Genomic DNA, 223,365 nt, shown 5'->3' with positions numbered 1-223,365 from the left:
GGCGCGGCATCGAAATCTGGCCGCGCGGAATCCGCTTGAAACCGAGCGGCCCGTAATAGGGCTCGTCACCGACCAGCATTACGGCAGGTGCGCCGGCCCGGGCGGCGGCCTCCAGCGCGATCGCCACCAGCCGGCGGCCGATGCCGAGATTCTTGAAGGCCGGCCGCACCGCGAGCGGCCCGAGCATCAATGCGCGGCCGGCGCCGGCGGCGATGCGGGTCATGCGCACCGAGGCGACGACAAGGTCGCCGTCGACGGCGACAAAGGACAGCGAGCGCTCGTGCCCTCCGGCTTCACGGATCTTGTAAGCGGCCAGCACAAAGCGGCCGGGCCCGAAGGCTTCGTCGTTGATGGCTTCGATCTCGGGGTCGTGCGCCGGGGTTTCCGGCAGGTATTTCACGTCGGCAAGGCTCATGGTCGTTGCGGTCCGATACAAGGAGGAGAGGTTTGCTGCAAACGGCAGCATTCGCCAGTCAGCGCTTCATCAAGCGCGGGCGCCCTTTCGTCGTCGGTCAAACCGGATCAAAGCAAAGTCGAACATGCGGATTGTCCGCTAGCATCAATTTCCCGCCGCTGCAATCGGCCGTTTTTGTCCGTCATTTCTGCCAAGTGACGGTCTGTTCAGCACCTGACGTCTTCGACAGGGCAGCCTTGTGCCTACATCAACCAACAGGACGCAAGGAGATTTGCATGGGATTGCTGGTTGAAGGAAGATGGCAGGATCGCTGGTATGATACGGCGGACAATGGTGGCAGCTTCGTGCGGACGCAGTCGCAATGGCGCGACTGGATCACTGTTGACGGCAAGCCGGCTGAAGGCCGGACGCGCGGTTTCAAGGCCGAGCCCGGCCGCTATCACCTCTATGTCTCGCTTGCCTGTCCGTGGGCCCACCGGACGTTGATCTTTCGCGCGCTGAAGAAGCTGGAAGGCGTCATATCGGTGTCGGTGGTGCATCATTTCATGGGCGCCAACGGCTGGACGTTCGTGGCTGAGGACGGCGCCACGGGCGACACGCTTTACGGCCTCGACTTCCTGCACCAGATCTATGCCAAGGCCGATCCCGCCTATTCGGGCCGGGTGACGGTGCCGGTGCTGTGGGACAAAAAGGAGCAGACCATCGTCTCCAATGAGTCTTCCGAAATCATCCGCATGCTGAATTCAGCCTTCGACGAATGGGGCGACGCCAGCCTCGATTTCTATCCGAAGGCGTTGCGCGGCGAGATCGATCGGATCAATGCGCTGGTCTATCCCGCGGTCAACAACGGCGTCTATCGCGCCGGCTTCGCCACCACGCAACGTGCCTATGAAGAGGCGTTCGGTGAATTGTTCACAGCGCTGGATACGCTGGAGGAGCGGCTGTCGAAGCAGCGCTATCTCGTCGGCGATCGTATCACCGAAGCCGACTGGCGGCTGTTCACCACGCTGGTGCGCTTCGATCCGGTCTATGTCGGCCATTTCAAATGCAATCTGCGCCGTATCGCCGACTACCCGAACCTGTCCAACTATCTGCGCGATCTCTATCAGGTGCCTGATGTGGCCGGGACGGTGAATCTGCATCATATCAAGGCGCATTATTACGGCAGCCACCAGACAATCAATCCGACGCGGATCGTGCCTGTCGGACCGGATCTGGATTATGCCGCACGGCATGACCGGGCGCGCTTCGAGAAAGCGGCAGCCTGATCTACCAGTAGGGCGAGGGCTGCTCGCCGTCAAAAACCTCGGCGATCCGGCGCAGCGTCGCCGGCGTCGTGCCCTGCGGCAAGCCGTCGAGCGGGAAGAAGCCGGCTTCGGCGATTTCGTGGTCCGGCAGCTTCGGCGCCGTCTGGCTGAAATGCTCGAGCAAATAAAAGCCGACATGGTCGCGGCGGCTGGAGCGGCGGTTGAAATGCATCGATTTGAGCACCGGCGGGGCGGTGAGAGCGATGTTGCCTTCCTCGGCCAGTTCACGGGCCAGTGCCTCGTTCATCGTCTCGCCGACTTCGACGCCGCCGCCGGGAAGCTGCCAGCCCGGTACATAGGTATGGCGAATAAGGAAGACGGACCTGGACGCCCTGTCGTGGATCAAGCCGCGCACGCCAAGCGTCATCGGCCTCCGCAGCACGAAATAGAGATGGAACAGCCTGGCCCTCAAACCTGGCCAGCCGGTCTGGCGGAAGGCATCTTCAGGGCTCGTCATTGATAGCGAAACCGTGGGTGGAAAGCCGCGCGCGGGTCGCCTATGAAGGTTGTATGTTCAGGCTCGCGCATATTTCCGATGTCCATCTGGGGCCGCTCCCCGATGTATCCTATCGCGATCTCGCCTCCAAGCGCGTGCTCGGCTATGTCAACTGGCAGCGCAACCGCCGCCGCCATATGCATGATGCGGTGATTGACACGATCGTCGCCGACATCAAGGCGAACACGCCTGACCACCTCGCCGTCACCGGCGACCTGGTCAATCTGGCGCTCGACGGCGAGATCGAGATGGCCAGGCACTGGTTGGAGACGCTGGGGCCGGCGCATGATGTTTCGGTCGTTCCGGGCAACCACGACGCCTATGTGCCAGGCGCCTTCGACAAGGTCTGCCGATCCTGGGCGGCGTGGATGAGCGGCGACGGCGTCAACACGCCGGTCGATCGTAACGCATTTCCCTATCTGCGCGTGCGCGGCAACGTCGCGCTGATCGGTGTCTCGACAGCGCGCGCCACGGCACCCTTCATGGCCAATGGTTTCTTCATGGAAGGCCAAGCGAAGCGGCTCGGCAAAATCCTCGGGGATACCGCCGGACAGGGGCTGTTCCGCGCCATCATGATCCATCATCCGCCGGTGCGCGGCGCGGTCCCGCAGCACAAGCGGCTGTTCGGCATTGCCCGCTTCAACAAGATCATTCGCCGCCACGGCGCCGACCTTGTCCTGCACGGCCATTCACATCTGCCGTCGCTGTTCTTCATCGGCGGTCGCGGCGTCAGGATTCCAGCGGTCGGCGTCGCCGCCGCCGGCCAGGCGCCGGGCGGCAAGAACCCGGCGGCGCAGTACAATCTGTTCGACATTGACGGCGAGACGGGCAACTGGCGGATCCGGCTGACGCGGCGCGGCCTGACCGGGCCGTCCATGCCGCCATCCGATCTGCAGACGCTGGAACTCGGTGCCGTGACTGGCGCCGCTATGGCCGCAAGCTGACTACCATGGCGACGATGCGGTCCCAGAACAGGACGATGGACACGAGAAGACCGACCAGGGCACCGGCAGCCACAAGGCCAAGCCCGGACAGAAAGGCCGACCAGCGTTTGCCGCGCGCCGTCGCGCGCAGCGGCGGTTCGGCTTCCGGCACATAGGCACGTTTCATGCCGGCGACGGCCGGTTCGACGCCGCCTTCCAGCATCCTCTGACGCTCGACAATGCGCTCCGCGACATAGCGTGTCACGGAATGGGCAACCGGCTTCATCTCGGTGGATTCGGCAAGCACCACCCGGCCGATACGGGTGTCCTTGAGGAAGCGATAGGTCCGGCGGTCGCGCCCCATGGCGACATGACTGATGGCGTCGATCCACAAGCGCGGCTGCAAGCCGGACGAGACGACAAAGTCGAAATTGTCCATGTCGGCCGGAACATCGGCAAAAACCGGTGCCAGTTCGGCGGCGAGCAGATCGAGGCGCATGCGATGCGCCTCGCGCATGTCGACGACGACGTCGTCGCGGTCGGCGAAGGCATTTTTGACATCACGGATGGCATCGGACAGTTTCTTGGACTGGTCGATGGTCTTCTCGCCTGCTTCCTTCATCGGCGTCTGCCTCGTGGGTTTGGTTAACACCGGGTTAACACAGCCGCCGGCAAAATGCACTGGCGAGATCGACGGCCCCCGGGGTGCCCAGGAAGGTTGTCGTGCGAAAAAGGTCAGCTGGCTGCTGCGGCGAATTTCTGGCGATGTGGCCCGGCGCGACGATTGGTGTTGCGGCGAATGATCTCGGCAACAAGGCCGGGGGCTTCCTCAGCCAGCATATGGCCGGCCTCCAGCACGTGGTGCACGTGAAAATGCGCCGGCAGGTCATCCGCCTGGGTAAAGGGCAGCACCGCATCGTTGGTTCCCCATGCCACCATCACTGGCATGTTCAGTCCATCGAGGCGATCGTGCGGGATGACGCCTTGCCGACCGTCCACGGTCATGGCGGCTGCGATCTCGACCAGCTTTTCGAGTTGGCCGGGTCGCCTGCGCATTTCCCAAAGGGTGTCCACCATATGTTCGAGTGGCGGGGCTGAAGGTCCCGACATGACGGCGAGGCAGGAGCGGATCTCGGACCGATCCGAGGCTTCGGCATAGCGGCGCAATAGCGGTCCATTGATTTCGGGGCCAAGGCCGCCCGGCGCCAGAAGCGTCAGCGAGGCTATCTTTTCAGGCTCGGCCAGCGCCATCAGCGCCGCCACGGCACCGCCCATCGAGTGGCCCACGAGATGAACGCGCTTCAGGCGACGCTCAGAGAGATCGGCGAGCACGGCCTTGGCCGCCACCCTGGCCGGACCGGCGGCGGGAAAATCGAGCGACATCCCATACCCAGGCAGATCATAGGCCAGCGTATGCGTGGAAGGCGTCAGGGCGGAAATCACCTCGCGCCATACATCATGGCAGCCGCCGAAACCGTGCAGCAGGACGATGGCCTTCGAGCCAACACCCTCTTCGGCGGCAAAAAGTGATGCGGTCATGAAAGCTGATTTTTTTGTTATTGCAGAATGCGCGACACCAATGATGGCTGAATTGCTCCTAGTCCAACGTGATGACCAGTAAAATTTTCGCGATTTGTACGGTTGTGTACAGAACTTGGCCACCAATCGGCAATCGGCGATCGGAGCGCAGGAAATCCATCGGGACGCGGCGCAGCCAGTGCGCGGACGTCGATGGTGTCAGCTTGGGCTGCCGAGCCCGGCAGCGCGGAGTGCCTGGACCAGCCGGTCGGTCAGGTCGGCCGGATATTTCCGCTCGACGAAAGTCGCCCGTGGATCGGCGGCAAATTTGGGGAACTCGGTGGTCAGCTGTTTCAGCAGCGTGCTCACCAGATGGTCCTGTCCGGCAGCCTTGGCGCCGACCAGCCGCGCCGCCAGATAGTGTGATTTCGTTGCCGTCGTTCTCAGTGCCATGCTGGCCGCGACCGCCTTGTTCATGTCGCCGAGCATGAACTCACCAACGAACAGCCCGTAGTCCCACCATGTCGGGTGCCCGCTGAAGGTCTCCGCCGCATGATCGAGGATCGGCGTTCCCTCGGCATATCGTCCGGCGAAGATCAGCCCGTAGCCGTAAGCGGCGGCCATGCCGAGGTCGTAGGGGTTGAGTTCATAGGCCTTGCGCATCCAGCGGATCGCTTCGTCCGTATTGCCGAGGCGCGAACTGACATAGCCGTAGGAGCGATGCGCATAAGGGCTGGTCGGACCCATCTGCACGCCGCGATGGGCAAACTCGACGGCTGTCTCAATCGTCGCATTGGGCGGATAGGCGTAATGATCGGACACCGCCTCGAGATGCAGGGAAGCAAGTTCCGAATAGACGAGCGAGGACTTGGTTCCACCATTGGCCAGCTTCTCGAGGCAACGGTAGGCTGCCTCATGGGTCCTGGCGTTCTGGTCGAGATAATATTTGCCGTTGAGCAGCAGACATTGCGTCAGGCCGTTTGGCGTGCCGGTCTGCTCGATATAGTTGTAGATGGTGCCGGAGGCGGGGAGTGCCGAGCTCAGCATGTCGGCGATACGGTCTTCGACCGCGGCAGGTGCGCTGTCGGCGGGGGTGAGATTGCGCGATAGAAGCACCCGTCCGGACGCCATGCTTTGCAGTTCGATCGTGATGTCGCCCGCGTCCGGTCCGGGCAGGACGTCGAATATGAAGCTCGCAGCGTCGTCAGCCGGATCGCCGACGGTGTCGCGGCCGATGAAGTCGATGGTATCGAAGCCACTCAGGCCGGCGCGCAGCGATGCGGCGACACGGCTGGCGTCGGGGCCGTCAGCCTTGAGTCCGATATAGACTTGCGGAAGGGCGTCAGCCCTTGCCGATGCCGTGACGCTTGCGCTTGCGCCAGCGATCTCCGGCGTTGCCGAGATGTCGCCGCCTGCCAGCAAGGCAGTGCTGCCCTGGCGAAGGATCAGTACGCCCAGCATGGCGATGACCAAGGCGATCGCCATCCAGAAAAAGCGGAGATGGCGCGCCACCGAGGGGGCAGGCGAAATCGGTACGGAAGCCAGAGACATCGCGTCCAGCATGCCCGTGCCGGCTTCGTTGGACCGATCGGCGGATACGACGCCGTCCAGCCTGAGTTCGGGAACAGCCTCGGCAATATCCGGCAGGCGGATCGCGTTCAATTCATAGGCAGGAACATAGCCGCCGCGCGGAATGGCGATGCGGACCGGCTCGGCAATTCCCTCATTGGCAAAATAGTGCTGCAGAAGCTCGCGCAGCCTGCCTGCCTGCACACGCACCACGGCATCGGTGGACGGATCGAAGTCGCCGTCCTTGCCGAAAACATCCATGGCAATGGAAAAGCCCTTGAGCCTGTCGGCTTCGCCGGCCTGTTCACGTTCGACAAGATAACGCAGCAGCTTGCGCGCGCGTTCGGATCGGCCGAACGTTTGGCTGGCAAGCAGTCGCTCCAGTGTCTCGCGCACTGCGGGGGCGGCAGGCGTGGCATGCTGCAAGTGTCGATCCTCTCGAAGTCGGCACAGGTTGAGGCGCGATCATATAGGTCCCGCACCACCACACAAGTATACACCCCGTTATGCGATCACGTACCCACCGGATAATTCCGCGGTGGTTAATGGCCCGAAAGATCGGAACCGTTCACCAGGTTGGGAGGGTTCCGATCTTTGTTCCCGTCGGGCGTCAGCCGGCTTTTTTACCGACGATACGGTTCGCGGCAGACATCACCGCCTCCAGTGAGGCGGCGACGATGTTGGTGTTGATGCCGGCGCCGAACAGCTTGCCCTGGGGATACTCCATCTCGACATACGAAATGGCTGACGCGTTCGAGCCGCGCTGCATCGAGTGCTCGGAATAGTCGAGCACCGACATCTCGACGCCGACATGGCGCGACAGCGCATCGACGAAGCCGTCGATCGGACCGGTGCCTGTGCCGGAGATCGTCACTTCCTTGCCATTGTCCAGGATGACCGCCTCGACGACGCGCCGGCCCTTGATTTCGGTGCTGGGATAGGTGTGGTGATCGAGGAATTTCAGCCGCGCGGCCGGCTGATCGACATAGGTCTCGAGAAAGCGCTCGTAGATACGCCTGGCCGGCACTTCCTTGCCCTCGGCGTCGGTGATCGCCTGGATTTCCTGGCTAAATTCGATCTGCAGATTGCGCGGCAAGTTGAGGCCGTAATCGGCCTGCAGCACATAAGCGATGCCACCCTTGCCGGACTGCGAGTTGATGCGGATGATGGCTTCATAGCTGCGGCCGACATCGGCCGGATCGATCGGCAGATAGGGCACTTCCCACAGGCTCGTATTGGCCTTCTTCAGCGCCTTCATGCCCTTGTTGATGGCATCCTGGTGCGAACCGGAAAAGGCGGTGTAGACGAGTTCGCCGACATAGGGGTGGCGCTCGGGGATCTTCAACTGGTTCGAATATTCGTAGACGTCCTTCATCCGGTTGATGTCGGAGCAGTCGATCAACGGATCGACACCTTGCGTGTACATGTTCAGCGCCAGCGTGACGATGTCGACATTGCCGGTGCGCTCGCCATTGCCGAACAGCGTGCCTTCGACACGGTCGGCGCCGGCCATCAGGCCGAGTTCGGTGGTGGCGATGCCGGTGCCGCGGTCATTGTGCGGATGCAGCGAGACCAGCAGGTTCTCCCGGTTGTCGAGGTTGCGGCACATCCACTCGATGCGGTCGGCATAGATGTTGGGTGTCGACATCTCGACCGTCGAGGGCAGGTTGACGATCAGCTTGTTGTCCGCCGTCGGCCTGACGATCTCGGTGACGGCGTTGCAGATCTCCAGCGCCACTTCGAGTTCGGTGCCGGTAAAGCTCTCCGGCGAATACTCGAAGCGAAAGCCTCCGCCGGCCTTGGCCGCCATGTCGGTGATCATCTTGGCGGCGTCGGTGGCGATCCGCTTGATGCCGCCGACGTCCTTTTCGAAGACGACGCGACGCTGCAGCTCGCTGGTCGAATTGTAGAAATGGACGATCGGGTTGGTGGCGCCCTTCAGCGCCTCGAAGGTGCGGGTGATCAGCTCCGGCCGGCACTGCACCAGCACCTGCAGCGAGACATCGGCGGGCACGTTGCCTTCCTCGATGCACCAGCGGGCAAAGTCGAAATCGGTCTGCGAGGCCGACGGGAAGCCGATCTCGATCTCCTTGAAGCCCATGTCGAGCAGCAGGCCGAACATGCGTGCCTTGCGCTCATGGCCCATCGGATCGATCAGCGCCTGGTTGCCGTCGCGCAGGTCGACCGAGCACCAGATCGGCGCCTTGTCGATGACCTTCGAGGGCCATGTGCGGTCGGTGAGGCCGACGGTCGGATAGGGCTGATATTTGCGGGCTGCGTCGGACATGCCCTTGTTCTGGATGCTTCGTTCCGCATCCTTGCCGGCTACCGCGGCATCGGAACGGATCTCTTCTCGTGCGTTCATCGTCTTTTCTCCCGGCGGCTCATGGATCCACCCTCAGGTGGATTGATGGCGAGCGGCGCCTTTACCAGAATTTCGTTCGCTTGATGTGATTGCCAAGGAGCATGCGCTTGCGCGGCGGTTCGACCGCCGGGCGCTCCTTCAGCGAACCCGGCGATCGCCGATAAGGCCGAGAAGAAGCAGGGTCGAAGCCAGCGCGCGCACGGTCTCGCCGGAAAAACCGGTCGGACGGGAAGCGTTGGTGGTGCGCGTGTTCATGGCTGATCTCATATAGGAGCGGCTTGTGGGAGGCAAGTGGGGCCGCATTGCGAGTAATGCTGATGACTGCGAGTTCGGCAGTGTTGGCAGCTTTTGTGCCGGCAGCTTTCCACGATAGGAATGTTTTCTTGACTCGGTGACCTCAGCTATGGTACATATTCGTCCATGGTGCTGATCTGCGCCAGTGACCCGCCGCACAGGCGGGTTTTTCGTTTGATGCTCCGTCAGCCAACGCGCCGAAGGCTCCGAGGGAACCCGAGTTCGGTGCCTTGGCATTGCTGGCCGGATCTTGCTGGATATTGTCCCCACCGCACGTGCCCTTCCCCAGGCGCTGCAAATGCGCCAGACTTGGGCATCGACGGGTTGCGATGGGGTTGTCCATGAATTTCGTGTTCTTCTCGCCGCATTTTCCCGCCAACGGCGCGGATTTCTGCGACCGTTTGAAGAAGGCCGGAGCCAGGGTGCTCGGCATCGGCGACGCACCCTATGACGCACTCGACGCCAAGCTGAAGGCGGCGCTTTCAGAATATTACCGTGTCGCCGACATGGAAGACTACGATCCGGTGTTCCGGGCGATGGGGCATTTCATCCACAAATGGGGCCGCATCGACCGTTTCGAATCGCTCAATGAACATTGGCTGGAGCTGGAAGCCAACATCCGCTCCGACTTCAACATCTACGGCACCAAGCTCGATTTCGTGAAGAATCTGAAGCGCAAGAGCCGCATGCGCGCCTTCTTCCGCAAGAGTGGCGTCGACACCATCGCGCAGCGCAAATGCTCCGACCGTGCCGGGGCCATGACTTTCATCCGGCGCGTCGGCTATCCGGTGGTGGTCAAGCCCGACAGCGGTTCCGGCGCATCGAACACCTTCAAGATCTCCAACGCCAAAGAGCTCGACCAGTTCTTCCGGGACAAGCCCGAGGACGTGACCTTCGTCATGGAGCAGTTTATCGAGGGACTGGTGGTGACTTATGACGGGCTGGTCAACCGCGACGGCGAGGTGGTGCTGGCGGCCAGCCACCGCTATGACCAGAGCATCATGGAGGTGGTCAACAAGGACCGCCACATGAGCTACACCTGCTTTCCCAAGGTTAGACCGGCGATCGAGGAGGCCGGCCGCAAAATACTGAAGGCGTTCGACGTGCGCGAACGCTTCTTCCACATCGAGCTGTTCGAGACCAAGGACGACCGGGTCATCGCGCTGGAGGTCAACATGCGCCCGCCCGGCGCCTGGATGACCGATGCGATCAACTATACGTTCGACGTCGACGTCTATGCGGCATGGGCCGATATGGTGGTCAGAGATGCCGCCGGCGGCCCTTACGAGGGCAAATACTTCACCGCCTATGCCAGCCGCAAGCGACGCCTCCACTATTTGCACAGCCATGAGGACGTGCTAGCCGCGCACCGCGACAAGATCGTCCACCATCAGGCCATCGAAGAGGTTTTCAGCCGCGCCATGGGAAATTACGCCTATCAGATGCGCTCGAAGGACGAAGCAGCGTTGCGCGAGGCAGTCGCCTATATCCACGCGGAAAAGGCGTGAGGCGATGGACATTTCCTATCACAAGAATTTCTCGAGCCAGCTCGGCCGCGACATGGAATACAAGCGCTACGGCCATGCCGGCCGGCCGGTGGTGGTGTTTCCGACCTCGCAGGGCCGGTTCTACCAGTTCGAGGATTCCGGCGGCGTAGGCGCACTGGCCGAATTCATCGACACCGGCCGCATCCAGCTGTTCACGGTCGACGGCGTCGATTCGGAATCCTTCTTCGACAAGCATGCCGACGCGGCCCATCGCATCGCCCGCCACGAAGCCTATTTCCGCTATGTGCGCGAGGAGGCGCTGCCGGAGTTCCTGTCCGCAGCCGAGCAGGCCAATGGCGGCCGCAAGCTGAAGCCGCTGTTCTCGGGCTGTTCGATGGGCGGCTATCACTCGTCGAACTTCGTCTTCCGCTTTCCCGAACTTGCCAGCGGCGTCATCGCGCTGTCGGGCGTCTATTCGGCGCGCGACTTCTTCGGCAAAGCGCTCGAGGGCGACATTTTCTACAACTCGCCGCTGGACTATCTGCCCGGCATCGTCGATCCCAAACTGCTGACCCGGCTGAAGGCGCTCAGGCTGATCTTCTGCTGCGGGCAGGGCGCATGGGAAGAGCGGATGCTGGTCGAGACGCGCAGGTTGGAACAAATCCTGCGCGACAAGTCCATTCCCGCCTGGGTCGATTATTGGGGTGGCGATGTCAGCCACGACTGGCCGTGGTGGCACAAGCAACTGGTCTATTTCTTCGGCCGCTGGCTGGATGAGGACCTGATGCACAGGCTCGATTGATAGCGGGGGCCGTCCGCTGACTGCTACCCTTCCTGCGGCACTGCCTGGACGTCGACACTTTCACCTGAAGCCGATCCGCGACGCAGGCCAAGGAAGACGACGATGGCGGTCATGACGGTGATTGCCGCCAGCACGATCAGCAGCCTGTCGAACGCCGTCTCGTAGGCCTGGACCAGAACGATAGCTCCGGCCTGGGGCAGATGTTGTGCTGCTTCGCCGAGATTGCCGGTCACCAGCAGCTGGGCTGCGGCCGCTGCCTCCGTCGAAGATGCCATTCCTTGTGAGGCGAGCTGCGCGGCGGTAAAGCCGGAAAGGGTCGCCATGACGATCGCGAGCGCCACACCCTCGCAGGCGACGCGGGTGGTGTTGAAGATGCCGACCGCCATGCCGGCGCGCTCTCTCGGCACGACACTGACGGCAAGCCCGTCCATCAATCCCCAGGGCAGGGCGATGCCGACGCCGATCAGCATCAGCGGCGCCACCAGCGCACTATCGACCGGTGGTGTCAGGCTCAGCCAGACAAGCCCGGCGGCAGCGACAAGCAGGCCGACGCCGCAGATCGTGGCCGGCGCGATCCAGCGCGCCAGCTGTCCGGCGAGCATCGGCAGGATCAGCAGCGGGCCTGATAGGCAGATCATCAATTGCCCGGCCTTGATCTCGCTCATGCCCTCGATGCCGATGAAGCGGATCGGCAACAGGACGAGCAGGACGACGAAGGCGTAAGCGGGTGCCGCAGCCAGAAACTGGACGCCGACGAAGCGGGGATAGGCAAACAGCGTGAGGTCAAGCATCGGCCGTTGTGCGCGCCGCTCGACAAAGACGAAGGCGACAAAACAGATGACAGAAGCGGCCAGAAGGGTGACGACAAGGGGATCGGCCCAGCCGCGCTGCGGGGCCTGGAGCACGCCATAGGTCAGCGACGCCAGCGCGATCGTGAAGGTGCCGGCTCCCGCCCAGTCGAGGCCAGTCGCATCCGGATCTCGCGATTCCCTGATGGTGCGCAGGCCGAGCATGGCGGCGGCAATCGCGAGTGCTGCAACCAGAATAAAGATCGACCGCCAGCCGAATGCAGAGATAAGCAGGCCCGACGCAATCGGGCCGAAGGCGAGGCCGATGCCGAAACTGGTGCCGAGAAAGCTGAAGGCGCGCAGCCGCAATGGCCCTTCGAATTCCTGGGCGAGTGCCGAGGCGCCGCCAGCGAAGGCGGCCGCACTGCCGATCCCCTGCGCGGCCCGGAAAATGTCGAACCAGATGATGTCCGGCGCCAGCATCGCGCCCAGCGACGCCAGGACATAGAGGGAGAGGCCGACGAGGAAGAGACGCTTGCGGCCCTGGTTGTCGGCCAGAGCGCCCGACGCCATCAGGGTGGCGCCGAAGGTCAGCATGAAGGCGTTTGTCACCCAGTTGAGCTCGATCGGACTGCCGCCGAGATCGGCCGCGATGCGCGACAGAGCGACGGCCGGACCGGTGAAGGTCAAGGGCATCGTCATCGCGGCAAGGCAAACGGACAAGAGCACGAGCCATCTCTCGGCAGAGCCGGTTGTGGTCCTAGAAGTCATGGATTTCCCTATCTGAAACAGCACTCGCCGGTCGGCCGCGCGTTTGCGGATCCGGTCGTGACGACAAGATAGGTCGTCGGCATTTCAGGAAAAATGGTGTTATATCTCCTGGTATATCGGACTGAAACGCTCGAATGGAATGACACGATGGATCGTCTCAACGGGCTCCTGGCCTTCGTCCGCACCGCCGAATTCGGCAGTTTCGTCGCTGCAGGGCGGGCGCTCGGCATCTCGGCTTCCGCCGTCGGCAAGAGCGTCGCGCGGCTCGAACAGGAGCTCGGCGTGCGGCTCCTGCAGCGCAGCACGCGGCGGATTGGCCTGACGGAAGAGGGCAGACTGTTCAACGAGCGGGTGCGCCGGATCCTCGACGACATCGGCGATGCCGAGGCGATGCTGTCGCGGACACGGGAAACACCGCGTGGGCGGCTGCGCATATCCACCCCGATCGTCACCTATCATCTGCTGCTGCCGGTGCTGTCGGAGTTCATGGCCCGCTATCCCGAGATTGAGCTCGACATCGATTTCAACGACCGGATCGTCGACGTCATCGACGAGGGCATCGATGTCGCGATCCGTAGTGGCGAACTGCCGGATTCGCGCCTTGTGTCGAGACCCGTTGCGCCCTTTCGCATGCTGCTGTGCGCGGCGCCCTCCTACCTCGACCGCCATGGCGCCCCCAGCGTGCCGGCTGATCTCACCAGGCATTTCGGCATAAACTTCCGCTTCCTGAACAGCGGCAGGCTGCTGGAGTGGCCGTTCACTACCGGAAGCGCCGAACCGCAGATACGCTCGATGCTGACATGCAACAACATGGAGGCGTTGAAAGGCGCCACGCTCGCCGGGCTCGGCATCGCCTGCATGCCGGATTTCCTGGTGCGCGAGGCGCTGCACGAAGACAGACTGCGTACCGTCCTCGACGGTCATGTCGACGGCCGTGGCCAGTTCCGGATGCTGTGGCCCTCCAATCGCCATCTGTCGCCGAAGGTGCGCGTCTTCGTCGACTTTCTTCCCGAGCGGCTTGCTGCGCGGTAGGCGTTCATCGCTAAATATGAATTTTATAATCAAGTTTATGTGGAAACGCCGCAGCGGCTGTGGCATGTCGCTGACGGCGGTGGCGCTGCGGCGCTTGCCGAATTGTTGCGAAGGACTGAGCGATGGACCAACTGAACGCGCAAACCCGGATCAGCGACGCGGCGATCAGGTTGGTGATGGACCGGCTGCGCGCAGAGCACAGCGAATTCGAGATTGACACTGGCGTTGCCGACCAGTGGGAGCTCCGCCTCTACTACGGCTCGTTGAGCGCTACGCTTGATGATGAAAGCGTGCTGATCCGGGTCGCGGCGACAGACGAAACCTGCCTGTCCTACATGAAGATGACGGTCGCCGGCCATGTCGCCGAACATCTCGGCACGACCAAGGGCATCCATTGGCAAGGTGACGGCAGCGACGCCGGTACGCCGGTCTTCTTCCGCGAGATCGCGGTGATGTCGTCAACGCGGATATCGGCGCACATGCAGCGCCTGCGCTTCGCCGGCAAGGATCTCGGCCGATTTACCCATGGCGGCCTGCACATGCGGCTGCTGCTGCCGCCGCCTGGCCGCCGGCTGGTTTGGCCGACGATGGGCGCTGACGGCTTGATCGTCTGGCCTTCTGGCGACGATGCGCTTGCCGTGCGGGTCTACACGATCCGGGCGGTGGACGCCGCAAGCGGTTGGCTCGACGTCGATTTCGTGTTGCATCCAGGCCAGGAGACGCCCGCCGCCGCCTTCGCGCAAAGCGCACAGGCAGGAGACGTGATCGGCATGATCGGACCCGGTGGCGGCGACGCCCCGGTGGCGCAGACCTTGCTTCTGCTCGGCGACGACACCGCACTGCCAGCCATCGGCCGGATTTTGGAGCATTTGCCGGCGTCAACCCGCGCCGAGGCACTGATCGAGGTCGATGGCCCGGATGACCGGATCGCGCTGGCGCAAGGGGACAATATCGATATCACCTGGCTCTACCGGCACGGCCGAGAGGCCGGCACCGCCGGCCTGTTGCCAGCCGCCTTGCGGGAGCGCAGCCACATGGCGCTTGCCGACGGTCTTTATGTCTGGGCCGGATGCGAATTCGGCGATTTCCGGGAGATCCGCAAGATCGTGCGCAAGCAATGGAACCTATCGCGCAACCGGCACCTGGTCACCGCCTACTGGCGCCGCGACGCGCAAAGCGAGGATGAGGGCGGCGAGGAATAATCCGCGGCTTATGACCGTCTCTGGCGTCGGTTTTGCCTATTGCCTGACGCTTCTCGCCACCAGCCGCGCGACGCTCGGGCCGACCAACAGCACGATCAGGAAGCGTGCCGACTGCAGGGCCATGACGAAGGAGATGTCGACGTTCTGCGCTGCGGCGGCGATGATGGCGATGCTGTCCATGCCGCCAGGGCTGGTCGCCAGATAAGCGGTCAGCGGATCGATGCCCAGGAGATGGCTGATCATGAAGGCAAGGCCGCCGCAAAAGGCGATCAGCGCCACGATCGAGGCGATGATCTGCGGCAGCGCGCGCGTCGCATGGCGCAGGATCGCCCTGGTGAAATTCAGGCCGATCGACCAGCCGACCATGGCGTAGCTGACGGCCAGCAGCCATTGCGGCAATTGCATTTCCACGCCCAAGCCGAGATGGACGACGGTGCCGAAGATAAAGGTGCCGAGGAAGAAGGGCGAGGGCAGCCGGCACAGCTTCCCCGCCAGGCCGCCTACGACTGCGACGCCGATGGTGGCGGCGAAGGCTTGAGCATCGATCGGCGGAAACCAGATGAGGGCGGGGATTTCGACGCCCGACGTGTCGACCCACATCTTGGCAACGAGCGCTGCCGTCATCGAGACGAAGATGACGCGCAGATATTGCATGAAGGCGACGAGACGCTGGTCGGCGCCGAACGCACCGGCCATCAGCACCATGGCGGTGGCCGCGCCCGGCGACGAACCCCAGACGGCGGTGGTGCCGGGCAGGATGCGCCAGCGGCTGATCAGCCAACCGAGCAGGCTGGAGGCCGTGACGGTGGCCACCACGACACCGAGAAACAGCGGCCATTCCCGGTAGAAGACTGGAAAGATGTCGGCCGAGATCGAGCTGGCGACGAGGCAGCCGACGATCGCCTGGGCGGCGCCGAACAGAAGGCGCGGCACACGCACCGTGGCGCCATTGGTGCCGGCGACGATGGCCGCCAGCATCGGCCCGATCAGCAACGCCGCCGGCAGGGTGGCGAGTTCCAGCGCGCCGGCAAACAGGAGAGAAACAACCAGCAGGGCAAGCCACTGCCAGAGCTTGCGCATCCGCGCCATGCGCTCGAGTGTGGGCAGGTCCGGGGAGGGCTGCTCGGCCGAGGAATCCATGTTTCGCTCTTAGACCCGCAGGGCGAAAAATGCGAACCGCGGTTCATAGAAAACTATTGTTTCACCCGTCCAGGTGTCGAGTAACAGGTTTCATAAGCCGGCGTCGAACCGTTGCTCGATCTCATTGCGACCCATGCGGTCGAAATCGTCGGGGACGGAAAACTGGCCGGCCATAAAACCGACCCGTCGCGCCTGCAGAGCCGGTTGTTCGATCGGCACGATTCTGGCCAACGGCTTGCCGGCTTTGGCAATAACAAACGACTCGCCTTGGGCTGCACGTCTCACAAGGCGCGACAGATGGGCTTTCGCATCGCGAATGTTTACTGTCTGCGTCAAAGGTTGCTCCTCAAAGTTGGCATCGAACTCACCCCGTCTTGCCGTCGGCCAGGCCGAAGCCGCCGACAGGGTGGGTTTCGACCTGAAATTCAAAGCCGGCGATGAACGGCCGCGCCCTGGCGATCGTTGCCTGGACTTCGGGAAGCTGCAGCGAGGCTTTGTGGCTTTCGGCGTCGGTCCACACTTCCGTGACCCAGATCGCATCGGCATCCGCGGGGTCGCGGGCGATGATGTAGTTCAGGCAACCCGGCAGGGCGCCGGTGCTGGCGCGCAGGAGGTCGATGACCGCGTCACGCTGGCCGCGCGCCGCCCGCATCTTGCCGATCAGTCCGTACATTCCGTTGTCTCCCTTTGAGGTTTCGACAAGAGCGTGCAGATCGCCAGTATGCCGATAGCCGCTCAAGGCATCAACTGGCCGCCATTCACCTCGATCACCTGGCCGGTGATGTAGCCGCTCAGAAGATCGGAAGACAGGAACAGATAGGCGCCGACGCAATCCTGCGCCGTGCCGGCACGCCCCTGCGGAATGGTAGCGATCATGCCCTTCATCTGCTCGTCGGTCGAATAGCGCTCGTGGAACGGCGTCAGGATAGTGCCGGGCGCCACCGCGTTGACGCGGATGCCGAAGCCGATCAGCTCCTTGGCCATGCCGCGCGTCACATTGGAGACGAAAGCCTTGGCCGAGCCATAAAGTCCGGCGCCGCCGCCGGCGCCATTGCGCGCGGCGATCGACGAGGTGTTGACGATGAAGCCGCCCTGTTTCTTCAGCCATGGGATCGCCTTGCGCGAGGCGGTCAGCACCGAACGCGCGTTGAGATCCATCACCGCGTCGTAATGCGCCTCGGTCTGCTCGGCATAGGGCACGCGGCCAAGCATGCCGCCGGCATTGTTGACCAGCCCGTCGAGGCGGCCGAAAAACTTCGCGCTGTCCTCGACAACGCGTTCGACATCGGCGGCAACGGAGAAATCGCCCTGAACGAGAAACACCTCGCCGCCCTTGTCGGCAATCGTCAGGCCGAGCTTCTCGGCGGCGTCTTGACTCGAATTGTAGTGCAGCGCCACCTTGCATTTCTGCGCGGCATAGGCCAGCGCGAGCGCCGCTCCGATGCCGGTCGACGCACCGGTGACCAGCACTGCCTTGCCGGCAAGATCGGGTATGCTGAGTGTGGTGGCTGGCACGGTTCTTCCTCCGGGACGTCTGCCTGTCCTTCGTAGGCCCTTGCCACCCCGGTGTTCAAGCCTTTGAGCAATTCAAGGAAACGTGTGAAACGGTTTCCCGGGAAAAGGAGTAGCGCTTTCCCTTGGGGAATTTGCGCCAAACAAACCGCTCTACGGGTGCAGATAGGCGTAACCTTGGCCTTGCAGTTCGGCGAGTTTGACGACGCCGCCCTTGTCGGCGGCATGAAACCCGGCGAGCAGGTCGGGGAGCGAAATATCCATGCCTTGCATGGTGTTGGCGCAAGCATGGGATTCCAGCCCCTGCCGCACCAGGCCGGCGAAGCGCCCGGAAATAGCGGCCGATATTCCCTTCGACTTGAAGCTGGCCAAGGCCGGACCATGCACGACCAGCACGATGTCGACATTGCCGCCGGTGCCCTCATAGTGGTTCTTGATGTTGCCGAGCACGAAATTGACCTTGTCGGTGTCGCTCAAGTGGTAGGCGACTTTTTGCCTTGTGGGCTCGGTGGCGGCGGCCTGTGCTGCCCGCAAACCAAGAAGCGTTCCGGTTCCGGCAAGAACCGCGCGAAACATATCGCGCCGACGCATGGCATCCTCCTTCGCTTGGCGGCCCGCCGCGAATTGCGTGGCTGCGGCCGCAATACTAGCATAAATTGACGTTGCGTCCTGTCGATGCGGAGGAGAGATCACATGGCGTTCAGGGCAGGGGAATGGAAGACAGTCGCCGGCGCCGGGTTTGGCGCGGCGCTGCTTGGCTTGCTTGCCGGACCGGCCTCCGCCGACGATGCGCTGAAGCTCACCGAACTCAGTCCGAACGGCGCTGATGCCTGTTTCGGCCGCGTCTATGATGCGGGGCATCTCAAGGCGCACCCGAAGCAGAAGGTGGCGCGGATCTTCTTCTACTACGGCCATGATCCGGTCAGCCGGCCGAACGAGGAACCGACCGCGAATTCCGACACGTCCTACAATGCTTTCATCGCCACCACCGTGCGCGGCGCCAAGGCGCCTGAATGGGCCGGCGGCTGGTGCAATCACGCATCCGAGGACGGCAAGACAGGCCCGATCCATTGCGGCATGGAATGCGACCGGACGCTTGCGTCGCTGAAGGTCGACGACAAGGGCCGGCTGTTCCTCTCGGATCTGCAGCCCGACATCTATCTCGATGCCGGATCGGAAGAGGAGCTTGGCGCAGCGGAGTATGACAGGCAGGCGCTCGGCTCGGAGGACGACAATTTCCGCCTCGACCCGATGCCGGCGGTGACCTGCAAGGCCGAGTTCGCGCGCATCGATCCGATCGCCCCTGCGCTCGGGGTTCCACTGCGCGAGCGGCTGAAGCCGGACCAGACATTCTGCTATGGGCGCGACTACGATGCAGCGCATCTCGGCTCGCACCCCGATCAGCTCACCAAGTCGATCCGGGTTTTCCGCGGCAAGGTAGAGCTGGCGTCCTTCGCCTCGGGTGGCGACGCCGCCAACTGGCCAGACGGCGCCGACATTGCCGTTACCGTCACCACACAGCAGAAATCGGCTGAGGTGACGCAGACTTATTCCTGCCAGGGCGAAGCCGACCAGTGGCGCTGCGCGGCCAGTTCGAAGATGAGCGATTTCTCCTGCGACATCGCGCAGAAGGAGATTTTCCTCAAGCGTGGCGCCGATGGCACAATGATGCTGGCAAATCCCAACAGTGCACTCGCGATCGTCGACCTGTGTTCGAAGGCCGTCGACGGCAAGACGAAATCCGACGACAAGGTCTATCGGCTGCAGCCGATGCCGCAATCGGCATGCGCTCCGTAAGCACCCAGCGTTTTCGTCATCCTATGGCGGAGCAAGGAGCGAAGCGACGCGGCGCAGACCATAGGATCCATGCCGTGACATCCGAGCGCTGCTGCGGTGCAGAATTCTGTTCCGCTGCACTCTGAGGCCAAGGTCGCGGCATGGATCCTCGGGTCTCCGCGACGGAGCTTCGCTCCTGCTCCGCCCGTGGATGACGAAGTCGAGGGGCTTTGGCTAACTTTCCAAGGTCGTGACGGGAGACCGCCTCACGCAAACGGCACGGCCGTCGTGCCCTTGGGGAGCTTGGCCTCGTCGTCGGGCTCGACATGGATGGTGACGCGCACCGAGGGGATTTCGGCCTTCAGCGCGTCCTCTATGCGGTCGCAGATGACATGGCTGGCGCCGACCGACATGTCGGCATCGACGACCAGATGAAACTCGATGAAGGTGGCGCGGCCGGCGATGCGCGTCTTGAGGTCGTGCACCTCCAGCGCGCCCTTGCAATTGGCCGAGATGACGTCGCGGATGCGCATGTGTTCCTGGGTGTCGACGGCGCGGTCCATCAGGCCGTTCATCGACGAACCGATGACGTGCCAGCCCTGCCACAGGATGTTCAGCGCCACGAGGACGGCAAGTGCCGGGTCGAGAATCTGCCAGCCGGTCAGGATCGCTCCGACCAGGCCGCCGAAGACGCCGATCGAGGTGACCACGTCGGTCATGATGTGGTTGCCGTCGGCAACCAGCGCCGGTGACTTCTCCGCCCTGCCGGCGCGGATCAGCGTCCAGGCCCAGAAGGCGTTGATGACTGTAGCGACGCCGTTGACGGCAAGACCTTCCCAGGGCTGTTCGAGCGGTGCCGGGGTCTGCCAGTGGCGCCAGACCTCGTTGAGGATCAAAAGGGCGGCGAGCACGATCAGCACGCCTTCCAGCACCGCCGAGAAATACTCGGCCTTGTGATGGCCGAAAGGGTGGTCCTGGTCGGCCGGCTTGTGGCTGACCTGGATCGCCCAGAAGGCTGCAACCGAGGCAATGACGTTGACGATCGATTCCAGCGCGTCCGAATAGAGCGCGACGGAGCCGGTGACGTACCAGGCGACGAGTTTCAGGCCGAGCACGATTGCGGCAATGATGATCGACCAGAAGGCAAGATTGGCGACCTTGCGCTTCGCGGCCGCCTTGGCCGCGATCGCCGTCGTGTTCTCGGCTTCGGCCATGATCGTCAGGCGGCCTTTTCCTTGGCCTTGCGGGGCAGGTGGGCGACGATGTTCTCGATGATGCGCATGCCGGCATTGTGGCCGAGCGTCATGATCGATTCCGGGTGAAACTGTACCGCGGCGATCGGCTCCTTGCGGTGTTCGAAGGCCATGATGATGCCGTCCTCGGTCTCGGCGGTGACGATGAAATCGTCGGGCAAGCGCACCGGGTCGGCGAAGATAGAGTGGTAGCGGCCGACGGTGACTTCCTTGGGCAGGCCCGAGAAGATGATGCCGGGCTTGGAGACGCGGATGCGCGACGGCTTGCCGTGCATCGGTATGTGCAGCTGCCGCAGTTCACCGCCATAGGCCTCGGCCAATGCCTGCAGGCCAAGGCAGACGCCGAAGATCGGCAGTTCGCGGGCGCGCGCCTTCTTGATGGTTGCGGCGCAATCGAAGTCCTTCGGCGTGCCGGGGCCGGGCGACAGCACGACGAGATCGGGTTTCAGCCGGTCGAAGACTTCCTCCGGCACCGGCGAGCGAACGGTCGAGACGTTGGCGCCGGTCTGGCGGAAATAATTGGCCAGCGTGTGGACGAAACTATCCTCGTGGTCGACCAGCAGGATGTTGACGCCGTCGCCGACGCGCGCGGTGGTGCGCTCGGTGCTGGCGGAATTGCCGGTCTTGGCGTCGCGGATGGCGGAGAGCATGGCGGATGCCTTCAGTTCGGTTTCGGCTTCTTCTTCCTCGGGAATGCTGTCGAACAGCAATGTGGCACCGGCCCGCACTTCGGCAATGCCGTCTTTGATACGGATGGTGCGGAGCGTCAGGCCGGTGTTCATGTCGCCGTTGAAATTGACCATGCCGATCGCACCGCCATACCAGGCGCGCGGGCTCTTCTCGTTCTGTTCGATGAAGCGCATGGCCCACAGTTTCGGCGCGCCGGTGACGGTGACCGCCCAGGCATGCGACAGGAAGGCATCGAAGGCATCCATGCCTTCGCGCAGCCGGCCTTCGATGTGGTCGACGGTGTGGATCAGGCGCGAATACATCTCGATCTGCCGGCGGCCGATGACGCGCACCGAACCCGGCTCGCAGACCCGCGACTTGTCGTTGCGGTCGACGTCCGAGCACATGGTCAGCTCGGATTCGTCCTTCTTCGAGTTGAGCAGTTTCAGGATCTGCTCGGAGTCCGAAATGGCATCGTCGCCGCGCTTGATGGTGCCCGAGATCGGGCAGGTCTCGACGCGGCGGCCGTTGACGCGAACGAACATTTCGGGCGAGGCGCCGATCAGGTATTCGCCTTCGCCCAGATTGATGAAGAAGGAATAGGGCGAGGGGTTGATTGCCTTCAGCTTGCGCGAAATCTCGGATGGCTGCGTTTCGCAGCGCTCGTAGAACATCTGGCCGGGCACGACCTCGAACAGGTCGCCCCGCTTGAACGAATCCATCGCCTTGCGCACCAGATCGGCGTATTCGCCGGGTTCGTGGTCGCCGCGCGGCGGGATGCGGTCGGGGCTCTTGAACGGCTCGGCGATTTCGTCGCGCGGCAGCCCTTCGGTTGAAAACCCGTCGCCGGCATAGTCGTAGCGGTCGGTCCAGGCCTTGGCCGAATAGTGGTCGACGACCAGGATCTCGTCGGGCAGGAAAAGCACCAGATCGCGCTGGCTTGGCTTGCGCTCGAGCTTGTAGTCGACCGGGTCGAACTGGAAGGCGAGGTCGTAGCCGAAGGCGCCGTAGAGGCCGAGGTTGGCGTCTTCCTCGGTCTTGAACAGAGCGGTGATGGCGCGCAGGACCGTAAATACCGAAGGCACGCGGCTGCGCTCCTCTTCAGTGAAGACACGGCCGGGCTTGGCGACGTCGAGGCGGATCAGTTTCTCCGACGTCTCGGCGATGGTGACGTCGGCGAGGTCGCCCAGCGTCTTGCCGATGACCGGCAACAGCGTCTCGCCACGGCGGTTCAGCGCCTCGATGCGCATGGCACGGCCGCGCGCCGAGACGACCAGCGGCGGATCGATGATGGCGGTGTCCCAGCGCGTGTAGCGGCCGGGATATTCATAATTGGAGGAAAACACCGCACCGCGGCGCGAATTCAGGCCGTCGACATAGGCGTCAATCGCACCTGCATAGGGCCGGTCGTGGCGCGCGCGCGTGATGGTTATGCCACCCGCGGTCACGAAACTTTCCGCGCCGTTTTCCAGAACCTTCATCGTCATTGCCGTCTCCATCAGCTTCTTGGGCAACGGACCCGGGAATGGCTTGGAAAAAACAAATGGCCGCCCGGACTTTCCGTTGCGGCCACCCTCTCTTTTCACGCGCACGTGTTCGAACAGGCCGCTGTCAGCAGGCCCACCACCAAATGGTCTTGATCGAACGCATGTTCATGGCGAAATCCATAGCCGCGAAAAACCGGATGCGCAACTGATTTGAAAAGCCTGCGGTGGCTGTCGCTTCTGCGCCTCATGGTACATCGCCAGAACCGGCTATGGCGCTTAGAATGTTCATCAACAGCAGGAAGACGAGAAAACAATCATGACCGAGCAGATCGAGCGTGCGCGGACGTTCCATTCCCTCCACGTCAAGGGAAACCCGATCGTTCTCTACAACGTCTGGGATCCGGGTTCGGCCAAGATCGTCGAGAAAGCGGGCGCCAAGGCGATCGCCACCGGAAGCTGGCCGGTGGCGGCCGCCTTCGGCTATGCCGATGGCGAGAAAATCCCGCTGGAGCTGGCGCTCGACAACATCAAGCGCATCGTCACTGCCGTCGACCTGCCGGTGACCATGGACCTCGAGGGCGGCTACGGCGTCGATCCGGAAATCGTCGCGAGAACGGTAACGTTGGCGCTGCGGGCCGGCGCTGTTGGTTTCAACTTCGAAGACCAGATCGTCGGTGGCAGCGGCCTGCATGACATTTCTGTCCAGGTAAAGCGCATCGAAGCTGCTGCGGCGGCCGTCAAGGCTTCCGGCATACCGGCGTTCATCAACGCTCGAACCGACATCTTCCTCAAGGCGAAACCGGATGCGCATGACGACGTCCTGCTCGACCAGGCCATCGAGCGCGCGCAGGCCTTCGAAAAAGCCGGCGCACACGGCTTCTTTGCGCCGGGTCTTGGCGATGAGGACCTGATCGAGACGCTTTGCAAGGCAATCGCGTTGCCGGTCAATATCATCGCGCTGGCGCATGTGCCGCCGCGTCAGCGACTGGCGGAACTGGGTGTCGCCCGCATCAGCCACGGCCCGGTGCCTTACCGGCAGATGGCCGAATGGCTGGAGGCGAAGGCTAGGCAGGCCATTTCGGGCTAGGCGGTGATGCTGCATGCAACGGGTTTGGGATTGGCCGAAGCCTCGCAACTTCGTCATCCACGGGCGGAGCAGGAGCGAAGCGACGTCGCGGAGACCCGAGGATCCATGCCGCGACCTCAGTTGAAGGGCGCAGCGGAACAGAATTCTGAACGTAGCGACGCTTTGAAGTCGCGGCATGGATTCTAGGGTCTGCGCCGCGTCGCTTCGCTCCTTGCTTCGCCCTAGAATGACGAAGCTATGGAGTGCTTCGGCAAACTACGAGGCAAAGCTTTCTCAATCTTCCAGCGTCCCCGACCGGGCGTCGGTGCTCTTCCTGTCGCCGACCAGCTTCAAGAGATCCTCGCCGGCGCGGATGATGCGGCGAGAGCGGCGGGTCAGGATGATGCCGTCCTGCGGTGCGAAGATTTCGGTGCGGCCATCGGCTTCGCCGGGCGCATGGACGATGGTGGCGAGGCGCGCGCCCTTGGCGACGCGGTCGCCGGGTTTCACGTCGTAGAGCACGGCACCCGCCCGAGACGCCGGCATCATGTCGATGTTCTCCAATGGCGCCACGACGCCGGTGAAGGGGCCAGGTGCGGGCAGGGCGCTATCGGCGATCACGCCGCGCGCCACAAGCAACCGGTAGAGCCCGTCGGCATCAGAGGCGGCCAGGGCGCCGTCGACATCGAGGATGCCGCGATATTCGACCGTGGTGGCGACGCGGCGGTCGAGCTTGGCTACATGAGCTGGGACATTCTGGTAGGGCATGATCGAGGCGCCCTCGAAGGTGCCGTCGGTGTCCTCGCTCCACAGCACGACTGCGTCGACGCCCATGGCCGCGGCGCAATCGGCCATATCAGGCCACAGGCTGGTGTGGACGTAGAGATAGGCGAGGCCCTCGTCATCGCAGTGCAGGTCGAGCACGATGTCATGGCCGAACGACAGCTGCACCAGCCGCGTCTTCAGCCGCTGGTCGACGCTGCCAAGGGTGGTGTCGGGCAAGAGCGCTGTGTCGGGCGCGGCGAGCAGTGGAAAGCCGCGGTTGAAATTGGTGCGCGTGCCCAGATGGAAGCGGCCCTGATGCTCGCCGAAATGATATTGCGCCCGGCCGACAGGGTTGGCCCAGGGCACGACGGTGAGGTTGCCCTTGATGCGGCCTTCGGCCTCCGCCCTGGCAAGCATCGGCATCAGCGCGTCGATGGCGACGACGCCCGGCAACTCACCGGCATGGAGCGCCGCCTGCAGATAGGCCGAAGGAGCAGCCTTGTCGGAACCAGTGAAGCGGAACAGCGGGAATTCGTAGGAAACCCCTTCGCTTTCGCCGGCGATGCGCTCGATCGATTTCTGCATGACTTCCTCCATCAAGGACCAGAAGACATGCGATTTGAAGGCGCCTATGTCGATTGGTCCAGCCCGCCGCGCTATAGGCGCAAGAGACTATTCAGCCGGGAGCGGGATGACCGGCGCGCGCCGGTCCAGCGCCTGTGACAGCACGGCGACGGTCACTGCCAACAAAGCGAGTGCTGCGCCGACCAGCGGCAAATTGGCATAGGAAACACCGGCGGAAAGGGCCACGCCGCCAATCCAGGCGCCGCTGGCATTGCCGACATTGAAGGCGCCCTGGTTCAGCGTGGCGGCGAGGTTCGGTCCCTCGGAGGCCGCCTCGACGACCCGGATCTGCAGCGGCGGCACGACGACGAAGATGAGCAGGCCCCACAGGAAGACGATGCCGACGGCAACGCTGGCGATTGCGCCGAACTGCCTGAAGCCAACGAAAAGCAGGGCCATCAGCAGCAGCGTGCCGATCACCGTCGGCATCAGTTTCCAGTCGGCCAGTCTGCCGCCGATAATGTTGCCGATGGTCATACCCGCGCCGAACAGCAGCAGAACCCACGTGACTGCGGAGGTCGACAAGCCCGATACCTCGGTGAGGTAGGGCTTGATGTAGGTGAAGACGGTGAACAGGCTTGCGGAAGTCAGCGCCGCGATCAGCATGGCCAGCCAGACCTGCAGCTTGCCCAGCACGCGTAGCTCGCCGCGCAGGCCGCCACCGCTTGGCTGGGCGACATCGGACGGCACCAGCCAGGCGATCGCTGCCACCGAGATCAGGCCGATACCGACCACGGCAACGAAGGTGGAGCGCCAGCCGAACGCTTCGCCAAGTGCGGTTCCGGCGGGAACACCCAGGATGTTGGAGAGCGTCAGCCCGGCGAACATCAGCGCGATGGCGCTGGCCCGTTTGTTGCGCGGCACCAGGCTGGCGGCAACGACCGAGCCGATGCCGAAGAAGGCGCCATGGCCGAAAGCGGTGAAAACGCGCGCCGCCATCAGCGTCCAGTAGTTGGGCGAGATGGCGCAAAACAGATTGCCGACGACGAACAGCACGGCCAGCCCGACCAGCACCGGCTTGCGCGGCAAATGCGCGGTGGCCATGGCGACGATCGGGGCGCCGAAGACGACGCCCAGCGCATAGCCGGTGACCAGCAGACCCGCCGAAGGGATTGACACGCCGAGGTCGGCCGCGACCTCGGGCAGCAGGCCCATGATGACGAATTCGGTGGTGCCGATGCAGAAGGACGCAATGGCAAGCGCAAGGATCGGCAAGGGCATGGGGCGTCCAGACTGAATCGGTTCAAATTGAGACTGCGCGAAGGACGCCGCCGTGCGCAAGCGGCATTGCTGCATTGCAGCGATGCAGAAAAGGAAGAGCTTTGAAATGGGTCGCCAACAGGCTGTCAAGCCAGCGGCTTCAGTTCCTGAGCAATGGTGGGCAACAGTTCCGAGACATTCGGGTGGATATGCACGGCACGCGCGAGCGTGTCGACGGGCGCCTTGGCGTACATCAGGTCGAGCACGCAATGGATAACCTCGTCGCCGCCGGGTCCGAGCACCGAGCAGCCGAGGATCTCCCTCGTGCCTGCGTCGACCAGGATCTTCATGAAACCCTGCGTCTCGCCCTTTTCGATAGCGCGGCCGACGCGGGTCATCGGCCGCTGGCCGACCAGCGCGCGACGGCCGGATTTCTTCACCGCGGCCTCGGTCATGCCGCAGCGGCCGAGCGGTGGGTCGATGTAGAGCGCATAGGCTTCGATGCGATCACTGACCTTGCGCGGATCATTGTCCAGCAGGTTGGCGGCGACGATCTCGTAGTCGTTGTAGGAGGTGTGGGTGAAGGCGCCCCTGCCGTTGCAGTCGCCCATCGCCCAGATGCCGGGCACGCTGCTGCGCAACTGGTCGTCTACAGAGACGAAGCCGCGCTTGTCGACCTCCACGCCAGCCCTCTCCAGGCCGAGGTCATCGGTGTTGGGCGTCCGCCCCAGAGCCAGCAGCACGTGAGAGCCGACCACCGGCGGTTTGCCGGCGGAGAAGGTCACGGCAATGTCCTGGCCTTGTCTGGCGAAAGCGATGTCGTCGGCGCCGAGATGGACCGCGATGCCTTCGTTTTCGAGGATCGACAGGATGGCGGCAGAGACGTCCTCGTCCTCGCGGCCGGTCAGGCGTGGGCTCTTTTCGATGACTGTGACCTCCGAGCCGAAGCGGCGGAACATCTGTGCGAATTCGAGCGAGATGTAACTGCCACCGACGACGATGAGATGGCGCGGCAGCACGTCGAGATTCATCATCGAGGAATTGGTCAGATAGTCGATGTCGTGGATGCCGGGCAGGTCTGGGACCGAGGCGCGGCCGCCGGTGTTGAGGAAGATATTTTCGGCGGTCAGCAGATCGTCGCCGACGCGCACCGTGTTGGCGGATTCGAAACGCGCATGGCCGCGATAGAGGGTGCATTTGTCCATGCCGGCAATCCAGGTCTCGAGATTGGTGCGAGCTTCGATCGTCACCTTGTCCTTGCGCGCCTTGATCCTGGCATAGTCGACGCCGACGGGGCCACTGAGCGTCACGCCGTAGTCGGCGGCGCGGCGCGCCAGATGCGCGGCATAGGCGCTGGCGACCATGGTCTTGGTCGGCATGCAGCCGGTGTTGACGCAAGTGCCGCCGACCAGCTTGCGCTCGATCAGCGCCACGCTCCTGCCGGCGGCCGTCAGCCGGCCGGCCAGCGGAGGGCCAGCCTGTCCGGCACCGATGATGATGGCGTCGAAGGTTTTCGTCGTCATGCCACCGCAGCCACGATCAGCAGACCGCCGATGATCGCCACCGCGTCCTCGATGAAGGCGGCGGGCGGATCCTTGCCGAAGGCGGCTGCGAGCCGGCCGCGAGCTTCAGCGCCGCCCAGCGTGCCGATGACAGCGCCGATGGCGCCGGCAATCAAGCCGCCGATGGTGGCGCCGCCTGTCGCGCCGATCACCGCGCCGGTGAAGGCGCCCATGACGATGCGGGCGCCGAATTGCTGCGGCACTTTACGGCTCGGCGTCGACGGCAACTGGTCGGTGACCAGTTCGACGATGGCCAGGATGGTGAAGATGCCGATAGCCGCCCAGTGATTCATGAAGCTCGCCCAGGTGCCGGCAACCGGCAGCCAGCCGAGATAAGCGCCCCAGGCAACGGCAGCCGGCGCCGTCATGGCGCGAAGACCGGCAATGACGCCGATCAGAAGTGCGAGAATGTAAAGCATGGTCGATCCCCCTCGATCACCGGGCCATGACGGCCTTGAGACGACAGGCTACCATAGGTCCAATATTTGGCCAGTACTTGGATCGGCACTTTTCTGTTGGCTGCACTTGTGCTTTGCAATGACGTCAATTGGAGACCCTGCATGGTTGACAGCGAGCGCGCAAAGATGGCGGCCGGCCAATGGTACACGTGCCTCGACGACGAATTGGAGGCCTTGCGCGTCACAGCGCGCGACGCCGTGTTCGAGCATAATTGCCTGCCGCCGCGGCAGCGCGGAAATCTCGGGCCGGGCTTGAAGGCATTGCTCGGCAAAGCCGGCGAGGGCGCCCGCATCGAAGCGCCGTTCCACTGCGCTTACGGTTTCAACATCTTTCTCGGTGACGGCGTCTTTCTCAATGCCGGCTGCACCATCCTCGACACGGCGAGCGTGCGCATCGGCAAGGCAACGCTGCTCGGCCCCAATGTGCAGATCTATTGCGCCGAGCATCACAAGGAGGCCAGTGGGCGGCAGGCGGGACTGGAGATCGCCAGGCCGGTCGAGATCGGCGCCCATGCCTGGATCGGTGGTAGTGCCATCATCCTTGGCGGCGTCAGCATCGGTGACGGCGCCATCGTCGGCGCCGGCGCGGTGGTGACGCGCGACGTGCCCGCCAACACCACGGTGGTCGGCAATCCGGCGCGGGCGATCAAGCGGGACTGAACAGATCAGGACGACAGGACGTAAGTCATGCGCTCGTCCTGATCGGCCCGCCTGGAGAATTCGCGCCGGTATTGCGCCGGCGATGTCTTGAGCTTTGCGGCGAAGTGCTGGCGCAGCGAGGTGGCGCTGCCGAAGCCTGCCTCGAAGGCCACCATGTCCATCGACTTCTCGGTTGCTTCCAGCAGCCGTTGCGCCAGTTCGATCCGTTGGCTGGTCAGCCATTCGCCGAAACTGGTGCCGATCGATTTCTGGAAGCGGCGGGTGAAGGTGCGCCTTGTCAGGCCGGCGGCCTCGGCGACGCTGTCCAGGCTATGCGTCTCGCCAAGCATCGCGCGGACCGCATCGAGGGCCTGGGCGAAGCGGTCGGCGTCCGCGCTTCTTGCCACCGGATGCTCGATGAATTGCGCCTGACCGCCCTGCCGATGCGGGGAAAGCACGATCTGGCGGGCGAGCCGGAGTGCGGCTTCCGCGCCATAGCGGGCGCGCACGATGTGCAGGCAGCAATCGAGGCCGGCGGCGACGCCGGCCGAGGTCACGACATCGCCATTGTCGACATAGAGCACCGAGGCATCGACAGCGATGTCGGGATGGAGTGTTTGCAACTGTTCCGAATAGGCCCAGTGCGTGGCGGCACGGCGGCCCGAAAGCAGCCCGGCCGCGGCGATGGCGAAGGTTCCCAGGCACAGACCGACGATCAAGGCGCCGCGCCCGTGCGCTCTGCGTAGTGTCTCCATCAGCAGCGGCGACGCCGGTTCGCCCAGATGATGCCAGCTCGGGATGATGACGATGTCGGCGCCGTCGAACCCTTCAAGCCCATGCGGCGCGGCAATTGTCAGTCCGGCTTCGGTGTGGATCGGGCCGGCCTTGACCGCGCAGATGCGGAAGTCGAAGCGCGGCAGGCCAAGCGCCGTCCTGTCCTCGCCGAACACCAGGCACGGCACGGAAAGATGGAACAGGCTGATGCCGTCGAAGGCGAGGACGGCAATGATCGGGTCGGTCATGGGTGCTTCCGGTGGGTGAAGGCGGATTGTCCCAATTCTTTCGAATGATGTCAATCGGGCCACTTTCGACTGTCTGGCAACCCGCCTATTTTCCACCCATCGCATTCAAGCCGGAAGGGAAAACACCATGTCTAACCCAGCCAACACCACGCCGCGCCGGGCGCTGATCGTCGTCGATGTGCAGAACGACTATGATGGCGGCAATCTCGCCATCCAGCATCCCCCATTCCGCGACAGCGTCATCCATGTGGCGCAGGCGATGGACGCGGCGACTGCTGCCGGCATCAAGGTCGTGGTCGTCAAGCAGATGGCGCCCGAGACATCGCCGATCTTCGCCAGGGGCAGTCACGGCGGCGAACTGCATCCCGAGATCGCCAGGCGCAGTCGCGACCATTATGTCGAAAAGAACCTGCCCTCCGCCTTCACCGGCACCGATCTGGAAGACTGGCTGCGCGCCAATGCCATCGATACGATCACGGTGGTCGGCTACATGACGCATAATTGCGACCTGTCGACCATCATCCACGCCGTGCATATGGGCTTTGCCGTCGAGTTCCTGTCGGATGCGACCGGCTCGGTGCCTTACGCCAACAGCGCCGGCTACGCCTCGGCCGAGGAGATCCACCGCGTGGTGACAATCATCCTGCAGTCGCGCTTCGCGGCGGTACTCAAGACCGCCGAATGGGTCGAGTGCCTGAAGACAGGCGTGCTGCCGGAGCGCGACACCATCTTCGGCTCCAACCAGCGGGCGCTGTCACGCAACGCCGCGTAGGACTTGTCCGGAAAACAGAAAGGGCCCCGCAGGGCGGCGGCGCCCTTCGCTTTTTGGGACTGAAGGATTTTAGAACAGGCCTTCGATCTGGCCCATCTCGTTGAGGAATATCTTTTCCGAGGACGGTGCCCTGGGCAGGCCGGGCATGGTCATGACCTCGCCGCAGATGATGACGACGAAGCCGGCACCGGCCGAAAGCCTGACCTCGCGCACCGGCACGGTGTGGCCGGTCGGCGCGCCGCGCAGGTTCGGGTCGGTCGAGAACGAGTACTGGGTCTTGGCCATGCAGACCGGCAGGTGGCCGTAGCCGGCGTCTTCCCAGGCCTTGAGCTGGTCGCGCACCGACTTGTCGGCAATCGCCTCCGAGCCGCGATATATACGCTGGACGATGGTGTTGATCTTCTCGAACAGCGGCATGGCATCGGGATAGAGCGGCGCGAACTGCGAAGCGCCGGATTCGGCCAGCGCAACCACCTTATTGGCGAGGTCCTCGATGCCGGCCGAGCCGTGGGCCCAGTGCTTGCACAGGATCGCTTCCTCACCCATCGAAGCGACATAGTCCTTCATCGCCTGGATCTCGGCATCGGTGTCGGAATAGAAATGGTTGATGGCAACCACCGCCGGCACGCCGAACTGCCTGATGTTCTCGATGTGGCGGCCAAGGTTGGCGCAACCCTTCTTCACCGCTTCGACGTTTTCCTTGCCGAGGTCTTCCTTCTTGACGCCGCCATTCATCTTCATGGCGCGCACGGTGGCGACGATGACGGCCGCCGCCGGCTTCAGGCCCGCCTTGCGGCACTTGATGTCGAAGAACTTTTCCGCGCCAAGGTCGGCGCCGAAGCCGGCTTCGGTGACGACATAGTCGGCGAGCTTGAGCGCCGTCGTGGTGGCGACGACCGAGTTGCAGCCATGCGCGATGTTGGCGAACGGGCCGCCATGCACGAAGGCAGGGTTGTTCTCCAGCGTCTGCACCAGGTTGGGCTGCATGGCGTCCTTCAGGAGCACGGCCATGGCGCCGTCGGCCTTGAGGTCGCGGGCATAGACCGCCGACTTGTCGCGGCGGTAGGCGACGATGATGTCGCCGAGGCGCTTTTCCAAATCCTTCAGGTCGGTCGACAGGCAGAGGATCGCCATGACTTCCGAGGCGACGGTGATGTCGAAGCCGCCCTCGCGCGGGAAGCCGTTGGCGACGCCGCCGAGCGAGCAGATGATTTCGCGCAGCGCCCGGTCGTTCATGTCCATGACGCGGCGCCAGACGACGCGGCGGGTGTCGATGCCGAGCTCATTGCCCCAGTAGATGTGGTTGTCGATCAGCGCCGAAAGCAGGTTGTGCGCCGTGGTGATGGCATGGAAGTCGCCGGTGAAGTGGAGGTTCATGTCCTCCATCGGCACGACTTGCGCATAGCCGCCGCCGGCGGCACCGCCCTTGACGCCGAAGTTCGGGCCCAGCGAGGCCTCGCGGATGCAGATGATCGCCTTCTTGCCGATGCGGTTCAGGCCGTCGCCGAGACCGACCGTGGTCGTGGTCTTGCCTTCGCCGGCCGGCGTCGGGTTGATGGCGGTGACGAGGATCAGCTTACCGTCCTTGTTGCCCTTCACCGATTTGATGAATTCAGCTGAGATCTTGGCCTTGTCGTGGCCATAGGGCAGCAAATGTTCGGTCGGGATACCGATCTTCTGGCCGATCTCCTGGATCTGCTTTTTCCTGGCGCCGCGCGCGATCTCGATGTCGGACTTCACTTCGGCCATGACGGCTTTCCTCTGGATTGGACGATGGAGGGGACGGGTTGATCTTACTCGCAGGCAGGTTGGACCCGGGCGCGGGCATGTTCTAACCCTGTCGCTGCCGCGGCGTCAACTTTCATGCAACTATGTTTCCTATAGAGAAAATTCCTCTGCGGACCGGCCGACCTGTCATCGGTTCTTCCTGGCTCCGTTGCCGCGCCGTATAGAAGCCAGAGGACACGCCGCGCCGCCGTCTCAAAACAGCCGCACAATGCACGGAATGCGACAGAGGCGACGGCGCAAATTCGCCATCGCCTGGTCCCTAATGGAACAGCGCTACTGCGTCAGAACGTTGCTGATTTCGACCATGTTGGAGCGCACCCTGAGCACATAGAAGCCCATCGTCGTCAGATGCGTCGGCAACAGCCAGCCATCCTCGCGGCCATTGGCGATGATGAAAGGCTGGATCTTCAGCGCCGAAACGAACTGCGAGTCCATTGTGTCCCACAGGTTCTGCAGATGCTTTTCCTTGATGACGTCCTCGAAGTCGGCCTGGGCTCCCTTCATCAGGCCGTAATAGCCGTAGAGCTGGCCATAGGCGAACCAGTAGCGGTCGTCCGCGCGGAAGTCGAACCAGCCATTGTTGTGGTTCTCGGCGCGTTCCTTGAGGATCGCCGAGGTCGAGCCGATGTCGGACGAGATGCGGTCGATATACTGTTTCAGATTGTCGGCGCGGGCGTCGAATGTCGCCTGGCAGGTGGCAAGGCGAGCGTTGAAGGAACGCAGCATGCGCACAGCGTCGCGATAGTAGCTCGGTGTCGGCGTCTTGGGGCCGAACGGGTTCAGGCCGAAATACCAGGTCTCCTCGTCGAACTGCAGGTTGCCGCGGGCATTCTGCAGATCGCTGTCGATCTGCGAGGTGGTGCGAACGCGGCCGAGATTGTCAGCGAGTTCGGTCGCGGTGCGCCGCACCGCCTGGTTGATGCCGCGCTGGAAGGAGGCCTTGTTGTCCATCCACGGCGTGTTGTCCCAGTCGATGCCGAACAGGCCAAGCTTGTAGAGGATCATCGACGAGATCCAGGCATTCTGGTTGACGTTGAAGTCGGTCAGGTCGGCGGCGATCTGGGCAATGCCGGAGTTGCCGCAGGTCTTGGCGGTGTCGGTGCCGGCGCCGGCGGAGACCTGTTCGCCGGCGGAGACATTGCGCTTCTCGAACGTGTAGGTGTCGGGATAGTTCGGGTTGAAATTGTTCCACCATTGGGTGGCGTAGAAGAAATTGGCGTAGAGGCCGATCAGCACCAGCAGGGCGAGGCCGACCGCCGCCTTGAGGATCCAGCCGCGCTGCGTGTACCAGCGCCCGGCCCACAGGAACGGCCACAGGATGACGCCGATCAACAGGCCGATGCCGCGGCCAATCCACTGGAAAATGCGGGTGAAGAAATTCACGATCGGATCGAGCATGGCTGTGTCACCCCCTCAAAGCATGACGCCAAAAAGTTGCAGGCTTTTTGGATAACATCATGCGCCAAAACAAGAAGTTAGAACGACATAACGATTCATTTCGTTCTAAAGCGCGTCGCGTCGAACGGATTCATGCGACGCGCTTTAGGTCTTTGGTCTATGCATGTCGTTCTCCCAAAACCGAGGTCACTTTTGGGCGACATGCATTAGTCAGTCAGGCCGTAGAGGCGTGTGCGAAACGCCACCTTGTCCTTCAAATATGTGGTTTTGAGAACGTCCACAACATGCGATCGCCACGCGTCGCTGAAGCCGCCATAGTCCTCATAAAAGCCGTCCTTGTTGAAGATGTAGCGCGAGACGAAGTCCGACGGTACGAAATCCGAGATCAGCCGGTTGGTCAGCCAGGTGTCGGGGTGGTCAGGCTTGGCGCGGATGACAAGGAAACGTTGCTGCGGGAAGACATCCTCGATCTTGAGGTGGCCGAGTTGGGCGATCTCGCGCTTGGCGGCGTTGAGGAACGGAAAATTGCCGTCTCTGGTGATCAGGTCGGCATGGCTCTGGATCCAGGTCTGCAGCCAGACCTTGTCGACATAGGTCAAATTGCGGTTCGGCTCGGCATCGCGGATCAGCGCGCGCACCACCATCTCGGCGCGGTGCTCGAGATAGCCCGAGGTCTCCACCCAGGAGGCACGCGGCAGCTCGATGCGGCCGGTGGTGGCGAGGAACTTGAACACCTTGTCGGCGTCGTTGATGGAGAGATAGCTGACCTGCCACGGCCGCGAGCGGCGGAAACCGGGGGCGGCCGGATCGCTGATCACCGTCGTTATATCCGGATCGACGAACACGTAGAGGCCGCCGAAGTGGCTGGTCCAGTAGGCGTTGTGGCGGAAGATCACCTGGTCGGGCACCAGCGCGTTCTCGCGGATGTCGCCGCAGATTTTGGCGAGCTCCACCATGCGGTTCAGCATGGCGCTGTCGCGCCAGGCATCGGGCTCCTGCTTCAGCCGGTCCACGAGCTTGCCGAGTTCGGCGGCCTTGCCCAGCACATCCTCGGCCGACAGCACCTTGAATTCGACCTGGCTGATCGACAGCAAATCCTCGATGTCGTTGACCTTGGGAATGGAATCCTCGATCTCGCCGTAGATGACGTCCTTGATCGTCAGCGCATCGATGGCGCGCCGGTTCCTGGACATGAACTCGAACATGAGTTGCGAGGTGTTGGAGAAGGCGGTGTGCACCACCGGCAGGTCGATCTGCGACGGCGTCAGGATGATGAAACGGCGGTTGACCTCGTTGGGATCGAGATAGTCATAATCGTCACATTCCTCGGCCACTTCCGGCGAGAAGCCGGTGCGGTCGATCTGGAAGCTCTTCAGTTTCGTCGGCTTCAAGCCGAACGCGGCGAGCGCTTTGTTGTAGCGCTGGATCAGATGCGGCTCGTCGACCGTCAGCAACCGGCCGTAGATCAGCTCATTGTCGCGCAGAAGATCGGGCTTCTTGGTAGGTTTGGCGGTCAAGGTGCATCGCTCCCTAGGAGCGTGCCAGCACCCCCCTCTGGCCTGCCGGCCATCTCCCCCTCAAGGGGTGAGATTGGCAGCGTCGTCCATGCTGCTTTTCCAGATAGGTCGAAGATTGGCGAAAGCGATGATGGAAGTCGATCTCCCCCTTTGAGGGGGAGATGGCCGGCAGGCCAGAGGGGGGTAGGCGCGCACTCACGCATTCCACAGCCCCTTCTTCTTCATCTCCTCCATCTCGCGCGCGGCCCGTTCGCGCAGGCGGGCGTCGCGCAGCAGCTTTTGTACGGCGGAGTCGTCGGACTTGTCGGAATAGCGGAACTCCGAGTCGGCGTAGCGGTTGATCTCCTGCATGACCATGTCCATCGAAAACGGTCCGCGCAGTTCCTCGATCATCGCTTTCTTCTCGTTATAACCCTTGTGCATGAAGACTTCCGGCTTCTCGAACCAGTCGTCGGGAAGCTCGATGTCCATGGCGCGCATCTTGATGGCGTCGGTGACGTTCTTGATGGCGCGGCCGGTGAAGCGGGGCTCGGCATCCTTGATCAGGTGCAGATAGGTGCCGATGTCGGCCATCGTTTTCGGCGCGCCGTTCTCCTTCATGTAGCGCTCGTAGACCTTCATCAGCCCGTCTTCTTGCGGCCTCTCGTGCTCCTCATAGGCTTCGGTCACGGCGCGCTGGATTTCCTGCGCGGCGTAGAGATCGTGGTCGCCGAGCGGGATCTTGTGGTTTTTTCCCGCCAGCAGGACAAAAATGTCGATGTAGTCGTCGCGGCTCTGCGGCCCGTCGACCAGCCAGCGGGCGCCGGCGCGCTGACGCAGCGCGTCGTCGACATTTTCGGGGTAGTTGGAGAACATGCCGAACGAGCAGTTGCCGCGCACCACGGTGGCGGCACCGGCGAAGGCATCCATCAACACGCCGGTGATTTCCTGCTGGCCGGCCGAGGCGCGGTCGTCTGAGCGGCGCGCCGCCACCTGGTCGATGTCGTCGATGGTGCCTAATCCGATGACGCGCGGGTTCAAGACATTGTTGATGAACTGGCGGCAGTTCTGGCCTGATTTGCCCTGATAGGACGAGATCTGGTCGACGCCGAAATTCTCGTAGGCGAAGGGATAGCCGGCGACCTGGCAATAGCCGTTGACGAGGCCGGCGATCATCTGGATCAGGGTCGTCTTGCCGGTGCCGGGGGCGCCGTCGCCGATGAAGGTGAACAGGAAGCCGCCGAGTTCGACGAACGGATTGAGTTCGCGCTCGAAGTCGTAGGCCATCAGCATCTTGGCGAGCTTGACCGACTGGTATTTGGCGATGTGATTGCCGACGACCTCTTCCGGCTTCTTGAATGTCATCACCAGCGGTTTTGAACGCTTGCCCGGCGCGACGTCGAAACCATCGAGGGTGAAATCGTCGGCATCGATACGGATATGCGCGTTCTCGAACGGGCCGATGCCGTCGAAGCGGCCCTTGCGGGCCAGAAGCCCGTCGATGGCGACGCGGGCGAAGGCACGCGCCCTTGTCATCAGGTCGGCGTCGTCGGACGATCCCGAGATCGCCTTGTCGAGGCCGGCCAGGATCGACTTCACCGCATCCTGCGGCGTGTCGAACAGGAAGTCCGGTTCGGGACTATCGTTGGGCGCCTCGCCGTCGCTGTCGATCAGCTGGAACAGGTAGGAGGCGAGGCTGAAGGCCGAAATGTAAGCCGAGGCCGACAGAAGCTTCTTGAAGGTAGACGCCTCGTCGCCTTCGAGCGGCGCGCGGGTGTTCTTGGCCTGCAGGCTTTCAAGGTCCGAGCCCTCGGCAAAGACGTCCGATATTGCCAGCGCGATCGCCGTGCCGCGCCGGGCGCGAAACAGGAGCGTGTGCTGCGGGATGGTCAGCAGCTGATCATCGGGATGAACGGCGCCGACGGTCTTCGACAGCTCGACCTCGCGCGTGCGGCGCACCGAACCGACCGAGACGGTCGAGACGAAGCGGCGGTTGGTGCCGGCAAGCGCTGTGCCGGAGGAGCTAGACGGGTCCTCCAGCACGACGACGCGGGTGATGAAGCTCTGCGCGGTAGCGCGGTGCTTCTCGATGGCGGCTTCCGGGATGGTGGTCAGGCCGGTATCCATGAAGGGTGCTCCGTGGTGTGACGGTCAGACGTCCGAGATGACCTGTCCGTTGGACAGGATGTGAACCTTGTAGCCGGCAAAGACCTTTTGCGCCTCGCCGGCGGCGTAGAGCGCCTGATAGGCCTCGTGCGGGATCAGCGCGTGGTTTTCATAGCTCGACACGCCCTGGCGCGCGGCTTCCAGATCGTCGGTGTTGATGAAGAATTCCTGCGTCGTCTTTTCGCTGGAAAACAGGCCCTTGCGGCCGGGCTTTTCGGCCTTGGAATAGACCTCCTGGATGGTCCAGGTCAAAAGCCAGGCATTTTCGGGCTTGCGCACCTTGGCCAAAACCTCGGTCACCGTCGAATTGTTGTCGGTGATGCCAGCCGAATAGAACGGGCCGAGCACAACGCGGCGCAGCTGCTTGGGGTGCAGCGGCTCGAAATCCTTGTCGAGATTGACCGCGATGGTCGCCGGCGACAGCGTGTAGGCGGAGTTCTTCTCGGTGAAATCGTCGAAACGGTGGGCAAGCTCGGGATTGAGCAGGCCATCGACCGGCAGCGGAATGTCAATCGTCTCGTTCAGCTTGCCGTTTCTATCGACAAGCTGGCGAATCATCGTTTCGGACGAATCCTCCACCGTCACCATGTAGACTAGCGGCAGGTTGGCGCTGCCGTCGAACGTCGCCCAGTGGACGAGATAATAAGGCCGCCCCGTCTTCGGATTGACCGAGACCTTGGCCGTTTGCGCCAAGGTGAACGGGCCGAACGTGTTCTCGCTTTTCACGTCCTCGAGATAAAGCCGCTCGGCTATCGACTTCTGCAGCGCCGCGGGGAATTCCTTGTGGCGCAGGATGAAGTCGGCCATTTCCTCGCGCAACTCGCCGGCGAGCGGAATGTTGGCAAGCCGCGCGTCGGCCTGGCGTCGGTCGTTTTCCAGTTCGAGCAGGTTCTGGAACACCGGAAATCCGCTTTCGGCGCGCGAAATGCGGAATGTGTCCATGAAGCCGAGCCGGTTGCGCCAGCAGGAAAACGACTTGTCGAGCCTGGCGATGTGTTCGGCGACGATCTTGGCGACGATGCCATGCCGGTAGAGCGGCGAGCGATCGTCGCGCATGAACACTTCAAGGCCGCTGAGTGCGGCCGTGATGGCGGAAAAATACCGTGCCGCCGCTTCGTTTTCGGGGGTCATGCCTGTGCGCTCGCGGGCAGTCCTGTCACTCCTAAGACTGCACGTAGTTCGCCGAATTGTGCTTCTTCAGCACCTCGTCGAAGCGGCGGGCAAAGGCATCGTCGGCCAGCTTCTTGCGGCGCTGGATGTCAGCGGTAGCGACCATGTTCTTCTCGTGCATCTCAAGCAGGTCACCGATGTGCTTTTGCGAAGCAGCCCCGATGCCGGCCATGGTTTCCTCGGCGGTGTTGTCGACCTGGCTGCCCAGCGTGTTGATCTTGTGGGCGACGTCCTGCTGAGCTGCGGTCTTCAGCGAATCTTCCAGCGCCTTGTAGAGCACGATGCGCTGCTCGGTATCGATGGTCAGCTTGTTGATCAGCGTCGATTGCGCCGCGATCTGGTTGTTGAGCGAATCGACGAAGGTCTGGAACATCGAGGTGTAGCGCTCGAGCGTCTGGCTCTCGGCCAGCAGCTCCTGCTCCTTGGCCTGCTTTTCGTTGTATTCCGTCGCCAGCTTGGAGCGTTCGCCTTCGAGCTGCGTGCGATCCTTCTGGCTGGTCGAAGCGGCGATCTTGTTTTCGATGTCGAGCAGCATCGGGTTGAGCTCCTCGATGCGCTTCTGCACGGCTTCGAGGTTGGTCATGGTGGTCTTGCGGCGCTCGATCACCTGCGACAGGCTGGTTTCCGAGGTCTTGTAGCGTTGGTCGAGGACCTCTTTCTGCGCCTTCAATATGCCGACGATGGTGTCGGATTTGACCAGCAGTTCCTGCAGATTGCCGGCCAGCGACATGTTGCGGACGCGGTCGGTGCGCATGCGCTGCTTGCTCTGGCTGGAGAAGATGCCGATGAATTTTTCCCAGCCGGTGTAGTTCTTCATGCTCTCGAACTCGGCGCCGAAGACGTTGGTGGCGTCCTCCAGCCCGATGATCAGGTCGGCAATGTTGCCTTCCATCACCTTCTGCTGCTTCAGCACATCCTCGATGCGGGCGTTCTCGAGGTCGAAATTTGCGTCGCCGATCTTCTTGTCTGATGTGGCAAGCGTATCAAGCATGGTGCCGGATTGCTCGATCTTGGAGCGCATGTCCTGCACGACCTGCTTGGTCTTGGCAATTTCGGCGTCGAAATTCTGCAATGTCGCCATTGGGGCCTCCCGCTTCGGCATGACGTCGCTGGTCGCGAACAGCGGCGAATATATGTGGGGCATCAGGGGATTGAAAGACGTGAAGATAAGGGCGGCGTGAAAACAAAAAAATTCGTCAGGGTCTTGAAAACCAGTGAAGGCGTGGGCTTAGCGTGATTAGCTTGCCGACCAGCCATAGTTCAGCTGTCATTGAACTTTCATGCGGCAAGGCGAAGGCGCACGGATGCCTTTGTATTGGGCAAACCACCGAAGCAATCGCGGCCGCGATATGCGAGGAGAAAGCCGGCTTTACAGAGCTGACGAACAGCGGATCAGGGCTTGGGATCGGCCTTCAGATAGGCAATGACATTGGCGATGTCGTCGTCTTTGGCCAGGCCGGCAAACGCCATCTTGTTGCCGGGCACTTTCAGCTTGGGTGCTCTGAGATACTCGGCGAGATTGGCTTCATCCCAGACCAGGCCGGCGGCGCCGGCACTCTTCATCGCCTCGGAATAGCGGCCAAGAAAACTCTCCGCACTTCCGGCGGTGCGACCAACGACGCCCAGCAGATGCGGACCGACCTTGTCGCGGTCGGTGGCTGCTTCATGGCAGGCCATGCACCGGTTGAAGGCCTTCTTGCCCAGGGCCGGGTCGCCGCCGGCATGGGCCACAAGCGAGCTGGCAAGGAGAAGGATGCTGGCGGACGAAGCGGCTCGAAACATGCTGCCCCCGGAGAGTTCTGGCTGGCGGCCTTATAGTACCGAGGCTTTAACAAACGCTGCATCGCGGAAACAAACGCTGCATCGCGGCGGGATTGCGGAAGACAGGCCCGCGAGTCAGGCCTGTTGTGCCAGATCGCGGCGCAGGAAATCATTCAGCCGCTCGACCGCCTGGGTCGTCGACAGCGGGTTGCGAAGGATGCCGATTTCGAGGTCCGGCAGCACCGGAAGCCCTTCATTGCCGCCGACGATGCGCAGCGACGGCGGTACGCTGCGCAGGGCGAGGCCAGCCACCGCGAGCCCGGCCTGGACGACGGCGATCAGGCCAAGCAGAGAGGCGCTTGAATAGGTACAGCGATAGGAGCGGTCGGCATCGCCAAGCGCCTGCAGAACATTCATCCTGGCGGCGCAGCCCGGTTCGAACAAGGCGACCGGAAGCGGATCGGTCTCCCAGGCGACATGGTTTGATGAGGCGACCCAGACGAAGCGTTCCAGCCGGATCACCTCAAGCGGCTGCTCCGGCAAGCGGGTGATGATCGCCAGATCCAGCCGCCCCTCCGCCAGCGTCTTCACCAGCGCGGTCGACTGTTCGCAGATCAACTCCACCGTCACCAGGGGATGCTCCGCCGCGAAGCGTGAGAGCACGGGCGGCAGGAGGAAGGCGGCATAATCGTCGGGCACCCCCAAGCGGGCGCTGCCTGTTTCCTTGGGCCGGGTGACACTTGCCCAGGCTTCATCCGACAGTTTCAGCAACCGGCGCGCATAGATCAGGAAATCCTCGCCGATCGCATTGGGAGTGACGGTTCTGGGACCACGCACCAGAAGCTGGTTGCCGACCATCTCCTCCAGCCGCTGCATCTGCATGCTGACCGCCGACTGGCTGCGGCCGACCCTGGGTGCTGCATTGGAAAGGCTGCCGCTCTCGACGACGGCGACAAAGGTTTTCAGCAGATTGAGATCGAGTGGCGCGGCCATGGTGCTATCAGTATATCGAATAGGTCATCACAAATCTATTCGCTTGTTTGAAGGTGGCGCCAGTGACCAGATGGTTGCTGGGATCGCTGGGAAACCACCACATGACGGACGCCTCGACAGCCCGCTTTCCGGCCGCGAGCCTTGCTCTGGCAATGGTGATCGCCGGTACGGTCGGCGCCTTCGCCACGGAATCGGGGCTGCATCCCGTCGCCGTCGTCTTCTGGCGATGTGTGTTCGGCGCGATATTCCTTTTCTTATGGTGCCTGTTGCGCGGCTATCTGCCGGATCGGACGCTGTCGCCGTCTCGGCTTGCCCTTGCAGCACTTGCCGGCGTCTGCATGGTGCTGAGCTGGACGGCCTTCTTCGCCGGCTTCGCCATGACATCGATCGCCACGACGACGATTATCTACCATATCCAGCCGTTCTTCGTGGTCCTGATCGGTGTCGTCTTCCTCAAGGAGCGCATCTCGCTCGACCAACTGCTGTGGATGCTCGGTGCGTTTCTCGGCGTCGTGCTGGCCAGCGGCCTCGTCTTCGCGCACGGCCACGACGATGCCAACTGGGCGCCGGGCATTGCGCTGACGCTGGGCGGCGCAATGCTCTACGCCGTTACAACGATCCTCGCCAAGGGCCTTGGTCAGCAGCGCGCCGAAATTACGGTACTCTGCCAAACACTGGTTGGGGTCGTCATGCTCGCCCCGTTCGCCGGCATCGGCCAACATATTGCGCCTGCGTCATGGGGCTGGCTGCTCGGCATCGGCGTGCTGCACACTGGCATCGCCTACGTGTTGATGAATTCGGCCTTTCCGCGCCTGACGACACCGGTGATCGGCGTCATCACCTTCATCTATCCCGTCGTCGCCATCATCGTCGACTGGGCGATCTATGGGCATCCGCTCGGACCGGCGCAGGCTGCCGGCATGGCGCTGATTGCAGTGGCGACGCTGGGTGTGCGGCTGGGTTGGCGGTTTCCGAAGTGGCGTGTCTCGACCGTATGAGCCCGGTGCAATTCCAAGAAAAGCACATAGCGCTCCCCCTGGGAACTGCTCCAAAAACCAAGAGACAGAGTCAGCCCTTGATAAAGCCGATGAAGTCGTCGGGCGCGGCGCGGCCCATTTCTTCTTCCCAATGACGGCGGCAGAGCGAGACATAGACGTCCTTGCCGATCGCCACCTGCTCGCCCAGGCGCGCCACTTTGCCATCGGGGCCGAGGCGCACGACCATCGTCGCCTTGCGGCCGCAGCGGCAGATTGTACGCACTTCGCGCAAATCGTCGGCGATGGCCAGCAGCGCGCGCGAGCCGGAAAACAGCTTGCCCTGGAAATCGGTGCGCAGGCCGTAGCACATGACCGGGATATTCAGCCGGTCGGCGATGCGGGCGAGCTGCCAGACCTGCTCCTCCTCGAGGAACTGCGCCTCGTCGACGAAGACGCAATGCACTGACGTATGCGCGTGATGATCGGCGACGCGGGTGAACAGATCGTCGCCATCGCGGAACATCTCGGCTTCCGTCTCCAGGCCGATGCGCGACGAGATCAGGCCGGTGTCGCCCTTGCGGTAGTGGCCGGCGACGAACAGCATCGTGCCCATGCCGCGCTCGCGATAATTGTAAGAGGCCTGCAAGAGCATCGTCGTCTTGCCGGCGTTCATAGTCGCGTAGTGGAAGTAAAGCTTGGCCATGCCGCTCTTTTAAGCCGACTTGCCCTGATACGGGGAGGGGCGGTCGCCCGCATTCCCCTGAAAAAGCCCGCCCGTCTTCGAAAAAACCGTCCGGCATGGCAAAAGCGCCTGATGTGTCGCTGATTGGCCAGCCCGCGCCGTTGATCGTGATTGTCTTAATGCTTGAAACCACACCAGAATGGTGTTTGGCTGACGAAACAAGGCGGGCATAGAAACCGTAGCTACGCTTCGCCAAAGAATCACAATGGGAGACTGTCTATGTCGCGTATGAACTCTTTCGTCGCCGGCCTCGGCCTGGCGGCTTTTTTGTCCACCAGCGCTGCCTTTGCCGGCGATCCGGCGAGCTGCAAGGCGGTGCGTCTTTCCGATGTCGGCTGGACCGACATCCAGGCGACGACCGGCGTCGCATCGGTACTGCTCACCGCGCTCGGCTACGAACCGCAGACGATCCAGCTGTCGGTGCCGGTGACCATGGCGTCGCTGAAGAACAAGGATCTTGATGTCTTCCTCGGCAACTGGATGCCGTCGATGACCAACGACATCAAGGACTACACCGCCGACGGTTCGGTCGAGACCATCAGCGAAAACCTCAGTGGCGCCGGCTACGGTATCGTCGTGCCGACCTATGTCGCGGACGCCGGCGTCAAGACGCTGACCGACCTCGGCAAGTTCAAGGACAAGTTCGACGGCAAGATCTACGGCATCGAGGCCGGCAATGATGGTAACCGCATCATCCTCGACATGATCAAGAACCCGAAGGACAATCTCGAAGGCTTCGAGCTGGTCGAATCCTCGGAGGCTGGCATGCTCACGCAGGCCGAGCAGTCGATCAAGAGCAATGAGTGGATCGCGTTCCTCGGTTGGACGCCGCATCCGGTGATGGGTGCCATGAAGATCACCTATCTCGATGGCATGGGCGACAGCGGCTTTGGCGCAGCCACCGTGCATACCAATGTGCGCAAGGGTTACACCACCGAGTGCCCGAATGCCGGAAAATTCATCGCCAACCTGAAGTTCAATCTCGACATGGAAGGCGAGATAATGGACGCGATCCTCAAGGGCGCCGATGCCAATACGGCTGCGACCGACTGGCTCAAGAAGCATCCGGACGCGGTTGCTCCATGGATTGCCGGCGTGACCACTTTCGATGGCGGCGACGCGGCTGCAGCCGTGAAGACTGCGCTCGGAAGCTGAGCAGGTCTTGCGTTCGGCGTGACCGATCAAGAAGGGCAGTCACTTTAGAAGGGGCTGCCCTTTTTCATATCCTGTGACAAGATGACCGTCCGGCAAGGACGGCGACTGTCAAAGAGGGGCAAGATGGATCCGATTTCAAAATTCTTTGTCAGTTACAAGATCCCCATAGGCGAATGGGGCAAAGCGTTCTTCACCTTCCTTACCGACAATTTCAACACCTTCTTCCGCGGTCTCTCCGGCGGTTTGAATTTCCTGCTCGACGGAGTGGTCGACACGCTGCTGCTGGTACCGCCGGTCCTTCTCATCGCGCTGATTGCACTGCTTGCCTATTATCTGCAGCGATCGAGAGGCTTGGCCGTGGCTGTCTTTCTCGGGTTGCTGTTCATCCTCAACCAGAACCTCTGGAAGCAGACGGTAGAGACGCTGGTGCTGGTGGTTGCCGCCGCCGCCGTCTCGATGGCCATCGGTGTGCCACTCGGTATCTGGGCGGCGCACAAGCCGAAGGTCTATCGCGTCATGCTGCCGGTGCTCGATTTGATGCAGACGCTGCCGACCTTCGTCTACCTGATCCCGGTGCTGACGCTGTTCGGCCTCGGCAATGCGCCCGGCCTCATCGTCACCATCATCTTCGTCATCCCGACCGCGGTTCGTCTCACGCATCTCGGCGTTGTCTCGGTGCCGAAGTCGATCGTCGAAGCCGGCGAGGCGTTCGGCGCCACCAAGAGCCAGTTGCTGTGGAAGGTGGAGCTGCCCTCGGCGCTGCCCACCATCATGGCCGGTCTGACGCAGTCCATCATGCTGTCGCTGTCGATGGTGGTGTTTGCTGCACTGATCGGCGCTGGCGGCCTCGGCACCGAAATCAACCGGGCGCTGGGTTCGCGCAAGATCGACCTCGGGCTTGAGGCGGGCCTCGCCATCGTCGTCTTGGCCATCGTGCTCGACCGGATGACCCGCATCGCCGTTGGAGGCAAGAAATGACCGTCGCCGTCGATTTCCGGAACGTCGATATCGTCTTCGGCGCCGACCAGGCCGGATCGCTGAAGATGGTCGACGCCGGAGCCAGCCGCGCCGAGATCCTCGACAAGACCGGCAATGTACTGGGTTGCGCCGGCGCCAGCCTGACCGTGAACGAGGGCGAAATCTCCGTGCTGATGGGTCTCTCCGGTTCGGGCAAGTCGACATTGCTGCGGGCGGTCAACCGGCTCAACGTGGTGTCGCGCGGCCAGGTGCTGGTCAAGGATGGCGACAAGACCGTCGACGTCGTCACCTGCGACGAGGCGACCCTGCGGCGCCTGCGCCAGAAACAGGTGGCGATGGTGTTCCAGCAGTTCGGCCTTTTGCCCTGGCGTACGGTGGAGGAGAATGTCGGTCTCGGCCTCGAACTCGCCGGCGTACCGGAGCAAGAGCGCAAGGAGCGCGTGCAACGCCAGCTCAAGCTGGTCAATCTCGACCAGTGGTCGAAGAAATACGCGCATGAGCTGTCGGGCGGCATGCAGCAGCGCGTCGGCCTGGCGCGGGCCTTCGCCACCGAGGCGCCGATCCTGTTGATGGACGAGCCGTTCTCGGCGCTCGACCCGCTGATCCGCACCAAGCTGCAGGACGAATTGCTGCAGCTGCAGGCCGAGTTGAAGAAGACCATCATCTTCGTCAGCCACGACCTCGAGGAGGCGCTGAAGATTGGCTCCCACATCACCATCATGGAGGGTGGGCGCATCGTGCAAACCGGCGCGCCGGAGGACATCGTGCTGCGGCCTGCCAACGACTATGTCCGCGACTTCATCGCCAATGTGAACCCGCTGTCGGTGCTGACCGCCTGGAACGTGATGCGCGACCGTCGCGATCTGGAGCACGGCAAGGACGGCTGGGTGTGGCTCGACCGCCGCAAGACGACGCGCTTCAAGATCGACGATCACGGGCTGGTGGCGGCGGCCGAACGCGACGGCAAGCCGGCGGTGTGGGTGTCGTGCGCCGACGTCGAAGGCCAGCCCGAGGAAGTAGCGCAGGTGTTCTGGGCCAACCCCGGCACCTCGTTGAAAACCGTCATGCTGGCCATGCACCGTTCGCAGACCGCTCCCGTTGCGCTGTTCGACGACCAGTCGCGCTTCGTCGGCGCCATCGGCATCCGCGATGTGCTGAGCGCGGTGCTGCGGCGGTAACGCCAAATTCGTGGACGCCGCCGCGGGCAGCGGAGGCTGCTTGAATGCTTTTTATGCCACCAGCGGCAGGCGCAGTTGCGTCAGCAGGCCACCGCCCGGGTTGTTGGACAGGCGGATCTCGCCACCTGCGGCGCGCGCGATGTTGCGGGCAATGGTCAGGCCGAGGCCCAGACCACCGGTCTGGCGGTTGCGCGATTGTTCAAGGCGCACGAACGAGCCGAACACGGCGTCGATCTGTGCCTGCGGTATGCCCGGCCCTTCGTCGCGGATGGTGAGCAAGATCATGTCCTCCGACCGGCGCAGCGAAAGATGCGCCTTCTTGCCGTAGGTGACCGCGTTCTGTACCAGATTGGTGACGCAGCGCTTGAGCGCGACCGGCCGCGCCATGCAGATCAGCCCGCGCGAACGGGTCTCGTCGTCGAACGACACGTCGTCATAGCCGTCGGCGATCGATTCCACGAGCGACCAGAAATCGATGCGTTCGTTCTTTTCCTCGGTCACTTCGAAGGTGGCGAAGTCGATCACCGAGCTGGCGATGCTCTCGACATCGGCGAGGTCGTGCGCCAACGCCTCGCGAACCGCCGATTTGCGCAACAGCTCCAGGCGCAGGCGCATCCTGGTCATCGGCGTGCGCAGATCATGCGCCAATGCCGCCGCCAGATGTTCGCGGTCCTCGACATATTCGCGCAACCTCGCCTGCATAGCGTTGATCGCCTTGGCGGCGGCACGGACCTCGCGGCTGCCGCTCTCGGCGATCGGTGGGCTCTTCAGATCCTTGCCGATCCGGTTCACGGCGGTTTCCATCATCCGGTAGGGCGCCGTCAGCCGGCGCAGCGACCAGATCGACATGATCACCACCAGCCCTGCGATCAGCGAATAAAGCGGCAGGCTGTCGAAGCTCAGGATCGGGCCGACGGGCGTGATCGGTTCGGTGAAGTTCAGCCATTGGCCGTCGGCGAAGCGCAGCGAGGCCGTCAGCTTGTCGCTCTGGGCGAAGTCGGCGGCCAGCACCAGAAGGTCACGCTCGACCTGTCCGATGTCGGGTCCCGGCGCCGTGCCGTCCGCGTCATCGGCCTCGCGCGTCGCCGGATCGCGGCGTACGCGTGCATCGGTGATGCCGAATTTCGACAGCCGTCCGACGAGGATGTCTTCGAGTTCGGCCAGTTCGTCGTCGCCGGCGATCGACGAAGTGACCGCCGGCGTGTCCGAGACGGTGAGCGCGTAGGTGGAGTTGAACAGGCCGGTCGCCGTCGCCTTGCGCTCGTCCGGACTGGCGTCATGCATGAGCTGAACCAGCGAGAAGGCACGGTCGTTGAGCCGGTAGAGGTCGACGACACCGTTGGCGGCGGCGCGGTCGCGCGACACGATGTAAAGGGTCGCGACCTGGCTGATCAGCAGGCCGGCAATGACGATCAGCAGCACCCAGACAGGCAAGGTCTGCGGCAGGAAACGTCTCATTCGGAGGTCGTCTCGGGCAGGAACTGGTAGCCGCCGCTGCGTACGGTCAGGATCAGCTTGGGCGTCTTCGGGTCGTCCTCCATCTTGCGCCGCAGCCGGCTGACCAGGATGTCGATGCTGCGGTCGAAGGAATAGTCGCTGTCGCCGCCGGACAGCTCGATGAGCTGGTCGCGGGTCAGCACGCGCTGCGCGCTCTTGACGAAGGTCTGCAGCAGGTTGAATTCGGCCATGGTCAGCTCGACCCTGACATCGTCGGGTGCGATCAGCCGGCGCCGAGCACAATCCATCGTCCAGCCGGCGAAGCGGTAGATCTGCTTGGTGGTGGCGCGCTTAGGCTCGGCGGTGCCATTGCGCCTGAGCACGGCGCGGATACGCGCCAAAAGCTCGCGCGGATCGAAGGGTTTGGGGACATAGTCGTCGGCGCCCATTTCCAGGCCGACGACGCGGTCGGTCGTCTCGGTGACGGCGGTCAGCATGATGATCGGCGTCGAATACTGGGCGCGCAGGTCGCGGCACAGCTCCAGCCCGCTTTTGCCGGGCAGCATCACGTCGAGGACGATGAGGTCCACCTGGACGCGCCGCAGGATGGTCTCCATCTCGATGCCGTCGGCGGCAACCGAGGTGTGCAGGCCCCGCTTCTGGAAGAATTCCTGCAGCAGGTCGCGGATACCCTTGTCGTCGTCGACGATCAGTATGTGTGCGTCGGATTTCACAGCAGCCCTGTCATTGTTGCCAAGCCCTTCTGTCTTTGATTGCCAAGCCCTTCTGTCGCAACCCACACGATAGAATTCAGGCCATATGTTGGCCAGTGGCTATGACGGGTTCACACCGGCTTTCTCAGACACAATCCAGAAACAAAATTCTACAGTTCAGAAAAACTCCTGAAAAATTTCAAGGGCATAACTGGTCTCGTGGCGGTCAGGTCATCGGCTGCGACGCTAGTCTCCGGGTTTACGGGTAAACCGATGCCAAGATTGTCGATCAGTTTGTTGGGTGCGTTGCTGGGCTTCTGCCTGGTCACTGCCGCTGTCGGACAATCGGACGCAAAGGTGACGCTCACAACCCGGAGCGAACGGTGCGCCAATCTTAGCCACCAATTTGATGAAGCCCTCGAAACCCATGCCACGGCAACGCAGGTCACCGCGGCAAAGGCACTTCAGAGAAAGGGCAACCGGTACTGCGCCGCCAAGAAACAGGCGCAGGGCATCCGGATGCTCGCCAGTGCTTTGAAGCTGCTTGGAGTGACGCCGAACGACCCGGTTCAGTAACACTCCGAAACTTGACCCGCATAAAAAGGAAACGAAGCCATGAAAAAGTCCATCCTCTCCGCAACCGGTCTCGCCGTCGCTCTCGCCTTCGCGATGCCGGCTCTCGGCAACGCCGCCGCCACCACGACCGCTGCTCCGGCTGCTTCGACGACCACCGCTCCGGCGACTGCCGCTCCGGCCAAGGCTGCTCCGAAGAAGGTCGTCAAGAAGACCGTCAAGAAGCACAAGAAGGCTGCCGAGAAGGCCGTCAAGAAGGACGCCCCGAAGACCTAATAAGGTCCGGCGCAAAATGCCGGCCTGTTGACCAAGGCCGCTCCAGCTGGTTTCGGCTGGAGCGGCCTTCTTCCTGTCCGAACCGCTGAAGCCCTGACGTTGGCGATGAAGCGGGTCGATGGTTCAACCGATCTTTGGCGAAGTCTGGCACCGGCAGCTTCCGCCTCGACTGACACTTAACCCGTTTGCAACGCCGACCGTGTAGGACAATCCGCATGAAGAAGCGGCTTTCGTCCATTTTGCGCTCGATGGTGATCGGCGGCCTGGTTGCCACCGGCGTCGCCAGGGTGCTGATCCTGTTCACCGCCAGCCCGGTGCCCGATCCGGCCAGCGGACGCACCGAGCCTTCGCTGTTCGCGCCGGCGATTTCCACCAGCTGGGACTACATCACGCCGGCACAGACCTGGCTGCTGGTCGTGCTGACCGGCGCGACGCTGATCTGCGTCGCCGCGTGGCCGATCGCGACCTGGCTGGAACGCCGGGCGGATGCCGGTGGAAACCGCTTTCGGTCCGATATGCCGTCGGCCACGGCCGCTCGGCAGATTCCCAGCCGCCGCATGTTCGGCCGTCAGGACCGTTGAACGGCAACCGACACTTTCCCACATAGTTGCGAATGGCCGCGCCCGCGGACATCGGCTTTGCGCGTCGCTCGAAATAGACGGCCGCTTTCGCTGGTGCCAGAATGGCGGCAAGGTTGCTACGCCAGAAGCAATTCACCGTTTCGTGGAAACGGCGAACTGTTCTGATCTTTTGTCTTGACGCAATTCCGGGCGGAAAACCATTTTACACTTTTCCGGGAATTGCTCTAACGGTCGGTTCCGATGCCTGAAATCACCACAAAACCGCGCGTCCAGGTCAAGCCGCAGGTCGAACGGCCAAAGCTCTACAAGGTCATCCTCATCAATGACGATTTCACGCCGCGCGAATTCGTGGTGACGGTGCTGAAGGGCGAGTTCAAGCTCAGCGAAGACCAGGCGCACCGGGTGATGATCACCGCGCATCGGCGTGGCGTCTGCGTCGTCGCCGTGTTCACCAGGGATGTCGCCGAGACCAAGGCGACGCGTGCCACCGATGCCGGCAAGGCCAAGGGCTATCCGCTGATGTTCACGACGGAGCCGGAAGAGTAGCCCTACCGTCCTTCGCGGTACCACATCGAACCCATTGCCAGAAGCAGCAGGCCGAGGCCGAGGAAGCCGCCGAACAGCGGCACGCGCGAGACGGCCTTGAGCACGCTGTCGTCCGTGGTGCGCAGTCCGATCCAGTCGTTGCCGGACGCGGCACCAGCCGAGCGCACCGGCACGATGGAGGGCAGCGTCACGTCGCTGCCAAGGGCTGTGGACGACGCCAGCCGGCGCACGCTGCCGCCGGTGGCTTCAGCCGGCGCCTTCAGCCGGCTTTCGGTGGAAATGACGTCGGCGAATTCCGGTGCGTTGACCGGCCCGACATGGGCGAGCGCGGTGAGGTCGCCATTGGCGACCTGATAGAGGCCGATCTCGCTGGTCTCGACGCTGCCGAGGAAGACCCCGGGCTCGGATTTATCGAGCTTGACGGTCAAGGTCTTGCCGGACGGGGTGATGATCTGCGCGGGGCCGGGATCGTCGGCCATCGTCTGGCGGCGGATTTCCAGCAACATGCCGCGGCCGTCGGCGGTCAGCCGCTCTTCCTCGAGCTCAGGCTCCTTCATCAGCCAGTGGGCGATGCGCCGGTAGAGCTGGACATGCGGGCCGCCGCCCTCGAAGCCGCGCGCCCACAGCCAGCCCTGATCGGACAGCAGCATGCCGACGCGGCCTTCGCCCTTGCGGTCGAGCAACAGCAGCGGCCGGTTGTCGGCGCCCTTCATCACCACTGCGCCTTCGGGGTTCTGCACGCCGATGGTGCGGAACCAGCGGCTCCAGTGCGGCGGCTCGGTGGCGGAGCCATCCAGCCCACGCGTCACCGGGTGGCGCTGGCCGAGTTCGGTGAGGCGCGGATAGAAGGCCTTGTCGACCACCTCGCCGGTCGGCATCGCCGGCAGGGCGGACATCAGCGGCGTGCGCGCGATCGAGCTTTCGCCGGCATATTCGGGGCCGGCCGCGATCAGCAGCGCGCCGCCCTTTTCGACATATTCGGAGATGTAGTCGTAATAGAGGATCGGCAGCACGTCGCGGTGCTGGTAGCGGTCGAAAATGATGAGGTCGAAATCCTTGATCTTCTCGACGAACAGTTCGCGGGTCGGGAAGGCGATCAGCGACAATTCGTTGATCGGCGTGCCGTCCTGCTTTTCCGGCGGCCGCAGGATGGTGAAATGGACGAGATCGACCGAGGCGTCGGATTTCAGCAGGTTGCGCCAGGTGCGTTCGCCGGCATGCGGCTCGCCGGAGACGAGCAGCACGCGCAGATTCTCGCGAATGCCGTCTATGAGCGCGATGGCGCGGTTGTTGGTGTCGGTCAGTTCGCCCGGTTCGCGGTCGATGGCGAGCTCGACGATGTTGCGCCCGGCACCCGGAATGGTCACCTGCAGCGGCATCGCCTGGCCAACGGTGGCGTGCTCGACCGCGACCTGTTCGCCATTGACCGAGACGCGCACATCGACCGGGCCGGTCTCGTTTTCGGTCGAGATGACGCGGTAGGTCATGTCGAGCGGCTTGCCGACAAGGCCGAAGCGCGGCGCGTTCTCGAAGCGGATGCGGCGGTCCTTTTCGTGGTCGTTGCCGGTGATCAGGGCATGCAGCGGGGCGTTGAAATCGGGCGCGGCCGGGGGGGCGTCATGGACCTCGCCATCGGTGATCATGATGGCGCCGCCGATGCGCGACGGCGGCACGTCGCGGAAGGCGCCCTCGAGCGCGCCGAACAGCCGTGTCTCGGTGCGCTCCTCGGCGGCTTCGGATTTACCCGCTTCGACGACGCGCACGTCGAACTGCTTGAAGCGGCCAAGACGCTGCTGCAGCCCGGCCAGCGCCTCGTCGGTCTGTTTGGTGCGGTCGCCGATGTCCTGGCTCTGGCTGCGGTCGACGATGAGGGCGACGACGCTTTTCAGCGGCTCGCGCTCCTCGTTGAGGAACACCGGGTTGAACAAAGCGGCGGCGAGCGCCAGAAGGGCGATGAAGCGGAAGACCGAGCCGCGCTGGCGAAACCACAGGCCGACCAGCGCAAGCAGCGCCAGCGGCACCAGCGCCAAGGCCAGCAAGGGCCAGGAGATCAGCGGTTCGAAGGAGATCGACCAGTTCATTCTACTGCCCCAGCCGTTCGAGCAGTATCGGCACGTGCACCTGGTCGGATTTGTAGTTGCCGGTCAGCATGTACATCATGATGTTGACGCCGGCGCGCAGCGCGTAGATGCGCTGCATCGGGTCCGCCGGCACGGTCGGCAGCAGCGCATCGCCATTCTCGTCGACCGCCCAGGCGCCGGCGAAATCATTGGCGGTGATCATGATCGGCGAGACGCCATCGCCGGTACGCACCGGCCGGTTCTCGGCGTTGCTGGCGTCGAGCGAGGCCTCGACCCAGAGCGGGCTGCCGGCGAAGCGGCCGGGGAATTCGGGCAGGATGAAGAAGGATTTGGTCAGCACGTGGTCGGACGGTACCGGTTCCAGCGGCGGCACGTTGAGCTTGCCGAGGATGTCGCGCAGCCGCTCCGTCGCTGGGCTGGTCGAATCGGCGCCGATGCCGTTGGCGAACTGGTCGCGGGTGTCGAACAGCACCGTGCCGCCCTGCTGCATATAGGCGTCGATGCGGGCGATGGCGGCCTGGCTGGGCATCGGGGCGGCCGGATCGATCGGCCAGTAGATCAGCGGATAGAACGACAGCTCGTCCCTCGATATGTCGACGCCGGCCGGCTCGCCCGGTTCTAGTGCCGTCTTTTCGACCAGGAAGCGGGTCAGGCCCTCGAGCCCGGCGCGGCTGATCGAATCGTCACCCGGCACGCCGGTCAGCACATAGGCGATGCGGGTCTTCGAAATCGCCTCGATGGCCACCTCGTCTCCCGGCGTGGCGTCGTCGGCGCGGGCAAGGTCGGCATGACCGAACAGGCTACCCAGCGCAATAAGGACCGCGGCGGTGGTTGCCACGGCACCGGCGCGACGCGGCCGGCGTGAAAACAGGCCGCCCATCCAGAACACCGCCAGCGTATCAAGCAGCATCAGCACCAGGGCGGCCGCGACCAGCGCGCCTTTCAAATTGCGCGATTCGTCAAAGGCATACTGGATCGAGGTGATGGGAACAGTGATTTGCGGGCGCGCCAGCGGAGCCAGCGTGCTGTCGGCTTCAAGCAAATTATGGGCAAATACACCTGTCTCGGAACCATAGAGACCGGGCGGGTTTTCAAAAGTCACCGGCAGCGCGCCGGCGCCCGGTACAAGCGGCCGCGCGTCCGGCGTCGGCGGCACCAGCGAGCCGTCGGCTGCAATCATGCGATAGGGCGCCAGCGACGCCGCGGCGGCTTCGGCATTGGCGATGGCCGCGCCCTGGTTGCGCGACAGCTGCACGATGCGGCGCAGCATCTCGACGAAGCTGCCAGAGATCGGCAGGTTCGACCAGGTTGCCTCAGGGGTGACGTGGAACAGCACCAGCGTGCCCTTGCCTTTCTTCAGTCCGGTGACCAACGGCGTGCCGTCGGCAAGGGCCGCCCAGGTGCGCTCGACGATATCGGGTGTCGGCTCGGCCAGCACCTGCCTGCTGACGGTGACCTCGGTCGGGGGCGCCAGATCGGCGAACGGGCCGGCCTTGGGGAATTCGGTGACAGGCTGCGGCGACGTCCATGATAGCGCGCCGCCGAGCGAACGCTCGCCGGTGCGAAGGCGGACCGGCAGCAGATCGTCGTCATCGCCCGCAGTAGCCAGCCGCGAACCGGCGAAACGCACCAGCGTGCCGCCATTGTCGACCCAATCGACAAGCCTCTGCCGGACTTGTCCGGGAATGGTGCCGATATCTGCCATGACGATCATCGCGGGCTTCTGGTCGAGGATCTGCGGGATGGCGTCGGCAAGATCGGCGCTGGAGGGTTCGACCAGATCGGCGAATGGCTGCAGCGCCCGCCTGATGTAGTAGAGCGGCGACAAAAGCGGCTGTGCCTGGTCGGCCTCGGCCTGCGACAATAGACCGACGCGCCGCCGCTTGGAGCTTTCGTCGAGCACGCGGACCGCACCGGCCTGCCGCTCGCCGTCGAGCGCGATGGATGCGAAGTCGTTGCGCAGCTCGAACGGCACCGCCATGGTGCCGGTGGCGGTGGTTTCGCCAGGCGAAAAGGTCAGCGTAGCATCGGCGATGCGGCGGCCCTTGTCATCGAAGGCGCCGGCGGTGACCTGAGCCGGGGCAGGGTCGCCCGGCGCGCGGATGGCGGTCAGTGCAAAGCCGTCGACCTGGTTGTCGGCGGTGGTCAGGCCGGTCAGCGACAGCCTGTCTGCGGTTGCCCAGACGACACGGGTGGCATTTTTCGACAAAAGTGTGTTGAAGGCGGCTTCATCGCCTTTTGCCGCCAGGCCGTCGGCAAGCACGGCGACACTGGCCCCGGGCAAGGTCTCCAGCACGCCGGCGACGCGGGCATAGACGGCGGGCCGGTCGGTCGGGATCGGCCGCGGCTTGGCGGCACGCAGCCGGTCAAGGGCGGTGGCGGCATCGAACGGCCCGATCTCGGCATTGGCCTTTTCGGCGGTGAAGGCGATGACGACCGGCACGCCGTTGGAGCCGGCGTCGTTGATCAGCCGCTCGGCGGTGGCGACGCGTTTGCCCCAGTCGGCGGCACTTGCCCAGTCATTGTCGATGACGAGCGCAAGCGCTGCACCCTCGGCCGGCAGCTTTTCGCGCGGATTGAAGACCGGGTCGGCCAATGCGGCGACGATGAGGGCCGCCATCAAGAGCCTGAGCAGCGTCAGCCACCACGGACTCTGCTGCGGCGTCTCCTCGCGCTTCAGCACGCGGGCCAGGATCTTCAGCGGCGGGAAGATTTCGGTCTGCGGCTTGGGCGGCGTCAGCCTGAGCAGCCACCAGATCACCGGCAGTGCCAGGAGGCCCCACAGCACCATGGGGGCGCCAAAGGAAAGCGGCAGCCAACTCATGCGACAGCCTTTCCTGGCCGATCGCCACCGGCGATCGTGCCGGCACGACCGTCAGCGGTCGGCCTGACTGAGGGGCCATCAGTGGTCATCGCCATGTGCAGCCGCACCAGCGCGTCGGAAGCCAGCCGATCGGTGTGGTTGACGGTAAAGCTCCAGCCAAGCCGTTTGCACCAGGCTGCCAGTTCGTGGCGTCGGGCGGCGTAGAGCAGGCGATACTCATCCCCCAGCATTTCGGCGCGGCCGGCGGTCAGCTTGTCGCCGGTCTCGGGATCGGTGAACTCGGTTCGGCCAGCATAGGGGAAGGTCTCCTCGGCCGGGTCGGCGACCTCGATCAGGTGGGCACGTACGCCGTGGCGGGCCAGCACGTCGAGCCAGGCCATCGTCTCTTCGACGGGATCGAGGAAATCGCTGACGATGACGATGTCGCAGAAGCGCCTGATATCGGACAAATCGGGTTTTGCCGGCAAATCGCCGGCATGCATCAACTGGGCGGCGATGCGTTCGGCGCCGTTGCGGGCGGTGAACGGATCGGTGAGGCCCGGCCAGGCGATGCGCTCGCCGCTGCGCGACAACAGCTCGGCCATGGCCAGCGCCAGCACCAGCGCGCGCGATTGCTTGGAAACGCTGGCGCCGGTCGATTTGTAGAGCATCGACGGCGAGGGGTCGGCCCACAGCCAGACGGTATGGGCGGCTTCCCATTCGCGGTCGCGCACATAGGTGTGGTCGTCGCGGGCCGAGCGGCGCCAGTCGATGCGCGAGGAATCGCCCTCGACATAGGGCCGGAACTGCCAGAAATTCTCGCCGATGCCGCGCTTGCGGCGGCCGTGCCAGCCGGCGATCACGGTGTTGACGATGCGCCGCGCCTCGACCAGCAGGTCTGGCACAAGCGAGGCCCGCAACCGGCCACGGGCGAGCGCGTCGCGCGTCGCTGCCGGAGCCTGGACCTCGCCGATGCGCGGCATCAAATCCCTTTCACGAGTTTCGCCACCACGTCACGCACGCTGATGCCTTCGGCGCGGGCGGCGAAGGTCAGCGCCATGCGATGCTGCAGCACCGGCTCGGCCAGCGCACGCACGTCGTCGACCGAGGGCGCCAGCCGTCCGTCGTAAAGCGCGCGCGCCCTTGTGCACAGCATCAGCGCCTGGCTGGCGCGCGGGCCGGGACCCCAGGCGACGTTCTTGTCGGTCTCGGCGTTGCCTTGGCCCGGGCGCGCCGAGCGCACCAGCGTCAGGATCGCTTCGACGACGCTTTCCGGCACCGGCATGCGGCGGATCAGCGTCTGGATCTCCTTCAGCCGCACCGGCTGCAGCACGTTTTGCGCTTTCGCGTCCTCGATGCCGGTGGTTTCCAGAAGGATGCGGCGCTCTGCCTCGATTTCGGGATAGAGGATATCCACCTGCATCAGGAAGCGGTCAAGCTGGGCCTCGGGCAACGGATAGGTGCCTTCCTGCTCCAGCGGGTTCTGGGTTGCCAGCACATGGAAGGGGGCCGGCAGGTCATGGCGGGCGCCGGCAATGGTGACGTGGTATTCCTGCATGGCCTGCAGCAGCGCCGACTGGGTGCGCGGCGAGGCGCGGTTGATCTCGTCGGCTATCAGCAACTGGGCGAAGATCGGCCCGGGAATGAAGCGGAAGGAGCGTTTGCCGGTCTCGTCCTGCTCCATCACTTCGGAGCCGAGGATATCGGACGGCATCAGGTCCGGCGTGAACTGGATGCGACGCGAATCGAGGCCGAGCACGATGCCAAGTGTTTCGACCAGCTTGGTCTTGGCGAGGCCCGGCACGCCGACCAAAAGCGCATGTCCACCGGCCAGCAGCGCCACCAGCGTACGCTCGACGACGCTTTCCTGTCCGAAGATGACCCGGCCGACCCCGTCGCGGATCCGGGAGATGTCGGCAAGCGCCTTTTCGGCCTCGGCGATCATGTCCTTTTCGCTGATCGGGCTTTCCTTGACCATCACGCTCATGCCGCATCGATCCTTGTGGTTGGAATACCATGGCTGGAACAACGGCTGCACCATACCATAAGTTGCCGCGATTCGGCCTCGCGTGGCGCCTATGTCGAAACTTAAATCACAGACTTAGGCTGACAAGCGGAACAACAGTGACTATTTCGTGACCATGACGGGACCCTTGGGACATCGTGAAGAAAGCCTGACTGGTGCCACCGAGGCGCGTGGCCTCGAGGCACTCATCTCGCGCGCCGCCCGTGCCGGCAAGGGCGCGGCACCCGTCGAACGCTGGAATCCCGACTTCTGCGGCGATCTGGACATGGAGATCAAGTCCGACGGCACTTGGTTCTATCTGGGCACGCCGATCGGGCGCATGCCGCTGGTGCAGCTTTTCTCCTCGGTGCTGCGCAAGGACGCCGATGGCAGGACCTATCTGGTGACACCGGTGGAAAAGGTCGGCATCCGCGTCGCCGATGCGCCGTTCATCGCCGTCGAAATGGACGTTTCGGGTAGCGGCGAAGCGCAGACCATCACCTTCCGCACCAATGTCGGCGATGTCGTCGAGGCCGGGCCGGAACGGCCGCTGCGCTTTGTCGACGAGAACGAGACCGGCGGATTGAAGCCCTATGTGCTGGTGCGTGGCCGTCTGGAGGCGCTGGTGGCGCGGCCGGTGATGTATGAACTGGTCGGGCATTGCGAGGAGGTCGAGATCGGCGGCGAGACGATGTTCGCGGTGCGCTCCAAGGGCGCCGTGTTCCCGATCATGCCGGCGGACCAGTTGAAGCGGCTGAGCGCGTGATGGACCAGGTGACGCCGGCGCCGTTTTCATCCGCGGATTTTCGCGCGCGTTTTGCCGTGCAGCCCGATGCGCATGCAGGCGACGATTATGGCGATCATCGCTTTAACCCCGGCCATCCGCGCCTCAATCAGGGCATGGCGCTGCGCAATGCCGCGGTGCTGATCCCGGTGGTCGATCATGAGGGCGATGCGACGGTTCTCCTGACCAAACGGGCCGAAAAGCTGCGCAGCCATTCGGGGCAGGTGGCATTTCCCGGCGGCACAATCGATCCGACCGATCCGAGCCCTGAGGCTGCGGCGCTGCGCGAGACCTTCGAGGAGATCGGGCTTGGCCGAGACCGCATCGAGATCATCGGCCGCATGCCCGACTATGTGGCCGGCAGCGGCTACCGCATCGCGCCGGTGCTGGGCATCGTGCTGCCCGGTTTCCAACTGACGCTCAACGCCGACGAGGTCGACGCCGCTTTCGAAGTGCCCCTGCGCTTCTTGATGGACCCGGCCAACCACAAGCGCGACAGCCGTATGTGGAACGATCTCGAATGGTTCTTCTACGACATGCCTTACGGCGAACGGCGCATCTGGGGCGTCACCGCCGGCATCATCCGTACCCTCTATGAAAGGCTTTATGCGTGAGTGTCTCGATCGCGGACAGGGCCGACTGGCTCGGCGACAAGCATCTGCAGCGCCTGCTGTTCGCACTGGCCGAAGGCGGTGAAGAGGCGCGAGTCGCAGGCGGCGCGGTGCGCAACACGCTGATGGGCCAGCCGGTCGCCGACATCGACATCGCCACCACCTGCCTGCCGGAGGAAACCCTCCGCCGCGCCGAAGCGGAAGGGTTCAAGGCGGTGCCAACCGGCATCGAGCATGGGACAATCACCGTGGTTGCCGGCGGAAAACCTTATGAAATCACCACCTTGCGCGCTGATATCGAGACCGACGGGCGGCGCGCGAAAGTGTCGTTCGGGCGCGACTGGAAGCTCGATGCTGAGCGGCGCGACTTCACCATCAACGCGCTCTATGCCGGGGCCGATGGCAAGGTGGTCGACCTGGTCGGCGGCATTGCCGACATCGAGGCGCGCCGGCTGCGATTCATCGGCGACCCGGAAGCGCGCATTCGCGAAGACTACCTGCGCATCCTGCGCTTCTTCCGCTTCTTCGCCTGGTACGGCGACGGGCGGCCGGACGCCGAAGGGCTGAAAGCCTGTGCCCGGCTTAAGGAAGGGCTGGCCCAGCTTTCGTCCGAGCGAATCTGGTCGGAACTGAAGAAACTTTTGTCGGCGCCCGATCCGTCACGGGCGCTGCTCTGGATGCGGCAGGCAGGTGTCTTGACCGCAGCGCTGCCGGAAAGCGAGAAATGGGGCATCGATGCCATCCATGGGTTGGCCAAGGCCGGGAAGGATCTGGGCTGGGCACCCGACCCGCTGCTCAGACTGGAAGCGATCGTGCCGCCCGATGCCGCGCGCATGAAGACGCTCGCCGAGCGGCTCAAACTCTCGACCGCCGAAGCGGATCGCCTGCGTCACTGGGCGCTTGCCAGCGCCGTCGAGCCGAAGACGACCGAGGGCGAACTGGCGAAAAGGCTCTATCGCGGTGACCGGCAGGGGTTTGTCGACCGTCTGCGGCTGTCGCTTGCGGCAGCCAGGGTGCGCGCCGTCGAGGACAATGAGGCGCTGCTCGAAGCCGGTGGTTTTTCGCGCCTGCTCGCCTTCGCCATCAAATGGGAAAAGCCGTTGTTTCCACTGAAAGGTGCCGATCTCTCGGCGCTCGGCGCAACTCCGGGGCCGAAACTCGGCGAAGTCCTCAGGAATCTCGAGGCGGAATGGGTCGAAGCCGGGTTTGCCCCTGATCGCGACGCGCTCCTCAAGCGCGCCGCCGAAGCCTTGAAGGCCGGGTAGATCAGGCCGCGTCGCGGGTCTTTTCGATGCGCGAGCGGATCGCCTCGATCATCGTCTCGCGGATCACCGTCTCGCCATGCGTCTCGCGCATGTGCTCGACGGCACGGCGCATGACCTCGGCCTCCTCGTCGGCACGCGTGTGCCAGTCACAGCCGGGCACGAGCGACCCGCAGTGAAATTCCTTCATGGGATTTTCTCCTTTTCCTCCGTGGAGCCCGAGGCTCCGGCACTTTTTTGGCTGACGGTCCAAATCCGAGATCGGATCCTGGGGCCGCGAGCGGGAGAAGCATAACACAGATGGGGTGGCATTGGTTGCAGTCAACGGCGAAAAGGCGGAGCAGGCGCTGCTCCGCCCTCTTACGCTACCCCCAAACAGGACCGGATATCGTCTCATCCTGCTCTGGCGGGCAAGCCATCATTTTGCGACCTTGACGGCCTCGGCGACCTTGTTCTTGCCCTTCATATCCCATGAGACGCGGACCTTTTCACCGACCGTCAGGCCAGGATCCTTGAAGGTTTTGGGAAGCGTAAAAGACGATCCATCATCGAGGACCAGGCTCATGGCCGTCGTGTCAAAGGTCTTGATCGTTCCGGTGGTGTGCTTGACGGCGGCGAATGCCACTGAACCGGAAGCGAGAAGGGCAGCGGCGGCAGCCGAAACAATGATCTTGCGCATTGCGAAGTACTCCTGGAAAGGCGGGTATCTTTTTGACGAAGATGTCCCGCATCGTCTTGGGCCGTCCGGTCGCGTCGGGTCGCGGCTCGCTTTGTCTTGACGCAATTCCCGTCGGAAAGCCGTTTCGCACTTTCCTGGAATTGCGCGCAGGCGAGCCGCCGGCGCTTCCCGACCCGGCGCCACAAATAGACTAGTCTTTTCAACAGCCTATTAGACGGAAAAGAAATTTTTCGCCGCACCGTGTGCCACATTCCATGCCCATTTCGAGCGAATGGGACATCAATGCGGCTCACGCCGGGCTCACCATTTTGTTACGGCCAGCGGACCTCGGGTGGCAGGCTGGAAAGGATGGACGCGACATTGCCGCCGGTCTTCAGTCCGAAGATGGTGCCGCGATCGTGAAGCAGATTGAATTCGACATAGCGGCCGCGGCGGATGAGCTGTTCGTCGCGGTCGCCATCGGTCCAGTTCTCGTTGAAGTTGGCGCGCACGAGGTGGCCGTAGACGACGAGAAAAGAGCGGCCGACATCCTGGACGAAGTTGAAATCGGCATTCCAGCCGCCTTTGTCCTCGCCCGAATGCAGCCAGTCGAAGAAGATGCCGCCGGTGCCGCGCGGCTCGTTGCGGTGCGACAGATAGAAATACTCGTCGCACCAGGCCTTGTATTTCGGGTAATCGGCGACGTCGGCGTTCTTCTCGCAAGCGAATTGCATGGCGCGGTGGAAGGCGACCGTGTCGGGGTCGTCCTGCGTGCGGCGGCTGTCGAGCACCGGCGTTAGATCGGCGCCGCCGCCGAACCATTGGCGAGATGTGACCACCATGCGCGTGTTCATGTGCACGGCCGGAACGTTTGGGTTCCAGGGATGCGCGATCAGCGAAATGCCAGATGCCCAAAAGCGCGGGTCTTCCTCGGCGCCCGGCATCTGCTTCCTGAATTCGGGTGAGAACTCGCCGTGGACGGTCGAGGTGTGGACGCCGACCTTTTCGAAGACGCGGCCGTGCATCATCGACATGGTGCCGCCGCCGCCGCGCCCCTCGTCACGTTCCCATGGCGTCTTTTCGAAGCGGCCGGGCGACCACGAGGCCAGCGGCCCGCCAAGATCCTGCTCGATCTGCTCGAAGGTGGCGCAGATGCGTTCGCGCAGCGCCTCGAACCACAGCCTTGCCTTCATCTTCTTCTGTTCGATGTCGGCGGGCAGGCCTGCCGGTATTTCTGGTCGTTCCAAGTGCCGTCTCCGGTTGGGGCGGCGAGTCCCACAAATGACTCGTCTTTTGCCGGCGCGATCCCTAATCTCTTAAGGGCAAGGGTCAAGTCACTTTGGTTTTGCGCATGATCCTTTCCGAAACTCGATTCCGATTTCGGGGTCATGCGCCAGGTGCAAGGAGTTGTTTCGTGCGCACCCCGGCAAGACCGCCGCTGGATGGCCTGAAGAAAAGGCTCGACCAAAGCCGTGCCGAGCGTGTTCGTATGCCGCGCGACGGTTTCCTGCGCGAGACCTTCGTGCTGCCGCGCTCCGATGCGCGGCTCAAGGCCAAGGAATGGTTCGAGCGCTTTCCCAAGCAGGCCTACTGGACCGAGATCGAAAGCTGGTTCGAGCGGCCGGGCGACTTGATTGAGTTCACCATCAGGCGGTTGCCTGCGGCTGACTAGGATGTCCTCGAGAGAGGCGGAGCAACCAGCCTTCTTGCCCCTGTCCCCTCGCGCGCCAGCCGGTCGCCCTTGTTACGCAGCGGGCATTTGTCGATCGACATGCAGCCGCAGCCGATGCAGTCGGTCAGCCCGTCGCGCAGTTTCTTCAACTGGGCGATCTTGTGATCGAGCCCGTCGCGCCAGGCGGTCGACAAAAGGTTCCAGTCATCGCGCGTCGGCGTGCGGCCTTCTGGCAGCGATGCCAGGGCTTCACCGATCTCGGCCAGCGAAATGCCGACCTCCTGCGCCACCTTGATGATCGCCACGCGCCGCAGCACGTCACGGCCGTAGCGGCGCTGATTTCCCGCCGTGCGGTGGCTGCGGATCAGGCCGCGGGCCTCATAGAAATGCAATGCCGACACCGCCACACCGCTGCGCATGGCGACCTGGCCGACCGTTAATTCCGTTATCGGTGCCATTCCTGATTTTCCCGCTTGACCTCAAGTTAAGCTGAGCTTGTAGCGAAGAAACCCGGGGTCTGCAAACGAAGGAGAAGGCGATGTGTGCCTGGGTAAGAATGAGTGGAGAAACCACTGTCGTCGGCGGCGGCAAGCATGGTGTTGTCGATGGGTTGCGGATCCTATCCGAGTTGCCGGATGGCTTCGCCCGCCGCCATGGCGACCGAAAGCGCGACATTGATGCTGCGCGCCGTGCCCTGCATGGGGATGGTCAGCCGCGCATCCGCCGCCTGATGGACAGGATCCGGCACGCCTGCGGATTCGCGACCGAACAGCAGAATGTCGCCTTCGGCGAAGGTGAAGTCGGTGTAGGCCGTCGTGGCTTTGGTCGACAGCAGCACCAGCCGGTGCGAACCAGCCTTGCGCCGTTCCTCGAAGGCGTGCCAGTCGACATGCCGGGTCAGGGCAGCCATTTCGAGGTAGTCCATGCCGGCTCGTTTGAGCGCTTTGTCGGAGAGCGGAAATCCGGCCGGTTCGATGATGTCGACGCCAAGTCCGAGGCAAGCGGCGAAGCGCAGGATTGTCCCGGTGTTGCCGGCGATATCCGGCTGGTAGAGCGCGATGCGGAGACGACAGTTCATTTCCGCGTCTTTCTAATAAGTGGCAAATCGGCCACAGCGGGCTCGCGGTTTTGGAAATTGCTGGACCTGCGGGTGGCCATTTTCTGCGAAGTCGGGTATGTCAGCTCCATTGTCAACCCGAACCGATGGAGGGGTAATTCATGATGACCATGCACATCCAGCGCCCCTCTCGTGGGCTTACCTGCCTGCCGGCGGTTTCGGTACGACGATTCTCCTGACTCTCTAAGACTTGATCGCACCGATTCCCGCCGAAACGATTTTTCGGCTCTCGAAGGAATCCTGCGATGTTTTTCAAAAAGTCAAAAGGGCTAAACGCCCCAACTGAAGCTGTCCGGACCGATGCTTATCGTGCCCCGACCGATGCTTATCGTGTCCAGACCGACGCAATGCGTGCCTCCGGCCGAATGCCGGCGGACGATGTTGCTTCGCCTTTTTATCTCTATTTTCACACGGAGGACGGACCGATGTTCGATCCCTACAGAATACCCGGCTCAAGGAGCCTGCATATTCACCGACTGCCGACCTGGGCGCTGCTGATCGGCGACACCTATTCGTCGGCGGTTCACGCCGAGGTTCGCCGCCGGCCGCATCGCGGCATGCTGCCGGATGTCGATTTTTCGCGCGCGGTTCCCGATCCGAGCCGCCCGTCGCTGGTGCGCCGGATCATCCGGCTGGTCAGGCCGGGCGCGAAAAATCGGGCTGGCGGCACCGTGTCGTCAGGATCGGCTGGCGCAGCTGTCGGCGAAAAGCCCGCGAGCCCCTATATTGCACGAGGGATGGCCGACGGTCCGGGTGATTCTGGACCGTCGGCCCTTGATGCCATGGGTACCGGGGATTTCGTACGCTCACGTGCCGCGTAAGCGGCAAACACATTTCACAGGCATAACCTATGTTGTTGTTTAGCTGGTTTGAAAAAAGGCTCGATCCGTTCCCCGCAGCGGAACCGGTCGAGCCGCCCAAGACGCTGGTTGCCTTCTGCCTGCATTATACGCGCGGCGCATGGCCCTATATCCTTTTCGACGCGGTGCTGGTGACGGCCATCGCGATTGCCGAAGTATGGATGTTCGGCTTCCTCGGCCGCATCGTCGACTGGCTGTCGGGGCAGAATCGCGAAACCTTCCTGCAGACGGAAGCCTGGAAGCTCGCCGGCATGGCCTTCATCGTGCTGTTCGCGCTGCCGGGCACGGTATGGCTGCATTCGTTTCTCAACCAGCAGACGCTGATGGGCAATTATCCCATGCGCATCCGCTGGCAGGTGCACCGCTATCTGCTCAAGCAGTCGATGAGTTTCTACCAGGACGAGTTCGCCGGCCGCATCGCGACCAAGCTGATGCAGACGGCTCTCGCCGTGCGCGAATGCGTCATCAAGGTGATCGACGTCCTGAACTACGTTGTCGTCTATTTCCTCGGCATGCTGCTCATCGTCGGCTCGGCCGACTGGCGGCTGGCCGCGCCGCTCGGCGTCTGGCTGGTCGGCTATATCCTTTTGCTGCGGTTTTTCATTCCCCGGCTGGGCAAGGTTGGCGAGGAACAGGCCAATGCGCGCTCGATCATGACGGGCCGTGTCGTCGACAGCTACTCCAACATCCAGACGGTCAAGCTGTTCAGCCATGCACGCCGCGAAGCGTCATTCGCCAAAGACGGCATGTCCGGCTTTCTCGAAACGGTCTACCGGTCGATGCGGCTGGTGACAGTGCTTTTTGGCTCGCTTTACATCCTGAATGCATTGCTCCTGTTCTCTGTCACCGCGATGGCGTTGTGGCTGTGGCTGGGGCAAGCAGTGACGATCGGCGCGGTCGCCGTGGTCATCGGCCTTGTGCTCAGGATGTGGGGGATGTCGCAATGGATCATGTGGGAAATGTCGGGCCTGTTCGAGAACATCGGCACGGTGCAGGACGGCATCGCCTCGATCTCGCTGCCGCGCCTTGTCGAGGACAGGCCGGACGCGAAGGAGATCAGCGTTTCCAGGGGTGAGATCCGCTTCGAGGACATCCGCTTCCACTACGGCAAGCAGAAGGGGGTGATCGAAGGCCTGTCGCTGGCGGTGAAGCCGGGCGAAAAGGTCGGCATCGTCGGCCGTTCCGGCGCCGGCAAGTCGACGCTGGTCAACCTGTTGCTGCGCTTCTACGACCTCGAAGCCGGCCGGATTCTGATCGATGGCCAGGAGATCGCCGGTGTGAAGCAGGATTCGCTGCGTGCGCAGATCGGCATGGTCACGCAGGACACCTCGCTGCTGCATCGTTCGGTGCGCGAGAACATCCTCTATGGCCGGCCCGATGCCACCGACGAGATGCTTGTCGAGGCGGCGCGCCGCGCCGAGGCGCTGGACTTCATATCAGGGCTTTCGGATGCCAGCGGCCGCAAGGGCTTCGATGCCCATGTCGGGGACCGCGGCGTCAAATTGTCCGGCGGCCAGCGGCAACGCGTCGCCATTGCTCGCGTTATGTTGAAGGACGCACCTATACTTATCCTTGACGAAGCGACTTCGGCGCTTGATTCCGAAGCCGAGGCGGCGATCCAAGAGAATCTCTACAAGCTCATGCAAGGCAAAACCGTCATCGCCATAGCGCACCGGCTGTCGACCATCGCGGCGATGGACAGGCTGGTGGTGATGGACAAGGGTCGTGTCATCGAGGAAGGTTCGCACGAGGAACTCGTCGCCAAGGGCGGGCTCTACGCGCAGCTCTGGCAGCGCCAGTCGGGCGGGTTCCTGCTTGAGGACGGTCCCGCCGACGCCGCCAACGACGCACTTGCAAAGGGGCAAGCCGCAGAATGATGGCCGCCGCATGATGACAGCCGTCTATCGCTGGTTCGAGAACTGGGTCTATCCGTTCAGGGAGCCAGCGAATCTTCGGCCACCGACCAGCGTCGGCGGCTTTCTCTGGCACTATGTCGGCCAGGCGAAGTTCGCCTTCTTCGCCATGCTGGTCATCGGCGGCATCGCGCCGCTGGTCGAGGCCGGCCTGTTCTACTTCGTCGGGCGGCTGGTCGATATTCTCGACCAGCTTCCCGCCGAGCGCAGTTGGCACGCACTGTGGGCCGCCGCAGGCCCTGAACTGGTTTTCATGGCCGTGGTGGTGCTGGTCATCCGCACCGTCGTCGTCGGCCTTTCGGCGCTGGTCGACGAACAGACGATCACGCCCGGCTTCTACAATCTGGTGCGCTGGCAGGCGCACCGGCATGTCTCGCGCCAGTCCTACGCCTTCTTCCAGAACGATTTCGCCGGCCGCATCGCAACAAAGGTCTGGCAGGCGGGCCAGGCCACCGGCGACCTGATGGAAAGCTTCATCGAGGTCGTCTGGTTCATGATCGTCTATACGGTGACGACGCTGGCGCTGGTCGCAGGCCTCGATCTCAGGCTGGCGGTGCTGGTGGTGATCTGGATTTCCGCTTTCGCTTGGCTGGCCAAGCTCTATCTGCCGGCAATCCGCAAGCATGCCGAGGAAACAGCCGAGGCCGGCTCGATGATCACCGGCCGCATTGTCGATTCCTATTCCAACGTGCAGACGCTGAAACTGTTCTCGGCCGATGGCGACGACCGCTACATCAGGAACGGTTTCGACATCTACCTCGACGCATTGCGCCCGTTCACCCGCCGGCTGACCGGCGTGCGCATGGCGCTGACGACGCTGTCGGGCATCATGATCACGGCGATCGGCTGTTTTGCCGTCTATCTCTGGGTCGAGGGCTCGATCACCGTCGGCGCTGTCGCCTTCACCCTGTCGCTGGTGCTGCGGCTCAATATGCTGCTTGGCCGGCTGATGATGCAGCTCAACAGCATCTTGCGAAACCTCGGCGTGCTGGAGAACTCCAAGGCGCTGATTTCGCAGCCGCTCGGCCTCACGGATGCGCCCGACGCCAAGGAACTCGTGGTGGCAGGCGGGCGTATCGAGGTGAAGAACGTCGAGTTCCATTACGGCAAAGGTTTCGGCGTACTGAACGGCATCGACCTTGTCGTCAAGCCGGGCGAGAAGGTCGGGCTGGTCGGACCGTCTGGCGCGGGCAAGACGACCCTCGCCAATCTGATCCTGCGGCTCTACGATCTGGAGAGCGGGTCGATCACCATCGATGGCCAGGATGCCGCCAAAGTCACGCAAAATTCGCTGCGCGCCAATATCGGCGTCGTCAGCCAGGACACGGCGCTGTTCCACCGTTCGCTGCGCGACAACATCAAGCTCGGCATGCCTGACGCGACCGATGCGGAGGTGATCGCGGCGGCGAAAAAGGCCGAAGCGCACGAGTTCATCCTGACCTTGCGCGACAACAGGGACCGCGCCGGCTACGAGGCCTTTGTCGGCGAGCGCGGCGTCAAACTGTCGGGCGGCCAGCGCCAGCGCGTGGCGATCGCCCGTGTCTTCCTGAAGGACGCGCCGATCCTGATCCTCGACGAGGCGACCTCGGCGCTCGATTCGGATATCGAGGCGGCAATCCAGGAGAATCTGACGCGGCTGATGGAGAACAAGACGGTCATCGCCATCGCCCACCGGCTGTCGACGATCGCAGCACTCGACCGGCTGGTGGTGCTCGACGGCGGCCGCATCGTCGAGCAAGGCACGCATGACCAGCTGGTGGCGCTCGACGGGCTCTATGCGCGGCTGTGGAAGCGGCAGTCCGGCGGTTTTCTCTATCACGAGGACAGCGTGCTCGAAGAGACGCGGCCTGCGGAGTAGGGCATGGTTGGATCGGCAGAGGTAATTCCAGAGATCGGCCCCGGAGTGAGCTATGTGCTCAAGCGGCTCCGGCCAACCACGCCGGCCTTCGACGCGCTGAAGCAGGAAAGCCGGTTTGGGGGCTACTGGATGCTGGTGCGCCTGGCGGATGGCTGGGCTAGCGGCCGCAACAAGTTCTTGAAGCGCGGCGAGGCACTCTACGGAGCCTGGAATGGCCGGGAACTCGCCGGCGTGTGCGGGCTGAACATCGATCCCTATTTCGAGGCCAGGGGCCACGGCCGGGTCCGGCACCTGTTCGTCAGTGCGCGCCACCGTCGCAACGGTCTTGGCCGGATGCTGGTCGAGACCGTTATCGACAGGGCACGTCACCATTTCGCCGTGCTGAACACCCGCGCGCCGCAAGAAGCCTTCGGTTTCTACGAACGGCTTGGCTTTCAGCGCGTGGAAGGCGAAGAATTCGTCACACACCGCATGGTCTTCGGGAAAGGAAGCTGAAATGTCCTTGCGTCCGCCATCTCATCTAGCCGGCGCCTCGTCCGCGGAAGCCGCCTTCGACGCGCTCGGCCATGAAATATTGGCGGAAAAGGCGGCAGCACTTGGCCGCGCCGGCCAGCGGGTAGAGGAAACGTTGGCCAGGCTGCGCGACAATGCCGACGAGCAACTGCGCCCCCGGCTGCTCAAGGATGCCGCCGAGGCGGTGCATGGCTATTTCATCCAGCGCGAGCTGTGCGGCTTGCGCAAGCACGATACCGTCATTCGTGAATACAACATCCCGAAAGCGGTGCTGGCCAGGCTCGGCGCGAAATAACTCTCTTTTGTTGGACCATGATCTTATTCCGAAAACCGGTTCCCACTTTTCGGGATCATGGTCTACTCAAGCCATTCGGTGATGAAGCTGCCATTCTCGTGGATGTCGGTCGTCTCCAGCGGGCCTGGGCCGAGATTGGTGAATTTGTGCGGCGTATTGGGCGGCACGATCAGGATCTGGCCGGCGGATGCCTCGATCTCCTGGTCGCCGACGGTGAACAGGCCGGTGCCCTGGCGAATGATGAAGATCTCAGCGTAGGGATGTGTATGCAGGCGGGGCCGCCTCCGACGCCAGGCAGATAGTTGAAGATCAGGCAGGAGAGCCGTAGGCGCCACATTGCAATTCGCCCTTCCAATGGTCGGAGCGAACAGACCAGGTGTCGCGGTCTATGATTTGTGCCCTGGCTATCTAGCCCTTCGCGGGTATCCAGGGATTGAAAAGCTTCACCCCGGTGCCCTCAAAATCCTTGGTATTGCGTGTCACGACTGTCAAATTATTGACAAGCGCGCTGGCGGCAATGAGAGCATCGCGTTCCGGCTTAGGGTCAGGAACGTGGAGGTTTGCGCAACGCACGACAACGGCCGTGTCTATGCTCAGTATCCGGTCGTCGAACTGTGGAATTAGTATTTGATCCAACCACTCACGGTACATGGCGGCCTGGCGGGTGTCCTTCCTCGACAACAACAGTGTTCCGATTTCGAGTTCCAGGATCGAAATCACCGACATGAAAAAGCTGGCGACGTCGTGGGTCTCAGACCAGGCTAAAACGTTGCGATCGGCCTTGTCCCGACGACGCAGATTCGAAACGACATTGGTGTCGAGAATAAACATCAGTCGAGATCGGGAATCTTGAAAAACGGTCCTTCCAGGCGAGGTGGTTCCCAGTCGAAGTCTGCTTCGGGGCGATCGTCGGCAATCGCGTCCGCGAGGCTTCTCGGCTTCTTCTCCAACCGCTCGTATTCCTCCATCGAAATCAGCACATGGGAAGGCTTGCCGCGATCGGTGATGATAACCGGTCCGTTCCTGGCAGCCCGCTTCGCAAGCGCCGTGTCCTGGTTGAATTCACGGCTCGACATGATGGTGATCGTCTTCGTTGAGATGTTCATTTCAGCACCTCCGTCGAGTAGATGTAGACATATTGCTACATTTAGCCAAGCACGTCAAATTCATCGCTGTGCGGAACGCCCGCGACAATCTGCCCTTGTGCCTTCACCCGTCTGGACAAAAACGGGCTTCACGCATAAACCGAAGTCCAAATGCCGGAGGAATTCGCAAGCCTGTTCGCCATGCGCTGTCGGGTTGGCGTAATTGAGCGGGGAACAAGGCTCAGCCACCGGCACGGAAGAGGCGAAAGGATCAGGCACCCGTGAGCGCAACCGACACCCAGGATCCCAACCGTCGTGATTTTCTCTACGTCGCCACCGGCATGGCCGCAGTGGTCGGCGCGGGTGCTTTCGCGTGGCCGTTCATCGACCAGATGCGCCCCGATGCCTCGACGCTGGCGCTCGCTTCCGTCGAAGTCGACGTCGCCTCGCTGACGCCGGGCATGTCGCTGATCGTCAAGTGGCGCGGCAAGCCGGTCGTGGTCCGCAACCGCACCGAACAGGAAATGAAGGACGGCGAGGCTGTCAATCTCGCCGATCTCAAGGATCCGATCGCCCGCAACGCCAATCTGCCGTCCGATGCGCCGGCGACCGACGCCAATCGCACCACGCCCGGCAAGGAGGCCTGGATGGTGATGGTTCAGGTCTGCACGCATCTCGGCTGCATTCCGCTTGGCCAGGAAGGCGATTTCGGCGGCTGGTTCTGCCCGTGCCACGGTTCGCAATACGATACGGCCGGCCGCATCCGCAAAGGCCCGGCGCCTGAGAACATGGCGGTTCCGGTATTCAAGTTCATTTCCGATACCAAGATCCTTATCGGTTGAGGCAGGGGATATTTCGATGAGCGAGGGACACTCGACCTATACGCCCAAAACCGGTCTCGGACGCTGGTTCGACGCCCGCATGCCGCTGCCGCGGCTGGTCTATGACAGCTTCGTTGCCTATCCGGTGCCGCGCAACCTCAACTATGCGTGGACCTTTGGCGGCATCCTTTCGATCATGCTGGTGGCGCAGATCCTGACCGGCATCGTGCTGGCCATGCATTACACGGCTGACACCAATCTGGCCTTCGGCTCGGTCGAGAAGATCATGCGCGACGTGAATTCCGGCTGGCTGCTGCGCTACATGCATTCGAACGGCGCCTCGTTCTTCTTCGTCGCCGTCTACATCCACATCTTCCGTGGCCTCTATTACGGCTCCTACAAGGCGCCGCGCGAACTGCTCTGGATCCTCGGCTGCATCATCTATCTCCTGATGATGGCGACCGGTTTCATGGGCTACGTGCTGCCATGGGGCCAGATGAGCTTCTGGGGCGCCACCGTCATCACCGGCTTCTTCAGCGCCATTCCGCTGGTCGGCGACTGGATTCAGCAGCTGCTGCTCGGCGGCTTTGCCGTCGACAACCCGACGCTGAACCGTTTCTTTGCGCTGCACTATCTGTTGCCGTTCATGATTGCCGGCGTCGTCGTTTTGCACATCTGGGCGCTGCATGTCGTGGGCCAGTCGAACCCGACGGGTATCGAGGTCAAGTCGAAGACCGACACTGTCGCCTTCACCCCCTACGCGACCATCAAGGACGCGTTCGGCATGATCGTGTTCCTGTTCTTCTTCGCTTATTTCGTCTTCTACCTGCCGAACTATCTCGGCCATCCCGACAACTACATCGTCGCCAACCCGCTGAAGACGCCGGCCCACATCGTGCCCGAATGGTACTTCCTGCCGTTCTACGCGATCCTGCGCGCCATCACCTTCAATGTCGGGCCGATCAACTCCAAGCTCGGCGGCGTGCTGTGCATGTTCGGCGCCATCGTCATGTTGTTCCTGGTGCCGTGGCTCGACACTTCGAAGGTACGCTCGGCCGTTTACCGGCCCTGGTACAAGCTGTTCTTCTGGTTGTTCGTGGCCGATGCCATCCTGCTTGGCTGGCTGGGCTCGCAGCCGGCCGAAGGCAGCTATGTGTTCATGGCGCAGATGGCGACATTGTTCTACTTCGCCTTCTTCCTGATCGCGCTGCCGGTGCTCGGCCTGATCGAGACGCCGCGACGGCTGCCGAACTCGATCACCGAGGCGGTGCTCGAGAAGAACAAGGGCGGCAGCGGACATCCGGCGGGCGCTACGGCGGCTCCGGAAACCAAAGGCTGAGCGGGTAGAGAATCTAAGGGGATTTGGCATGAAAAAGATTCTCACCTCGCTGGCGCTGATCGGCCTCGTGGCGGTCGCCGCTGGGGCCGCGGGCACTCGGGCGATCGCCGCCGAAGAGGCACACAATGTGGCCAATCCGACGCATTTCCCGATCGACGAGCCAAAGGAAATGGACTGGAGTTTCACCGGCCCATTCGGCACTTACGACAAGGCGCAGTTGCAGCGCGGCCTCAAGGTCTACAAGGAAGTCTGCTCGGCCTGCCATTCGATGAACCTGGTGGCGTTCCGCACGCTGTCGGACCTCGGCTATTCCGATGCGCAGATCAAGACGCTGTCGGCCGAGTACACAATCCATGACGGCCCCAACGATGCCGGCGACATGTTCGACCGTCCCGGCAAGCCGTCCGACCATTTCCCGCCGCCCTTCGCCAATGAGGAAGCGGCTGCTGCTTCCAATGGCGGCGCTGCCCCGCCCGACATGTCGCTGCTGGCCAAGGCGCGCGGCGTCGAGCGCGGCTTTCCGCAATTCGTCTTCGACATCTTCACACAATACGATGCCGGCGGTCCCGACTATATCCACTCGCTGCTGACCGGCTACGACCAGACGCCGCCGGCCGGCATGGTGATCCCGGAAGGCACCCACTACAATCCGTACTTCATGTCCGGCGTGTCGCTGAAAATGCCCAAGCCGCTCTCCGACGGCCAGGTGACCTATGATGACGGTGCGCCGCAGACCGTCGACCAGTATTCCCGCGACGTCTCCGCCTTCCTGGCGTGGGCGGCCGAGCCGCATATGGAAGACCGCAAGAAGACCGGTTTTCGCGTTCTGGTGTTCCTGCTTTTGTTCGGCGCGCTGGTCTATCTCACCAAGCGCAAGGTGTGGGAAGGCGTGGCCCACTAGGCCATACAATCAAGTGATCGCGAAGGGCGCCGAGAGGCGCCCTTTTGCATTTCCGGAGGCTGGTCATGTCACATGGCCGTCATCGCATCCGGCGATCCTGTGCTGCTCTCATCAAAGGATCGCATTCATGAAAAGATACGCATCGCTCGCGGCAGGCCTGTTGCTGCTCATCCTCGGCTCGGCAGCGCAAGCGGAAGACGCCCAGCCCTTCGTCACCAACAAGGACGTCGACCTGACGATGATCCTGCCGCCGCCGCCGGCAAACGATTCGGCGCAGACCAAGGCCGAACTCGGCGAGGTGCTGACGCTGCAGGTGACGCGCACCCCGGAGATGGTCGCCAGCGCGGTGGCTGATGCCGAGGAGAATGTCTGGCGCTTTGCCGACGTCATGGGGCCGAAATTCAACAAGGAAACGCTGCCGAAATTCAGCGCTTTCTTCGATCGCGTGGTGGCTACCGAAGGGGCTGTAGTCGACCCGGCCAAGGATGTCTGGAAGCGCCCGCGCCCGCATCAGCTCAGCGATCTCGTCAAGCCGGCGGTCAAGCTGTCGAGCTCCGGTTCCTGGCCGTCCGGCCATGCCACCGTAGGCACGATGATGGGCATCATCCTGTCCGACATGGTCCCGGAAAAGCGCGCCGAGATCATGGCGCGTGCGGCCGAATACGCCCACAACCGCGAGGTCGGCGGCATCCACTATGCGTCCGACGTCGAGATGGGCAAGATTTCCGGCAGCGTTATTGCCGCGGTCCTGCTCAACCGGGACGACTTCAAGGCTGAATATGAAGTGGCCAGGGCCGAGCTTCGTTCCAATCTCGGCATGTAATCCTCGTCAGCCGGATTTAGACGGGAAGGGGCGCTTAAGGCGCTCCTTTTTTGTTAACGCTCGTGCTCAAGCGAAAGTTCGGCAATTAGTCCGTTGGCATGGCGGCATCAGGTTGATATTCGACGCATCGAACGGTGGCGAGAAGCTCGTCCCGCCATGGCCTTTGGAATTCGATGATGCGGCTCAGCGACTGTCACAACTTTTCCGATTTCCGGCGGATGGCACAGCAGCGGCTGCCCGGGCCGATCTTCAACTACATCGACGGCGCGGCCGACGATGAGGTCACCTATCGCCGCAACACCGAAAGCTTCGAGACCTGCGACCTTGTTCCCAACGTGCTGCGCGGAGTGAGCGAGGTCGACATGTCGGTGACGGTCATGGGCCAGAAGCTGGCGATGCCGTTCTATTGCTCGCCGACCGCCTTGCAGCGCCTGTTCCACCATCAGGGTGAGCGCGCGGTCGCCAGGGCCGCCGCCAAATACGGCACCATGTTCGGCGTCTCCTCGCTTGGCACCGTCAGCCTCGAGGAGGCGCGCGGCATCAGCAGCAGCCCACAGGTCTACCAGTTCTATTTCCACCGGGACCGAGGTCTTAACCGGGCGATGATGCAGCGCGCAAAGGCGGTCGGCGTCGAGGTGATGATGCTGACCGTCGACAGCATCACCGGGGGAAACCGCGAGCGCGACAAACGCACCGGCTTTGCCATTCCCTTCAAGCTCAATCTCGCCGGAATGGCGCAGTTCGCGCTCAAGCCGGCCTGGGCGATCAATTATTTCACCCATGAGGGGTTCAAGCTGCCGCAGCTCGACGAGCATGTCGACATGGGTGGCGGCACGATGTCGATCAGCCGCTACTTCACCGAGATGCTAGACCCGTCGATGACGTGGGACGACGTGGCCGAGATGGTCAAGCTTTGGTCGGGTCCGTTCTGCCTCAAGGGCGTCATATCGGTGGAGGATGCAAGACGCGCCGTCGACATCGGCTGCAGCGGCATTGTGCTGTCGAACCATGGCGGGCGGCAGCTGGATGGCTCGCGGGCGGCGTTCGATCAGCTTGCCGAGATCGTCGACGCCGTTGGCGACAGGATCGACGTCATCATGGATGGCGGCGTGCAGCGCGGCACCCATGTGCTGAAGGCGCTGTCGCTCGGTGCCAAGGCCGTCGGCGTCGGACGCTACTATCTGTTCCCGCTCGCGGCGGCAGGCCAGCCCGGCGTCGAACGGGCGCTTGAGCAGATGCGGGTCGAGATCGAACGCGGCATGAAGCTGATGGGCTGCAGTTCGATCGAACAATTGTCGCGCAAGAACGTCCGTTTCAGGTAATCTCGACCCATGAAATCCTCCCTCGAAGACACATTGCTCGCCGCGATCCGCACCATTCCGGATTATCCCAAGCCCGGCATCCTGTTTCGCGACATCACCACGCTGCTCGGCAATGCGCGCGCCTTCCGCCGCGCCATCGACGAACTGGTGCATCCCTATGCCGGCCAGAAGATCGACAAGATCGCCGGCATCGAGGCACGTGGATTCATCCTTGGCGGCGCCGTCGCCCATCAGCTCTCGGCCGGTTTCGTGCCGATCCGCAAGAAGGGCAAGCTGCCCTACGAAACGGTGCGCGTCGCCTATAGCCTGGAATATGGGCTGGACGAGATGGAGATGCACAAGGACGGCGTTGCTCCGGGCGAGAAGGTGATCCTTGTCGACGATCTGATCGCCACCGGCGGAACGGCTGAAGCCGCGGTCAAACTTCTGCGCCAGATCGGCGCCGACATCCTCGCTGCCTGTTTTGTCATCGACCTGCCGGACCTCGGCGGCCGCGCCAAGCTCGAAGCCCTCGGTGTGCCGGTCAGAACGCTGATAGGGTTCGAAGGACATTGAGGAGTGCTCTCCCTTCTCCTACAAGAAGGGAGAGGGAAAGTGGCGTTACTCGGCCTTCACCAGAACGGCGCTTTCGAACTCGAGCACCTTGTCGCCGGTGGAATCGAAAGCTTCCGAACGCAGCGCCAGCAGCCGCCAGCCGGGGCGTGAGGCGATTGGGCGGTGCGACAGCGCGGTGCGCGTGAAGGTGATGGTTTGCCCGGCATAGACCGGCTTCAGCCATTTCAGGTTCTTGAAGCCGGGCGAGGGACCGAATTCCGGCACTGGACCGGGACCGCTCCACGCAGCGATCTCGGCGTCCATACGGTTTTCCAGATTGAGTTTCATCCAGGTCGCGGCCGTGTGCCAGCCGGACGCGCAGAGGCCGCCGAGCACACTTTTCTTCGCGGCCTCCTCGTCGATATGGAAGATTTGCGGGTCGTACTTACGGGCGAAGGCCTTGATCGCCTCGGGCTCGAATGAGTGCGAGCCGAGCGTGACGGTGGTGCCGATACGGAAGAACTCGTCCAGTGTCATGCTTGGCTCCCCGCGGCATCGCGCGTGAGGAACATGACGGAGTTCTCGAGCTCGAAGACGCTTTCGCCACGCTGGTTGAACAGTTCGCTGCGCATGGTGACGAAGCCGAGTTGCGGCTTCGATTTCGACAGGCGCTTGGCAATAACCATCAGGGTGCCGGTCAGTTGGTCGCCGGCCAGGACCGGCTTCTTCCATTTGACCTGATCGACTCCGGGCGCGCCCTGGCAGGTCGAGTCCAGCAGGAACGCACCGCACAGCATGCGCATGAACATTGCGCAGGTGTGCCAGCCCGACGCTGCCAGCCCGCCGAGGATGCTGGCCTTACCGGCTTCCTCGTCGAGATGCATCGGCTGCGGGTCGAATTCTCCGGCGAATTCGACGATCTCGGCGGCACTCACGAGCTTCGAGCCGAGGTCGATCGATGCGCCCTCGATGAAGTCCTCATAGGCCCATGTTTTTATCTCTGCAGTCATGGTCTGGAATCCGGCTTGTCGACCCACGATCCCCAGGATCGGGGTTTCCGGATGCAGGCCGGCGTTCGTTTGGTCAAGCGATTTCTACTGCGCCAGCCTGTGGCAGCCGATCGACAGGGCCACTCAGAGCCAGCCGCGGCGGCGGAAGTACCAGAAGGGCAGGATCGCCGACAGCACCATCATGGCGATGGCGAAGGGATAGCCAAGCTCCCATTTCAACTCGGGGATGACGTCGAAATTCATGCCGTAGATCGAGGCGACCAAAGTCGGCGGCAGGAAGATGACGGCGGCGACCGAGAAGATCTTGATGATGGCGTTCTGCTCGATCGAGATCATGCCGAGGGTGGCGTCGAGCAGGAAGGAGATCTTCTGCGACAGGAAGGTGGCGTGGTCGGCGAGCGACAGCACATCGCGCGACAGCGTCTTGATGCGCGCCTTGGTGTCCTTGCTCATCTTGGTGCGGGTCGAGGCATGGGCGAAGAAGCCTGCCAGCCGCTGCAGAGAGATCAGGCTGTCGCGGATCGAAGACGCGATGTCCTCCTTGCGGCCGATGGCTTTCAGCAACTCCTGGAAATCACGGTTGCGCTTGGAAACCTTGGTCGACCGCGCCTCGAATATATCGCGCGAGATCGCCTCGATGTCGCGGCCGGCGCGTTCCAGAATGTCGGCGAGACGGTCGACGATCGCCTCCAGCAAGCCGATCAGGATGGTGTCGCCGCTGGTGCAGCCGGTCGCCACCTTCTCGGCGCGCTGCGGAAAGGTCTTGAAGGCCTTCGGCTCGTGGTAGCGCACCGTGATCAGCCTTGTGCCGGCGAGCACGAAGGTGACCGGCGACATCAAGGGATCGTCGACCTCGGTCTGGGCGGGCAGGGTGGCGGTCATGAAGTAGGCGCCGTCCTCGACATAGAGGCGGCTCGAAATCTCGATCTCCTCCATCTCCTCGCGCGTCGGAATGGCAACGCCGAGCCAGCTCTCGATCGTCGCTTCCTCTTCCTTTGTCGGGTTGAACAGGTCCGCCCAGACGATGGTCTCGCTGTTTGCCAGGAGATCGTCGACGACGCGCAGGCGGTCATTGTCCACGACGAAGGCCTTGATCATCGCCTGATATCCCTTGCTGGGGTCAAAGGGTGCGTTCGGATTGACGCGTCGTGTTGGATTGCACGAGACGGACACTTTCGCCGAAAGCGCCGACCGCGTGCCCCAGCCGATTAGACCCGTGATGTGACAAGGTCAAGGCAGGCCATGCCGCCCGCAAAACAGGTCAACGGCAAGTGCTGTCAACGATGCAGAGAGATAGCGGACGGCACATTGCCGCCCGCCATCTTAGGATACGTCTACCGGGAGTTTGGCAGGATCTGGTGCAGCACGATGGCCCAGACGGCGCCGAAGGCGATCGATGAGCCGAGGATGTACTGCACGAGGTCGGGGAGCGTCTTGACGAAATCCGGCGGCGCCAGCGTGGCAAACAGCGCCATCAGGATCGGCAGACCGATGACCAGCATGTTGCGCTCGGTCAGGGGTGTACCGCGCACGACGCGGAAACCGTTCATGGCGATGACGACGCAGAGGACGCCGAAAACGCCGCCGATGACAGGCCCCGGTATCGAGGCGATGACCGCCGAAAGCTTGCCGATCAGCCCGAACAGCACCAGGAAGATGCCGGCGGCGGCAAAGGCGGCGCGGCTGGCAATGCCGGTGATGGCAATGATGCCGGCATTGGACGAATAGCCGGTCACCGGGGTGCTGCACAGCAGCGCGCTGACCAGGCAGCCGAGGCCTTCACCTGTCGCGCCCTTGTCGAGCTGCTCGTCCGACAGCGGCTTGTCGATGACGGCGCCGACGGCGAACCAGGTGCCGGTGGTTTCGGCGAGAACGACGATATAGACGATCAGCATCGTCAGTGTCGCCGACAGCGAGAACGTCACGTCGAGATTGAGGAAGGCGATTCGCGGCATGGAAAACCATGTCGCGTCCGCAACGCCCGCCATGTTCAACTGGCCCATGAAGGCGGCGGCCACGCTGCCTGCCACCAGGGCGATGATCACGGACAGCAGGCGCAGCCAGGCGCCCTTCGCGCCAAGTGCCATGCCGGTCAGCATGCAGCCGACGAGGAAGGCAGCGGCGATAAAAGCGAGGACGATGTTGCCGCCGACCGTGGCGGTGCCGTGGACCGCGAACACGCTCTCCTTGAGCGCCACCGGCATCAAGGCGACGCCGACGACGATGATGATCGCACCGCCGACGATGGGCGGTACGAAGCGGTTGACGAGGCGATGGAAGATTCTTGTCGGCGAACCGAGCAGGATGACCAGTATGGCGCCCGGAATGAGCGCTCCGACCACGGCGGAGAGACCGCCAACGCCGCCGCCTGCTCCGAAGGCGATGGCCAGCACCGCGCCGATCGGGACGAAGGACGGCCCCTGGACGACCGGCAGCCGCATCAAAAGCTGCGACTGGATCAGTGTGGCAATGCCTGCGGCCACGAATGCGGACTGGATAAAGGCGCCGGCATCGCCGACGCTGAAGGCGAGCACCGATGCGATGATAAACGGCACGATGTAGACGTCCATCGCCAGTACATGCTGGAGGCCGAGCAGCGCTGCCTTGCCCCATGGCAGCGGATCGTCCGGTTGGGCAATCAATGTGATCTCTGACGCAACGCGTTCCATGTACCGTTCCCCTTCTGACCCCTCTGGAAATTCCCGCTCGATCATGGGATCAGTCGGTGCCGAAGGACAGCGGCCACAACATTTGCCAACTGTTTTTTTGTAGGCCAAGCAGACCGTTAGCCAAACCGGAGCCGCAATGACGAGAGAACCCTTCACGCTGCTCGGCACCGCCTTCCACACGCCCCAACGCGGCAGGCTGGAGGTGCTGAAGGACCATCTGTTCAGCGTCGATGCACAGGGGCGCATCGCGGAAATGCTGGCGCCGGATCATCGCGAGTACGAGGTCAGGCAGAACGCTGCCCGCCTGGCGGGCACGCTTGTTGAGCTTGCCAATGGCCAATTCCTGCTGCCCGGTCTCATCGACCTGCATATCCATGCGCCGCAATGGCCGCAGATGGGCAAGGCGCTGGATGTGCCGCTCGAAGTCTGGCTGCAGAAATACACCTTTCCGCTCGAAGCCCGCTATGCGGATGTCGATTATGCCCGCGAGGTCTATGCCGATCTGGTCGATAACCTGCTGGCCAACGGAACCACCACGGCGCTCTATTTCGCCACGGTCCATGTTGACGCGAGCCTGGCGCTTGCCGAGACCTGTCTTGAGAAGGGTCAACGCGCGCTCGTCGGCAAGGTGGTGATGGACGATCCAGAGCAGTGTCCACCTTTCTACCGCGATGCCGATGCGGCAAGCGCGGTATCGGACACCAGACGGTTCATCGAGGCGGTCAAGTCGCTGGATCCGCGCGACAGGCCGCTCGTCCAGCCGGCGATCACACCGCGCTTCATCCCAAGCTGCACGGATGCGGCGCTGCAAGGACTCGGCGAGCTGGCAACCGAATTCGGCTGCCACGTGCAGACGCATTGCTCGGAGAGCGACTGGGCAAAGCAGTTCGTCGAGACGCGCTTCGGCCGCACCGATGCGGCAAGCCTTGATGGTTTCGGCCTGCTCACCCGGCATACGATCCTGGCGCATTCGAATTTCATCGATGAGCAGGATATGGACCTCATAGAGGAGAGGGGCGCGGCTGTTGCCCATTGCCCGCTGTCCAATTTCTATTTCGCCAATGCCGCATTTCCGCTGCGCGCAGCACTTGACCGGCACATGCACGTCGGGCTCGGAACCGACATTTCCGGAGGCTACAGCCCGTCACTGTTCGATGGCTGCCGACATGCATTGTCAGCGTCGAGGACGCTGCAAAGCGGTGTGCATGCCGGCCTGCCGCCGGAGCAACGCGGTGCGCCCGGCGAACCCATCACGCACCAGGAGGCGTTCTGGCTGGCGACCGCCGGCGGTGCGGAAGCACTTGATCTGCCGACGGGCAATTTTCGCGTCGGCTATGAGTTTGACGCGCTGCTGATCGACACCAGCGCCAGGGCATCGAACATCCACATCGGCATGGCCGACGATACGCTTGAGGAGATATTCCAGAAGATCGTGCTCAACGCAGCGCGGGCCAACATCGCCACGGTCTGGGTGAGTGGCCGGAGGGTAGTTGGGCAATAGCTGGTTTTCCCGGGCTAGCCGGAGAGGGCGCTGATCACGCCGCCACGGCGGCGTGACATCCGTCACATCAGGTGTTGAACTTGAACAACAGCACGTCGCCGTCCTGGACGACATATTCCTTGCCTTCGTCACGCGCCTTGCCGGCTTCCTTGGCCGCCACTTCGCCGCCCAGTGTGACGAAGTCGTTGTAGGAGATGGTCTGGGCGCGGATGAAGCCGCGCTCGAAATCGGTGTGGATGACACCGGCGGCCTGTGGCGCCTTGTCGCCCTTATGGATGGTCCAGGCGCGCGTCTCCTTCGGCCCGGCGGTGAAATAGGTGATGAGATGCAACAGGTCGTAGCCGGCGCGGATGACCTTGTTCAGGCCGGGTTCGTCGAGGCCCAGCGACGACAGGAATTCCATTTCTTCCTCGTCGGAGAGCTGGGCGACTTCCGCCTCGATCGCCGCCGAGATCACCACGGTGCCGGCGCCTTGGGCGGTGGCCATGTTTTCCACGGCACTGGTGTGCTCGTTGCCGGTGGCGGCGTCGGCCTCGGCGACATTGCAGACATAGAGCACGGGATGCGAGGTCAGAAGGTTCAAGCCCTGCAGGATGCGCAAATCTTCGGGCGAAATACCCTTGAGCAGAATGCGGGTCGGCTTGCCGGCCTGCAGCAGTTCGAGCGCTGCCTCCATCAGCGGCAGCACGGTCGTCGCTTCCTTGTCCTTGCTGCCGGCGCGCTTGCGGAATTGCACGATGCGGCGTTCGAGGCTGTCGAGGTCGGCGAGCATCAGCTCGGTCTCGACCGTCTCGGCATCGGCGACGGGGTCGATGCGGCCCTCGACATGGGTGATGTCGTCATCCTCGAAGCAGCGCAGCACATGCACGATGGCGTCGACCTCACGGATGTTGGCGAGAAACTGGTTGCCCAGCCCTTCGCCCTTCGAGGCACCGCGCACCAGACCGGCAATGTCGACGAAGGATATGCGGGTCGGGATGATCTCCTTCGACTTGGCGATCGCGGCGATCTTCTGCAGGCGCGGATCTGGCACCGCCACCTCGCCGGTGTTCGGTTCGATGGTGCAGAATGGATAGTTGGCGGCTTGCGCCGCAGCCGTTCTGGTCAACGCGTTGAAAAGCGTCGACTTGCCGACGTTGGGCAAGCCAACGATGCCGCATTTGAAACCCATTTTTGTTCGGTCCTATCGGGAAAATAGAAATTTGATCAGGGCTATGGGCGATAGGGGTGATCAACGTCAAGCCCTTCGGTCCCCTTGATGCTCAGTCCTTGCCGCCGAACAGCTTCTTCAGCATGGCGGCCATTGGACCGCTTTCCGGCAGCTTGACCACCGGCTGTTGAGGCCGTGCTTGGCGGACGTGACTTTGCTGCTTCTGCGCCGGCTGCTTCGGTGCCGGCTTTTCCGGTTGCGAGCCGGCCTTGCCCTGGACGGCGAGGCTGGTCTTGTTCATGAAGCCGGACTCGTCGCCCTTGGCGATCATGGCGGCGTTGTCGGCGATCGCGTCGAGCAGCGGGTCGAGCCATTCGCGGTCGGCCTTGTCGAAATCGCCGAGCACATGGTGCTGGACCATTTCCTTGACGCCGGGATGGCCGACGCCGATGCGTACGCGGCGATAGGCGTTGCCGACATGGCCGTCGATCGAGCGAATGCCGTTATGGCCGCCGGCACCGCCGCCAGTCTTTATGCGCAGCTTGCCTTCGGCAAGGTCGATCTCGTCATAGAAGACGGTGAGCGCGGAAAGCTCGAGCTTGTAGAAGCGCAGTGCTTCGCCGACCGACTGGCCGGACAGGTTCATGAAGGTCTGCGGCTTGATCAGGACGATTTTTTCGCCGCCGAGCGTGCCCTCGGAAATCAGGCCCTGGAATTTCTTCGACCAAGGCGAAAAGGAATGGCGGCGGGCGATTGCGTCCGCCGCCATGAAACCGACATTGTGGCGGTTGTCAGCGTATTTCGCGCCCGGATTGCCGAGACCTGCAAACAGCAGCATCGCCTGCTCCGGGCGTGAAAGAGTTACTTCTCTTCGGCGGCAGGAGCCGCTTCAGGTGCAGCCGCTTCAGCCGTCTCTTCCGTCTCCGGCTTCATCGCCGACGAACCGGCAATGGTCGCGATGGTGAAGTCGCGGTCGGAGATCACAGGCTTGACGCCAGCCGGCAGCTTGACCGCCGAGATGTGGATCGAGTCGCCGATGTTGGCGCCGGTGAGATCGACGGTGATGAATTCCGGGATCGCATTGGCCGGGCAGTGGAACTCGACTTCGTGACGCACGATGTTGAGCACGCCGCCGCGCTTGATGCCGGGCGACTTGTCTTCATTGATGAAGTGGACAGGCACGTCGACATTGACCTGGGTGTCCTTGCCGATGCGCAGGAAGTCCACATGGACAGGGAAATCCTTGACCGGGTCGAGCTGGAAGTCCTTCGGCAGGACCTGGATCTTCTTGCCGTCGACATCGATCGTGGCGATCGTGGTCAGAAACCCGCCGCCATGGATCTTGTAGTAGATGTCCTTGTAGGTGAGCGCGATAGCCAGGGGAGGCTGCTTGTCACCATAGATTACTGCAGGCACTTTACCGTTGCGGCGAACTGCACGGGCGGACCCCTTACCGACCTGTTCGCGTGCTTCGGCCTTGAGCTCGTAAGTGTCGTGGCTCATGGCATTTCCTTTCGGTTTGTTCTGGAGCGCTCACGGTGGGCAGAGTGCCTGGACCGTAAACGTCGAAAGCCGACATACCCATGCATGATCTGGTCCGAAAACCGGAATCCACTTTTCGGGATCATGCGGGAAGGCGGCCTTCCGCCGCGTTGCCTCCAAGGGTGTCTACGCGGGTGGCGGCTCTATAGCGGAAGGCGGCCGGAGGTGCAAGCCAAAGGCACGCCCGGCCTGGTGCAGTCCAGGCGGTCGCTATCCGCGCTTTTCGATGACGGCATAAAGCACGTTGCGGTTCTCGCCGAAGAACACCTGCGCCTCGACGGTGTTGCGGTCGACGCTGGCATTGACGATGTTCCACATATCGATCTCCGATCTCAGCAGCAACACCCAGTCCATGAATGTCTCCCGGTAGCCGGCGTCAGGCGTGCCCTCGGCGTAGTTCGCAAACAGGAAGGTGCCGTTCGGCTTCAACATCTGCAGGCAGGTCTTCGTGAGTTTCACGGCGACGTTGTGGGCGAGGTAGTCGTAAAGGCCGGAGGCATAGATGAAGTCGAATTTGCCGAGCTTGTGGCCTCGCGTGAGCACGGTTCGCACCGAGCCGTCGATGGCTTCGACCGCGGTGCCCTGGAAGTCGCGCGCGATAAGCCCAACGCTCTGGGGGTCCTGGTCGAGCGCAACCCAGCGCTTGAGCCGGCCCTCCGTCAGGGCGACCGAACGATTGGCTTCCCGCAAATGGCCGGCCGCGATCGCCAGGACCTCGGTTTCCGGTCCATTCTTGGCCGCGATCTGATCGACATATCGGGTCAAGAGATCGCGCCGCTCCCGTGCGGCGACGCATGACGGTACGTTCTGGGTATGGCTGTACAGGGCCTTGCCGATCTCCGAGGCGTTGGCCACGCTCTCTGCCACATGCGGATCGCAATAGATGTAATCAAGCAACTGCGCGTCGCCGGAATAGCCCCTGGGCTTGGTGAAGGACCAGTGCGTCAGCGGATCCTCGAGAAAATACTTCAGGATCGGATGGTTCTGCGCGACCGGTATCAACGCATGCCAGACGTCGGGATGAACCTTGGAATGCAGGCCATTCAGAAAGGACAGCAAGCGACCGACGATCTCGGCCGGGTTCTTGTCCTGTTCGACCTGCTGCTGTGTCGCGTGGAGAATGAGGGCCAGCTCAGCACGCGCGGTTTCGAACGCTTCGCCATGATGCTCGAGCTTTCCCCGAGGCAGCGTGCCGGCGAGCATCTCGGCAGTAATCAAGCTTTTGCCATCAAGAACGGTCTGCACGCCATCACTCCATAGTTAACAGTCGGTTAACTTATTGCGTAGAATGCTCCCTTTGCCAATGTCGGGCCGACGGCATTTTATCGTTATGATTAATTTCCCGCCAACCATGTTCCTCTTTAGACGGCTTTCGGCCCGAATTCCGGGTTCGAGTTAACGGAAACTTGTCTTGCGCGATTGCATTTGTTTGCCCGGCGTCGCAATCGCCGTCGCGTCCAAGGAGCCGGCCCGCGTGGGGGCAGAAGCTGGAAATGAGTTCGGGAAACAAAATCCCTTTCAAACGGGGTCTATTGTGATGAACGAACACCTGTCATCCGTATTGGTCGATGCGGTTGATGCGGAGCCGTACGAGCCGCGCTACGAACTGGGGGCCGACGAGCTTCGCACCCTTTACCGCACGGAAGCGCAGGCGACGCGAAGAGGGGAAGCCAGGCCAGGGCTTTGGATCGCGGTTGCGATCTATCTCTTGTTTTCGGCAACCGATCTGCTGCTGATCCCGGATGTGGCCGCCTATACGATCACGGCGCGCTTCACGGTCGGATTGAGCGCGCTTTTGATCCTGGAAGCGCAGCTTCGCCATGGCGTCGGGACGGAATGGCTCGACGTGACCTGCGCCGGGGCCATTATCTTTGGCTATGTTGGTTGGCTGTGTCCGGCGATTATGGGCGCGGACAAGGAAAGTGTCTCTTACTATATGGTCTTTGGGACCATATTCATGATGAGCGCCAATCTTTTCTTTACGTTCAATTTCAAGCTTTCTATCGTAACTTCCGCAGTAATTTTATGTATACTTTATATTGTAAACTACTTTGTTCCTTCAACCCTCACATACAAAATGGTATTTGGGGCCTTCTATGTTTCGTGTTTCACGTTCACCTCATATGTGAACTGGAAATTGAACGAGGAGCGCTACAACGTCTTCCTGAACGCCCTGGAAGCCAAGATCCAGCACAATGAGGCGACCGAACGCGGCAAGGCCCTGCTGAGGTTGTCGCGGACCGATCCGCTTACGGGTCTGGAGAACCGGCGCGCGATAGACGAGAAGCTGCGGGACTACTGGAGCGATTGGCAAAAGGTCGGCACTAGTTTCGGGGCGATCCTCATCGACGTGGATTTTTTCAAGAAATTCAACGACTGCTACGGCCATCAGGAAGGCGACCGCTGCCTGATCCATGTCGCCAATGCGCTTAGCGATATGATCAAACAGTATAATGGCTCCATCGGCCGCTATGGCGGTGAAGAGTTCATCGTCCTGGCGCGCATGGAGACAAAAGAGCAGATCCTGAATATCGCGGAAGCCATTTGCAGCACGGTGGAGAACCTAGCGCTTACCCACGAGCTGCGGCGCGACGGCGTCTCGATCGTAACGGTGAGCGTTGGCGCCGCATTCACCAGGACGCAGACCGGGGCCAAGCTGGAGAAGATCATCCACGAGGCCGATCGCGCTCTCTATCTGGCAAAAGCCGGCGGCCGAAATTGTGCCCGGCTGTTCGATCCAACCGATCCGCAAAGCAGCGACGAGAGTGAGAACATTGCGGCCTTGCTGAAGATCGCGATCGGCCAGAATCTCGTTTCACTCGTTTATCAGCCCATCCAGGATGTCAAATCGGACCGGGTCGAAGCGGTGGAGGCTCTGATGCGCCTCAAGATGCTGGACGGCACATCGGTTCCGCCCAGCCTGTTCATTCCCGTTGCGGAACGAACCGGTGCGATCCTGGAACTCGGGCGCTGGGCGATAAGGACAGTGTGCGCCGAGCTCCTGGCGGACGACCACGTCCGTGTCGTCAGTGTCAACGTCTCCCCGATCCAGCTCAAGACACCGGGCTTCGCAACGTCTGTTGCGACTATTCTGGGCGAGACCCGCGTCGCCGGCAGCAGGCTGGCCTTCGAGATCACCGAAGGGCTGGAGATGGAGATGCATTCGGACATCCTGCGCTGCATCAGCGACCTGAAGCTGCTCGGGATCAAGATATGGCTCGATGATTTCGGGACGGGCTTCGCGGGCCTTTCGTGGCTTCGCCTGATCGATTTCGATACGGTGAAGATCGACCGCTCGTTTCTTCACGACTGCAGCTCCCCGAGCGGCAAGGCAATGCTACAGGACATTATCACCCTGGTCCGAAATCGCGGCCACAAGATCCTGGTCGAAGGGGTGGAAACCGACGAGCAGATGGTCTTGATGCGCGAATTCGGCATAGACAAGATCCAGGGCTTCCATGTCGGCCGCCCCGCTCCCGCCGTCAGTTTCCAGGCAAAGCGGGCCATGCGCAAACGGTCATTTGCCGTGCTTAAGTCCGCATGATGACGTGTGGGCGGTGGCATTTGGCTTAGAGCTTAGGCCGCTATTTGGCCGCGACGGGCCAAAAGCCGAAGTCTAGCTGACTTCACCTGAGCGCCGCGCCGGCTTCCAGTTTCTGGCCTGCTTCATATCGGCAGGAACACCGTCAGCGGGCTGAGCCGCGGCGGATGTCGAGACGCGGCCCGGCACCAAAGACGACCACGTGGAGAAGGCCGGCGCCAGATCAGCCCGACCATCGCCGTCAGGATCATCGCACCATCCGCTTGGCGGACCGGGTCAAGATCGCCACCGGCGGCAAGGTGATTGCGTCTACTTTTTCCTGATGGGGATCTCGCGCAAAACACCTTGCTTCCGCGAAACGGCTCGATCGAGGAATGCTATTCCCTAGATTAGTCTATTAAAACCATATATTTACTTTGATATTTGGCTCCCGGCCCTACCCTGCCAGCTCAACCACGATTGCTTGCAGGATTCCGGAACCGACAATGAGCAAGACCATCCGCTTCAATGCCTTCGAAATGAACTGCGTCGGTCACCAGTCGCCCGGCCTCTGGCGCCACCCGGGTGACCGGTCCTGGGACTACAAGGATCTGGAGTATTGGACAGATCTCGCCAGGCTTTTGGAGGCCGGGTTCTTCGACTCCGTCTTCATCGCCGATGTGATCGGCTATTATGATGTCTACAAGGGCAACCTCGACAATGCGTTGCTGCAAGGCGTGCAAATCCCGGTGAACGATCCGTTGCAGCTCGCCAACCCGATCGCCTTGGCCACCAAACATCTCGGCATCGGCATCACGGCTTCGACGAGCTTTGAGCATCCCTACACCTTCGCACGCCGCCTCTCGACGGCGGACCACCATACCAAGGGCCGTATCGGCTGGAACATCGTCACGTCCTATCTGGAGAGCGGGGCCAAGAACATCGGCCAGGGCGGGCTGCGCAGCCACGACAATCGTTATGACGTTGCAACCGAATATGTCGAAGTCCTCTACAAGCTGTTCGAGGGCAGTTGGGAAGAGGGAGCCGTGCTGCGCGACTAGGAGCGCGGGATATTTGCCGATCCGACAAAAATCCACGAGATCGGCCACAAGGGAAAATATTTCGATGTGCCGGGCTTTCACCTATGCGAACCTTCGCCACAGCGCACGCCCGTTCTCTTCCAGGCCGGCGCCTCGGGTGCCGGCAAGCAGTTCGCCGCCGGCCACGCCGAATGCGTGTTCATCTCGACGCCTCTGAAGGATGCCACCCGCGCCTATGTCGCGGAAATCCGCAAGCGCGCCGCCGAGCAGGGTCGCGATCCGAAAAAGGTGCTGATCTACGCGATGGCAACCATCATCGTCGATGAAACCGACGAAAAGGCACGGGCTAAATATCAGGATTACGCGAACCACGCCTCCTATGACGGCGCCCTGGTCCTGATGTCTGGCTGGACCGGCATCGATTTCGGACACTACAAACCGACGGATACGGTCAAGAAGGTCAAGACAAACGCGATCATCTCCGCCGTCGAGCATCTGGCCGGAGGCGACAAGGTCTGGTCCATCGAAGAGCTTGCAAAATGGGGCGGCATTGGCGGTCTCGGGCCGCTTTTCGTGGGATCGCCATCGACGATCGCCGATCTTCTGCAGGAGTGGGTCGAGGAAACCGACATCGACGGCTTCAACCTGGCTTATGCGCTGGCGCATGACAGCTTTGCCGACGTCATCGGATACGTCGTGCCGGAACTGCAGAAGCGCGGGGTCTACGCGACGCAGTATCGCGAGGGCACACTGCGCGAAAAGCTGTTCGGCGAAGGCCCCTATCTGCCGGCAAACCATCCGGCCCATCGCTTCCGCGACATCGAACGCGTCAAGCGCGACGAGGCCGCGGCGCAATCAACCTTGACCGAAGGGCATGCCCGCCAATCCGAACCGGCCTGACATCATCCCTGCACGGCGCCGGAGGGAAAGCGGCCCGCGCCGCCGGACCGTCGGACTTTGCCTCTGTTAGCCACCATGGAGCGCTGAATTCATGACAACGCCATCCGCACCCGCATTGGAAGTCAAGAACATCTCCCTCGCATTCAAAGGCGTGAAGGCGATCTCCGATCTAAGTTTCGAGGTGGCGCCTCAGGAAATCTGCGCCCTGATCGGCCCGAATGGGGCGGGAAAAAGCTCGCTGCTGAACATCCTGAACGGCGTCTATGTTCCCGATTCAGGCGAGATCATCTTCGAGGGCGAACATTTCCATCGGATGCAGCCGCTGGAGGCCGCGCGCCGCGGCATCGGCCGCGGGTTCCAGAACAACGCGCTGTTTTCGGGAATGAGTGTCGCCGACAATGTCATTGCCGGCCTGTCCAGGCATGCTCGCGCAACGCTCCTGGAAGAAGCACTGCTTTTGCCGCGCGCACGCGCCGAGGCGCGCCGTTTCCGCGAGCGCGCCCATGAAGTCCTGCGCCTCTTCGATCTGGAGCGGCATGCCGAGACCACCGTGGCCTTGCTGCCCTACGGCGTGCAGAAGAAGGTCGAACTAGCGCGCGCCATTGTCGCGGCTCCCCGCCTGCTGCTTCTCGATGAACCGCTGGCAGGCATGAACAGCGCCGAGAAACAGGAAATCGCGCAGATCATTGCCAGGCTGAACCGCGACCTGAAGCTGACGATCGTGCTGATCGAGCACGATATCGGCATCGTGCTGAAGCTCGCTCACCATGTCGTCGTGCTCGATTACGGGCGCAAGCTGGCCGATGGCGCGCCGGATACCATTCGCGACAATCCCGAGGTCATCGCCGCGTATCTGGGCCACGACAAGGTTGAGATCGCCGCATGAACATGTTTCTCGAAACCCTCATCGGCGGCCTGCTGGCGGGCACGATGTACTCGCTCGTCGCCATCGGCTTCGTGCTTATCTACAAGGCCTCCGGCGTCTTCAACTACGCGCAGGGGTCCATCCTGCTGTTTGCAGCCCTGACCTTCGTGTCGCTGACCGATCAGGGTGTGCCGGTGCTGGTGGCGCTGGCGATCACGGTGGTCGTGCTTGCGCTGATGGCAGTCGGGATCGAGAGGCTGATCCTGCGCCCGCTCGTCAACCGCAGCCCGATGACGCTGTTCATGGCGACGCTCGGGCTGGCCTACATCGTCGAAGGGACAGCCCAAGGGCTCATGGGGTCGCAGGTCAGGGCGCTCGATCTCGGCATCGAGGATCTGCCGATCTTCCTCGGCGACATCATGATCAGCCAGTTTGATCTCACCGCCGCCGCAGTCGCGCTCGTCCTGGTGGTGGCCCTGTCGCTGCTGTTCAACAAGACCCGCCTCGGAGTTGAGCTCAGGGGCGTGGCCGACGATACTCGCGCCGCTCTCTCCATCGGCATCGATGTCAACCGCATCTGGCAGATCGTCTGGACCATTGCGGGGCTCGTCGGGCTTGTGGCCGGTCTGCTCTGGGGCGCCCGCCAGGGCGTGCAGTTCTCATTGTCGCTGGTGGTGCTGAAGGCCCTGCCGGTGCTCATCATCGGCGGCTTCACCTCTATTGCCGGCGCCATCGTCGGCGGGCTCGTTGTCGGTGCAACGGAAAGCCTAGCCGAAACCTATATCGGCCCCTTCCTCGGCGGCGGCATCACGCCCTGGTTTGCCTATGCGCTGGCGCTCGCCTTCCTCTTCATCCGCCCCGCCGGTCTGTTTGGCGAACAGAAAATCGAAAGAGTCTGAATCATGTCCGATATTGAACTCCGGCTTACCGGCGGCATAGGCGAGGGCGCAAGCACCCGGACACTGGTCGGCATAGCCGCGGCTGCCCTGATTGTTGCCCTACCTTTCCTCGCCACGGAATACTGGATCAATGCTATCGCCGTGCCGTTCCTTATTCTGTCGCTGGCAGGTCTCGGCCTCAACCTTTTGACGGGTTATGCCGGCCAGATATCGCTCGGCGCCGGTGCGTTCATGATGGTGGGCGCCTATGCGGCATTTGCCTTCCAGCTGCGGCTGCCCGAACTGCCGCTGCCATTGGCACTGATAGCAGCCGGCATCGTCGCCGGCGCGGTCGGGTTCGCCTTCGGCTTTCCCTCGACCCGCATCAAGGGTTTCTATCTGATCGTCAGCACGCTTGCCGCGCAGTTCTTCTTCGAATGGCTGTTTCTCAAATTTCCGTGGTTCTACAACGGTGATCCGTCTGCCACGATCTCGCTTCCAGCGGGTCTGTCCGTCTTCGGCATCGATCTCAACAGCCCGCACGGACGCTATTACCTGACGCTCGCCAGCGTCGCCGTGCTGACCTGGCTTTCCTACAATCTCGTGCGCAGCCAGCCCGGTCGCAACTGGATGGCCCTCCGCGACATGGATACGGCAGCGGCCGTGATCGGCGTGCCGATCCTGCGCGCGAAACTCCAGGCCTTCGCCGTATCGAGCTTCATCTTGGGCATTGCGGGCGCACTCTGGGCATTTGCGTATCTCGGATCGGCCAGCGTGCAGAGCTTCGGCCTGACGCGATCCTACCAGATACTCTTCATCATCATCATTGGCGGCATGGGCACCATTCGCGGCGCTTATTTCGGAGCCGCCTTCGTCAGCCTGTTGCCGCTGGCGCTCGACTGGCTGTTCCAGCGGCTGCTCGGCGGCCATGTCGACGCCGGACTGCTTCAAAACATCCAGAAGGTGATCTTCGGGGTCCTCATCCTCTGGTTTCTCATCAAGGAACCGGAGGGACTAGCCCGCTTGCTGCAAAGACAGCGTGGAGATTTAGGCAATCGCCGCCTTGCGCGGCTCAAAATCAGGAGACAGACGTGAAGAAACTGATCATTGCCGCGCTTTTGGCGGGTGGCGCCTTCGTGGCGAGCCCCGCCACGCTCAACGCCGCGGATGTGTCGCAATATATCCCGCTGCCGACCTATCGTGTCGGTGCCTACGCCTCTTCGGGCGAACTCTGGTGGGCAGGCGAAAGGGACTATTTCCGCTATATCAATGAGGTCGAGGGCGGCATCGACGGGATAAAACTCAACTACGAAGAGTTCGAGACCGAGTGGAGCCCGGACCGGACTGTCGAGGTCTACGAGCGGGTCAAGGGCGGCAAGGATGGTTCGCCGATCGCTTTCTTCTTCACGCACGGCACGCCCGCGACCTATGCGCTGCTCGAGAAGGCTGCCGCCGACAAGATCCCGCTGATCGATCCGGCCGGTGGGCGCACCGAATCCATCGACGGCAGGGTGTTCCCGTATGCCTTCCCGCTGCTGTTCAGCTATTACAGCCAGGCCTCGACCGGCATCAACTATAACGCGTCCAAGGTCGGTGGGTTCGATAAGCTCAAGGGCTTGAAGATAGCAACCGTCTATCACGACAGCGCCTATGGGCGTGCCACCCAGCCCGCTGTCGACCTGCTCGCCAAGAAATACGGCTTCGAGAACATCCAGATCCCCGTCGCCGATCCAGGCAATGAACAGTCGCCGCAATGGCGCCAGGTCCATGAGCTGAAGCCGGACTGGGTGTTCTTGCGCACCTGGGGTGTCTCCACCGTGGTGGGCATCAAGACGGCAGCCCGCTTCGGCTTTCCGGCCGATCATATCATCGGCGACGTCTGGGCCGGCTCCGAATCCGACGTCATCCCGGCCGGGAAGGCGGCGATCGGCTATTCCGCCCTTGCGCCTTATCCGGCGGGGGCCGATTTCGAGATCCATCAGCGGCTCAAGAAATTCATTCTCGACGCCGGCAAGTCCGACCTGCGCGATCAGAAGTATTTCGGCGCCGTCAATTACAATGTCGGTCTGGTCAATGCCGCGCTCGCCGTGGAGGCGCTCCGCACCGGCTACAAGAAGTTTGGCGCTCGTCCCCTGAATGGCGAGGAAGGCCGGTGGGCCTTCGAGCATCTGACCATCGACGAAAACCGTCTCAAGGAGATCGGCTTTGTCGGCCTGCTGCAGCCGATCCAGATCACGCCGCTTGACCATGAAGGCGGCGGCGCTGCCCGCATCCAGAGCTGGGATGGCAAGAAGTGGGTTCTCCAGACCGACTGGATCAAGGCCGACCACGAAGCGCTACGGCCGCTGATCGAGCAGCAAGCCGCCGCCTATGCCAAGGAACACGGCATCGCACCGCGTACGCCAGATACCGAAACCAATTGATATTCCACTTGATAGTCCCACCGGGGGAGGGGCGTCGTGCCCCTCCTTGCCTGAAACAGGAGTTCACCATGCACCAAAAGCTCGCCATGCACCAAAAGCTCTTGCGCGCTGCCCTGGCGGCTGCCACTTCGTTGCTGCTGCTTGCCAGTGCAGCCAAGGCCGTTGAAACCCAGCCGGGTCCCGACAGCGACAAACAGTTTTTCCCGATCGCCAGCTATCGCGTCGGCCCCTATGCGGCGTCGGGCGCTTCCATCTGGGCCGGGCAGATCGATTATTACCGCTATATCAACGAAGTCGAAGGCGGCATAAACGGCGTCAAGATTGCCTGGCAGGAATGCGAGACGGAATGGACGGCCGAAAAGGGCATCGAATGCTATGAGCGCTTCAAGCACGGGCTGAACGGCGCTCCGGTCGCCGCCTATTTCCCGAACGGCGCGCCTGCCGCCTATGCACTTTCCGACCGCGCGGCCGCGGACAAGATACCGCTGGTAACACTTGCCTACGGTCGCACCGAGGCCACCGACGGGCGTGTGTTCCCCTATATCTTTCCGGTCATGGTGACCTTCTACAGCGAGGCGTCGGCGGTCGTGAACTATGTTGCCGAGCGCGAAGGCGGCTTCGACAAGCTCAAGGGAAAGAAGATCGCCACCGTCTACCATGACAGCGCCTATGGCCGCGAGACGCTTGATCCGCTCGCCCTTCTGGCAAAGAAATACGGTTTCGAGAATATCCAGATTCCCGTTGCCGATCCGGGCAGCGAACAATCCTCGCAGTGGCGGCAGGTCCGCGAAGCAAAGCCGGACTGGGTGTTCCTGAGAACCTGGGGTGTTTCGACGCCGGTAGCCATCAAGACCGCGGTGCGTTTCGGCTTTCCCGCCGACCACATCATCGGCGATGTCTGGGCTTCGTCCGAGGAAGACGTGATCCCGGCCGGCGAAGCGGCGAAGGGATATCTGGCGCTGACGCCTTATCCGGCCGGCGCCGACTTCAAGATCCACGAGCGTTTGAAGAAGGACATCATCGACGCCGGCAAGTCCGACCTGCGCGATACCAAGGCCTTCGGCAGCGTCTATTACAATTCAGGTCTCGTCGGCGCCCTGCTCTCTGTGGAGATCGTTCGGCAGGCCCAGGCCAAGTTCGGCAACCGCCCGATCACCGGAGAAGAAGGCCAGTGGGCGCTGGAGCACCTGAAGCTTGATGACGCAGCCCTTGAAAGGGCAGGTTTCCGAGGCCTGGTGCAGAACCTCCAACTGACGCCCGCGGACCATGAGGGCGGCGGCGCGGTGCGCGTGCAGCAATGGAACGGGTCCAAATGGTCTCTCGTCAGCGACTGGGTGCAGGCCGATCGCACAACGCTGCGTCCGTTGATCGACGCGAAATCCGAGGCCTATGCCAAGGAGCATGGAATTACGCCCCGCGATATCGGCAGCAACTGACAGGACGCGGCGGCCGCTTTGACGGTTTCCCACGATAAGGAGAAACGCCATGACCACGACATCGAAGCCCGTCGCCCCGGCGGCTGATCAGGACACCCTTCTCGAAGTGTCGGGCATCGAAGTCGTCTATGGGGGCGCCATTCTGGCCGTCGCCGATGTGTCGCTGACGATCGGCAACGGCGAAATCGTTGCTTTGCTTGGAGCCAACGGTGCCGGCAAGAGTACTGTGCTCAAGGCGATTTCGGGCCTGGCCAGCGCCGATCGGGCCAAGGTGCGCCGGGGGCATATTCGCCTCGACGGTGAGGATATTCTCGGGCTTGCGGCCAACAGACTGGCAACGCGGGGCATCGTCCACGTCATGGAAGGGCGCCATGTCTTCTCGCATCTGACGGTCGAGGAGAACCTCTTGACCGGCGCATTTCTGCACCGGCCAAGCCGCAAGGAACTGCAGCGTCAGCTCGACGACGTCTACGGCTGGTTTCCACGCCTGCGCGACAAGCGGCGCACGCATGCCGGGCTTGCGTCCGGCGGCGAACAGCAGATGCTGGCCATCGGCCGGGCGTTGTTGACGCAACCAAGGCTCGTCCTGCTCGACGAGCCCTCCATGGGGCTCGCACCGCGCATCGTTCAGGAAATCTTCGCGATCATCGCGCGCCTTAACCGGGAGAAAGGGACGGCCTTTCTGCTGGCGGAGCAGAATGCGGCTCTCTCGCTTGCCTACGCACAGCGCGGCTATGTTCTTGACACCGGCCGCGTGGCGCTCGAAGGGCCGGCGGCCGACCTTGCAGCGCGTGACGATCTCCACCGCATCTATCTGGGCGACGCGCCCTGACGCAGTCGTCGCGTTCGATCCGCGAATGTCTTCGAGGATGCATCTCGCGGGCAGAGGCCGGCGGGTGAGGTCCGACCGTCGAGAAGGCCGGGCCGGCTACCGGTCGCCGATCAACGCGGCGCGTAGCGCCTGGATCTGCCGGTTCAAGGCATCGAGCTGCGCCAGCGTCATGCCCGAGCGCTCGATCAAGGCTTCATTCAGGCAGTTGCATTGCACCAGCAGCCCGCGCCCGGCTGATGTCAGGTCGACCTGCACCTGGCGTTCGTCGGTCTGGCTGCGCTGGCGGGTCACCAGCCCGGCCTGCTCCATTCGCTTTACCAGCGGCGTGACGGTGCTCGATTCCAGAGCGAGCCTGTGGGCGATCGTGCCGACCGACATGCCGTCAGCCTCTCCAAGTGCGTTCAGTACCAGGTACTGCGGATAGGTGATGCCCATCTCGTCCAGCATAGGCTTGTAGCTGCGGTTGATGGCCATGCTGGTGGCATAGAGCGTGAAACAGAGCTGATTGTCCAACGGGAGAGGCACGGCGCATTCCTTTTGCCAATATGGGCGTCAATTCGATACCACGAAAAATAATATCGCGATACATATTTTTGTGGACAAGGGTTTTGAGTCGCGCTAGCTAAATCGTTATCGCGATATCGTTTATCGCGAAAATAACAGAAGGAGATTGAGATGACCTCGCAAACCAAGCCCAGTTCCGGCAGCGGTACGATCACCACCAAGGACGGAACGCAGATTTACTACAAGGACTGGGGGACCGGGCAGCCTGTCGTCTTTCATCACGGCTGGCCGTTGAGCAGCGACGATTGGGACGCTCAGATGCTGTTCTTCCTGTCACAGGGCTACCGTGTCATTGCACATGATCGTCGTGGCCACGGCCGCTCGACCCAGACCGATATCGGCAACGAGATGGATACCTATGCCGCCGACGTCGCGGAACTCACCGCTCATCTGGACCTCAAGAACGCCATCCATGTCGGCCATTCGACCGGCGGCGGCGAAGTGGCGCGCTATGTCGCCAAATACGGCGCCGAAGGCCGTGTCGCCAAGGCGGTGCTGATCGGCGCGGTGCCGCCGATCATGCTCAAGACCGCTGCCAATCCCGGCGGCCTGCCGATCGAGGTCTTCGACGGCTTCCGCTCTGCCCAGGCAGCCAATCGCGCCCAGTTCTTCCGCGATGTTCCCGCCGGTCCATTCTATGGGTTCAACCGCCCGGGCGCGGACATCTCGCAGGGCGTCATCGACAATTGGTGGCGCCAGGGCATGATGGGCGGCACCAAGGCGCATTATGATTGTATCAAGGCTTTCTCGGAAACCGACTTCACGGAGGATCTGAAGGCAATCGACGTGCCGGTCCTGGTCATGCACGGAGACGACGACCAGATCGTTCCGATCGCCGACTCGGCGCTGCTGACGATCAAGCTGCTCAAGAAGGGCGAGCTTAAGGTCTACGAGGGTTTTCCGCACGGCATGGCCACAACCCATGCCGATGTCATCAACGCCGACCTGCTGGCCTTCTTCAAGGCATAGGGCTTTCCGAATAGCCTACAAAAATGCACCCGCCATCAGGCGGGTGCATTTTTTGTGAGGTTCAGATTAGCGTGATCTAGGCAACTAACTGCGCTTTGCGTGCTTCCTTCATGTTCGGCAGGAACACGGTGAGCAATCCAAGAAACGGCAAATACGAGCAGATCTGGAAGACGAAATCGATGCCCTTCATGTCGGCGACGATGCCGAGCACGGCCGCCGCGATGCCGCCCATGCCGAAGGCGAAGCCGAAGAAGATGCCGGCGATCATGCCGACGCGGCCCGGCACGAGCTCCTGCGCAAAGACGACGATGTTCGAGAAGGCCGAGGACAGGATCAGGCCGATCAGCACCGTCAGCACCATCGTCCATTCCAGATTGGCGTAGGGCAGGGCGAGCGTGAAAGGCAGCACGCCGACGATGGAGAACCAGATCATCGCCTTCTGTCCGTAGCGGTCGCCGAACGGGCCGCCGAGCAGGATGCCCAGCGCCGAGGCACCGAGGAACAGGAACAGCATGACCTGCGACATCTGCACCGAAACGCCGAACTTATGCATGGAATAGAAGGTGTAGTAGCTGGCGAGGCTGGCGATGTAGGCATTCTTGCTCAGCACCAGCAATGTCAGCACGATCAATGCATTCGTCACCTTGCGGCGCGGGAAAGGCGAAACGAAGCTCGCCGCCTTGCGGGTGCCCTGCGCGGCACGCAGCCGGCTGTACCAGCCGCCGACCTGCCACAAAACGATGATGCCGATCAGCGAGCCGACGGCGAACCAGGAAATGCTGGTCTGGCCGAACGGCACGACGATGAAGGCCGCCAGCAGCGGCCCCATGGACTGGCCGAAATTGCCGCCAACCTGGAACAGTGACTGCGCCAGGCCGAAGCGGCCGCCGGAGGCGAAGCGGGCGATGCGCGAGGATTCCGGATGGAAGATCGCCGAGCCGATGCCGATCAGCGAGGCGCCGATCAGCAGCAGCGAATAATGCCCGGCATAGGCGAGCACAATCAGGCCGATCAGCGATGACGCCATGCCGTAGGGCAGCGAGTAGGGCATCGGCCGCTTGTCGGTGATCATGCCGATCACAGGCTGCAGCAGCGACGCGGTCACCTGGAAGGTGAAGGTCAACAAGCCGATCTGCCAGAAATCGAGGCCATAATTCTCTTTCAGGAGCGGGTAAATGGCCGACAGCAGCGACTGCATGATATCGTTGATGCAATGGCAGAAGCTCACCGCCAGGATGACGGTGAAGGCCGTCGCCTGGGCTGAAGCGTGACTGGTGGTCGCCGGTGGGGCGACGCTGGCGGCTATCGTATCGGTCAAGGTAGGCTCCGTGGTCTTTTTGGCGGGCAGGCCCGCAGGCAGTTGACGGACGCACCTGCGGCCGCCTTGTCGGACGCTCCTGTGGAGCGCTTGGGGACGGTGCCTTATAAGCTGCTTGCGGGATGACTTCTTTCGTGGTTTGGTCCAATAGTTTCGCAAGTGGGCCATATCGGATGCCGCACGGCAAAGAAGTCTTTCACGCTGGCAACGCCAATCTCGGCCAGTTGCACGAGAGCCGCTGGCAGTGGCTTGAGCAAGTGGCCGGGCCGGCGGTGGCATTGCCGACCGAATATCCCGATGGCTACCGTGTGCCGCAGCACCGCCACAGCCGCAGCCAGCTCTTGCATGCGCTTGTCGGCGTGGTGTTGGTGACGACGCGCTACGGGCGCTGGATGGTGCCGCCGGACCACGCGATGTGGATTCCAGCCGGCACCGAGCATTCCGTCGAGATGCTGGGCGATGTCTCGATGCGTTCGGTCTATGTCATGCCACAGGCGATCCCCGGGCTGCCCGAAGGCTTGCGCGTCGTCGGCGTCACCGACCTGATGCACAGCCTGATCGTGGAATCGGAAAAGCTGCCGCAAGGCGGCGTTCTGGAAGGACGCGGTGGGCTGATCATGAACCTTTTGCTGCACGAAATCCCGACCTTGCCGGAACGGCCTCTCGGGCTGCCATTCCCGTCCGATCCGAGGCTGTCGGCGCTGTGCCGGCGCTTCGTCGCCGCACCGTCGCCGCACGCGACGATCGATGAATGGGCGGATGCCGCCGGCATGAGCCGGCGTTCGTTCACGCGCGCCTTCCAGCGCCAGACCGGCCTGTCGCTGTCGACATGGCGCCAGCAGGCCTGCCTGTTCGCGGCGCTGCCCAGGCTGGCGGACGGCGAGCCGATCACCAGGGTGGCGCTCGATCTCGGTTATGACAGCGTGCCGGCCTTCATCACCATGTTCAAGCGCATGCTGGGGACCTCGCCGCGCGGCTATATGCGCGGCGCACGAGAGAGCGTCGAGGTCGCTCGTCGCCTGATCGGGCCGGTTCGGTTGGAAAGCTCTGCGCCGTAACGGCAGGTGCTGTTCTAGAAGCATCTCACCGTTTCACGGAAACGGCGATCTGCTCTAACTCTTTGTTTTGACGCGGTTCTAGACGGAAAACCGCTTCACACTTTTCCTGGAATTGCTCTAGTCGAACAGGCTCGACACCGATTCTTCGGTCGCGGTGCGCGAAATGGCTTCGCCCATCAGGTCGGCGATCGAGATGACGCGGATGTTGGGAGCATCGAGCACGCCCTGGGTGGGCTGGATGGAATCGGTGATCACCAGTTCCTGGAGCTTCGAACCGCTGATGCGGGCAACCGCGCCGCCCGACAGCACGCCGTGGGTGATATAGGCGGTGACGCTGGTGGCGCCGTTGGCCAGCAGCGCATCGGCGGCGTTGCACAGCGTGCCGCCGGAATCGACGATGTCGTCGATAAGCAGGCAATCCTTGCCGGCGACCGCGCCGATGATGTTCATGACTTCCGATTCCCCGGGACGCTCGCGGCGCTTGTCGACGATGGCCAGTTGCGCATCGAAGCGCTTGGCCAGCGCACGGGCGCGGACCACGCCGCCAATGTCGGGCGAGACCACCACGACGTTGCCGAGCTGCTTGTATTTGGCCTTCACGTCGCGGGCCATCACCGGCACGGAAAACAGATTGTCGGTCGGAATGTCGAAGAAGCCCTGGATCTGGCCGGCATGCAGGTCAAGCGTCAGAACGCGGTCGACACCGGCGCGGGTGATCATGTTGGCGACCAGCTTGGCCGAGATCGGCGTGCGGCCGGAGGCGCGGCGGTCCTGCCTGGCGTAGCCGAAATAGGGGATGACCGCCGTGATGCGCTTGGCCGAGGAACGCATGAAGGCATCGATCATGATGAGCAATTCCATCAAATGATCGTTGGTTGGGAACGAGGTCGATTGCAGGATGAAGACATCCTCGCCGCGCACGTTTTCCTGGATTTCGACGAAGATTTCCTGGTCGGCGAAGCGCCTGACCGTAGCTTTGCCCAGCGGGACGTTGAGGTACCGGGCGACCGCTTCGGCCAGCACCCTGTTGGAATTGCCCGCGAAGAGTTTCATGCACGGTTCCTGGTGGAGGATGATGAGACCTGACGGACTCGCTTGCGCCCTTTAACCGGGCTTTTAGCGGCCCGCGCCGGTATTGCAAGCGCCGAGATCGGGAATCCGCCGGCTAAACTCAAGAAAGCTCCGCGCCATCGCCGGGCTGCAACAGGGAGCAGCGGACTTGCGCTGCCCCTTCTTCTCGTCGGGCATCGGATTTTCCCAAAACCGTCTCCACTTTTGGGTCCGATGCCTCTAGCCCGCCTTGCCGCCGAGCCAGGCCGCGAATTGGTCGATGGTCTGGTCGGCGATCGTCTGCATGGTGGCCGGCGAGACCCCCTTCCAGCTGTCGCCGCCCGCGCTGGCGCCGGAATTGACCGACGGGGCCTTCTGCTGACCATTGATGCGGTGCAGCCGGTTGCCGGCGGGGTCATAGACATCCCAGACGTAGATGACGGTGATGTCGGCGCCTTCCGACATCGTCGAGAAATAGCCCTTCAGCACATGTGTCACGGTCTGGTCGGCGCTGCCGGCGAGCGTGATACCGCGCTGCCTGGCGCGGGTCTGCAACTCCGCCGTCAGAGGTGTCGCGGCTTCCACCGAAGCGCCGACGATCGGCGCGATCTGCAGGCGGGTCTTCGACAGGATGGCAGCGCTTTGGGCTGATGTGACCGGTGCGGCGGTGGTTGCGGGAGCGCCCGCCGTGCTGGTGGCGGGCAGCGTCTGGGTCGACGTCGCCGGCGGCGTGATCGCCGACGGTTCGAGCACGTCCTTTGCGTTGGTGCAGGCGGCAAGAGCCAATGCCACAAGCAATGACACGGTCGTCACATGCGATCGTCTCATTTGCCTTCTAACTCCTTGGCGAAGAACGCCTCCCACTGTGGATTCACTGTACGATCAAGTCGAGATCATGGCGGGACAGCGGCTTGGGCTGGGATTCGGTGGTCAGGTAGGTCCGGCCAAGCGTCATCGCCGTCTCGGTATCGGAGTCCATGATGATCATATGGGCGAACAGCGTCATGTTGGGCGCGATCGGTTCGGGATTGCCCTGGTAGAACATCGGCATGTCCATCCAGGACGGGGTGAAGCGGGCGCCGACTGAATAGCCGCAGGCGTTCAGCCGGTGCTTGGTCAGGCCGTGCGCCTCCATGGTGCGGGCATGCGCATCGAAGACGTCGCCGAAGCTGTTGCCCGGCGTCATCGCCTTTTCGACAGCCAGGAGTGCCGCGCGGGCGGCGTCGAACAGTTCCTGATGGCGCTTCGACACCTTGCCGGTCAGCACCGTGCGCATCATCGGTGCGTGGTAGTGGTTGAAGACGCCGGCCCATTCGAGCGTCAGCTGGTCATTTTTGGTGAGCTTGCGGCGGCCGGCCTTGTAGCGGCACAGCAGCGCATCGATGCCGGAGCCGATGATGAATTCGTTGGCCGGATAGTCGCCGCCGCCGGCAAAGATCGCACCCTGCATGGCGGCCAGGATCAGGGCTTCGTCGCCGCCTTGCTTGATCAGCGGCAGCGCCGCGTCGAGCGCATCATCGGAAAGATTGGCGGCCTTCTCGGCCTTTGCGACCTCGGCCGGGCTCTTGAACAGGCGCAGACGGCCGACAATGCCGGACGCATCGGCGATCTGGCCGAAGGTCTGCAACTGTTCGTCGAGCCGTCGGCCATTGAACGCGGTCAGGCCATGGGTGTCGTATTCGACACCGATGCGGGCGCCGAGCAGGTCGAGTTCGTTGAGCAGATTGCGCAGGTCGACCGCCGGATTGGCGCCGTTGCGGTCCGTCCACAAGACGATGTTGTCGATAATCGAGGTCTGACGCGCCTGGCGCAGGTCGGCCGAGCGGGTCAGAAGCACCATCGAACCGTCGGCCTTCACTACCAGGCACTGGAAGAAGCAGAAGCCGAACGTGTCGTAGCCGGTCAGCCAGTACATGCTTTCCTGCGCGAACAGCAGGATGGCGTCGAGCTTCTTTTCGGCCATCTCGATGACCAGCCGGTCGCGCCGCGCGTCAAATTCAGATCGTTCAAAATGCAGCGCCATTATTCCCTCTCCAAGACAATTGCCGAAACCTGCCGGCCGTAATCGGGCTCCTTGCGATGCGTGGTGCGCCGGTAGGAGTAGAACAGGCCTTCCTCGGCGTAAGTGCAGCGGTCAAGGCCCTCAGCCGTCACGCCGGCCTTGGCCAACCGGTCAACCGTGTAGCGGTTGAGATCGAACATCGCATGGCCGGCATTGGCGGACGGCGCGAAATAGAGGATGTTTTCGGCGGCGACTTCGACAAAGCGGGCGACGAATTCCGGGCCGACCTCGTAGTTTTTCGGGCCGATGGAGGGGCCTAGCACGGCGACGATGTTTTGGCGCCGGGCGCCGAGGCTTTCCATCGCCAGGATGGTGTTTTCGAGCACGCCGGTGAACGCGCCTTTCCAGCCGGCGTGCGCGGCGCCGATGATGCGCGCCTGCGCATCGGCGAACAGCACGGGACCGCAATCGGCGGTAGAAGCGCCGATGGCGATGCCCGGCCGGTCGGTGACGATGGCGTCTGCCTTGGGCCGCTCGCCGGCAAAGGGCTCCCTGGCGATGATGACGTCGGGCGAATGGACCTGCCAGGCGGTCAACAGATGGCTCGCCGGCACGCCCATCCATGCCGCGACGCGGCCGCGGTTCTGCGCCACAAGCATCGGGTCGTCATTCGATCCGGTGCCGATGTTGAGGCCCTGGTAGATGCCGCCGGAGACACCGCCGACGCGGGTGAAATAGCCGTGGCGGATGCCTTGTGCCCGCGCCTTGTCCAGCAGCGGCGACCGAACGGGATCCGGTTTGGTCTGATTCAGCATGCGGGCGTTGTTGTCCGTGTGGGCGGTTTCGTCAAGAAGAAGGTGCTTGGTCGAGAACAGGCGCTGCAAAGCGCGGACGGGAGATTGGGAGGGGTGGCGGTAAAAAGTCAATCCGCCCCGGCGAAAGGCCGAACCTCCACGCCGCGGGGTAGCACCGCAAGCACCTTGAACAGCTCGCCCATGGCTTGCGGCCCTGCGAGGCGCTCGACGTCCCCGGCGATCCTTTCGCGCGCCGCCTGGCCGGCATCGGCGCCAAGCCGGCCGGCGCGCTCGAGGATACCCATGCCGAGGAGGAAGTCGCCCTGTGTCGTCAGATGGGCTTCGAGGCCATGTGCACGCACGATCGCGGCAAGGGCGGCGAAATCGACATGGGAGGTGAGGTCGGCCTCACCGGGATTGGCCAGCACATCTTCGTGATCGTGGCTGCGCAAGGCCTGAAGCGTGTCCCCGACACCCGGCTGGAAATGGCCGTAGTCGAGAAACAGGCCAACGCCGCCATGCCTGGATATGCGCTCGGCGATCGTTGCCATGAGCGCGGTGCGGGCAGGCGCCACTTCGGCAATCGCACCTTGCGGCGCTTGAGTGGCATCGGCGGGCAGCAGCGTCGGGTCGACCGAACCGGCGCCGGCGAAGAAGCAAAGGTCGTTGGTCTCGTCGAGGCCGACCATGCGCTCGCGCCAGCCGGTGCCGGCTCGGACGAACTGGCGGATGGGCACGGCGTCGAACAGTTCGTTGCCGACGATGAACAGCGGTTGCTGCGGCAAGGTCTCGATGGTTTCATGCCAGCCAACCGCGAAGGGTGTGGCGCCAAGCGTCTGCTTCTGCACCTCGGTCAGGCGCGGGCTGGTCTCGATCATGGCGAAGGTGGCGCCGCTGGCCAGATCAGGATCGAGCCGCGACAGCGTACGCAACATGTCCTTCATCAGCGTGCCGCGGCCGGGGCCGATCTCGGCGATGGTGGCCGGCAGCGGCCGGCCGCTCGCCTGCCACGCCTGGTACATCCACACGGCGACCAGTTCGCCGAACATCTGGCTGATTTCCGGCGCGGTGATGAAGTCGCCGCCCGCACCAAAAGGCTCGCGCGTCGTGTAGTAGCCGTCCGCCGGGTCGAACAGGCACAGCGCCATGTATTCGTTGATCGGAAGTGGCCCCAATGCCTCGATCAGGTCGACGATGCGGGTTTTCAGCCGTGTCATGCCGGCTGCGGCTGCGCCACCGGCCTGGCGGTCAGCATCGCCCAGATACCGGCCAGCACCATCGGCGTCGACAGGATCATGCCCATGGTCAGCCAGTTGGTGCCGAGGAGGTAGCCGAGCTGCTGGTCGGGCTCGCGGAAGAACTCGACGAAAATGCGCGACAGGCCGTAGCCGCAGATGAAGGCGCCGCCGACGAAGCGCGGCGTCTTCAGCTTGAGGCGCGAATGGGTGAGGATGCGCAGCACGAGGAACAGCACCACGCCTTCGAGAAGCGCCTCGTAGAGCTGGCTCGGGTGACGGGCAAACGGCCCGCCATTGGGGAATTCGAAAGCCCAGGGCACGTCGGTCGGGCGCCCCCATAGCTCGGAGTTGATGAAGTTGGCGACGCGCACCAGGCCAAGGCCGACCGGCACGCCGGCCGCCACGACGTCAAACAGCGACCAGATGCGGATGCCGCGCTTGATGGAAAACAGCGTCATGGCGAGGATGACGCCAAGCAGGCCGCCATGGAACGACATACCGCCTTGCCAGACCGCCAAGATGTCGAGCGGGTGGGCGATGTAGCGTGGCAGATCATAGAACAGCACATAGCCGGTGCGGCCGCCCAGCACGACGCCGATGGCCGCCCAGACGATGAAGTCGTCGAGATCCTCCGGCTTCATCGGCAGGACGCCGTTCGGCCATAGCTTGGCATTAGAGGCGAGCCGCTTGGCATACCACCAGGCGAACAGGATGCCGACGATATAGCCGACGCCATACCAATGCACCGCCAGCGGCCCGATCTGGATGAGGATCGGGTTGATGTTGGGGAAGGGTAGGGAGGCCAGCGGCAGCAGGAAATATTCGTTCAACGGGGAACTCTCATTGCGAAACGCGTTTGCGCGCGGACCATGCGGCAGGGTTTTGGCAGGGTCAAGGCAAGGTGGGCGCCCTCGACTTGATGCCGCAGCGCGGCGCAACATGCTTGCATTCGACGCGCGGCGCCATTACCTCATTTCGAGCAAGCGAGGATTTGCCATGTCGACCGGACCGAACCGCATTCTCGATGAATTCGCCAAGCTGATGACCGATGCCGCCGGCGCTGCCCAGGGCGTGCGCCGGGAGGTGGAGACCGCCTTCAAAGGCCAGGCCGAACGCATCCTCAACACCATGGACGTGGTGCAGCGCGAAGAGTTCGAGGCCGCGCGCGAGATGGCCGCCAAGGCCCGAGAAGAAAACACCCGCCTTGCCGCCCGTATCGAGGTGCTCGAGGCGAAGCTTGCGGAACTGGCCGGTGACGCCGCACCGGCGGCGGCGGCCAAGCCCCGCGCAAAAAAAAATAATCGTTAAACTTTTCCACATAGCCCGATCCTGAAAAGCGCTTTGCCGTGAATCGCTTAACGGCATTGCATGAATCTTTGTGACAGCGGCTTTCCACATGCGAATGACGCAGTGCGAAAAATTGGGCTGTTCACGCGACTCCCGATCAATAGACTGAATTTGTTGCATGATTCGGAGCAGGGTCATGCGACCGGGCGGTGGGGTCCGGTCTGGGGTCTTTGCGTCGAGAAGTAGTCTTTTGCGCAGGAAAGTCCTGGCCGTCCGAGTTCTAGACAAGATTGTTCGTTGTGTGTGCCCTCCCGCGGAGCGTGTGGCGGCGCTCGTACAGAACGACAGGAAGCATTCCATGGAACTTCTCGAACTCGAATTCTCCCGCGAAATCCATCCGGTGGATGTTATCGAGCAGGTGGCCCACAACAACGACTGGTCCTTTGAGCGGGCAGGCGACGACGAGATTTCGATCTCGGTTGCCGGAAGCTGGACCGACTATCACGTCTCCTTTTCGTGGATGGAGGATTTCGAAGCGCTGCACCTGGCCTGTGCCTTCGACATCAAGGTGCCGGAGACCCGCGCGCTGGAAGTGATGCGGCTCTTGTCGTTGATCAACGAGCAGATGCTGTTTGGCCATTTCGACCTCTGGGAGCAGGAGGGCGCGATTATGTTCCGCCAGTCGCTGCTGCTGGCCGGCGGGGTCGAGCCGTCGAGCCAGCAGGTCGAAGTGTTGCTGTCGTCGGCGCTGGAAGCCTGCGAATGCTATTTCCAGGCGTTCCAGTTCGTCGTCTGGTCGGGAACCTCGGCCAAGGACGCCCTGGCCGGCGTGCTGTTCGAGACCTACGGCAACGCCTGAGTCCCCGTGAGGCAGACAAGACCAAGATGAGTTCGAACAGCGAGCGCAAGCCCGAGATCAGTTTTGCCGATTTCGATCGTGTCGACATCCGCGCCGGCACGATCGTCGAGGCCGAACCGTTTCCCGAGGCGCGCAAGCCCGCATTCAAGCTGAAGATCGATTTCGGCCCCGGCATCGGCATCAAGAAATCGTCGGCGCAGATCACCAAATATTATACACCGGAGACGCTGATCGGCCGGCAGGTGTTCGCGGTGGTCAATTTCCCGCCGCGCCAGATCGGTCCATTCATGTCGGAAGTGCTGACGCTCGGCTTTCCCGACGAAGAGGGCGCTGTGGTGCTCGGCGCGATTGAGCGCAAGGTGCAGGATGGCGGGCGGTTGTTTTAGGCTAGAGGAACGACCGTCGCGTTCCTTCGCGCTTCCTCCGTGCTGCTGATGTCGAACAGTACGGTGCCGCCAGCCTTTGGTCAGGCCGCCAGCTTGCGCGTTGTGCCCAGTGCTTCCTCGACCGTATCGAGAAACATCTCCGCACAGGCTTTCCAGCTATAGCGCATGGCACGTTCGCGGGCTTCGGCACGGTCTACATTGAGCGCCGCAAGCGAGGCCTCGCGCAGATCGTTGGAGACCGCGCCGCCAAAGCCGTCGCCGACGATGTCGATCGGCCCTGTCACCGGATAGGCGGCAACCGGCGTGCCGCTGGCCAATGCCTCGATGATGACGTTGCCGAACGTGTCGGTGCGGCTCGGGAAGACGAAGACATCGGCCGAGGCATAGATCTCGGCCAGTTCGTCGTTGGGGCGATGGCCGAGGAAATGCGCTTGCGGATATTTTGCCTTGAGCCTGGCAAGCTCGGGGCCTTCACCGACGATCACCTTGCTGCCCGGCAGGTCGAGGTCGAGAAAGGCGGAGAGGTTCTTTTCGATGGCGACGCGGCCGACGCAGAGGAAGACAGGGCCGGGGAAGCCGAGATCCTTCTTCTTGTCGGGCCGGAAATGGTCGGTGTCGACGCCGCGCGTCCACGGCCGCAGCTTGGTGAAGCCGCGCGCTGAGAGGTCGTCTGCGAGGGACTGGGTGGCGACCAGCGTGCCTTGGCCGGAATTGTGGAAATCGCGCAGCCAGCGATAGGCCCAGCTTTCCGGCACCGGCAGCCGTGCGCTGAGATATTCGGGGAAGCGCGTGTGATAGCTGGTGGTGAACGGCCTGCCGGCATTGCGGCAATAGCGCCGCGCCATGATGCCGAGCGGTCCTTCGGTGACGATGTGGATGTGGTCGGCTCTGCCGGCGTCGATCAGGCGCGCGACATGGCCGGGCGTGGTCAGCGCCAGCCTGATGTCGGGATAGGTCGGCAAGGGCAGGGTGCGAAAGATGTTCGGCGTCAGGAAATCCACGGCGACATCGAAGGATTTCAGCGTCTCGGTGAGCCGCTCCAGCGTGTGGACAACGCCGTTAACCTGCGGCCGCCAGGCATCGGTGACCATCAATATGCGCATGGCGGCCCTTTGCAGGAAAGGTCGACGGTTGCCTTGAGACGATGCCGGAACGGCGACCAGCCCGCTGCTCTCGCTTCGCTCCAGCGCACCCGGACGGGCACGGGGTCGAAGTGAGGCGGCAAGGCCGAATCGATTGAGGTCGCGCGCTTCATGCACGCTCTTGATCATGGTTTCATGACGGGCGGATGAAGCCGGTTTCCACTTTTCGGAATCGTGCCCCGTTATGCGGGAACCTTGATGACAGCGCGCAGTCCGCCGAGCGGGCTGTCTTCAAGGGTGATGTCGCCGCCATGGGAACGGGCGATGTCGCGGGCGATCGACAGGCCGAGCCCGGTGCCGCTGGCATCGAGGTTGCGGGCCTCGTCGAGCCGCACGAAGGGTTTGAACACGTCTTCGCGCCGGTCAGCGGGGATGCCCGGACCATCGTCGTCGATGGTGACCAGCAGCGAGCCGCGGCCATGGGTGGCGTTGACTTCCACCGTCTTGGCATAGCGGAAGGCGTTGCCGATCACGTTGGACATCAGCCGGGCAAAGGCGTTCGGCCGCACATGCACGTCGGGGTCTCCGGCAAGCGTCGTCGACAGCTTGCGCTTGCGCAGCCTGGCCTCCTCGTCGAGCTTCTCGAAATAGGCCTCGAGATCGAACCGTCCGGCGTCTTCCGAAGCCTCGCCACGGGCAAAGGCGAGATAGCCTTCGAGCATCGACTGCATGTCGTCGATGTCCTGGTCGAGCGCGGCCTTGGTCTCGGCCTTGCCGCCGGAAAGCGCCAACTGCAGCTTGAAGCGGGTGAGGATGGTTCGCAGGTCATGGCTGACGCCGGTCAGCATGGCGGTGCGTTGCTCGATCTGGCGCTCGATGCGCTCGCGCATCTGCATGAAGGCAAAGCCGGCGCGGCGAACCTCCTCGGCGCCGCGCGGCCGGAAGTCGCGCGGCATCGGCCGGCCCTTGCCGAAACTTTCGGCGGCTTCGGCGAGCATCAGGATCGGCCGGATCTGGTTGCGCAGGAAGGGGATGGCGATCATCAGGAGCACCAGCGAGGTGCCGACCATCCAGATCAGGAAGATGTGGGTGTTGGAGGCATAGGCCTGGCTGCGGCGCACGAAGACGCGCAGCACCTTGCCCTCGAGCTGCACGCGCACCTCGACGATGTTGGAGTTGCCGACCGTGTCGATCCAGAACGGGCGGTTGATCTGGCGGGTGATCTCGGACGAGAGAACATCATCCAAAATCGAGAAAAACGGCTTTGGACCGGGCGCGGGCAGTGGGTCGGGCGGCAAGAGGTCGACCTTCAGCTGCATGCGGTCCTGGGCGATGCGGATGATGTTGGTGTAGTCGGCATCGCGCGGATAGGTCTCGATCAGGTCGATGATGGCGGCAATGTCGCGCACGGTGGCCTGCGACAGGCGCTGCGTCACGGTTGCCCAATGACGTTCCATGAAGACGAAGGCGACGACCGATTGCAGCAGGATCATCGGCGCGATGACGATGATCAGCGAGCGGGCATAGAGCCGCTTGGGCATATAGAGCGAGACGAGGCGCCAGAAGCGGTTCCAGGCGCGCGGCACCGCCTTCAGCGTCCGCGCGGCGCGTGCGCTCAAGCCGCCATTGCCCGGCTGTTCCAGTTCCGTGGTTGCCATTCGCTCATTTCGCTTGCCCGCAGCCGCTCAGCAGGCCGCAGGCGGCATTCTATTCCACGCTGAGCCGATACCCAATACCGCGCACGGTCTGCAGCCAGACCGGGTTGGACGGATCGCGCTCGATCTTGCGGCGCAGCCGGTTGATCTGGACGTCGATGGTGCGCTCGCCGACCTCCGAATCGTCACCGACAAGCTCGTGGCGGGGTATCGTCTCGCCGGCCCTTGCCGCGAAGATCGCCAGGATCTCCTGTTCGCGGTCGGTCAGCTTCAGCGCCTCGCCGCCACGCTTCAATTCGCGCCGGGCGATCTGGAAGGTGTAGGGGCCGAAGACCAACTGCTCGACCTTGGGCGTGGTCGCCGGGCCACCACGGCGAAGGATGTTGTTGATGCGCAGGATCAGCTCGCGCGGATCGAACGGCTTCGGCAGGTAGTCGTCGGCGCCGGCCTCAAGCCCTGAGATGCGGCTGTCGGTCTCCGACAGGGCCGTCAGCATCAGGATCGGTACGTTCTTTTCGGCCCGCAGCGACTTGGTCAGGTCGACGCCCGTCTCACCCGGCATCATGACGTCCAGCACCAGAAGGTCGAAGTCGAGGCCGGCAAGCTTGCGCCTGGCTTCGCCGGCATTGCCGGCGACGGTGACGCGAAAGCCGTTTTCGGTCAGATACTGCTTGAGAAGATTGCGGATTCGGGTGTCGTCGTCGACCACAAGCAGGTGTGGCGCGTCGTCGTCCGGTGCGGCCGCGTGATCGACCCGTTCAGTGCTCTCCATGGCTTTTCCCTGACATTTTTGCGGACCCAACGTCGATCTGCGCCCTCAGTTCCGGATTGACCATCGCTTCGAGGAACCGTTCCACCAAGGTCCGTTCGGTTACTCCGGAATCCCCCAATGCAGCATGGATGCGGCGCGACTGTGGCCGCGCCAGCGCCAGCGCCAGCGCACGGCCCTTGGCCGTCGGATAAAGTTCGCGCTGGCGGCGGTCGCGCGGACCTTGCAACTGCACGACATGGTCGGTGTCAATCAACTGCTTGAGCACACGGGCCAGGCTCTGTTTGGTGATCTTCAGCACGTCGAGCAGTTCGGCGACCGTCAGGCCCGGCCTGCGGTTGACGAAATGCAGCACCCGGTGGTGGGCCCGGCCGAAGCCGTAGTCGGCCAGGATCTGGTCCGGATCGGAGGTGAAGTCACGATAGGCGAAGAAGAGCAGCTCGATGATGGCGAAGTCGATGCCGTCCTCGACCGACATCGCGGTCCTGATCGGTTTTCCGGCGGCTGGGCTTCGATCCGTCATTATTTCTCCGTGGGAAAGAGAGATTATGTCAGTACTATTGACGTAATTTCCCTGCAATGGTAATTTTTGACAAGCTTTTGGGCGGATTGCGAACGAAAAGGCAAGGGAAGCCGGTTTTTCCGGAATTTCCTAAGTTTGCCAGAGCGCAATTATCCGCCTACGCTCCACCATAAAAGCCGCTTTGGGCGGCCGACACGAAACACACAACGATACAACTATCCGGGCTGCCGCCCGTGGGAGGTTACCATGGCATCCGTTCCCTTCGATCAACTCGATGGCTTCATCTGGATGAACGGCGAATTCGTCCAATGGGGTGACGCCAAGATCCATGTGCTGACGCACGGGCTGCATTACGCCAGCGCCGTTTTCGAGGGAGAGCGTGCCTATGGCGGCGAGATCTTCAAGCTCAACGAACACACCGAGCGCCTGCATGAATCGGCACGCCTGCTCGGTTTCAATATCCCCTATTCGGTGGCCGAGCTCAACGACGCCTCTTCCACGCTTCTCAAGAAGCAGGGTTTCCAGGACGCCTATGTCCGGCCGATTGCCTGGCGCGGCAGTGAGCAGATGGGCGTCTCGGCGCAGAACAACCGCATCAACTGCGCCATCGCCATCTGGCAATGGCCGAGCTATTTCGATCCTGCGCAGAAGCTGAAAGGCATCCGTCTCGATGTGGCGGAATGGCGCCGGCCCGACCCGCGCACCGCGCCTTCCAAGTCGAAGGCCGCCGGCCTCTACATGATCTGCACCATGTCCAAGCACGCCGCCGAGGCCAAGGGCTATGCCGACGCCATGATGCTCGACTGGCGTGGCCAGGTCGCCGAAGCGACCGGAGCCAACATCTTCTTCGTCAAGGAGGGCAAGATTCACACACCCAAGCCCGACTGCTTCCTCGACGGCATCACCCGCCGCACGGTCATTGGGCTGGCCAAGGATCGCGCCTTGGAGGTGATTGAACGCGCCATCCTGCCGGAAGAGCTGGAAAGCTTCGAGCAGTGCTTCCTGACCGGGACGGCAGCGGAAGTGACGCCGGTTTCCGAGATCGGGCCTTACCGATTCGAGGTCGGCGAAATAGCCAAGAATCTTATGAATGACTATTCTGCGGCCGTTCAGCCCAAGCACGCGATCGCCGCAGAATAACGAAAGTCACAGCTTTTTTAGGAAGTAGGGGCGGTTTTCGGGCCGCCCCTTTTATTTCAGCGTTTCTGCATTTGACTTTCGTCCAATTCGGCGTCTCATGATGGTGTCGGCCCGGGAGGCTGACAGCTATGGAGGGACTAATCATATGGACATGAACACGCTTCTTCCGATCATCATACAGGTGATTACTGGCGTCATCGGTGGTCAGGCGGTCGGTGCGGCGCTCAAGACGGCGGCGATGGGTCAGCTTCCCAAAATCCTGGGCGGAGCCATTGGCGGCGTCGGCGGTGCGGCGATCCTCGGCAGCCTGCTGGGTGGCGGTGTGGTCGATCCGGCGGCTGCGGCAGCAGCAACGAGCGGTCTCGGCAGCGCGCTGAACCTGCAGAACATCGTCGGCGGCGCCGGCGGCGGCGCGATCTTGACCGCCATTCTCGGCGCGGTCATGGGCGCCATGAAGAAGTAGGCAGGCCGTTTCGGTCTTTTCAAATGGGCGGCTTCGGCCGCCCATTTCCGTTTTCGGAGCTACCGATGTTCGTCTTTCGAGGGTGGACGCCCTTTGTCCGCGCCTCTACATCACCCGTGAACATCGAAAGGACGATCATGGGTCAGCTCAATGCCGGCATCGTGCCGGTCACACCGTTCCAGCAGAATTGCACCATCCTGTTCGACATGGATGACAAGCATGGCGTCGTCGTCGATCCTGGCGGCGATATCGACAAGGTGCTGGCGGTGCTGAAGGACAATGCGATCTCAGCCGGGGCTATCTGGATAACGCATGGCCACATCGACCATGCTGGCGGCGCAATGGAGTTGAAGGAGGCGCTCGGCGTCGAGATCATCGGTCCGCATGAGGCCGACAAGTCGCTGCTCGACAATCTGGAAAACCAGGGCAAGCGCTACGGCATCGCCGGAGCGCGTAACTGCGTGCCCGACCGGTTCCTGGCCGAAGGCGAGACCGTGTCGTTCGGCGGCCATGTGTTCGAGGTGCTGCACTGCCCCGGCCATGCACCAGGTCACGTTGTTTATTACAACCGCGCGGCCAAGTTCGCCCATGTCGGCGACGTGCTGTTCCGCGGCTCGGTCGGCCGCACCGACCTGCCGGGCGGCGACCACGCGGCGCTGATCGCTTCGATCAAGGACAAGCTCCTGCCGCTCGGCGACGACATCGGCTTCATCTGTGGCCACGGTCCCGGCGGACGTTTTGGCGAGGAGAGGCGGACCAACCCTTTTTTGACTTGAACCAGGCTCGGAACCGTAGCTGTTTTCATCAGCCTCAAGCGACCGTTGACATTGTAGGGACCACAACAAAAAAGCGCTGGCCTTGCGGTCAGCGCTTTTCTGTTTTGGGGGCAGGGAAGCCCTTGGTTTAATTGGCAGTGCAGAAATGCTGTTCGCCGTCATTGCCGGTGAACGTTCCGGTACGGGAATTGAAGCTGCGGTAGCGGTCCGAGCAGTATTCGTACCAGTCACGCGTCCACGGCTCGGCATAACGATCGGCGTAGACCACCCGCGGCTCCGCATAGTAGCGGCGCACCGGGGCCGGGCGTATCACCACGTCACGATCGTAACCGTCATCGTAGTAGCGGTCAGCGCCGGGCGGCGGCCGGTCATTGGCCAATGCACCACCGATCAGCGCGCCGGCCGCGAGGCCGAGCACGCCGGCGGCAATGGCATCGCCGTTGCCATGATGGCCATGATGACGGCGCCAGTCGCGCGCATTGGCGGCGGGCAAGGCGGTGAGCGTGGTAGCGACCACGGCAGCGGCCAGGACGGCGGTTTTGAAAATTCGGTTCATGTCGATCTCCTTCGTGCCGGCCCGTGTAGTTTCGGGGATGCGGTCCGGCTTTACCGAAGACTAATATGCGACCGTGGCTGAACGGGGGCTGAACGGATTTTTACGTGTCTATTCAAAACAGACGTCAAAAATCATAGGCTCTCAAGGGAGCGATCTGCCTGGGATCGCCGGTTTGAAGCCGGCTCAGCCGACCGACAGGTTGACGGCCTTGGGACCCTTGCCGCGCTTGTCCGGCTCGGTGTCGAACGACACTTTCTGGCCATCCTCGAGACCGGGAAGACCGGACGCCTGCACGGCTGAAATATGGACGAAAACATCCTTCGCTCCATCATCGGGCGTGATGAAGCCGAAGCCCTTGGCATGGTTGAAGAATTTGACGGTGCCGGTCTGCGGCATGGGAAGCTCCTTTGTCCCATAAACTCCAGTCTCGGGCCGGCAAATGCCCGAGTGGAAATTTGTCCTTTATTTTAGCGTCATCGGCAAGGGAAAGTTTTGCGGGCGTCTAAAGCACGTTGCGGCGCGCTTTGGGTCTTTGTTTTTATGCAAGTCGTTGCCCAGAACCTGGCGGCTTGGGCGACATCACCGGCCCGCGCCTTCGATAAGGAAAAGGCGCGACGAAGATCGCCGCGCCTTTCAAAATTCAGATCCCTCTCCAGGCCAGGTGCAGGCATGGAGCCTCCGTCGCACGTCCGAGTGACATGCGGCGCGCCGATGGCTCAGGCTGCGCGGAGGTTGACGGCCTTGGGGCCCTTGCCCATGCGGTCCGGCTCGACGTCGAAGGTGACCTTCTGGCCGTCGACGAGCGTGCGCAAGCCGGAGGCTTCGATCGCGGAGATATGGACGAACACATCCTTGGCGCCACCATCGGGCGTGATGAAACCGAAGCCTTTGGTCGCGTTGAAGAATTTAACGGTGCCGGTCTGGGCCATTGGGGAAACTCCTTCACCCGTTCAGTCTTTGGTGGTCCCGCCCGCCGCCTGGCGCAAAGGGCAGTTCCCGGTGGTTGCTTCGGCAGTCATGCATTGGCGCATGGTCAAACCCCCCGCCGAAAACGGGGCCGTCAGAGATTCACAGTATCGGGGAAAGGTCGTCCAAAACGTTCCGCTCTCCGGGTCGCAAATGCCCGAACACGGAATTTATCGCACGGAAACGTGATGGTTGCAAGATACCGCCGCGGGCCGCCACACTGGGCGCATCCCGACGCAAGGATCGACTGACTTGGGCATCGATGGGCTCGGCATAGGCTTGCTTGCCGGTCGGGTCATCGGCCAGAGCCGGCCCACGAATGGGCCAGACATCGGCGGCGCGCTACCCCCCCTTGCGGGCCAGGCGCCGTCGTCGTTGCGGGGCCCAAACGGGGGGTTGCATTTGGCAAGGGAATGGCGAGGATCGATAACCGGGGACGCGATCGTGGGAGATCATCATGAAATTTCTGGCGGCAATCTTTTCGCGGCAGGGTTTTGCCATCCTGTTGCTGTCGGCAATTCTTGCCGCCTGCACCGTCGTCGTCGATGAGGGACCAGGGCCGCGCCCGCGTCCGCCACGGCCCGAACCGCAATATTGCAGCAAGCAGTACGAGCCGGTCTGTGCCCGCCGCGGCGGCGACCGCCAGACCTTCGCCAATGCCTGTCTTGCCGACCGGGCCGGCTACCGCATCGTGCGCGACGGCCCGTGCCGCGACGGCGGCGGTGGCGGTGGCGGTGGCGGTGAAGAGCAGACGTTCTGCACCCGCGAATATGCTCCGGTCTGCGGCCGCCGTCATGGCGAGATGCGCACCTTCCCCAATTCCTGCGAAGCCCGCGCCGCGGACTATCGCGTCGTTGGTGACGGGCCGTGCTGAGAACGATGCGCCTTGTTGAGGACGACAGGCGTCAAGCCGTCGGCTTCACCTGGCGACAGTAGGCGATGAACTCGGACGCGGGCATGGGTCTGGCGAAAAGCCAGCCCTGGGCGTAGTCGACGTCGCGCGCCGCGAGGTAGTCGGCTTGCGCCTGCGTTTCCACGCCCTCGGCAACGATCTTCAGCTTTAATGTCTTGGCCATGTCGATGATATGCGGGGTGACGGAACTGGTGGCGGAATTCGTGCTGATCGTATCGATGAACGATTTGTCGATCTTGAGCGCATCGAGCGGCAGCCCCTCGAGATAGGACAGGCTGGAATAGCCGGTGCCGAAGTCGTCGATTGCCACTGCGTGGCCAAGTTCGCGGGCACGAACGAGCGTCGAGCGGGCCGAGTTGATATCGACGAAACCTCGCTCCGTCGCCTCGAGCCAGATTTGCTGGGGCCGGATCCCGGTGTGCTGCAACGCCTTTTCGATGATAGGCAGGACCCGCGCGGTGCCGACATCGGTTGCGCTGAGATTGATGGCGATGTGAAGCGAGCGGTCGGCGACCAGAAGCCTGTTCAGGTCGAACACAACCATCGCAATGACCTGATCGGTGATCGCCGTGATCAGGCCGCTCTCTTCCGCCAGCGGAATGAAGAGATCGGGCCGGACGAGGGAACCGTTCGGCCGCTTCCAGCGCACCAGCGCTTCCGCCCCGATGCAATTGCCGGTCCTGAGTTCGACGATCGGCTGATAGTGGACGATGAATTCGCGCTTGCGCACGGCGATCTGCAATTCTCCCAAGGGCGAAAGCCGCCTTCGCGACAGCCACACAACCATGCCGATGATGAAGGCGGCCATGAAGGCGCCGAGCGGGAGCAGCAGGAATTGCTGCTGGCGAACGCTGCCCAGGATCTGGCTTGTCGGTTCGGTGGCGACAGCGATCCAGCCCGTCTCGCGCGCGGTGGCAAACAGGAGATCGTCATCGATGCCTTCGCCGGGGCCGGCGACGATCTTCTCGATGCGGGCGGGATCCGGTCCGTTCAGCGCGCCAAGCAGGATGCCCGTTTGCGTCGTCAAAGCGAGCTGGACACCGGGATCGACGATGACGTCGACAAAGCGTACCGGATCGACAAGGACATTGTGGTCCCTGTATTGCAGCGCCATCAGAAAATGGTCCTCGCTCATCACCGGCTGCATGCGGGCGGTGACGGCAATGCCGTCCCTGGTGGTGAAGTCCGGGATGGATTGCGCAACGCGCCCTTCAGTCAGTCCCCAGGAAGAGCATTTGAGCAGGCCATTTTCGAAATAGCCCATCTCTTCGATCGGGCGCGTGTTGATGGTGAGTTGCCGCATGCGGGCTATATGGTCCGCCGAACAGCGGACGCCGGTGAACTGGTCGATCTGCCGCAAGGCGACGGTCGCATCCTTGAGCGAGATGTCGGCCCTGGCGATGGCGCGGCTGGCGAACAACTGCAGCCGCTCATGTTCCTTTTGGACGGCCTGAAGCCAAGCGAGATGAAACATAGCCGCTATCGGTACGATGGCGCCCAGCATGGCCAACACCACCGCCGTCACGATGATGCGCGACCTGTCCATGCGCCTCCTGCCTTCGGGTATGAGCGGCGATCGTGGGTGGTCGCCCGCAAACGTCTCGGCCACCAATCGTGGCAGCGGCCCGGTTCAGGCGGATCTTAGGGCCTCGATCTTACGTGAACTTTAATGGAGTCGTGGGGCAGCACCGCCGCTCTAAACCGGATAGGCGCCGTCGGCCGGGCCGGCGTAAAGCTCGCAGCCATTGTCGTCGCAGATGCGCAGGCGATCGGGGATTTGCGGCATGGCCAGCGTGTGGAACAGCGCGGTGGCGCCCTGCAGCGCGGCGCGCAGGTTCGGCGCCTCCAGTGATACCTTGTCGAGAGTGGCTTCGTCGGCGTCGCGCGACCGGTAGAACTCGATGACGAAATTCAAGCGCGCCTCCGTGGCAGAGCATTGCGCAGGCCTGTCCAGTCAATTCGTCCCCTCACAGAGGGACGACGGAAAGGGCGCACGAGGCGCGCCCTCCAGTTTGTCAGCCCTTCGACTTCGGCTTCAGGCTGCTCTCCGCCTGCTTGACCGAGGAGCCGAACGGGGAGGCGGGCTTGGCCACGACCTTGTCCTTCTTCGGCTTGCGCGTTTCGCGGTTGCTTCGCTGTTGACCTTTGGACATGTCGTGCTCCTGCTTCAGTGTTGGCGGTGGGGTCTCAGATGAGCGGGTTGCTGGCAACAACCGGGTTGCCGGCAACAACCGGATCTGCCGGTTCGAGATTGTCTTCGGTGGTGACCCGTTCATAGGTCTCCTGCTCGCTGCGGATGCGGTATTGCGGCGAACCATCCTTGACCGGCAGCCTGCTCTTGATCTGGAACAGTTCGGCGGTCTTCTGGACGAGGCCGGTGCGGCTCTTCATGCGCACGGTCTGACCGATCGAAAACTGGTGCGCGGGCGTGTCGGTGCGCGGGCGCGCATTCTGCTGGAAACGGATCATGCTGCATTCTCCCTGTCGCGCTTCAGCGCTGTTTCGAGTTCGAGGTAATCGATGGCGACAAGCTGGCTGGTGGGCGGGTTTTTCGCTGCCCTTGCCGGCAGATGGATGAAAGTGGCGACGCGGCGCCAGGCAAGCCGCGACATGCCCTCGATCAGCTCTTCGTCGTGGTCGATGTCGTAGTCGCCGGCCGGCAGCTGCCCTTCCAGTCCGCCGAGCACGAAAGGTGCGGTGAAGTGCGCGATGGAGTGGGTGGTGCGGTCCGGCATTGTCTACCTATGCAAAGCAGCGGTCCTGAAAACAAAAAAGCGGGGACGAGCCCCGCTTTCCTATTTCCGGCTGTCGCTGGAAATAAGCCGCTTTCGAGAGCTGCCAGTACATCCGTGGTCAGCGTTCATCGAATTCGGCCGGATCAGATCAATTGCAAATTGGCGGCCGACTCGCGGCCCTTGGTGTCACGCTCCAACTCGAACTGCAGCTTCTGGCCTTCGGCGAGGCCGGGGAAGCCGGCGCGCTCCAGTGCGCTGACATGGACAAAGACGTCCTTGCCGCCCTCGGTCGGCTGAATGAAGCCGAAGCCCTTCTGGCCATTGTAGAACTTCACGGTTCCGGTGTTCATGTCGGTCTTTCGAAGAATGAGAATGGTCGCGCGGAGCGAATATGCCGCGCGCCCGGTATCGATGATTTGGAATGAGATTGGCGGGTCGAGAACCTCTGACGCCGCGAGATGCCAATTCTGGCCCAAAGCGATCCTGTACAAATAGGCCTTTGTTGTAATTTAATCAAGGCGTTTTAAAATAAAATTGGGTTTCATTCAAAAAATTGCGCGCTGTAACTATCAGAAAAATGATGATACAAATTCATACAATTCAAAAACTGTTTGAAGCTTAGCGGGAATAATTCTCCCGGTATTTTCATTTTTCTTGTGAATTGAAGAAGGAGACCTCGTGATGTCCGTAAAGACGCCAATAGGCACCCCCGTAACGATCACGCCGGTCGCAAAGCCGGTAATGGCAAAGCCGATGGTTGTCCTGTCGCCGCGGCTGACTGTCAGAAGTGACGAGGCGGCAAAGCGAAGGATCGCCGACACCGATGGAACGGTCCGGCGTGCCAGGCAGGTTGCCGAGACCAATCGCCTGATTTGATCTTTCCGCACCGACGAAAGGACGAGACAGCAGGCGAAGCCTTGAACCTGCGGCGCCGATGGCTTAGATCGCCACAGGCGGACAAAACACGGCAGGTTTCCCATCAACAGAGATCAAAGACGAGCGGCGGGTGCGGGAGCCAGGTCTGGCGCAGGCGGACAGCCGCCGCTGGGCCTCGACCAGTATGTGCAGCAGGCGTTGCAACTGCATCAGGCCGGGCGCCGGCAAGAGGCTGAGACGATCTACCGGCAGGTGCTGGCGCGTCAGCCCAAGCACGCCGCCGCCGCGCATTTCCTGGGACTGCTGCTGCACCAGACCGGGCGCAGCGAAGAAGGGCTGGATCTCATCGAACGGTCGGTGAGCCTGCAGCCGACGAATCCCGATTTCCTCAACAATTTCGGGACGGTGATGCGCGACCTCGGCCGCCCTGCTGCGGCCATCGATTTCTTCCGCGGGGCGGTGGATCTGCGGCCGGACCAGCTCGCGGCGCGCGACAATCTAGGCTCATCGCTGAAGCAGGTCGGCCAGTTCGAAGAGGCCGAAGAGATTTATCGCGGCACGGTTGCACGCAACCCATTTCATGTGCGCGCCCGCATCGGGCTTGCCGAAACCCTGCAGGAAGCCGGGCGGCTGGATGAGGCGCTCGCCGTCTTCCGCGAAGCGCTGACGATCCGGCCCAAGGATGCCGACCTGCTGCACGGGCTCGGCGTTGGGTTGATGGAAAAGGGCAAGCTCGACGAGGCGGCCGACCTGTTCCGGCAGGCGTTGGCGATCAACCCCGCCATGGCCACAGCCTGGCTGATGCTGACGCAGGTCAAGCGCCAGAAGGAGCGCGACAGCGAGCTTGGGGGCATGGAGGCCCAGCATGCCAAAGCGCCGCAGGACAGCCTGGCACGCATGCAGCTGTCCTTCGGACTCGGCAAGGCGAATGACGATCTCAGGGATTATGGCCGGGCCTTCGACTATTTCGCCGAAGGCAATGCGATCCGCCGCAAAGGCATCGACTACGACCAGGCCAGGACGCGGGCCGAGTTCGAAGCGATGAAGGCCACCTTCGATGCCGGCTTCTTCGAGAAGCACAGGTCCAGCTCAATCAGCGACGACACGCCGATCTTCATCGTCGGCATGCCGCGTTCGGGCACGACGCTGGTCGAGCAGATCATTGCCAGCCATCCGCAGGTCTACGGCGCAGGCGAGCTCAGCATCTTGAAGAAGGCGGTCGGCAAGCAGTTCCCGGCGACCATGCCGGGTGGCTTCCCATGGGGCGTATCGGATATGGGCGATGCGGATTTTGCCGAGGCAGGCCAAGCCTATCTCGACATGCTGCATGCCCGCTATCCGAACATGCGTCACGTCACCGACAAAATGCCAGGCAACTTCCTGCTTGTCGGCTTCATCCACATGATGATGCCGAAGGCCAGGATCATCCACTGCGCGCGCGATGCGGCGGCCACCTGCCTGTCGATCTACAAGGTGCATTTCCGCGGCGACAGCCATCGCTATGGCTACGATCTCGGCGAGCTCGCCGACTTCCACAATCTCTACACCGACATCATGAAGCATTGGCACACGGTGCTGCCGGGCGTTGTGCATGATGTACGCTACGAGGATTTTGTCGCCGACCAGGACGGACAGACGCGGGCATTGATCGCTCATCTCGGCCTGCCTTGGGACGATGCGGCACTATCGTTCCACGAAACCGACCGACCGGTTCGCACGGCTTCAGCCGCACAGGTGCGCCAGCCGATGTATCAGGGGTCGGTCGATCTGTGGAAGCGCTATGGAGACCGGCTCAAGCCGTTGCTGGACAAGCTGGATTAGTGCAACGCTATCTAGCTGATCGCGTGGCCTTAGAGATTGGCCTAAGCACCCGCGTCGTCATCCTAGGGGCTTCGCGACGGAGCTTCGCTCCTGCTTCGCCCTAGGATGACGAAGCTGAGGCTTCTTCTAATCGCTACCGGCTGCTCAAAGCTCAATGAATGGCTTGAAGCCACCGAAGATCATGCGCTTGCCGTCGAACGGCATGTCCGCCCAATCGGCCTTCAAGCGCGGGTCGGCCATCACCTTGGCCATGACGGCATCGCGGCTCTCCCGCGACTCATAGACGGCCCAGGCGAAGACGACGATCTCGTCGTCCTTGGCCTGCACGGCACGCGGGAAGGACGTGACCTCGCCATAGGGCACGTCGTCGCCGATGCATTCGACATAGGCGAGCGCGCCATGTTCCCTCCAGATAGGCCCTGCGAGGTTGGCCAGCTTCTTGTAGTCATCGAGTTTTGCCTTGGATACGGCAAGTACGAAACCATCGACATAGGACATTTTGGATCTCCTCCTGGAAGTTCACGGGGCCTCACCGGCGCTGGCCGGTGAGGGGCTCGGGCCATCGGCGGCAGATCAGGCTTTCTTCACCGGCGCGTTCATCGCCCATTCGACGCCGAACGGGTCGCGCATATTGCCCCATTGATCACCCCAGAACATGACCTGGAGCGGCACGGCGACTTCGCAGCCGGCATCGACGGCGCGCTTCCACCAGGCTTCGATATCGTCGCTGCCGAGGTGAAGCTGCATTGTGTAACCCTGCGGCTTGACGGCGGGCATTCCGTTTTCCGGATAGAAATCGGAGAGCATGAGCGTCGAGCCGTTGATGTAGAGGTGAATGTGCATGGTGCGGCCTTTTTCGTCCGCCGGATAGGCAAAGACCTGCTCCGCGCCGAAGGCCTTCTTGTAGAATTCGGCAGCCTTGAAGGCGCCATCCAACTGCAGATAGGGGGTCAATCCGCCGAGCACTTTGGCCGCGGGCTGAACGGGGGTCTGGTCAGTCATTTGTTGTTCCTCTTTGCGTTTGGCGTTGCGAGCCAAAGGACGGATGAGGCGGCGGCGATCCTACATGGCCGGGAGATTTTTTTGGCCGACCGGCCCTGGACTGGCCAGGCAGCCGGCAGCTGAACGAGAGACGTGAAACGAACTTGCGTCGGCGGCCCCCAATCAGAGCGCAATTCTCGCTGCTCGCGGGCTAGAACAGATGGATCACGCGAACGCCGCTTCAGCCCCGAGATGACAATGATCCTCTACTATCAGACCCATTCACCCTTTGCGCGCAAAGCGCTCGTTTTCGCTCATGAGGCCGGCATTGCCGATCGGCTCGAGGTCATTCATCACGAGACCAGTCCGACCTTGCACAATGCTCGCGTCTACGCCGAAAATCCCCTCGGCAAAGTACCGGTGCTGCTGCGGCCCGACGCGTCGCCGATCTTCGACTCCGATGTCATCTGCGCCTATCTCGACACGCTGCATGACGGCCGCAAGCTGCTGCCGCAAGATGGCGAAGCGCGCTGGCAGGCGTTGCGGCTGCAGTCGGTCGCCCAGGGCCTCGCGCAGACAGGCATCGCTTTGCGCTGGGAGACGGAAAGAAGACCCGAACAGCTGCGTTATAGCGCTCTCGCCGACGGATACCGGGAAAAGATCGAGGCGAGCTACGACTGGATCGAAAGTACGCTGGACGACGAGGCACCGCTCCATGTCGGCCACATCGCCTTGGCCACCACGCTGTCCTGGATGGCGTTCCGACACCTGCCGCCTTTTCGCTCGCGGGCGCGGCTGACGCACTGGTTCGAGGCTTTCGAAAAACGCGTATCGATGCAGGCGACACCGCTTTCAGGCGATACGCATGACTGACTGGCGCCTCGCGAGGTCAGGGGCGGCGGCCGTTCTGCGCGTCGAAGACGTCCGGAAAACCGATATCCTTGCGCAGCGAGGCAGGCAGTGAAAGCAGGATGCGCTCGCTGCGGTGACGAGCGCGCGCTGCCGCATACCGGGTTGCGATGCGACCGATGGATGAAAGAACCGACATGATAATTCTCCCTGGGTTGGCGCCGGCATCATCGTGTCGGCATCCCAAGGACGGGGCTGGCTGAGGCTATCCGACAGACCGTCGAAATTTTTTTATCGTGGCGTCTGATGGTCTATTCGAATGCTGCCGTACGGACCTACGCAACCCTGAGCGTAGGGATCGCTGAAACATCAACCTCACGCTCTGCGTGCCAGGCATCGAAAGCCGCCTGCATTCGAAGCCAGATCGCGGCTCCGTCGCCGAACAGCTTGCCAAGGCGAGCGGCCACAGCCGGTGAAACCGGCTTCTTTTCGCGGATGATGTCATAGAGATGCTGCCGGGAGATCCCGAGCAGATTTGCAATTTCCACCTTGGTCTTGCCAGTTGCCGGGATAATGTCCTCAAGCAGCGCTCCTGGGTGGGAGGGACAACGCTCAATAGGACGCGTCGGCTCGTGCACGGTCATAAGTCGAACTTCTCCAGTCTGGCCGCCTCAGTGATATTGCTCGAAATCGACGCGGGCGGCATCCTTGCCGTCGAACTCGAATGTGATGCACCACGGGCCGTTGACGTGGACCGTGTAGCGGATTGGATCGAAGCCTTTCAGCGGGTGGAAATCGAAGCCGGGAAGGTTCATTTCCTCCGGCTTCTCCGAAGCTTCCAGGCGGTCAAGCCGGACAAGAATGCGCTTGTGCATCTTGGCGTCGATCTTGCCGGTCTTTCCAGTTTGAAAGAGGTCCGACAGCGCCTTGTCTTGAAGGACTTGATCATCGGTATATGTAAACAGATTGCTTACAAAAAACAAGGTCTGTAAGCAAATAATTTACATGCCAGTCGACTCCGTTGGCCTCATCCTGCCGTTTCAACCACCGAGCGGAAGAAATCCTCCGGGTCTTCGACTTCGGTGAGCTTCCGCTTCTCGATCAGCCAGAAGCGGTTGCCGATGGCGCGGATGAAGGAGCGGTCGTGCGAGGCGAGCACGCAGCTTGCCTGATGTGCCAGCAGTTCCGCTTCCAGCGCTTCCTGGCCGTCGATGTCGAGATGGTTGGTCGGCTCGTCGAGCAGATAGAAGTTGGGATCGGCGAGCCTGAGGGCCAGCATCATCAGCCGCGCCTTCTGGCCGCCGGACAGCACGCCGATCTTTTTCTCCTGCATCTCGATGACCACGCCGGCGCCGGCCAGCAAGGACCGTGCGCGCTGCTCGCCGACATCGTAGCGGCGCGAGACCATCGCCAGCGGCGTGTCGTCGCCGCTGATGCCGGACAGCGCCTGGTCGCTGTAGCCGAGCACGGTCGACGGCGTCACCTTCACATTCCGCAACGTGTCCGGTTCGATGATGGCATTGCGGATCAAGGTGACGAAGCGCGACTTGCCGACGCCATTGCGGCCGAGCAGCACGATGCGGTCGCCCTGGCAGATATGGCGCCTGCCGGTCTGAAACAGCAGTGTGCCGTCGGGTGTTTCGACAGCCGCGTCGTCGAGCGTGATCAGCACTTTGGCGTGAGTGCCGCGATTGGCCAGTTTTATGGCACCCGCCGACTTCTCGCGATGCGCCGGGTTCGCCGCTTCCTCTAGTTTTTCGGCCCGCTGGTTGAGTTGCTTGGTCTTGACCGTCAGCAGATCGCTGCCCGAATTGATGCCGATGTTGTTGAGCTTGGCCGCCTGTCGGCGCAATTGCTGCGCCACCTTCATGTCGCGCTGGAACTTGCGCTCCGTCGAAGCATCGACGTCGTCGAGCGCCTGTCTGGCGCGGGAGTAGGGCAGAGCAAACACCGGCGACTGTTCAGGGCGCAGGAACAGCGTCCGGTTGGTGGTGGCGTCGAGGAAGGCCCGGTCGTGGCTGGCGATGACGACCGGCACTTCGCGCGGCAGCGTGTTCAGCCAAGTTTCGAGCTGGCTGATGCGGGCCAGATCGAGATGGTTGGTCGGTTCGTCGAGCAGCAGCACGTCCGGATCTGTCACCCAGACGCGGGCGATCAGCGCCAGTCTCTGCCAGCCGCCGCTCAGCGCCTGCATTGGCCGCTCGCGCATGGGCTCCGGCACATCGAGTGAATCGAGAACCACGTCGACGCGCCACAGCTCGCTTTCAGCCTGCTCGGGCGGCAAGACGTCGGCCACTACCTGATGGAAGCTGCGGGTGAGAAGGGCCGGGGCAACGGATTGCTCGACATGACCGACGCGCAGGCCGCGCGTGCGGGTGATGTCACCGGAGGTCGGCTCCATCTCGCCGGTCAGGCATTTCAGCAAGGTCGACTTGCCGCGGCCATTGGCGGCGACAATGCCGAGCCGGTCGCCGGAGCCGATGGTGAGGTCGAGATTGGCAAACAGCGGCGCACTCATGGTGACGCCGAGGGATTTGAGGCTGATCAGGGCCATTTTGATTTCTCTGGTCTTGCCGGAGGAAAAGTCCGGTTCAATGCACTTTGACGGTGCGCAGGCTGGCCATCAGGCTCGGCGTTGCAAAACCACGAAGGGCAGACCAAAAAATCGAAGCGGGAAAACCCGGACCGTCCCTGGTCAGCCCTGCAAGCAAGCTCGCAGGGCAGAAATCGGGCCACGCTGACGATGGTGACGATGAAACGTAAACACGTGAGCCCTCCTTTCAAAACGTTCGAGTGTGTGGACTGGCTACACCAAAGGTGGGGCCGCTGGCAAGTGTGTCCTCTGCAGGCCGGCCTTAGTCTCGCGGCGGATTACCCAGTCCCCCTTATTTCCCTGGATTTCCTGCGGTGTCAGGAAGTGAAACTCCATCAGGATCGGTTCTTCCGGTCCCTTGAAGAAATGAAGCTCGGCGTGGGGGAGCACGAGCCGGCGGACAGTTTCAGATACGCTTTCCACCTTATATTCCTCGGCATGCAGTCCTAGACCTGCGAGGAGCGTCCTGGCGGCCGAAATCGTCATTGCCGGGCTAAAGCCATCGAGATCGATTTGGCTGTTGCCGCTCCATTTCAAAGGCAAAGGCTTGGGGACATCAGGCATGTCCCAAAGTTTGATGCTGATGCGATGGACGCGTGCTCGATTGCGCCTGGTCAAAATGTCGATTTCCAGATCGCCATAACCCAGAAGAAAGCCGCACGGCTGATCCTGATAGACATACAACCATTTAGGAAAGCCAAGGTGTTTCTCGACCGGACCGAGATCAGCTCCGGCCCGCAAAGGCGTGTCTTTGCTACCTAAGATTAGGGGGAGAATATGGAGTTTGCCTCGCTGTCGCATCGATCAAACCTTGGTTGGCTGGATATCCCGTCGCAGGGAGCATATTCCGCCTGCCCTGACCATTGTGCTACCCAGCTGATTGATTGAGCTTCACAGGTCAAAGGGCCGGATCAGACAGGTCTCAAGTAACCGCCGCTTAGTCCATATTCTTTGTTGAGATCGAGTAGGAAATGCCGAACACCGCGCTTCTGCCGAGATCGACAACGATCACAAGCAGGGCGTTGAACCTGCCGGTGCCAATCAAAACTTGATCAAACCGGTTTTGAACGTCCCGGTAAACATAGTGGACGTCGTTCAAATAGGGCACGCCGACTTCGTCCAGATTTAGCGCGTCGACATAGGGCCATATGTCTACGACAGCATTCGCCGTCGCGGTGATATTCGTCATCGGCTCGGCAAAGCAAGCCTTGAACTCCTCTTCATCAAGTCTGCGAACGACGACCATCACCTATTCTAAGCGGCGGCATCTGAAATCCGCAACCGATCGCAGGCTCGATGCTGCAGCTTCCTACCGCCCCGGCCTACCTGTCTTTCCCGGCCGACGCTTTTCGCGGCGGGCATCTCCCGCGTCTTCATACGAGCCGATGCCGGCGCGCTGGCGAACGATTGGTTTGCCGTCGCGTTCCTTTGTGCCCCCCTCTGTCCTGCCGGACATCTCCCCCACTTGGGGGGAGATCGGCTGTGGCTTTGCCGGCACTTTTCCCTCGACCGGCTTTTCCGTGCGCCGCACGGTCATCTCATCAAGCGAGTTCTTCTTGAACAGCGGCTTGACCGGCTCGCCGGGAATGCCGAAATCGGAGCCATGCGCCTCTTCGGCCGACTGTTTCTTGAACAACGAGCGCGACACCGCGCCGGCCGGCGTCGGCATGTCGGTGCCCGGACCCATGTCGTCGATCGAGGGTTTCGAAAACAGCGGTTTTTTCACTGGTACGGCGCCATCGGCGCCCATCTCGTCGAGATCAGGCTTGCGGAAGAGGTTGGGCCGCGCAGCCTTGGCCGCCTCTTCGGCGGCACGGGCTTCGTCGAACTTGCGGAAACGCTCCTGTTCCTCTGCTGTCCGATGTTTGGCCACGCCCTTGTTGTGCTTGCCCTTTTCGCGACCTGAGGCAGGACTTTCCATATCGGCGTATTTGGCCAGTGGGTCTTCGGAGATGGACAGTTCCATCTCTCGCAGACGCTTGATCTCGTCGCGGATACGAGCCGCCTTCTCGAAGTCGAGATTGGCCGCGGCATCGCGCATCTGCTTTTCCATCGCGTCGAGATGGGCCTTGAGGTTGTTGCCCATCATGGCGCCGGCATTGTCGGTGAACTGCGAAATGTCGGCGCGGACGTGGTCCTTCTCGTAGACCGAATCCAGAATGTCGGAGATGCGCGACTTGACCGATTCCGGGGTGATGCCGTTGGCCTCGTTCCATTCCACCTGCTTTTCGCGGCGGCGGTTGGTCTCGGCCATCGCCCGCTCCATCGAGCCGGTGACTTGGTCGGCATACAGGATGACCTTGCCGTCGACGTTTCTGGCGGCGCGGCCGATGGTCTGGATCAGCGAGGTTTCCGAGCGCAGAAACCCTTCCTTGTCGGCGTCGAGAATGGCGACGAAGCCGCATTCGGGAATGTCGAGGCCTTCGCGCAGCAGGTTGATGCCGACCAGCACGTCGAAGGCGCCGAGGCGCAGATCGCGCAGGATCTCGATGCGCTCCAGCGTGTCGATGTCGGAGTGCATGTAGCGGACGCGGATGCCTTGCTCATGCAGATATTCGGTCAAATCCTCGGCCATGCGCTTGGTCAGCACCGTGACCAGCGTGCGGTAGCCGGCCTTGGTGGTGTCGCGGATTTCGCCAACGACATCGTCGACCTGGGTCTTGGCCGGGCGAACCTCGACCGGCGGATCGATCAGGCCGGTCGGGCGGATGACCTGTTCGGCGAAGACGCCGCCGGCCTGCTCCATTTCCCAGCCGCCAGGGGTCGCCGAGACGGCGACCGAAAGCGGACGCATGGCATCCCATTCCTCGAAGCGCAGCGGCCGGTTGTCCATGCAGGACGGCAGACGGAAGCCGTATTCGGCCAGTGTCGCCTTGCGGCGAAAGTCGCCGCGATACATGCCGCCGATCTGCGGCACGGTGACATGGCTTTCATCGATGAAGACCAGCGCGTTGTCGGGAATGTACTCGAACAGCGTCGGCGGCGGATCACCCGGCTGGCGGCCGGTGAGATAGCGCGAATAGTTCTCGATGCCGGCGCAGGAACCGGTGGCTTCCAGCATCTCGAGGTCGAAGCGGCAGCGCTGTTCCAGCCGCTGCGCCTCGAGCAGGCGGCCTGCGCGCTCGAGTTCGACCAGCCGGTGCTTGAGCTCTTCCTTGATCGACTTGATCGCCTGGTTCAGCGTCGGGCGCGGCGTCACATAGTGCGAATTGGCGTAGATTTTGACGCTTTTCAGCTCGCCGGTCTTCTGGCTGGTCAGCGGATCGAACTCGGTGATCTGCTCGATCTCGTCGCCGAACATCGAGATGCGCCAGGCGCGGTCTTCCAGGTGGGCGGGGAAGATCTCGATCGTGTCGCCGCGCACGCGGAACGAGCCGCGGACGAAGTTGATGTCCTGCCGCTTGTACTGCTGGGCGACGAGATCGGCGAGCAGCGCGCGCTGGTCGAGCCGGTCGCCGATCTGCATCTGGAAGGTCATCGCCGTATAGGTTTCGACCGAGCCGATACCGTAGATGCAGGACACAGAGGCGACGATGATGACGTCGTCGCGCTCGAGCAGCGAACGCGTCGCCGAGTGGCGCATGCGGTCGATCTGTTCGTTGATCGAGGATTCCTTCTCGATGAAAGTGTCGGTGCGCGGGACGTAGGCTTCCGGCTGGTAATAGTCGTAGTAGGAGACGAAATACTCGACGGCGTTTTCCGGGAAGAATTTCTTGAACTCGGAATAGAGCTGCGCCGCCAGCGTCTTGTTCGGCGCCAGGATCAAGGCAGGGCGCTGCGTCTCCTCGATCACCTTGGCCATGGTGAAGGTTTTTCCGGAGCCGGTGACGCCGAGCAGCACTTGGGTCCGGTCGTTGTTGTCGACGCCTTCGACCAGATCCTTGATCGCGGTCGGCTGATCGCCGGCCGGCTCGAAATCCGAAACCATCTTGATGGCAATGCCGCCTTCGGATTTTTCGGGGCGGGCAGGGCGGTGCGGCGTCCACAGCACGCCGTCCTTGTGCAGCGGATTGCCGGATTCGATCAGCGCCGACAGCGCGGCGACGGTAGCGGTGACGCTGCCCGAGGCCATCGTCTCGGCGTCTTCCAGCGAGATGTCGAGACCGGCGACCGGGTTGAGGCCGGCTGCCGTGCGCTCCCTGGCTGACGCCGCGCCACCCATCGAGGTGCCGCGCGAACTGCGTCCCGGCGAGCTTGAGCGCTCGGGTATCTTCTTCGACGGCTTCGGCGATTTGCCGCCGTCGCCCTTGCCGACAAGACGTCCTTCGTTTTCGGCTTCCTGCTCGATCTGCTCGGCCCAATCCGCGATCGAACCGGTCAGCGGCGTGCCCGACAGCTCCGGCTGCGGCATCTCGGCGAAACCGCCTTTGTGCAGCGGCTCGGAGGCGTCGAGGAAATCGGTCAGCGGGCTGCGCCGCTTCGGCGCGGCGCGGTCGTCGTTCGCCGTCGGCGGCGTTTTCTTATCGGGGGATTTGGCCATGTCCCGAATATGGGATTTCCTGGCCAAAATGGAAAGAGCGCGGTGGGGAGAGGCGTGCCGAACAGCGCTGCTCCTGACAGCAGGCTGTCAGGAGCAGGCGGGAAGGTGCGGCCGAAAGCCTCTTGTCGCTACACGCCCCTGGCGGCTGATGCGACCTGCGTCGCCGACCCGTTCAGGCGCGGCACCACGACAAGGCGTTTGATCTTGCCCTTCTTGTAGGCGGCGAGGAAGCGCGCATAGTCCTTGAAGGCGACGCAACCGCTCGACTGGCCGTAGCGGCCTCGAAGCAGGTAGGTATGGGCCAGAAAGCCGTCGCGATTGTATTTGTTGCGGCCATCGGCCGGTGTCAGGCGCAAGGCCTCCACTCCGTGGAAGCGCGTCTCGCGCAGCGACAGATTGTAGGTGTTGGGCGGTGTCGGTCCGCGGTTCTTCTGGTCGGCATAGCGCGGCTGGTCCGTCATGGCGCCGATGCCAGAATGAGCCTCGAGCCTTGAGCCGTCAGGCATGTAGACGGTGCCGGCGCTGATATCGTAGACGGCGACGCCATTTCCGGCTCCGCTTCTGGATCCCGGCGAGTTGAACAGATTTCTGAACGCCTTGCCAAGGCCGCCCGAAGGCGTGTCGGGCTTAGCATAGGCCAGCACATCGCCGCCATCGGCCGGCCGGCCTTGCCGCGTCGGTTTTGCCGGCTGGGCCTGCTGGACCGTCTCGCGTGCCGGCTTCGATTGCTGGGCGGGCTTGGGCTGCTGAACAGATTTGGGCTGCTGAACGGGCTTAGGCTGCTGCTGGACAATTTTGGGCTGCGGCGGGTCGAATTGCGGGCGGCGGGTCGGCAACGGCACGTCGTCGGTCAGCGCGTCCGGCAGCGAGGCGGCATCGCCGGGTTGATCCTGCTGGGTTTCGACGGGTGAAACCGCGACATCGGCTGACGATTCCTCGATCGGCAGCGGTGAGGCGAACGCCTCGTCGTCGGCCGGCAGCGACTGCACGAGGGCAAGCGCCAACTGCGAATTGTCCGGCGTATCGGATTGGGCAAAGCCCATCGGCTGCGGTGCGGTCTGCACGACCACCGAGCCGGTATCCAGCCGGGCGAAACGTTCGGCCGCCGGAACTGGCATGTTATCGGACAGGCTGGCCGTGACCTGGACGGACGGCACCAGCGACGCCTCGGCAATTCGCGGTGCGACGGTGGAGATCACCGGGCGCGTGTTGGCAGTGGCGGCAGGCTTTCCGGCGTCGGCAAAGGCAGCGGCCAGCTTCATCGGCGAAAGCGACGCTTCCATGCGTTCGAAGCGCTCCTGCGCCTTCGACTTCACGGCGGCTGGCATCGGCTTTGCCTGCGCTACAAGGCGTTCGGACTTTTCCGCCCGTGAGCTTACCCTGGCCAGCTTGAAACAGCTGGCACCGCACTGCACCGAATGATCATGCAGGGCCTGAGTGCCGCCATTGGCATTGGCCAGCACGAAGGGTGCTTTCAAGAAGTGCTGTTTCAGCGGATCGGTAAGTGCGAGCGATCCCGGCATGGACAGCGTCTGGGGCAGGCCAACCGAAGTCGCCGACAGCGAGGCGCCGACGGAACTGAGGCCGGCCATGGTGCCGATCAGCCAAAGGCCGATGGCAGTGCTGACGCAGGGCAGTGCGACCCAGCGGGCCACCCGGCCAGCGTTGAAGGAAGAGGAACGCGGAGCATCGACGAACTCGCCGCCCTCACGCTGTCCCGGGTTTTTTTTATGTGTACTCAACAACGCCATGCAACCAATCTCGCTTCAATCGGTTTCCCCGTACGTGGCCTTGAGAGCCGCGACGACCATTCTGTGAGTGATCCCAGGTGGTCCCCGACGCGTTTGCCGCGTCTGTAGTTGGTTGCCAATTGCTTCAAAATATGGACAAAGTTGGTTAATCAATTCCTCTCAAAACCAACGACGAGATGTGGATTTTGGCCAAATCAGCCTTCGTCCACGGCCAGGAAAGTGGTGTTGTCGCCCTTCCGACCTGGTTTTGCTGCCTGTTTTTGGCGGCCGAGTCAAGCAAAACAGCCGCTGCTAATTTTTGCGAAGCGCCTTCGCGCGGCATCTGCAGTGAGGTGACTGCCAGCGGACATCGCCTGGGAAATGCACCTGTTCCAGTAAAAATGTTGCCGGTCTTGCCAAGATTTCCCCTGCGGAAGGGCCTCAAACATCCTGCCCTCAGTTGAACCAGAGCGCAAAGGTCAGAAACCCGCCGCCGCCGAACTGGCGCTGGATCTGGTCGAAATCGCTGCTGGTGACGAGCTCGCCGCTTTCGAGGTAGGGCGCGATGGCCGGGCCGGTAATCGACAGCACCAGATCGAAGTTTTTCGGGTCATCGAAGAAGCGCTTCATGTTGATGCCAAGGCCCGTGCCGGCGGTGACGCGGAAATGCGGCAGCAACTTGCGGCCCTCCAGGAGATCTTCGGCCATGGTCAGGGCGGCGAGCCAGGCCTGAACCTGCTCCTCGCCAACTTCGAGGCCGGTGAGCGGGTTCTCGCCCTTCTGCTGCGGTCCAGGCAGCCATTCGCGGTCATTGTCGGTCTCGGCGCGGATCGCCTTCCAGTCCTCGCGCGACAGCCGGATCATTTCCAGCAGGTGGCGGCGCGCCGCTTGCCGGCGCTCCGCTTCGACCACCGGCCAGTTGATGAGATGCACCATCGAGATGAAATCGGCGATGCGCCATTCCGACGAGAAGATGCTCGAGCCCATGTCGCCGGCCGGCGGCACCAGAATATCCTGCAACGGCAGCTTGGCGCGCGGGAACAGCATGTGGAACGAGCCGTCGAAGGTGCTCCTGAAATCATGCGCCAGCCAGAAATCGGCCTGGGCCATCAGGAACTCGGCATAGCCCTGCAGCCAGTACCCGTCGGCGCGGTCGAAACGGAAGGTGAGCGTGGGGACGGCGTCGTCCGATGTAATGCCGCCACGGGACAACGCGGCGATGATCGCCGCCATGCTCTCGTCCGGAGCGATGGTGCCGTCCTCGTTGAGGTCTATGCCCGCACGGGTGAGATCGATCGCCATGCCGATATCGGCGTTCGCCGGCACCGACGCAAACGTCGCCGCGGATTTTTCCAGCCGGTCGCGGAAGCCGACCAGGATGGCGCGGAACTGCTCGTAAGTCAGCGGCTCGGGATTGGGATTGTCGGGCACCGGCAACCGCATCAGTGGCAGCATGAAGGACTGCGGGCTTTCGAAACCATGGCGGTGCAGGCCGGTGGCCAGGATCTCCAATGCGGTGAAGAACTCGCCCGCCCCGGCCGCATAGGCGGATGCCGGTTCGTTTGGCGCGGCGGCCTCCAGCATCGACAGGGCAGCGTCGCGCGCGGCCACGCTCTTCGCCTCGAACAGTCGGGTAGCCGCTTCGGGCATTGCCGCCGACGCGGAAGACAGCGGCAGGAGCAAAATGAAAGCGGTCAGCAGGCCTGCCAGTCGTGTCATCTTTTCCCCCAATATTTGTCGCGCAGCGCAGATATACACCATTTGCAGCGCTGCGCTTCAACCCGCCCGCCGGACGGTCTACACAGGGCAAACAATTGGGCATCGCGTGTCGAATTATCCGTTTTCCTACAAACTGTCCTGGCTGCCGCGTTTCTTGAAGCCGTCTCTGGCCGGCGACGTGCAAGACTTTGCGCCGATGGCTGGGACGCTTATGGATCCGCCGCCGAGGCAGACAATGCGGCTTGCCTTTGTCGGGGACATCTCGGCGGTGGCCAACCGCAGCGCGCCGGATTGCGATCCGGCGATCAAGGCGCTACTCGGCGCTGCCGATCTGGTGATCGGCAATTGCGAAAGCCCCGTGGTGGACAGACCAAGCGCGGCGCTGGGCACAAGGCTCGGCACGCATCATGCGATGAGCGAGTTGTTTCTGGCCGAGGCGCTGGCGGCGGTCGGCATTGCGCGAGAAAGGCTCGTGCTGTCGCTGGCCAACAACCATGTGCTGGACCAGGGCGTCGCCGGTTTCGACGAGACGGTGGCGGCGTTGCAGCGGCTCGGCATCCGCACGATCGGCCTGGTGGCCAATGGTCGGGTGATGCCTGTCCGGGTCGGACCGCTTGATATCGGCTTGGCCGCCTTCACGCTGTGGCGCAACGCAGATGAAAAACTGTTTGCCGGGCGCGTTTCGATGGACAGCGATCCGGCGGGCTGGCCGCGCGCTGGCTTGGATCTTCTCTGCGCCGTGCCGCATTGGGACTGGGAGTTCCGGCATTTTCCGCGTGCCGAGACGCGGGCGCTGGCCAGGCGGCTGGCCGGGCAGGGCGTTGGACTGATCGCCGGCCATCACGCCCATGTCGTGCAGCCGGTGGAAAGGATCGACAAGACGGTGGTCGCTTATGGACTTGGCGATTTCCTCGGCACCGCCTTCGCCCGCCAGCCATGGCCGGGTCGCATCGGTTCTATCCTCACTGTCGATGTCAGTGCCGATGCCGGTACGCGCGGCACGATCGCATCTTACCGGATGCATCCCTTCATGCGCCTGCGCGCCGGCGACCATGAGCGGCTGGTGTTGGTGGAGGCATTGGAGGGCCGAGTGCGTGACAAGGTCGAGGGGCGACTGAAAGCGATCTTCCCTTCTCCACCAACCGATCAAGGCGTATTCGCTTAAACGTCTGGCGGCCCCTGCAAAACCAACTATCATGCTCCCGCAGAGGCAGGATTGCGGGGGGTAGCGGTGGAAACAGCGGATTTCATGCCGAGCGAAACGGTCATTGCCGGCATCCGGAAAGACATCGCGGCCTATGAAGCGGCGAGGGCGTCGGCGGTCAGGCAGGTGCGCTGGCGGGTGCCGGTGTTCGTCGGCCTGGTGCTGGTGGCCGTGGTGCTGGTCGCCTGGCTGTTCAACAAGGTCGCCGACCCCAACGAGCAATGGGTCTCGACGCCGCATGTGTTCCTGTATGTCATCGGCTTCGCGGCTTCGATCCTGCTCTATTTCCAGGCCAGGAAACCGGCGACGCGGCTGCAGCAATCGTTCCGCGAGACGCTGTTGCCGATCATCTTCGGCTTCATCGCCGACATGCGCTACCAGCATGGCGTGATGCCGAATTCCTTCGACCGGTTGCCGCGCACGGCGGTTGGTCCGTTCAACCGGCAGGCGTTCGATGATATCGTCGCGGGCCGCTACGAAGGGTTTCCGTTCGAGCTCTATGAGGCGCATCTGCGGGAAGGGTCGGGCAAGGGCTCGTCGACCGCCTTTCAGGGCGTCATCGTCGCCTTCGAGACCATCGCGCCGTTCCCCGGCATATTGGTGGCGACGCGCCGGACCAACGCGGTCATCAGCTTTTTTCGCGGCATCTTCGCCAGCAAGCTGCAAGAGCTGTCCAGTGGCGACGTGGCGCTCGACGCCGCGTACGAGTTCCGCACCGACAATCTCGGGGCGGCACAGCCACTGGTGAGCGGCCGGCTGGCGCAGGCGCTGAAATGGCTTGGCGAAACCTGGCCGGACGATCCGGCCCGCGTCGCACTCAACGGCAGCGATGGGTTCCTGCTGTTGCCGCAGACGAAGAATTTCTTCGAGCTGCCGGATATTTCGGTGCCGCTCGATTACACCACGCATGTCGCGCCGATGATATCGGACATGGGCGCGATGCTGGCGACGGCGGCACTTGTGCGCAAGATCGGCGCGAAGGACGAGGCGGGCTGAGCCCTCAGCCGTCGAAGCCGTATTTGTCGTGTCTATAGTCCGCCTCTGACTCATGAAACAAAACTTGTATCGACGATCGGTCAGCAGGCTGTTTCGTGATGCCGCCCGAGGTGGATTGCAGCGGCCGCGTGGCGATCCAAAGCCGCCGTCACAATCGGCCAAGCGACTCTTTTCGCGGACAGAAGTGCGCTCATGGGGAGCCGAAGCGGCTTGAAATGATGTCGGCAGCAAGCAATATGTCGGAATTAAGCCTATGATATTGTTTACGAAAATTCACCCAACGTGATTTGCGGAGCGAGCGCTTCCGTTCCAGTTTCAGGCCGTCCGGTGCTGTCGTTTCCCAAGGCGGCCCGGAAAAGTGAAACAGCACGGAGTGCACCCCATGAAGAAGACCCTCGCAACCACCGCCGCTCTGCTCGCCTTCCTCGGCACGGCCTATGCCGCGACCGTTCAGGGCACGATCCAGGCCGTCGACCCGACGACCAAGTCGATCACCCTCGACGACGGCAAGATCTACCAGCTGTCACCGGAAGCGACGATCGGGAAATTGAAGGTCGGCGCCAAGGTGGCGGTGACTGTCGATGACAAGACCGGCATCGTGACGTCGATCAAGAAGGCCTCGTAACGCGAGAGCATCGTGCGTCGGCAGACCTGCTGACCGGATTTTTCAAACCCTGTTCCACTCATGGCCGGTCCCTCCGGGGATCGGCCATTTTCATGCCTCGCCCCTCGATGCCGGGCGACCTGGATGAGGTCTTCCGGCTGGACCCCAGGGCCGGCCGGCGGAACGCTGTCCGGCGGCATCGCTATGGTTTTTGCCAAAAAGCCGCGCTATCCCTTGACCAACGGGGGATATTCATGGCCGACGAACAAAAAGGGTTTCGCCTGTCGCGGCGATTGCTGCTGGGTGCGGCTGTCCTAGGTGGCGCGGTGCTGTGGGGCGGCAACACCGTGGCGCGGCTGGCGCGCGCGCCTTCGGGGCCGAAGAACGCCGGACGGATAGCCGATATCGACGGCTTCGCGTTGCCTTTGAAGCCGCTGGACAATGCGCCGGCCTTCGATGCGTCGCTGCCCTGGTCGGCAAAAGGCGGCGACATCAACGATGCCAGCGGCCTGTCGATGACGCCGGTCTACGGCGTCGTCGAGGTCAGCGAGGACGAGCACATCGCCAATGCGCTGGCCTTCGCGCGTGCCAATGGCCTGAAAGTCTCACTGGCCGCCATCCGCCATTCGATGGGCGGGCATGCCTTCGACGACAACGCGCTGGTACTCGACCTCAGAAAGTTCAACAAGGTGACCGTGGATGCGGCGGCGAAGACCATGACCTTGCAGCCGGGCGCGCGCTGGCACGACATCCAGAACCTTCTGCATCCGCGCTTTGCGGTGAAGGCGATGCAGTCGACCGACATCTTCTCGGTCGGCGGCTCGCTGTCGGTCAATGCGCACGGTATGGACCACCAGGCAGGGTCGGTGGCGGGCTCGATCCGCTCGATGCGAGTGATGCTGGCCGACGGCTCGGTGACGACCTGCTCGCCCACCGAGAACACCGATCTGTTCCGCCACGTCGTCGGCGGCTATGGCCTGTTCGGCGTGGTGCTGGAGGCGACGCTCGATATCGTCGAAAACGCCGTCTACCGGACCTCGCGCGAAATCATCAGATCGGACGATTTTCCGAAATTCTTCGCCGAGGTGCTGCAGCCGAACAAGAATATCGGCCTGTTCTACGGCCATCTGTCGACGGCGCCCGGCAATTTCCTCGAGGATATGATCGTCTACCGTTACGACAAGGTGGCGGAGCAGCCGCCGGCGGATCAGCCTGAGATCGGCGAGCCGGGTTCAGTCGGGCTGAAACGGGTGATCATCAACCTGGCGAAATGGGGCAGCCTGTTCCAGGAGTTGAAGTGGTTCACCGAAAAGACGCTGGAGCCGAAATTCGAAAGCTGCACGGTGGCGCGTACTTCGGCCATGGCCGAGGGCGAGGCCTGTCTCGTCACCCGCAACAACCCGATGCACGATTCGGTGCCCTATCTCTTCAACGATCAAATAGAAGAGACCGACATCCTGCACGAATATTTTATTCCACGTGCCGCCTATGTCGAATTCATCGCGGAAACGCGCGAGATCCTGCGCAACCAGACGCTGCCGGTGCTCAATGCTTCGGTGCGCATCGTCCACAAGGAGGATGTGGCGCTGACCTACGCGCCGGAGCCAGCCTATTCGCTGGTGCTCTACATCAACCAGCCGACCGATGCCGACGGCAATGCCAGGATGCGCGCGCTGACGCGGGCGCTGATCGACGTGACGATCAAGCATGGCGGGCGCTTCTTCCTGCCTTACCAGCTGCATTATACGGCCAGGGAATTGCTCGCCTCCTATCCCGAACTGCCGGCCTTCCTGGCGGCGAAGCGGCAGTATGACCCGACGGAACTGTTTTCCTCGACCTTCTACCGTGCCATCAAGGCGCTGAGCGGGGTGGCGTAGACGTTAGGAGACTTCATGCGCAAGGTATCAGCCGCGGCACTCATCCTCATCGCGCTGTGCGCTGGCCCCGCCGGAGCCGAGGATCTCAAGGCCTTCAAGCTGACCATCGACGGTGTGACGGTCGATATCGATCCCGGCGAGAGCACTGATGTGACGCTACCCGGCGGTAAGCACAGCAAGGTGACGCTCGAGCGCAACGACTTCGCGACCTTCTCCGGCAGCGATTTCTCCTTCGTCCACCCGAGCAATATTTCGGTGACCAAGACCGATCTCGGCGATGATATCACGCAGTATCTAATGGCGTCGGCGCTGGGCACGATCGTCGTCGTGCAGGAATATGGCAAGATGAACCCGGTGTCGCTCAACCAGTTGATGCTGCAGGAGATGACCAAGGAATCGGTGCAGGCCGGCGCCAAGCTGACGCAGGAGCCGATGACGCGCAAGCTCGCCGACGGCAAGGAATTGACCGGTATCCGCGCCGAGGTGAAGACACGCACCGACACCGCCGATTTCGAGATCGTCGGCTTCGGCCTGGCCGATCGGGGGCTGCTGTTCATCACCCGCGTTGCCGGCGAGGATGCAGCGACCGAACAGCCGCTTATCGACAAGTTCTGGCAGAGCCTGAAGGTCAAGTTCAGGCCGGACTAGGGTCGTGTCTCAGTTGGGTTTCGGGGGGGAATCCATACTTTTGCATAACGGCGGCTCAAGTTATTCTGACGACCCTGAATTGGAGGTCCTGCAGCATGGCGAAGCTCATTTTCAGAATGAACCAGTCACTCGACGGCTATGTCGACCACCAGAAAATGCCGTCAGGCCCGACAATCTTTCGTCACTGGATGGAGCAAGTGCGCAATTTGAGCGGCAGTGTTTACGGTCGCGGCATGTACGAGGTCATGCGTTATTGGGACGAAGACAGTCCTGAATGGAGCGCGGAGGCGCACGAATTCGCGGCGGCGTGGCGGAGCCAACCGAAGTGGGTTGTGTCGCGCTCGCTGAAGTCGGTCGGCCCCAACGCCACACTTGTCGGGGACGACGTCGAGGCGGTGATAGGTGGGCTTAAGGCTGAGCTCGTCGGGGAGATTTCAGTTTCCGGACCAAACCTGGCACGAAGCCTGACCGATCTTGGTCTTATCGATGAATATCAACTTTACCTCCATCCGTTCGTGCTCGGTCAGGGCAAGCCATTTTTCGCCGGCCCCCGGCCGCCGCTTCGCTTTGTGGCCAGCGATTTGATCGGTGACGACGTAATCAGGTTGACCTATGTTCCTGCCTGATTAAGCGGTCGTCAAACCGAGACGCCAGCAGGACTACAGCCCCTTCGGCACCAAGCCGGCCAGCCAGTTCACGGAGCGTTTCGCGGCATCGGCGGTCGCCGAGGCGGCGCGGCCGAGATCGGTCTTGACCACTGCGTAGCCGTTTTTGGTGCGATAGAGCACGCCGGTTCCGCCATCGACCACCTGTTCATAGGCGACCGGCCGGGCGGCATCCGCTTCCATGGCGGTCGTCGGTGAACCGACCGAAACGCTCGGCCGGTGGCTCAATTCAGGCGGTAGCGGGCTTTCGGTCCTGACAACGCGGCTGGCGGGCTTCAGTTCCGGGCGCGATGCGGTCGCGGCCAGCTGCGAGGAGGACGACGAACCCTTCGTGCGGCAAATGCCGGAGACGAGCGGATAGTTGAAATTGCGCTCGTGCAGCATCTGGCTCTTCATCGCCGCTTCGCACTCGGCGACGGTCGACCACTTGGCCGGCGTCTCGCCGATATATTCGCAAAGCTTGGCGTCGCAGTCGCAGCCGACAATGGTCATAGCGACAAGGGCGGTCTTGATCACGGTCTTGTCCCTTCGAGATGCCCCCGGCAACCCATCCATTTCTTCCCATTCCTTCGCGCGCGAACAAGGCGGGATTTGGCCGCGATTGTGGAATGGGCGTGGCGGAGCCCAGGAAATGCATAATCCTGGCCGGGCGTGGCCGAAAGGCCTCAGTAGTCGTAGACGTGTTCAAGCCTGGCGCCAGCCTTGATCAGCGCCGGCAGCACGAGATGCAGCTTGCGCACGGCGACGGTCAGCCCGGTGCGGCGCGTGGATTGATCGGCCGGGAGCGGATAGCTGAACAGGATGCGCATGCCTTCAGGGATGGCGATCGTATCGGTGGAGAGCACCGTGACCATGATCTCGTCATTGCCGCCGATCTCGACGAAGGAGACGCCCTTGTCGATCAGGCGCGGGATCATTTCGGTGAAGACCTGATAGCGCCTGGTGACGAAGATGGTGCCGTCAGCGCCCATGTCGCGTTCGAGCAAGGTGTCGGGCTCGTTGCGGGTGGCTTCGCCGACGGGTCCCTTGGCCCAGACATGGACGTCGAGCAAGGCAGGGTCCATCGTCGCGGCGAGCGCCTTGGTGATCAGGTCGGCATAGCCCTGCTTGATGGTGTCGGCGAGGCCGAACGCCAGCTTGCGTTCGCTGGTCCGGATCGAGCTGTCTCCCGGCGCCGGCTGCACGGCAAACAGGCCGGCGCGCTTCTCGGCATAGGGGAACTGATACCAGGGCACCTGGTCGAGAAACCCTGCATAGTCCGCCGCCAGCTTGGCCTGATAGATGTCGGCGGCGGTGCGCTTGGCCGTCGTCGCCTCGGTGATGCGGCCGACCGTGTTCTCATAGGCCCACTGCAATATATGCTCGATCGAGTGGCTGGTGCCGATGATGACCAGCATCTGGTGGTTGGCGTAGTTGAACTTGTAGGCAGAACTGGCGCGGATGACCATGGCGTAGTCCTGCCAGAAGCGGCCGACATAGGACCAGTAGGGAAAGCCGCTCGGCTGGTCCTTGTCGACGAAGCCGGCATATTCGCGCGCGGCGTAGACGATCGCCCATTCCGGATAGGTGAGGAAGGTCGATTCCTCCGGCCGCTGGTAGAAGGGGATCTCGGCGCGGACCTTGTCGGCCAGCGCCTTGGGCGGCGCGCCATCGGCAATTCCGGGCAGCGGCGTCTTGTCGAGCGACGACGTCGTCAGAAAGCCGTAGCTCAGCCCGGCGATCGGGATGAGGATGACGAGGACGATCACCCACAGGATCGTCTTGATGATGCGCTTCAGCCAGCGGAACAGGAACATGCCAGATCAGGCCGTGGCGAAGTGTTCGTGTATGCGCCTGGCCAGCCGGAAACCGACATAGACGGCGAAGCCACCGATGACCAGGTGCGGCAGGTTGGCGAAGAAGCGGGCCGGGAATTCGATATCGTTGAGGGAGCGGAAGCCGTTGATGAAGATGCCGGCATCGAGGCAGCCGGAACCGGTGACCAGACCGAGCACGCCGTCGAACAGGTAGACCGAACCGAACAACTTGAAATAGAACACCGCCTGGCGGTGCGAGATGAAGGCGGCGGCCAGCGCCCAGACGCCGGAGAAGGCGTGCAGCAGGTCGTCATACCATTGCAGCGAAAACAGACCGAACAGATTGCCGCCAGCGTCATTGAACGCGGGTATGTAGCCAATGGCGACGACGCCGAAAAACAGGAAAGCATAGGCGACGGCAAGCTTCTGGATCAGCGTCATGAAGTATCCCCCCTCTACGAGTCCGCTTTGCAAACAGACTCTGACGACGCAGCGATACTAACCGATTTTAGCGCGCGGTGAAGCGGCGCCCGCGAGATCGCCGGCGAAGGATATCGAGGGGCAAAAAGACAGTCGGCGCCGGGATTTCTCCCAGCGCCTCCCTGTCAGATCAGGACACGGTCGCGGCAGCAACTTCCGTAAAGTCGTCGCGCCTTGCCGGCCTTGATTTTGACGGTCCTGCCAGTCCGCCGCCCGAGAGCAGCGTCCGTTCGGGACCACGCTGGTTTCCACCCTTGCGGGCTTTGCCCTGCGCACCATCGAAGGTTTTTGCCGTCCTTCATGGCAGCATCGGTCCGCCGTCGGCGTTGGCACGCTTTCCGCGGCCCCGTAGGTCTCGGCTCCGTCCCTCGAAACAGGCAAGCCTGCTCTCGCTTCGGGCCGTCCGGGCCTCAGGAAATCCGCCTTTCACTTCGCCTTTCGGCTGGATGATCGGTAGCCGCCTGAGATGGGTTTAACCTACGCCGGGTAAGGGGCCTGGGGAATGGCCTGAGGCCTGTGGATAGCGGGATTATCGGGGATCAACCAGGGAATGCGATTTTCCGATCCGCCATGATGGGCGGCAGCGGTGGACATTCGGCCCTTGCCCTGCCGGCCGGTGCGGGCTTCAATGCCGGCAAAGGATTCGAGGTGCCGAGCGGCTCGATGTCCTTGCGGGAGGGTTGCTTGAAAGTCGGAGTGGTTCTCAACCCGATTGCCGGTGGGGGCCGGCTGAAACGGCACTGGCCTGAGGTCGCCGCGTCGCTGAAAAAGCACTTCGGCGAATTCGAGCTGCGCGAAACGCAGGCGGAAGGTGACGCCGAAAGGCTGGCAATCGATCTCGCGATGATTGGCTTCGACCTGGTGATCGCGGCCGGTGGCGACGGCACCGCCAGCGAAGTGGCCGATGGACTGCTGCAGGCGTTCCAGGAAAGCGGCCGGACCACCGAGCTCGGCCTCTTGCCGTGCGGCACCGGCATTGACTTCGCGCGCGGGCTCGGCCTGCCGAAAGAGGTGGATGCCGTGCTGAAGCGGTTGGCCGAAGCCAAGGGTCGCAAGGTCGATGCCGGGCGCATCTGCTACATCGATGATCATGGCGCGCTGGCCAGCCGGCATTTCATCAACATCGCCAGCCTGGGGCTTTCCGGCGCCACTGACCGCGCCGTCAATGCCGACAAGCGCAAGGGCAGGATGTCGGCCAAGGCGCTTTTCCTGTGGCGCACCGTGGTCGAGTTCATCCGCTACCGCTTCCAGGACGTCAGGATCACGGTCGACGACGGCGCGCCCGTCGAAGCGCGCATGGCGCTGGTGGCGGTCGCCAACGGAAAATTCTTCGGCGGCGGCATGATGATCGCGCCGGATGCGGAACTGACCGACGGGCAGTTCGACATCGTCATCCTGCGCGCCGCCGGCAAGCTGAAGCTGATCTGGAACATCCGGCTGCTCTATGGCGGCCGGCACCGCAACCATCCAGCGATCACCATCTTGCGCGGCAGGAAAGTGGTGGTCGAACCGCTCGGCGATGTCGAGAAGAACGGCGCGCTGGTCGACATAGACGGCGAGTCGCCGGGACGCATACCCGCGACCTTCGAGATCCTGCCGGGTGCGTTGACGCTCAGATACTGAATCAAGCCGTTGACGGATTGATTCAGATGAATCCGCCGATCCAGCCAACTCGCTGAAATCGCTTAATATCCAGCCGGCGTTAGAGTTCGAGCTTGGCCGGGAAACCAGGTGCGCGCAGGTCGGTGCCGACGGCATCTTCCAACAGTTTGACGATCTGGGTCGACCAGGCGCCGCCGCCATAGGCGGCCTTGCCTTGCTGAAAAATCGCGTTGACGCGCGACGCCAGCTCAAGCGGCACGCCTGACTGTTCGCCCATGGCGAGCGCGAAGCTGAGGTCCTTCAGCGCCAGATCCATGGTGAAGCCGATATCGTAGGAGCCGTTGAGAATGAGCTGGCTTTCGGTATCGTGGACGAAGCTGTTGCCGGAGGAGGCGACGATGGCGTGATAAGCTTGGGCGAGGTCGAGCCCGCCTCGCTTGGCCAGCATCAGCGCCTCGCCGGCGGCGACGAGGTGAACGAAGGCGAGCATGTTGGTGATCACCTTGATCACCGCCGCCGAGCCGACCGGCCCCATCAAGAACGATTTCGCGCACATCGCTTCGATTGCCGGGCGATGGCGCGCATAGAGCGCTGGATCGCCGCCGACCAGCGCGGTGATCTTTCCGGCCGCCGCCAGATGCACGCCGCCGGTGACCGGGCATTCCAGCGTCTCGATGCCTTTGGCCGAGGCGAGGGCCGCGAGGCGGAGAATCTCGTCGCGGCCGTTGGTCGACATCTCGATCCAGGTGCCGCCTGTGGGCAGGCCCTCCAGCAGACCATCGGCGCCCGCCAGCACGGCTTCGCTGACCTTCGGAGAGGGCAGGCAGGAGATGGCGTTGCCGGCCCGTGCGGCGGCCTCGGCGGGGCTGCTTGCCGCTGTGGCCCCGAGCGCCACCAGGCGCTCGACGGCGGTGGGATAACGGTCGAAGACGGTGACGGCAAAGCCGTTGCGGATCAGGCTGGCGGCAAGGTTGCCGCCGAGATGGCCAAGACCGATGAAGGCGTAGCTTTCGCTCACGGCATCAACGGCGTCTGCATCATCTGCAGATGCAATTCCTTGCCCGTATAGGGATGTGCGTCGCAGACCGCTTCGTTGAGCTCGACGCCGAGGCCGGGCTCCTTCGACGGGATGATTTTGCCGTCCTGCCACTCGATCTTCTTCTTCAGCAGCGTGGCGTGGAAACCGTCCCACTGCTTCAGCGATTCGAGGATGAGGAAGTTGGGCAGCGTTACCGCCAGCTGGATGTTGGCGGCACCGACGATCGGTCCGCAATAGCAATGCGGCGCGATCTGGATGTGGTAGGCCTCGGCCATGGCGGCGATCTTCTTGGTTTCGAGAATGCCGCCGGAGCGGCCGAGGTCCGGCTGAAGGATGGTCGCGGCGCGGTTCTCGATGACGCGGGCGAACTCGAATTTGGTCGTCAGCCGCTCGCCGGTGGCGATCGGGATCGAGGTCGCGCGGGCCACTTGGGCCATGACCTCAGGCATATCAGGCGGCACCGGCTCCTCGAACCACAAGGGATCGTAGGGCTCGATGGCGCGCGCCATGCGCAGCGCGCCGGACGCCGTGAACTGGCCGTGCGTGCCGAACAGGATGTCGGCGCGGGTGCCTACCGCCTCGCGGATCGCCTTGATCATGCGGGTGGACAGGTCGATATCGACGAGGCGCGGCTGGTGGCCGTCGAAGGCGGTGTAGGGGCCGGCCGGGTCGAGCTTGACGGCATTGAAACCCTGCTCGACATATTCGAGCGCACAGGCAGCGGCGAGATCTGGATCGTTGTAGACGTTCTTGCCGTGCGCGTCCTCGGAGTGGACGCTGCCGCTGTGCGGATAGAGATAGGTGTAGGAGCGCAGCGTCTCGTGCACCTGTCCGCCGAGCAGTTTGTAGACCGGCTTGTCGGCTTCCTTGCCGATAATGTCCCAGCAGGCTATTTCCAGCGCCGAGAAGCAGCCCATGCCGGACACATCGGGGCGCTGGGTGAAGCCGGAGGAATAGGCGCGGCGGAAGAAGTTCTCGATGTCGTGCGGATCGCGGCCGACGAGATAGCGCTCGGCCATGTCCTCGACCATCCGGGCGGTAACATGGGCCGAGAAGGTGGCGTTGTAGGCCTCGCCATAGCCGACCACGCCACCATCGGTGGTCAGCTTGACGAAGATGAAATACTTGCCGCCGATGCCGGGCGGCGGATTGCCGACAACCCAGGTCTTGACGTCGGTGATCCTCATTCTTGGTCCTCCAGAACCAATTCGGCGCCTTTCCAACCGGTCATGATCGAGGCGGCGTTGGTGTTGCCAGTGATGTTGTCGGGAAAGATCGAGGCATCGATGACGCGCAAACCTTCCAGACCATGCACCTTGAGGCGGGGGTCGACGACGGCGCGCGCGGGATCCGGCCCCATGCGGCAGGTCGAGACCGGGTGATAGACGGTGCCCGAGCGCTTCCTGAAATCCTGGACCAGATCGGCGTCCGAGGTGATCGACGGGCCGGGCAACACCTCTTCCTCGATGATCTCGGCCATGGCGGGCATCGAGGCGATCTTGCGCACGAATTTCACCGCTGACAGCATCTCCTCGACATCGGCATTGGTGGAGTAGGCATTGGCCGTTATCCTGGGGTAGTCGCGTGGGTTGGCCGAGCGGATCATGATCTCTCCACGGCTCGACGGGCGGCAGTTGGATAGGCCGATGGAAAAGCCCGGCCATGGGTCGGGCGTCAGGATGGGGCGCTCGCCGCTCTTGGGAATGACGGTCGAGAAGGCCTGGAAATAGAGCTGCATGTTTGGCCGCGTCGCCGCCGGGTCGGTGCGGAAGAAGCCACCGGCATTGTTCATCGACAGCGACAGTGGGCCGGAGCGGGTCAGGATGTATTGCATACCGACCAGCAGCTTGCCCCACCAGGGACGCAGCGTCTGGTTGAGCGTCGGCAGCCGGCCCTTGAAGGTGTAGTTGATGCCGACATGGTCCTGCAGATGCGCACCGACATTTTCGTTGGCATGGACGACGGGAATGCCCAGGCTCCCAAGCAGGGCGGAAGGGCCGACGCCGGACAGTTGCAGCAATTGCGGCGAGTTGATCGAACCGCCCGACAGGATGATTTCGCGGCCGGCACGCGCCGTCTTCATCCCGCCGTTCTGCTGGTATTCGACGCCGACGGCACGCTTGCCCTCGAACAGGATTTTTGTCGCCAGCGCCTTCATCTCGACGCGGACATTCCCGCGCTTCATCGCCGGGCGCAGGAAAGCGCGCGCCGCCGACATGCGGCGGCCGTTGCGGGTCGAGATCTGGTAGATGCCGACGCCTTCCTGGGCGGCGCCGTTGAAATCCGGGTTGAGCGGCAGGCCGGCCTGCTGGCCGGCGGCGAGATAGCGTTTGGTCAGCGGATGGACTGCGTCCGAACAGTCGGTGACATGCAGCGGGCCGCCCGTGCCGCGCCATCGGTCGGCACCGGCCTGGTTGTCCTCGAGCGCCTTGAAGGCGGGAAGCAGATCGTCATAGCCCCAGCCGGGATTGCCGGCGGCGGCCCAGGCATCGAAATCCTCGCGGGCGCCCCTGATCCAGACCATGGCGTTGATCGAGCTTGAACCGCCGAGCAGCATGCCGCGCGGCCAGTGGTCGGTATTGCCGGCGAGGCCCGGATCCGGCTCGGCCTTGTAGTTCCAGTTGACGGCAGGATCGAAGAAGGTCTTGCCGTAGCCGAGCGGCATCTGCACGTAGAAGCGGCGGTCGCTGCCGCCGGCTTCCAGCATTAACACCGAGAAGCGCCCCGAGGCCGAGAGTTTTTCGGCCAGGACCGAGCCGGCCGAGCCGGAGCCGACGATGATGAAATCATAGGTCTGCATGATGGAAATGGGAGGCTCCGAAAGATTGGCTGCAGCCTAGACGCGACGGCATTCCGAAGTCGCCGCGCCATCCGGCATCAGTTGTGAAAAAAGCGACCGTCGAACTGGCCGGGTTTGCGGGGATGCCCGACAATCGCGCTTGATATCTACCTTCTCGACAGCCTATGCGATGGCATTATTTTGGCGCATGATTTTCTCCGAAAGTCTGCAACTTTTCGGAATCATGCTCTGGCCACTCTGCGGAAGGCAGGAAATCATATGCGAACCCTCCCTGACGCGTTCATCCCCGAACTGCCGGGCCACTACAGCGGCAAGGTCCGCGAGAACTACGACCTTGCGGATGGCCGGCGCATCATCATCGCCACCGACCGCCTCAGTGCCTTCGACACCATCCTGACTTCGATCCCGTACAAAGGAGAGATCCTGACGCAGACGGCGCGCTACTGGTTCGAGGAAACCGCCGACATCTGCCCGAACCATGTTCTCGAATACCCCGACCCGAACGTCGTCGTCGGCACGAGGCTCGACATCCTGCCGGTCGAGATCGTCGTGCGCGGCTATCTGGCGGGCACCACCAGCACCTCGATCCTGACGCGCTACAAGCGCGGTGACCGCGACATGTATGGCATCCACCTGCCGGACGGCCTGCGCGACAATGAAAAGCTGGCGGAGCCGATCATCACGCCGACCAGCAAGGCCGCGCATGGCGGCCATGACGAACCGCTGTCCAAAGCGGAGATCCTCGAGCAGGGTCTTCTCACGCAGGCGCAGTGGGATACCGTATCGGACTACGCCTTGCGGCTGTTCGCCCGCGGCCAGCAGCGCGCCGCCGAGCGCGGCCTCATCCTCGCCGATACCAAATACGAATTCGGCACCGACAAGAACGGGACCATCATTCTCGCCGACGAAATCCACACGCCGGACAGCAGCCGGTACTGGATTGCGGCGAGCTACGAACAGGCGCTCGCCAGCGGCAGCCGGCCGGAGAGCTTCGACAAGGATTTCATCCGCTCGTGGGTCTCGGCGCGGTGCGATCCTTACAGCGACCCTATCCCTGAGATACCCGACGAGATCGTCGAACAGGCTTCGCGGGTCTATGCGCAGGCCTATGAGGCGATCACCGGCAAGGAATTTTCTCCAGACCTTTCCGGGGACAGCGTGCTCGATCGTATTCGCACGAACCTCAGGCGCTATTTCTGATCGACCTTCGCCGGGTGATGCGAACTGCCGTCTTCCACCCATCGCCATGCCAGAGCCCACCAACTCGGGTTAACGGAGCCTTGCCGGGTGTTGGCTGACGGTGCATCAAACGAAAAACCCGCCTGTACGGCGGGTCACTGGCGCAAATCAGCACCATAGGCAAAAATGTACCATAGCTGCGGTCACTGAGTCAAGAAAAAATTCCTATCGTGAAAAGCTGCCGGCAAAAAAGCTGCCGACACCGCGACCCGGCAGTCGCAGGTCTTTTGTCAGTTCGGAGCCTGTGGCCATGTCGTGGCGCGTTGACCTTCGGGCGCCGTGACGATACGGGATCGAGGGCGGCCGGTCTCGAAGGAATTCTCCCATGGTGCACTACGCTGAAGGACGGCCGCTTGGCGATCTGACGCTGCGCACCCTGGCCATGCCTTCGGATGCCAATGCGGCCGGCGACATTTTCGGCGGCTGGGTGATGGCGCAGATGGACCTGGCCTGCGGCATCCGTGCCGCCGAGCGCGCCAAGGGCCGCGTGGTGACGGCTGCGGTGAAAGAGATGTCCTTCGCCAAGGCGATGAAGATCGGCGACACGCTGTGCATCTACACCCATGTCGAGCGTGTCGGCCGCACGTCGATGACGCTCAAGGTCGAGGCCTGGGCGCAGCGCTACCTCTCCGACCTGATGGAAAAGGTCACCCATGCCGATTTCGTCATGGTGGCGCTGGATGGCGAGGGCAAGCCGAAAGCGGTTCCTGCCGAAGGCTGACGCGCAAGCCGTAAAATCAGAACCGCACTTCCATCGTGGCGCGAACGCCCTGATCGGCCGCTTTCGTCCCGAACTGGCCGGAGTAGCTGATCCCCAGCGTGGTTCTGTCGGCGATCCGGAAATCGAGCCCGGCCCCGACAATGGCTGTATCCTTGGCGATCGGCACGCCGGCAATGGTGAAGAGGTCGCCACCGGCGAAGGCCATGTCCGTAGTCGGCGTGGTGTCGCCGAAGGCATGACGTCAGCCTAGCGTACCCTGCGCGGTTGCCTGCACCCCGCCGAGGTCGAAGCCCGCCGAGGCACGCAAGCTGAGCGTGGTGAAGGTGGTCTCGGTGGTCGAGGCCGCGGATGTGAGCGCCGCGGCGCCACCCTTTTCCGTGAAGCCGTCGGTGTGCAGGTTGATATAGGCGAGACTGGCGAAGGGCTCGAAGGCAGCCATGCGCGTCTCGACGCGATAGCCGGCCTCGCCGAAGACCTGCGCGGTGCCGGCATCGTACTTCGCCGTCAGCGCATCGGCGAAGCCTGGAACGACGACGTTGCGGCTGGTGTCGATCCGATTCCAGCTGTAGGCGACGCCGCCGCGCAGGCCCAGGCCATCCCACTGTCCACCGCCATAAAGGCCGATGTGATAGGTGTCGCTGGAGCCGGAAGAGGCACGATCGTCGACGTCGAAACTGGCGTGGCTGTAGCCGGTCAGCAGGCCGACCCGCCAGGCTTCGCCGATCGCGGTGTCGCCACCGGCGAGGAAGCCGCCGGTGGAGCGGTCGAGGCCGGCGGCATTGCCGTCGCCGCTCGCCGTGCCCCAGGAGCCGAAAGCCTGCCCCCACACGACGAAACGACTGGTGTCGGCCTCGACCAGCTCCGGGCCGCCCTCGCCATAAGCCATCACTGGCATGGCGGGAGCGGCGACGTCGCCCATGGCCGCCCGGACGCGGGCGGTTGCGGCATCGGCGACGAAGCGGCTGTCCTCGATAAGCATCCCCTTGGCCGAGGCATGAACCTCGCCCGACGCGGCATCGAGCGCCAGGCGCGCGGCATCCTCGTCGGTCATGAGCAGCATGGCCGATGCAAGCGCATTGCCTTCGCCCAGCCGGTCGAGGGCTCCGGCGGTCGCGATTTGGTTGCCGGTGGTGGCGACGTTGGCGACCGCAACGTCGTTGCGCGCCAAGGTAAGGGTGATGTCGTTGCCGTCGCCGCCCTTGTAGTTGATGAGATGGTCGAGGAAGAGAAGGTCGTTGAGGTTGCCGACGGAGGCGAAGGTGCCGGCGACATCGGCCGCGCCATTGTTCTGGATGATCGTGTACGGCCCGTTGCGCAGGTTCCAGCTCTCGGCTGTCGCCGGCGTCAGGACCAGGTTGAGCGTCGCGCCTGATATGTCGACCGTGCCGCCGACGATCAGCTTGTCGGCGCCGGATGGGGTCGTCTCGACTTCGAATATGCCGTGATTGACATAGTTGCCGCCGACCGTCTGGACGCCGATGGAATTGCCGACGCCATGCGTGCCAAGGATGGTGACATTGCCGCCTATGGTGCCGATGCCGCCAAGGCGCGCGCCGGAATCCACCGTGACATCGCCGGCGAGGCTCGCGTCGCCATGGCTGGCGTCGCCCACCACCAGCGTTCCCGTGCCGACGGTGGTCGGGCCCGCATAGCTGTTCTGTCCGTTGAGCGTCAGCTTGCCCGTGCCGGTCTTGGTCAGGGAGCCGTTTCCGGAAATCACGCCGCCGATGACGTCGTCATGACCGAGCGCGCCGAGCGAAAGCTGTGAATCGTCGATTTGTATGGCTCCGTCGCCCGACAGCGAGCCGACATCGAGCACCGAGTCCTGGTCCGGGAAGCGCACCAGCACGCTGCCGCCGGCGCCGTTGACGACGGTAGCGTCCTGCGCCTGCGACGATCCCTGGAAATCGAGCGTGCCGCCGGCCTCGTTGACCAGCGTCGCGGTTCCGCCGTCCGAATGTCCGTAAAAAACGGTCGAGCCGCCATTCCGGTTGGTTATCGTGGCCTCTCCGGCGGAGGAAGACACATTGCTCGAATAATCGCCGTCGAAGGTTGTCCGGCTGAAATAATACGGTATGCCCAGGCCGTCATTGACGATGGTCGCGTTGGCGGCGCTTGCCCCCGTGAAGGCGACGAAGCCGCCGCCCTGATTGGTGATGCTGGCCGTGCCGGCATCGGTTCCGGTGCTGAAATTGAGCCCGCCGTAGCCGTCCTTCGCCAGGACGATGGTGGCCGCGCCCGCCGTCGCATTGCGCTGGAAGTTGAGGTCGCCTGACCCGACGGTGATCGAGAGATCCTGGGCGCTGACCGGATTGGCGGCGTCGTTGCCCGAGAAATAGAGCTTGGCCCATCCCCCGCTTCCGTTCGAGTTTATCGTGACCGGCCCGTCGCCGAGCGCACCTGTCGCCGCCACGACAAGGCCGCCGCCGCGCACCGCCGTGCCGCCCGAATAGCTGTTGGCGCTGTTCAGCGTCAGCGTGCCGGAACTGGTCTTGGCGAGTTGCCCGTCGCCCGAAACCACGCCGTCGAGGATCAGGTTCTTGCCGGCGCCGACATCGAAGGTACCGCCATTGGCGCCGAGGATTACCTGGCGCTCCAGCGTGAAATTGAGGGGACTGCCCGTCACCTGCAGCGCGCCGCCGTTCAAGGTCAGGCGCCCGAGACATCGCCCAGCGCCCAGTCGCCGCCGATCCTCAGCGTGCCGCCGTTGACGACGGTGCCGCCCGAATAGGTGTTGAGGCCGGTGAGGATGACCGTGCCGGTGCCGGATTTGACCAGGGAGCCGGTCCCGCCGACGACCGCCGACACGATGCCGTTGCTCAAGGTGAAGCTGCCGGCGGTGCTCAGAGTGCCGTTGCGCAATTCCCCGCCCGTCAGCGTGAAGCCGCTGGCGGTCTGCGTCGTGGCGCCGAGATCGAGGATGCCTTGCGTGACGGACCAGGCCATGACCGTACCCGGTGCGCCGGAAACCGTCCAGGTGCCGGTGCCGGACTTTTCCAGGATGCCGAAGCCCTGGTACTGGGCGGAAGAGCCCGCCGCGCCCAATTGTGAAAGGTCGAAGGAACCGCCGGCCGAACCGCCAAGACCGAACGTGTCGGCCGTGCTGAACGCCTTCACGACACTGTTGACGACAGAGGACTGGGTGATGGTGAAGCTGTTCACGCCGCCGGTGAAGGTGACCGCGTTTGCCCTGGCGCCGGCTCCGCCATCGGCGACCCCGCCACTGATCGTGCCGGTATTGGTGATGGCGAGGCCGGAGCCGACGATTCCAGCGCCACCGGCGCCGCCGCTGCCATTTCCTGCCGAGGAAGCGCCACCGCCGCCGCCATTGCCACCTTGAATCAGGCCGTTGTTGATCAAGGTGGCGCCGTCGCCGGTAAAGATCACGCCAACGCCGCCATTGCCTCCGGGCCCCGCGGTTCGAATACTGTCGCTGAAGCTGTAGCTGGCGCCGCCGCCACCGCCGCCGCCGGCCGCAACGGTGCCGCTGTTGGTGAAGGTTTCTCCGCCATTGGCGAAGATGATGCCAACGCCTCCATCACCACCATTTCCTGCGCCGGCCTTGCTGCCAGGGCCGCCACCGCCGCCGCCGCCGCTGATCGTCCCGCTGTTGGTGTTTTGCAAGCCGCCGCCCGTCACGATGGCCCCATAGCCACCGCCGCCGCCGCCGCCAAACGTCACCGCACCGCCATTGCCCCCCCATAGCCGAGAGCGCCGCCACCCCCGCCCCCACCCAGGAGCAGTTCGGTTGAACCGATCGAGATCGTTGAAGTGCCAGCCCCATTGCCGTTGCCTCCGCCACCCCCGCCACCTCCCGCCGTCCCCCCGAGCCTCCCGGATTTCCGCCCGCAACACCTTGTCCGTCGCTGCCGTTAAATGTGTCGAAAAAGCTCCCGGCAACGCCGCTTGCACCACCTCCTCCACCATTGGCACCCGCGGCTCCGCCCCCCCCTCCACTGCCAAAGCCGCCCCTTGCGACGCTGCTGCCGGCGCCACCATCGCCGGTGATGGTGCCGCTGCCGAGGTCACCGGCGCCTCCGGCTCCGCCTTGGGCACCGTCCCCACCTTTTCCGCCGTCACCCCCGCCGGCGGCGCCGCCGCCACCGCCGCCCGTACCTGTACTGTCGCTTCCATTGGCGCCGGTGTATCCTTGCCCTCCGGCCGTGCCACTAGCACCCGCGCCGCCGTCCGCCCGTGCCACAGATGGCGAGAACGTCAGCACGACCGGTGCAGCCATGGCGGCCCCCAGCGCGCTCGCGCATAGAAGACGGGTCAGAAGGGCCACGCGTGGACCGTCAGCTTGCCGAGGGCGGGTGAGATTGCGTGACGGCACCCGATGCGTCGGTTGCGAGACGGCAAGGGGGGCGCCCAGGCGCAGGATCTTTTCCTTACCCTTCTTGATGAGTTCAGTGGTTTCTTTCCGGCCCATGTCAATCCCATCGTGTCCGGCACAACCCGATTGCGCTGGAATCTCTCCAGCCTGCAGCATCCCGCGAAAGCCCGGCTCGCGATATCGTTGAAACTAGCTATGCCGGGGCTCAAGGCGGTTCGTCGCCTGCGGCAATGTCGAACCGCCTATCTCCTCGTTTTCACGCGAGTGCGAGCGGAAAACCGTTCATGCCATTCCTGGAATTGCGTCGGCGGGCACATGCAGGGCCAGCACGGTTTCGCCGCGCCGCGACCGCGTGTCGAGCGTGCCGCCCAGCCGTCCGGCCCGCGCCCGCATCGAGCGCAGGCCGGTGCCCGGGACGGGCGCCTCCGAGGCGGCATCGAAGCCGACGCCGTCGTCGTGGATCATCAGGCTCAGCGTCTCGCCGCGCCGGTGCAGGTCGATGACGACGCAGCTTGCCTGGCTGTGCTTGAGCACGTTGGTCAGGCCCTCCTGCAGGATGCGGACGAGATCGAGGCTTCGCGCGAGCGACAGGTGGCAGTCCTCCAGCCCGGTCAGGTTCCACACGCAATCGATGTCGCGGCTTTCACATGCCAGCGTGTGGCGGCGGCGCAGCGGTGCGATCCACTCGGCCAGAGACTGGCCGCCCGTCTGGTCGTCGGCGGCGGTGTCGATGATCACCCGCAACTCGTCGCGCAGTTCCTTGAGGACGGACAGGAAGGGATCGGCCGGCAGGTTCTGCGGCGCATGTTCCAGCATGGCGATCGAATTGACCAGGGTGCCACCCATGCCGTCGTGCAGATTGTGCGAAAGGGACACGCGCTCGGCCAGCCTGGTGTTGGCCAAAATGACCTCATGCTGCTGATGCAGCGTGAGGGCGAGTTCTTTCCTGGCGGTTTCGATCTTGGCCGTGAGCTCATCGTTGAACCCCTCGATGCGGCGCATGTTGGCGACGAAGTTCCAGGCCAGCACCAGCGCCATGCCGACCATCTGGAACTGGGATGTCAGCGTGACGTAGTAGACATTGCCAAGAAGTATGCCGAGATAGGTCATCAGGTCATGCAGGATGGCCACGATGGTGAACGCGTTGACGATATGGAGGACGATGTGGTCCAGGCGAGCGCTGCGCCAGGTCAGGCCGATCGACAGGAAACAGGCGCCGATATAAAGCAGCGACCAGGACAAGGCCAGCAGGTTGAGCATCGGGCCGAGCTGGGAATGCGGCGTGGCAAACAGGGCTGCGGCGCCGATCGCCAGCGCGGTCCATAGCACGGCTTCCCCTCGGGGAAAGCGGCGCTCGGCAAAGCGGATGACAAACAGCACGAAGGCGGCGGCCATGACCATGAAGGAGAGCATGATGAAACGCTGCCATGTGTCGGTCGCCCCGAACGGCCAAGGGCTCGTCACCACGAAATTGAGCGAATAGCAAAACCACGCAATCGTCATCAGGGCGAACCAGCCATAGGCCTTCAGGCTTCGGCGCAGCAGCCAGACGACGAAAAAGAAGGTGCCAAGCGCCGCGGTGACGCCGAGATAGAAGACCGGCAGCTCGCGGCGAATCCAGAATTGCTGGACAAAATGAGCACGCGTCGCCGAAGGCGGGCCGATCAGGACCGGACCAAGGCCTGGCTGGTATGGCGCCAGGCCCGAGACCCTGATCAGCAGCGTGTTGGTGCCGGCATGCAGAACCGGGGCCGCGAGCTGCCAGTAGCGGGGCACGTTCCATGAGCGCGTCAACGGCTCGACGAGGAATTCGTCGCGGCCGAGTTCCGCGCCGTTGACCGAGATCGATCCGGCCAGTGTCCAGTAGTTCAGCGCGAGGCCCAGCGGTTCGGCCGCGTCGGGCCTGTCGAAGGTGAGGCGATACCAGACCACGCCGTCGAAACTGGGCCAGCGCGTCGTCCAGTCGTCGGGCAAGGTCACGCTGGTCCAGCCGGTGGCCGGCGGCGCGGCGGCGTCCCAGCCGGATCTCACGGCCTCGATCGTCTTGAACGGCACGGCCCCGCCGGCGGCAAAGGCGATGCCGCCCGGCACGAGGAGCAGGAATATCAGGGCAAGAAGCCTTGCGACCGCGCCTCGAAGATCGCTTCCGTCCGGGATTTGACCGACAGCTTCTTGTAGATGTTGCGAATGTGGCATTCGACCGTGAACCTGGAGAGGGAAAGGACTCGCGAAATCTCTCGATTGGTAAGCCCCTTGGCAACGAGGTTGAGGATCTCGATCTCGCGCGGCGTCAAGGGAGGCGGCGGCGCAAGTGCGGGCTTGCCGCGCCCCGGCCTGTCGGTGGAAGGACGGGCACGCCCGGTCGGCGCCGGCGCCGACACCAGTTCCAGGATGCGCCGGGCGATGAAGGGATCGATCGGCGCGCCGCCGCGGATGGTGCTGTGGATCGAAAGCGAAAGCTCGATGTCGTCGCGCTCCTTCAGGAGGTAGCCGGTCGCGCCGGCACGTAGGGCCTCGAGGATGGTGTTTTCGTTGCTCCAGGCCGAGATGACGAGGATCGGCAGCGCCGCGTCATGCTCGTGCAGGGAGCCGATAAGGTCGATGCCGTTGCCATCGGGCAGGCCGACATCGACCAGCGCCATGGCAAAGGGCTGGTCGACGAGCAGGGTCCTGGCCTGCGCGATCGACCCGGCGAAAAACAGCTCCTCCTGAGCATAGCCAAGGCCCTTCAGGATCGAGCGCAACCGCACCTGCATCATCGGCTCGTCCTCGACGACAAGCAGCGGGCTCGGCAGCAGTGCTTCCGATGGGGGCAGGTCGATGGCGGGATATTCCTTGTACGACATGAACCTCGACGCGAATGGCGGCTTTCACCGGTAGCAGCCGGGGCGGAAAATACCCAGCCGATCGTACCAGTCTGCCATGGATCGGTTGACGCCGACATAGCTGGGATCAGGTAGAGCGAGCCGGGGATGGCCGTTTGTAACAGGGGCCATGTAGCGGACCCGTTTCGCGACATCCAACGGTTGCCTCCATGCCCGATCCTGCTGCAATCGGAGGAGAGACAATGCGTCAACATCTGCTGAACGGTTGGCTCGTGGCAGCCCTGGTCGCGACGACATGCCTGCTCGGCGTGACCGCTTACGCGGAGGTGAAGGAAGATATCTCGCGCAGTGCCTGCACGCATGGGGAACAGGCTCCCGGCGAGCAGGGCGCACGGTGTGATACCTGTGCCGCCGCGCGATGCGATGTCCGCACATCAGGAGCCTGAGCGGCAGCCGTCAGGGGACTGCATGAGCGGCAATCCACCAGCCAAAACGGCCCGTGCATTCGGGCAACGACCCGCGCAGCCCATAGAATCTCCGATCAGACAAGCCGAAGGTGGTGTGTGCCTAATCCCTTGCGGCGCAAGGGTTTCAGGCGTGCGTGACGTCGAATTTTTCGCGCGCCGCCTTGACGCGCATGGTGTTCGCGCGCGCCCATTCGCTCAGTGCGCTGACGGGGATCAGCAGCTCGTGGCCGAGCTCGGTCAGCTCATAATCGACGCGCGGCGGAATGGTTGGAAACACGGTGCGGGTGACGAAGCCGTCACGCTCCAGGCCGCGCAAGGTGGTGGTCAGCATTTTCTGCGAGATGCCGCCGACGGCGGCGCGCAATTCATTGAAACGCATCGGTCCGTCGCCCAGCTTGCCGACGACCAGAACAGTCCATTTGTCGCCGACGCGCTGCAGGATTTCCGAGATGGCGCGGCAGTCTTCGGAGCGGTGTGGGTGCCTCGGTAACAAAAAAGTGCCTTCTTGTGCATCGCGTTTGCAGTATCTCATATAGCGCAGGTATCCAAATGATACCAGTACTTCGTGCAAGGAGAGCCCTTATGTCCAAACCCAAAATTGCCATCGTCGTCGGATCGACGCGCGCCGCTCGTTTCGCCGATGTGCCAACCCAGTGGATCGCCAAAATCGCCAAGTCGCATGCCGACATCGATGTCGAGATCGTCGACCTGCGCGACTTCCCGCTGCCGTTCTTCGACGAGGTCGCATCCTCCGCCTGGGCGCCGTCGCAGAACGAAGTGGCACAGCGCTGGCAGAAGAAGGTCGCCGAATTCGACGGCTTCATCTTCACCGCCGCCGAATACAATCATGGCCCGACGGCCGTGCTGAAGAACGCCATCGACTACGCCGCCAATGAATGGAACAAGAAGCCGGCCGGCTTCGTCGGTTATGGCAGCGTCGGCGGCTCGCGTGCCGTCGAACAGCTTAGACTGTATGCCGTCGAATTGCAGATGGCGCCGGTCAAGTCGGCCGTCCATATCGCCTGGGGCGATTTCCTCGCCGTCCGCCAGGGCGAGAAGAAGCTGGAAGACCTGGAGCATCTGAACCAGGCCGCCACGGCGCTGGTCAACGATGTTGCGTGGTGGGCCAAGGTTCTCAAGGCAGCGCGTCAGGCCGACGCCGTTGCCGAGGAAGTCAAGGCGGCCTGACCGCCAATTCGAATTATCCTCCCAAGGATCCGGGGGCGGCGTCTTGCGCCGCCCTTTTTCAATTATAGCGGCTCGAATTGAAAGCTGGCGCCGGATCGGACGACGCGGCCGACACCGGGCGAATCCAGATGCGCGCCGGCGACGAAACAATGATCGTCGGCTGCAAGCGCCAGCAACCGCAACCGGCTTTCGCGCGCCTGGTCCTGATCGGCGTCGAATTCCCATGTCACCTCAGGTCGATCGAACTGAAGCGATGGGACGTGAACGGTGTCGCCCCAGATCAAAATGCGTTCGCCGCCGGCAGAAACACGAAAGCAGCTGTGTCCCGCTTCATGGCCATGAGCGCCGACAATGTCGACATGTGTCCCGATACGGTCTCCGGCTTCGAAGGGTTCCGCCGTGCCGTGAAATCGTTCGAGCCGCGCTTCGGCGCGAAAAAAGCCGAGTTCTTCCCCGGGAACGAGCAAGCGCGCCAGACGCGGGAAAGCGTCGCGGCCGTCGGCAAGCACAAGACCATGGATGTGGTCGAGATGCGTGTGGGTGAAGCAGACGGTACGGACTCGTCCTGCATCGATGCCAGCTTCGTCCAGCGCCTCGGGAAGTCGGCCCATGGTGGGATGCCAGGCGTTCGAGGCGCCGGTATCGATCAAGATGATCCCGTTTCCATCGTCAATCGCGAAGGCATTGACGGAAAGCCTGAGTTGACCACCAACCAACGCGACTTGTTTCGGTAATTCATCGCCAAATGGCTTGTCGCCGCGTTGCCGAAGCCGTCCGATCGGCATGTCGACATAGCCATCGCGCAAGGAGGTGATGCGCAAGTCACCAAGATCGTAGGTCTGATAAAGGTCGCCCGAAGCTATGCGGTGCATTTTCCGATCCGTTCTGTGGACAAATCGACGGTCTGGCAGCCCGCGTCGGCAACTCACCCGTCAAATTCGATTTATGCCATGTGGGCGTGCGTCGCCTGCCTCGGCCGTATGATGCAGTCTGCGAGGCGGTTCGTCTCGTTCAACTCGTCGGCGTGGTGCTGGCCCCATTGGCAGAGCGCCAGCAGGATCGGCTCGAGGCTGAGGCCGAGGCGCGTCGCCGAATATTCGACGCGCGATGGCACTTCGGCGAAGATTTCACGGCTGACCAGGCCGTGCTCTTCCATTTCGCGCAGCTGCTGGATCAGCACTTTCTGGGTGATGCCCGGCATCAGCGTCTTGAGCGCCGACAGGCGCCGGGGACCATCGAAGAGATGGTAGAGGATGACCGCCTTCCAGCGACCGGCGATCACTTTCAGCGCCCGTTCCGCCGGCAGCATCGGCAGTCTTTTGATCGGCATTCTCTTGGAATCTGGCATGGTCACCTCCTGGTCAGCAGGGGACAAATGAGTGTGTAGTCGAGGCTCCGCAGATAGTGGCAAACCGCTGCCGATGCCAGTGCTATCGGAGCTTGCCATGAAAGCCATTCAACTCAGCCGCTTCGGCGGTCCCGAGGTGCTGGAGGTGGTCGATCTGCCGGCGCCGGTGCCGCAGGCCGGCGAGGTGCTGATCCGTGTCCATGCCGCCGGGATCAACTTCTTCGAAGTGCTGATGCGCGCGAACCGCTACGCGGTAACGCCGCAACTGCCGATGATCCCGGGCGCCGAGGCGGCGGGTGTCGTCGAGGCCGTCGGGCAAGGTGTGGATGCGCAATTGCTGGGTCGCCGCGTGGCCGCGCCTTTGTTCATGTCGCAGCGTCCCCACAGCGGCTATGCGGAGCAGGTGACGATGTCAGCCGACCTCGTCGTGCCGCTGCCAGATGCGCTGCCGTTCGAGGCTGCCACGGCGCTGATGGTGCAGGGGCTGACGGCCCTTCATCTGCTTCGGCAAAGCCCGCCCGATGACAAGGCGGTGCTGGTGCCGGCCGCATCGGGCGGTGTGGGAACGCTGCTTGTCCAATTGGCCAGGCTGAAGGGCGCACGCCAGGTGATCGCAGCCGCCGGCGGCAAGGCAAAGCTGGATTTCGTCTTGTCGCTCGGCGCCGATGCCGCAGTCGACTATACCAAGCCGGACTGGCCCGCTCGCGTCCGCGACCTCACCGGCGGGGAGGGCGCCAACATCATCTACGACACAGTCGGCGGTGCGCTCACCGCTGCCTTGCTTGAGGCCTTGGCGCCTGGCGGCGAACTGGTGTTTGCTGCGCTCGGGCGCTTTGGCCTCGCTGCCTTCGATCTGGAGCAGTTGATCGGCCGCAACCAGTCACTCAGGGGTTTCGCGCTGCTGCCGCTGCTGTCTGCCGATGTGCTGAAAGCCAGCCTGTCCGAACTGTTCCAAATGGCGGCAGGCGGCCAACTGCAGGTCACGATCGGCGGCAGATTCCGGCTCGACCAGGCCGGCGAAGCGCACCGGTTGCTGGATGAGCGCCGGTCGACCGGGAAGGTGGTACTGATACCCTGATATGGCGATAGCCGCGAACACGACGCCAATCGGGGTTGGACTGCTACATCGACGGGACTGCCATCTGGTCGCGCCCTGTGGCCTGATATATCCGGCTGCAATCCGTCACATGAGTGAAGCCGTGAAGACATCCAGCCTGACCGGCGCCGTTTCCCCGATGATCCCGGTGCTCGTTTGCGCGCTTGCGATCTTCCTGCTGTCCGGGATGGATGCGGCGATGAAGATCCTGGTCATCGCGGTCGGCGTCTACAACACCTTGCTGTGGCGCAGCATGGTCGCGACCGTGGTCGCGGGCGTGGCCTGGTTGGCGGGACCGCGCCTAACGCCAACCGTTCCGGTGCTGAGGCTGCATGCGCTGCGTGCCGCGATTGTCGGCATCGTCCTGATATCCTTCTTCTGGGGCTTGGCCAGGCTGCCGCTCGCGGAGGCGATCGGGCTCAGTTTCGTGGCGCCCTTGTTTGCCCTGTTTCTCGCCGCGCTGCTGCTGGGCGAACGGATCCGGCGCCAGGCTGTGTGGGCATCTTTGGCCGGCATTGCCGGTGTCGCCATCATCATGGCCGGCCAGTTCGGGAAGGCAGACTATTCGCAAGATGCCATGCTCGGCACGGCAGCGGTGCTCGTGTCGACGGTGTTCTACGGCTACAATCTGATCCTCGCCCGGCAACAGGCGCAGTTGGCCAAGCCCATCGAGATCATGCTGTTCCAGAACCTTTGCGTTGCCATCCTCCTCGGTCTCGCAGCACCCTGGCTTGCCGTCGCCCTACCGAGCAATCTTTGGCTTCCTTTGGCCGGGGTGACGGTGCTGTCGCTTGCCGGGCAGTTCCTGATGAGCTGGTCCTACGCCCGCGCCGAAGCGCAATATCTGATCCCGACGGAATACTCGGCCTTTATCTGGGCGGTCGCGCTCGGCTGGTTCTTCTTCGGCGAGGAGGCGACCTGGACCACCTTGACCGGAGCGTGCCTGATCGTCGCCGGCTGCCTGATCGCCGCGCGGGCCAATCCCAGGCTTGCCGAGCCCATCGAAGTGGCGGTTTGAGCGCCGACGTTCAGCGCCCGGCAGGTTCGCGAAATACCCCAGTCTCCACCTCGTGGATGAAGTGAGCGATGAGAGCCGCGCATTGGCGATGATGCGTTTCGAGAAGCATGTGTCCGCTCTCAAAGACATGGATTTCGACTGCGTCGAGGTCGCGGCTGTAGGCCATGATCTCGTCCAGCGCGAAGAAGGCGTCGTGCCGTCCCCACAGCACGAGGCATGCTGGCTGTTGGTCGCGGAGATAGGCCTGGATGGCCGGGAAGCGGGCGATGTGCGAGCCATAATCGGTGAAGAGTTCGAACTGAATGTCGGTGTTGCCGGGCCTCGCCAGACGCTCCGTATCGAGATACCAACCCTCGGGCGGAAACAACACCTTCAGACGCTCGGGGAGACCGCCGATATATTGGTTCCGGGTCCCCTCGAAATTCATCCAGTCCGGCAGTTTGGCGCGGTTTTCTTCAGTCGGTTCAGCGAAGAACGCCTTCGGCGCGTCCCATTCCGGTCCCAGCCCCTCGTCATGAGCGTTGCTGTCCTGCGCGATCAGGCCGAGGATGCGATCCGGCCGCCGTGTGGCGAGATGATAGCCGACGGGCGTGCCGAAGTCAGTGATGTAGAGGAAGAATCGCTGGAGGCCGAGGGCCTCGATGAAGGCTTCTATCGTGTTGGCCAGGTTCTCGAACGTGTAGTCATAAGCATCGATGGAAGGGGCGGACGAAAAGCCGAAACCGGGCAGATCCGGCGCCACCACATAGGCTGTCTCCGCCAGCGGTTCGATGACATTGCGATAGACGTGCGACGAAGTCGGATATCCGTGCAGCAGCAGGATTGCCGGTCTGCCGGGATCGCCGGCATGACGGTAGAAGATGTCGAGGCCGTCGACATTGATGGTTTCGTGGCGGGTCTTGTAACGATTGCTGCACATCCTCTCTCTCCCAGGGGTTCCGCGCCGATCTGGCGGTGTTATGGCTTTGACACCACATATCCGTATGATAGTGGTTACATCATAACCGTATAATCCGGCTAATGAGGTTATGTTCCATGGGCGATGCACACACCGAATGGGTGCCGGATCACTTCATAGGCGGGCATCCCGCTTTGGACCTGTCGAACGCCGTGTTCGACCGGCGGGTGCCAGCAGCTGATAATGAACTGTTTAAGTCCGTCCGGGATGTTGCGAACTGGTTCAACGCCTCAGGGCTTGCCGACGATCGCCAGGCGCAGGCCGTCGCCGAGATAGCGGATGGGCGGTTCGTGGAACGGGTCCGCGAAGTGCGGGAGGCGTCATTTCAGGTCTTCGAGTCAATCGCCGCGGGCAAACCGTCCGCGGTCGAACCGCTAGATCCTTTCACCGTTTCACGGAAACGGCGAGCTGCTCTAACTCTTTGTTTTGACGCAATCCCGGACGGAAAACCACTTCACACTTTTCCTGGAATTGCTCTAGGCGTGTTATTCTCGCGCACGGCAAGCTCGCTTGCCGCCGGGTCTATAGAGCTGGATCGCACCAGGCCGGAGCTTGGCCTTGCCCGGTGGCGGGACCCGGACGCCGTCACCGCCTTGCTGGCCATGCTGTCCATCGAAGCGTTCTTCACCTTGCCGCGCGACAGGCTGCATTCCTGCCCTCGCTGTGGCTGGCTTTTCCTCGATACGTCGCGAGGCGGCAAGCGGCGCTGGTGCAGCATGCGCACCTGCGGTAACCGCGAGAAGGTCTCGCGCCACCGAGATCATGCCCATGCCTAGATCCGGGTTAGCGCACCACTTCGCCTTTGCTGCGGGCAGGCCGGATGCCGGCGCGTCACTCCGGAAGACCGGCCTTGCGAAAACCATCGACGAAATGCTCGAACGTAGCGGCGTCGCGGAATGGCTCGGTCGTCGCCCAGTGATGGGTTGTGAAATGCGGGTTGCCGACGAGAAACAGCTCGGCCTCCGCGCGCGCCTCGTCCAGCCGGCCGAGTTGCGCCAGGCTTGCCGCTAGGAAACGGCGTGAGCTTGTGCGATAGGTCTCGTCACGGCGCAACGTCTCGATAGCGGCTTGATAGTCGCGCGCCGCATATTGCGCCTGGCCGAGCGTCAGATAGTACCAGCTCGCCGGAAACGGGTTCAGCCGGAACGCCTTGCGGATGTGCTCGAGACCCTCTTCGACCCGGCCGGCCAGGACCGCGATGTCGGACAATGCCGCCCAGGTGTCGGCCTCGTTCGGGTCGAGCTCGATCGCCTTGGCGAATTCGGCATCCGCCTCGGCGAAGCTGCGCTCATAGGCAAGCAGGTAGGCCAGGATCCAGCGACAGCCAGCATCGTTGGGATCGATCGCCACAGCCTTGCGCGCCAGCTCCAAGGCAACGCTGCGGGCAGCTTCGGTTGGTCCGCCCCAATGCACCTGTCCCATCCAGTGGTTCATGGCAAGCCAGCGATAGGGCTCGGCGTATCCGGGATCGAGCGACACCGCGCGCGTCAGCATCAGATGCGCTTCCTGCGCCATCTGCGGCGAGTCGTCGATCAGCTTGCGCGCCCGCACGCAGAGATCGTAAGCCTCGAGATTGCTGGGCCGGTTGCGCGGCGGCAGCGTGCGCAGACGGCCAAGCAATGCCTCCACGATCTTGGCCGTCACCTCGTCCTGAACGGCAAAGATGTCGTCCAGGCCGCGATCGAAGCGTTCCGCCCACAGATGATCGCCGCTCACCGCGTCAACCAGCTGTGCGTTGATGCGCACGCGCCCCGCGGCGCGTCTTGCGCTGCCTTCCAGCAGGTAGCGCACGCCAAGGTCCCCGGCGATCTCGCGCACGTCCATCGCTTTTCCCTTGTAGGCAAAGGTTGAGTTGCGGGCGATGACGAACAGGCCGGAGATCCTGGACAGGTCGGTGATCAGGTCTTCGGTCAACCCGTCCACGAAGGAATCCTGCTCGGGATCGTTGCTGAAATTGACGAAGGGCAGCACGGCTATCGATGGTTTGTCGGGCAGCGGCAAGGGTTTTCGCTTGGCCTGGCCGAGCCGTTCGACGGCCCCCGTGAAACGGTAGCCGACGCGCGGAACGGTGGATATCCATTCGCCGTTCTCGCCGACAGGACCAAGCAGCTTGCGCAACTGCGCGATCTGGACGGTGAGGTTGCCTTCCTCCACGGCCGTGCCCGGCCATGCAGCGTCCATCAACTCGGCCTTTCCCAAGATTTCACCGGGCCGCCCGACGAGTGCTGCAAGCAGGCTCAGCCCGCGATAGCCAACGGCAACGGGGACGTCGTTCCGAAGCAGCGTTCCCGCACCCGGATCAAGCACGAACGGACCAAAGGCAAAACGCGATCCCATAGACGCATCTATAGAGCAATTCCAGGAAAAGTGTGAAGCGGTTTTCTGTTCGGAATTGCGTCAAAACAAAGGGTTAGAGTAGGTTACCGGTTCCGTGAACCGGTGAACTGCTCTAGCTCGTTTGGAAGTTTTGAGAACTATTTGGGAGGGCTTAATTACGGCGCCGTCCGTATCCTGCAGAATTCAACCTCATCGAGAGCCCTAGGCCCTCAAACCATATGGAGGTTGCCATGACCAATACACTTGCATCAGCCCAGCGTTGTGCAGCGCGACCGGGAACGCCCGTGCGGCCGGCATCGCGCCGGCTCCTGAAGACCCTGCGAAGCATCATAGCGAGCTGGCACGATCGGACCTGGCGCGAACGGATACGCTTTCGCTGGCAACTCAGGCAGATGTCGAAGGACAATCCGCATCTGATCGACGATATCGGCCTGACGATAGAGCAGGTCGAGGGAGAGATCGCCAAGTCCTTCTGGGAACGATAGAGCGAATGCCGCAATTGCTCGGGCGTCAGCGCACCGCCTCGCGATGGGCGCCTGCCAGGCGGGATGCGGCGGCCGTCGAGATCGCCACCTCGAAGCGCCAGCCCTGCGCGTCGACGCATTCGCCAGTCGCCGGCATGATGCATGTGCGCCAGCACATAGCCGGCGACGGAGCCCGGTGGGAGAATGCCGGCCGTTGTGGCGGTGCGAAACGGTAGTACTCGTCATGACCAGCACCATCGGAACGCCTTTAATCTCGACAGGACATCCAGCGCGTCGCACCCCTGAAGCGTGTCCCGTACGAACGGGTTCAGGCGTTTTAGATCCTCGTTTTTATGCATGTCGTTCTCCCAAACCGAGGTCGCTTTGGGCGACATGCATCAGAGGGCATCCATATGTACGCCATTGGCAATCTGAGGGCAGCCGGGCAGGCCGAATTGCTCGGCCCACAGACATAGTGAACCTGCTGCTGCGTTGAGCGCCGCGCCGCGTTCTGTCAGCGAATAGACTACCTTCGCTGGAACCACGGAAAAGACTTTACGGTCGACAAGGCCGTCGGCCTCCAGTTCTCGCAATTGTTGCGCCAGCATCTTTTCACTGATGCCAGAAAGCGCCTGTTTCAATCGACCAAATCTGCGCGACGCCGTTCCGAGCTCGCAAAGGATATCTACTTTCCACTTTCCTTCGACCATCCTGACGGCCGCTGCAAAGCCATTGTCCGCGGAATTGTTCATCGCGCGTTCCTTACCTTCTGGTGACCACTTACGCCCGGGTGCGTATCGCGCGCCGCTCGTTTTGACATACCTCTCAAGACGATCACAGCAAAACGCGGTCTGACGCCGCCAATTGATATGGAGTGTGGAATGAAGCTTTCAATCACGGTCATTGGAACGGGCCGTATGGGCTCGGCGCTCGCCGGCAGCCTGCTTCAGTCGGGATATCCGACGACTGTCTGGAACAGAACCAGACAGAAGACCGATCCACTCGCCAGGCTGGGCGCAATCGCCGCGTCCTCCGTGGAGGAAGCCGTGAACGCAGGCGAGATCATCATTGTGAATGTCAGCGACTATAAGGCGACAAAAGCGCTTCTCCACAGTGACGCCATCGCCTCAGCCATTCGCGGCAAGCTGATCGTGGAGTTGACTTCGGGGACGCCGAGTGGCGCACGGGAAGCCGCTGAATGGTGTACGAAGCACGGCGCAAACTACCTTGATGGCGCGATCATGGCGACGCCGGATTATATCGGCACGGACGCCGGGACCATCCTGCTTGCCGGGCCAAGGGAGGCTTTCGACACGAACCGCGATGTGTTTCGCGCCTTGGGTGGCAATGTCCAGCATGTTGGCGAAGAACCAGGGCGTGCGAACGCGCTCGATAGCGCACTACTGGCTATCATGTGGGGCGCTCTGTTCGGGACGCTCCATGCGATCGCCGTGTCGCAGGCCGAAGAGATCGAACTGGGTGAACTGGCGCGGCAGTGGTCCGCGACGGCGCCGGTCATTGACGGCCTGGTGACCGACCTCATCAAGCGGACGAGCGCTGGCCGATTTGCCAGCGATAACGAAACGCTCTCGTCGATCTCGGCGCACCACGGCGCAATGCAGCATCTGTTGGAGTTGATGCAGTTCCGCGGAATCGACCGTTCAATAGTCGATGGTTATGATGCGATATTCAAACGGGCCATAGCGGCGGGCCACTTGCACGATGATTTCGCCGCGCTCTCGCATTTTCTGGCGACAGGGAAGTAGCATGCCTTTGACGCATCTCATTGATAAGTATTGTGCATCGTGGTCCACCGAAAACGCCGAGAAGCGGCGGGCGTCGCTGCTATCGGTCTTGAGCGATGGCGCGACGTATACAGATCCAACCGTTCACGCTGTTGGTGCCAAAGAACTGCTAGCCCACATTGCAGGAATTCAGAGCAAGCATCCTGGTGCCTGCATTCTGCGGACCAGCAACGTGGATGTTCATCACGGCGTCGCGCGCTTCGCGTGGAAGTTTGTGATGCCTGACGGTTCGTCTTTACCCGAGGGCCTGGACATCGCTTTTCTAGATGAGGAGCAGAAACGGATAACGCGCATCATTGGCTTCTTCGGTTTGTTGAAACCAGTTCGACCTCTGGCAGAGGGCGGCGTCAGCTAACCGGTCAAAAGCTGACATTCGAACATGTCAGCGCACCGCCTCGCGGTGGACGCCGGGCAGGCGGGTGGCGATCAGCTTGTCGATGCGGCGGCCGTCGAGATCGACCACCTCGAAGCGCCAGCCCTGCGCGTCGACGCATTCGCCAGTGGCCGGCAGATGGTGCATGTGCGACAGCACATAACCGGCGACGGTTTCGTAATCGCGGTTTTCCGGCAGGTCGATGCCGAGAATGTCGGCCATCTCGTCGGCCTGCATGTAGCCGGCGAGCAGCCATGAGCCGTCCTCGCGCTTGACCGCGTTCTCCTCGTCGCCGGCGTCTGTGTCCGCGCGGAACACGCCGGTGATGGCTTCCAGAATGTCGGCCGGGGTGACGATGCCTTCGAAATGGCCGTATTCGTCATGCACCAGCGCCATCGGCACGTCGGATTCCTTCAGCTTCTGCAGCACATCCAGCGCGTCGGCCTGGTCGTAGACGATGGGGGCTGCGCGAACATGCCTGCGCGGGTCGAGCACGCGGCCGGCAAGCAACGCCGCCAGCACGTCACGCGTCTGGACGACGCCGATCATGACATCGACGCCGCCGTCACCTGCCGGCAGGCGCGAATGCTGGGTTTCCATGAGCAGCTTGCGGATGGCCGCCTCGTCGGATTGCAGATTGATCCAGTCGACCTCGGTGCGCGGCGTCATCACCGCGCGCACGGCGCGGTCGCCAAGCCGCATGACGCCGGCGATCATGCGCCGCTCGTCGGATTCGATGGTGCCGTGATGCTCGGCCTCGGCGACCAGCATCTTGATCTCCTCATCGGTGACCTTCTCCTCGCTTTCGCCGCGCTGGCCGAGCAGCCACAATATGGTGCGGCCGGAGAAGTCGAGCAGGAAGACCAGCGGCGCCGAGATGGTGGCGAGGATGGTCATTGCCGGAGCGACCCTGGCGGCGACCCGCTCTGGGTCGCGCAAGGCAATCTGCTTGGGCACCAGCTCGCCGACGATCAGCGAGAAATAGGTGATGATGGCGACGACGATGCCGACGCCGAGCGGATCGGCGACGGTCTCGCGGATGCCGGTCGAGGCCAGGAACTGCGCCAGCCGTTCGCCGAGCGTGGCGCCGGAAAAGGCGCCGGAGAGGACGCCGACCAGGGTGATGCCGATCTGCACCGAGGAGAGGAACTTGCCGGGATTCGAGCCAAGCTCGAGCGCGCGGCCGGCGCCATTGATGCCGCGGTCGATCATCGCTTTCAGGCGGGCCGGTCGCGACGAGACGATGGCAAGTTCGGACATCGACAGAAGGCCGTTCACACAGATGAGGACGACCACGATAGCGATTTCTACGTATAACATGAGCGGTCAATAGCATTGCGGCGCGGTCTTCGAAAATAGTCTGACGTGATTTTTGAGAAATGACCGGCATTTCGGTCACGCGGCATCCCAGGGCGGCGTCGAAAAATGTTCGACGAGGGCGTCGACGACAACCCGTACCTTTGGCGTGAGCGCGCGCGTTACCGGCCAGACGGCATGCACGACGATGTTCTCGACCAGGCAGTCCGACAGCACCATTTCGAGATCGCCGCTTTTGAGGCTGTCGGCGGCCAGCCATGTCGGCAGGAAGGCGATGCCGCAGCCGGCGAGCGCTGCATCCAGCATCGGTTCGCCATGGCCGAGAACGAGTCGCGCCTTGGGCATGAAGGTTGCGAGATGGCCGTCGGAATGCCTGATCACCCAGGGACGGACGATGCCCTCGCGACCGTAGCCAATGACGCTGTGATCGGCGAGATCCTCGACCGATTGCGGCCGGCCATGCCTGTCGAGATAGTCGGGAGCCGCGCATATGGCCGAGCGCTGGGCGTAGAGGCGCCTGGCCGCAAGCGACAGGCTGTCGTCGAGTTCGCCCATGCGGATCGCCAGGTCGATGCCCTCCTCGATCAGGTCGACGCGGCGGTCATTGAAGGAGACTTCCACCGTCAGGTCCGGAAATTCCCTCGAAATCTCGAACAGCACGGGGGCGACGCAGCGTCGGCCGAAGGCCAGCGGCACGTCGATCCGAAGCCGGCCAGACGGGACCTGCCGGCGCGAGGCAAGCAGCGACTGTGCGGCTTCGATCTCGGCAAGGGCCCGGACGCAAGCTTCATAATAGCTGACGCCTTCGCTGGTCGGGCTGAGGCTGCGGGTGGTGCGGTTCAGCAAGCGAACGCCGAGTCTCTGCTCCAGCTGCGCGATCGATTTGCCGATCGCCGACTTCGTCACATGCAGCCGCTCGCCGGCGCTGGTGAAGCTGCCGGCCTCCACCGCCTGAACGAACGCGACGATGCCTTGCAGGTCGGCCGTTTCCATGGCGATTTCCTATTGTCGACTTTTAGTCCGCAATCAGTGTCAAATTATACCGCACGAAAGCACTATTTTCCATAGTCGAAAGGCATAAATGTCTCGCCTGCATCAACGCACGGAGCGCGACGCGACATGAGCACCCCAATCAACAGATCCTGGCAGATGAGCGGTTTTGGCCTGTCGAGGCTAAGCCAGGTGGAAGGCAAGGTACCCGAGCCAGGGCCGCACGATTTGCTGGTGCGGACCAAGGCCGTGTCACTCAACTACAAGGACAAGATGATCGTAGACGGCGTGCTGATCCCCGATCTTGCCTTTCCCTTCGTGCCGACATCCGACGCGGTGGGTGAAGTGGTGGCCGTCGGCAGTGCGGTCAGCCGCTTTCATGTCGGCCAGCGCGTGCTCGGCCAGGTGATCGCCGATTGGCCGGATGGCGACGCACCGCCAGTGCTGCATAAGCACACGCTGGGGTCGTCGCTGTCGGGCATGCTTTCCGATCATGTCATCTTCGGCGAGGACGCCGCGGTGCTGGCGCCGCCATCGCTCGGCGACATCGAGGCCGCGACATTGCCGATCGCGGCGCTGACGGCCTGGTTCGCCATGGCCGAAGCGACCAGACCGGTGCCGGGCCAGACCATTCTGATCCAGGGCACCGGCGGCGTGTCGCTGTTTGCGCTGCAGTTCGCCACCGCGTTCGGCCTGCGCGCCATCGTCACCTCAAGCAGCGACGAAAAGCTTGAGCGGGCAAGAAAGCTCGGCGCCTGGCAAGGGATCAACTACCGCACGCAACCGGCCTGGGACGAGGCCGCGCGTGAGCTGACGAATGGGCTGGGCGTCAACCACGTGCTGGAAATGGTCGGCGGCGACAATGCACGGCGATCGCTGAACGCGCTGGCCGCCGACGGCCGGCTGTCGATCATCGGCCTGCTGGGCGCGATGGAGCTCAGCTTCCCTATCGTGCCCTTCATGCGCAACCGCATCACCGTGCAGGGCCTGTCGGTCGGCCATCGCCGCGCCTTCGAACGTATGAATCAGGCGATCGAGGCGCTGGCGATCAAGCCGGTCATCGACAAGGTCTTTGGCTTCGACGAGGTGCCACAGGCCTTGCAGCATCTGGAGAAAGGGCCGTTCGGCAAGATCGTGATCACCACGAACTGACTTTTGCGATGGGTCATGGCAGCTGCTTCAACATGCCGACAATCGCCTCGCCGTCCGTGAAATAGGGATCGCCGCCGCCATTGCGGCCCGTACTGGTGGCGCCGACGCCCGATATGTCGCTGGTCGAGATCAGCGTGCCGGCGGTGGCCAGGTCGCGCATCAGGAAATCGCGCTCGGCGTCGATGTCGGGGCCGATATGGTGGGTGACGGCGCCGGTGTCGTGGCTGAGGCCGACGCCGCGATCGAAGCTGGCCGAGCCCAGCCACAGCGGCCGGCCATCGTCGCCGCTTGCCTCGGTCTGCCAGAAGCGCACATGATGCCGGCGGTCGGCGCTGAGGCCGTCCGGCTTTTCGAAGGCGAGATCCTGGGCGCGGCCATCGAACAGCAGCCTGCTGACCGGCGCATCGGGGTAGGGGTGGTCGAACAGCACGCTTTCACCGATCTCGATCGCGGTCTTCAGGGTCACGGCGTCGGCGGTGTCCCAGCCGGCGACGGCGAAGGCGTGGATTACTTCCTTTCGCGTACCGACAAGACCGACATTGATGGGATCGCCCGGAATGCCTTGCGGCGTGTGCGTCACCATCTCGAAGCTGTGCTTGCGAAAGCCGCGATCGTGAAACGTCCAGAATTCCGGTGCGGCGAAATAGGCGAGCGCCAGATAGGCGGCCAGCAAGGTCGCCACCCAGATTGCAACGCGTCGCCGAAAACTTCGCTGGCTCATGAACGCCGCCCGATCCGTGCGGTATCTTTTGCCCGAGGGACCCTGGAAATCAATGGCCAGCAGCGCGCCGCCGCTTTATCGTGGGCCATCGTTTCTTCGTGGGGGCAGCAATGGAGCGGAAGCTGGCAGGCCGCAAGCCAATGGCGTTGACCGCCGAGCTTGTCGCGCAGGTTGAGCGTGTCGAGCCTGATCCCGGGCCAGAGCCCGGAACCAGCGAGCACACCGATGCGGAGTTCGATGGCCTGGTCGAAAAGCTGCTTTCGCAGCATCGTCCCGACACGCTTTGGGTCTTTGCCTACGGGTCGTTGATCTGGAACCCCGAATTCGCCCATGTCGAGCAGCGCCCGGCCACGGCGCCGGGATGGCACCGCTCGTTTTGCCTGAAGCTGACCCGCTGGCGCGGAACCCGTGATTTGCCGGCCCTGATGCTGGCGCTCGATCGAGGCGGCAGTTGCAACGGCATCGTCTATCGGCTGCCCGCGGAAGACCATTTCGGGCAACTCGGCCAGTTGATGCGCCGCGAGATCGATGCCAACCCGCCAACCAACGTGCCATGCTGGATCAAGGTCAAGACCAAGGACGGGCCGCTGCATGCCTTGGCCTTCGTCGCCGCGCCGGATGGCAGGGCCTATGCCGGCCGGTTGCCATTGGAGCAGGTTGCCGACACTCTGGCACGGGCTGCCGGTCATTGGGGCTCTTCGGCGCAGTATTTGTTCAGGACCGTGAGCAAGCTTGAAGAGAGCGGCATCCGCGACCAGAATCTCTGGCGCATCCAGGACTTGGTCGCACGGCAAATCGCCGCTTCAACCGGTGGCGCCGACTAGGCTGATCTCTTTCTAACGGCAGGCGCGATAACCGTTCTTGCGGTTCTTGATGTCGAAATGGAAATGGTTGCGGTGGTCGTAATTGTAGCCGGGGCCGAGCACGGTGGTGAAATACTGGCAGCCGTCGGCGCGTACATTGTTGAGGAAGCCCCGGGTGCGGAAGGCGAACAGGCCGGGCTTGCGCACGTCGATGTCGTCGCCATTGTTGAGTTCGATGCTCATGACGTCGAGCGCATTGCCCTTGCCGTGCTCGGACAGTACACCTTCGCCGGCAATCCTGCGGCAGGAATAGCTGGAGCCCTGGTGGATGGTCTTGACACCGGAGAAATAACGCCAGCGGGCGGAGGGGACGAGCTCGTTCTTCGTCCAGCCGGCAAAGGTGGCGGCCATGTCGCAGGTCAGGGTCGCGGCGGGTTTCATCTGGATGTTGCCGATGGCCGAAACCTTGACCGGATAATCGATGCCGCACTGGCCTTCATGGATCGGCGCCAGGTCGGTGTAGGCGACATCGAGGCGCTTCAATTGCTGCCGGCAGTCGGTTTCGCTGGCCGGCATCTGCTCGACGGGCGACATCGGCTCGTCCATGCGCGGATAAGCGGCCTGCGTCATGTATGGATTGGAAGGAACAAGCTTCTGCATGCCGGCATATTGCGGCACGGCAGCCGTCTGCGCGCCGACGTCGACGGCCGGCTGCAGCGACAGCACACTGCCGGTGTTGCAGGCGGAAAGCGCCGCCAGCGCCAGGCCGGCGGTCAGCCTTGCTGCATATTTTGACTGGCGCGCGGCGGCGAAAAACACGGCCCGAAATTTGCCGGCCATTGGCGGAATCCCGTTGATGGATATCCGGCATTTTAACGATCAAGGGTAAAGGAAAACTCAGCGTCCGCGTTCATGCCTGCGGCCGAATTGCGGCACGCGGATCATTGCGGAAGGCAATTTATCTTCGACAGGGTCGCTTGCCTAACCTATACCAATTGCTGTTGGAGGGGGAGAAATGCCAATGTGGCGTGCGATAAAACGGTTCTTCACCGCCCGTGATCTGCGTGAAGTATATGTAACTCTGCGTAGGAGCCCCTATTCGTTTGCCTTTCTTCTGAAGCTGGACAGGGACCAGCAGAAATATGTTGTGGTTCAATTCCGACATAGAAGTTTGGTCCAAGAGACTTGCAGCATGAGTATCGAAGATTTTGATGATTTTACACGTGGTGTTTTGATCATGAAGGCCGAGATCGACAAGCCGCTTCCCCCGAGCGCTATGCAATAGATATTAGCCCAACTTCCTGAGTGCGCTTCCGGCTATTGGCAGAACGTTCCGCCATGCCGTCTCGGTTCGAGATCGAGATGGAAATGCAGGGAATGATCCGGATCGGCGCCCGGACCGAGCACCGTCTTGAAGGGTCCGCAGGCGGCCTTGCGCACGGCGTTGAGGAATTTGGCGTCCTTCTCGGGCGGCGCCGGGCCGACCTCGATCTTCTTGCCGTCCGACAGCGTGAAGCTGGCGATGTCGAGTGCGTTGCCGAACGCGTGTTCCGACAGTTTTCGTGTGCCGTTGCGTGGCCGGCAGACAAAAGCCGACGCCTGGCCGATCGATTTCAGGTCCGCACCGAATTCGGCTTTCGCAGCCGGCTGGATGACATCGGCGGCAAAACGCGCCATTGCCTCGGCCATCTTGCAGTTGAGCTCGGTGGCGGGGCCGATGGCGACGGACTTTCCAAGGGTCTTCAGCACGATGGGATAGGGGATCGAACAGCCGATTTCGGCCTGGCTTTCCGCCTTGTGTTCTTCGAATTCGACGCCGAGCATCTTCAGCCGTTCGCGGCATGCGACTTCCTCGGCCGGCATTTTTTCATCGGGCATGTCGGCCGAGCGCGGGTCTGGCAGCATCTTCTCGTCGTCTGCATCGGCCGGCTTTTGCGACGGCTGCGGGCCAATGTTGGGCGGCTGAGCCTCGGGCTCCGCGATGTCGGGTTTTGGTGTCGGCGTTGGCGCGACCGCGGGCGGCTCCGGTTCGCTTTCCGTATCGGCTGAGGGTTCGGGAGCCGGCGGCTCGGGAAGTGCCTGCTTTTCCTGGCGGGATTTTTCTTCATTGGAACGGTCGGGCGCGCCGGCGGTGTTCGCAGCGTCCGCCGGGCGTGGTTCCGGCACTGGAATGGCGGGTCCGGATCCCGAAATGCCGGGTCTGGGCATCGGCACATCGGCAGGCAAGGGTAGCGGCGGCAGCGTTTTCTGCTGTGCCTGCTTCGGCGTCACCGACCGGTGTCTTCGTGGTTTCAGGCGCTTTCCGCCTCGCGGTTTAAGGGACTGTTCGGCTCTTGGTGTCAACGGCTGCTCTATCCTCGGTGTCAACGGCTCGTGATGCCGATGGCGATGTCTCGCCTCGGCCGGCATCACCAGCAAGACCGTGACGGCCATGACGAACGCGATCCTGCATATTCGGGAAAAGACAATCGACCCCATCGCCGTCAACGGCGCCGACGCGAGGAAAGTTGCCTTGGCCCCATCACGAACGGTAACCGCGTCGTTACGCACCGATCGCTTCCAGCCCTTCCTCCAGCCAGTCGGCGAGCAGCGGCATGCCGAGCAGGTATTTCGCGGTGCGCTTGTTGGCGCGTTCGCGCGCTGCCGCCAGCGCGTCCGCCCATTCGGTGGCGTCGTAGTCGCCGCGACCGACCCAGGCCAGCGCGATCAGCTCGGCTGCTTCATCGACATTGAGGTCGTTTATCAGCTCGCGCAGCTCTTCCTCGGTCAGATTCTCCGAGCTTTCCTCGGCAAGGCCGTCATGGTGATGGTTGACATGGGACTCGCCGTCGAGTTCGACCTCGTGCTCGGCGCCATCTGCATAGTCTTCATTGACGGCCGCACTCAGCGCCTTGGCCTTGAGGATGAACAAGCGCACCGTGTCGGGGCCGATCGAAAGCTCCCAGTCCTTTTCAAGCCGCCGCTGCAAGGGCCGTCTCCCTCAGGTCGTTTGCCGGATGATAGCGGATTCGCAGCATCCGTCACCTGATGTTCTCCCGCACGTAATTTTCCGGGATGAAACGCAAGCCGACCGGCGTTAGTGTTGCATTCTCACCCCTCCAGGAGGTTTCGATGCATAAAAGAGTGCTGATCCAGGCGGCGACTGCCCTTGTCGCGCTGCAGTTCCTTGCCGTTCCGGTGTTCGCCGCCGGCGGTGACAGTGGCGGCAGCGATCAGACCGTCACCCAATGCAAGAAGGGCGAAGTCTGGGATAAGAAGAAGAAAAAGTGCGTCGCACCCCAGGAGGGCATGCTCGACGACGACAGCATCTATGATGCCGGCCATGCGTTGGCGATGGCCGGGCGCTATGACGAGGCGATCGCCGTGCTCAGCCTTGCCGCCAACAAGCAGGATCCGCGCATCCTCAACTATCTCGGCTATTCGCACCGCCATTCCGGCCGCGTCACAGTCGGCCTCGGCTATTACGAGGAAGCGCTGCGCATCGATCCGGACTACACGCTGGTGCGTGAATATCTCGGCGAAGCGCATCTGCAGATCGGCGATCTGGCCGGCGCCCAGCAACAGCTGATGGAAATCGAGAAGCGGACCGGCAAGGGTTCGCGCGAATACGGCATGCTGGCCGAGCAGATCGACCATTTTATGCGAAGCTGAAAAGATTCCAGGGCTCTTTTAAGCGGCCGCGAGCGATCGCGGCCGCTTTTGTTGCCCCCAGTCTCATTCACCGCCCCCGGCTGATGAATGCGGGGATGATTTTTACAAAACCGATTTTTGGGCGTGAAAAACCCGCGAAGATTGCTATATTCAGGGAAATTGCGGTGAAACGGTTCCGTTAGCCCGAGGCTGCCGGACCCGTTTTCTTTTTGTACCATCGACAAGGCTTTCCCCGAAACGCGGGGGTGGCAGCAGGAAAGGTCAGGCATCATGAACAAGGTCCCGATGACAGGCGAGGGGTTCGCGTCATTGAAGGAAGAACTGCGCTGGCGCCAGCAGGAAGAGCGGCCGCGCATCATCGAGGCGATCTCCGAAGCGCGCTCGCATGGCGACCTGTCCGAAAATGCCGAATATCATGCCGCCAAAGAGGCGCAGAGCCTCAACGAGGGCCGCGTCAACGAGCTTGAAGATTATATCGCGCGGGCCGAGGTGATCGACGTCAGCAAGCTCAGCGGCGACAAGATCAAGTTCGGCGCCACCGTGGTGCTGGTCGACGAGGATACCGAGGAAAAGAAGACCTACCGGATCGTCGGCGACCAGGAGGCGGACGTGAAGTCCGGCCGCATTTCGATCTCCTCGCCGATCGCGCGTGCGCTCATCGGCAAGGAAGTCGGCGACGCCATCGAGGTCAATGCGCCTGGCGGTGCCAGGGGGTATGAGATCGTCCAGGTGCAGTTCATCTAGAGCAATTTGAGGTGGGCGCGGCAGCGCTAGCCTTTCAATTCAATTATTGACTAAATCAACCGGTGCTGGCGCCGACTTTAAGCGCCAGCAGCCTTTCTGCCTCCGCCACCACCTCCGCCGGCATCACACGCCCCCTGGGCGGTGCCAAAAGCGTCGACGCATATTGCCCGCGAGGACCCGTCAACCCGGGCTCGGTTGCCAGGAACACCGCGACCGTCGGCAGGCCAAAGGCACTGGCGAGGTGAGTGAGCCCGGTGTCGGCGCCGATGACCAGTTCCGAGCGGCCGATGAACGCAGCGATGTCGGCCAGCGGTGACTTTGGCACCACAACTGTCGATGGCACTGCCTTGGCAATGGCTTCGGCCACGGCCTTCTCACGCTCGTTCGACCAGGTCGTGACCGGCGTCATCCCACGTTCAGCCAGCAGGCGGGCGGTTTCAATCCAGTCTTCGGCCGGCCATTTCTTGTCTTCGCGGCTGGTGCCGTGCAGCAGGAAGGCGGTTTTTCCAGAAGGGCCCGCCAGAGTGCCGGCGGGCGGCACGATGCCGGAGTCCAGGGTCGAAAGATCGGGCTGATAGCCGAGCGCCAGCCCGAACAGCCGCCGTGTCCGTTCGATGGCGTGCAGGTCGCGCGGCACGGGATAAGTGGCATCGTAGAACAGCGTCGCAGAAGGTTCGCGCGCGCTCGAACGGTCGAAGCCGGCAATGTGGGAGCCCACCTGTCTTGCCACCAGAGCCGATTTCAGGAGGCCTTGCGCATCGATGACGAGGTCGTACCGGCAATCGCGCAAGGTCCGGCGCAGGGCGGCCGCCTCGCGCCAGGTGGCGCCGTCGAGCAGCGCCTTGCGCCAGCGCCGGATCGCCACCGTATGAATCCGGTCGATCGCCGGGTGAAGCGCGACGATACCGGCAAATGCCTCTTCGACGCACCAGTCGAAGGTCAGGTCCGGGCGGTTGCGACGGGCATCCTCGACGGCCGGAAAGGTGTGAATGACATCGCCCATCGATGACGTCTTGACGATCAGCACCTTCATGCCGCTGCCGGGATGTCCAGCAGCCGCTCCGCCGCTGCTGCGACCTGGCCGACTTCAAGCGTCTTCAGGCAGTTGAGGTGGCCGAGCGGGCAGACCTTCTGGTGGCATGGCGAGCACGACAGGCTAAGCCAGACCAGTTCCCGGTGCTCAGCCAGCGGTGGCGTGTTCTCGGGCGAGGTCGAGCCGTAGACGGCGACGATCGGCGTGCCGACGGCGGCCGCGACATGCATCAACCCGCTGTCGTTGGACACGGCCAGCCTTGCGGCGGATATCAGGTCGATGGCGTCCTCCAGCCGCGTCTGTCCGGCGAGGTCGACGACGCCGGGGGCCAGGGCCGCGATCTCCGCCGTCACGTCGCGGTCGTTCTTCGAGCCGAACAGAGCGACCTTCAAGCCTTTGCCCATGAAATTGCGGGCAAGCCCGGCATAGCTTTCGCTGGGCCAGCGCTTGGCCGGGCCGAATTCGGCGCCGGGCATCAGGGCCACGAATTTTTGCGGCGCTAGGCCGAACCGGCCGAGCAGGTCGACCTGGTTTTTCGTGTCCACGCTAAGCCGTGGCGCCCGGAAACCACCGCCCTGGGCAAGGCCGAAATAGGCCTGCGCGGTGCGTCGTTTGATGCTGTCGGGCAATGGCACGATGTCGGTCAACAGGCCATAGCGCATCTCGCGCAGGTTGCCGACCCGGCGCGGAATGCGGGCAAAGAACGGGATCAGCGCCGACTTCCAGCTGCCCGGCAGGATATAGGCGATGTCGTAGCGGCCGCGCAGCAGGCGGCCGAAGCGGCGGCGATGGGTGAATTCGAGCGCGCCGGGTTTGAGCGGAAAGTCGATCTGCTGGCGGATTTCGGGCATGCGCTTGACCAGCGGCGCTGCCCAGGCCGGCGCCAGCACATCGATGGCGGCGTTGGGATGCAACTCCTTCAGCGCCGAAAACAGGCACTGCGCCATCACCATGTCGCCCACCCAGCGTGGGCCGATCACGAGGATCGTTGGGCTTTCAGCCATTCGACATAGTCTCTGACACCGGTTTCCACTGTCCGGAATTGGCCATTGTAACCGGCCGCGCGCAAACGGGACATATCAGCTTGCGTAAAGCTCTGGTAGCTGCCCTTGAGATGGTCGGGGAAGGTGATGAACTCGATCTCGCCCTTGCCCAGCGTGTCGATCACTGTTTCCGCTATGGCGCGGAAGGGCTGGGCACGGCCGGTGCCGCAATTGAAGATGCCGCTTGAGCCCTGTTTCCACAGCCACAGATTGACGTCGGCGACGTCGCCGACATGGATGAAGTCGCGGCTTTGTTCGCCGGGCCCGAACCCGTCATGGGCGCCGAACAGTTTCGGGTTCTCGCCGCGTTCGACCTGGTTGAACAGATGGAAGGCGACGGAGGCCATGGCGCCCTTGTGCGCCTCGCGCGGGCCATAGACGTTGAAGTAGCGCAAGCCCACGACCTGTGAATGGTCGGTATCGAAGGCGGTGAGCCCGGCGAACACGGTTCGCCTGACGAAGTCGTCGAACAGCTTCTTGGAATAGGCGTAGACGTTGAGCGGCCGCTCGAGCGCCGGATCCTCGCGAAACTCCGAGCCGCCGCCATAGACGGAAGCCGAGGAGGCGTAGAGGAAGGGCACGCGCAGCGCCTGGCTTGCGTGCAGCAGCCGTTTCGAGAAGGCGTAGTTCACCTCCATCATGAACTTGCCGTTCCACTCGGTGGTGGTCGAGCAGGCGCCCTGGTGGAAGATGGCCTCGATGCGGCCGAGCGAGCCTGCCTCCATGCGGTCCAAGAAATCGTCCTTGTCGAGATAGTCGGCGATCTTGAGATCGGCAAGATTGGCGATCTTGTGACCGTCGGTAAGGTCGTCGACGACGAGGATGTCGTCATGCCCTTCGGCATTCAGCGCGGCGACGATGTTGGAGCCGATCATACCGGCGCCGCCCGTGACGATGATCATGAAGGGCCTCTGGTTGCTTGCGATTCCGGCCCTTATAGGGGAGGCTAGGCGGGCTGTCGATAAAGCCAGGCATGTGCCTGTCCTGCCATTTTTATGGGCTTGTCTGTTTTGTCTGTTTTGTCTATTATGGACAAAACGGGACATCCCATGAAAAACTATCCATCGACCGATCTGAAACAGAATCTTGGAGATGTGCTTGCAGCTGCCAGCCAGCAGCCGGTCTCCATCACTCGCCACAACAAGCCGAGATACGTCCTGATGAGCATCGAGGCCTACGAAGCGCGCTTCGGCAACGACAGCCGCCGCGTCTACGCTGCGGAGGATGCCCCGACCGAACATGTCGAGATGCTTGAGGAGTACGCCGCGGAATTGGACCGTGATTAAACCCGCCGCTGCGGACGTCTGGCGATATCCATATCTTTGGCATCGCCAACACGGAGACGGCGAGACCGAAGGCCGGAAGTCACGGCCTGTAGCCTTTGTGGCTGTCCTTCCTGGGAAAGCCGGCGGTACGAACCTCTTCATCCTTGCAATCACTTCCACGCAGCCGGGCCGTGATCGCGTTGCCGTCAGCATCCCGGAAATTGAACGCCACCGTGCGGGCCTCTACCCTATGCCCCTTTGGGTCATGGTCGACGAGTACAATCATGATATCCTGGAAGCGTCAGCCTATTTCGAGCCGGGTGCGCGAATCGGCGCGTTCAGCCCGTCATTTCACAAGAAAATTATGTTCGCTTTTACTGCGGTTGTCCGCACGGGTCAGTCCAAAGCCATCCCGCGCGCGGACTGAATCGACAGAACAGAGCACGATCGTGAGGGACCAAAAATGCCATCGACCGAACTGCTCATCGCGTTTTTCGCCACCACGGCGATCTTCGCCTACATTCCAGGGCCGGCCATGCTCTATGCCGCCGCGCAGACGATGGCGCGCGGCCGCTGGTCCGGCCTGACGGCGGCACTTGGCATCCATCTGGGCGGCTACGTGCATGTTTTCGCCGCGGCTGCCGGGCTGTCGGTGCTGTTTCATGCCGTGCCGACCCTCTACCAGGCGGTCAAGCTGGTCGGCGCGCTCTATCTGATCTGGCTTGGCGTCTCGCTGTTTCGCAAGCGCGCGGACGGCGATGCGTCGCTGCCTGCCATCGAGCGCAAATCGGCACGGCGCGCCTTTTTCGAGAGCATCACCGTCGAGGTGCTCAATCCGAAGACAGCGATCTTCTTCATGGCGTTCCTGCCGCAATTCATCGACGCCTCGGCGGCGTTTCCGGTCTGGCTGCAGTTCGTCGTGCTCGGCACGATCGTTAATCTGATGTTCTCCTCGGCCGATATCGTCTGTGTGTTCCTGGCGGGCGCCGTGATCGGCCGTTTGCGGCGTTCGAGCCGCGCACAGCGGCTGATGCAACGGGCGGGAGGAGCTGTGCTGGTCGGGCTGGGCGTCCATGTCGCCCTGCAGAAGAGCTGACCGCCCGAGCCTGCCGGGATCATGCCTGCCGTTGCGCTGCGTGAATTTGCGGTATATCGGCTTTCGCCATGAGCGATCCGACCAGTCGATTGATGAGCACTTATGAGATTGAAATCGGCCTTTTCCCTGTGTTGCCAGTGACATGATCAAGCACAATCCGCCTTCTCCCGAACCGTTGCACCGCGCCATTGCGCGGTTCGGCCAGGCCACCGTGCTGGTGGTCGGCGACTTCATCCTCGATCGTTTCGTCAACGGTGTCATCGAGCGGATCTCGCCGGAGGCGCCGATCCCGGTGCTGCACGGGCGCGGCGAGACCTCGACCATGGGCGGTGCCGGCAATGTCGTGGCCAACATCGTTTCGCTTGGTGCTGCCGCTGTTCCCGTCTCGGTCATCGGCACCGATGTGGCAGGCGATAGCCTGGTGCGGATGCTCGGCGAGCTTGGCGCCGATACGGCGGGCCTCGCGCAGGAGCGTGGTCGCATGACCTCGTCCAAAAGCCGCTTCAGCGCGCTCAACCAGCAGGTGCTGCGCTTCGACGAGGAGGAAATCAAGCCGTTGGGTGCTGCGGAGCGAGCCGGCCTGATCCGGCATTTCCGCGCCGCACTGACGCGCGCCGACATCGTCATCCTGTCCGACTACGGCAAGGGCATCCTGCTCGACGGCGTCGCCGGCGACTTGATCGCCATCTGCCGCGAGGCTGGAAAGCCGGTGCTGGTCGACCCGAAGGGCCGCGATTATGCGCGCTATGCCGGGGCGACCGCCATCACCCCCAACCGCAAGGAACTCGGCGAGGCCGTCGGCCATGCGGTGTTCGCCGATGACGAGATCGTGGCTGCCGCACGCGAGCTGATTTCGGCACATGGTTTCGATTTCGTCGTTGCGACGCGCAGCGAAAAGGGCATGAGCGTGGTCGGTCCCGACGAGGCGCGCCACATCGCCACCCAGGCGCGCGAAGTGTTCGACGTTTCGGGCGCCGGCGACACGGTGATCGCGAGCTTCGCGCTGGCGCTGGCCGTGGGCGCCGATACGGTCATGGCCGCTTCGATCGCCAATGCCGCTGGTGGCGTCGTGGTGGGCAAGCGTGGCACCGCGCGGCTGACGGTCGAGGAACTCACCGGCGCGCTGTTCCGTTCACATGGGCCGACCGCCCACAAGGACGCCATCCTCGATGCCACATCGGCCGCCCGCATGGTGGCGGCGTGGAAGGAAGAGGGCCTGAGCGTCGGCTTCACCAATGGCTGCTTCGACATCCTGCATGCCGGCCATGTCAGCTTGCTGCACGCGGCGCGCAGCCAGTGCGACCGGCTGGTGCTCGGCCTTAACAGCGATGCCTCGGTGCGGCGACTGAAGGGCGCCGGGCGCCCGGTCAACGACCAGCACGACCGCGCCTGCGTGCTGGCAGCACTTGCCTCGGTCGATGCGGTCGTGGTGTTCGAGGAAGATACGCCGCTGGCGCTGATCGAAGCGCTGCTGCCCGACATACTGGTCAAGGGGGCCGATTACACGGTCGACACCGTGGTCGGCGCCGATGTGGTGCAGAAGGCCGGCGGACGCGTCGTGCTGGTCGATCTGGTCGCCGGAAAAAGCACCACCAACACCATTGGCAAATTGCGCGCCGGCGGCACCACAAACTGAGGGTTTCATGTCCGAGTTGAACGATTATCTTGTCCGCTCCGCGGCTGCCATATCAGCCATGGTCGAACGGGACCTGACCGGTGAGATGGGGCGGGCAGCGAGCGCGGTGGTGACGGCGCTTTCGTCGGGGAAAGCCTTGCTCATCGCCGGCAATGGCGGCTCGGCCAGCGACGCCATCCACATTGCCGGCGAACTGGTCGGCCGCTTTCTCAAGGAGCGCAAGGCCTACAATGTCATCGCGCTGCCGGCCAATGCAGCGGTGCTGACCGCCTGGGGCAACGACTATGGATTCGACACGGTTTTTTCGCGCCAGGTCGAGGCGCATGGCGCCGCCGGCGGGGTGCTCCTGGCGATCTCGACCAGCGGCAATTCGCCGAGCATCCTTGCCGCCGCCGAACAGGCGCGGAGGATGGACATGACGGTGATCGGCATGACCGGCGACACCGGCGGCAAGCTGAAGCCTCTGTCCGATATCCTGCTCAACGTGCCGTCGACCTCGACGCCGATCATCCAGCAGGGGCATCTGTGCCTTTACCATCATTTGTGCGAGGTGGTCGAAGCGCGCCTCAGCAATGGCTGATCCCCCGACCTCTGGCCGCTATCCGCTGGCGGAGCCTGGCCTATGGGTCGAGCAGGTCGGCTCAAGGCTGTTCGCCGCCGGCTCGCCGGCGCTGTTCCTCGATCGCGACGGCACCATCAATGTCGATACGGGCTATCCGGATGATCCTGCCGAAATGGTGCTGCGCGCGGACATAGCCGCGGTGATAGCCGCCGCCAACCGGGCCGGCATTCCGGTCATCATCGTCACCAACCAGTCGGGCATCGCGCGTGGCTATTTCGGCTGGGGCGATTTCGCTGCCGTCAACGGCCGCGTGCTCGAGCTGCTGCGCGCCGAAAATGCGTTCGTCGATATGGTCGTCGCCTGCGCCTATCACGAAGCTGGCACCGGTGTGCTTGCGGTCGCCGATCATCCGATGCGCAAGCCCAATCCGGGCATGTTGCTGGAGGCGGCCGGGCGCCTCGGGCTCGATCTGCGGCGTTCGCTGATCGTCGGCGACAAGGAGGCCGACATGGAGGCGGGACAACGCGCCGGCCTCGCGCAGGGCTGGCTGGTAGACGGGCAAGCAGCTGTCCGATCGGGCTTCACAATTCAGCCTTGGTGCGCCCGCGCGGATTTCGACGGCCTGCTCGCCGCAATAGCTGCGCTTGGCACCGCCTCGGGCGCGCCGTGACGGCTTACATCCGATCTTTGTCTCGCCAGGCTTCATAAAGCTTGGCCTCTGTCGCGAACGAATACAGCATCACCAGCATCGAATAGACGAATCCGTGCCGGCCGCACAGGAAGTAGCGCTTGGCCAGGTAGAACTTCAGGAAGTTGCCGAGAGGCGACAGCACCAGTCTTATCAGGCCGGGCTTCTTGGCTCGTTCGACCAGCGTGGCAACCTTGAGGCTGGAGTAGGTGTTGGCTCTTGCCAGATCCTCGGCAATGGTCATTTCGCGGCGATGCAGCAGCACGCCATTTTCTATCGTGCCGGTTTCGCCTGGCACCTCGAACGACTCATGGACCCGCAGATTAAGGTCCATCGTGGCCTTGTCGCGGCGGAAAAGACGCAGCAGCCTGTTGTGAAGCACCCAGCGGTGCGCATAGCCATAGCCCTTCAGCTTGTCGCGGCGTCTGATGTACCATCCGTCGAAGGCGTCATTCCCAAGCTGGGTCACATTCATGATTGACTGCCTGAGCACGTCGTCGATGGCCTCGTCGGCTTCAATCGAAAGGCACCATGGTTGCGTGGCCTGATCGAGCGCGAATTGCCGCTGACGAGGAAAGCCCGGCCAATCGTTGTGAAACAGCCTTATCGGGTAGCCTTTGGCGATGTACCCATTGACGACGTCCAGAGTGCTGTCCGTCGAGCCCGAATCGACGACGATGATCTCGGCGCAGAAATCGACGCTTTCCAGGCACTCGCCGATCATATCGGCCTCGTTCATGCAGATGACCAGCGCCGAAACCGGGCTAGAAAATCGAGTCATCGTCCCACCCCACGGCACACTGTTCTCGGAATTGGGCTGCCCTGCGCCACCTGTTTACGCAATCCCGAAAGCGCTATGCGCTTTTCCCGGGAAAACCGTTACATACTTTTTCTGGAATTGCTCTAGGAAACCAACAAGACGGCTACGGCAGAAATTCCGGCTTCACAGGAGAGCTATCGAACGCCAAAGCGGCGCTGATATGGCGAGGCGTTCAAGCCGCATCGGCGAAGCCCGCTGCGGTTCAACCGGGTCAAGGCTGTGCGAACGAGACCAGCCCTTCGTCCTTGACCCGGCGGATGGTGAGCGCTGTTCGCACCGTGTCGACATTCGGGGTCGAGGTCAGTTCCTCGATGACGAAGGTCTGGAAGGCGCCAAGGTCGCTCGCCACGCAATGGAGCAGGAAATCGGATTCGCCCGACACCATCCAGGCGTCGCGTACGATCGGCCAGCCGCGGGTGCGCTCGGCAAAGATGCGCAGCTCGGCATCGGCCTGATGATGCAGGCCGACCAGGCAGAAGGCAACGACATCGAGGCCGAGCGCTGGCGTATTGAGCAAGGCGCGGTAGCCACGGATGATGCCCGCTTCCTCCAGGCGCTTGACGCGGCGCAGGCATGGCGGAGCCGAAATGCCGACGCGGTTCGACAGTTCGACATTGGTCATGCGGCCGTCGCCCTGCAATTCGCGCAGGATCTTCCAGTCGATGGCGTCGAGGTCGGCCTTGAGCGGCATGGGGGTTCTCGATCATCAGGGGCAATACGCAAGAATCTTGCGTGATTTTGTAATTAAACGACTTCGCTGTCCATTCCTCCTTCGCCCGGAATATTTCACGGGATCAGCGGGCGACAGGTGTGACAAAGCTTTCCGGGGACGAACTCCAACTTGCCTTGCTGGCGTCGTGGGCAACACTTACATTACGCGCGACAATGATCGAGTTTTCCATGCCGCAATTGCCGGCAGCCCTCCGCAGAGGCTTTAGATGACCACCAAGCACGCGCCCGTTCTCATCATCGGTTCCGGTCCGGCCGGCTATACGGCGGCGGTCTATGCCGCCCGCGCCATGCTGAAGCCGATGCTGGTCGCCGGCCTGCAGCAGGGCGGGCAGTTGATGATCACCACCGATGTCGAGAACTATCCCGGCTTCGCCGACCCGATCCAGGGTCCGTGGCTGATGGAGCAGATGCTGAAACAGGCCGAGCATGTCGGCACCGACATCATCAACGACATCATCACCGAGGTCGACCTCAACGTGCGACCGTTCCGTGCCAAGGGCGATTCCGGCACCACCTATACCGCCGACGCGCTGATCATCGCCACCGGTGCGCAAGCGAAATGGCTGGGCATCCCGACCGAGCAGGACTTCATGGGTTTTGGAGTCTCGGCCTGCGCCACCTGCGATGGTTTCTTCTACAGGGGCAAGGATGTCGCGGTGATCGGTGGCGGCAATTCCGCGGTGGAAGAGGCGCTCTATCTGTCCAATCTCGCCAAGAGCGTGACGGTCATCCACAGGCGAAGCGATTTTCGCGCTGAACGTATCCTGCGCGAGCGGCTTCTGAAGAAGGACAATGTCCGCATCATCTGGGACACGATCGTCGATGAGATCACCGGTCGACCCGGCAAGACGCCGCTGCCGCCCTCGGTCGAGGGGCTGAAGCTCAAGCATGCGGTGACCGGCGAGGTGTCGCACCTCAAGGTCGACGGCGTGTTCGTGGCCATCGGCCATGCGCCGGCGGTTGAACTGTTCGCCGGCAAGCTCAAGCAGAAGCCGAACGGCTATCTGTGGACGGCGCCGGATTCGACCCGCACCGATGTGCCGGGCGTGTTCGCGGCCGGCGATGTGACCGACGATATCTACCGCCAGGCGGTGACGGCAGCGGGGCTCGGCTGCATGGCCGCGCTCGAGGCGGAGAAGTATCTGGCCGGCATCGAAGTGCATCGCGAAGCGGCCGAGTAGAGAGTTCAGAGAGCGGCTTAGAAACGCCGTGTAAAAGCCTGATTTTTCATTCAGACGCCAAAACAGAACGAGGGGAATCATGGCGTTGGACTGGGACAAGCTACGCGTGTTTCACGCTGCGGCGGAGGCGGGGTCGTTTACCCATGCGGCCGAGACATTGCATCTGTCGCAATCGGCGATCTCGCGGCAGGTCAGCGCGCTCGAGCATGATGTCGGCGTGCCGCTGTTCAACCGCCACGCCCGCGGGCTGGTGCTGACCGAGCAGGGTGAGATGCTGTTTCGCACGGCGCATGACGTGCTGATGAAGCTGGAGACCATCAAGTCCCGGCTGACCGAGACCAAGGATCGCCCGTCGGGCGTGCTGCGGGTGACGACGACGGTGGGGCTGGGCGCCGGCTGGCTGACCGAGCGGGTACAGGAATTCATCGAACTCTATCCCGAAATCAGCCTGCAGCTGATCCTCGCCAACGAGGAACTCGATCTCACCATGCGCCAGGCCGATTGCGCCATCCGGCTGCGCCAGCCGCAGCAGCCGGACCTGATCCAGCGCCGCCTGTTCACCGTGCATTTCCACCTCTACGCGGCCCCATCCTATGTCGCCAAGCATGGTAAGCCGTCTTCCGTCGCCGAGCTGAAGGCCCATCGCATCGTCACCTTCGGCGTGCCGGTGCCGTCGCATCTGTCGGAGCTGAACTGGCTGGAAACGGTCGGTGATTTCGAAGGCGGACAAAGGGTGCCGACGCTGCAGATCAACGACATATTGTCGATCAAGCGTGCGGTGCAGGGCGGTGCCGGCATCGCCATGCTGCCCGACTATGTGATCAGCAAGGACTCCGATCTGGTGCAGCTGCTGCCGGAGACCGAGGTGCCGTCTTTCGACACCTATTTCGCCTATCCCGACGCGATGAAGAACCAGGCCAAGCTGCATGTGTTCCGGGACTTCATCATCGCCAAGGCCCGAAGCTGGTCCTTCTGAGGGCATGCCGATATTCAAGTGAGGCCGGCCCGCGAATGGCCGCTTCCTGCGCTTCCCCGTCTACCGCATCGCGGTAGAACTGTGCTCACGTACTTAAGTACGCTCCGCTCCGGTTCTCGGCAGCCACCATTCTCGACTCGGCCTGACCTGAATCTCAACGCGCCCTGCGATGGTGGCTCAACCACGCCAGGGCGACAGTCGAGGCAGCCAGCCCGGGACGTTGCGGCGGTAGGTGTCGTATTCGGCGCCGTAGCGGTGAGCCAAGGTCGGCTCCTCGTAGAACCGCACGAAAGAGCCCATGACGATCGCGCCGATGACTGCATAGGCGACAAGCGCCCAGCTCGAGAACAGCAGCGCCTGGCCGAGGATGATCGACAGCACGGCGACATACATCGGGTTGCGGACATGGCGGTAGATGCCACCGATCACCAGCCTCTCGGTCGGGGCGACCGGTGCGGGTGTGCCCAGGCCCTCAAGCGCAAAACGGCCGAAGGCATGCAGGAGTGCCGCGACCGCGGCGACGATCAGAAGCCCGCCGACAGGGACAAAGCCCGGCAGACCAGACCACGGCAAGCCCCAGCGATCGGTCAACAGCCAAGGCACCAGCCCGGCAACCACGCAGGGCGCCGCGATGAAGAAGGCCGCACTGCCCGCGATCGCCGAAAACGTCCGCATTGGCTGCTTCCTCCCCGATTGCCTTAGAAATGCACGCCTGCTGCCCGCTTCCACATCATTGCCCAGTTTTGGCATTTCGAGCCGACAGCCAGCCGAGATTGGCGATTCTGTAGTTGCAATTGCCCGATTCAGCGCTCCATTTCGACGATTTTGCTGGTCCTATTGGCTTCTGGAATGGGTTAGACCACAGCCTGCGTCTTTTTGCATGTGTGTGTTGCAAAATAGATGCTTGTTTCTTGGGCATGATGAGCACATATATAGATCATCTCCTGGGCGCGTTCTCCTCCCATTAGCGCCCTCGAGTGTTCCCCTCTGGAGGTTAGCCTTAACAGGCACTCCAATCAAACTCAGCCGGATCTTCATTGATCCGGCTTTTTTGTTGCCTGTGCCCTGCTGGGCCGGCCAAAAATTCCATCACAATTGCCACGTAACGGTGACATGTAACCTCTGGTAACATATCCCGGACGCTCGCGACCTGCTATGTAGATCATAGGACGCGGTGTGGTTCGGACGGGAGATGGGGGCATCACTCGTACGGCCCGGGCTCAGGCGGCTACCGCGTCCGAACCGTTTTTCCGCCGAACACGGCGGTACCAAATGCGGCGGACCTGACGTTTTACCTCCCAAGGAAACGGTCCGCGAACAAAACGACGTCCGGCCCCGCCGGACGTCGTTTTCTCTTGTTCCCCCGAATCAGGTTCGAGAGGAACGCCACGCCATCAGGCAGCCTTGCCGTTGGTGTTCATCGCCTCGTCGGCCAGACGGCCGGTGAGTTCGGCCATGTGGTCGAAGACGGCACGATAGCTGGCAACGCCCGCGGTCGCGGAGCGCAACTCGATGATCAGGTCGCCGATCTCGGCTTGCGGCATGGTTGCCTCGACGACATCCCATCCCGGCCAGTCGGGCCGCGCGTCGTAGCCGAGGATCTGACCGCGCCGCTGCGGGATGAGAGCGATGATCTTCGAGGTGGCGTCGGAGGGGGTGACGATCTCGACCTTCATCACGGGCTCCAGGAGCACCGGCAAGCACGCGGCCATGCCTTCCTTCATCGCCAGCCTGGCCGCCATCTGGAAGGCCATGTCGGAGGAATCGACCGCATGATAGGAGCCGTCCGACAGGTTGACTGCGACATCCACGACCGGAAAGCCCAGCGGCCCGAATTTCAGATAATCGCGCACCCCGGTCTCGACCGACTGGATGTAGGTCTTGGGCACGACGCCGCCGGTAATTGTATCGGTGAACTGGAAGCCGGAACCGCGCGGCAGCGGCTTGATCTCGATCACCACGTCGCCGAACTGGCCATGGCCGCCGGACTGTTTCTTGTGACGGCCGCGCTGCTGCGCCGATTTGCGGATCGTCTCGCGATAGGGCACCGCCGGCGGATGGCCTTCGACCGGTATCTGGTTCTTGCCTTCCAGCCGCTCGCGCACCACGCGCAGATGCATCTCGCCATGGCCCGACAGCACGGTTTCGGCCGAGTCCTGATTGTGGCGCAGGCTGAGCGAGGGGTCCTCCTCGGCCAGCCGCTGGATGGCAGCCGACATCTTCACTTCGTCCTTGCGCTCCTTGGGGCGGAGCGCGAAGGCGAAGACCGGCTGCGGCGGCTCGAACTGGACGAGCGGCTTGGTGCCGCCCTTGGCCGAGCTCAGCGTCTGGCCGGTCTTGACCTCGTCCAGCTTGCCCAGTGCCACCGTGTCGCCGGCCTTGGCGATGGAGAGCTTGGACTGGTCCTTGCCGAGCATCCGGTAGATGCCGGAAACCTTGGCGGTGTCGCCGCCGGGCAGCCAGAGTTCGGAACCGTCGACGACCTGACCGGAGAGGATGCGCGACACCGACAGCTTGCCGCCATGCGAGGTGTGGATGGTCTTCATCACCTGGACCAGGGTAGCCGCGCCGTCGGGTGCACCGAGCCGTTTGCGGGTCGCCTCGATGTCGGGCGCGTCGTGGCGAATCGCCTTCAGGAGGCGCAGCACGCCGTTGCCTTTCTCGGCGGTGCCGATCAGCACCGGGATCACCGCACCGTCGCGCAGGTCGGCGGCGAGGTCGTCGAAGATCGCGTCCTTGGGCGGCTCGATCTCCTCGAGCAGCTGTTCCATCAACTGGTCATCATGGTCGGCCAGCGTTTCCAGCATCGAGAAACGCGCTTCGAGCTCGCGCGCCTTGTCGTCGCCGGGAATCTGCGCCACCTCGCTTTCGGCATATTCGCGATAGATGTAGGCGCGCTCCAGCGCCAGGTCGATCGAACCAATGACGACGCCGTCCTTGCGCAGCGGAATCTGGCGCAGCAGCAACGGCACGGCACTGGCCGGCTGCAGCATCTTCAGCGTGTCGCGCACACCGATGATTGCCTTGTCGACCTTGTTGAGGAACAGAATGCGCGGCACGCCGAGATCGTCGAGCTTGCGCATGATCAGTTGCAGGGCAGGGATCTTCTTTTCGTCGGCCTCGGCTACGACCACCGCGAGGTCGCAGGCGGCCAGCACCGGCTCGGCCTCGAAGGAGAATTCGATGGAACCGGGACAGTCGACGAAGGTGATCTGCTCGCCCATGAACTCGGTCGTGGCGACCGTCGCCTCGACGCTCATGGCGTGGGCGCGCGCCTCGGGCGAATGATCTGAAACGGTGTTACCTGATGAAACGGGATTTTGTCGGGGAATTGAGCCCGTACGGGCCAATATGGCTTCGAGAAGTGTCGTCTTACCGCTTGCGAAGGGACCGACTATGGCAATGCATTTCGGTCCCGTGCGTCGTCCTCCGGCGCGAGTACCCATGACTGACCTCCACTCAGGCGTTTCCCGTAGGACCGACTGGCATGTATGGTTCAGGCTTGGTCAATCGGTCCTGAGCGGCGGCCGGCCTGTTCGACCGTCGCGGGCGGGTTCTTTTCAAGTGCCACCTGCCCAAAGCCATCGTCCCACTTGTTTGCCGGCAGGGCAAGAAAAATAGAAACCCTTTGCTCGGCCGTGGACCGTGCGGATCATATGCTGGGCTGGCAGCCGGAAGCTGTTGCACGTCGACCGATATCGGCCGAAACTGAAAACAGGCGATCCGTCGCCCGCTGTTTGAAGGACCATCGACCCATGAAGATCATTGCCTGCGGCAGCGTGCCGACCGTCATCGCACCGGAAAAATACTTTACCGGCCGGGTGCTGCAGACGCCGATCATCGAGAAAGAGGCGCCGGCGCGGCTGCGGGCCACGCTGGTCAGCTTCGAGCCGGGCGCGCGCACCCACTGGCATACGCATCCGCTTGGCCAGACGCTTTACGTGACGGTGGGCGCCGGGCTTGCCCAGACGTGGGGCGGCCCGGTCCAGGAGATCAGGGCCGGCGACGTCATCTCGTTCGCGCCTGGCGAAAAACACTGGCATGGCGCGGCGCCGAAATCGGCGATGACGCATATCGCGATGCAGGAGGCGCTCGACGATGTCCATGTCGATTGGCTGGAGGGGGTGACATCGGAACAATATGGCGGCTGAATGCTCAGTCCGCAGGAAGCCGGCTTCTCTTCCAGCCGCTACATTTTTAGAAGAGGGCGACTCGCGGCGAGTCCCGTATCGTGGCGCAGGCCATGCTCAATCGCCGGATCGACAGCGCCATGCCGCCCGTTCAACTGACCGTCGGTCAGTGATGATTGCGAAACTCACGTCCGGACGTAGCCATGTCAAAGCACCGTCTGCCCCTGGTCGCCGCTGTCTATCTTGGTTCGTTCGTGGCTCTGCTCGACGTCAGCATCGTCAATGTCGCGCTGCCGACCATCCAGCAGGCGTTGCAAACCGATTTCGGCGGCCTGCAATGGGTGGTCGACGCCTACACGCTGTGCCTGTCCGCCTTCATGCTGTCGTCCGGCCTGATCGGCGACCGCTATGGCCGCAAGCGCTCGTGGCTGGCCGGCGTCGGCATCTTCGTGGCCGGCTCGCTGATCTGCGCCGTCGCGCCCAATCTGCCGGTGCTGCTGGCCGGCCGAGTGGTACAGGGCATCGCCGGCTCGCTGCTCATTCCAGGCGCGCTGTCGATCCTGACGCAGGCCTTTCCCGATGCGCGCCAGCGCGCCGGCGTCATTGGCGGCTGGGCGTCGTTCGCTGCCATCTCTCTGCTCGTTGGTCCCGTCCTCGGTGGCATCCTGGTCGAGACCGTCGGCTGGCAAAGCATCTTCCTGATCAACCTGCCGCTTGGCTTGATCACGATCGCGCTCGGTGCTGCTTCGATCAACGAGACGGCGCATCCCGAACATGCCCATCTCGATCTCGTCGGCCTGGCTCTCAGCATCCTGTGGCTGGGGGCGCTGACCTTTGGCCTGATCTCGGCCGGCGAGAATGGCTGGGGCGAGCCAAGGACGGTCGCGGCGCTCATCGCCGGCGTCGTCGGCCTGGCTGCTTTCCTCGGCTTCGAGGCGCGCACGGCACGGCCGATGCTGCCGCTTGGCCTGTTCCGTGACGTTCGCTTCGCCGTCGCCAATGTCGCTTCGTTCGCGCTCGGCTTCACCTCCTATTCCAGCGTCTTCTTCTTCTCGATGTTCCTGCAGCAGGTGCAGGGCTGGTCGCCGACGCAGACCGGCCTGCGCATGGCGCCGGCCTTCATCGTTCAGATCGTGGTGTCGCCATGGATCGGCAGGCTGAGCGCGCGCTATGGTCACTCCGCGCTGATGACCATCGGCTATGTTGCTATCGGCCTGTCCATGCTCGGCATGTGCTGGGCCGGTCCTTCGACGCCCTATGCGATGCTGTGCCTTCTGTTCGCCATTGGCGGCCTCGGCAATGCGCTTGCAATCCCGACCGGCAGCGCTGCCGCCATGTCCTATGCGCCGCGCGAACGCTCGGGCATGGTGTCGGCGGTCATCAATGCCACCCGCCAGAGCGGTCTTGCCATCGGCATCGCCTTGCTCGGCGCCTTGATGAGCATGCGGGCGACCAACCTTTTGACCGGGTATCTCGGCGACGCCGGTGTCGCCGACGCGGAAGCGGTGGCTCGTGCTGCAATTTCGCGGCATGATTTCGCAACCGATGCGGCGATGGGCGAAAGCGGCGTGCATGAACTCTATGCTGCCGCCTATGCCGGCGGCTTCCACGCCGCGATGCTGACGGCAGCGATCGGCGCGTTCCTCACCGCCGCACTGCTGGTTGCCGTGTTGGCGCCGGCCGAGGCGCGCTCTGCCAAAGAGACCAAGCACGAGGCGTGAGGCTGACGACCCATTAAAAACGGCGGTGATGAACTGACCCCCGAAAGTTGGATACAACCTTCGGGGTTTTTCGCGTTCATAGTGCGTCGGTCAGGTCAGCGAAGCCGTAAAACGCTGGATGCGTGTGCAGGCTTCTTCCAGAAGCCTCTCCGAGGTCGCGTAGGAGATGCGGAAGTTGGGCCCAAGGCCGAAGGCCGAGCCGAACACCACCGCGACGCCCTCGGCTTCGAGCAGTTCCGAGCAGAAGGTCTCGTCGGTGTCGATCAGCCTGCCAGCTTTGGTCTTCTTGCCGATCAGCTGGGCGCAGGAGGGATAGACATAGAAGGCGCCTTCCGGCGACGGACAGGTGATGCCGCGTGCCTGGTTGAGCATCGACACGACAAGGTCGCGCCTGCCTTGAAAGATCGCCTTGTTTTTGGCGATGAAATCCTGCGGGCCATTCAGCGCCTCGACGGATGCCCATTGCGCAATGGTGCAGGCGCCCGATGTCTGCTGACCCTGGATCATGTCCATCGCCTTGATCAGTTGAACCGGACCCGCCGCATAACCGATGCGCCAGCCGGTCATTGCATAGGCTTTCGACACGCCGTTCATGGTCAGCGTGCGCTCGTAGAGCTTAGGCTCGACCTCGGCGATGGTTTTGAAGACGAAATCGCCATAGGTCAGGTGCTCGTACATGTCGTCGGTCAGCGTCCAGACATGCGGATGCCTCAACAGCACGTCGGCCAGTGCGCGCAGTTCGGCCTCGGTATAGGCAGCGCCGGACGGGTTCGACGGCGAGTTCATCAGCAGCCATTTGGTCTTCGGCGTGATCGCCTTTTCCAGCACGGAAGCGGTCAGCTTGAAGCCATCGTCGATCGAGGTGTCGGCAAACACGGAGGTGCCGCCGCAGATCGCCACCATCTCGGGGTAGCTGACCCAGTAGGGGCGAGGAATGATGACCTCGTCGCCGGGGTTCAGCGTCGCCATGAAGGCGTTGAACAGGATCTGCTTGCCGCCGGTGCCGACTATGGTCTGCTCGGGCTTGTAGTCGAGATTGTTCTCGCGCTTGAACTTTTTTGCGATCGCCTCGCGCAGCGGCACGATGCCCGAAACCGGCGGATACTTGGTTTCGCCACGGTGGATTGCCTCAATCGCCGCATTCTTGATGTTGTCTGGCGTGTCGAAATCCGGTTCGCCGGCGCCAAGCCCGATAATGTCACGGCCGGCATTTTTCAGCTCGCGCGCTTTCTGCGTCACCGCGATGGTGGCGGAAGGCTTCACGCGGGAAAGGGTGTCGGCAAGAAAGGCCATGAGCTTGACGTCTCCATGGAAGATCGGCGCGGCCAGGAGCGACCGCGGCGCTTCTCATGTCGCATGATTTCGCGCAACGCAAGCATTGTCGGCTGATCCAGGTCTCAAGGAGCCGTGATCGGGACCCGGTCGGCAACAATAAATTCATTAACGAGCGGTAGAGGCTTGAGTGGCAGGATCGCAGACCAATTGCGGAGCGAGGAACCGTGTCGCGCAGCGTCGGGCTTGCCCACATCATCCGTCAGGACGACGGCACCTCCACCGGTGTCTGGGGCATCTACACGCTGCAAAGCGCCTTCCAGCCGATCTTCGCCTTCAAGGAAGGCAAGCTGTCGGTGGTCGCGTTCGAAGGGCTGATCCGACCGTTCCGCGACGGCGAGCCACAATCGCCGATGAATTTCTTCTCGACCTGTCCGGCCGCCGACCGGCTGCATATCGAGGCGCTGACCAGGACGCTGCATCTTCTCAACGCCGGTGCCTGCCTGCCGCGGGAAGCGTCGATCTTCGTCAATTTCGACCCGTCGGTGTTCACCGAACGCACTGTTGCCGACGCTGCCTTGCGCGACATGCGGCTCGTGCTGCACGAGGCCGGCATCGACCCGCGTCGCGTCGTCTGCGAGGTGACCGAGCAGCGGTCGGCGTCGCAGGAAGCCTTGCACGGCTTCGTCGCGGCACTGAGGGCCAACGGTTTTCGCATCGCCGTAGACGATTATGGCGCCGACGATTCCGACATCAATCGGGTCAAGGAGTTGAAGCCGGATATCGTCAAGTTCGATGCCTACTGGATCACGCAGCTGATGGAGTCCGGTGCCGGCTTTGCGTTGCTGACCGCCATGGTGAAGAACTTCGAGGAGCAAGGCATCCATACGGTGTTCGAAGGCATCGAGGAGGGCTGGCAACTGGAGCTCGCCGAGAAATCGGGTGCGTCGATGGTGCAGGGTTTCGTGCTGGCGCGGCCCGAATTGGCGCCGACCAGCTTTGGCGTCTTCGACAAGGCCAGGCAGGCGCCTGTCGCTGCTGCCGTCGACACGGTTCCTGCCGTGGCAACGCCTTCGGCGCGGCCGGTCAAGGCCTTCGGGCGCCGTGTGGCGACATGAGAGATGATCGGCGGCGCAATGTCGGCGATGCGATCCAGGTCGACGAAGTCGGCATCGAATACGGCATATATGGCGAGTTCCGGCTGCGCAGCGCCTACCAGCCGATTTTCGCGCCGCGCGGCCGGTTCCTTCACGCGGTCGCGGCCGAAGCCCTGATCGAGCCGCACCGTGCCGGCCGCCCCGGCGCGCCGAAGGTATTCTTTGAAAGCGTTGCCGTCTCGGACCGGCTGTTTGTGGAAACCATGTGCCGGGCGCTGCATCTCAGGAATTTCCGCAACATCGGCGTCGACGGCCTCGACCTGTTCTTCAACTACAACCCGTTGATCAACGACCATGCCGGGCGGGCACTGGCCGAAATTCGCCTGATGACCAGGCATCTCGGCGAGTTCGGCCTGGCGTCGGCCATGCTGGTCTGCGAAATCACCGAACAGGCGGCCGACGATGCGCTTCTCACGCGGCTGGTGCGCGAAATGCGGCGCGACGGCATGCGCATCGCCATCGACGATTTCGGCACCGGGCACTCGACCGAGGAGCGGGTGAGCCTGCTCAAGCCCGACATCGTCAAGATCGACGGCACCTGGTTCGCGGAGTTCTGCCGCCACGCTGCCGCCGAACGGTTCTTCCGCCCGCTGGTTTCCAGCCTGCATGACCGCGGCGCCAAGGTGCTGGTCGAAGGCATCGAGCAGCCCACCCATCTGCGCGTCGCGCTCGAAGGCGGCGTCGACCTGCTGCAGGGTTTTCTCCTCGCCCGTCCCGCGCTTGCCGGCACGGTATTCGAGGAAAAGCCGCTGGTCATCGATGCGCTGCTGGGCCGGGACAGCAAGGTCGTGCCCCTCTTTGGCTAGGGCATGCCGACAATTGGTGCCGTGAGCGTCCTTGGACGCTTTGCATCAGCGGCGCTGATCGTCGTACCAAAACAAATCATTGGTTGAGGCCGCCGCCGCTGCGATAATCGCGCGGAGACAGTGCTCCGGAGAACAGCCATGATACTCTACGGCATGATCGACAGCGGCAATTGCTACAAGCCGCGCCTGCTGATGGCCAAGCTTGGCCTTGCCTTTACCAATGTCGGAGTGAGTTCGCACACAGGCGACACACGCAAAGCCGATTTTGTCGCCAAGAACCCGAACGCCATGGTGCCGCTGCTCGAGTTCGACGATGGCCGGCGGCTGGCCGAATCCAACGCCATCCTGCTCTATCTCGCCGAAGGCACACGCTTCCTGCCGGCGGACAGGTATGAGCGTGGGCTCGCCTATCAATGGCTGTTCTTCGAACAATACAGCCACGAGCCCTACATTGCCGTGCGCAAGGCGCTGCTGACCTTCCCCGAACGTGCCGGGGATGCGACCCCGGAGCGGCTGGCGGTGACGCTGGAGCGCGGCAACAAGGCGCTCGGCGTGATGAACAGGCATCTGGAAAACAATGCTTTCTTTTCCGGCAGCACGCTCAGCGTCGCCGACATCGCGCTGTATGCCTATACGCATACGGCGGAGCAGGGTGGTTTCCAGCTCGACGCCTATCCGGCGGTGGCGGCCTGGCTTGGCCGGGTAGAGGCCGATCCGGGGCATGTGCCGATCGATTGGGTGGAGTAAGTAACGCCGGTGGTCGTATCGCCTGCGGCGCCGATCTCCAGACAGCAAAAAGGCGGGATAAATCCCGCCTTCCATGCTTGGTAGCCTGATCGGGAGCGTCGGGTCCGGGCTGGCAGCTATCTGCTGATCCAGCTTGTCGGGTCTTTCCGCTCCAGCGCGCTTCTCGCGCGACTGTCAGTACATCCGTGACTTGCCGCGCGCCCCGAGCTCTCGCCCGGCGCGCGCACTTCGCAAAATCAGGCTGCCTTGCTCAGAGATCCCGCGGACGACTTGCCAGTGCGGCGGTCCTGCTCGATCTCGAAGTTGATCTTCTGGCCTTCGACCAGGGTCGACAGTCCAGCACGCTCGACAGCGGAGATATGGACGAAAACGTCCGCGCCGCCCGCGTCAGGCTGAATGAAGCCGAAGCCCTTGGTGGCGTTGAACCACTTGACCGTTCCTGTTGCCATTTTAGATAGTCCTTCAACATTTGCTTTAGATTGACCGGACCGAAGTCCAGCCGGTGTGCATCGAGATTTTGGAGATAGACGTCAGCAAACGCGAAGATCGCGAGGCCCGGATCGATCGGCCGAAATATCAATGGAAGGCATATAGGCTGGTTTCGCATAAAATACAAGACTGCGTGAGAAAGCCGTGATCGAGCGCTGCCCAACGGCTGCCCCAATCTGCTGAAAACGTTGCGGCAGATCACGCTGTTCTCGAGCGGCGGATCAGGGGAGACGACCATGAAAATCATTCTGCTTGCCGCCTGCCTCACGCTTGTCGCCGCTCAGGCGCAGGCGATCTCGCGCTACGACCCGACGCGTATGAGCTGCGGCAAGGTTCAGGGGACGATCGCCCGGCAAGGGGCCGTCATCCTGCGCTATCAGTCGAAGCGGGTGCCTGGGCTGCCGCTCTACGACCGCTATGTACAGAGCCAGCGATTCTGCAGCATGGGCGAGGTGAGGACACGGGCCTACGTGCCGAGCGCCGACACAAAGTCCTGCCCGGTCTACAACTGTAAGCGGCCGGACAATGACCGGCATTTCCGCCGGCGGTTCTTCCACAACAACTAGCGCTTATCGACCGGCAGCCATTGCTCTCAATCCCGGATGTGTTCTGTGAGCATGGACACAAATTGCGTCACCTTTTGCGGGCGAAAGCGCGCTGCCGGATAGACCACGTGAATGCCGCCGGAGGGCAGCACCCAGTCGGGGAGCACGTGGACGAGGCGGCCTTGCGATAGGTGGTCGACGACCAGATAGTCCGGCAGAACTGCCAGTCCGCCCCCGGCGAGCGTCGCTTCCAGCACAGCCGGCGTCGAGTTGATGGAGAATGCCTCGCGCAGGGTGATGGTGCGCGGCTCGAAACCGCCTCGGGTGAAGTTCCAGGTGAACGGCTTGCGAAGCACGGCATTGGCAACGAGCGGTAAGGAAGAAAGGTCTTCTGGCTTGTCTACTCTGATCCCGGCGGCGAAATCCCGCGACGCGACCAGGATTTGCCGGAAGGTGCCGATGCGGCGCGCCTGCTGGCTGGAGTCCTCCAGCCAGCCTACCCGGATGGACAGGTCTATCTTGTTGTCGATCAAGTCAATTATGGCATCGGAAATGAGCAGTTCGACGCCGCAGGCAGGAAATTTCTGGCGAAAGCGGGCGGCGATCGGGGCCAGCACGATCGCGCCATAATCATTGGACGCGGAAACACGCAGCACACCGGCCACCTCGGCGTTGGCCTCGCCAACCTCGGCGATCGCTTCTTCGACATCCCGCAGGATCAGAACGCAGCGTGCATGCAGAAGACGGCCTGCTTCCGTCGGCTCGACCCTTCGCGTCGTGCGCACGAGAAGCGTGGTTCGCAGCTCAGCCTCAAGGCGCGCGACCTGTTGGCTGACAACTGTTTTCGTGATGCCGAGCCGCTCGGCCGCGCGGGTGAAGGAACCCGCGTCGACCACCGTGGCAAAATAGGCGAGGCGATTGAGGTTTATCGATTCCACCACGAAGGCTCATTGTAAGCTTTCAACATACAGTTTGTATTATTATAGCCAATTTATTGATTAATCCAAAGAGCCTACCGTGCCGTTCCACCGTCCGTCCTGCGGCCGGCGGGTGCGCAGCCGCATCCGATCCCTTTCATTCAACGGAGATATTCCATGTTCACGAGGAGACAGATCATGAAGACCTCATTGGCCCTCGGCGCAACCGCCGCTTTCGCTCCCATCGACAGCGGCCGAGCCGCCGGCGCCAAGCTTGGCTGGAAACACTTCCCGGCGGGTCCAAACGGCTTCTTCCGTGCGCCGGTGCTGCTGTCGGGGCCGAGCGAAGCCCTGTTGATCGATGGCGGCTTCACCTATCCGGACGGCAAAGCGCTCGCCGATGCCATCAAGGCCAGCGGCAAGAAGCTGACCACCATCTACGTCACTCAGTCCGATCCCGATTACTACTTCGGCCTGAAGCCGGTGCGGGACGCCTTCCCGGAGGCGAAAGTGATCGCCGCCTCCGCCACGCTGGAAGCCATCAAGGGCAATGTGGAGAAGAAGCTCGCCGTCTGGGGTCCGCAATTGAAGGAAAATGGCCCGCAGGCGCTGTCCGACATCGTCTTCCCCGAGGCATTCGACGGCGCAACGCTGACCGTCGATGGCGAGACTGTCGAGATCGTCAATGCGGAAGAAGGATTGGCCAACCGCCGCTATCTGTTCGTGCCGTCGCTCAATGCCGTTTTCGGCGGAGTGATGATCTTCTCGGGCGTTCATGTCTGGACCGCCGACACGCAGACCAGGGAGAGCCGCGCCGCTTGGATCAAGACGCTGGACGCGATTGCCGCCCGCAAGCCCGCTGTCGTGGTGCCTGGCCACATGGCCCCCGATGCCGCGATCGGTCCTTCGGCGGTGGAGTTCACCAAGTCCTATCTCATCACCTTCGAGGAAGAACTGGGCAAGGCGGCAGACAGCGCCGCGTTGAAGGCGGCCATGGAGGCCCGCTTCCCCGGCCTCGGTATGGGCGTCGCCCTCGATGTCGGATCCAAGGTCGCCAAGGGCGAGATGAAGTGGGGCTGAGATGGCGACGAACCTCGATTTGATCCGTAGAACCTACGAGGGAACTTCCGAGGAGAACGGCCGCAATCTGCTGGCCGTTCTTTCCGCCGACATCGAATGGACCGAGGCGGAAGGGTTTCCCTATGCCGGCACCTATACCGGCGTCGAGGCCCTGATGCAGGGTGTTTTCAAGCGGCTCGGCTCGGAGTGGACCGGATACCACGCCGCCGTGCACAGTTTCATTGCCGATGGCGACCGGGTGGCGGCCTTCGGCGTGTATTCCGGTACATACAAGGCGACGGGAAAATCCATGACGGCCCCCTTCGCTCATCTCTACGAACTGCGGGACGGCAAGATCATCCGCATGCGGCAGTATGTCGATACGGTCCTCGTCGCGCGCGCACTGACCTGACACCGACGCAACCAGGGAGACATCCATGCTGCAACTTAAACCCGACGATGACGGACGGTCGCGACTCGGTCAGGCAGCTTCTGGAAAAGATGGGAGTTGCCCATTGGCCGAAACAGGCGGTCGACTTCAAGCGGGTGATCGCCCAAGGCGATCTTGTCATGCCCCAGGTCGTTCAGCCGAAAACGGCTGACACGCCAGAGACGGTCATCGTGGATATTTTCCGCGTTGGAAGCCGGTGCCCGCCAACCCGGTCAACAGGCGATCGATGTACTGATCCCGGCTTACTGCCAGCACCGGCCGCCGTTCAAAACCCGAACGACACCTGCGCCGGTGGCAGCGGGCCGACGCGCACGCCTTCCATGGCCAGCATCTTCTCCTTGGTGATCGATCCGCCGGGCGCCGAGAAGCCGCCGATCTTGCCGCCGGCGGCAAGGATGCGATGGCAAGGGATGACCAGCGGCACCGGATTGGCGCCAAGGGCGGCCCCGGTTTCGCGGGCGAGCCCGGCATGGCCGGCGGTTTTGGCCAGCTCACCATAGGTGGTGGTTTCGCCGAAGGAGAGTTTTCGCGCCGCGTCGTAAATGGCGAGGCGGAAATCGTCGACGCCGTCGAGATCGACCGGCACGGCGGAGAAATCGATGTCCTCGCCCGCCGCATAGGCCTTGATCGCTGCGATCAGCTCGACCACCCATGGCGGCTGCGCCGTGGAGGTGGAAACGCCGCCATGGCGCAGCAGGCGCCGCTCCACCGCTTCGCGGCCGCGTTCGGGCAGGCAGAGCCGGATCAGGCCCTTTTCGCTCCAGGCAATGCCCATGAAACCGATCACTGTTTCTAACACTGCGTGGCCGGCCGTGATCGAAGCTGTCGTGACCATGATGCGCTCCTTCCCGCAAAGTGGCGAAATCCGGGATTCGTCCCAGTACATATCCGGAACAATATGGCACCACCGCCTGCGTCTCGCCACCCGAAAACCACCTGATCGCCCCGATTGCCCGGCCTGAATCGCTGGTGTAAGGGATTTCTTAACAACCCGACAAACCGGACCCGAGCGCGGCTTGCCAGCAAAACTCAACCTTATCGCGATCGGCGTGATCCTGGCCGCCGCCGGCATCAGCGGCTGCACGTCGACCTCGCAGATGAAGTCCGCGCCTGCTCTCACCGAAACAGCGACCGTCGCCGGCACTGACGCCGGCTTCACCGTGCCTCTGCCGGAGACGGTTTCGGTGCTGCCGGAATCATCGGGAATCGCCCCCGCTCAGACGGCCGAACTGCCGCTCGATCCCGCCGCACAGCCGGCTGCCGCGACCGCCGCTTTTGCCGGATCGACACCGGCGGCACCAGCCGTGCCCGCGGTGACGACCGCCAATGCCTGGCAGGCGCCGCCGCCGGCAAAGGCGAGCGAGCCGGTCAAGGCGGCCGAGACCTATACGACCGCGGGGCTGGTCATACCGGCAACCGCCAAGGGCGATCGCATGCCGGGCGTCCAGCAGGTCGCCTATGTCGTGCCGCAGAACCCGGCGGCCCTGGTCCAGTTCCCGGCAGGGCCCGTGCAAGAAGAACACACGACGGGCGTGCGTGGCGATGTCGAGCGGCTGATCGAGAAATATGCGGCGATCTATCAGGTGCCGGTGGATCTGGTGCGCCATGTCGTCAACCGCGAGAGCACCTTCAACCCGAAAGCCTACAACAACGGCCATTGGGGACTGATGCAGATCAAGCACGCGACGGCGCGCGGCATGGGCTATGACGGGCCGGCCAAGGGCCTGTTCGACGCCGATACCAATCTGAAATACGCGGTGAAATATCTGCGCGGCGCCTGGCTGGTGGCCGGCGGCAACGCCAAGAAGGCCGACTGGCTCTACCAGACCGGCTATTATTACGACGCCAAGCGCAAGGGCCTGCTCGAGGCGACCGGCCTTGGCCGCGACCGCCAGCGCCGCCGCCTGCAGCCCGACGCCTGAGCGCGATGCCTGAACCGCGCCCGCCGGCTTTGAACGACATCCGGCTGCGCAAAATCCTCGACGAGACGCTGGTTCCGCCGCACTGGCCGGAGGGTTTTGTCATGCGCAGCTTCGAGCCCGGTGACGCGCCCGCCCTGCATGCGCTTTTGACTGAAGTGTTCGATGACGACGCCGATGGTCCGTTCGACGAGTGGTGGCCGCGTATCGCGGACGATCCCGAATTCGACCCGGCGCTGTGCTTCCTCGTCATCGACGTCAAGGGCCGGCTGGCGGCGGCGGCGTTGTGCTGGACCCGCGGCTTCGTCAAGGACCTCGCCGTTCATCCCGAGGCGCGCGGCAGGGGTGTTGCCGAAGCGCTGATGTGGCACGTCTTCGCCGTTTTTCGCGAACGCGGCGCCGATCATGTCGACCTCAAGACCAACACGGTCGAGAATCCCGCCGCCGTCCGGCTCTATGAGCGGCTGGGGATGATGCCTGTCGCCTGGGAAGGCTAGGTGTGCGGATATTCAGATGATGCCGGCCTGCAAGCGACGGTTCCCTGCGCTTCCGGCCTTCGCCGGCCGAAGCACCCATAGTTGCCTGACCTGAATCTCAACACACCCTGATGCATGTCGCCCAAGCAGGAACGGCATGATTTGGGAACCCAAAAGCGCCGCTTCGCATTTAATGGGAGGTGAGGGCCTGACAAGCTGCCGGCGCGTGGGAGGATTTTCCGTCACCGGCTGCGGAGGGACATCCACCACCATGACGTTTTCTCACGCATTCCTTGCGGTCGGCATCGCTGCCATGCTCGCCGGCACGCCAGCATGGGCCGTCGATCTGTCGATCGTGTCGGGCGATACCGGCGATGGCATCAAGGTGCTGCGCGAGATCCTCGACCGTTACGAGAAAGACAGCGGCAACAAGGTCGGCATCGTCGTCATGCCGGCGTCCGGGACCGACCAGTTCGGCCAGTACCGGCTTTGGCTTGCCGCCGGAAACAGCGACATCGACGTCTACCAGACGGATGTGATCTGGGCGCCGCAGCTCGCCAGCCAGCTCGTGGATCTGACCGCGGCGACCAAGGACGTCGTGGCCGAGCATTTCCCGTCGATCATCCAGTCGCAGACCGTCAACGGCAAGCTCGTCGCCTTGCCGATCTTTACCGATGCGCCGGCGCTCTACTACCGCAAGGATCTCCTCGACAAATATGGCGCCAAGGTGCCGGCCACCTGGAAGGAACTGGCCGACACCGCCAAGCTGGTCATGGACAAGGAGCGTGCGGCTGGCAATCGGGATATCTGGGGCTTCGTCTTTCAGGGCAATGCCTATGAGGGGCTGACCTGCGACGCGCTCGAATGGGTGATGTCGAATGGCGGCGGCCGGATCATCGAGCCGGACGGCACCATCTCCGTCAACAACAGCCAAGCGGCGGCGGTGCTCGACATGGTCAAGGGCTGGGTCGGGACCATCGCGCCACCCGGCGTGCTCGCCTACCAGGAAGAGGAATCGCGCGGTGTCTGGCAGACAGGCAATGCGGTGTTCATGCGCAACTGGCCCTATGCCTACGCGCTCGGCAACGGCGAGGGCTCGCCGATCAAGGGCAAATTCGACGTGGCGCCGCTGCCGGCCGGCACGGGCGAGGGCGCCCGACCGGTCGCGACCCTGGGCGGCTGGAATCTCGCCGTCTCCAAATATTCGAAGCATCCGGATGCCGCGATCGAGCTGATCAAGTTCATCGCCTCGCCCGCGATGCAGAAATACCGCACGCTGAAGACGTCCAACCTGCCGACCATCCAGGCGCTGTATGACGATGCCGACATCGCCAGGCAACAGCCGATCGTTCCGCGCTGGAAGCAGATCTTTCTCGATGCGGTGCCGCGCCCCTCGGCCGCGACCAGGATCAAATACAACGAGGCGTCGAGCCAGTTCTGGAACGCCGTGCACAACACGCTCTCGGGCGACGGCACTGCCGCCGACAATCTGGCCGATCTCGAAGCGATGCTGACCAAGTTGAAGGGCCGAGGCTGGTGACGATACTGGGACAGCCACCCGGCGGGACCGCAACGAGCGGAGCGAGATGACAGGGACGGAACCGGAAACAGCCAGGGCCGCGCACTCGCAGTTGACGGCGCAGCGCGTTCGCTCGGCGTGGCTTTTCCTGGCGCCAATGCTGCTGGTGCTCGCCGCGGCGGCCGGCTGGCCGCTTGCCCGCACGGTCTATTTCAGCTTCACCGATGCCTCGCTGGCCGATCTCGATGTGCGCCAATGGGTCGGCTTCGCCAATTATTTCTCGGTGTTCAGCATGCCGAGCGGCAGGACCCTCTATGACGGGTTGCTCGTCGATCCGGTCTGGTGGCGTGCCGTCTGGAACACGGTTCGTTTCACAGTGATTTCGGTGACCTGCGAGACCATCCTCGGCACCATCGTTGCCCTGGTTCTCAACGCGGAATTCGCCGGCCGCGGCATCGTCAGGGCAGCGATCCTGATCCCCTGGGCGATCCCGACGATCGTCTCGGCGAAGATGTGGCAATGGATGCTCAACGACCAGTTCGGCATCATCAATGTCGTGTTGCTCAACCTCGGCCTGATCAGCGCCAAGATCGCCTGGACGGCCAACGCCGACACGGCGATGGCGGCGGTCCTCATCGTCGATATCTGGAAGGCGACACCATTCATGACGCTGCTCATCCTGGCCGCGCTGCAGATGCTGCCGAGGGAGATCATCGAGGTCGCCAGGCTCGACGGCGCCAACCCCTGGCAGATCTTCTGGCGGGTGACCTTGCCGCTCATCCGCCCCGCGCTGATGGTGGCCGTGATCTTCCGCGCGCTCGATGCGCTGCGCATCTTCGACCTGATCTATGTGCTGACGCCCAACAATGTGCACACCAAGTCGATGTCGGTGTTCGCCCGCGAAAACCTGTTCGAGTTCGACAAGTTCGCCTATGGCTCTGCCGCCTCGACCTTGCTTTTCCTGATCCTCGCTCTGCTCACCATCGTCACCATCCGCATCGGCCGGATAAGCCTGGACGGAGGCCGCTGACATGTGGATCGTGAAGCGCACGGCCTTTTACCTGCTGGTCGCGGTCATCGTCTTCGTCGCGGTGTTCCCGTTCTACTACGCCATCGTCACCAGCCTGAAATCGGGGACCGATCTGTTTCGGGCCGATCTGTGGCCGACAACGATCAGCCTTGCCAACTACCGGAATGTGCTGACCGAGGGCAGCTTCGTGCGCAACTTGCTGAACTCGCTGTTCGTCTCCGGCGCGGTGGTTGCGCTTTCGCTGTTGCTCGGCGTCACATCAGCCTATGCGCTGGCGCGCATTCGCTTTCGCGGTCGCTCGGCCCTGCTGTTCATCATCCTGTCGGTGTCGATGTTCCCGCAGGTGGCGCTGCTGGCTGGGCTGTTCGAACTGGTCCGCCTGTTCGGCCTCTACAATTCGCTGTTCGCGCTGATCTTCTCCTACATGATCTTCACCTTGCCGTTCACCGTCTGGGTGCTCACCACCTTCGTCCGCGACCTGCCGGTCGAGGTCGAGGAGGCGGCGATCCTAGACGGCGCGACGCCGTGGATCATCATCACGCGGGTCTTCCTGCCGCTGATGTGGCCGGCGCTGGCGACCACCGGCCTGCTGGCTTTCATCGGCGCGTGGAACGAGTTCTTGTTTGCCCTGACCTTCACCTCCAACAACGCACAGCGGACCGTGCCGGTAGCGATCGCGCTGCTCTCCGGCAACTCGCAGTTCGAGATCCCTTGGGGCAACATCATGGCGGCCTCGGTGATCGTCACGGTGCCGCTGGTGGTGCTGGTGCTGATCTTCCAGCGCAAGATCGTCTCGGGCCTCACCGCCGGCGGGGTCAAGGGGTGAGGGGGCGAAACGCTCAGATGTCCGGTGCGTTGCCGATCTTCTTCTTGAGCTCCAGCGCCCAGGCGCGGCCTTCGTCGCCGCCCCACAGCAGCCAGGCAATGTAACCGGCCGAAGGGTTTTGCTCATTGCCGTAGTTCCTGCCGCGCTTGTCGATCTCGTGGCGGGCGAAATAGCTGACCATGCGGCGGATGGTGGAGGGCGCGAGCTTTTCCCGGTTCTTCAGCTCGGTGGCGCGGGCGACGCCGATCTCGGTGCCGCCGCGGCCGAATTCTCCGCGCAGCCTGAGGCCCTTGGCGGCATTGTCGGCCACCACTTGCGGGCAGCGCAGATCGATCTCGTCGTCGTGCATATTGTTCCCCGGATCACGCTGCCCGAACAGGTATTACGACATCTCACCATACGCAATAAATGTCGGGACCGATCGCCGCCAAACGTCCTTGGGTCGCAGAGCAACCGCGCCGGGACGCCGGCGCCGCGACTTGAAGGAGCCGATCATGATCACCTTTCCCAACGAATCCGCGAAATACCGCACCGCGCGCGAAAAACTGCTGCGCAAGGAAATCGAGCTGCGCCGCGTCATGGAAGAGGTCGCCGAGGCCCGGCGCGCGCTGCCGCCGGGCGGGCTGATCCGCCAGGACTATGAATTCGACGCACTGGATGCCCAGGGTAAGCCCGCAAAGACAAGACTGTCGGAGCTGTTCGCGCCGGGCAAGGACTCGCTCATCCTTTACAACATGATGTTCCCGCGCCACCCGCAGGAGAAGCGCGATGTGGCGACCAGCGGCGGCACGGCGAAGCTTGCCCGACCGGACCAGCCATGTCCGTCCTGCACGGCATTGCTCGATCAGTTCGACGGCGCCGTCGGGCATCTCCAGGCCGCTGGCTTCAATTTCGCGGTGGTGGGCAAGACCGCGCTCGAAAACCTGGTCACGCTCGGCCGCGACCGGGGCTGGCGCAACATGCGGCTGGTGTCTTCGGCTTCCAACAGCTTCAAGCGCGACTACAATGCGGAGGCGGCCGACGGCTCACAGATCCCGCTGCTGTCGGTGTTCCACCGCGACGGCGACGGCATACGCCATTTCTGGAGCTCGGAACTGGATTTCGCACCGACGGAGCCGGGCCAGGACCCACGCGGCCTTGGCACCTGCGAAACGCTGTGGAACCTGATGGATTTCACGCCTGAAGGCCGCCCGAACTGGAACGAGCAGTTGCAATATGGCGAGGCGTGTTGCCACTGAAAGGCAGCTCTGGTCAGCCGCCGCGTTTCAGTTTTCGGAACATGAGTCCCATGGCTGGCTCGAACGAGGGCATCGGCGAGCGTTCGAGCCCGGTACGGATACGGTGGGGCGATTGAGGCGACATGCGCAGGCTTCTTCCTCATGAGCTGCAACCGGAGTGCCCAAGCGACGTTGGTTTGTCCGAGGGACAATTCCAACCGGAGACATGCCATGAAAACGCTTACCATTTTGACCGCAGCAGCATTGCTTGCCGGCGCGCCGGCCTTTGCCCAGTCGAACACGACCGCCACGACCACGCCGCTCGCCACGACGACGACGAAGGTCGACACTTCGACCTTCATCAAGACGGTGCCGAGCGCCAATGAGTTCGAGATCGAGTCCAGCAAGCTCGCCGAGCAGAAGGCGACCGACGCCGACGTCAAGGCGTTCGCCAAACAGATGATCGCCGATCACACCAAGGCCGGCGAGGAATTCAAGGCGGCGCTTGCCCAAGGCCAGACAACCTCGGCCACAGCGCCGTCCGGTCCGGCCCTGCAGCCCAAGGAGCAGAAGATGCTCGATGAGTTGAAGAGCGCCAGCGGCGATCAGTTCCAGGCCAAATACATCGAGATGCAGACCAACGCGCACAAGGAAGCCGTCGCGCTGTTCAGCGGCTATGCGCAATCCGGCGACGACCCTGCGATGAAGGAATTCGCCAAGAAAACGCTGCCAACGCTGCAGATGCACGAGAAACACGTGAAGGAACTGGCGGCCGCGCATCAGGGGTGAGGGGCGGTTCAAGGTGGGCGCTCTATGGTGCCCCCCTCTGTCCTGCCGGACGTTCGTTATTTGGAAAGCCAAGCAATTGGCTTTCCATCCGCTTCGCGGACCACTCCTCAACCCCCACAGGTGGGGAGATTGGCCGTCGTCACTGTTTTCGCCAATTTTCAACGTTGCAAGATGAAGGCCGGCGCCAAAGCTGCCAATCTCCCCCCTTGAGGGGGAGATGTCCGGCAGGACAGAGGGGGGCGCCGTAGAGCGCTACCATGGAAGCCAGCCCGCTTGGCAAACCAACACCACAATGTGGCCCTGTGCCTCAAGGACGGCACGCCCTATACCGATCAAGGCTGAGCGCTGCTCAGGTCGACCTGATCTGCTCGACCGCGGTCACCAGCAGGTCTTCCATGGCGGTGCGTATCTGGGCATCCGACTGGGCGATGCCTGCCGCGTCGAAATCCGCGCGGACCTTGCGGAACACATCGTTGTCGCCGGCCTCTTCGAAGTCCGCGTGCACGACCTCCTTCGCATAGCCGTCGGCATCCGCACCGGATTTGCCGAGCTGTTCGGCGGCCCACAGGCCGAGCAGCTTGTTGCGGCGCGCCATGGCCCTGAACTTCGTTTCCTCGTCCATCGCGAACTTCTTTTCGAAGCCTTCCTGACGGTCTCTCATGCTGCTCATGGTTTGCCTCGTTTGGATGTGAGTCCGGTCTTCAGCCCAGGGGAAGAACGGCCAGGAAGGAGAGAGTGGCGCGCATGGATGTCATTAGCAAGGCAAGGTCGCCGGTGATCGAGCGGCGCCTGGCGGCTTCGCCTGATGTGATTTGACCTTGCCGTGCCGCGTCCTACTCTTCAATCCCTGCGGGATGAACCGAGGAGACGAGCGATGCAGTTCAACGGAATTCGCGGCGTCTTGCTGACGGCGGCCGTGATCCTTGCCGCCGGCACCGCGGCCTATGCCCATCATGGCTGGTCGTGGACGCAGGACGGGTTTTTCGAACTCAGGGGCAAGATCACGGCCATCTATATCGGTAATCCGCACGCCACGCTGGATGTCGATGCAGAGGGCGAGGCCTGGCGGGTGGAGATGGCGCCGCCCTCCCGCACCATCGCCGCCGGCTTCACCGAGCAGGTGGCCAAGGTCGGCGACGAGGTGACTGCGATCGGCAATCGCTCGGTCGAGGCGAGCGAAAAGCGCATGAAAGCGGTGCGCCTCATCGTCAATGGGAAGACGTATGATGTCTATCCCGACCGTGTGCCGCCCGCCTAGATGACGGAGTTTTTCACCGGCATCGAGCACCTTGCGTTGGCGCGGTGGCTGAAGGGCTCCTTCGTCGCCTACCCCGTGGTCAATGCGCTCCACATCATGTCGATCGGCGCGCTGCTGACCAGCGTCGTTCTCATGGACCTCAGGATATGCGGTGCTTTCCGTTCGCTGCCGCAAGCGGCGTTCGTCGGGCTGCTGCGCCACATTGCGTTGGCGGCGTTCGCGGGCGCGCTCGTCACAGGCTCGCTGCTGTTTTCAGTGAAGGCGAGCACCTATGCGGCGATGCCGGTTTTCCTCGTCAAGATGGCACTCATCCTTCTCGCCGGCGTCAACTTCCTCGCCTTCATGCGCTTCTCCCGCGCAACAGGCCGCGGCGAGCCGGCAGGTGGGACCGTCCTGGCCGTGCTCTCGATTCTGCTGTGGATTTCCGTGCTTTTCGCCGGACGGTTCATCGGTTTTCTCTGATTAGAGCGAGCGCCTGCACTGGTGTTCCGCCAGTGCAGGGATAAGCTCCCTGAAGCACCTGGGTTGTCACCTACAGTTTTTTTGCGAAGAGGACCCCCACCCCTAACCCCTCCCCACAAGGGGGAGGGAGACTTCCGTTGGCGCTGACCTAGGCAAATCGTCTGTCTTTCGGCGCCAAGGAGGAATTTAAAGGCCCGCGGCAGCGTTCCCTCCCCCTTGTGGGGAGGGTTAGGGTGGGGGTCCTTCTTCGCAAGAATCCACATGCGATAGCCCTGCCCTTGGGGGGAAGGTTAGGGGGCTCTTCATTAGCGCTAACGCGGCAGCCTGCTGCATACTCAGGGAGAACCACCATGAAGAAAGAAATCATCGAAGTGCCGGTCATGTCGGACAAGGTGCGGGCGCTCGGCCTTCCCTGCTCGACAGCGGTGAGGGCCAACGGCTTCGTGTTCATCTCGGCGACGCCGCCGGTGGACATGGTGACCGGCGAGATGGTGCGCGGCGACATCGAAACGCAGACCGAGGCGTCGCTGAAGGCGCTGAAACACTGCCTGGAAGCGGCCGGCACCTCGCTGGACAATGTCGTGATGGTGCGCATCTACGCCGTCAATTCCGGCTTCTACAACGCCATCAACCGGGTTTATGCGAAGTATTTTTCGACGAACCCGCCGGCGCGGAGTTTTGTGCCGGTGGCGTCCTGGCCGATGGAGTTTGATATCGAGATTGAGTGTGTGGCTGTGGCGTGAGGGTGAGAGGCGGTCCGCGCAGCGGACGAAAAGCCAATTGCTTGGCTTTTCGAGCTTCGAACGCCCTGAGCCTGCGAAGGGCCGGTGGGGCCTAACATAAGTTTTTGCTTGTCTTTCAAGTAAACTCGCTCTCAACTCTCTTCGGGGACAGGGAGGGTGAGTCATTGAACAAACTGCCGAAGAAATTCGTCGAACGAATTGCATCGAATCTCAAGAAATATCAGCGGATTACCCTGGCACAGCAAAAGTCCGACGTGGCGGAAGCCGACACGGTTACCTTGATCAAGGACATTCTGGCAGATGTTTTTGGTTACGACAAATATGATGAGCTCACGTCTGAACATCAGATCAAATCCACATACTGCGATCTTGCGATAAAGATTGGTGGAAAACTGCGGCTGCTCGTCGAAGTGAAATCAGCAGGCAGTGGACTTGCCGACAATCATCTACGCCAAGTTATCGACTATGGGGCTCATCAAGGCATTCATTGGGTGATCCTGACCAACGCGGTGGAGTGGCGGCTGGTTCGTATTTATGTAGCAAATCAGATCAGCCACGAAGAAGTTTGCCGCATCGTCTTTGCCGACTTGAGTCCCAAGAACGAGGATCATCTGCAATGTCTCTTCCTGTTCGCCAAGGAAGGGCTGACGACTGATGCGATGGACGCCTTTCACCAACAGGCTCAACTATTCAACAAGTTTACCGTTTCCGCGATCATCCGTTCCGAGGCGGTAATTTCGGTGGTGCGCAGGGAAATCCGCAAGCTCTTTCCAGACATAAAGGTCGGCAATGAGAACCTATCGCTGCTCATCGAAAATGAGGTGATCAAGCGTGACGGTTGAAGGCGACAAGGCGAAAGAAGCCGTAGCCAGGATGCGCAAAGCAATAAACAAGCTGGAGAGAGCGAAGAACAAAGTTGCGAAAGCAGTTGTTGTCGATGTCTCGAGTTGACTGCCGCTTCTGTTTACAATTAAAGCAAAATTATGGAGTCTAGGGCTCAAGGGATGCCGCAGCACGCACCCGCGGCGGGACAGCGCCCCCCTCTGGCCTGCCGGCCATCTCCCCCACAAGGAGGGAGATCAGCTAATCGCCTAAGCAAAATACTCCTGCAGCGGCCGTACCTCCAGGCTCCCCGCCTTCAGCGCCGCGATCGCTTCGGCCACAGCAGCCGCGCCCGATAGCGTCGTATAATACGGCACTTTCTGCATCAGCGTCGCTCGCCGCAGCGACTTCGAGTCCGACACCGCCTTCTGGCCGTCCGTCGTGTTGAAGACGATCTGCACCTGGCGGTTGCGGATCGCGTCTTCGATGTGGGGGCGGCCTTCCAGCACCTTGTTGATCTTCTGGGCGTCGACGCCGTTTTCGGCGAGGAAGCGGGCCGTGCCGGAGGTGGCCAGCACCTTGAAGCCGAGGCCGGCGAGGCGCTTCACCGCCGGCAATATGCCCTTCTTGTCCTCGTCGCGCACCGAGACGAACAGCGTGCCGGAGCGTGGCAGGTCGACGCCGGCGCCGAGCTGGCTCTTGGCGAAGGCCAGCGCAAAATCGCGGTCGAGGCCCATGACCTCGCCGGTCGAGCGCATTTCCGGGCCGAGCAGGATGTCGACGCCGGGGAAGCGGGCGAAGGGGAACACGGCTTCCTTGACCGCGATGTGGCCGGGATTGCGCGGGTCGGGCATGGCGCCGTAATGGGCGAAGGCGTCTTCCAGCTTCTCGCCGGCCATGATGCGGGCGGCGATCTTGGCTATGGGACGGCCGATGGTCTTGGCGACGAAGGGCACGGTGCGCGACGCCCGCGGGTTGACCTCCAGCACATAGACCGTGCCGTCCTTGATCGCATACTGCACGTTCATCAGGCCGCCGACATTGAGCGCGCGGGCAAGGGCCGCCGTTTGGCGTTCCAGTTCATCCACAAGCTCGGATGGCAGCGAGTGCACCGGCAGCGAGCAGGCGCTGTCGCCCGAATGGATGCCGGCCTCCTCAATGTGCTCCAATATGCCGGAGACGAAGGTCGACTTGCCGTCGCAGAGGCAGTCGACATCGACCTCGATCGCGCCACTGAGATAGGTGTCGAACAGCAGCGGGTTCTTGCCCAGCAGCGTGTTGATCTGGCCGGTCTTGTCGTTGGGGTATTTCTGCTTGATGTCCTCCGGCACCAGGCCGGGCACCGTGTCGAGCAGATAGGTCTGCAGCATGCCCTCGTCATGGATGATCTGCATGGCGCGGCCGCCCAGCACATAGGACGGGCGCACCACCAGCGGGAAACCGAGCTCGCCGGCGACCAGGCGGGCCTGCTCGACCGAATAGGCGATGCCGTTCTTCGGCTGGCTGAGGCCGAGCTTGTGCAAGAGCTTCTGGAAGCGGTCGCGGTCTTCGGCCAGATCGATCATGTCGGGCGAGGTACCGAGGATCGGGATGCCGGCCTTCTCCAGCGCGTCCGCGAGCTTCAGCGGCGTCTGGCCGCCGAACTGGACGATGACGCCGACCAGTTCGCCCGATGCCTGCTCGGCGCGCAGGATCTCCAGCACGTCCTCCGCCGTCAGCGGCTCGAAATAGAGCCGGTCGGAGGTGTCGTAGTCGGTCGAGACCGTCTCCGGGTTGCAGTTGATCATGATCGCTTCATAGCCTGCGTCGCGCAGCGCAAAGGCGGCGTGGCAGCAGCAATAGTCGAACTCGATGCCCTGGCCGATGCGGTTGGGGCCGCCGCCGAGGATGACGACCTTCTTGCGCGACGAGACCTGCGCCTCGTTTGCGAGCGCGCCGGCAAACGGCACTTCATAGGTCGAATACATGTAGGCAGTGGGCGAGGCGAACTCGGCCGCGCAGGTGTCGATGCGTTTATAAACCGGATGAACGTCGAGCTTTTCGCGAATCTTCGCAATCACTTCGACGTCTGTTTTCGTCAATGACGCGAGGCGGGCGTCCGAAAAACCCATGGCCTTCAGCATGCGCAGGTTGACGGCATCCTCGGGAATGCCGTGCTCGCGGATGCGGGCTTCCATGGCGACGATGCCTGCGATCTGTTCGAGGAACCACGGGTCGATCTTGCACATGGCGTGCACGTCTTCCAGCGAAGTGCCCATGCGGATCGCCTGGGCCACCATGCGCAGCCGGTCCGGCGTCGGCGTGCCCAGCGCGGCGCGGATGGCGTTGCGGTCGTCGGCATGGTTGGCCGCACCATAACCGAGGCCGGGGATCTCGATCTCGTCGAGACCCGTCAGGCCGGTTTCCAGTCCGCGCAAGGCTTTCTGCAGCGATTCCTGAAAAGTGCGGCCGATGGCCATGACTTCGCCGACCGACTTCATGGCGGTGGTCAGCACCGGCTCGGCGCCGGGGAATTTCTCGAAGGCAAAGCGCGGGATCTTGGTGACGACGTAATCGATCGACGGCTCGAAGGAGGCGGGCGTGGCGCCGCCGGTGATGTCGTTCTCCAACTCGTCCAGCGTGTAACCGACGGCGAGTTTTGCCGCGATCTTGGCGATCGGGAAACCGGTCGCCTTGGAGGCCAGAGCGGACGAGCGCGAGACGCGCGGGTTCATCTCGATGACCACCAGGCGGCCGTCGGCCGGGTTGACGGCGAACTGCACGTTGGAGCCGCCGGTCTCGACGCCGATCTCGCGCAGCACCGCGATCGAGGCGTTGCGCATCATCTGGTATTCTTTGTCGGTCAAGGTCAGGGCCGGAGCGACGGTGATCGAGTCGCCCGTGTGCACGCCCATCGGATCGATGTTCTCGATCGAGCAGACGATGATGCAATTGTCCGCCTTGTCGCGGACGACCTCCATCTCATACTCCTTCCAGCCGAGCACGCTCTCCTCGATCAGCACTTCGGTGGTCGGCGAGGCGTCGAGGCCGGACTGGACGATCTCGTAGAATTCGGCGCGGTTGTAGGCGATGCCGCCGCCGGTGCCGCCCATGGTGAAGGACGGGCGGATGATGGCGGGCAGGCCGACATGGTCGAGCGCCTGGGCGGCGATCGCCATGCCATGGCTGATGTAGCGCTGCTTGCGGTCGCCTTCGCCGAGGTTCCAGCGGGTTTCCAGCGCGTCGAGCGCGGCGTCGAGATCGGCCGGGGCCTCGGCCTTGACGGCGGCGCGCTCGGCCTCATGCGTCTTGCGGTCCGTGTTCTTGACGTCGGTGGCGTTGGCCAGCATCGACTTCGGCGTTTCCAGGCCGATCTTCTTCATCGCCTCGCGAAACAGCGCGCGGTCCTCGGCCTTGTCGATGGCCGTGGCGTCGGCGCCGATCATCTCGACATTGTAGCGCTCGAGCACACCCATGCGGCGCAGCGACAGAGCGGTGTTGAGCGCGGTCTGGCCGCCCATGGTCGGCAGCAGCGCGTCGGGCCGCTCCTTGGCGATGATCTTGGCGACCACTTCAGGCGTGATCGGCTCGATATAGGTGGCGTCGGCCAGTTCCGGATCGGTCATGATGGTGGCCGGGTTGGAATTGACCAGGATGACGCGGAAGCCTTCCTCCTTCAGCGCCTTGCAGGCCTGGGTGCCGGAATAGTCGAACTCGCAGGCCTGGCCGATGACGATGGGGCCGGCCCCGATGATCAGGATCGACTTGATGTCAGTGCGTCTTGGCATGTCAAAGGTCCGTTCGGCGGGCGGCTTGCACAAAAAACCGGGACGGGAAGACCCGGCCGGTTGTGCTCGCGATTCTGGTATCAGGCTAGGAGGGCCTTATAGGGAAGAGTTCTGACTGATGTAACCCCGAAAATGCGAGGTAGGGGAGTAGGGGAGTAGGGGAGTAGGGGAGTAGGGGAGTAGGGGAGTAGGGGAGTAGGGGAGTAGGGGAATAGGGGAATAGGGGAATAGGGGAATAGGGTGGGTTCGAGGGAATTCCAAACATACTCCCTTATTCCCCTACTCCCTTACTCCCCTAAATTCTAATTCCCCAGCGCCAGCTGATCCGTAATCTCAAACCGCTCGGCCTCGCCGATGCGTATCATGTTGAGGCTGCCCTCCCGAGTGAAGCGGAAATTGCCGTCCGCGTCGGAACCGGCCGGCTGGCCGGCACGGAAGGAGATGATGCGCGTGCCGCCGTCGGGCCAGGTCACAGTGATGTTCGCCTTGTCGGCGGTGTGCACCACGCTGACCTTGCAGCGCTCCATTGGCTGGCCGACATAGCGGGCGCAGGGAATCTCGGGGCCAGAAGCCGGCGTCGGAAAGGAATCAAGCGGGACGTCAGGCGCCGCCAGCGCCAGTACATACGCATCCTGCATCGCGGCGCGGCCGATTTCGGCGGCCGATTTTGGCGTGCTTTCGGCAGCCGGACCGGCGCCGCCAAGCCGCGCTGTCAGGTCGGGCGGTGCGACCGGCGCGCTATTGGTGGCCTGCGATTGATCCGGCGCCGAGGCCTGCCCGGCCTCACTGGCGCTGCCGGTGGAGGCAACCACCGGCGCATCGGCCGGTCTTGTCTCGCCTTCGACATAGGGGGCCGGATTGAGGGGAATGAGATAGCGCGCCGGCGCCCAGCCGCTCAGCTTCTCCTTGCCCGTGCTCTCGATCTTGCACCATTTGTAGCCGTTGATGTCGTTGCAGCCGAGATTGGTGACCATGTCGCCGCTGCTCAGCCGCGCCTCGACCGTGGCGACCGGCGATGCGGTGGTGCGGACCTTGAGAAGGTCGTCCGGCGCCAGGCCGGTGACGACGGAGATGACGAGGTCCGGCGCCTCTTGGGCCATCTCTTCAGCCATAGCGGGGGCAATCACCGGCCACGCCGTCATCAACAGCGGAGCAGCAATCAGCGCATGCAGGGTTGTTCGGAGCGTAACTGTGCGCCTCATCGTTTGGCCGTGCGCTGACATCATGCCGCGGCGGATCGAGCCCGCCGCAAGCCCGGCCGGTTTTATAAGGGACGACGCGGCGCCATGTAAGCCCGAAAATTCGGCTCGCCGTTCCGCCAGTCCCAACCCGGCCCGCCAGGCCGTGAGCCTACTCAGCCGGGCATGAACGCAAGAGCGTTCAGCCGGGCATGAACGCAAGAGCGTTCAGCCGGGCAGGGGCATGAACCCTGTTCTGAGCGCGTGAGCCCATTCCGGCCGGCCCGCCTGTTCGGCTTGCCTGGCGGCCGCCTCGTGGTCGTAGTCGACGGCGATGGCCTCGAAGCGGTCGGACTGGCCGTTGCTGCCCAAGGTGACGATGCCGTAGCGCGCATGCGGCGAGCCCTGCTCGGAGACATGCGCCGGCGGTGTGGAATCGTCATAGGCGGGGCAGCCGATGCTGCCCGGGTTGAAAATGACGGGACCATCGGGGACGCGGATCAGTTCCGCGCGGTGGCTGTGGCCGCACAGCGCGATGCGGCAAGCCGGGTCGAGCGCCTTCAGCCGCCGCCGGATCGCCGTCAGCGGCGCACGCACCAGCTGGCCATTGACGATGGTATCGGCGAGATATTTCTCGTCATGGTCGGGACGGGCGTGGAAAGCGATGATTCCGGGTGCGATCTCCAGCGTCAGCGGCTGGGCGAAAAGCATCTGGCGCTGCGTCTCGGTCAGCCGCTCCTGCGCATAGGCGTCGGAGGGCCACATGGTGTCATCAGCGGGGTCGGCGGCGACACGGCGGTCGTGGTTGCCGCGCACTGTCGGCAGGTTCAGCGCCTCCAACCGCGCAAACGTCTCGCGCGGCCAGAGCGGGCCGGAAACGCTGTCACCCAGGTTGACGGTCAGGTCGGCGCCGCCGCGCCGCTTCAGATCGTCAAGCACGGCGTCGAGCGCCAGCACATTGCCGTGGATATCGGCGAGGACGGCGATGCGCATTTTCGGGAGGCTCCTGTGTGACGCCGCTTTTCCTTTTCCCACGTCCGTAAGGCGAGGAACCCAAATTCTTCGGCGTTCAGGCGTGGATTTCGATGTCGTGGCCGCCGACCGCCGGCACTGCCGGATCGTCGCCGGCGGCGGCGATGACGCTGTCGAGCAGGCCGGGGAAGCGGGCGTCGAGATCGGCGCGGCGCAGTGTGATCATGCGGTTGGTGCCGACCACCTCGGCACGGGTGACGCCGGCCTCGCGCAGTTTGGCGAGGTGGTAGCTCAGATTGGTCTTCGAGCCGAAATCCAGGAACTGGCTGCAGTTCAGCGGCACGCCTTGCTTGCTGGCGAGATAGCGCACGATGGCGAGCCGGGTCGGATCGCCGAGCACGCCAAGCACGATCGGCAGGCTGATCTGGTCCGTATTGGGGTGTGGCAAGGTCATGGCTCGAAACTAAGCACAGTCGGGTCCGATTTCAACGCATCCATCATTGTTGGCCCGCACGCGGCCTTTCTCCGTCTCGCGCCGACCTGTGCTGACACAGGGCTGTCAGGAAGGTTCAGCTATTTTTCCCTGGCTTCATTGACATGATGCCCTATTATGTCCAATTGTTCAATAACTTTTGAACTAAGGACATCCCGCCATGGACAAGCGCCTTTTCTGGCTAGCGCTCGGATCGTTTACGATCTCGACCGAAGGCTTCGTCATCTCCAGCCTTCTGCCCGACATCGCGGCGGATGCCGGCATCTCCATTCCGCTGGCCGGCACGCTGATCACCGCCTTTGCGCTCGCCTATGCGATCGGCACGCCGATCCTGGCGACGCTGACAGGCGAATGGGACCGGCGCCGCGTCATCCTGTGGACGCTGGTGTTCTTCGTGCTCGGCAACATCGCCGCTGCCTTGAGTTCCTCCTTCGAACTGCTGCTGATCGCGCGCATCGTCATGGCGCTGTCGTCGGGCCTGTTCGCCGCAACCGCGCAAGGCACCGCGGTGGCGCTGGTCGATGACCATCACCGGGCGCGTGCAATCGCCGTCGTCGTTGGCGGCACTACGGTGGCCGTTGCCCTGGGTGCGCCACTGGGCGCGCTCGTCGCCACCGTTGCCGGCTGGCGCGGCACCTTTTTTGCCATCGCCGGCCTTGGCGCGCTTGCGGGCGCGATCCTGTGGTACCGGCTGCCGCGGGGCATCGTTGGCACCAGGTTGCCCTTGAAGCGTAGGCTGGCGGCAGCGCTGCGTCCCGGCGTGATGCCGATCCTGTTGACGACAGTGCTGGCGCTGATCGGCGCCTTCACCGTCTTTGCCTATGTCGCGCCGCTTGCCATCGAGGGCGGCGGTCTCAGCCAGATCGCGCTGCCCGGTATGCTGCTCGCCTTCGGCGTCGGTGCCGTCATCGGCAACATTGGCGGCGGCCAGGCCGCCGACCGGTTCGGCGCGACCCGCACCGTCGGCTGGTCGCTGGCGCTGAGTGCCGGCATGCTGGTCCTGCTATCGGTCATCCCGACCTTTCTGCCGCCGCATATTGCCGGACCGGCGCTGATGGCGATGATGGTGCCGTGGGGCATCGTCGGCTGGGCCTTCCCGCCGGCGCAGGCCAGCCGCATCATCAAGCTGGCGCCCGACGCCGCCCCGATCGTGCTGTCGCTCAATGCCTCGGCGCTCTATCTCGGCGTGGCGCTGGGCGCCGTGGTCGGTGGCGCCGTGCTGCGCTACGGCGCGCCGGCCGATCTCGGCATGGTCGCCGCGATCTTCCCGATCGTCGGGCTTGGCATCGTGGTGGCCGGCCGCTGGGCGGCTCGGCCCGTGGCGATGCCTGCCGAGTAATCTCTTTGAAAGCCGTCGGCCGGCTCAGCTGGCCGGGGGCAGATCAAAATCCAGCGCGGCGATGTCATCCAGCGCCCCGCGCAGCTTTTCAGCCTTGTCCCTGCCGACGACATCCTCGAAACGCTGCTGGGCGATTTGCCACAGCTTCATCGCTGCCTCGAGCTTGGCCAACCCTTGCGGCGTCAGCCGCACACGCTTGACGCGGCGGTCCTCCGGATCGGCGAAAGTCTCGACATAGCCGTCGCGGATCAGTGGTTTCAGCGTATGGCCGAGCGCCGACAGGTCCATGATCAGCGACGTGGCGATAGCCCCCATCGCCGGCTCGGCGCCGATATGGATCTGGTAGAGCAGGCCCTGCTGCGTCGCCTTGAGGCCTGACGGCTCCACCACATCATCATAAAACTTGCCGAGCTTGCGCGCCGCACGGCGCAGCGCGGCGTTGTTGCAGAGCGTGAGGCCGGGCAAGCTGTCCTTTGACATGATGGTCCTTGGCGCCGGCGAATGAGGCCCGGCTGCTACCCTCAAATAATCCTCGTCCGTATCATTGACAAGATAGTGGCATATGCCTACTTCACGATTAGTGGCATATGCCACTAATTCAAATCAAGCGGCTTTCCGGCAGCGCGGCAGATGCCACGGCGCCGGATCAGTCGAAGCGAACCAGATCAGTCGAAGAAGGAACAGGACAATGAGTGGACAGGGCAACAAGGGCACGGCGGTCGTCACCGGTGCTTCGTCGGGCATCGGCGCGGTCTATGCCGACCGGCTGGCGGGGCAGGGCTACGATCTGGTGCTGGTGGCGCGGCGCGCCGACCGGCTGGAGGAACTGGCCGGGAAGCTGCGCCAGACCTATAGCCGCAAGGTCAGCGTGATCAGCGCCGACCTCTCCAACGACGACGACGTCCGCCGCGTCGAGCAGGCGATCGCCAGCGACGACAGCGTGACGCTGCTGGTCAACAATGCCGGCCTTGGCGGCCAGTCCGTGGTGGCAACCGCCGATGCGGACGCTGCCGAACGCATGATCAAGGTCAATGTCATCGCCCTGACGCGGCTGACCCGTGCCGTGCTGCCGGGGTTTTTGGCGCGCAACCGAGGTGCGGTCGTCAACATCGCCTCGGTGCTTGCCTATGAGACCTCGTTCGGCGGCATCTACAGCGGTACCAAGGCCTATGTCGTCAACTTCACCGAGGCTCTGCACCGCGAGGTCGCGGGTACGGAGGTGAAGGTGCAGGTGGTGCTGCCGGGCGCGACACGGACCGATTTCTGGGAGCTTGCCGGCAGCGATATCGACCAGCTTCCGAAGGAAATCATCATGACGGCCGACGATATGGTCGATGCGGCCCTTGTCGGCCTTGCCAGGGGTGAAGCCGTCACCGTGCCGGCGCTCGCCGAGCCGGCCAAGCTGGACATTTTCCTCGGTGCCCGGCAGGCCTTCTACGGCAGCCTGCACGCCGACAAGCCGGCGGCACGCTACGCGGCTTGAGCTGGTAAGGCCTGGGTTCCTCGCCCCCGCCAGAGCGGGGGAGAGGACCCAGGTCCTGCCTCTAAGCCGTCCGCCACATCGGTATGATCGAAGCGGCCAGCACCAGTGCCAGCACGATGTTGAGCGCGCGCCATTGCCATTCGGTCTTGAGCAGCCGTGCCAGCACCATTCCGGCCACGCACCACAGCGACAGCGAGGCGGCGGCCGCGAGGCCGAAGGTGGCGCCGAGCAGCAGCGCGAGCTGCACCGGTCCGCTGGCCAATGCCGCGAACGAAGCCGCGGCGCCCAGTCCCATCGCCCAGCCTTTCGGGTTCATCCATTGAATGCCGGCGCCGCCGAGAAAGCTGTTCGGCCTGGCCATGGTCACATCCAGATTGGGCGGTCCGCTGCGGCCGATCTTGATCGCCAGCCAGATGAGATAGAGCGAGCCGATGACCTTCATGGCCAGTTGCAGCGAAGGCATGGCAAGCAGCAGACCGGCAAGCCCGGCGGCAGCGGCACCCGTCACCGTGGCGAGGCCGGCGGCGCTGCCGACCAGCAAAGGCACGGAACGGCGAAAGCCGAACTGCGCCCCAGACGCCGTTGACAGGGTCGTGGCGATGCCGGGCGTGGTGGTGGCGACGATGGCAAACAGGATGAGCGGGAGAATGGGCTCGAGCACGCGGCGTCCTCTGTCAGAGGGCTGCGATCGTAGCTGCTCGCGAACTTCAGTAAATGCAATGTTTGCCATGATCAGCATTAGGATGGATAATGCCAGCCATGATCCGAAATCTCGACATGGCGCTGATCCGCACCTTCATCACCGTCGCCGACAAGGCCAGCATGACGGCCGCGGCCAATGCGCTGCACCTGACGCAAGGTGCTGTCAGCCAGCAGGTCAAACGGCTGGAGGAGGCGTTTGGCTCGAGCCTGTTTAGGCGCGACCGGCGTGGCTTGCGGCTGACGCGCGCCGGTGAACAGCTGTTCGGCAGGGGCAAGCGGTTGCTGGCCTTGAATGACGAGATCTGGGCCGAGATGGCTGGGACATCGGTAGCCGGCCAGGTGCGGCTCGGCGTGCCCTACGACCTTGTCGGCACCTTGCTGGCGCCGGTGCTGAAGACCTATGCCGAGACCTATCCGCAGGTCGAGATATCGCTGGTCTGCGCCTCGTCGCCGGAATTGGCTGCTGCCCTTGCGGCCGGGACCATCGACCTTGCGGTGATCGAGGAACGCGTCGGCCCGTCGGCGGGCGAGTGCCTTGCCATCGACCGGCTGGTCTGGGTCGGTGCCAAGGGCGGCATTGCCCGCGCCAAGCGGCCGCTGCCGGTTTCGATCGTCGCCGACACCTGCGCCTTCCGCCCGGCGGTGCTGGCGGCGCTCGGCGAGCACGGGCTGGAGTGGCGCACCGTGTTCGAAAACGGCAACATCGACGCGACGACGGCGACGGTGCGCTCCGACCTCGCCGTCACCGCCTGGCTAGCCACCACCG

General features: G+C 62.9%; 226 protein-coding genes and 4 pseudogenes (2 of these 230 running past the window's edge). 104 read left to right on the top strand and 126 right to left on the bottom strand.

Annotated features, from left to right (window positions below):
* Positions 1-415: the 5' portion of a GNAT family N-acetyltransferase gene (locus NKI21_RS07375; protein WP_023809901.1), read on the bottom strand. Its footprint begins 122 nt before the window's first position; the window shows 415 of its 537 coding nt (coding positions 1-415); its start codon is at positions 413-415; its stop codon lies off the left edge, out of view.
* Positions 416-690: 275 nt separating this feature from the next.
* Here NKI21_RS07375 and NKI21_RS07370 point away from each other — a divergent pair, with 275 nt between their 5' ends.
* Positions 691-1,683, top strand: a complete 993-nt coding sequence (locus NKI21_RS07370) for a glutathione S-transferase family protein (protein ID WP_023809900.1) — start codon at positions 691-693, stop codon at positions 1,681-1,683.
* 1 nt (position 1,684) lies between these two features.
* Here the strand turns inward: NKI21_RS07370 and NKI21_RS07365 are convergent, their stop codons facing one another.
* A complete protein-coding gene (locus NKI21_RS07365) occupies positions 1,685-2,179 on the bottom strand; it encodes an NUDIX domain-containing protein (protein ID WP_023809899.1) in 495 nt (164 codons plus the stop codon).
* 53 nt (positions 2,180-2,232) lie between these two features.
* Between NKI21_RS07365 and NKI21_RS07360 the strand changes: the two genes are divergently transcribed.
* Positions 2,233-3,162, top strand: coding sequence for a metallophosphoesterase family protein (locus NKI21_RS07360; RefSeq protein WP_023809898.1), 930 nt, complete (start codon positions 2,233-2,235; stop codon positions 3,160-3,162).
* On the opposite strand, the gene NKI21_RS07355 is transcribed toward NKI21_RS07360, so the two are convergent.
* The 4 genes from NKI21_RS07355 to leuA all read right to left on the bottom strand — a co-directional run bounded on the left by NKI21_RS07355 (position 3,146) and on the right by leuA (position 8,515).
* On the bottom strand, positions 3,146-3,763 hold the full coding sequence (locus NKI21_RS07355) for a hypothetical protein (RefSeq protein WP_023809897.1): 618 nt from the start codon (positions 3,761-3,763) through the stop codon (positions 3,146-3,148). The genes NKI21_RS07360 and NKI21_RS07355 overlap by 17 nt on opposite strands.
* Positions 3,764-3,876: 113 nt before the next feature.
* Positions 3,877-4,680 (bottom strand): alpha/beta fold hydrolase, encoded by an 804-nt coding sequence (locus NKI21_RS07350; protein ID WP_352440341.1) that lies wholly within the window; start codon positions 4,678-4,680, stop codon positions 3,877-3,879.
* Positions 4,681-4,878: 198 nt separating this feature from the next.
* Entirely contained in the window at positions 4,879-6,654 is a 1,776-nt protein-coding gene (locus NKI21_RS07345; protein WP_023809895.1) for a tetratricopeptide repeat protein, read from the bottom strand.
* A gap of 184 nt (positions 6,655-6,838) precedes the next feature.
* Complete coding sequence (leuA, locus tag NKI21_RS07340; RefSeq protein WP_023809894.1) at positions 6,839-8,515, bottom strand: 2-isopropylmalate synthase; 1,677 nt, start codon at positions 8,513-8,515, stop codon at positions 6,839-6,841.
* Positions 8,516-9,228: 713 nt separating this feature from the next.
* Between leuA and NKI21_RS07335 the strand changes: the two genes are divergently transcribed.
* Positions 9,229-10,395 carry an ATP-grasp domain-containing protein gene (locus NKI21_RS07335; protein WP_023809892.1) on the top strand — a complete coding sequence of 389 codons (1,167 nt, stop codon included), beginning with the start codon at positions 9,229-9,231 and terminating at the stop codon, positions 10,393-10,395.
* Positions 10,396-10,399: 4 nt separating this feature from the next.
* Entirely contained in the window at positions 10,400-11,176 is a 777-nt protein-coding gene (locus NKI21_RS07330) for an esterase family protein (RefSeq protein WP_023809891.1), read from the top strand.
* A 23-nt stretch (positions 11,177-11,199) separates the two neighbouring features.
* On the opposite strand, the gene NKI21_RS07325 is transcribed toward NKI21_RS07330, so the two are convergent.
* Positions 11,200-12,735, bottom strand: a complete 1,536-nt coding sequence (locus tag NKI21_RS07325) for an MFS transporter (RefSeq protein ID WP_352440342.1) — start codon at positions 12,733-12,735, stop codon at positions 11,200-11,202.
* 147 nt (positions 12,736-12,882) lie between these two features.
* Here NKI21_RS07325 and NKI21_RS07320 point away from each other — a divergent pair, with 147 nt between their 5' ends.
* Together NKI21_RS07320 and NKI21_RS07315 are read left to right on the top strand one after the other, a co-directional pair.
* A complete protein-coding gene (locus NKI21_RS07320) occupies positions 12,883-13,767 on the top strand; it encodes a LysR family transcriptional regulator (protein ID WP_352440343.1) in 885 nt (294 codons plus the stop codon).
* Between the two features lie 122 nt (positions 13,768-13,889).
* Positions 13,890-14,969 carry an SIP domain-containing protein gene (locus tag NKI21_RS07315; RefSeq protein ID WP_352440344.1) on the top strand — a complete coding sequence of 360 codons (1,080 nt, stop codon included), beginning with the start codon at positions 13,890-13,892 and terminating at the stop codon, positions 14,967-14,969.
* A 36-nt stretch (positions 14,970-15,005) separates the two neighbouring features.
* Here the strand turns inward: NKI21_RS07315 and NKI21_RS07310 are convergent, their stop codons facing one another.
* The 5 genes from NKI21_RS07310 to NKI21_RS07290 all read right to left on the bottom strand — a co-directional run bounded on the left by NKI21_RS07310 (position 15,006) and on the right by NKI21_RS07290 (position 18,212).
* Complete coding sequence (locus NKI21_RS07310; RefSeq protein WP_352440345.1) at positions 15,006-16,109, bottom strand: AbrB family transcriptional regulator; 1,104 nt, start codon at positions 16,107-16,109, stop codon at positions 15,006-15,008.
* 90 nt (positions 16,110-16,199) lie between these two features.
* Positions 16,200-16,445: a type II toxin-antitoxin system Phd/YefM family antitoxin gene (locus NKI21_RS07305; RefSeq protein WP_023809887.1), complete on the bottom strand. Its 246-nt coding sequence runs from the start codon at positions 16,443-16,445 to the stop codon at positions 16,200-16,202.
* A gap of 28 nt (positions 16,446-16,473) precedes the next feature.
* Complete coding sequence (locus tag NKI21_RS07300; RefSeq protein ID WP_352440346.1) at positions 16,474-16,782, bottom strand: putative quinol monooxygenase; 309 nt, start codon at positions 16,780-16,782, stop codon at positions 16,474-16,476.
* 62 nt (positions 16,783-16,844) lie between these two features.
* Positions 16,845-17,624: an SDR family NAD(P)-dependent oxidoreductase gene (locus NKI21_RS07295; protein WP_352440347.1), complete on the bottom strand. Its 780-nt coding sequence runs from the start codon at positions 17,622-17,624 to the stop codon at positions 16,845-16,847.
* Positions 17,625-17,774: 150 nt separating this feature from the next.
* On the bottom strand, positions 17,775-18,212 hold the full coding sequence (locus NKI21_RS07290; RefSeq protein ID WP_023809884.1) for a DsrE family protein: 438 nt from the start codon (positions 18,210-18,212) through the stop codon (positions 17,775-17,777).
* Positions 18,213-18,314: 102 nt separating this feature from the next.
* Between NKI21_RS07290 and NKI21_RS07285 the strand changes: the two genes are divergently transcribed.
* Entirely contained in the window at positions 18,315-19,418 is a 1,104-nt protein-coding gene (locus NKI21_RS07285) for a hypothetical protein (RefSeq protein ID WP_352440348.1), read from the top strand.
* A gap of 245 nt (positions 19,419-19,663) precedes the next feature.
* On the opposite strand, the gene NKI21_RS07280 is transcribed toward NKI21_RS07285, so the two are convergent.
* Positions 19,664-20,611, bottom strand: coding sequence for a cation diffusion facilitator family transporter (locus NKI21_RS07280; RefSeq protein WP_352440349.1), 948 nt, complete (start codon positions 20,609-20,611; stop codon positions 19,664-19,666).
* Positions 20,612-20,616: 5 nt separating this feature from the next.
* The gene (locus tag NKI21_RS07275; protein WP_352440350.1) at positions 20,617-22,806 is read right to left on the bottom strand and encodes an anthranilate synthase; all 2,190 of its coding nucleotides are present in this window, start codon (positions 22,804-22,806) and stop codon (positions 20,617-20,619) included.
* Positions 22,807-23,122: 316 nt separating this feature from the next.
* Here NKI21_RS07275 and NKI21_RS07270 point away from each other — a divergent pair, with 316 nt between their 5' ends.
* Positions 23,123-23,893 carry an isocitrate lyase/PEP mutase family protein gene (locus NKI21_RS07270; RefSeq protein ID WP_352865061.1) on the top strand — a complete coding sequence of 257 codons (771 nt, stop codon included), beginning with the start codon at positions 23,123-23,125 and terminating at the stop codon, positions 23,891-23,893.
* Between the two features lie 273 nt (positions 23,894-24,166).
* Here the strand turns inward: NKI21_RS07270 and NKI21_RS07265 are convergent, their stop codons facing one another.
* From NKI21_RS07265 to NKI21_RS07250, 4 genes are all read right to left on the bottom strand, one after another.
* On the bottom strand, positions 24,167-25,222 hold the full coding sequence (locus NKI21_RS07265; protein ID WP_352759547.1) for a M14 family metallopeptidase: 1,056 nt from the start codon (positions 25,220-25,222) through the stop codon (positions 24,167-24,169).
* An 87-nt stretch (positions 25,223-25,309) separates the two neighbouring features.
* Positions 25,310-26,482, bottom strand: coding sequence for an MFS transporter (locus tag NKI21_RS07260; RefSeq protein WP_292702147.1), 1,173 nt, complete (start codon positions 26,480-26,482; stop codon positions 25,310-25,312).
* 125 nt (positions 26,483-26,607) lie between these two features.
* A complete protein-coding gene (locus tag NKI21_RS07255) occupies positions 26,608-27,984 on the bottom strand; it encodes an FAD-containing oxidoreductase (protein ID WP_352865058.1) in 1,377 nt (458 codons plus the stop codon).
* Complete coding sequence (locus NKI21_RS07250) at positions 27,981-28,442, bottom strand: DUF4126 domain-containing protein (protein ID WP_128303721.1); 462 nt, start codon at positions 28,440-28,442, stop codon at positions 27,981-27,983. The genes NKI21_RS07255 and NKI21_RS07250 overlap by 4 nt, the downstream gene beginning before the upstream one ends.
* 141 nt (positions 28,443-28,583) lie before the next feature.
* On the opposite strand from NKI21_RS07250, the gene NKI21_RS07245 reads away from it, so the two are divergent.
* Positions 28,584-29,141 (top strand): sugar O-acetyltransferase, encoded by a 558-nt coding sequence (locus NKI21_RS07245; protein ID WP_352440354.1) that lies wholly within the window; start codon positions 28,584-28,586, stop codon positions 29,139-29,141.
* Between the two features lie 5 nt (positions 29,142-29,146).
* Here the strand turns inward: NKI21_RS07245 and NKI21_RS07240 are convergent, their stop codons facing one another.
* The gene (locus NKI21_RS07240) at positions 29,147-30,142 is read right to left on the bottom strand and encodes a GlxA family transcriptional regulator (RefSeq protein WP_352865054.1); all 996 of its coding nucleotides are present in this window, start codon (positions 30,140-30,142) and stop codon (positions 29,147-29,149) included.
* Positions 30,143-30,269: 127 nt separating this feature from the next.
* Between NKI21_RS07240 and NKI21_RS07235 the strand changes: the two genes are divergently transcribed.
* The gene (locus NKI21_RS07235) at positions 30,270-30,914 is read left to right on the top strand and encodes a cysteine hydrolase family protein (protein WP_352440356.1); all 645 of its coding nucleotides are present in this window, start codon (positions 30,270-30,272) and stop codon (positions 30,912-30,914) included.
* A gap of 69 nt (positions 30,915-30,983) precedes the next feature.
* On the opposite strand, the gene NKI21_RS07230 is transcribed toward NKI21_RS07235, so the two are convergent.
* From NKI21_RS07230 to NKI21_RS07195, 8 genes are all read right to left on the bottom strand, one after another.
* The gene (locus tag NKI21_RS07230; RefSeq protein ID WP_352865052.1) at positions 30,984-32,663 is read right to left on the bottom strand and encodes a formate--tetrahydrofolate ligase; all 1,680 of its coding nucleotides are present in this window, start codon (positions 32,661-32,663) and stop codon (positions 30,984-30,986) included.
* A gap of 312 nt (positions 32,664-32,975) precedes the next feature.
* Positions 32,976-34,100: a DUF2333 family protein gene (locus tag NKI21_RS07225; RefSeq protein WP_013529949.1), complete on the bottom strand. Its 1,125-nt coding sequence runs from the start codon at positions 34,098-34,100 to the stop codon at positions 32,976-32,978.
* A gap of 206 nt (positions 34,101-34,306) precedes the next feature.
* Positions 34,307-35,617, bottom strand: coding sequence for a DUF6638 family protein (locus NKI21_RS07220; protein WP_352865049.1), 1,311 nt, complete (start codon positions 35,615-35,617; stop codon positions 34,307-34,309).
* Positions 35,618-35,812: 195 nt separating this feature from the next.
* Complete coding sequence (locus tag NKI21_RS07215; protein ID WP_352865046.1) at positions 35,813-37,723, bottom strand: AAA family ATPase; 1,911 nt, start codon at positions 37,721-37,723, stop codon at positions 35,813-35,815.
* Positions 37,724-37,747: 24 nt separating this feature from the next.
* Positions 37,748-38,893 (bottom strand): hypothetical protein, encoded by a 1,146-nt coding sequence (locus NKI21_RS07210; protein WP_023809869.1) that lies wholly within the window; start codon positions 38,891-38,893, stop codon positions 37,748-37,750.
* 31 nt (positions 38,894-38,924) lie between these two features.
* Positions 38,925-40,013 (bottom strand): hypothetical protein, encoded by a 1,089-nt coding sequence (locus NKI21_RS07205; protein ID WP_127266549.1) that lies wholly within the window; start codon positions 40,011-40,013, stop codon positions 38,925-38,927.
* Between the two features lie 311 nt (positions 40,014-40,324).
* Entirely contained in the window at positions 40,325-40,714 is a 390-nt protein-coding gene (locus tag NKI21_RS07200) for a c-type cytochrome (protein WP_352610496.1), read from the bottom strand.
* 114 nt (positions 40,715-40,828) lie between these two features.
* Positions 40,829-41,686, bottom strand: a complete 858-nt coding sequence (locus NKI21_RS07195) for a LysR substrate-binding domain-containing protein (protein WP_352796125.1) — start codon at positions 41,684-41,686, stop codon at positions 40,829-40,831.
* 101 nt (positions 41,687-41,787) lie between these two features.
* On the opposite strand from NKI21_RS07195, the gene NKI21_RS07190 reads away from it, so the two are divergent.
* On the top strand, positions 41,788-42,684 hold the full coding sequence (locus NKI21_RS07190; RefSeq protein WP_128303731.1) for a DMT family transporter: 897 nt from the start codon (positions 41,788-41,790) through the stop codon (positions 42,682-42,684).
* Positions 42,685-42,754: 70 nt separating this feature from the next.
* Here the strand turns inward: NKI21_RS07190 and NKI21_RS07185 are convergent, their stop codons facing one another.
* Positions 42,755-43,366 carry a thymidine kinase gene (locus NKI21_RS07185; protein ID WP_023809864.1) on the bottom strand — a complete coding sequence of 204 codons (612 nt, stop codon included), beginning with the start codon at positions 43,364-43,366 and terminating at the stop codon, positions 42,755-42,757.
* 258 nt (positions 43,367-43,624) lie between these two features.
* Here NKI21_RS07185 and NKI21_RS07180 point away from each other — a divergent pair, with 258 nt between their 5' ends.
* The 3 genes from NKI21_RS07180 (at position 43,625) to choV (ending at position 46,716) form a co-directional block, all read left to right on the top strand.
* A complete protein-coding gene (locus tag NKI21_RS07180) occupies positions 43,625-44,560 on the top strand; it encodes a choline ABC transporter substrate-binding protein (RefSeq protein WP_023809863.1) in 936 nt (311 codons plus the stop codon).
* A gap of 123 nt (positions 44,561-44,683) precedes the next feature.
* Positions 44,684-45,538 (top strand): choline ABC transporter permease subunit, encoded by an 855-nt coding sequence (choW, locus tag NKI21_RS07175; RefSeq protein WP_023809862.1) that lies wholly within the window; start codon positions 44,684-44,686, stop codon positions 45,536-45,538.
* Complete coding sequence (gene choV, locus NKI21_RS07170; RefSeq protein ID WP_352773805.1) at positions 45,535-46,716, top strand: choline ABC transporter ATP-binding protein; 1,182 nt, start codon at positions 45,535-45,537, stop codon at positions 46,714-46,716. Before choW ends, choV begins: the two co-directional genes overlap by 4 nt.
* A gap of 51 nt (positions 46,717-46,767) precedes the next feature.
* Here the strand turns inward: choV and NKI21_RS07165 are convergent, their stop codons facing one another.
* Positions 46,768-48,174 carry an ATP-binding protein gene (locus NKI21_RS07165; RefSeq protein WP_352773804.1) on the bottom strand — a complete coding sequence of 469 codons (1,407 nt, stop codon included), beginning with the start codon at positions 48,172-48,174 and terminating at the stop codon, positions 46,768-46,770.
* Positions 48,171-48,887, bottom strand: coding sequence for a response regulator (locus NKI21_RS07160; protein WP_127290180.1), 717 nt, complete (start codon positions 48,885-48,887; stop codon positions 48,171-48,173). Before NKI21_RS07160 ends, NKI21_RS07165 begins: the two co-directional genes overlap by 4 nt.
* 252 nt (positions 48,888-49,139) lie before the next feature.
* Here NKI21_RS07160 and NKI21_RS07155 point away from each other — a divergent pair, with 252 nt between their 5' ends.
* The 4 genes from NKI21_RS07155 (at position 49,140) to clpS (ending at position 50,842) form a co-directional block, all read left to right on the top strand.
* Positions 49,140-49,442 (top strand): hypothetical protein, encoded by a 303-nt coding sequence (locus tag NKI21_RS07155; RefSeq protein ID WP_023809859.1) that lies wholly within the window; start codon positions 49,140-49,142, stop codon positions 49,440-49,442.
* Positions 49,443-49,481: 39 nt separating this feature from the next.
* The gene (locus NKI21_RS07150; protein ID WP_013529962.1) at positions 49,482-49,715 is read left to right on the top strand and encodes a hypothetical protein; all 234 of its coding nucleotides are present in this window, start codon (positions 49,482-49,484) and stop codon (positions 49,713-49,715) included.
* Positions 49,716-49,930: 215 nt separating this feature from the next.
* Positions 49,931-50,296 carry a hypothetical protein gene (locus NKI21_RS07145; protein ID WP_352773803.1) on the top strand — a complete coding sequence of 122 codons (366 nt, stop codon included), beginning with the start codon at positions 49,931-49,933 and terminating at the stop codon, positions 50,294-50,296.
* Between the two features lie 240 nt (positions 50,297-50,536).
* A complete protein-coding gene (gene clpS, locus NKI21_RS07140; RefSeq protein WP_023809857.1) occupies positions 50,537-50,842 on the top strand; it encodes an ATP-dependent Clp protease adapter ClpS in 306 nt (101 codons plus the stop codon).
* A 2-nt stretch (positions 50,843-50,844) separates the two neighbouring features.
* Here the strand turns inward: clpS and NKI21_RS07135 are convergent, their stop codons facing one another.
* Genes NKI21_RS07135 through NKI21_RS07120 form a run of 4 tightly spaced genes read right to left on the bottom strand, consistent with a single transcriptional unit; the run spans position 50,845 to position 57,713 of the window.
* Positions 50,845-52,923: a hypothetical protein gene (locus NKI21_RS07135; RefSeq protein ID WP_352865042.1), complete on the bottom strand. Its 2,079-nt coding sequence runs from the start codon at positions 52,921-52,923 to the stop codon at positions 50,845-50,847.
* A 1-nt stretch (position 52,924) separates the two neighbouring features.
* A complete protein-coding gene (locus NKI21_RS07130) occupies positions 52,925-55,747 on the bottom strand; it encodes a DUF4159 domain-containing protein (protein WP_352773801.1) in 2,823 nt (940 codons plus the stop codon).
* Positions 55,744-56,709 (bottom strand): DUF58 domain-containing protein, encoded by a 966-nt coding sequence (locus NKI21_RS07125; RefSeq protein ID WP_023809854.1) that lies wholly within the window; start codon positions 56,707-56,709, stop codon positions 55,744-55,746. Before NKI21_RS07125 ends, NKI21_RS07130 begins: the two co-directional genes overlap by 4 nt.
* Positions 56,709-57,713: an AAA family ATPase gene (locus NKI21_RS07120; RefSeq protein ID WP_352865040.1), complete on the bottom strand. Its 1,005-nt coding sequence runs from the start codon at positions 57,711-57,713 to the stop codon at positions 56,709-56,711. Before NKI21_RS07120 ends, NKI21_RS07125 begins: the two co-directional genes overlap by 1 nt.
* 154 nt (positions 57,714-57,867) lie before the next feature.
* Here NKI21_RS07120 and NKI21_RS07115 point away from each other — a divergent pair, with 154 nt between their 5' ends.
* Genes NKI21_RS07115 through NKI21_RS07105 form a run of 3 tightly spaced genes read left to right on the top strand, consistent with a single transcriptional unit; the run spans position 57,868 to position 60,391 of the window.
* Positions 57,868-58,497: a DUF1285 domain-containing protein gene (locus NKI21_RS07115; protein WP_352773799.1), complete on the top strand. Its 630-nt coding sequence runs from the start codon at positions 57,868-57,870 to the stop codon at positions 58,495-58,497.
* Complete coding sequence (locus NKI21_RS07110; RefSeq protein WP_023809851.1) at positions 58,497-59,129, top strand: CoA pyrophosphatase; 633 nt, start codon at positions 58,497-58,499, stop codon at positions 59,127-59,129. The genes NKI21_RS07115 and NKI21_RS07110 overlap by 1 nt, the downstream gene beginning before the upstream one ends.
* Entirely contained in the window at positions 59,126-60,391 is a 1,266-nt protein-coding gene (locus NKI21_RS07105) for a CCA tRNA nucleotidyltransferase (RefSeq protein WP_352773798.1), read from the top strand. The genes NKI21_RS07110 and NKI21_RS07105 overlap by 4 nt, the downstream gene beginning before the upstream one ends.
* 1 nt (position 60,392) lies before the next feature.
* Here NKI21_RS07105 and NKI21_RS07100 read toward each other — a convergent pair whose 3' ends face one another.
* The 3 genes from NKI21_RS07100 to hemF all read right to left on the bottom strand — a co-directional run bounded on the left by NKI21_RS07100 (position 60,393) and on the right by hemF (position 62,293).
* The gene (locus tag NKI21_RS07100; protein ID WP_013529972.1) at positions 60,393-60,578 is read right to left on the bottom strand and encodes a DUF1059 domain-containing protein; all 186 of its coding nucleotides are present in this window, start codon (positions 60,576-60,578) and stop codon (positions 60,393-60,395) included.
* Positions 60,579-60,806: 228 nt separating this feature from the next.
* A complete protein-coding gene (locus tag NKI21_RS07095; protein ID WP_023809849.1) occupies positions 60,807-61,067 on the bottom strand; it encodes a DUF1344 domain-containing protein in 261 nt (86 codons plus the stop codon).
* A gap of 311 nt (positions 61,068-61,378) precedes the next feature.
* Complete coding sequence (hemF, locus tag NKI21_RS07090) at positions 61,379-62,293, bottom strand: oxygen-dependent coproporphyrinogen oxidase (RefSeq protein ID WP_023809848.1); 915 nt, start codon at positions 62,291-62,293, stop codon at positions 61,379-61,381.
* Between the two features lie 167 nt (positions 62,294-62,460).
* Between hemF and NKI21_RS07085 the strand changes: the two genes are divergently transcribed.
* Positions 62,461-62,718, top strand: coding sequence for a hypothetical protein (locus tag NKI21_RS07085; protein WP_013529975.1), 258 nt, complete (start codon positions 62,461-62,463; stop codon positions 62,716-62,718).
* Here NKI21_RS07085 and soxR read toward each other — a convergent pair.
* The gene (soxR, locus tag NKI21_RS07080; RefSeq protein WP_023809847.1) at positions 62,715-63,176 is read right to left on the bottom strand and encodes a redox-sensitive transcriptional activator SoxR; all 462 of its coding nucleotides are present in this window, start codon (positions 63,174-63,176) and stop codon (positions 62,715-62,717) included. The genes NKI21_RS07085 and soxR overlap by 4 nt on opposite strands.
* 161 nt (positions 63,177-63,337) lie before the next feature.
* Complete coding sequence (locus NKI21_RS07075; protein WP_023809846.1) at positions 63,338-63,796, bottom strand: tRNA (cytidine(34)-2'-O)-methyltransferase; 459 nt, start codon at positions 63,794-63,796, stop codon at positions 63,338-63,340.
* A 464-nt stretch (positions 63,797-64,260) separates the two neighbouring features.
* On the opposite strand from NKI21_RS07075, the gene NKI21_RS07070 reads away from it, so the two are divergent.
* The 5 genes from NKI21_RS07070 to NKI21_RS07050 are packed head-to-tail and all read left to right on the top strand — an operon-like array spanning position 64,261 to position 69,274.
* Entirely contained in the window at positions 64,261-64,656 is a 396-nt protein-coding gene (locus NKI21_RS07070) for a hypothetical protein (protein ID WP_352440371.1), read from the top strand.
* Between the two features lie 29 nt (positions 64,657-64,685).
* Positions 64,686-66,572, top strand: coding sequence for an ABC transporter ATP-binding protein (locus tag NKI21_RS07065; protein WP_352440372.1), 1,887 nt, complete (start codon positions 64,686-64,688; stop codon positions 66,570-66,572).
* A gap of 10 nt (positions 66,573-66,582) precedes the next feature.
* Positions 66,583-68,466, top strand: coding sequence for an ABC transporter ATP-binding protein (locus NKI21_RS07060; protein WP_352440373.1), 1,884 nt, complete (start codon positions 66,583-66,585; stop codon positions 68,464-68,466).
* Between the two features lie 3 nt (positions 68,467-68,469).
* Positions 68,470-68,961, top strand: coding sequence for a GNAT family N-acetyltransferase (locus tag NKI21_RS07055; protein WP_023809842.1), 492 nt, complete (start codon positions 68,470-68,472; stop codon positions 68,959-68,961).
* Between the two features lies 1 nt (position 68,962).
* Positions 68,963-69,274, top strand: coding sequence for a DUF6665 family protein (locus NKI21_RS07050; protein WP_023809841.1), 312 nt, complete (start codon positions 68,963-68,965; stop codon positions 69,272-69,274).
* Positions 69,275-69,336: 62 nt separating this feature from the next.
* Here NKI21_RS07050 and NKI21_RS07045 read toward each other — a convergent pair.
* The 3 genes and pseudogenes from NKI21_RS07045 to NKI21_RS07035 all read right to left on the bottom strand — a co-directional run bounded on the left by NKI21_RS07045 (position 69,337) and on the right by NKI21_RS07035 (position 70,380).
* Positions 69,337-69,682, bottom strand: a pseudogene (locus tag NKI21_RS07045) (cupin domain-containing protein).
* Positions 69,683-70,105, bottom strand: coding sequence for a type II toxin-antitoxin system VapC family toxin (locus NKI21_RS07040; RefSeq protein ID WP_023809840.1), 423 nt, complete (start codon positions 70,103-70,105; stop codon positions 69,683-69,685).
* Positions 70,105-70,380 (bottom strand): type II toxin-antitoxin system Phd/YefM family antitoxin, encoded by a 276-nt coding sequence (locus NKI21_RS07035; RefSeq protein ID WP_031212730.1) that lies wholly within the window; start codon positions 70,378-70,380, stop codon positions 70,105-70,107. Before NKI21_RS07035 ends, NKI21_RS07040 begins: the two co-directional genes overlap by 1 nt.
* 260 nt (positions 70,381-70,640) lie before the next feature.
* On the opposite strand from NKI21_RS07035, the gene petA reads away from it, so the two are divergent.
* The 6 genes from petA to NKI21_RS07005 all read left to right on the top strand — a co-directional run bounded on the left by petA (position 70,641) and on the right by NKI21_RS07005 (position 76,120).
* Positions 70,641-71,201, top strand: a complete 561-nt coding sequence (petA, locus tag NKI21_RS07030) for a ubiquinol-cytochrome c reductase iron-sulfur subunit (RefSeq protein ID WP_023809838.1) — start codon at positions 70,641-70,643, stop codon at positions 71,199-71,201.
* A 16-nt stretch (positions 71,202-71,217) separates the two neighbouring features.
* Positions 71,218-72,519 carry a cytochrome b gene (locus NKI21_RS07025; RefSeq protein ID WP_013529985.1) on the top strand — a complete coding sequence of 434 codons (1,302 nt, stop codon included), beginning with the start codon at positions 71,218-71,220 and terminating at the stop codon, positions 72,517-72,519.
* A 28-nt stretch (positions 72,520-72,547) separates the two neighbouring features.
* The gene (locus tag NKI21_RS07020; RefSeq protein WP_023809837.1) at positions 72,548-73,420 is read left to right on the top strand and encodes a cytochrome c1; all 873 of its coding nucleotides are present in this window, start codon (positions 72,548-72,550) and stop codon (positions 73,418-73,420) included.
* A gap of 127 nt (positions 73,421-73,547) precedes the next feature.
* Positions 73,548-74,243, top strand: a complete 696-nt coding sequence (locus NKI21_RS07015; protein WP_352440374.1) for an acid phosphatase — start codon at positions 73,548-73,550, stop codon at positions 74,241-74,243.
* A gap of 176 nt (positions 74,244-74,419) precedes the next feature.
* On the top strand, positions 74,420-75,565 hold the full coding sequence (locus tag NKI21_RS07010; RefSeq protein WP_023809835.1) for an alpha-hydroxy acid oxidase: 1,146 nt from the start codon (positions 74,420-74,422) through the stop codon (positions 75,563-75,565).
* Between the two features lie 9 nt (positions 75,566-75,574).
* Positions 75,575-76,120: an adenine phosphoribosyltransferase gene (locus NKI21_RS07005; protein WP_013529989.1), complete on the top strand. Its 546-nt coding sequence runs from the start codon at positions 75,575-75,577 to the stop codon at positions 76,118-76,120.
* Between the two features lie 45 nt (positions 76,121-76,165).
* On the opposite strand, the gene NKI21_RS07000 is transcribed toward NKI21_RS07005, so the two are convergent.
* From NKI21_RS07000 to NKI21_RS06985, 4 genes are all read right to left on the bottom strand, one after another.
* Positions 76,166-76,636: a MaoC family dehydratase gene (locus NKI21_RS07000; RefSeq protein WP_023809834.1), complete on the bottom strand. Its 471-nt coding sequence runs from the start codon at positions 76,634-76,636 to the stop codon at positions 76,166-76,168.
* The gene (locus tag NKI21_RS06995) at positions 76,633-77,109 is read right to left on the bottom strand and encodes a MaoC family dehydratase (RefSeq protein ID WP_352440375.1); all 477 of its coding nucleotides are present in this window, start codon (positions 77,107-77,109) and stop codon (positions 76,633-76,635) included. Before NKI21_RS06995 ends, NKI21_RS07000 begins: the two co-directional genes overlap by 4 nt.
* Positions 77,110-77,232: 123 nt before the next feature.
* Entirely contained in the window at positions 77,233-78,207 is a 975-nt protein-coding gene (gene corA, locus NKI21_RS06990; protein ID WP_023809832.1) for a magnesium/cobalt transporter CorA, read from the bottom strand.
* 236 nt (positions 78,208-78,443) lie between these two features.
* Positions 78,444-79,778 (bottom strand): uracil-xanthine permease family protein, encoded by a 1,335-nt coding sequence (locus NKI21_RS06985; RefSeq protein WP_023809831.1) that lies wholly within the window; start codon positions 79,776-79,778, stop codon positions 78,444-78,446.
* Between the two features lie 136 nt (positions 79,779-79,914).
* Here NKI21_RS06985 and guaD point away from each other — a divergent pair, with 136 nt between their 5' ends.
* Positions 79,915-81,279, top strand: coding sequence for a guanine deaminase (guaD, locus tag NKI21_RS06980; protein WP_023809830.1), 1,365 nt, complete (start codon positions 79,915-79,917; stop codon positions 81,277-81,279).
* 67 nt (positions 81,280-81,346) lie between these two features.
* On the opposite strand, the gene ychF is transcribed toward guaD, so the two are convergent.
* The 4 genes from ychF to NKI21_RS06960 form a co-directional block, all read right to left on the bottom strand.
* Positions 81,347-82,450 carry a redox-regulated ATPase YchF gene (gene ychF, locus NKI21_RS06975; protein WP_023809829.1) on the bottom strand — a complete coding sequence of 368 codons (1,104 nt, stop codon included), beginning with the start codon at positions 82,448-82,450 and terminating at the stop codon, positions 81,347-81,349.
* Positions 82,451-82,541: 91 nt separating this feature from the next.
* Positions 82,542-83,267: an aminoacyl-tRNA hydrolase gene (pth, locus tag NKI21_RS06970; RefSeq protein ID WP_023809828.1), complete on the bottom strand. Its 726-nt coding sequence runs from the start codon at positions 83,265-83,267 to the stop codon at positions 82,542-82,544.
* 23 nt (positions 83,268-83,290) lie between these two features.
* On the bottom strand, positions 83,291-83,932 hold the full coding sequence (locus tag NKI21_RS06965) for a 50S ribosomal protein L25/general stress protein Ctc (RefSeq protein WP_023809827.1): 642 nt from the start codon (positions 83,930-83,932) through the stop codon (positions 83,291-83,293).
* 249 nt (positions 83,933-84,181) lie between these two features.
* Positions 84,182-85,216: a class I SAM-dependent methyltransferase gene (locus NKI21_RS06960; protein WP_023809826.1), complete on the bottom strand. Its 1,035-nt coding sequence runs from the start codon at positions 85,214-85,216 to the stop codon at positions 84,182-84,184.
* A 292-nt stretch (positions 85,217-85,508) separates the two neighbouring features.
* Here NKI21_RS06960 and NKI21_RS06955 point away from each other — a divergent pair, with 292 nt between their 5' ends.
* From NKI21_RS06955 to NKI21_RS06920, 8 genes and pseudogenes are all read left to right on the top strand, one after another.
* On the top strand, positions 85,509-87,515 hold the full coding sequence (locus tag NKI21_RS06955; protein ID WP_352440470.1) for a putative bifunctional diguanylate cyclase/phosphodiesterase: 2,007 nt from the start codon (positions 85,509-85,511) through the stop codon (positions 87,513-87,515).
* 482 nt (positions 87,516-87,997) lie between these two features.
* Positions 87,998-89,431 (top strand): annotated as a pseudogene (locus tag NKI21_RS06950) (LLM class flavin-dependent oxidoreductase).
* A 91-nt stretch (positions 89,432-89,522) separates the two neighbouring features.
* Positions 89,523-90,317, top strand: a complete 795-nt coding sequence (locus tag NKI21_RS06945; protein ID WP_031212725.1) for an ABC transporter ATP-binding protein — start codon at positions 89,523-89,525, stop codon at positions 90,315-90,317.
* Positions 90,314-91,195: a branched-chain amino acid ABC transporter permease gene (locus tag NKI21_RS06940; protein ID WP_023809823.1), complete on the top strand. Its 882-nt coding sequence runs from the start codon at positions 90,314-90,316 to the stop codon at positions 91,193-91,195. The genes NKI21_RS06945 and NKI21_RS06940 overlap by 4 nt, the downstream gene beginning before the upstream one ends.
* A gap of 3 nt (positions 91,196-91,198) precedes the next feature.
* The gene (locus NKI21_RS06935; RefSeq protein WP_023809822.1) at positions 91,199-92,269 is read left to right on the top strand and encodes a branched-chain amino acid ABC transporter permease; all 1,071 of its coding nucleotides are present in this window, start codon (positions 91,199-91,201) and stop codon (positions 92,267-92,269) included.
* Positions 92,266-93,597 (top strand): ABC transporter substrate-binding protein, encoded by a 1,332-nt coding sequence (locus NKI21_RS06930; RefSeq protein WP_502896758.1) that lies wholly within the window; start codon positions 92,266-92,268, stop codon positions 93,595-93,597. Before NKI21_RS06935 ends, NKI21_RS06930 begins: the two co-directional genes overlap by 4 nt.
* Before the next feature lie 86 nt (positions 93,598-93,683).
* Positions 93,684-95,033, top strand: a complete 1,350-nt coding sequence (locus NKI21_RS06925; RefSeq protein ID WP_352440471.1) for an ABC transporter substrate-binding protein — start codon at positions 93,684-93,686, stop codon at positions 95,031-95,033.
* 49 nt (positions 95,034-95,082) lie between these two features.
* Positions 95,083-95,865: an ABC transporter ATP-binding protein gene (locus NKI21_RS06920; RefSeq protein WP_128303763.1), complete on the top strand. Its 783-nt coding sequence runs from the start codon at positions 95,083-95,085 to the stop codon at positions 95,863-95,865.
* A 96-nt stretch (positions 95,866-95,961) separates the two neighbouring features.
* Here NKI21_RS06920 and NKI21_RS06915 read toward each other — a convergent pair whose 3' ends face one another.
* On the bottom strand, positions 95,962-96,390 hold the full coding sequence (locus NKI21_RS06915; protein ID WP_023809819.1) for a MarR family winged helix-turn-helix transcriptional regulator: 429 nt from the start codon (positions 96,388-96,390) through the stop codon (positions 95,962-95,964).
* Between the two features lie 150 nt (positions 96,391-96,540).
* Here NKI21_RS06915 and NKI21_RS06910 point away from each other — a divergent pair, with 150 nt between their 5' ends.
* On the top strand, positions 96,541-97,398 hold the full coding sequence (locus tag NKI21_RS06910; protein ID WP_023809818.1) for an alpha/beta fold hydrolase: 858 nt from the start codon (positions 96,541-96,543) through the stop codon (positions 97,396-97,398).
* Positions 97,399-97,474: 76 nt separating this feature from the next.
* Here the strand turns inward: NKI21_RS06910 and NKI21_RS06905 are convergent, their stop codons facing one another.
* Entirely contained in the window at positions 97,475-98,716 is a 1,242-nt protein-coding gene (locus tag NKI21_RS06905) for an MFS transporter (protein ID WP_023809817.1), read from the bottom strand.
* Between the two features lie 173 nt (positions 98,717-98,889).
* Between NKI21_RS06905 and NKI21_RS06900 the strand changes: the two genes are divergently transcribed.
* Complete coding sequence (locus tag NKI21_RS06900) at positions 98,890-99,774, top strand: AraC family transcriptional regulator (RefSeq protein WP_023809816.1); 885 nt, start codon at positions 98,890-98,892, stop codon at positions 99,772-99,774.
* Between the two features lie 117 nt (positions 99,775-99,891).
* Here the strand turns inward: NKI21_RS06900 and NKI21_RS06895 are convergent, their stop codons facing one another.
* The 7 genes from NKI21_RS06895 to lgt form a co-directional block, all read right to left on the bottom strand.
* Entirely contained in the window at positions 99,892-100,827 is a 936-nt protein-coding gene (locus tag NKI21_RS06895) for a ribose-phosphate pyrophosphokinase (protein WP_013530002.1), read from the bottom strand.
* A gap of 63 nt (positions 100,828-100,890) precedes the next feature.
* Positions 100,891-101,022, bottom strand: a complete 132-nt coding sequence (locus tag NKI21_RS06890) for a hypothetical protein (protein WP_280940280.1) — start codon at positions 101,020-101,022, stop codon at positions 100,891-100,893.
* A 42-nt stretch (positions 101,023-101,064) separates the two neighbouring features.
* On the bottom strand, positions 101,065-101,652 hold the full coding sequence (locus NKI21_RS06885; protein WP_352440377.1) for a hypothetical protein: 588 nt from the start codon (positions 101,650-101,652) through the stop codon (positions 101,065-101,067).
* 43 nt (positions 101,653-101,695) lie between these two features.
* Positions 101,696-102,847: a M24 family metallopeptidase gene (locus tag NKI21_RS06880; RefSeq protein WP_352440378.1), complete on the bottom strand. Its 1,152-nt coding sequence runs from the start codon at positions 102,845-102,847 to the stop codon at positions 101,696-101,698.
* Entirely contained in the window at positions 102,847-103,641 is a 795-nt protein-coding gene (gene pgeF, locus NKI21_RS06875; protein ID WP_128303767.1) for a peptidoglycan editing factor PgeF, read from the bottom strand. Before pgeF ends, NKI21_RS06880 begins: the two co-directional genes overlap by 1 nt.
* A 107-nt stretch (positions 103,642-103,748) precedes the next feature.
* Positions 103,749-104,837 (bottom strand): class I SAM-dependent methyltransferase, encoded by a 1,089-nt coding sequence (locus tag NKI21_RS06870; protein ID WP_128303768.1) that lies wholly within the window; start codon positions 104,835-104,837, stop codon positions 103,749-103,751.
* Positions 104,834-105,688, bottom strand: a complete 855-nt coding sequence (gene lgt, locus NKI21_RS06865) for a prolipoprotein diacylglyceryl transferase (protein WP_128303769.1) — start codon at positions 105,686-105,688, stop codon at positions 104,834-104,836. The genes NKI21_RS06870 and lgt overlap by 4 nt, the downstream gene beginning before the upstream one ends.
* Positions 105,689-105,854: 166 nt before the next feature.
* On the opposite strand from lgt, the gene NKI21_RS06860 reads away from it, so the two are divergent.
* The 3 genes from NKI21_RS06860 to NKI21_RS06850 all read left to right on the top strand — a co-directional run bounded on the left by NKI21_RS06860 (position 105,855) and on the right by NKI21_RS06850 (position 107,390).
* Positions 105,855-106,166 carry an accessory factor UbiK family protein gene (locus tag NKI21_RS06860; protein WP_128303770.1) on the top strand — a complete coding sequence of 104 codons (312 nt, stop codon included), beginning with the start codon at positions 105,855-105,857 and terminating at the stop codon, positions 106,164-106,166.
* A 337-nt stretch (positions 106,167-106,503) separates the two neighbouring features.
* The gene (locus NKI21_RS06855) at positions 106,504-107,004 is read left to right on the top strand and encodes a type III secretion system chaperone family protein (RefSeq protein ID WP_013893499.1); all 501 of its coding nucleotides are present in this window, start codon (positions 106,504-106,506) and stop codon (positions 107,002-107,004) included.
* A 26-nt stretch (positions 107,005-107,030) separates the two neighbouring features.
* Positions 107,031-107,390 (top strand): tRNA-binding protein, encoded by a 360-nt coding sequence (locus NKI21_RS06850; RefSeq protein ID WP_128303771.1) that lies wholly within the window; start codon positions 107,031-107,033, stop codon positions 107,388-107,390.
* Positions 107,391-107,470: 80 nt separating this feature from the next.
* On the opposite strand, the gene NKI21_RS06845 is transcribed toward NKI21_RS06850, so the two are convergent.
* From NKI21_RS06845 to NKI21_RS06830, 4 genes are all read right to left on the bottom strand, one after another.
* Positions 107,471-108,493: a glycosyltransferase family 4 protein gene (locus NKI21_RS06845; RefSeq protein WP_128303772.1), complete on the bottom strand. Its 1,023-nt coding sequence runs from the start codon at positions 108,491-108,493 to the stop codon at positions 107,471-107,473.
* A gap of 221 nt (positions 108,494-108,714) precedes the next feature.
* Entirely contained in the window at positions 108,715-110,130 is a 1,416-nt protein-coding gene (locus NKI21_RS06840) for an ATP-binding protein (RefSeq protein WP_023809807.1), read from the bottom strand.
* 49 nt (positions 110,131-110,179) lie between these two features.
* Complete coding sequence (locus NKI21_RS06835) at positions 110,180-110,899, bottom strand: response regulator (protein WP_013530014.1); 720 nt, start codon at positions 110,897-110,899, stop codon at positions 110,180-110,182.
* Complete coding sequence (locus NKI21_RS06830) at positions 110,886-111,419, bottom strand: MarR family winged helix-turn-helix transcriptional regulator (RefSeq protein ID WP_027039379.1); 534 nt, start codon at positions 111,417-111,419, stop codon at positions 110,886-110,888. The genes NKI21_RS06835 and NKI21_RS06830 overlap by 14 nt, the downstream gene beginning before the upstream one ends.
* A 246-nt stretch (positions 111,420-111,665) precedes the next feature.
* On the opposite strand from NKI21_RS06830, the gene NKI21_RS06825 reads away from it, so the two are divergent.
* The 3 genes from NKI21_RS06825 (at position 111,666) to NKI21_RS06815 (ending at position 113,798) form a co-directional block, all read left to right on the top strand.
* Positions 111,666-112,559 (top strand): branched-chain amino acid aminotransferase, encoded by an 894-nt coding sequence (locus tag NKI21_RS06825; RefSeq protein ID WP_023809805.1) that lies wholly within the window; start codon positions 111,666-111,668, stop codon positions 112,557-112,559.
* Positions 112,560-112,704: 145 nt separating this feature from the next.
* Positions 112,705-113,022 carry a hypothetical protein gene (locus tag NKI21_RS06820; RefSeq protein ID WP_352865028.1) on the top strand — a complete coding sequence of 106 codons (318 nt, stop codon included), beginning with the start codon at positions 112,705-112,707 and terminating at the stop codon, positions 113,020-113,022.
* Between the two features lie 137 nt (positions 113,023-113,159).
* Positions 113,160-113,798, top strand: a complete 639-nt coding sequence (locus NKI21_RS06815) for an MBL fold metallo-hydrolase (protein ID WP_024505622.1) — start codon at positions 113,160-113,162, stop codon at positions 113,796-113,798.
* A 127-nt stretch (positions 113,799-113,925) separates the two neighbouring features.
* Here NKI21_RS06815 and NKI21_RS06810 read toward each other — a convergent pair whose 3' ends face one another.
* The 3 genes from NKI21_RS06810 to NKI21_RS06800 all read right to left on the bottom strand — a co-directional run bounded on the left by NKI21_RS06810 (position 113,926) and on the right by NKI21_RS06800 (position 115,283).
* Entirely contained in the window at positions 113,926-114,354 is a 429-nt protein-coding gene (locus NKI21_RS06810) for a BA14K family protein (RefSeq protein WP_023809802.1), read from the bottom strand.
* 183 nt (positions 114,355-114,537) lie between these two features.
* Positions 114,538-114,750, bottom strand: coding sequence for a cold-shock protein (locus NKI21_RS06805; RefSeq protein WP_013530020.1), 213 nt, complete (start codon positions 114,748-114,750; stop codon positions 114,538-114,540).
* Between the two features lie 320 nt (positions 114,751-115,070).
* Positions 115,071-115,283 carry a cold-shock protein gene (locus tag NKI21_RS06800; protein ID WP_006202520.1) on the bottom strand — a complete coding sequence of 71 codons (213 nt, stop codon included), beginning with the start codon at positions 115,281-115,283 and terminating at the stop codon, positions 115,071-115,073.
* 494 nt (positions 115,284-115,777) lie between these two features.
* On the opposite strand from NKI21_RS06800, the gene NKI21_RS06795 reads away from it, so the two are divergent.
* Positions 115,778-116,194, top strand: a complete 417-nt coding sequence (locus NKI21_RS06795; RefSeq protein WP_031212712.1) for a Kazal-type serine protease inhibitor domain-containing protein — start codon at positions 115,778-115,780, stop codon at positions 116,192-116,194.
* A 31-nt stretch (positions 116,195-116,225) separates the two neighbouring features.
* On the opposite strand, the gene NKI21_RS06790 is transcribed toward NKI21_RS06795, so the two are convergent.
* From NKI21_RS06790 to NKI21_RS06760, 7 genes are all read right to left on the bottom strand, one after another.
* Positions 116,226-117,779: an EAL domain-containing protein gene (locus tag NKI21_RS06790; protein WP_352796044.1), complete on the bottom strand. Its 1,554-nt coding sequence runs from the start codon at positions 117,777-117,779 to the stop codon at positions 116,226-116,228.
* 150 nt (positions 117,780-117,929) lie between these two features.
* On the bottom strand, positions 117,930-118,148 hold the full coding sequence (locus NKI21_RS06785; RefSeq protein WP_127294949.1) for a hypothetical protein: 219 nt from the start codon (positions 118,146-118,148) through the stop codon (positions 117,930-117,932).
* A 100-nt stretch (positions 118,149-118,248) separates the two neighbouring features.
* A complete protein-coding gene (locus tag NKI21_RS06780; protein WP_164482279.1) occupies positions 118,249-118,386 on the bottom strand; it encodes a hypothetical protein in 138 nt (45 codons plus the stop codon).
* A 34-nt stretch (positions 118,387-118,420) separates the two neighbouring features.
* Positions 118,421-118,702 carry a hypothetical protein gene (locus NKI21_RS06775; RefSeq protein WP_023809799.1) on the bottom strand — a complete coding sequence of 94 codons (282 nt, stop codon included), beginning with the start codon at positions 118,700-118,702 and terminating at the stop codon, positions 118,421-118,423.
* The gene (locus tag NKI21_RS06770; RefSeq protein WP_023809798.1) at positions 118,699-118,968 is read right to left on the bottom strand and encodes a hypothetical protein; all 270 of its coding nucleotides are present in this window, start codon (positions 118,966-118,968) and stop codon (positions 118,699-118,701) included. Before NKI21_RS06770 ends, NKI21_RS06775 begins: the two co-directional genes overlap by 4 nt.
* Before the next feature lie 143 nt (positions 118,969-119,111).
* Positions 119,112-119,318 carry a cold-shock protein gene (locus NKI21_RS06765; protein WP_352679666.1) on the bottom strand — a complete coding sequence of 69 codons (207 nt, stop codon included), beginning with the start codon at positions 119,316-119,318 and terminating at the stop codon, positions 119,112-119,114.
* A 219-nt stretch (positions 119,319-119,537) separates the two neighbouring features.
* Positions 119,538-119,948, bottom strand: coding sequence for a hypothetical protein (locus tag NKI21_RS06760; RefSeq protein ID WP_155930562.1), 411 nt, complete (start codon positions 119,946-119,948; stop codon positions 119,538-119,540).
* A gap of 94 nt (positions 119,949-120,042) precedes the next feature.
* On the opposite strand from NKI21_RS06760, the gene NKI21_RS06755 reads away from it, so the two are divergent.
* The gene (locus NKI21_RS06755) at positions 120,043-121,665 is read left to right on the top strand and encodes a tetratricopeptide repeat-containing sulfotransferase family protein (RefSeq protein WP_352865024.1); all 1,623 of its coding nucleotides are present in this window, start codon (positions 120,043-120,045) and stop codon (positions 121,663-121,665) included.
* A 144-nt stretch (positions 121,666-121,809) separates the two neighbouring features.
* Here the strand turns inward: NKI21_RS06755 and NKI21_RS06750 are convergent, their stop codons facing one another.
* Together NKI21_RS06750 and NKI21_RS06745 are read right to left on the bottom strand one after the other, a co-directional pair.
* Positions 121,810-122,163 (bottom strand): DUF1428 domain-containing protein, encoded by a 354-nt coding sequence (locus NKI21_RS06750; RefSeq protein ID WP_023809794.1) that lies wholly within the window; start codon positions 122,161-122,163, stop codon positions 121,810-121,812.
* A gap of 75 nt (positions 122,164-122,238) precedes the next feature.
* Positions 122,239-122,667, bottom strand: a complete 429-nt coding sequence (locus tag NKI21_RS06745) for a VOC family protein (RefSeq protein ID WP_023809793.1) — start codon at positions 122,665-122,667, stop codon at positions 122,239-122,241.
* Between the two features lie 237 nt (positions 122,668-122,904).
* On the opposite strand from NKI21_RS06745, the gene NKI21_RS06740 reads away from it, so the two are divergent.
* Positions 122,905-123,519, top strand: a complete 615-nt coding sequence (locus NKI21_RS06740) for a glutathione S-transferase family protein (protein WP_023809791.1) — start codon at positions 122,905-122,907, stop codon at positions 123,517-123,519.
* Between the two features lie 16 nt (positions 123,520-123,535).
* Here NKI21_RS06740 and NKI21_RS06735 read toward each other — a convergent pair whose 3' ends face one another.
* The 9 genes and pseudogenes from NKI21_RS06735 to NKI21_RS06695 form a co-directional block, all read right to left on the bottom strand.
* On the bottom strand, positions 123,536-123,694 hold the full coding sequence (locus NKI21_RS06735; protein ID WP_023809790.1) for a hypothetical protein: 159 nt from the start codon (positions 123,692-123,694) through the stop codon (positions 123,536-123,538).
* A gap of 136 nt (positions 123,695-123,830) precedes the next feature.
* Positions 123,831-124,139: a HigA family addiction module antitoxin gene (locus tag NKI21_RS06730; protein WP_023809789.1), complete on the bottom strand. Its 309-nt coding sequence runs from the start codon at positions 124,137-124,139 to the stop codon at positions 123,831-123,833.
* A gap of 27 nt (positions 124,140-124,166) precedes the next feature.
* Positions 124,167-124,444, bottom strand: a pseudogene (locus tag NKI21_RS06725) (type II toxin-antitoxin system RelE/ParE family toxin).
* A 78-nt stretch (positions 124,445-124,522) separates the two neighbouring features.
* Complete coding sequence (locus tag NKI21_RS06720; RefSeq protein WP_023809787.1) at positions 124,523-126,049, bottom strand: ABC-F family ATP-binding cassette domain-containing protein; 1,527 nt, start codon at positions 126,047-126,049, stop codon at positions 124,523-124,525.
* A gap of 252 nt (positions 126,050-126,301) precedes the next feature.
* The gene (locus NKI21_RS06715) at positions 126,302-126,889 is read right to left on the bottom strand and encodes a hypothetical protein (protein WP_081734780.1); all 588 of its coding nucleotides are present in this window, start codon (positions 126,887-126,889) and stop codon (positions 126,302-126,304) included.
* 136 nt (positions 126,890-127,025) lie between these two features.
* A complete protein-coding gene (locus NKI21_RS06710; RefSeq protein WP_023809784.1) occupies positions 127,026-127,334 on the bottom strand; it encodes a hypothetical protein in 309 nt (102 codons plus the stop codon).
* Between the two features lie 63 nt (positions 127,335-127,397).
* Positions 127,398-130,568, bottom strand: coding sequence for an excinuclease ABC subunit UvrB (uvrB, locus tag NKI21_RS06705; protein ID WP_352865020.1), 3,171 nt, complete (start codon positions 130,566-130,568; stop codon positions 127,398-127,400).
* A 128-nt stretch (positions 130,569-130,696) separates the two neighbouring features.
* The gene (locus tag NKI21_RS06700; protein WP_352865017.1) at positions 130,697-132,319 is read right to left on the bottom strand and encodes a DUF2778 domain-containing protein; all 1,623 of its coding nucleotides are present in this window, start codon (positions 132,317-132,319) and stop codon (positions 130,697-130,699) included.
* Positions 132,320-132,754: 435 nt separating this feature from the next.
* Positions 132,755-134,017, bottom strand: a complete 1,263-nt coding sequence (locus tag NKI21_RS06695) for a hypothetical protein (RefSeq protein WP_352865014.1) — start codon at positions 134,015-134,017, stop codon at positions 132,755-132,757.
* A gap of 106 nt (positions 134,018-134,123) precedes the next feature.
* On the opposite strand from NKI21_RS06695, the gene NKI21_RS06690 reads away from it, so the two are divergent.
* The 6 genes from NKI21_RS06690 to NKI21_RS06665 all read left to right on the top strand — a co-directional run bounded on the left by NKI21_RS06690 (position 134,124) and on the right by NKI21_RS06665 (position 139,972).
* Positions 134,124-135,182: a CapA family protein gene (locus tag NKI21_RS06690; RefSeq protein WP_352865012.1), complete on the top strand. Its 1,059-nt coding sequence runs from the start codon at positions 134,124-134,126 to the stop codon at positions 135,180-135,182.
* Positions 135,183-135,266: 84 nt separating this feature from the next.
* A complete protein-coding gene (locus NKI21_RS06685; RefSeq protein ID WP_352865009.1) occupies positions 135,267-136,217 on the top strand; it encodes a hypothetical protein in 951 nt (316 codons plus the stop codon).
* A 382-nt stretch (positions 136,218-136,599) separates the two neighbouring features.
* Positions 136,600-136,842, top strand: coding sequence for a DUF1344 domain-containing protein (locus tag NKI21_RS06680; RefSeq protein WP_013530037.1), 243 nt, complete (start codon positions 136,600-136,602; stop codon positions 136,840-136,842).
* A gap of 233 nt (positions 136,843-137,075) precedes the next feature.
* Positions 137,076-138,698: an FAD-binding oxidoreductase gene (locus NKI21_RS06675; protein WP_352865007.1), complete on the top strand. Its 1,623-nt coding sequence runs from the start codon at positions 137,076-137,078 to the stop codon at positions 138,696-138,698.
* A gap of 15 nt (positions 138,699-138,713) precedes the next feature.
* The gene (locus tag NKI21_RS06670; RefSeq protein WP_352679695.1) at positions 138,714-139,346 is read left to right on the top strand and encodes a hypothetical protein; all 633 of its coding nucleotides are present in this window, start codon (positions 138,714-138,716) and stop codon (positions 139,344-139,346) included.
* Between the two features lie 95 nt (positions 139,347-139,441).
* The gene (locus tag NKI21_RS06665; RefSeq protein WP_352865005.1) at positions 139,442-139,972 is read left to right on the top strand and encodes a dihydrofolate reductase family protein; all 531 of its coding nucleotides are present in this window, start codon (positions 139,442-139,444) and stop codon (positions 139,970-139,972) included.
* A 33-nt stretch (positions 139,973-140,005) separates the two neighbouring features.
* Here NKI21_RS06665 and NKI21_RS06660 read toward each other — a convergent pair whose 3' ends face one another.
* From NKI21_RS06660 to NKI21_RS06650, 3 genes are all read right to left on the bottom strand, one after another.
* On the bottom strand, positions 140,006-140,527 hold the full coding sequence (locus NKI21_RS06660; protein WP_023809774.1) for a hypothetical protein: 522 nt from the start codon (positions 140,525-140,527) through the stop codon (positions 140,006-140,008).
* A gap of 149 nt (positions 140,528-140,676) precedes the next feature.
* The gene (locus NKI21_RS06655) at positions 140,677-141,807 is read right to left on the bottom strand and encodes a hypothetical protein (RefSeq protein WP_352440389.1); all 1,131 of its coding nucleotides are present in this window, start codon (positions 141,805-141,807) and stop codon (positions 140,677-140,679) included.
* Positions 141,808-141,813: 6 nt separating this feature from the next.
* Positions 141,814-142,248 carry a hypothetical protein gene (locus NKI21_RS06650; RefSeq protein ID WP_127294990.1) on the bottom strand — a complete coding sequence of 145 codons (435 nt, stop codon included), beginning with the start codon at positions 142,246-142,248 and terminating at the stop codon, positions 141,814-141,816.
* A 723-nt stretch (positions 142,249-142,971) separates the two neighbouring features.
* On the opposite strand from NKI21_RS06650, the gene NKI21_RS06645 reads away from it, so the two are divergent.
* A complete protein-coding gene (locus NKI21_RS06645) occupies positions 142,972-143,910 on the top strand; it encodes a diacylglycerol/lipid kinase family protein (protein WP_352440390.1) in 939 nt (312 codons plus the stop codon).
* Positions 143,911-143,989: 79 nt separating this feature from the next.
* On the opposite strand, the gene NKI21_RS06640 is transcribed toward NKI21_RS06645, so the two are convergent.
* Genes NKI21_RS06640 through NKI21_RS06630 form a run of 3 tightly spaced genes read right to left on the bottom strand, consistent with a single transcriptional unit; the run spans position 143,990 to position 147,728 of the window.
* Positions 143,990-144,907, bottom strand: a complete 918-nt coding sequence (locus NKI21_RS06640) for an NAD(P)-dependent oxidoreductase (protein ID WP_352865001.1) — start codon at positions 144,905-144,907, stop codon at positions 143,990-143,992.
* Positions 144,904-146,115 (bottom strand): mandelate racemase/muconate lactonizing enzyme family protein, encoded by a 1,212-nt coding sequence (locus NKI21_RS06635; RefSeq protein ID WP_352440392.1) that lies wholly within the window; start codon positions 146,113-146,115, stop codon positions 144,904-144,906. The genes NKI21_RS06640 and NKI21_RS06635 overlap by 4 nt, the downstream gene beginning before the upstream one ends.
* Complete coding sequence (locus tag NKI21_RS06630) at positions 146,112-147,728, bottom strand: GMC family oxidoreductase (protein WP_352440393.1); 1,617 nt, start codon at positions 147,726-147,728, stop codon at positions 146,112-146,114. Before NKI21_RS06630 ends, NKI21_RS06635 begins: the two co-directional genes overlap by 4 nt.
* Before the next feature lie 258 nt (positions 147,729-147,986).
* On the opposite strand from NKI21_RS06630, the gene NKI21_RS06625 reads away from it, so the two are divergent.
* Positions 147,987-148,928, top strand: a complete 942-nt coding sequence (locus NKI21_RS06625; RefSeq protein WP_352440394.1) for a phosphoribosylaminoimidazolesuccinocarboxamide synthase — start codon at positions 147,987-147,989, stop codon at positions 148,926-148,928.
* 364 nt (positions 148,929-149,292) lie between these two features.
* Positions 149,293-149,688 carry an acyl-CoA thioesterase gene (locus NKI21_RS06620; RefSeq protein WP_024504171.1) on the top strand — a complete coding sequence of 132 codons (396 nt, stop codon included), beginning with the start codon at positions 149,293-149,295 and terminating at the stop codon, positions 149,686-149,688.
* A gap of 16 nt (positions 149,689-149,704) precedes the next feature.
* Here NKI21_RS06620 and NKI21_RS06615 read toward each other — a convergent pair.
* The 4 genes and pseudogenes from NKI21_RS06615 to NKI21_RS06600 form a co-directional block, all read right to left on the bottom strand.
* Positions 149,705-152,209, bottom strand: a pseudogene (locus NKI21_RS06615) (autotransporter outer membrane beta-barrel domain-containing protein).
* A 128-nt stretch (positions 152,210-152,337) separates the two neighbouring features.
* On the bottom strand, positions 152,338-153,369 hold the full coding sequence (locus NKI21_RS06610; RefSeq protein ID WP_352864997.1) for an autotransporter-associated beta strand repeat-containing protein: 1,032 nt from the start codon (positions 153,367-153,369) through the stop codon (positions 152,338-152,340).
* Positions 153,370-154,303: 934 nt separating this feature from the next.
* On the bottom strand, positions 154,304-156,112 hold the full coding sequence (locus NKI21_RS06605) for a sensor histidine kinase (protein ID WP_352864995.1): 1,809 nt from the start codon (positions 156,110-156,112) through the stop codon (positions 154,304-154,306).
* Positions 156,113-156,126: 14 nt separating this feature from the next.
* A complete protein-coding gene (locus NKI21_RS06600) occupies positions 156,127-156,867 on the bottom strand; it encodes a LuxR C-terminal-related transcriptional regulator (protein ID WP_352440397.1) in 741 nt (246 codons plus the stop codon).
* A 221-nt stretch (positions 156,868-157,088) separates the two neighbouring features.
* Here NKI21_RS06600 and NKI21_RS06595 point away from each other — a divergent pair, with 221 nt between their 5' ends.
* Positions 157,089-157,292 carry a hypothetical protein gene (locus NKI21_RS06595; protein WP_081734779.1) on the top strand — a complete coding sequence of 68 codons (204 nt, stop codon included), beginning with the start codon at positions 157,089-157,091 and terminating at the stop codon, positions 157,290-157,292.
* Between the two features lie 145 nt (positions 157,293-157,437).
* On the opposite strand, the gene NKI21_RS06590 is transcribed toward NKI21_RS06595, so the two are convergent.
* Positions 157,438-157,806, bottom strand: a complete 369-nt coding sequence (locus NKI21_RS06590) for a winged helix-turn-helix transcriptional regulator (protein WP_164892913.1) — start codon at positions 157,804-157,806, stop codon at positions 157,438-157,440.
* 89 nt (positions 157,807-157,895) lie between these two features.
* On the opposite strand from NKI21_RS06590, the gene NKI21_RS06585 reads away from it, so the two are divergent.
* Positions 157,896-158,501: an NADPH-dependent FMN reductase gene (locus NKI21_RS06585; RefSeq protein ID WP_023809763.1), complete on the top strand. Its 606-nt coding sequence runs from the start codon at positions 157,896-157,898 to the stop codon at positions 158,499-158,501.
* A gap of 62 nt (positions 158,502-158,563) precedes the next feature.
* Here NKI21_RS06585 and NKI21_RS06580 read toward each other — a convergent pair whose 3' ends face one another.
* Both NKI21_RS06580 and NKI21_RS06575 read right to left on the bottom strand, forming a co-directional pair.
* Positions 158,564-159,286 carry an MBL fold metallo-hydrolase gene (locus tag NKI21_RS06580; RefSeq protein WP_245486153.1) on the bottom strand — a complete coding sequence of 241 codons (723 nt, stop codon included), beginning with the start codon at positions 159,284-159,286 and terminating at the stop codon, positions 158,564-158,566.
* Positions 159,287-159,444: 158 nt separating this feature from the next.
* The gene (locus tag NKI21_RS06575; protein ID WP_352440398.1) at positions 159,445-159,849 is read right to left on the bottom strand and encodes a winged helix-turn-helix transcriptional regulator; all 405 of its coding nucleotides are present in this window, start codon (positions 159,847-159,849) and stop codon (positions 159,445-159,447) included.
* Between the two features lie 97 nt (positions 159,850-159,946).
* Between NKI21_RS06575 and NKI21_RS06570 the strand changes: the two genes are divergently transcribed.
* Positions 159,947-160,927 (top strand): quinone oxidoreductase family protein, encoded by a 981-nt coding sequence (locus NKI21_RS06570; RefSeq protein ID WP_352440399.1) that lies wholly within the window; start codon positions 159,947-159,949, stop codon positions 160,925-160,927.
* 109 nt (positions 160,928-161,036) lie between these two features.
* Positions 161,037-161,963: a DMT family transporter gene (locus tag NKI21_RS06565; protein ID WP_128303793.1), complete on the top strand. Its 927-nt coding sequence runs from the start codon at positions 161,037-161,039 to the stop codon at positions 161,961-161,963.
* 10 nt (positions 161,964-161,973) lie between these two features.
* Here the strand turns inward: NKI21_RS06565 and NKI21_RS06560 are convergent, their stop codons facing one another.
* Positions 161,974-162,882 (bottom strand): alpha/beta fold hydrolase, encoded by a 909-nt coding sequence (locus NKI21_RS06560; protein ID WP_128303794.1) that lies wholly within the window; start codon positions 162,880-162,882, stop codon positions 161,974-161,976.
* Positions 162,883-162,998: 116 nt separating this feature from the next.
* Here NKI21_RS06560 and NKI21_RS06555 point away from each other — a divergent pair, with 116 nt between their 5' ends.
* Positions 162,999-163,697, top strand: a complete 699-nt coding sequence (locus tag NKI21_RS06555; protein ID WP_128303795.1) for a CGNR zinc finger domain-containing protein — start codon at positions 162,999-163,001, stop codon at positions 163,695-163,697.
* Positions 163,698-163,752: 55 nt separating this feature from the next.
* Here NKI21_RS06555 and NKI21_RS06550 read toward each other — a convergent pair whose 3' ends face one another.
* Positions 163,753-165,258, bottom strand: a complete 1,506-nt coding sequence (locus tag NKI21_RS06550) for a winged helix-turn-helix domain-containing tetratricopeptide repeat protein (protein ID WP_352440400.1) — start codon at positions 165,256-165,258, stop codon at positions 163,753-163,755.
* Positions 165,259-165,488: 230 nt separating this feature from the next.
* Here NKI21_RS06550 and NKI21_RS06545 point away from each other — a divergent pair, with 230 nt between their 5' ends.
* Positions 165,489-165,743: a DUF1127 domain-containing protein gene (locus NKI21_RS06545; protein ID WP_023809755.1), complete on the top strand. Its 255-nt coding sequence runs from the start codon at positions 165,489-165,491 to the stop codon at positions 165,741-165,743.
* Between the two features lie 25 nt (positions 165,744-165,768).
* Here the strand turns inward: NKI21_RS06545 and NKI21_RS06540 are convergent, their stop codons facing one another.
* Together NKI21_RS06540 and NKI21_RS06535 are read right to left on the bottom strand one after the other, a co-directional pair.
* Positions 165,769-165,900 carry a hypothetical protein gene (locus tag NKI21_RS06540; RefSeq protein ID WP_352752079.1) on the bottom strand — a complete coding sequence of 44 codons (132 nt, stop codon included), beginning with the start codon at positions 165,898-165,900 and terminating at the stop codon, positions 165,769-165,771.
* Positions 165,901-166,120: 220 nt separating this feature from the next.
* Complete coding sequence (locus NKI21_RS06535) at positions 166,121-166,474, bottom strand: winged helix-turn-helix transcriptional regulator (RefSeq protein WP_128303797.1); 354 nt, start codon at positions 166,472-166,474, stop codon at positions 166,121-166,123.
* A 129-nt stretch (positions 166,475-166,603) separates the two neighbouring features.
* Here NKI21_RS06535 and NKI21_RS06530 point away from each other — a divergent pair, with 129 nt between their 5' ends.
* Complete coding sequence (locus NKI21_RS06530) at positions 166,604-167,488, top strand: NAD(P)-dependent oxidoreductase (protein WP_352629988.1); 885 nt, start codon at positions 166,604-166,606, stop codon at positions 167,486-167,488.
* Between the two features lies 1 nt (position 167,489).
* A complete protein-coding gene (locus tag NKI21_RS06525) occupies positions 167,490-167,882 on the top strand; it encodes a hypothetical protein (protein ID WP_023809752.1) in 393 nt (130 codons plus the stop codon).
* 27 nt (positions 167,883-167,909) lie between these two features.
* Here NKI21_RS06525 and NKI21_RS06520 read toward each other — a convergent pair whose 3' ends face one another.
* Positions 167,910-169,220: a hemolysin family protein gene (locus tag NKI21_RS06520; RefSeq protein ID WP_352440403.1), complete on the bottom strand. Its 1,311-nt coding sequence runs from the start codon at positions 169,218-169,220 to the stop codon at positions 167,910-167,912.
* Between the two features lie 75 nt (positions 169,221-169,295).
* A complete protein-coding gene (locus NKI21_RS06515) occupies positions 169,296-170,210 on the bottom strand; it encodes a LysR family transcriptional regulator (protein ID WP_023809750.1) in 915 nt (304 codons plus the stop codon).
* 126 nt (positions 170,211-170,336) lie between these two features.
* Here NKI21_RS06515 and NKI21_RS06510 point away from each other — a divergent pair, with 126 nt between their 5' ends.
* A complete protein-coding gene (locus NKI21_RS06510) occupies positions 170,337-171,359 on the top strand; it encodes a zinc-dependent alcohol dehydrogenase family protein (protein WP_352440404.1) in 1,023 nt (340 codons plus the stop codon).
* Between the two features lie 13 nt (positions 171,360-171,372).
* Here NKI21_RS06510 and NKI21_RS06505 read toward each other — a convergent pair whose 3' ends face one another.
* Positions 171,373-172,080 carry an LssY C-terminal domain-containing protein gene (locus NKI21_RS06505; protein WP_352440405.1) on the bottom strand — a complete coding sequence of 236 codons (708 nt, stop codon included), beginning with the start codon at positions 172,078-172,080 and terminating at the stop codon, positions 171,373-171,375.
* A 110-nt stretch (positions 172,081-172,190) separates the two neighbouring features.
* On the opposite strand from NKI21_RS06505, the gene NKI21_RS06500 reads away from it, so the two are divergent.
* Positions 172,191-172,904: a gamma-glutamylcyclotransferase gene (locus NKI21_RS06500; protein WP_352440406.1), complete on the top strand. Its 714-nt coding sequence runs from the start codon at positions 172,191-172,193 to the stop codon at positions 172,902-172,904.
* A gap of 12 nt (positions 172,905-172,916) precedes the next feature.
* Here the strand turns inward: NKI21_RS06500 and NKI21_RS06495 are convergent, their stop codons facing one another.
* The 3 genes from NKI21_RS06495 to NKI21_RS06485 form a co-directional block, all read right to left on the bottom strand.
* Positions 172,917-173,723, bottom strand: coding sequence for an extensin-like domain-containing protein (locus NKI21_RS06495; protein WP_352440407.1), 807 nt, complete (start codon positions 173,721-173,723; stop codon positions 172,917-172,919).
* Positions 173,724-174,200: 477 nt separating this feature from the next.
* Positions 174,201-175,238 carry an extensin-like domain-containing protein gene (locus tag NKI21_RS06490; protein ID WP_031212699.1) on the bottom strand — a complete coding sequence of 346 codons (1,038 nt, stop codon included), beginning with the start codon at positions 175,236-175,238 and terminating at the stop codon, positions 174,201-174,203.
* 187 nt (positions 175,239-175,425) lie between these two features.
* Entirely contained in the window at positions 175,426-175,851 is a 426-nt protein-coding gene (locus tag NKI21_RS06485) for a DUF3775 domain-containing protein (RefSeq protein WP_013530064.1), read from the bottom strand.
* Between the two features lie 143 nt (positions 175,852-175,994).
* Between NKI21_RS06485 and NKI21_RS06480 the strand changes: the two genes are divergently transcribed.
* Both NKI21_RS06480 and greA read left to right on the top strand, forming a co-directional pair.
* Positions 175,995-176,534, top strand: a complete 540-nt coding sequence (locus NKI21_RS06480) for a tetratricopeptide repeat protein (protein WP_023809744.1) — start codon at positions 175,995-175,997, stop codon at positions 176,532-176,534.
* Positions 176,535-176,804: 270 nt separating this feature from the next.
* On the top strand, positions 176,805-177,278 hold the full coding sequence (gene greA / locus NKI21_RS06475; RefSeq protein WP_013530066.1) for a transcription elongation factor GreA: 474 nt from the start codon (positions 176,805-176,807) through the stop codon (positions 177,276-177,278).
* Positions 177,279-177,333: 55 nt separating this feature from the next.
* Here the strand turns inward: greA and waaC are convergent, their stop codons facing one another.
* From waaC to rfaD, 3 genes are read right to left on the bottom strand one after another with little or no spacing between them, the layout of a single operon-like run.
* On the bottom strand, positions 177,334-178,311 hold the full coding sequence (gene waaC, locus NKI21_RS06470; RefSeq protein ID WP_352440408.1) for a lipopolysaccharide heptosyltransferase I: 978 nt from the start codon (positions 178,309-178,311) through the stop codon (positions 177,334-177,336).
* The gene (gene waaF, locus NKI21_RS06465) at positions 178,308-179,315 is read right to left on the bottom strand and encodes a lipopolysaccharide heptosyltransferase II (protein WP_352440409.1); all 1,008 of its coding nucleotides are present in this window, start codon (positions 179,313-179,315) and stop codon (positions 178,308-178,310) included. The genes waaC and waaF overlap by 4 nt, the downstream gene beginning before the upstream one ends.
* Positions 179,288-180,256 carry an ADP-glyceromanno-heptose 6-epimerase gene (gene rfaD, locus NKI21_RS06460; RefSeq protein WP_352864988.1) on the bottom strand — a complete coding sequence of 323 codons (969 nt, stop codon included), beginning with the start codon at positions 180,254-180,256 and terminating at the stop codon, positions 179,288-179,290. The genes waaF and rfaD overlap by 28 nt, the downstream gene beginning before the upstream one ends.
* A 147-nt stretch (positions 180,257-180,403) precedes the next feature.
* Between rfaD and NKI21_RS06455 the strand changes: the two genes are divergently transcribed.
* The 6 genes from NKI21_RS06455 (at position 180,404) to NKI21_RS06430 (ending at position 184,583) form a co-directional block, all read left to right on the top strand.
* Positions 180,404-180,640, top strand: coding sequence for a type II toxin-antitoxin system Phd/YefM family antitoxin (locus NKI21_RS06455; RefSeq protein WP_023809741.1), 237 nt, complete (start codon positions 180,404-180,406; stop codon positions 180,638-180,640).
* On the top strand, positions 180,633-181,046 hold the full coding sequence (locus NKI21_RS06450) for a hypothetical protein (protein WP_352440411.1): 414 nt from the start codon (positions 180,633-180,635) through the stop codon (positions 181,044-181,046). Before NKI21_RS06455 ends, NKI21_RS06450 begins: the two co-directional genes overlap by 8 nt.
* 36 nt (positions 181,047-181,082) lie before the next feature.
* The gene (locus tag NKI21_RS06445; RefSeq protein ID WP_352440412.1) at positions 181,083-181,715 is read left to right on the top strand and encodes a LysE family translocator; all 633 of its coding nucleotides are present in this window, start codon (positions 181,083-181,085) and stop codon (positions 181,713-181,715) included.
* Between the two features lie 142 nt (positions 181,716-181,857).
* Positions 181,858-183,351 (top strand): D-glycero-beta-D-manno-heptose-7-phosphate kinase, encoded by a 1,494-nt coding sequence (gene rfaE1 / locus NKI21_RS06440; RefSeq protein ID WP_023809739.1) that lies wholly within the window; start codon positions 181,858-181,860, stop codon positions 183,349-183,351.
* 7 nt (positions 183,352-183,358) lie between these two features.
* Positions 183,359-183,931, top strand: a complete 573-nt coding sequence (locus NKI21_RS06435; protein WP_023809738.1) for a D-sedoheptulose-7-phosphate isomerase — start codon at positions 183,359-183,361, stop codon at positions 183,929-183,931.
* The gene (locus NKI21_RS06430; protein ID WP_352440413.1) at positions 183,924-184,583 is read left to right on the top strand and encodes an HAD family hydrolase; all 660 of its coding nucleotides are present in this window, start codon (positions 183,924-183,926) and stop codon (positions 184,581-184,583) included. Before NKI21_RS06435 ends, NKI21_RS06430 begins: the two co-directional genes overlap by 8 nt.
* A 4-nt stretch (positions 184,584-184,587) precedes the next feature.
* Here NKI21_RS06430 and NKI21_RS06425 read toward each other — a convergent pair whose 3' ends face one another.
* Together NKI21_RS06425 and NKI21_RS06420 are read right to left on the bottom strand one after the other, a co-directional pair.
* Positions 184,588-185,382 carry a glycosyltransferase family 2 protein gene (locus NKI21_RS06425; protein WP_127318541.1) on the bottom strand — a complete coding sequence of 265 codons (795 nt, stop codon included), beginning with the start codon at positions 185,380-185,382 and terminating at the stop codon, positions 184,588-184,590.
* 250 nt (positions 185,383-185,632) lie between these two features.
* Positions 185,633-186,112 (bottom strand): Lrp/AsnC family transcriptional regulator, encoded by a 480-nt coding sequence (locus tag NKI21_RS06420; RefSeq protein WP_352864984.1) that lies wholly within the window; start codon positions 186,110-186,112, stop codon positions 185,633-185,635.
* A gap of 247 nt (positions 186,113-186,359) precedes the next feature.
* On the opposite strand from NKI21_RS06420, the gene trxB reads away from it, so the two are divergent.
* Together trxB and NKI21_RS06410 are read left to right on the top strand one after the other, a co-directional pair.
* Positions 186,360-187,334: a thioredoxin-disulfide reductase gene (gene trxB / locus NKI21_RS06415; RefSeq protein ID WP_128303811.1), complete on the top strand. Its 975-nt coding sequence runs from the start codon at positions 186,360-186,362 to the stop codon at positions 187,332-187,334.
* A 79-nt stretch (positions 187,335-187,413) separates the two neighbouring features.
* Positions 187,414-188,310 (top strand): LysR family transcriptional regulator, encoded by an 897-nt coding sequence (locus tag NKI21_RS06410; protein WP_023809733.1) that lies wholly within the window; start codon positions 187,414-187,416, stop codon positions 188,308-188,310.
* Positions 188,311-188,487: 177 nt separating this feature from the next.
* Here the strand turns inward: NKI21_RS06410 and NKI21_RS06405 are convergent, their stop codons facing one another.
* Both NKI21_RS06405 and NKI21_RS06400 read right to left on the bottom strand, forming a co-directional pair.
* On the bottom strand, positions 188,488-188,985 hold the full coding sequence (locus NKI21_RS06405; protein WP_023809732.1) for a methyltransferase family protein: 498 nt from the start codon (positions 188,983-188,985) through the stop codon (positions 188,488-188,490).
* A 719-nt stretch (positions 188,986-189,704) separates the two neighbouring features.
* A complete protein-coding gene (locus NKI21_RS06400; protein WP_352610420.1) occupies positions 189,705-191,756 on the bottom strand; it encodes an elongation factor G in 2,052 nt (683 codons plus the stop codon).
* 309 nt (positions 191,757-192,065) lie between these two features.
* On the opposite strand from NKI21_RS06400, the gene NKI21_RS06395 reads away from it, so the two are divergent.
* Both NKI21_RS06395 and NKI21_RS06390 read left to right on the top strand, forming a co-directional pair.
* Positions 192,066-192,461 carry a (R)-mandelonitrile lyase gene (locus NKI21_RS06395; protein WP_128303813.1) on the top strand — a complete coding sequence of 132 codons (396 nt, stop codon included), beginning with the start codon at positions 192,066-192,068 and terminating at the stop codon, positions 192,459-192,461.
* 182 nt (positions 192,462-192,643) lie between these two features.
* Entirely contained in the window at positions 192,644-194,161 is a 1,518-nt protein-coding gene (locus NKI21_RS06390; protein ID WP_352629971.1) for an MFS transporter, read from the top strand.
* A 90-nt stretch (positions 194,162-194,251) separates the two neighbouring features.
* Here NKI21_RS06390 and NKI21_RS06385 read toward each other — a convergent pair whose 3' ends face one another.
* Positions 194,252-195,454 (bottom strand): pyridoxal phosphate-dependent aminotransferase, encoded by a 1,203-nt coding sequence (locus tag NKI21_RS06385; RefSeq protein ID WP_128303815.1) that lies wholly within the window; start codon positions 195,452-195,454, stop codon positions 194,252-194,254.
* A 206-nt stretch (positions 195,455-195,660) separates the two neighbouring features.
* Between NKI21_RS06385 and NKI21_RS06380 the strand changes: the two genes are divergently transcribed.
* The 3 genes from NKI21_RS06380 to NKI21_RS06370 all read left to right on the top strand — a co-directional run bounded on the left by NKI21_RS06380 (position 195,661) and on the right by NKI21_RS06370 (position 198,143).
* On the top strand, positions 195,661-196,551 hold the full coding sequence (locus tag NKI21_RS06380; protein WP_352440418.1) for an EAL domain-containing protein: 891 nt from the start codon (positions 195,661-195,663) through the stop codon (positions 196,549-196,551).
* Positions 196,548-197,396 (top strand): EAL domain-containing protein, encoded by an 849-nt coding sequence (locus tag NKI21_RS06375; RefSeq protein WP_128303817.1) that lies wholly within the window; start codon positions 196,548-196,550, stop codon positions 197,394-197,396. The genes NKI21_RS06380 and NKI21_RS06375 overlap by 4 nt, the downstream gene beginning before the upstream one ends.
* A 138-nt stretch (positions 197,397-197,534) precedes the next feature.
* Entirely contained in the window at positions 197,535-198,143 is a 609-nt protein-coding gene (locus tag NKI21_RS06370; RefSeq protein ID WP_128303818.1) for a glutathione S-transferase family protein, read from the top strand.
* 236 nt (positions 198,144-198,379) lie between these two features.
* On the opposite strand, the gene NKI21_RS06365 is transcribed toward NKI21_RS06370, so the two are convergent.
* Positions 198,380-198,592, bottom strand: coding sequence for a cold-shock protein (locus NKI21_RS06365; protein ID WP_010910991.1), 213 nt, complete (start codon positions 198,590-198,592; stop codon positions 198,380-198,382).
* Positions 198,593-198,868: 276 nt separating this feature from the next.
* Between NKI21_RS06365 and NKI21_RS06360 the strand changes: the two genes are divergently transcribed.
* The gene (locus tag NKI21_RS06360) at positions 198,869-199,198 is read left to right on the top strand and encodes a hypothetical protein (RefSeq protein ID WP_023809723.1); all 330 of its coding nucleotides are present in this window, start codon (positions 198,869-198,871) and stop codon (positions 199,196-199,198) included.
* A 26-nt stretch (positions 199,199-199,224) separates the two neighbouring features.
* Here the strand turns inward: NKI21_RS06360 and NKI21_RS06355 are convergent, their stop codons facing one another.
* A complete protein-coding gene (locus NKI21_RS06355) occupies positions 199,225-200,115 on the bottom strand; it encodes a LysR family transcriptional regulator (protein WP_164892914.1) in 891 nt (296 codons plus the stop codon).
* 156 nt (positions 200,116-200,271) lie between these two features.
* On the opposite strand from NKI21_RS06355, the gene NKI21_RS06350 reads away from it, so the two are divergent.
* Both NKI21_RS06350 and NKI21_RS06345 read left to right on the top strand, forming a co-directional pair.
* Complete coding sequence (locus NKI21_RS06350; protein ID WP_023809722.1) at positions 200,272-201,174, top strand: MBL fold metallo-hydrolase; 903 nt, start codon at positions 200,272-200,274, stop codon at positions 201,172-201,174.
* Between the two features lies 1 nt (position 201,175).
* Positions 201,176-201,565 (top strand): nuclear transport factor 2 family protein, encoded by a 390-nt coding sequence (locus NKI21_RS06345; protein WP_352721595.1) that lies wholly within the window; start codon positions 201,176-201,178, stop codon positions 201,563-201,565.
* 304 nt (positions 201,566-201,869) lie between these two features.
* Here NKI21_RS06345 and NKI21_RS06340 read toward each other — a convergent pair whose 3' ends face one another.
* The gene (locus tag NKI21_RS06340) at positions 201,870-202,439 is read right to left on the bottom strand and encodes a methylated-DNA--[protein]-cysteine S-methyltransferase (protein WP_352864979.1); all 570 of its coding nucleotides are present in this window, start codon (positions 202,437-202,439) and stop codon (positions 201,870-201,872) included.
* A gap of 181 nt (positions 202,440-202,620) precedes the next feature.
* On the opposite strand from NKI21_RS06340, the gene NKI21_RS06335 reads away from it, so the two are divergent.
* The 5 genes from NKI21_RS06335 (at position 202,621) to NKI21_RS06315 (ending at position 207,374) form a co-directional block, all read left to right on the top strand.
* Entirely contained in the window at positions 202,621-203,526 is a 906-nt protein-coding gene (locus NKI21_RS06335; protein WP_352864976.1) for a transglycosylase SLT domain-containing protein, read from the top strand.
* Between the two features lie 5 nt (positions 203,527-203,531).
* Positions 203,532-204,020: a GNAT family N-acetyltransferase gene (locus tag NKI21_RS06330; RefSeq protein ID WP_352775380.1), complete on the top strand. Its 489-nt coding sequence runs from the start codon at positions 203,532-203,534 to the stop codon at positions 204,018-204,020.
* A 250-nt stretch (positions 204,021-204,270) separates the two neighbouring features.
* Complete coding sequence (locus tag NKI21_RS06325; RefSeq protein WP_352864973.1) at positions 204,271-205,539, top strand: ABC transporter substrate-binding protein; 1,269 nt, start codon at positions 204,271-204,273, stop codon at positions 205,537-205,539.
* A 46-nt stretch (positions 205,540-205,585) separates the two neighbouring features.
* Positions 205,586-206,548, top strand: a complete 963-nt coding sequence (locus NKI21_RS06320) for a carbohydrate ABC transporter permease (protein WP_352864971.1) — start codon at positions 205,586-205,588, stop codon at positions 206,546-206,548.
* Between the two features lies 1 nt (position 206,549).
* On the top strand, positions 206,550-207,374 hold the full coding sequence (locus NKI21_RS06315; RefSeq protein ID WP_128303824.1) for a carbohydrate ABC transporter permease: 825 nt from the start codon (positions 206,550-206,552) through the stop codon (positions 207,372-207,374).
* 13 nt (positions 207,375-207,387) lie between these two features.
* On the opposite strand, the gene NKI21_RS06310 is transcribed toward NKI21_RS06315, so the two are convergent.
* Positions 207,388-207,723 (bottom strand): hypothetical protein, encoded by a 336-nt coding sequence (locus tag NKI21_RS06310; protein ID WP_023809714.1) that lies wholly within the window; start codon positions 207,721-207,723, stop codon positions 207,388-207,390.
* A 145-nt stretch (positions 207,724-207,868) separates the two neighbouring features.
* Here NKI21_RS06310 and NKI21_RS06305 point away from each other — a divergent pair, with 145 nt between their 5' ends.
* Together NKI21_RS06305 and NKI21_RS06300 are read left to right on the top strand one after the other, a co-directional pair.
* Positions 207,869-208,612: a DUF899 family protein gene (locus NKI21_RS06305; protein WP_352795985.1), complete on the top strand. Its 744-nt coding sequence runs from the start codon at positions 207,869-207,871 to the stop codon at positions 208,610-208,612.
* 210 nt (positions 208,613-208,822) lie between these two features.
* Complete coding sequence (locus NKI21_RS06300; RefSeq protein ID WP_352795983.1) at positions 208,823-209,380, top strand: DUF4142 domain-containing protein; 558 nt, start codon at positions 208,823-208,825, stop codon at positions 209,378-209,380.
* A gap of 349 nt (positions 209,381-209,729) precedes the next feature.
* Here the strand turns inward: NKI21_RS06300 and NKI21_RS06295 are convergent, their stop codons facing one another.
* Positions 209,730-210,050, bottom strand: a complete 321-nt coding sequence (locus NKI21_RS06295) for a DUF1476 domain-containing protein (protein ID WP_352610396.1) — start codon at positions 210,048-210,050, stop codon at positions 209,730-209,732.
* Between the two features lie 204 nt (positions 210,051-210,254).
* On the opposite strand from NKI21_RS06295, the gene NKI21_RS06290 reads away from it, so the two are divergent.
* The 4 genes from NKI21_RS06290 (at position 210,255) to NKI21_RS06275 (ending at position 212,685) form a co-directional block, all read left to right on the top strand.
* Positions 210,255-210,638 (top strand): DUF6152 family protein, encoded by a 384-nt coding sequence (locus NKI21_RS06290; RefSeq protein ID WP_352610394.1) that lies wholly within the window; start codon positions 210,255-210,257, stop codon positions 210,636-210,638.
* A complete protein-coding gene (locus tag NKI21_RS06285; protein ID WP_352864968.1) occupies positions 210,639-211,100 on the top strand; it encodes a DUF6644 family protein in 462 nt (153 codons plus the stop codon).
* A gap of 350 nt (positions 211,101-211,450) precedes the next feature.
* The gene (locus NKI21_RS06280; protein WP_128303830.1) at positions 211,451-211,843 is read left to right on the top strand and encodes a RidA family protein; all 393 of its coding nucleotides are present in this window, start codon (positions 211,451-211,453) and stop codon (positions 211,841-211,843) included.
* 164 nt (positions 211,844-212,007) lie between these two features.
* Positions 212,008-212,685 carry a hypothetical protein gene (locus NKI21_RS06275; RefSeq protein ID WP_352864966.1) on the top strand — a complete coding sequence of 226 codons (678 nt, stop codon included), beginning with the start codon at positions 212,008-212,010 and terminating at the stop codon, positions 212,683-212,685.
* Between the two features lie 249 nt (positions 212,686-212,934).
* On the opposite strand, the gene carB is transcribed toward NKI21_RS06275, so the two are convergent.
* The 4 genes from carB to NKI21_RS06255 form a co-directional block, all read right to left on the bottom strand.
* On the bottom strand, positions 212,935-216,432 hold the full coding sequence (gene carB, locus NKI21_RS06270; RefSeq protein ID WP_352864964.1) for a carbamoyl-phosphate synthase large subunit: 3,498 nt from the start codon (positions 216,430-216,432) through the stop codon (positions 212,935-212,937).
* A 302-nt stretch (positions 216,433-216,734) separates the two neighbouring features.
* Complete coding sequence (locus NKI21_RS06265; protein ID WP_352864962.1) at positions 216,735-217,634, bottom strand: SH3 domain-containing protein; 900 nt, start codon at positions 217,632-217,634, stop codon at positions 216,735-216,737.
* 204 nt (positions 217,635-217,838) lie between these two features.
* The gene (locus tag NKI21_RS06260) at positions 217,839-218,603 is read right to left on the bottom strand and encodes a metallophosphoesterase family protein (protein WP_352440433.1); all 765 of its coding nucleotides are present in this window, start codon (positions 218,601-218,603) and stop codon (positions 217,839-217,841) included.
* A 76-nt stretch (positions 218,604-218,679) separates the two neighbouring features.
* Positions 218,680-219,036, bottom strand: coding sequence for an ArsR/SmtB family transcription factor (locus tag NKI21_RS06255; protein ID WP_352440434.1), 357 nt, complete (start codon positions 219,034-219,036; stop codon positions 218,680-218,682).
* Between the two features lie 199 nt (positions 219,037-219,235).
* On the opposite strand from NKI21_RS06255, the gene NKI21_RS06250 reads away from it, so the two are divergent.
* Entirely contained in the window at positions 219,236-220,414 is a 1,179-nt protein-coding gene (locus NKI21_RS06250; RefSeq protein ID WP_023809702.1) for an MFS transporter, read from the top strand.
* Positions 220,415-220,438: 24 nt separating this feature from the next.
* On the opposite strand, the gene NKI21_RS06245 is transcribed toward NKI21_RS06250, so the two are convergent.
* The gene (locus NKI21_RS06245; protein WP_352752100.1) at positions 220,439-220,894 is read right to left on the bottom strand and encodes a MarR family winged helix-turn-helix transcriptional regulator; all 456 of its coding nucleotides are present in this window, start codon (positions 220,892-220,894) and stop codon (positions 220,439-220,441) included.
* Between the two features lie 208 nt (positions 220,895-221,102).
* Here NKI21_RS06245 and NKI21_RS06240 point away from each other — a divergent pair, with 208 nt between their 5' ends.
* Positions 221,103-221,897, top strand: a complete 795-nt coding sequence (locus NKI21_RS06240) for an SDR family NAD(P)-dependent oxidoreductase (RefSeq protein WP_128305500.1) — start codon at positions 221,103-221,105, stop codon at positions 221,895-221,897.
* Between the two features lie 61 nt (positions 221,898-221,958).
* Here the strand turns inward: NKI21_RS06240 and NKI21_RS06235 are convergent, their stop codons facing one another.
* Entirely contained in the window at positions 221,959-222,558 is a 600-nt protein-coding gene (locus tag NKI21_RS06235) for a LysE family translocator (protein ID WP_352440437.1), read from the bottom strand.
* Positions 222,559-222,656: 98 nt separating this feature from the next.
* Between NKI21_RS06235 and NKI21_RS06230 the strand changes: the two genes are divergently transcribed.
* Positions 222,657-223,365 carry the 5' portion of a LysR substrate-binding domain-containing protein gene (locus tag NKI21_RS06230; protein WP_352865120.1) on the top strand. Its footprint extends 161 nt past the window's final position, so 709 of the gene's 870 nt are visible here — the first part of the coding sequence; it begins with the start codon at positions 222,657-222,659; its stop codon lies beyond the right edge, outside the window.

The organism is Mesorhizobium sp. M0715 (assembly GCF_040320355.1).
Lineage (GTDB): Bacteria > Pseudomonadota > Alphaproteobacteria > Rhizobiales > Rhizobiaceae > Mesorhizobium.
The sequence above is the reverse complement of the archived record's forward strand: the minus strand, read 5'-3'. Positions and strand labels throughout refer to the sequence as shown.

Bases quoted from the DNA above. Each gene is read 5' to 3' on its own strand.
- NKI21_RS07370 (WP_023809900.1), top strand. From the start codon at position 691: ATGGGATTGCTGGTTGAAGGAAGATGGCAGGATCGCTGGTATGATACG.
- NKI21_RS07365 (WP_023809899.1), bottom strand. From the start codon at position 2,179: ATGACGAGCCCTGAAGATGCCTTCCGCCAGACCGGCTGGCCAGGTTTG.
- NKI21_RS07360 (WP_023809898.1), top strand. From the start codon at position 2,233: ATGTTCAGGCTCGCGCATATTTCCGATGTCCATCTGGGGCCGCTCCCC.
- NKI21_RS07355 (WP_023809897.1), bottom strand. From the start codon at position 3,763: ATGAAGGAAGCAGGCGAGAAGACCATCGACCAGTCCAAGAAACTGTCC.
- NKI21_RS07350 (WP_352440341.1), bottom strand. From the start codon at position 4,680: ATGACCGCATCACTTTTTGCCGCCGAAGAGGGTGTTGGCTCGAAGGCC.
- leuA (WP_023809894.1), bottom strand. From the start codon at position 8,515: ATGTCCGACGCAGCCCGCAAATATCAGCCCTATCCGACCGTCGGCCTC.
- NKI21_RS07335 (WP_023809892.1), top strand. From the start codon at position 9,229: ATGAATTTCGTGTTCTTCTCGCCGCATTTTCCCGCCAACGGCGCGGAT.
- NKI21_RS07330 (WP_023809891.1), top strand. From the start codon at position 10,400: ATGGACATTTCCTATCACAAGAATTTCTCGAGCCAGCTCGGCCGCGAC.
- NKI21_RS07325 (WP_352440342.1), bottom strand. From the start codon at position 12,735: ATGACTTCTAGGACCACAACCGGCTCTGCCGAGAGATGGCTCGTGCTC.
- NKI21_RS07320 (WP_352440343.1), top strand. From the start codon at position 12,883: ATGGATCGTCTCAACGGGCTCCTGGCCTTCGTCCGCACCGCCGAATTC.
- NKI21_RS07315 (WP_352440344.1), top strand. From the start codon at position 13,890: ATGGACCAACTGAACGCGCAAACCCGGATCAGCGACGCGGCGATCAGG.
- NKI21_RS07310 (WP_352440345.1), bottom strand. From the start codon at position 16,109: ATGGATTCCTCGGCCGAGCAGCCCTCCCCGGACCTGCCCACACTCGAG.
- NKI21_RS07300 (WP_352440346.1), bottom strand. From the start codon at position 16,782: ATGTACGGACTGATCGGCAAGATGCGGGCGGCGCGCGGCCAGCGTGAC.
- NKI21_RS07290 (WP_023809884.1), bottom strand. From the start codon at position 18,212: ATGCGTCGGCGCGATATGTTTCGCGCGGTTCTTGCCGGAACCGGAACG.
- NKI21_RS07285 (WP_352440348.1), top strand. From the start codon at position 18,315: ATGGCGTTCAGGGCAGGGGAATGGAAGACAGTCGCCGGCGCCGGGTTT.
- NKI21_RS07280 (WP_352440349.1), bottom strand. From the start codon at position 20,611: ATGGCCGAAGCCGAGAACACGACGGCGATCGCGGCCAAGGCGGCCGCG.
- NKI21_RS07275 (WP_352440350.1), bottom strand. From the start codon at position 22,806: ATGACGATGAAGGTTCTGGAAAACGGCGCGGAAAGTTTCGTGACCGCG.
- NKI21_RS07270 (WP_352865061.1), top strand. From the start codon at position 23,123: ATGACCGAGCAGATCGAGCGTGCGCGGACGTTCCATTCCCTCCACGTC.
- NKI21_RS07265 (WP_352759547.1), bottom strand. From the start codon at position 25,222: ATGCAGAAATCGATCGAGCGCATCGCCGGCGAAAGCGAAGGGGTTTCC.
- NKI21_RS07260 (WP_292702147.1), bottom strand. From the start codon at position 26,482: ATGCCCTTGCCGATCCTTGCGCTTGCCATTGCGTCCTTCTGCATCGGC.
- NKI21_RS07255 (WP_352865058.1), bottom strand. From the start codon at position 27,984: ATGACGACGAAAACCTTCGACGCCATCATCATCGGTGCCGGACAGGCT.
- NKI21_RS07250 (WP_128303721.1), bottom strand. From the start codon at position 28,442: ATGCTTTACATTCTCGCACTTCTGATCGGCGTCATTGCCGGTCTTCGC.
- NKI21_RS07245 (WP_352440354.1), top strand. From the start codon at position 28,584: ATGGTTGACAGCGAGCGCGCAAAGATGGCGGCCGGCCAATGGTACACG.
- NKI21_RS07240 (WP_352865054.1), bottom strand. From the start codon at position 30,142: ATGACCGACCCGATCATTGCCGTCCTCGCCTTCGACGGCATCAGCCTG.
- NKI21_RS07235 (WP_352440356.1), top strand. From the start codon at position 30,270: ATGTCTAACCCAGCCAACACCACGCCGCGCCGGGCGCTGATCGTCGTC.
- NKI21_RS07230 (WP_352865052.1), bottom strand. From the start codon at position 32,663: ATGGCCGAAGTGAAGTCCGACATCGAGATCGCGCGCGGCGCCAGGAAA.
- NKI21_RS07225 (WP_013529949.1), bottom strand. From the start codon at position 34,100: ATGCTCGATCCGATCGTGAATTTCTTCACCCGCATTTTCCAGTGGATT.
- NKI21_RS07215 (WP_352865046.1), bottom strand. From the start codon at position 37,723: ATGGATACCGGCCTGACCACCATCCCGGAAGCCGCCATCGAGAAGCAC.
- NKI21_RS07210 (WP_023809869.1), bottom strand. From the start codon at position 38,893: ATGACCCCCGAAAACGAAGCGGCGGCACGGTATTTTTCCGCCATCACG.
- NKI21_RS07205 (WP_127266549.1), bottom strand. From the start codon at position 40,013: ATGGCGACATTGCAGAATTTCGACGCCGAAATTGCCAAGACCAAGCAG.
- NKI21_RS07200 (WP_352610496.1), bottom strand. From the start codon at position 40,714: ATGTTTCGAGCCGCTTCGTCCGCCAGCATCCTTCTCCTTGCCAGCTCG.
- NKI21_RS07195 (WP_352796125.1), bottom strand. From the start codon at position 41,686: ATGGCCGCGCCACTCGATCTCAATCTGCTGAAAACCTTTGTCGCCGTC.
- NKI21_RS07190 (WP_128303731.1), top strand. From the start codon at position 41,788: ATGACGGACGCCTCGACAGCCCGCTTTCCGGCCGCGAGCCTTGCTCTG.
- NKI21_RS07185 (WP_023809864.1), bottom strand. From the start codon at position 43,366: ATGGCCAAGCTTTACTTCCACTACGCGACTATGAACGCCGGCAAGACG.
- NKI21_RS07180 (WP_023809863.1), top strand. From the start codon at position 43,625: ATGTCGCGTATGAACTCTTTCGTCGCCGGCCTCGGCCTGGCGGCTTTT.
- choW (WP_023809862.1), top strand. From the start codon at position 44,684: ATGGATCCGATTTCAAAATTCTTTGTCAGTTACAAGATCCCCATAGGC.
- choV (WP_352773805.1), top strand. From the start codon at position 45,535: ATGACCGTCGCCGTCGATTTCCGGAACGTCGATATCGTCTTCGGCGCC.
- NKI21_RS07165 (WP_352773804.1), bottom strand. From the start codon at position 48,174: ATGAGACGTTTCCTGCCGCAGACCTTGCCTGTCTGGGTGCTGCTGATC.
- NKI21_RS07155 (WP_023809859.1), top strand. From the start codon at position 49,140: ATGCCAAGATTGTCGATCAGTTTGTTGGGTGCGTTGCTGGGCTTCTGC.
- NKI21_RS07150 (WP_013529962.1), top strand. From the start codon at position 49,482: ATGAAAAAGTCCATCCTCTCCGCAACCGGTCTCGCCGTCGCTCTCGCC.
- NKI21_RS07145 (WP_352773803.1), top strand. From the start codon at position 49,931: ATGAAGAAGCGGCTTTCGTCCATTTTGCGCTCGATGGTGATCGGCGGC.
- clpS (WP_023809857.1), top strand. From the start codon at position 50,537: ATGCCTGAAATCACCACAAAACCGCGCGTCCAGGTCAAGCCGCAGGTC.
- NKI21_RS07135 (WP_352865042.1), bottom strand. From the start codon at position 52,923: ATGAACTGGTCGATCTCCTTCGAACCGCTGATCTCCTGGCCCTTGCTG.
- NKI21_RS07130 (WP_352773801.1), bottom strand. From the start codon at position 55,747: ATGAGTTGGCTGCCGCTTTCCTTTGGCGCCCCCATGGTGCTGTGGGGC.
- NKI21_RS07125 (WP_023809854.1), bottom strand. From the start codon at position 56,709: ATGCCGCGCATCGGCGAGGTCCAGGCTCCGGCAGCGACGCGCGACGCG.
- NKI21_RS07120 (WP_352865040.1), bottom strand. From the start codon at position 57,713: ATGAGCGTGATGGTCAAGGAAAGCCCGATCAGCGAAAAGGACATGATC.
- NKI21_RS07115 (WP_352773799.1), top strand. From the start codon at position 57,868: ATGACGGGACCCTTGGGACATCGTGAAGAAAGCCTGACTGGTGCCACC.
- NKI21_RS07110 (WP_023809851.1), top strand. From the start codon at position 58,497: ATGGACCAGGTGACGCCGGCGCCGTTTTCATCCGCGGATTTTCGCGCG.
- NKI21_RS07100 (WP_013529972.1), bottom strand. From the start codon at position 60,578: ATGAAGGAATTTCACTGCGGGTCGCTCGTGCCCGGCTGTGACTGGCAC.
- NKI21_RS07095 (WP_023809849.1), bottom strand. From the start codon at position 61,067: ATGCGCAAGATCATTGTTTCGGCTGCCGCCGCTGCCCTTCTCGCTTCC.
- soxR (WP_023809847.1), bottom strand. From the start codon at position 63,176: ATGGCACCGATAACGGAATTAACGGTCGGCCAGGTCGCCATGCGCAGC.
- NKI21_RS07075 (WP_023809846.1), bottom strand. From the start codon at position 63,796: ATGAACTGTCGTCTCCGCATCGCGCTCTACCAGCCGGATATCGCCGGC.
- NKI21_RS07070 (WP_352440371.1), top strand. From the start codon at position 64,261: ATGTTCGATCCCTACAGAATACCCGGCTCAAGGAGCCTGCATATTCAC.
- NKI21_RS07065 (WP_352440372.1), top strand. From the start codon at position 64,686: ATGTTGTTGTTTAGCTGGTTTGAAAAAAGGCTCGATCCGTTCCCCGCA.
- NKI21_RS07060 (WP_352440373.1), top strand. From the start codon at position 66,583: ATGATGACAGCCGTCTATCGCTGGTTCGAGAACTGGGTCTATCCGTTC.
- NKI21_RS07055 (WP_023809842.1), top strand. From the start codon at position 68,470: ATGGTTGGATCGGCAGAGGTAATTCCAGAGATCGGCCCCGGAGTGAGC.
- NKI21_RS07050 (WP_023809841.1), top strand. From the start codon at position 68,963: ATGTCCTTGCGTCCGCCATCTCATCTAGCCGGCGCCTCGTCCGCGGAA.
- NKI21_RS07040 (WP_023809840.1), bottom strand. From the start codon at position 70,105: ATGTTTATTCTCGACACCAATGTCGTTTCGAATCTGCGTCGTCGGGAC.
- NKI21_RS07035 (WP_031212730.1), bottom strand. From the start codon at position 70,380: ATGAACATCTCAACGAAGACGATCACCATCATGTCGAGCCGTGAATTC.
- NKI21_RS07025 (WP_013529985.1), top strand. From the start codon at position 71,218: ATGAGCGAGGGACACTCGACCTATACGCCCAAAACCGGTCTCGGACGC.
- NKI21_RS07020 (WP_023809837.1), top strand. From the start codon at position 72,548: ATGAAAAAGATTCTCACCTCGCTGGCGCTGATCGGCCTCGTGGCGGTC.
- NKI21_RS07015 (WP_352440374.1), top strand. From the start codon at position 73,548: ATGAAAAGATACGCATCGCTCGCGGCAGGCCTGTTGCTGCTCATCCTC.
- NKI21_RS07010 (WP_023809835.1), top strand. From the start codon at position 74,420: ATGCGGCTCAGCGACTGTCACAACTTTTCCGATTTCCGGCGGATGGCA.
- NKI21_RS07005 (WP_013529989.1), top strand. From the start codon at position 75,575: ATGAAATCCTCCCTCGAAGACACATTGCTCGCCGCGATCCGCACCATT.
- NKI21_RS07000 (WP_023809834.1), bottom strand. From the start codon at position 76,636: ATGACACTGGACGAGTTCTTCCGTATCGGCACCACCGTCACGCTCGGC.
- NKI21_RS06995 (WP_352440375.1), bottom strand. From the start codon at position 77,109: ATGACTGCAGAGATAAAAACATGGGCCTATGAGGACTTCATCGAGGGC.
- corA (WP_023809832.1), bottom strand. From the start codon at position 78,207: ATGATCAAGGCCTTCGTCGTGGACAATGACCGCCTGCGCGTCGTCGAC.
- NKI21_RS06985 (WP_023809831.1), bottom strand. From the start codon at position 79,778: ATGGAACGCGTTGCGTCAGAGATCACATTGATTGCCCAACCGGACGAT.
- guaD (WP_023809830.1), top strand. From the start codon at position 79,915: ATGACGAGAGAACCCTTCACGCTGCTCGGCACCGCCTTCCACACGCCC.
- ychF (WP_023809829.1), bottom strand. From the start codon at position 82,450: ATGGGTTTCAAATGCGGCATCGTTGGCTTGCCCAACGTCGGCAAGTCG.
- pth (WP_023809828.1), bottom strand. From the start codon at position 83,267: ATGCTGCTGTTTGCAGGTCTCGGCAATCCGGGCGCGAAATACGCTGAC.
- NKI21_RS06965 (WP_023809827.1), bottom strand. From the start codon at position 83,932: ATGAGCCACGACACTTACGAGCTCAAGGCCGAAGCACGCGAACAGGTC.
- NKI21_RS06955 (WP_352440470.1), top strand. From the start codon at position 85,509: ATGAACGAACACCTGTCATCCGTATTGGTCGATGCGGTTGATGCGGAG.
- NKI21_RS06945 (WP_031212725.1), top strand. From the start codon at position 89,523: ATGACAACGCCATCCGCACCCGCATTGGAAGTCAAGAACATCTCCCTC.
- NKI21_RS06940 (WP_023809823.1), top strand. From the start codon at position 90,314: ATGAACATGTTTCTCGAAACCCTCATCGGCGGCCTGCTGGCGGGCACG.
- NKI21_RS06935 (WP_023809822.1), top strand. From the start codon at position 91,199: ATGTCCGATATTGAACTCCGGCTTACCGGCGGCATAGGCGAGGGCGCA.
- NKI21_RS06925 (WP_352440471.1), top strand. From the start codon at position 93,684: ATGCACCAAAAGCTCTTGCGCGCTGCCCTGGCGGCTGCCACTTCGTTG.
- NKI21_RS06920 (WP_128303763.1), top strand. From the start codon at position 95,083: ATGACCACGACATCGAAGCCCGTCGCCCCGGCGGCTGATCAGGACACC.
- NKI21_RS06910 (WP_023809818.1), top strand. From the start codon at position 96,541: ATGACCTCGCAAACCAAGCCCAGTTCCGGCAGCGGTACGATCACCACC.
- NKI21_RS06900 (WP_023809816.1), top strand. From the start codon at position 98,890: ATGCCGCACGGCAAAGAAGTCTTTCACGCTGGCAACGCCAATCTCGGC.
- NKI21_RS06895 (WP_013530002.1), bottom strand. From the start codon at position 100,827: ATGAAACTCTTCGCGGGCAATTCCAACAGGGTGCTGGCCGAAGCGGTC.
- NKI21_RS06890 (WP_280940280.1), bottom strand. From the start codon at position 101,022: ATGCCCGACGAGAAGAAGGGGCAGCGCAAGTCCGCTGCTCCCTGTTGC.
- NKI21_RS06885 (WP_352440377.1), bottom strand. From the start codon at position 101,652: ATGAGACGATCGCATGTGACGACCGTGTCATTGCTTGTGGCATTGGCT.
- NKI21_RS06880 (WP_352440378.1), bottom strand. From the start codon at position 102,847: ATGGCGCTGCATTTTGAACGATCTGAATTTGACGCGCGGCGCGACCGG.
- pgeF (WP_128303767.1), bottom strand. From the start codon at position 103,641: ATGCTGAATCAGACCAAACCGGATCCCGTTCGGTCGCCGCTGCTGGAC.
- NKI21_RS06870 (WP_128303768.1), bottom strand. From the start codon at position 104,837: ATGACACGGCTGAAAACCCGCATCGTCGACCTGATCGAGGCATTGGGG.
- NKI21_RS06860 (WP_128303770.1), top strand. From the start codon at position 105,855: ATGTCGACCGGACCGAACCGCATTCTCGATGAATTCGCCAAGCTGATG.
- NKI21_RS06855 (WP_013893499.1), top strand. From the start codon at position 106,504: ATGGAACTTCTCGAACTCGAATTCTCCCGCGAAATCCATCCGGTGGAT.
- NKI21_RS06850 (WP_128303771.1), top strand. From the start codon at position 107,031: ATGAGTTCGAACAGCGAGCGCAAGCCCGAGATCAGTTTTGCCGATTTC.
- NKI21_RS06845 (WP_128303772.1), bottom strand. From the start codon at position 108,493: ATGCGCATATTGATGGTCACCGATGCCTGGCGGCCGCAGGTTAACGGC.
- NKI21_RS06840 (WP_023809807.1), bottom strand. From the start codon at position 110,130: ATGGCAACCACGGAACTGGAACAGCCGGGCAATGGCGGCTTGAGCGCA.
- NKI21_RS06835 (WP_013530014.1), bottom strand. From the start codon at position 110,899: ATGGAGAGCACTGAACGGGTCGATCACGCGGCCGCACCGGACGACGAC.
- NKI21_RS06830 (WP_027039379.1), bottom strand. From the start codon at position 111,419: ATGACGGATCGAAGCCCAGCCGCCGGAAAACCGATCAGGACCGCGATG.
- NKI21_RS06825 (WP_023809805.1), top strand. From the start codon at position 111,666: ATGGCATCCGTTCCCTTCGATCAACTCGATGGCTTCATCTGGATGAAC.
- NKI21_RS06820 (WP_352865028.1), top strand. From the start codon at position 112,705: ATGGACATGAACACGCTTCTTCCGATCATCATACAGGTGATTACTGGC.
- NKI21_RS06815 (WP_024505622.1), top strand. From the start codon at position 113,160: ATGGGTCAGCTCAATGCCGGCATCGTGCCGGTCACACCGTTCCAGCAG.
- NKI21_RS06810 (WP_023809802.1), bottom strand. From the start codon at position 114,354: ATGAACCGAATTTTCAAAACCGCCGTCCTGGCCGCTGCCGTGGTCGCT.
- NKI21_RS06805 (WP_013530020.1), bottom strand. From the start codon at position 114,750: ATGCCGCAGACCGGCACCGTCAAATTCTTCAACCATGCCAAGGGCTTC.
- NKI21_RS06800 (WP_006202520.1), bottom strand. From the start codon at position 115,283: ATGGCCCAGACCGGCACCGTTAAATTCTTCAACGCGACCAAAGGCTTC.
- NKI21_RS06795 (WP_031212712.1), top strand. From the start codon at position 115,778: ATGAAATTTCTGGCGGCAATCTTTTCGCGGCAGGGTTTTGCCATCCTG.
- NKI21_RS06790 (WP_352796044.1), bottom strand. From the start codon at position 117,779: ATGGACAGGTCGCGCATCATCGTGACGGCGGTGGTGTTGGCCATGCTG.
- NKI21_RS06780 (WP_164482279.1), bottom strand. From the start codon at position 118,386: ATGTCCAAAGGTCAACAGCGAAGCAACCGCGAAACGCGCAAGCCGAAG.
- NKI21_RS06775 (WP_023809799.1), bottom strand. From the start codon at position 118,702: ATGATCCGTTTCCAGCAGAATGCGCGCCCGCGCACCGACACGCCCGCG.
- NKI21_RS06770 (WP_023809798.1), bottom strand. From the start codon at position 118,968: ATGCCGGACCGCACCACCCACTCCATCGCGCACTTCACCGCACCTTTC.
- NKI21_RS06765 (WP_352679666.1), bottom strand. From the start codon at position 119,318: ATGAACACCGGAACCGTGAAGTTCTACAATGGCCAGAAGGGCTTCGGC.
- NKI21_RS06760 (WP_155930562.1), bottom strand. From the start codon at position 119,948: ATGGGAAACCTGCCGTGTTTTGTCCGCCTGTGGCGATCTAAGCCATCG.
- NKI21_RS06750 (WP_023809794.1), bottom strand. From the start codon at position 122,163: ATGTCCTATGTCGATGGTTTCGTACTTGCCGTATCCAAGGCAAAACTC.
- NKI21_RS06745 (WP_023809793.1), bottom strand. From the start codon at position 122,667: ATGACTGACCAGACCCCCGTTCAGCCCGCGGCCAAAGTGCTCGGCGGA.
- NKI21_RS06740 (WP_023809791.1), top strand. From the start codon at position 122,905: ATGATCCTCTACTATCAGACCCATTCACCCTTTGCGCGCAAAGCGCTC.
- NKI21_RS06735 (WP_023809790.1), bottom strand. From the start codon at position 123,694: ATGTCGGTTCTTTCATCCATCGGTCGCATCGCAACCCGGTATGCGGCA.
- NKI21_RS06730 (WP_023809789.1), bottom strand. From the start codon at position 124,139: ATGACCGTGCACGAGCCGACGCGTCCTATTGAGCGTTGTCCCTCCCAC.
- NKI21_RS06720 (WP_023809787.1), bottom strand. From the start codon at position 126,049: ATGGCCCTGATCAGCCTCAAATCCCTCGGCGTCACCATGAGTGCGCCG.
- NKI21_RS06715 (WP_081734780.1), bottom strand. From the start codon at position 126,889: ATGCGACAGCGAGGCAAACTCCATATTCTCCCCCTAATCTTAGGTAGC.
- NKI21_RS06710 (WP_023809784.1), bottom strand. From the start codon at position 127,334: ATGGTCGTCGTTCGCAGACTTGATGAAGAGGAGTTCAAGGCTTGCTTT.
- uvrB (WP_352865020.1), bottom strand. From the start codon at position 130,568: ATGGCCAAATCCCCCGATAAGAAAACGCCGCCGACGGCGAACGACGAC.
- NKI21_RS06700 (WP_352865017.1), bottom strand. From the start codon at position 132,319: ATGGCGTTGTTGAGTACACATAAAAAAAACCCGGGACAGCGTGAGGGC.
- NKI21_RS06695 (WP_352865014.1), bottom strand. From the start codon at position 134,017: ATGACACGACTGGCAGGCCTGCTGACCGCTTTCATTTTGCTCCTGCCG.
- NKI21_RS06685 (WP_352865009.1), top strand. From the start codon at position 135,267: ATGCCGAGCGAAACGGTCATTGCCGGCATCCGGAAAGACATCGCGGCC.
- NKI21_RS06680 (WP_013530037.1), top strand. From the start codon at position 136,600: ATGAAGAAGACCCTCGCAACCACCGCCGCTCTGCTCGCCTTCCTCGGC.
- NKI21_RS06675 (WP_352865007.1), top strand. From the start codon at position 137,076: ATGGCCGACGAACAAAAAGGGTTTCGCCTGTCGCGGCGATTGCTGCTG.
- NKI21_RS06670 (WP_352679695.1), top strand. From the start codon at position 138,714: ATGCGCAAGGTATCAGCCGCGGCACTCATCCTCATCGCGCTGTGCGCT.
- NKI21_RS06665 (WP_352865005.1), top strand. From the start codon at position 139,442: ATGGCGAAGCTCATTTTCAGAATGAACCAGTCACTCGACGGCTATGTC.
- NKI21_RS06655 (WP_352440389.1), bottom strand. From the start codon at position 141,807: ATGTTCCTGTTCCGCTGGCTGAAGCGCATCATCAAGACGATCCTGTGG.
- NKI21_RS06650 (WP_127294990.1), bottom strand. From the start codon at position 142,248: ATGACGCTGATCCAGAAGCTTGCCGTCGCCTATGCTTTCCTGTTTTTC.
- NKI21_RS06635 (WP_352440392.1), bottom strand. From the start codon at position 146,115: ATGAGGATCACCGACGTCAAGACCTGGGTTGTCGGCAATCCGCCGCCC.
- NKI21_RS06630 (WP_352440393.1), bottom strand. From the start codon at position 147,728: ATGCAGACCTATGATTTCATCATCGTCGGCTCCGGCTCGGCCGGCTCG.
- NKI21_RS06625 (WP_352440394.1), top strand. From the start codon at position 147,987: ATGCGAACCCTCCCTGACGCGTTCATCCCCGAACTGCCGGGCCACTAC.
- NKI21_RS06620 (WP_024504171.1), top strand. From the start codon at position 149,293: ATGGTGCACTACGCTGAAGGACGGCCGCTTGGCGATCTGACGCTGCGC.
- NKI21_RS06600 (WP_352440397.1), bottom strand. From the start codon at position 156,867: ATGTCGTACAAGGAATATCCCGCCATCGACCTGCCCCCATCGGAAGCA.
- NKI21_RS06595 (WP_081734779.1), top strand. From the start codon at position 157,089: ATGCGTCAACATCTGCTGAACGGTTGGCTCGTGGCAGCCCTGGTCGCG.
- NKI21_RS06585 (WP_023809763.1), top strand. From the start codon at position 157,896: ATGTCCAAACCCAAAATTGCCATCGTCGTCGGATCGACGCGCGCCGCT.
- NKI21_RS06580 (WP_245486153.1), bottom strand. From the start codon at position 159,286: ATGCCGATCGGACGGCTTCGGCAACGCGGCGACAAGCCATTTGGCGAT.
- NKI21_RS06575 (WP_352440398.1), bottom strand. From the start codon at position 159,849: ATGCCAGATTCCAAGAGAATGCCGATCAAAAGACTGCCGATGCTGCCG.
- NKI21_RS06570 (WP_352440399.1), top strand. From the start codon at position 159,947: ATGAAAGCCATTCAACTCAGCCGCTTCGGCGGTCCCGAGGTGCTGGAG.
- NKI21_RS06565 (WP_128303793.1), top strand. From the start codon at position 161,037: ATGAGTGAAGCCGTGAAGACATCCAGCCTGACCGGCGCCGTTTCCCCG.
- NKI21_RS06560 (WP_128303794.1), bottom strand. From the start codon at position 162,882: ATGTGCAGCAATCGTTACAAGACCCGCCACGAAACCATCAATGTCGAC.
- NKI21_RS06555 (WP_128303795.1), top strand. From the start codon at position 162,999: ATGGGCGATGCACACACCGAATGGGTGCCGGATCACTTCATAGGCGGG.
- NKI21_RS06550 (WP_352440400.1), bottom strand. From the start codon at position 165,258: ATGGGATCGCGTTTTGCCTTTGGTCCGTTCGTGCTTGATCCGGGTGCG.
- NKI21_RS06545 (WP_023809755.1), top strand. From the start codon at position 165,489: ATGACCAATACACTTGCATCAGCCCAGCGTTGTGCAGCGCGACCGGGA.
- NKI21_RS06540 (WP_352752079.1), bottom strand. From the start codon at position 165,900: ATGTGCTGGCGCACATGCATCATGCCGGCGACTGGCGAATGCGTCGAC.
- NKI21_RS06535 (WP_128303797.1), bottom strand. From the start codon at position 166,474: ATGAACAATTCCGCGGACAATGGCTTTGCAGCGGCCGTCAGGATGGTC.
- NKI21_RS06530 (WP_352629988.1), top strand. From the start codon at position 166,604: ATGAAGCTTTCAATCACGGTCATTGGAACGGGCCGTATGGGCTCGGCG.
- NKI21_RS06525 (WP_023809752.1), top strand. From the start codon at position 167,490: ATGCCTTTGACGCATCTCATTGATAAGTATTGTGCATCGTGGTCCACC.
- NKI21_RS06520 (WP_352440403.1), bottom strand. From the start codon at position 169,220: ATGTTATACGTAGAAATCGCTATCGTGGTCGTCCTCATCTGTGTGAAC.
- NKI21_RS06515 (WP_023809750.1), bottom strand. From the start codon at position 170,210: ATGGAAACGGCCGACCTGCAAGGCATCGTCGCGTTCGTTCAGGCGGTG.
- NKI21_RS06510 (WP_352440404.1), top strand. From the start codon at position 170,337: ATGAGCACCCCAATCAACAGATCCTGGCAGATGAGCGGTTTTGGCCTG.
- NKI21_RS06505 (WP_352440405.1), bottom strand. From the start codon at position 172,080: ATGAGCCAGCGAAGTTTTCGGCGACGCGTTGCAATCTGGGTGGCGACC.
- NKI21_RS06500 (WP_352440406.1), top strand. From the start codon at position 172,191: ATGGAGCGGAAGCTGGCAGGCCGCAAGCCAATGGCGTTGACCGCCGAG.
- NKI21_RS06495 (WP_352440407.1), bottom strand. From the start codon at position 173,723: ATGGCCGGCAAATTTCGGGCCGTGTTTTTCGCCGCCGCGCGCCAGTCA.
- NKI21_RS06480 (WP_023809744.1), top strand. From the start codon at position 175,995: ATGCATAAAAGAGTGCTGATCCAGGCGGCGACTGCCCTTGTCGCGCTG.
- greA (WP_013530066.1), top strand. From the start codon at position 176,805: ATGAACAAGGTCCCGATGACAGGCGAGGGGTTCGCGTCATTGAAGGAA.
- waaC (WP_352440408.1), bottom strand. From the start codon at position 178,311: ATGAAGGTGCTGATCGTCAAGACGTCATCGATGGGCGATGTCATTCAC.
- waaF (WP_352440409.1), bottom strand. From the start codon at position 179,315: ATGGCTGAAAGCCCAACGATCCTCGTGATCGGCCCACGCTGGGTGGGC.
- rfaD (WP_352864988.1), bottom strand. From the start codon at position 180,256: ATGATCATCGTCACGGGCGGCGCCGGTATGATCGGCTCCAACATCGTC.
- NKI21_RS06455 (WP_023809741.1), top strand. From the start codon at position 180,404: ATGAAAAACTATCCATCGACCGATCTGAAACAGAATCTTGGAGATGTG.
- NKI21_RS06445 (WP_352440412.1), top strand. From the start codon at position 181,083: ATGCCATCGACCGAACTGCTCATCGCGTTTTTCGCCACCACGGCGATC.
- rfaE1 (WP_023809739.1), top strand. From the start codon at position 181,858: ATGATCAAGCACAATCCGCCTTCTCCCGAACCGTTGCACCGCGCCATT.
- NKI21_RS06435 (WP_023809738.1), top strand. From the start codon at position 183,359: ATGTCCGAGTTGAACGATTATCTTGTCCGCTCCGCGGCTGCCATATCA.
- NKI21_RS06430 (WP_352440413.1), top strand. From the start codon at position 183,924: ATGGCTGATCCCCCGACCTCTGGCCGCTATCCGCTGGCGGAGCCTGGC.
- NKI21_RS06425 (WP_127318541.1), bottom strand. From the start codon at position 185,382: ATGACTCGATTTTCTAGCCCGGTTTCGGCGCTGGTCATCTGCATGAAC.
- NKI21_RS06420 (WP_352864984.1), bottom strand. From the start codon at position 186,112: ATGCCGCTCAAGGCCGACCTCGACGCCATCGACTGGAAGATCCTGCGC.
- trxB (WP_128303811.1), top strand. From the start codon at position 186,360: ATGACCACCAAGCACGCGCCCGTTCTCATCATCGGTTCCGGTCCGGCC.
- NKI21_RS06410 (WP_023809733.1), top strand. From the start codon at position 187,414: ATGGCGTTGGACTGGGACAAGCTACGCGTGTTTCACGCTGCGGCGGAG.
- NKI21_RS06405 (WP_023809732.1), bottom strand. From the start codon at position 188,985: ATGCGGACGTTTTCGGCGATCGCGGGCAGTGCGGCCTTCTTCATCGCG.
- NKI21_RS06400 (WP_352610420.1), bottom strand. From the start codon at position 191,756: ATGGGTACTCGCGCCGGAGGACGACGCACGGGACCGAAATGCATTGCC.
- NKI21_RS06395 (WP_128303813.1), top strand. From the start codon at position 192,066: ATGAAGATCATTGCCTGCGGCAGCGTGCCGACCGTCATCGCACCGGAA.
- NKI21_RS06390 (WP_352629971.1), top strand. From the start codon at position 192,644: ATGTCAAAGCACCGTCTGCCCCTGGTCGCCGCTGTCTATCTTGGTTCG.
- NKI21_RS06385 (WP_128303815.1), bottom strand. From the start codon at position 195,454: ATGGCCTTTCTTGCCGACACCCTTTCCCGCGTGAAGCCTTCCGCCACC.
- NKI21_RS06375 (WP_128303817.1), top strand. From the start codon at position 196,548: ATGAGAGATGATCGGCGGCGCAATGTCGGCGATGCGATCCAGGTCGAC.
- NKI21_RS06370 (WP_128303818.1), top strand. From the start codon at position 197,535: ATGATACTCTACGGCATGATCGACAGCGGCAATTGCTACAAGCCGCGC.
- NKI21_RS06365 (WP_010910991.1), bottom strand. From the start codon at position 198,592: ATGGCAACAGGAACGGTCAAGTGGTTCAACGCCACCAAGGGCTTCGGC.
- NKI21_RS06360 (WP_023809723.1), top strand. From the start codon at position 198,869: ATGAAAATCATTCTGCTTGCCGCCTGCCTCACGCTTGTCGCCGCTCAG.
- NKI21_RS06350 (WP_023809722.1), top strand. From the start codon at position 200,272: ATGTTCACGAGGAGACAGATCATGAAGACCTCATTGGCCCTCGGCGCA.
- NKI21_RS06345 (WP_352721595.1), top strand. From the start codon at position 201,176: ATGGCGACGAACCTCGATTTGATCCGTAGAACCTACGAGGGAACTTCC.
- NKI21_RS06340 (WP_352864979.1), bottom strand. From the start codon at position 202,439: ATGGTCACGACAGCTTCGATCACGGCCGGCCACGCAGTGTTAGAAACA.
- NKI21_RS06330 (WP_352775380.1), top strand. From the start codon at position 203,532: ATGCCTGAACCGCGCCCGCCGGCTTTGAACGACATCCGGCTGCGCAAA.
- NKI21_RS06325 (WP_352864973.1), top strand. From the start codon at position 204,271: ATGACGTTTTCTCACGCATTCCTTGCGGTCGGCATCGCTGCCATGCTC.
- NKI21_RS06320 (WP_352864971.1), top strand. From the start codon at position 205,586: ATGACAGGGACGGAACCGGAAACAGCCAGGGCCGCGCACTCGCAGTTG.
- NKI21_RS06315 (WP_128303824.1), top strand. From the start codon at position 206,550: ATGTGGATCGTGAAGCGCACGGCCTTTTACCTGCTGGTCGCGGTCATC.
- NKI21_RS06310 (WP_023809714.1), bottom strand. From the start codon at position 207,723: ATGCACGACGACGAGATCGATCTGCGCTGCCCGCAAGTGGTGGCCGAC.
- NKI21_RS06305 (WP_352795985.1), top strand. From the start codon at position 207,869: ATGATCACCTTTCCCAACGAATCCGCGAAATACCGCACCGCGCGCGAA.
- NKI21_RS06300 (WP_352795983.1), top strand. From the start codon at position 208,823: ATGAAAACGCTTACCATTTTGACCGCAGCAGCATTGCTTGCCGGCGCG.
- NKI21_RS06295 (WP_352610396.1), bottom strand. From the start codon at position 210,050: ATGAGCAGCATGAGAGACCGTCAGGAAGGCTTCGAAAAGAAGTTCGCG.
- NKI21_RS06290 (WP_352610394.1), top strand. From the start codon at position 210,255: ATGCAGTTCAACGGAATTCGCGGCGTCTTGCTGACGGCGGCCGTGATC.
- NKI21_RS06285 (WP_352864968.1), top strand. From the start codon at position 210,639: ATGACGGAGTTTTTCACCGGCATCGAGCACCTTGCGTTGGCGCGGTGG.
- NKI21_RS06280 (WP_128303830.1), top strand. From the start codon at position 211,451: ATGAAGAAAGAAATCATCGAAGTGCCGGTCATGTCGGACAAGGTGCGG.
- carB (WP_352864964.1), bottom strand. From the start codon at position 216,432: ATGCCAAGACGCACTGACATCAAGTCGATCCTGATCATCGGGGCCGGC.
- NKI21_RS06265 (WP_352864962.1), bottom strand. From the start codon at position 217,634: ATGAGGCGCACAGTTACGCTCCGAACAACCCTGCATGCGCTGATTGCT.
- NKI21_RS06260 (WP_352440433.1), bottom strand. From the start codon at position 218,603: ATGCGCATCGCCGTCCTCGCCGATATCCACGGCAATGTGCTGGCGCTC.
- NKI21_RS06255 (WP_352440434.1), bottom strand. From the start codon at position 219,036: ATGACCTTGCCACACCCCAATACGGACCAGATCAGCCTGCCGATCGTG.
- NKI21_RS06250 (WP_023809702.1), top strand. From the start codon at position 219,236: ATGGACAAGCGCCTTTTCTGGCTAGCGCTCGGATCGTTTACGATCTCG.
- NKI21_RS06245 (WP_352752100.1), bottom strand. From the start codon at position 220,894: ATGTCAAAGGACAGCTTGCCCGGCCTCACGCTCTGCAACAACGCCGCG.
- NKI21_RS06240 (WP_128305500.1), top strand. From the start codon at position 221,103: ATGAGTGGACAGGGCAACAAGGGCACGGCGGTCGTCACCGGTGCTTCG.